Raw genomic sequence first — 230,686 nt, 5'->3', positions numbered from 1 at the left:
AATAGTTGCAGTAGCAGTAGCTGAAGTTCCCTGGAAATTCTCTATGTGCAGAATAGCACTTGCATCAGGTGTGGGCGTGTTGATTCCAACACTTCCACTTTGGGCAAATGTCGCGGTCGCAACAAGTGTGCCCAGAAAGGTAATAATTTTCATCTTTAGTATGTTTATGAAATAATTTTAATTAAATATTTGTATAATATGTATTAATTCAATTGAAAGGTACGCAAAAAAAATGATTATTTTATGGTTTACATATAGATTTATGTCGGTATGATTGACTATTTATCAATAAAAGGTGACTTTATTTGATTATTGTGTAACTATTTATCACTTATGTTTGAAAAAAAATAACAGTGTAAATGTTTATGATTACGGGATTTCCCGTTATGAACTTAAAGAAACTTAACTTTTTATGAAATTTTAACATGAAAAAACGAACCTATTATTTACCCTGTAGTGAATTAAAAAAATGAAAATTTAATATATTTTTAATGATGCGCGTTATATTATTAATCGTTTCAATGATGATTTATTGAAATTTTCCATAGCTTTTGGTTGCGAGATAAAGAAGTGTGCTGAAACCCAAAATAACATTGTTAAAATCCTTAAACGCGTTCCCGTTTCTAAAAACTTTTCACGAAATTTGAAGTAAAATTTTAAAATTATGTCACAATCGCTTACAAGCAGAACACCGAAACCTAAATACGACGTTGTACTGATAGGGGGCGGAATCATGAGCGCTACTTTAGCAACATTGCTTCATGAATTTGATCCGAATCTTGAAATCGCAATCTTCGAAAGACTCGGAAGGTTTGCCAAAGAAAGTACAGCAGCATGGAACAACGCCGGAACAGGACACTCCGCTTTTTGTGAGCTAAATTATACCCCTGAAAAGCCAGATGGATCTATTGATATCACCAAAGCAGAAAGCATTGCAGAACAGTTTGAAATTTCAAAACAATTCTGGTCTTATCTGATTACCAAAGGATATATTCGAGAGCCAAAAGAATTTATTAATTCCTGTGCACACATGAGTCTGGTATTCGGAGAAAAAGATGCTGAATATCTTAAAAAGCGTCACGATAAAATGGCAGAATCTGTTCTTTTCTCAGGAATGGAATTTTCTACAGATCATGAAAAACTGAAAGAGTGGATTCCTTTGGTGATGCGTAAAAGAAATCAGTCTGAAGTAATGGCAGCAACGAAAATGGATATGGGAACGGATGTCAACTTCGGGAGCCTGACAAGAAAAATGGGAAGACATCTTCTGGAAGATTCCAATGTTGAGGTTTTTTTATATCATGAAGTGAAAGATATCAGCCCTAGAGAAAACGGCACATGGGAAATGAAAGTAAAAGACAGAATCCACAGCCATAAGCAGGAAGTGGTGGCGGACTTTGTATTTATCGGGGCGGGTGGATATGCGCTTCCGTTACTGGACAGTTCAGATATTAAAGAAAGTGAAGGATATGGAGGTTTTCCGGTTTCCGGGCAATGGCTGGTGAGCCACAATCAGGAATTGGTAGAAAAACACCATGCTAAAGTTTATACCCAGGCTACGGTAGACGCTCCGCCCATGTCTGTTCCACACCTTGATCTTAGAATCATAGACGGGAAAAAAGCGCTTCTTTTTGGTCCTTTTGCAGGATTCTCCACCAAGTTCTTAAGAGAAGGAAGCTATCTTGACCTTCCGGAAAGTGTCAATACAAAAAACTTAAGATCGCTTTTCGGAGCATGGTGGCATAATATTCCGCTGACGAAATATCTTATCCAGCAGGTTGCTATGACGAAGTCTCAGAGAATGCAGCATTTGAGAGAATTTATCAAAGATGCTAAAGAAGAAGACTGGGAATTGAAAGTTGCAGGGCAAAGGGTGCAGATCATCAAAAAAGATGAAAAAGAAGGAGGTAAGCTGGAATTCGGTACTGAAGTGGTCGTAAACAAGACAGGAACAATTGCATCTCTGTTAGGAGCTTCGCCAGGGGCATCTACAGCGGTGTACGCCATGCTGAATGTACTCGAAAAATGTTTTCCGGAAAAACTACACGGAGAATGGAAAGAAAAATTACTTGAAATGGTTCCTTCCTATGGGCAAAAACTGGCTGACAACCCAGAGCTGACCAAGGAAGTAAGAAATTATACCAAAGAAAAATTAGAATTAGAATATTAACATCACCAATGAGCAGCAAGTAATAATCGCTATTACTTACTGCTCATTACTTATTACTCATAAAAGGTGGAAGAAGTAATTGTAAAACCAGTTATAGCAAAGGAAATCCTGGAATCTCTTCAGGCCAAAACAGAAGAGGAGAGGCAGGTTATTGTACACTGTTGTTTTCCGGCATCACCATTTTTAGGAAACCTGATCAGAATCTGGCATTCAACCTATCTTTTTGATAACCAGTCTGAGCACAGAAGTAAAATGATTCATGCGGAAAATATCTCAATTTCCCCCTACTGGACGCCGGTTCCCTTTATGAAAGACTTTTGGTTTACCCTTATATTTTCCGGGCTTCCAAAAGATTGTAAAAGTTTTGATCTGAAAGAGGTTATTCCTGAAGAAGGAGGCTTTTTTGTAGAATCAATCAAAAGGAACTCTTCTGATGTATATCGTGTGAAAATATCAGAATCATATTAAAATGAAAGCAAGGGAAGATAAACTGAAACAGATTGTTCAATGGGCTGAAAGTAACCCCGATATCCGTGCAGTTCTCCTGACCAGTTCTCTGGTAAACCCTTATGCTCCAGTGGATGATTTTAGCGATCTTGATGTAGAACTCGTTTTTGTTAACAGAACATCTTATGAATCAGGAAATGAATGGATCCGGCTTTTTGGTGATCCTATTTCCATGATTGAAGAAGATGAAAGTGTTTTTGATGGAAAACATGCGATGAAAATGGTGTTGTACAGAGATCATGTAAAGGTTGATTTTAAACTCTACCAGGTTCCGGATTTTATTGAAGAAATTAATGAAGAAGAACTTCCCGAAGATTGGGATGTAGGATATAAAGTATTAATAGATAAAGATAATCTGACCAGAAACCTCCAACCTCCAGCCTATCATTCTATTATGATTCAAAAGCCTGCTGAAAAAGAATTTCATCAGCTGTTGAATGACTTTTGGTGGGATACAACCTATGTGGCAAAATGCCTGAAACGGGGTGATATTTTTTACGCTAAATTCATGTCTGAAAATATTCTGCGTACAGACTACCTTGTTCCGTTGATCGAATGGTATATTGCCGGAAATAACGGCTGGGGTAAGATTACCACCAATAAACATGGGAGACTTTTCAAAAAATACCTGACTGCTGACCTTTGGTGTAAGGTAGAAAGCACATTCTCCGGAAGTGATATTGATGAAAACTGGAATGCCCTGTTTGCCTATGCAGATCTCGTCCATGAATTGGGGACTTCATTAGCACAAAAACTTCATTTTATCTATCCTGTAAAGCTGGAGCAGGATATCAGAACCTATCTGAAGGAAGTTCTTGCAATGCCTTAATTTCAGGCGAACTCATCCTTTCTGATCAGATTTTCAATACAGTATTCCGCAATGGCGGTAATGGTAACAAACGGGTTAACCCCAATGGTTCCGGGAATGAGTGATCCATCCAGAACATATAGATTTTCATGACCTTTTAGCTTTCCATATTCGTCCGTAGCCTCGCCAAGAACGCATCCTCCAAGCGGATGATAACAGATATCTGCCCCAAAACCATTGTTAAAAAGAAAATGACTTCTGGTTCCTCCATTAGCCTTATTCATTTTTCTGATAAAATACCGGGCATTTTCTCTCATCTTGACCGTATTACTCTCATCCCAATGTAAAGCCAGAGATTGGCTGTCTTTATGATAAGTAACTTCTCCTTTCTTATCAACCCTGTTGATCAGCAGATACAGCGCGGTAGCCACATCCATTCCCATGGGTAATGGAGCAATTTCAGTAAAAAACGGATGTTCGGGATCGTCCCAGTTGTCAATACCGCCAACAGGAATTGTAGATTGCTTAGCTCCGGTGCCCCCAGATAAAGGCTTAACCCAATTTCTTCCCGTCATAAAGTTTCCGTTGTTTCCCCAGTTTTTCCCAACATTTTCATGAACAGGAAAATTGCTCAAGGCACTGGATTTTAAAAGCAGCTGTAGGGTACCCATTGTTCCTGCGGAAAGAATTAATTTTTTACAGGTAAAAACCTTTTCAGCAACAAGACTTCCTGAAGTGTCAATCTGCTGTACATGTAACGTGTAGCTTTTGTCATCATTCAGTTCAATCGTCTGGACTTGATGAAGATCAAGAATTTCCAGATTTCCGGTTTCCACTGCTTTTTTGAGATAGGTTTTGTCTAAACTGTTTTTTCCGTGATTATTTCCATAAATCACTTCAGTATTAAGAGCAGAGCGTGGAACTTCATTCCGGAATTCTTTTTCCATGTAGGTAAAATCATACACGTTGGGAACTCTTATTGTTTTAAAACCAGCTTTGTGAGCTTCCTGTTCACCTACGCGCGTGAACTTATAATACGGACAGTCTTTCAGAAACAGTTCATCAATCACATTTACTTTAAGTTCTTCCCGTACCAGAGGAAAGTAATGGCTGTAAAACTTGTCCGCATCAAGATCAGGAAAAATTTCTTTGAAATAACTTTCTTTAGGGGTAACGGCCATCCCTCCATTCACCAGAGAACCTCCGCCAACTCCTCTTCCTAGCCAGATTTTAATATGATCAAAATCCAGCCGGTCCAGTGTTCCGGTAAAAGGAGTCAGAGAGAAAATATTCATAAAAGGAGCAATGCTTTTGTTCTTAAGCCATGCAGAACTTTTTCCGGGTTTCAGCAGGTTGGAAAACGGGATTTTTGCTTTTTCCCAGTTAAGACCCATCTCCAGCAGGACAACTTTTTTTCCGGCTTCACAAAGACGCAGCGCAGATACTGCACCTCCGTATCCACTGCCAATGATGATAATGGGAGCATCATGATATTGCTTTGTCTCATTTTTTCTTTCCGCAGCATACATGAATTCGGATTGAAGAAAATAAAAGCCTGAAATCGCCAATACACTGGTCTTGATGAAATTTTTTCTGTCCATGAGCTTTGTTTTTCAAAAAGTATGCTAAATTTTAAGGCCTATATTTTATTTATTACAGATTATATTTTTTTGTTACAATTTTAACTTTTGTTTTTCCGGAAATTCATAGTTTTACTTATAATTTGAAACTCATGAAAAACTATATCATAATATTTCTCCTGCTTCCGCTATGTTTTTTTTCTCAGAAAAAAATATCCAGGGAGGAAAAAGTGGTACAGAAATTTCAGAAAGAACTGAATGCTGAATATCTCAATCCAAAGGAAACACCATTAAGAGGAGATAATTTTACCAACTTTAAAGGACACCCTTTTTTCCCATTTGATGCAAAATACAGAGTTACCGCAAAATTTGTCAGATCAAAGGATACGCAGCCTTTTGAGCTGCCTACTTCCTCAGGAAAAACAAAAATGTATCAGGAATACGGAAAAGCAACCTTTACACTGGATGGGAAACCTTATACATTAACATTGTACCAAAGTCTTGATTTGATTAAACAGGAAAAATACAAAGACTATCTTTTTCTTCCCTTCCGTGATGCTACCAATGAAAAGGAAACCTATGGAGGAGGAAAATATATGGATCTTAAAATTCCGAAAGGAAATACTATTGTGCTTGATTTTAACCAGTCGTACCACCCATTCTGTGCTTATAACGCTTACGATTACAATTGCCCTGTTGTTCCGGAGGAAAATAAGCTTCCTGTGGAAATCCGTGCCGGGGTAATGTATGAAGATATCTATCACCACTAATAGTATGATACACTTAGAATTATTTAAAAAAGAAGATCTTTCCGGAGTAAGCTATGCTTTGGACGAAAACCAGATGAAGTTCACTGCAACGGCTCAGCAGGCTTTGAAAAATATCAGCGAACGTGATGATGAGAGTGCATTTCCGGTAACTATATTTGAAAATGATACACCGGCGGGGTTTTTTGTCCTTGACTTTGGAAAGGATAAATTCGAACTTACCGATAATGAAAATTCCGTTTTACTTCGTTCTCTATCTGTGAATCCTCAGCTGCAGGGTAAAGGAATTGGGAAATCCGCCATGCTTAAAGTGAGTGATTTTGTCAGGAACAACTTTAAAACCTGCGATGAGATTGTATTGGCAGTGAACCAAAAAAATGAATCTGCTTACCATATTTACCTTCAGGCAGGATATATGTATGATGGCAAAATCAGAATCGGAAGAAGTGGCCCTCAGTACCTGATGTACAAAAAACTTTAATAAACTTTAAGAGTTATAATTTTTTATCTGCTGATATCTTTCCATAAATTTGAGTAACATCAAATAAAAAATATGGAAATATCGCTTAAAAATCAGGTAGCAGTAGTCACAGGAGCTTCCAGCGGAATCGGTTCCGGAATTGCCAAATCATTAGCATCAGCAGGCGCAACAGTCATTGTTAATCATTCTTCAGAAAGATCAACGGAAGAAGCTAAAGCTGTCTTAAAAGAAATTACTGATGCCGGAGGAGCAGGAATGACCTATCAGTGTGATGTATCCAAGGAAGATCAGGTCATCAAAATGTTTCAGGATGTAGTTGCCGAGTATCAGACCGTAGATATCCTGATCAATAATGCAGGAATTCAGAAAGATGCAAAATTTACCGAAATGACTATTGATCAGTGGAATGCTGTTATAGGCGTGAATCTCACCGGCCAGTTTCTATGTGCCAGGGAAGCGGTTAAAGAATTTCTAAGACGCGGAATAGATCCTTCACGCTCTGTTGCCTGCGGTAAAATTATTCATATCAGTTCAGTACACGAAATTATCCCCTGGGCCGGGCATGCTAATTATGCTTCCAGTAAAGGAGCAATCAGAATGTTGATGCAGACTCTTGCGCAGGAATATGGAGCAAACAAAATCCGTGTGAATTCTATTTGTCCGGGAGCTATTCAGACTCCTATTAACCAGAATGCATGGAGTACACCAGAAGCACTCAATTCGCTTCTTACCCTTATTCCTTACAACAGAATCGGCCAGCCGCAGGATATCGGAAACTTAGCCGCATTTCTTGCCAGTGACCTTGCAGATTATATCACAGGAACCAGCATCTTCGTTGACGGCGGAATGACTACATTTGAAAGTTTCTCTACAGGTGGTTAGCATAATTCATAGTTTAAAACTTTTGAGATAATTCTCATAGTTTTACAAGCCACTCAATAGTACTCATTATTTATTGCTCATTACTTATAATTATCGTTTATGTCAGAAAAGCAGAGAATTTCAGATGTTTCATGGAAAAAGTGGGGACCTTATGTAAGTAACCGCGAATGGGGTCTTGTGCGTGAAGATTACAGTGAAAGCGGAGATGCCTGGAACTATACCAATCATGATAGCGCAGAAGCCAAAACATACCGTTGGGGTGAAGAAGGCATTTGCGGGATCTGTGATGATCTTCAGAAGCTGATATTTTCTGTAGGATTCTGGAATAAGAAAGATAAAATGGTTAAAGAGCGTTTCTTCGGACTGACCAACGGACAGGGTAACCATGGCGAAGATGTAAAAGAATATTTCTACTATCTGGATTCAACCCCTACGCATTCTTATATGAAAATGCTGTATAAATATCCTCAGAATGCTTTTCCCTACGAAGATCTTATCCAGACAAATGCTGCAAGGGGTAAGGATGAGGCGGAATATGAATTAATTGATACCGGAATTTTTGACAATAATGAATATTTTGACATCTTCATTGAATATGCCAAAGAAAGTCAGAATGATATTTTGGTAAGACTTACAGTTGTCAACAAATCTGAAAAAGAAGCACCGCTTTTAATATTGCCGACCCTCTGGTTCAGAAATACCTGGAACTGGGGATATGACGATTATAAACCACAGCTGCATGCTGAAGATGCAGACCATATCAATATCACTCATCAGGATATTGAAATTAAAAATGTGTACGCCAAGCAATCTTTAAAGACCTTGTTTTGTAACAATGAGACCAATAACGAAAGACTTTATAAGTCTTCCAATGAGTCCAAATACTGTAAAGACGGGATCAATAATTTTGTAACGACGGGAAATTCTCAGTCGGTGAATCCTCAGAATACAGGAACCAAAGCTTCTTTTTTTATTGACGAAGACTTTCAGGCGGGAGAATCGAAAACTTTTGAATTCAGATTGTCAGATAAAGATTTAAGAGAACCATTTAAAGATTTTGAAGCCCTTTTTGAACAAAGACACAAAGAAGCAGATGAGTTTTATGATGAAATTCAGCAAGGAATTTCCTCAGACGATGAAAAGCTGGTACAAAGACAGGCTTTTGCAGGAATGCTGTGGAATAAAATGTTCTATCATTACAATGTGGAAAAATGGCTGAAAGGAGATCCTTCCGAAGTGCCCCCGCCAAAATCCCGGGAAACAATCAGAAATTATGAATGGAAGCATCTTAATAATGAACATATTATTTCCATGCCGGATAAATGGGAATATCCGTGGTATGCAACCTGGGATCTGGCATTTCACACCATTAGTTTTTCCCTGATAGATCCGGATTTTGCAAAACATCAGTTAAAACTCTTTCTGTTTGAATGGTATATGCATCCCAACGGGCAGCTTCCCGCTTATGAATGGAATTTGAGTGACGTGAACCCTCCTGTACATGCCTGGGCTGTTTTCAGGGTGTTTAAAATTGATGAATATTTAAAAGATAAACCCGACCTTGAATTTTTGGAAAGTGCTTTCCAGAAACTGCTGATGAATTTTACCTGGTGGGTCAATAAGAAAGACCTTAACGGCAATAATATCTTTGAAGGCGGCTTTTTAGGGCTTGATAATATTGGTGTTTTTGACCGGAATTCTGTTTTACCGAATGGTGAGCAGCTGGAACAGTCAGATGGAACGAGCTGGATGGCCATGTTTGCCCTGAACATGATGAGAATTGCTCTGGAGCTGGCTCTTTACAATAAAGTATATGAAGAAATGGCGATGAAGTTTTTTGAACATTTCCTGTCGATTGCCCATTCACTGGATAATATGGGGGACGAAAATTTCAGCCTTTGGGATGAACAGGATGAATTTTTCTATGACGCCATAGCTTGCAATGACGGAACACACATGTATCTGAAATTAAGAACAATTGTAGGGCTGATCCCCATGTTTGCCGTTGAGGTGATTGATGATGAAATGATCGAAAATCTTCCCAATTTCAAGAAAAGAATGAAATGGGTGCTGGATAACAAACCTGAACTGGCTTCTCTGGTTTCAAGATGGGAAGTGAAAGGGCAGGATTCCAAACATCTTTTATCTCTTCTTCGGGGGCACCGCCTGAAAAGGCTCTTAAGCAGAATGCTGAATCCTGATGAGTTTTTGAGTGATTTTGGTGTAAGGGCTTTGTCAAAAGAGTATGAAAACAATCCCTATACGTTGACATTGAATGATACCAACTACAGTGTGAAATATACACCTGCGGAAAGCGACAGCGGGCTTTTCGGAGGAAACAGCAACTGGCGTGGTCCGGTGTGGTTTCCTATTAATTTCCTGATTATAGACAGCCTCCAGCGTTTTTTCTTCTATTACAGCCCCGATTTTTTGGTGGAATATCCTACAGGAAGCGGAAATTATTCAAACCTGGATCAGATTGCGGATGCTCTAAACAAAAGGCTTGCAAAAATTTTTCTGAAAGATGAAAATGGAAAAAGACCGGTTCACGGGCAGTATGAAAGATTTCAGAATGATCCGGATTTTAAAGATTATATTCTTTTCTATGAATATTTTCACGGAGATAACGGCCGTGGAGTAGGAGCTTCCCACCAGACAGGATGGACAGGGCTTATTGCTAAAATCCTTCAGCCTAGATTTCCCAAAAAAGAAATGGCAGAATCTGAAACTGAAATGCCTGAGAAAGCTTAGAAAACAAACGATAAATAAAAAAGGAAGTGCAGTTTATTCAAAAATCTGCTGGATAATTTCCAGGGATGGAGGAGTTTTGAAATCCGTAATATGATAATGGTAGTATACCAAAAGGCTGTCCAGAAAATCTTTTCTTAAGGAGGTATGAATTTTTATGTTATAAAAATCTTCCGCACCAAGAGCTTCTTTCCAAAGCATAGATATTTCTTCATTAAAAAGCTGATGGCTTATTCCGGATGAAAAAGTTCCGGTTTCGGGATCTAAAAAATTTCCTTCACCCAGCAATGGAGCAACACCCTGAATTTTTAAAATAGCCAGTAAAAACAAAAGGTGAGCCTGATAATTCTTTTTTGTAAGCTCACTGATGAAGTGACTGATACCGGAATAAATCGGAATATTTTTATTTTCATATCTGAGAATATGGCTCAGGAAATCTGAGACAAAGAAGATAACAGTATTAACCTTTATATCTGTATAAATGTCATTATTCTTTACCAGTTCAAATTTTGAAACAGTTGCAATACCATTACCCCGTAATGGATTTACCGAAAAATTAAGCTGGCTCAAAGGTTGCAGCAGGGCTTTCTTTTTATTCTTTTTAGCATAAATTCCTTTCAGAAAATAGCTTTGAAAACCCTCTTCTTCTGTAAAACAATGCAGCACAGCATCATTTTCTCCATATTTGATGAATGAAAGTAAAAAACCGTTTTGTGAATTCATTAATTGACTACTCCTATTTTCGCTGTAGCTTTGTCAGATCCATCCTCATTTGTCATCAGAACAAAATAAATACCTGATGCTACTCTTGTTCCTTTCTGATTATTGAGATCCCATTCGTAATAGCCTCCTCTTGCTACTGCAGAATGTACCACATTTCCTGCAGCATCTACAATTCTTATATTGGTTTTTTCTGCAAGCCCTTTAATGGTTACCTTTCCTTTGAAGTTAGAATAAACAACAGGGTTAGGATATACCACAACATCGCCAAAATTGGATGTTACATCTGCTACATCTCCCTGATAAGTTACGATACCATTATAGGTAACAAAATATACTTTACCTGTTTTCTTATCAATCTTTATATCTGTGACGCTGTTGGTAGGAAGAGGTGAGTTTTCTTTGGTAAAATGTTTGATCGTTTTCTGGCCGTCAGAAGAAAGGTAATAGACACCACCGCCATCTATGGATATCCATTTGTAGTCTCCGGCGTCTACAGCAATCTGAAGAATAGCAGATTCTCTGAAAAGTTCTTCACCCAGACCGTTTTGCTCTATGACTATTGGTTCTACTTTAGGATCTGAATTCTTTATTTCTGTTGCAGCATTAGGCATTATTCTTAAGCCTCCATCTGTTCCTATCCATGCATCTCCGGACTTATCAAATGCTACAGATAAAATTCCTCCTGAACCGTTGAATCCATTAGAGGTGCCAAGGATATAATCTGCGTCATCAGAAAGGTTAAGTGCACTTTTGTAATCATACACCCAGAAGTTATTGGATCTTGGCAGCGGAGTCCACAGCATGTTTTCATAGAAAACTGTTTTTTGTATACCGTCACTGGCAAGAATGAGTTTCTTAATGATAAAATCATCAGCGGCTTTATCGTAAATTCCAATGGAAGGGTTCCCGTCATTGAATCCAAAAGAAACAAAAAGATTGTTTTGATTATCAGTAGCAAAACCTACAGGACGTCTGTAAAATGGATTGGCACCAAGATTATAATATTTTACCAGCTCAAAATCTTTGCTTGATGCATTATATTTCATTCTGTAAACCCCATTTTCAAACATGGTATAATTGGTAAAGAGTACCTCATTACTGTTATATGGGCTTAAAATAGCATCCAGTACGTTAACGCTGTTTATCTTCTTGTTAACAAAAAACGAAGGGTAAATCCACTCTGTACCATTGAAATAATAAAAGCCAGGCTTTTTTAGATTATTAGCCGGAAAGTTATAATTATCCAGTCGGGCGCCGGTGGAAACCAGCATTTGATTATTATCAAATAAATTGATATTATATGCGTAATTAAAGTACGGACCTGAAGGTTTATAGGTAACATTCCCTTCATCTTTTATTCCTGATAAAACGGTTCCTCCCAGAATTTTTCCGCCTGCTGTCAGGGCCGTATTACACTCTTCACCAAGACTTACTGCATTTTGAGAGACTCCGTTTGTTCCGTAGGTATACACTCTGTTGTCTGTTACTATAACATTATTAGAGGTCATAACAACATCACGGATGTTTTCAAAAGTGGTTGGCAATTGTACAGGACTACCATTGTTGTATACATAGGCAGCGGTAGCACTGGAAAAGGCAAGCTCAGATTCGGAATCTATATGTTTAAATGCACCGGGAATTTCGGTTGTCCATGTGGAATAGACCGGGAAAGTGGTATTCATCTGATGGCTCTTTAAGCCTGTATCAGTAACAGAATATACTTTATTTCCAAATATCGTAGCTTCATTACTTGCCTGATATACACCACCGGTAATGAAGAATGCGGAATCTCCGAATTCTTTATTGTTCAGATTAAAAATAGAAAGCCCGTATCCAACAGAAACTACTGCCTGATCTCCTGTTATAGAAATGTGGTTGATCTTTTTATCTCCATTATAGCCCGCAGCAATGGGGATGTCAACAATGTATTTGATTTCTTTTGGGGTGACAACGTCCATAGATCCGTCCTGATAACCAATAAGCCCAATTTTAGTCTGCGGATTATAATCGAAAGCTGTAATTCCGATATTGTGCAGACCATTGGCTTTGGACAACTTCGTAATTTCTCCTGTGGCTATTGTATAATAGAATATGCCGTTTTCTGTGGCTGCAATAATTTTCCCGTTGTCTTCTTTCATAGCGAAAACATTGTTGTAGGAAAACATATCTGCCCATTTTTTTGATGAAATGACCTGAGCTTTTGTAAGCTGCAAAGAGGCTAAAATACCAAGAGAAATTAGAGAGAGTTTTTTCATATTATGCGGTTATGCTGCTGTCTATTGCCTGATTATTCCAGGAAATATGCTGTACGTTTTTGTTGATATCAAAATAAAAATCTATTCTTCCCAAAAGAAGTCCTGCCCATCCCACCTGATTGACAAGTACATTTTTGCCCTGCCTGTTGGTATAGGTTTGAGGTTCCGGTAAGAATGTATGAGTATGGCCACCTAAGATAATGTCAATATTTTCTGTATTGGCCGCTAAAATTTTATCGCTTATTTTATTCGGTTCATCTCTATAGTCGTAGCCGATGTGTGAAAGACAAATCACAAGATCACATTTCTGATCTTTTTTCAGGAAATCAGAATAATGCTGCGCTACGTCAACAGGATTGGAATAAACGGTTTCTCCATACTGCTTTTTGCCTACCAGGCCGTCCAGCTGAATTCCCACTCCGAAAATGCCTACTTTGATTCCATTCTTATTAAAGATCTGGTACGGAGAAGTTTTCCCGTCAAGAACCGTATTTTTAAAATCATAATTGGAGCAGATAAAAGGAAACTTCGCATTGGGAAGTACTTTTAAAAACCCGTCCAGCCCATTGTCGAAATCATGATTGCCCATTGTGGAGGCATCGTATTTCATCATGGACATTAATTTGAACTCCAGTTCTCCCCCAAAGAAATTAAAGTAAGGGGTACCCTGAAAAATATCTCCTGAATCAAGAAGAAGCACATTGCTTTCCTGGCTTCTGATTTGCTGAATTAAGCTGGCTCTTCGTGCAAAGCCTCCCTGATTAGGATTCTTGGTATAGCCTGCATCAAAGGGTTCTATTCTGCTGTGCTGATCATTGGTATGAAGAATAGTCAGTTTATTTGCGGATTTTAAGTTAAGAATTTTTAATTCTTCCGCCATCATCATATTGGGAGCTAAAGCCATTGCTAAAGATCCGCAGCCTATTGCTTTTAAAAAACTTTTTCTATCCATTATTTCTTCCCGATAAAATTTAAACGAACATCAGAATTTGCTGTTACCTCAGGTGTTTTATTAAAATAATCAATAAACAGATCTCTCATTTTAATCCCCGTTGGAATAGATTCCCCTTTTGCAAAGAATTTCATATTGTCACCGCCCAGTGCAAGATAGTCTGAAGTGGCAATATAATAATCTCTCGCGGGATCTACTTCCTTTCCGTTGATTAACGATTTTATAATCTGCCCGTTCTTTGTTTCAATGTATAAATGAGAAACAGGATTGTTGACCTGCGTTTTTGCATAATACTCAAAAAGCCCCTGAAGATCTGCCCCTTTCATTTTCACAATCACAACTTCATTCTCAAAAGGCATTACTTCAAATACATTTTTCAATGCAATATCTCCTTTTCCGATTGTCGTTCGGATTCCTCCGATATTGATCAGTGCAGCATCTGCGTTTTGCTGGCGGTGAATTCTAAGCCATTCATTACCTCCTTCAAATGTATAGTCGGCTAAAAGATTTCCCAGATTGCTGTTGTCGCCCTGCTTGGTAAGATCCACACGGGTGTGCGAGATCTTCTGGTTCATTTCTTTGTCCAGTTTTTGCTTATAAGGCTCAATAAACTTTACAAACTCCTCATCATTTTTTAGCTCATTATTAATAGAAATATTTTTCTGGGTCTTTACAGTCATAAGCTGCGGCGCAGAAGCCGTTTTGCATGCTGTAAGGGACGCCAGGGCAATTCCTAATAACAAGAATTTATTTTTCATAATCTTTTAGTATATGCAAATATAACTATATGTATAATAAAACATTATTATTTATTATAAATTCTTGGTGTAAATGATTAAATTTGGCAAAAATAATTCTAACAGATGAGCATTTTAAAAGGAGTAGGTGTTGCATTGGTAACGCCCTTTAATGAAGATTTATCCGTTGATTTCGACAGTTTAACAAAGCTTGTTGAATACAATATCGAAAACGGAACCAATTATTTAGTAGTATTGGGAACTACGGCAGAGGCCGCAACGCTTTCTGCAGAGGAGAAGAAACAGGTAATTGAGCATATCATTAAGGTGAATAATAAACGTCTTCCTTTGGTTTTAGGAATTGGCGGTAACGATACTCTTGACGTAAAGAAACAGATCGAAGAAGCAGATCTTTCAGCATTTGAAGCAGTACTTTCAGTATCTCCATATTATAACAAACCTAACCAGGAAGGCCTGTATCAGCATTATAAAGCGCTGGCATCCACCGGAAAGAATATTATTATTTATAATGTGCCTTCAAGAACAGGGCAGAATGTAGAAGCGGATACAACGCTTCGTTTGGCAAGTGAATTCCCAAATTTATTCCTGATTAAGGAAGCTTCACCTAATATTTTACAGTATTTTGATATTCTGAGAAAGAAACCTGAAGGTTTTTCCTTAGTTTCCGGAGATGACGAATATACATTACCGGTAACCCTCGCAGGTGGAGATGGCGTGATTTCCGTAATAGGACAGGCATATCCGAAAGAATTTTCAACCATGGTACAGCTGGCTTTTGAAGGAAAGGTAAAAGAAGCTTACGAAATTCACAATAAACTGGTAGACATTACCCGTCTTATTTTTGCTGAAGGAAACCCGTGCGGCATCAAAGTAATCCTTGCCGAGAAAGGGATTATTAAGAATTTCTTAAGACTGCCTTTAGTAAAAGCTTCAGAAGGTCTGCATGCTAAAATTAAAGCTGAAATGGCCAATATTTAAAAAATCATTAAAAGTTATAGGGGTACCTGTAACATTTTATTTGTATAATAAACTTACTGGGTGAAAAGTTAATGCTTTTCGCCTTTTTTATTTGCATAATAACCGGAAGCAAATATCCATCGGAGGTAAAAAGTAAAAAAATCAGAAGAATTTTTGTAAACTTTGCATTTAAAGTCAGATTAAAAAAGTAAAATAATGAAATTAGTAGAAGCGAAGGAAAAAGATATTCCTTTGATCCAGGAGCTGGCAAGGAGATCGTGGGAGAGTGCATATGTGGGAATTATTTCCCCCGAACAGATCAATTACATGTTGGGAGAGATGTATTCTGAAGAGGAGATTTCAAAGCATCTTGAAAACCCGAACTATCATTATTATTTAATTTTTGATGAGAATAATGATTCATTTGAGGGGTTTATTGGCTATGAGCACGGATACGAAGAAGAAACGACCAAGCTTCACAGAATTTATCTTGTACCGGAAAGTAAGGGTAAGGGGTTCGGAAAAGGGGCCCTCGATTTTCTGAAAAGAAAACTTTCGGAAAGCAATGACAGAAGAATTATTCTGAATGTAAACAAAGAGAACAACGCAAAAAAATTCTATGAATCTCAGGGTTTTAAGGTATATAACGAGATGGTTTTGGATATAGGAAATGGTTTCGTAATGGATGATTATCAGATGGAGTATATAATTCACTTTGATTTGACTTAAAATTCTGTAACATTTAATTATAATTCTATAACAAGTGATGTGTTTTTTTAATTCATCTTTGCTTCAGAACCAAATCACTTATAACAATACATTCATATGCTTGGTTTTGAGCTGAACAGCTTTTTATCAGTATATTTTTTTCATCCTTAGTGTTTAAATTCCTGTATTCAATAATACAGGAGTTTTTGCGTATTTATAGCAAATTTAAAAAAAGTATATCTATTTCACTTTTAAATGAAATAAATTATTATATTTACTAAATAAAATTGGCTTATAAACTACTAGGATGAAAATGTATGTTAAATTTGATTTCAATGCCCTTTGCAAAAAGGTATTGGACGAGAAGCTTAAAGAACACGGACTGAAATACAGGCTGTTGAATTTCGGTGAAGTGGAGTTCTATGAGCCTCTGACCCAGGAACAGCACCATCTTTTTAAGAAGAATCTGGAAGATTATGGTATCGAAATCATAGAAAGCCAGAAAACCGCACTGGTGCAGAAAATAAAAGACGCCATTGTGGAACTTGTCTTTTCAGATGAGATTATTCCCGTGAAAGCATCTATATACATTTCTGAAAAGCTTAATCACAGCTACGGATATCTTTCTAACCTTTTTTCGGAAGTTGCTTATACTTCTATTGAGAATTTTATTATTCTCCAAAAGATAGAACATGCAAAAGCACTGATCATAAGAAACAAACAAAGTCTTACAGAAATTGCCCACAAACTGAACTATTCCAGTGTGGCACATTTAAGCACTCAGTTTAAAAATACAACAGGCATTACTCCATCCCAGTTTCAGAAGATTATTGGAAAACGGAGAAGAGCACAAATAGCGGTAATCAATCCAAAAATGCAGTATGAATAAAGAATTTATGAACGTAATTGTAGCAGATAATGATGAGAACACCTTGATTTTTTTTAAAAATATTCTGAAAGAGTTGAAAATCTCTATAAAAGTTCAGTGCTTCAGCAATGGAAAAGATGTTATGGACTATTTGAGTAATGAAGATGCAGTAGTTCCTGAAATTGTTTTTATCAATTATAAGATTCCCGGAAAAGAAAGCATGGAATGCCTGGAAGAGATTGAATCCAATTCAAAATTTAATAATATGGTTACTGCCATCTTTTCCGATCCCATTCCGGAAAATGAAGTAGAGGATATTTTTGTAAAAGGTGCCCATATTTTTATGAAAAAACCGGAGTGTTTTGACAGGCTGAAGAAGGTACTTACGGAAGTTATTACCATCAACTGGCAGTATCATACCTCAGGTTTAAACAAAGATCATTTCATTCTTAAAGTATGATGAATAAAGGAATTGTTAATTTAACATTAATAAATCATAAATCATATTTATTGCATACTATTCACAAATAAGTGAAAATTTTATAACTAATTATTAAAATAATATAAAAAGGATCTGAATTAATATACAGACATTTGTAAAAGTAAACTCAGACACAAATTTCATTATATAGTAGAAGATACGGATGAATGAAAAGCAATTGTTTCTACAGAACAAAAAAAATTATATAAATCACGATGTTAGTTAAACAAAATGAATTATAATAATTTCCAATTTTAAAGCACAGAAGATCTTTAAACAAAACGGTACAATCATGAAAACTCAAAAGTAGTTGGAGATATTTTTATTCGTTTCATTCCCTCATCTCCACCGAAACACAGTTAGTTTTTATAATAAGCAAGTTGGAAAAATAATTCATTTTGTTTTTTATAATTTATTTTAATAGTTATGGTTTTAACTAAATTAGATATTGTATATACCTATTTTTCACACCACATCACAAAATATTAAGCCACAGCTATTAAAATAAATTTTTTTTGAACAGACCAAAAGTAATTTCTTCTAAATAACAGTTTTATAAGGGGGCCGCAGGAAATCTTTTTCTGCGGTTTTTTTATGATATCTTACTCCACTTATTTTTTCCTTTGTAATATCTGATATAATAGTTTTTAATGATCAGGTTATCTGGTCTGGAAAGCATAGGGTCGGCTTCCAGAATTTTTTCTACCGTATTTTTCGTAGTCTTGATGATAGCGGAATCATTAATCAGATCCAGTCTTTTAAAATCTACCACACCACTTTGCTGAGTTCCCAGGATATCTCCTGGACCGCGAAGCTGCATATCTACTTCAGAAATTTTAAAGCCATCATTGGTTTCTGTCATCGTCCTGATACGTGTTCTGCTTTCTTTTGATAATTTGTCAGAGGTCATCAGAATACAATAACTCTGTTCGGCACCTCTTCCTACACGTCCTCTAAGCTGGTGAAGCTGGGAAAGGCCGAATCTTTCGGAACTTTCAATCACCATTACTGAAGCGTTGGGGACATTTACTCCCACTTCAATTACGGTAGTGGCCACCATAATTTCTGCTTTTCCGGAAGCAAAATAGGCCATGGCAGCGTCTTTTTCGTCTGGTTTCATTTTCCCGTGAAGCATCGTTACGTTGTATTCTGAGAAAAAGTCCATAACATGTTCCAGTCCTTCCATCAGATTTTTATAATCCAAGGTTTCAGATTCCTCAATAAGAGGGTAAACAAAATAGATCTGTCTGCCTTTTTTAATTTCATCTTTACAGAAATTATACACATATAATCTGTCTTTTTCCCGTCTGTGAGCCGTAATGATCGGTTTTCTTCCTACAGGCATTTCATCAATTACTGAAACATCCAGATCAGAATAAAAACTCATTGCCAAAGTCCTCGGAATAGGAGTAGCCGTCATCACTAGGATATGAGGCGGGATTTTATTTTTTGCCCAAAGTTTAGCCCTTTGTGCTACTCCGAACCTGTGCTGCTCATCAATAATTGCTAATCCAAGATTTTTAAACTTTACCTTATCTTCTAAAACGGCGTGGGTACCTACCAAAATAGAAAGTGAACCGTCTTCCAGTTCTGCATGTATAATTCTTCTTTCTGCGGCTTTGGAAGAACCGGTCAGAAGACGAATATTGATTCCGGTTTCTGCTAGCAGTTCTTTAATTCCGTTATAATGCTGCTGGGCAAGAATTTCCGTAGGTGCCATCAGGCAGCTCTGAAAACCGTTGTCCATTGCGATAAGCATCGTAAGAAGGGCAACCATTGTTTTTCCTGAACCTACATCCCCCTGCAGCAGTCTGTTCATCTGTATCGGCCTCTTCATATCCATACGGATTTCCTTTAAAACTCTTTTCTGGGCATTGGTGAGGTCGAAAGGAAGGTGGTTTTCATAAAAATTATTGAAATGGTCGCCGATAATAGGAAAAGGATTACCGTATGACTGGGTTTTATGATGGAGCTTTTTTAATCCGTATCCTAACTGAAAGAAAAATGATTCTTCAAATTTCAATCTGTAATCCGCTTTATCAAAATGCGCCTGATCTTTTGGAAAATGGACATTCAGAAAAGCATGCTGTCTGGATATGAATGTAAAGGTTTTCATCAGATAGTCAGGAAAATTTTCTTCAATAAGATTAGGAATCTCCCTGCAGATATTTCTCAGTGCGTTCTGGAAAAATCTTTGATTGAGACCTCTTTTGGTCAGCTTCTCAGAACTGGGATAGATGGGCCTGAGGCGTGTATCCCCTTCCTTTTTTTCTTCCGCTTCTATTTCAGGATGGGGCATGGAGAACTGACGGTTGAACACATTGATCTTTCCAAAAATGTAAACCTCTTTATTAACAGGAAGCTGCTCTTTCAGCCATTTGGAATACTGAAACCAAACCAGATCCATACTGCCTGTTTCATCATTGAATTTTGCCGATAGCCTTTTGGTTTTGCCGGTCTGAATTTCCTGCACCTGAGTGATTCTTCCTTTCAGCTGTATTTCCTGACTGGTTTCTTCCTTCAGCTGTGAAACGGTATAAATTTTACTTTTGTCCAGATAGCGGATAGGATAGAAATTCAGCATGTCTTCTACGGTAGACAGACCCAACACGCTTTTGATGAGTTTGGCTCTTTCCGGACCTATTCCTTTTACATATTCTATGGAGGTTTCGAGATTCATTTTCAGGTTTCGGGATACGTTTTTCGAATTTTTATGATCCTTATTTCTGACAAAAGAAATAAAGTTTCGAATTTCGGTAAAATAAAAAAGACTTCCAAAAAAATCGGAAGTCTCTATCGTGAATTTTTAGAATTGAAACCGAAAATCCGGAGTCAAAATTGTAAATCAATCTTTGATTTTGGATTTGAACTTTTTCTGGTAATCCTCCCATTGCTCTCTGGTCTTTATCTTTTTGAATAAATCTTTCGAAATCAGTTCAAGATAAGGTTCCAGTTCCCTGGCAGAAAGCTCTCCCTGAAGAATTGTGATAGGATCGCCGTGCTCATCCAGAAATACGGTACTAGGTACTGCACCTACATTCATATATTGGGTAAATTCATGAAGTGAATTTTTTCCTTTTCTATGTTCCGTATTTTGGTTAGAAAATGTTCTTCCAAAGATCTCAATGCTGTTTTTCTCTTCTGCATTGAATTTTACAGGATAGTAATTCTCATTTAAAATCTGAGCAATAACCGCATGTCCGTACGTTTTTTTATCCATGATTTTGCATGGACCGCACCAATCTGCATAAAAATCAATGAGTATTTTTTTAGGACTTTCCTTTTGGGCCTTTAAGGCTTCATCAATGGTCATCCACTTTACTTGGGCAAAACTGAAATTCAATAAAAATAAGAGTAATATGCTTAAGATTTTCTTCATATTGTGATATTTATGTAAAAATAAGCATAATTACTTATTTCTATTTGACCTCCTGCATTAATTTTTTCACGTACGGAGATATCAAAATTAATACTACTCCGGCAATTACCGCGTATAACCCTAATTGTTTATATCCATCAGTATAAGTGATTAATTCATCGTAGTTGGTAGATCCTTTCTTGGCAGTAGCCAGACTGGCTCCGATAATCCCTGCCACATACTGTCCATAGGCGGAAGCAAGGAACCACATTCCCATCATCATTCCCTGAAGATTCTTCGTAGAAAGCTTGGTCATGATAGAAAGTCCGATAGGAGAGAGGCACAATTCCCCAAGAGTAATGATTAGCAATGCCAGTGTGAAGAAATTCAGTGAAGTGATACCCTGAAGATCGGCAAACAGACGGGTTGCAAATAGAACATAATATCCCAATCCCAAGAAAATAAAACCTAATCCGAATTTAATAATGGTATTGGGTTCAATTTTTCTTTTATTCAGCCAGATCCAAAGAAGTCCGATTAACGGTGCCAGGAAGATAATGAAAAAGGCTCCTCCTGAGTTATTCACACCATTTGGGTCTAATCCTAAAAGATCTTTATTGAGATTTTTAGCAGCAAAAATACTCAAAGAACCTCCGCTTTGCTCATAGATTCCCCAGAAGATGATAGAGAAGATAATGAAAACCAATGCTGCCCAAAGTTTTTTACGCTCAGAAGCGGTGACTTTAGACATTTCATAGAATAAATAAATCAGGGTCAGCGGCCCGATAGTCCACATGAAATAATCTGTATATTCTGTTTTGGCTACCATGGTCATAATGATAGGAACAAAAACCAATGAAAGTACATACACTCCGTATTCCTTCCATTTGGGTATTGGAGTGGTTTTTTCTTCTGCTAAAGGATGCCCTGGCTGCAGGCCAATAGACCCCAGTGTTCTTTGCGTAAACACAAAATTGACCAAACTTACCACCATTACTATTGCAGCAAGTCCAAAAGCAATATGCCACCTCATCTCTTCTGTAATGATCGTACTTAAGAACTCTCCTTTACCAATGGCGATACATAAATATCCTCCTAATAATGCTCCGAGATTAATTCCTGCATAGAAAAGTGAAAATCCTGCATCTGCCCTTGAATCATTAGGTCTATAAAGCTGACCTACCATAGATGAAATATTTGGCTTGAAGAAACCTGTACCTACTACTGTAAATGCTATTCCTAAGAAAAAGAATTTGTGAGGATCGGTCGCAAGGATTAAGCTTCCTACAATCATCAGGAGACCTCCCCAGAAAAGGGATTTCCGGAATCCTAAGATTTTATCTGCAAAGAGACCTCCCACAAAAGTAAAGGCATATACGAAGGCCTGGGTGGCACCATATTGAAGGTTGGCTTCTTTTTCATGGAAGTTAAGCTGTGAGATCATAAAGAAAACCAGCATTCCACGCATTCCGTAGAAACAGAAACGTTCCCACATTTCAGAGAAAAACAGACTCCAGATCTGTCTGGGATATTTTCCTTTGAAATTTTGTATTTCATCTAAAGTTAAGCTCATAATGATATATGATTAAGTTCTAATAAGGGTTTTTATTTTCCTGATCCAGTTCAAAACGGATTCTGTCCTGATCAATAATTTGTTTTAATTCTTCTTCTTTTGGGAGGTACAGCAGGTATTTGCTGGCAAATAAATTGTTTTTATCATTCAAAACAGAGTATTTTACAATTGTTTCATCTTTTTCTGAACATAATAAAATTCCGATGGTTGGGTTATCTCCTTCTCCGCGTTTCAGGTCATCATACATTCTTACATACATATCAATTTGTCCAATATCCTGATGGGAAAGTTCCCCTGTTTTCAGGTCGATGATCACAAAACATTTTAAAATGTAATTATAAAAGACAAGGTCAATATAAAAGTCTGAGGTGTCGGTTGAAATATGCTGCTGCCTGGCTACAAAGGCAAATCCCTTCCCGAATTCAAGTAAAAACTTTTGAATATGATCAATAATGGCTGTTTCAATTTCTTTTTCGGAAAACTGTTCATTAGCTTTTAACCCAAGAAACTCAAAAATATAAGGATCTTTTAAGACACTATAAATACTTTCTGTGGAAGATTTTTTATGCTGTAAAACCCGTTCGTAAGCAAGGGAATTGATTTGTCTTTTGAGATCTCTGTAGTTCCAGTTATTCTGAACAGATTCATTGATGTAATAATTCATTTTCTCGGCATTGTCAAGCCTAATCAATAGTCTGTAGTGAGTCCAGCTCAATTCGTGACGCAATGCGTCACATATTGGAAATGCATGATAAAAAGAGCGCATATTTCTTAAGTTACTTTCATCAAAACCTTTTCCAAATTCCAAAGTGAGTTTTTCAGAAAGCTTTTTCAGTGTATACTTTCCGTATTCTGCGCGTTCTTTTCCCTGTTGTTCATCTTCAACAATAAGTTTTCCAATCTGCCAGTATGTGAGCAGTAGAGTAGAATTCGCAATTCGAAAAACTTTTTCGCGCGATTGTCTAACAATTTCCTTTACGGATTGGAATAAAGAAGCTTCGGAAATTTCCATCGTACGAAAATAAAAAAAACCTCTGACTTGGCAGAGGTTTTATGATATTTTGTTGATACAATTAGTTTACACCGTGCATCATTTTCTTTAAGATAGGTGAAATTAAACCTAAAATCACAGAAGCAATACCACAAAGTACGACGAATACCATGAAGAATTCAAATAGATTGTGGATTTCAAATCCTACAAAAGTAGGGTTGTGTAATGGAAGCTGGGCTTTATCGAAAGCGGCAACCTGATCAGCGGTCAGCGTTACTTTTTTGTCCAAAACATCCTGAAGATTAACTCCCAGTTCCTGAGCTTTCTTGAATTTATCACCTGTTGCAGGGATAAGCGCTCCTAAAGAACCTGCCAATGCATAGCCGGCAGCATTAGAAATAAAGAAAACACCATAAAGCAATGAAGCAAATCTTTTTGGAGCCAGTTTACCCACCAATGATAAACCAATTGGAGAAAGACAAAGCTCACCGCAAGTCTGGATGAAATATAGTAACATTAACCATTTGATTGCCAATAGACCAGAGTTCCCCAGATCTTTTACATTGTGTGCAATGATGAAATAAGAAAGAGCAATCAACGCTAATCCCATAGCCTGTTTGAACGGAGATACTGGTTCTTTTCCTTTCGCTCTTAATTTATCCCAGATTAAACTGAAAGGAACTGCTAGAATAACAACGAAGATTCCGTTAAAGATCTGAACCATTGAAGGAGGCATGTTCCATCCTAAAATATTTCTGTCAGTCTGGTTATCCGCAATAAACGTTAATGAAGATCCCGCCTGCTCGAAAGCCGCCCAGAAGAAAATGATAAAGAATGATACAATATAAATTACCCAGATTCTCTGTCTTTCTACCTTATTTTCTGCAGAAGACATAATCAGGAAGGCAAGAGAAATACCAGCGGCATAAATGAAAGGATAAATAATTCCTTTGATCAATTGCCCCATCTCTACGGAATTGAATCCAAACTCACCTACAAGAAGGTATCTGAAAGCAAAGAATAAGATAACAAATATTCCTCCGGTGATTCCTAAAGCCTGACCAGAGAATTTAGCCGTTTGCGTTTCTCCTTCTTCGAAGTCAGCACTTGTATTATTTTTTGGTAACCCTCCGATCGGTCTTCCCTCCGGTGTTACTACATATTTATTTTTAAGGATAAAGAATGTTACCGTTCCGATTACCATAGCAATAGAAGCTGCCAGGAATCCCCATTTAAATGCAAAGATATCTCTTACTCCGGTTGCTGCATCTTTTACGTCTCCAACGTATGGACAGATAAACTGTCCTAAGAATGCCCCGATATTAATCCCCATATAGAAAATGGTGAACGCAGAATCCAGTTTGGATTTTTCCTGCTTCGGATAAAGGCTTCCTACCATAGAGGAAATATTCGGTTTGAAGAATCCGTTACCGAAAATAATAACGAATAATGCCAGCCACATGATAAGTTTGGCACTACCGATATCCGCTGAGAAAGTAGAGGCGCTGATGAATAATAAGAACTGCCCGATAGCCATTAAAGATCCACCGATAATGATGGCATACCTGTTCCCGATATATTTATCCGCAATAAATCCTCCCAAAAGAGGTGTTAAATAACATAAAGCTAGAAATCCGCCATAGATGATTGCTGCATCAGCTTCTTTTATTAATAAGGAATTTACCATGAAGAGCGTCAAAAGAGCTCTCATTCCATAAAAGTTGAAACGCTCCCACATTTCTGTTCCGAACAGAACCCATAATCCTTTAGGATGCCTGGAATTCTTATTCTCTACAAATTCATCCGGTTTCGGACTCAATGCTTCAATATTATCCATTTCTATTGTTAATTTTTGTTAAGACTGACAAATATAGTTTATTTTGGGTTTTTGGCAAGGTTTTAATTTTATTTTTAAATAAAAAAGCTGCGGAACTCTTCCGCAGCTTGCTAATCGTTATAATATCAAGGATTAATGTCCTTTTTCCTTCATGATTTTGTTCAGTCTCTTTAACATAGAAAGGCCCAAAAGTGTAGCAAATATTAACAAAGCGAAGTTCACAAGGAAATAATTCGTCTTGTTTTCATAGTTATACCAGGTGCTTGCCAGAATTCCTGAAAGCTTATTTCCCACGGAGTTCGCCAGAAAGAAACCTCCCATCATCAATGCCGTAATTCTTGCAGGAGAAAGTTTCGATACAAAAGAAAGTCCCATTGGAGACAGACAGAGTTCACCTATAGTAATTACACCGTAGCTGGCAACAAGCCATAACGGTGAAACTTTTACCGTTCCGTTATCTCCTGCCATAACCGCTAAAACCATCACCAGGCATGAAAGCCCGGAAATGAATAGTCCCAAAACAATTTTTGTAGGCGTTAAAGGTTCTTTCCCTTTTCTTCTTAATAATGCCCAGAATCCCACAATAACCGGAGTAAGAGCAATAACCCAAAACGGGTTGATGGATTGGAATAATTCGGTATTGTAGAGATATACTTTATTTTCAGGGTTTTTCTCAAGAGCAGCGCGCTGTTCAGACGAAATATTTTTAAAATAAACATCTTTTCCTGTTTCTTTTTTAGTCTCTCCGTTATCGTCCTTCTGAGATCTGAACTGATTGTCATAAACAGGAACCTCTTTATCCTCGTAACTTTTTCCTTCCACCATATAAATTCCTTCCAGTGGTTTTTCAAGAGAAGCAGGAACACTTCTGTCGGTATAATAGTTAGCCCATCTTGTTAAGGCCGTTCCGTTCTGCTTGAAGACTGCCCAGAAGAACATACTGATCAGGAAGACAGAAAGCAGAGCTCCAATAGAAGCTTTTTCGTCCGGCTTGGCCCTAAAGTAAAGTGAGGCATAAAAGTAAATTACCGGTACACATGCGAAAATAAAGGCATCTGTACTGTCGCTTCCAAAGATATTATCGGGAATAAACCAACCTATGGCTCCCGCAGCAATGGCCGGAACAAATACTTTCAGCATAATTTCAGAAAGCTTAGTGTCACCTTCCTGCACAGGTTTCATCTGTGCAGCATGAATATAGTGCTTTCTTCCGATCGTAAAAATAATCATCCCAATAATCATCCCAACTCCTGCAGTAATAAAAGCCTCACCCCAGCCGAACTTATTACGCATGAAAGCCGCAATAATGTTACAGATAAACGCTCCGATGTTGATTCCCATATAGAAAATGTTATATCCGGAATCTTTATTGGCTTTATAAGGCTCCTCAGAGTAAAGGTTTCCCAGTAAGGTTGAAATAGTAGGTTTGAAAAAACCATTTCCAATGATGATTAATGCCAGAGAGGTATAAAATAAAGGTAGGTCTTTAAAAACACCCATTCCTATATACCCTGCAGCCATTAAAAAGCCACCCAGATAAATAGATTTAATATATCCTAAAACTCTGTCTGCCAGAAATCCTCCAATGAAGGGAGTCAGATAAGTTAAGGCAATGTAGGTTCCGAAAATATCATCAGCAGTTTTGTCTGGCAGCCCAAGCCCTCCTTTCATACCGGCGGGCTCAATAACATACAAAACAAAGATTCCAAGAATCAGGTAGTACCCGAAACGCTCCCACATTTCTGTAAAAAAGAGATAGGGCAGCCCTTTAGGATGTTTAGTCTTCATATATTCAATTTTCAAATTTCCCAAAAATAGGTTTTTAATTTTAATTGATAAAATAAATAATACAAGCGTAAACGATTAATTAAATAAATAGAAAATTTAAATGTGCGTACAGGTTTTCTTTATTTAAAAGCTTGTACATACTTCACAAATTACACAAAAGTAAAGAAGCAAAAAATATACACACGTATTTCCTTACTGAGTGATATTTGTTTTCTATTTTCGGCAATGTCAATAGTGACAAATAACTATAAAAAAACATTTTTATGAAAAAACTTGATTTAAAAAAGATGAAAGGGATTTTATCCAGAAATGAGCAGAGAAAAATTAAAGGAGGGATGGCAGCGCCTGATGCAGGTGTAGGATGCGGATGTACCAATGCTGCATGTGCAAACACTCATAATGGAAATGGTGATTCTTATTGCAACGGTACTTTTTGTTGTGGATAACCCGTGTAAATCATTTAAAATGGCAACAGGAAACTGTTGCTATTTTTTTTAATCCCAAAAGCTATTTTAAAATGACACGCAAAAGTTTTACTGCTGTTACCAATTATCTGGATGATCATAAGATACATATTGATCAGGATGAGTTTGAGCTTCAATTGGAGGGCCATCCTGATTTTCCGAGCCTTCTGGCATTTTCAGATGCTTTGAACTTTTTCAATATTGAAAATTACAGCTTCAGAATTGATAATGATGAAAAAGATATTTTACCTGAGGATTTTTTGGCTTTAATAGAAGGAGAGCTGGCAGTGGTGAATAATAAAGAGCATACCATAACAGTCAATGGCTCCCCATCAGAAGATTTTTTTTCTAAATGGGAAAATATAATACTTATTATAGACAATTATGAAGAGCAGCCCCGGACAAAATCAAAACTTAAGAATGGTTCTGTTAATTGGGGAATTGCAGCGCTGTTATTTCTGTTTCTTTTCGCGTATGATTCTTCTCATCTGACTTTGAAATTGATCTTTGTGGCTACTGGTCTTATCGGATTTATCTTCGCTTACGAAGCCTATAAAAAAACTCATGGGAAAGGAACATTCATACCGGTTGGAGTTTGTAGAAGTGATTACCTCAATACGGATTGTGACCTGGTTTTTAATTCAAAGAAATGGAAGATTTTTAATAAGGTAGATTTATCTGAGATTTCACTCCTGTTTTTTACCAGTCAATTAGTTTGTTTTATTTTATTAAGTCTGATAAAAAATATTGAATTCTTTTTTGAAATCTATCGGTATGGATTATTTGCATTCATACCAATTGCCAGCTTATCATTATTCTATCAGATTTTTGTTGTTAAAAAGTATTGCCCTGTCTGTATGGTAATCATAGCCTCTGTATGTATTCAGTTGGTAGCGGCAAATCTTATATTCTTTACGGACAAAAAAATGGACGGTAACGCTGCAGCCTTATTTTTCATTGGCTGTTTCGGTTCACTGATGGCTTTGGTGAACTTCCGAACAAAAAATAGAATTGCACAGAAAAATGAAAATACCCTTAAAAGAAATTTAAAATTCAGAAGAAATTACCAGTTTTTCAAAAATAATTTGTCTTTACAGAAAAGGTTGATTAATGAAGATTTTTCAAGTGCTTTTGTGTTTGGAAATGAAAACGCAGACCAAACATTGACTTTTGTTACCAATCCCTTTTGTAAACATTGTAAAGAATTTTACCCTGTTTTTCTGAAGCTGGTTAAAAAGTATTCTGATGAGTTGAGAATCAATATTTTCTTTGATGTAGATCTTAGCAGAGATGATTTGGATAATAGAACGGTTCATATCAATCTCACCAATATTTATATCAATAGCGAAAATAAAATTGAATTTTTAGAAGCGTTGAACGGCTGGTATGAAGTTCAGGGATATAGTGAGAACAAAAACGGCTGGTATCAAAAATATTCCAAATACTTCGGAAGTTCAGAGCATGCGCTGGAATTATTAAGAGGACATGAAAAATGGGTCAGCAGCAACAGCGTGCATTTTACACCTAATATCTTTATGAATGACAGTGAATATCCAATTCAGTATGAGAGAGCTGACCTTGAATTTTTTATTCCTGAATTTCTATCTGAAAATTACAATTAATGATGAAGAACTTATTATTTATATTGCTGGGAACAGTTTTCTGTTATTCCCAAAGTAACAGATTTATCTATGAAGTCATTTCTAAAAAGGATTCTACCTCGGAAAACCTTACTGAAGAAAATTTTAATCTTGATACTACGCCAGATGATATCGCTTATTATAATAGATTATACTATATAAACGATTCCTTATATAATGCTAATGGTCAGTATGGATTTAAAGATTACAAGCTGACTTCGTTTATCATTAAAAAGAAAAATAATAATTCATATCAAAACTACGAATACATTGGTGACGTGAATTTTTATAAAATTACCGAAAAGGCCGGACAAAATTGGAAAATTTCAGACAGTACCAAAACATTTGGAAGTTACCCTGTTCAAAAAGCGGTAACAGAGTTTGGAGGAAGGAGCTGGGTGGCATGGTTTACCCAAGATATTCCGATTCCTTATGGCCCCTATAAATTTAATGGTTTACCCGGGCTGATTATGGAGCTTTACGATTCAAAAAAAGAGTATTATTTTAAACTGATAAGGAGTGAGAAAATTCCTGAGGATTATAAACGCGTTACATTACAGAATTCTATTTCCAGGGCAATTACAGTGGATTATACAAAACTGAATAAATTAAAATTAGAATTATATGACAACCCTTTCAAGTATATAATGAATGGCAGACTGACTCTGCCTGAAGGAAAAAAGCTGCTGCTGGATGACGGCACTGTTCTCTCCAAAGAACAGCTGAAACCCGCGGAAGCTAACGAAAGGAAAAAGTTAAAAGCCTTTAATAACCCTATAGAACTGGATAAAGCAGTACAATATCCTTAGCAGATAAAATAATCATCCCTTTTAATTTTGATTAAAAGGGATGATTTGATTATACACGAATGAACTGTATAATAATCTACGGATTAAAATCCATTTTGAGATCTCAGTACTTGATTTTCTTCATTTAACTCACTGATTTTTTGTTTAAGAAAGCCAATATAGTCCTGTAAATTTTCAATGATTGAACAATTGAGATTGAGCGTGTACTGATATTGGGAAGTATCTTTGAATGGAGAATTGTGAGTACTGATTACATGTTCTTCCTCTTCTTTAATGTCAGAGATCGGAACATTGAGCGCTTCAGCTATTTTCTTCCATTCTTCTTCATGTATCCTTACCTCACCCCGTTCTTTCCGGGAATAATTTGAAGGATCAGTAAATAAAATTTTCGCCATCTTCTCTTGAGAGATGCCTTTGAGTTTCCGTAGGTTTCTTAGTTTTTCTTGCTTCATTATTCTTAATGTCTATTACAAATATGCGAAACATGTACAACTTTTGCAAGAAATATACCGGAAAAACGCCTGATAAATTTATTTTATTGGTTGATTTAATTTATAGTTTTGAAAAGTCAATAATGACACAGAATATTTAATTAAAACATTATGAAAAGCAATTCTTTAAAAATTAAGAAAGCAAGTTTATCTAGAAATGAGTTGAGATCACTTAAAGGTGGAAAAATCGGAAACGGAGGAGGAACTTCTATCGGAATCGGTGGAGGAGGTGAAGTAGAGTGCGGATGCGTACAGGCAGGATGCCCTGGAGATGGTAGTGCAAGATGCGGAGGTTCTTGTTGTTAATCAACCCTTAAAAAATAATCAGCAATAGAATTTTCTATTGCTGATTACCTTTTATACTTATGTCAAAAAATACTAATATACTTACCAGCTATTTAAAACTTATTGACATCCATGTTGATAAGAATGAGTTTGAATATCAATTAAATGGTCATCCGGAATTTCCTAATATTCTGTCTTTTTCCGATACGCTTCATTTTTTTAATATTGATTGTTCAGTGTTCGAAATAGATCAAGAAGATGTTGAATTGCTGCCTAAAAATTTTATTTCCATCAATGATGAAGGATTTAAATTAGAAGACAAAAAGAATTATGATATCTCAGCATCTAATCTTGTCTTATTAGTTGATAAATCAGAAAGTTTTTACAACGAAAACAAAAGAAATAATCTCTTCTTATGGAGCACTGTTTTGCTGGGTGCACTCATGTTATCTGTTTTATTATTGGATTTTTCTTTCTTTTACACAGGGCTGGCATTTGTATCGCTTTCATTTTTAGGGATTTTTCTTTCTTATGAAGCTTATAAAAAAACTCATGGAAAAGGAACGATTATACCTTTAGGGGTATGTCAGAATAAAATGCTGAAAACAGATTGCGATTATGTATTTAATTATAAAAAATGGAAGTTCTTTGATATATCTGAGATATCTTTACTGTTCTTTTTCTCTCAAGTTATTAGTTTTATAGTGTTAGCTGTCTATAAAGATCTGAATTTTTATTACTTTATCTATAAGTACATATTCTATCTTTTTATCCCTATATCATTTGTTTCCTTGTATTACCAGGTCATTGTTATTAAAAAGCTGTGCCCGGTTTGTATTGGTATCATCCTTTGTGTGTATGCCCAGTTGGCTTTATTGTTCTTTTTACCCAATCCACAGATAAATATTAACCCATTTTCTATTGCTTTATACGGTCTCTTTGTTGGAGCTTCTGCTTTATTTTTACTTTATTTAAAGGAAAAAATTAACTGGAATAATAAACTGAAAGAAGAAATCGTAAAAAGCTCGAGGTTCAAAAGAAACTATACATTCTTCAGAAATAACCTTTCCATTCAAAAGAAAACGCTTAATGATGATTTTTTAAGTTCATTTAATTTTGGAAATTCTGATGCCAGCTTAGTGCTGACCCTGGTAACGAATCCTTCCTGTAAATACTGCAAAGAATTCTATCCAACCTTTATGAGAATAATAAACAATTACAGCCATAAAATTAATATTCGTCTGGTGTTGGATGCGGATCTTGATAACTTTTCTGAAGAACTACGCACTACATACATAAATATGGCCTGCATTTATGAAAATTCGGAAGATAAAAACACTTTTTTTGTAGCTTTGGAAGAGTGGTATACGATAAGAACGGATAAAAATGGCATCAGCAGATGGAATGATAAATATTCTCATTTGTTTATCAATCAGGATCGTGTTATTTCTATTTTAAATAACCAGAAAAAATGGAGAAACATTAATGATATTAATTTTACACCGGATATTTTTATCAACGGATATCAATACCCTATAGAATATGACAGAGCAGATTTGGAATATTTCCTATCTGAGATGATGGGCTAAATATTAAACTATGAAAAAGCTATTATTTTTATTATTGGGAACGTGTTTTTGCTTTTCCCAAAGTAACAGATTTATCTATGAAGTAACTTCTAAAAAGGATTCTACTTCTCAGAATCTGATAAAAGAAAATTTTAACCTTGATACTACACCTAATGATATAGCTTATTACAATAGACTTTATTATGTAAATGATTCTATATTTTTAACTAAAAATGAGTACGGGTACAAAGGTTATAAGCTGACTTCATTTCTGATAAAAAAAAATAATAGCAATGAATATCAGAACTATGAATATATAGGAGATGCAAATTTCTATAAGATTAATGAAAAGGCAGAGCTGCATTGGAAAATCTCAGACAGTACTAAAACATGGGGAGATTATAAGGTTCAAAAAGCCTTAACGGATTTTGGAGGAAGAAGCTGGGTAGCCTGGTTTACCAAAGATATCCCGATTCCTTACGGACCCGATAAATTTAATGGTCTGCCCGGGCTGATTATGGAGCTCTACGATACAAAAAAGGATTACTTCTTTAAAGTGATCAAAAGCGAGAAAATTCCTGAGAATTATAAACGGGTTTCATTAGAAAACTCGATTTCCAGAGCAATTCCTGTAGATCGCGCTAAATTAAATAAATTAAGACTGGAATTATATGACAGCCCCTTCAAATATATAATGAACGGAAGACTTACTATTCCCGAAGGAAAGAAATTGCAGCTTGATGACGGGACAATCCTTAGCAAAGAAGAATTGAAACCGGCGGAAGCCAACGAAAGAAAGAAAATAAAAGCCGTTAATAATCCGATAGAATTGGATAAAGCGGTAAAATATCCTGAATAAAAAAGTCCCTTTCAGAAGTTCTGAAAGGGACTTTTTTTTGATGTACAATTGGTATTATAAATTATTCAGGATAAAATCCGTCATTTTCTGGTAGAGCTGAGGTCTCGTCTGCCCGCCATAAATTCCGTGGTTTTTATCAGGATAAGCCATGAAATCAAACTGTTTTTTGTTTTGAATCAAAGCTTCGGAGAATTCCATAGAATTCTGGAAGTGAACATTGTCATCAGCAGTTCCGTGGATTAATAAGAATTTTCCTTTCAGCAGATTAGCGTATTCCGTTGGTGAATTTTTATCATATCCATCAGGGTTTTCCTGCGGTGTTCTCATAAATCTTTCTGTGTATACAGAATCATAATATCTCCAGTTGGTTACCGGTGCTACAGCAATTCCCGCTTTAAAAACATCTGCTCCTTTAGTCATTGCCAGACTGGTCATATAACCCCCAAAGCTCCATCCGAACATTCCGATTCTGCTCTTATCAATATAAGATTGGCTTCCGAACCACTTTGCTGCCGTAATTTGGTCTTCAATCTCGTATTTCCCCAGGTTCATATATGTCACTTTCTTATACTTGGCACCCTTATAGCCCGTTCCGCGCCCGTCTACACAAGCTACAATATATCCTTTTTGCACAAGGTGATTAAACCACATTGCATTTCCATTGTCCCATGAGTTGGCAACCTGCTGAGATCCCGGGCCTGAATACTGGAACATAAACAGAGGATATTTTTTATTCGGGTCAAAGTTTTTAGGTTTCATAATCCATGCATTCATCTGATCTCCTGCAGCATTAGGAATGGTAAGGAATTCTTTCTCTACAAAATTATCAGCTTTTAACTTCTGTAACTGATCATTATTGTTCTGAAGCTCTTTCACCGCTTTTCCGTTTCCGTCTTTCAGAACATAGGTATAAGGTCTTGCTGCAGTAGAAGACGTTTCAATAAAATAATTATAGTTTTTGCTGAAATTAGCAGAATTGTTTCCCTCTGCATTGGAAATCAGCTGAGATTTTCCGTTCTCAATATTGACTTTGGAGACCACTTTGTTGATGCTTCCTTTTTCCGTAGTCTGAACGTAAATTTCTTTAGATTTTGGATTAAAACCATAATAATCTGTTACTTCCCAATTGCCTTTTGTGATCTGTTTTTTAAGTTTGCCATCTTTGTCATACCAGTAAAGGTGGCGGTTTCCATCTCTTTCAGAAGCCCAGAGGAAAGAATCATCTTCAAGGAATTCTAATGTAGGGCTGTCGGTGTCAATCCACTTATCATCCGTTTCAGTGAATAATTTCTGAACGGCTCCTGTTTTGGTATTTACCTTTAAAATATCTGAAGCATTCTGAATTCTTTCAGAAGTAATTAAAACAATCTCATCCGGTTTTGCAGTCTGGAATACGTTCGGAATGTAGTAGTTTTTGAAAGAACCTAAGTTAAGCTGCATTGTCTTCCCGCTGTCAAGACGGTAAAGCTGTGCGGAAACCTCAGAGTTTTTCTCACCTGCTTTTGGATATTTATAACGCATTTCTGCAGGATACAGATTTTTTCCATAGATCGGAATATAGATTTCAGGGACCTGGCTTTCGTCAGATTTTACAAACACGATTGCATCAGAGTTTTTGGTCCACTCATATTGTCTTGCATGTCCGAATTCTTCTTCATACACCCAATCTGCCAAACCATTCAGGATCGCATTCTTTTTGCCGTCAGTGGTAATCTGTGTGATTTTTCCTGATGCAAGGTCCTGATAAAAGAGATTATTGTCAGAAATGAATGCCACTTTGGTTGCGTCCGGAGAAAATGTCGGTTCCTGTACTGGTTTTCCTTCATTCAGGCTGATTACCTTTCCCGATTTCAAATCTTTTACATCAAATTTCCCTAAGAAAGAATGTCTGTAAATAGGCTGGCTGGCTGTCTGTAAAAGGATTTTAGATTCGTCATCAGAAAAAATATAGCTTTCAAACTTTCCGTCCACAAGATTTCCTTCTTTCTGGGAAGTTTTGTAAGAATATTTTGCAATTCCCGAAGGTTCAATCACAAGATAATTTTCACCGTTTTTCATGGAAGAGATTCCTGCAATCCCTTTTCCACGGTAATATCCTGAGTATATTTTATCCAAAGTAATTTCCTGTGCCGACACATTTTGAAACACTGCAGCTACAGTAAGAGTTAAGAGTAGTTTTTTCATTTCTAACATTAATGGATTTCAAAGATAATAATTTTATTAAAATGTATTAAAAACCTTTTGAAATACGCTTTTTGGCAAAAAAATTGAATATCATATTATATAATCGAATCAAAATAATAATTATGGAAACGAATGCATACAACCAGAAACTTAACCGTTATGTATTAAACGATCAGATCGTTTATACAGGTTTTTCCAGTTTTAAAGATGCAGAAGAATGCGCCCAGAAAAAAGGGGGATCATTAGTAGAAGTGGTTTTCAGAGACGGAAATGATAATCCCGAAATTACGGATGAAGCAGGACTGATAGATAAAAAGCTTCATTATCATGTTGATGCAGGAGATGAGTATAAATTTATCCATTCCTCTGATCCGGGGTTTAGAAAATATGCGGATGAACTGCAGAAAATTAAAGCAAAACTGCAGCAGTCCCCGCCAGACGAAAGATATTTAGCCAATTTTGAAATTGAAAATGCGGAAGATCCGATCATTGTGCTCAAAAATGATCATTTTGAATCGGTAACATCGAGAGAGCGTTCAAAATATTTGAAACACGCCTGTGTATACGAACTGGGAGTATCCCTGCCAAAATCTTAAAAAAAAAATTATCATGAGCAAGACTAAATATTCAGAAAAAGCTCAGGACAAAGTAGGAAAAGTAATGCACGAATTTAAGGAAGGAAAATTGAAATCCTCTTCCGGAAAAAAAGTGACAAGCAGAAAACAAGCCGTAGCCATCGGTATTTCTGAAGCCAGAGAAAAAGGCCTTAAAGTGCCTTCCAGGAAAAAAAGCAAATAAACTCTAATCAAAATGCCGGGAAAAAATTTCCCGGCATTTTTTTATTGAACAGCAAAATGGAAAAATAAGCTAATGTTGTATTTTTCTCCTTTTATGCTTTGGGTTTATTTTTTTGCATTATAAAGCAGTCTGTAATATTCATCCGCCATCCTGTCGCTATTGAAGTGATCCTGAACGTCATTCATTGCATGCTGCTGGATTTTTCTCCATTGGTCAGGGCGGTCATAGTACGTTGGAAGAATTTCGTTTTCCAGAATTTCATACAGTGTATTCAAATCATAATTATCCTGTTCGTAGATGCTCATATTCTGATAATCTGCTTTGGGAACTACGAAAGAATTTTCACCATGTCTGGCAAATTCCGGAATCCAGCCGTCATCTGTAGATAAGTTTACTGAACCGTTCATAGCAGCTGTCATGCCGGAAGTTCCTGAAGCTTCTCTGGGAACTCTCGGATTATTAAGCCAAAGATCAGAACCCTGCTTCAGAGATTTACTGAGAGAAAGCTCATAGCCTGTAAGAACGGCTACATTTTTATGATATTTACTTTCTTCAACCAGAGTATTGAATGTAGAAATAGCAGAGTAGTCCATTGGGTAAGGTTTTCCTGCCCAGATGATCTGCACCGGATATTTTGGATTATTCAGAAGCTTATAGAACCTTTCTTTGTCGTGTAAAAGAAGATCTGCTCTCTTATATCCTGCGAATCTTCTTGCCCAAACGATTGTAAAAATATTGGGGTTAAATAAATTCCCTGTCTGATCTGCAACAATGCTGAATAATTTTTTCTTTAAATATTTTTTACGGAAGTCGAAAACGGTTGTTTCATTTTCGTCTTTTGCATTGTACAGTGGTTTATCAGCCCAATATTTAAACTCCTGTGCGTTGGTGATGGATGTAATTTCACAAATACCTGGATATTTACTCCACATCGCTCTGGAAACTACACCATGAAGCTGGGAAACTCCATTCGCAATTCTAGCCATTCTTAATGCACACAGGGAATGGTTGAAACGGTCGTCATCTGAACCCTCAATCTTTTTCACTTCCTCCATGCTGTAGCCGGAAAAATAAGACATATCATAGCATAGTTTGAAATTATGCTTTTCGTTTCCTGCTTCTTCAGGTGTATGGGTAGTGAAAACCAGTTTTTCTCTGACTTTGTTAAGATCGCCATTATACTTTTTTAAAAGATGAAAAGCTGCCGGAAGCCCGTGAGCTTCGTTAAGATGATAAACATCTCTTTCAACGTTCAGTTCGTCCAGTAATTTAGCACCTCCTTTTCCCAGCAAAATATATTGTGCCAGTTTTGTAGACTCATTGGCATCATAGAGCTTGTGGCAGATTGTTTTGGAAACATGGTCGTTTTCCGGAACATCCGTGGAAAGGAAAAACATAGGAGCTGTATTAAATGTTTCAGGATCCAGATACCATACTTTTACCCAAACCGGAGCACTGTGGATTTCGATTTGAAATTTTATTCCGGTATCTTCAAGAAAGCTGTACATTTTTTTTGTCCAAACCGGCTGTAATGTCTGATCATGATTTCTTGCCTGATCATAATATCCGAATTTCCATAAAATACCAATTCCGATAAGGTCCTGCTTAAGATTGTAGGCACTTCTCATATGGGATCCTGCCAGAAATCCAAGCCCTCCGGAATATATCTTTAGAACTTGCTCAATAGCAAATTCCATTGAAAAATAGGCGGTTTTCGTGGAATACTGTGGGTTGATATTGTAGGGTATTCTGAAATTCTTAAAATCCATAAATATGTATTTGTGTTTATAAAAAGGCAAAGGTATTAATTATGAAAGTAAACTTTACATTAATTAATAGATAAATTACTAGTAAAACCAGATATTGAATTGTTTTTTTGCTTATCTTTAAGTGGGTAAATTTTTGATTATCAAAAACTTTTAACGATGAAAGCCCATGGCTGCATGTGTTCTTTAATTAAATAAAAAAATCACACATGAAAAAGACGTTTTCTGAAGAAGATCTGATAAAGAATTTAAGCTTATACTACCTGAATCGGCATTTGAAAAAAAAGCCAATGGAAAAGTATCACCGTACGATAGACGAATCACCGCTTCATGACCGTGAAAAATACAGAAAGAAATCCGAGATTCTTCTGCTTAACTCTTTTATGCATCATTTTCCCGATGTGAAATTTGAAAACCTTACCTGCGAAAGCCCAGACTTTATCGCAAAACTTAACGACAAAAAAATCGGAATTGAACTGACTGAAGTGATTAACCATCTGGAAATGAAAAAAGTGGAAAGTACTTTGAATAAAATGTTCCGTCAGGCAGAAATATTATTAGAACAGGAAGACACTACGAAATATCGTGGTGTTTATTTTTTAGAATTCCACCCGGAAACAAAATTTGATAATCTGGAAAAACAACAGGAAAATATTATTAGTATTTATAAAAGCATTAAAAAAAATAAAGCAATAGGTTGCGTAAAAAGCATCAGGAAATCATTCCATCGCAGAAATGTTTTCATCACGCATGAATATAGCATGAACCTTTTTGATGAGCTTTGCTCAGAGAAAATTCTGGAGCTGATCGAAAAGAAAAATGAAAAATTTCCCTACTATGATACCTCTGTGGATGAATGCTGGCTGGTGATTGTTTCGGATATGAATTCTATTGCTTCCAGATACACCTTTATTCAGGATAAAGAACATTTAAAAGAAGTAAAAAGCCCCTTTCATAAGATATTTCATCTTGAAAACCTCTGCGGGAATATCACAAGCATCAAATAAAATTCCTGTTTGGTTATTATGCTGATTAATTGGGTTTACTATGAATAATTTTAATTTTTTTAGTGTTTTAATTTAAAATAGTTTAAAATTATCTCGATTTTATTGTTTGTAATTAAAATATGGGTATATTTGGTGTACGTTGGATATCAATATGATGTATAACGAATAACCACAAAAACATATAATCTATGAGAAAACTTTTACTATTTGTACTTCTCTGTATCTCTCATGCTTATTATTCTCAGGCAGATTGTGCCACAGCTCTTTCAGTTTGTGGTAACTCTAATATCACTTACAGTCCTACAGGATATGGCAATATCAAAGAATTGGTCAACTCAGGAAGTTGTATAGATTTCACGGGAGAACACAACTCCATTTGGTATAAAATCACAATCGCCACCGGAGGTACACTTACCTTTGATCTTGTTCCCAATAACCCGGATGCGGATTATGACTGGGCTATTTTTGGTCCTAATGTAACCTGCGGAAGTCTGGGATCTCCAATACGCTGTAATGCGGCAACGGTAATCGGGCCTGGCCCGGCAACCGGACTCAATATGACAAGTACACTTCTAAGTGCTGCAGGAGGTTCTCTGACGCCTTATTGCAAATATTTGGATGTTTTGCCGGGACAAACCTATTACCTGTTTATAGACAACTGGGTAAGCAGTACCAGCTCTACAACAGCTCCGTTTTCTTTAACCTGGGGCGGAACTGCCACACTGGCTTCCCCGTTTACAGATCCCGGTATCCAGACTCAGCCATTTATTCCTCCTGGAATTCCGGCTGCCAATCCCGCAGATCCAAGAGAAGTTGTTATATGTTCTCCTACCGTATTGTTTGATTTTTCTACCCTGTCTGCAGGAATTATTAACGGAAATCAAAACTTTGGTGTAAGTTATCATCTGACTCAGAACGATGCTCTAACAGGGAATAATCCGATTACAGCACCTATTACAGTCAATACTACTACAGTTTACTATTACAGTATCAATTATACCGATCCTGCTAATGCAGCCAATCCGCTTAATAAATGTAAGCAGGTAGGAACATTTAAATTTAAAAACGGTGCCATTACAGCTACAAATGTAACATTAACTGCCTGTAACAATAACAATGCAGGAACTGCTTTGTTTGATTTAACAACCGCAGACGTTATTTCCAACCCGAATGTCACTAAAAAATATTATCACACAATGGCCGATCTCAACGCCGGCATCAATGAGATTACAACACCCATGGCATTTGTATCTGCGGAAGGTGTTATTTATGTGAAAATAATCTCTGAGTTTGGCTGTATTGCCATTGCACAGATTACCCTGAAGTTTAATCCGGTAGTGGTAGTGAATGAAGTCACGTTGAGATCATGTTTCATAGAAGCTAATCCATCCACAGCCTCTTTCAATCTTGTCAATGCCTCAGTAACAGGTCAGACGAATCCTACTAAAAAATATTATCCTTCATTGTCAGACGCGGTTAATCAGACCAATGAAATCCTGAATGCAGCTAACTATATTGCTCCTAATGGATTTGTGTATGTAAGAGTTTCCAATGCGCAGGGATGTTACGCGGTAGCCAGAATTACTTTGGTAGTGATTCCGCCTGTATATTCTGATACGCTTAAAGATGTCACCATTTGCGCAGAAGATCAGACAACGCTGGATGCAGGAGCCGGGTTTAAAAGCTATGAATGGAGTACAGGAGCTACTACAAGAACCATTAAAGCAGGAATTGGAGTATATTGGGTAAAATTGAAAACAGGAGAATGTATAACAACACAAACCGTGAAAGTACTTCCTTCTGATCAGCCCGTAGTTTCCGGTATTGATATTTCTAATAATACCATTACCATATCCGTAATAGGAGGAAATCCGGCTTATAAATATTCCATTGATAATATTATCTGGCAGGATTCCAATGTCTTCAATAATCTTTCAAGAGGAGATCACAAAGTATATGTAAAAGATGCTTACGACTGTGATCCGATAGAAATAGGAATTGTAGTGCCCAATTTAGTTAATGTGATTACCCCTAATGCCGATGGAATAAATGATATGATTGATTATTCTGCATTAGCCAACAAACAAAACCTGATCATGAATGTTTTTGACCGGTATGGAAACAAAATCTTCCAGGCAGACCGATCAAACGGTTATAAATGGGATGGTACCCAGGGCGGAAGAAGTGTACCTACCGGAACATACTGGTATTCTATTACATGGAATGAAAATGACAAGAAGAATACTCCAATCAAATTTACGGGTTGGGTATTGGTGAAAAACAGAGAATAATAATCAATACAATACATAGATAAAACCACTTCATCGGAAGTGGTTTTATGTTTCTAAAGGTGTTACATTAGATGGCAAAATAGCAAGCATGAAAGATCTTTTTGTAAAACGCTTTGAATATTATAAATCGCTTGGTGATAAGACATTTGACCAGCTTACGGATGATCAGATGTTCTGGCAGTACAATGAAGAAAGTAATTCTATCGCCATCATTGTAAAACATATTGCAGGAAATATGCTGTCGAGATGGACTAATTTTCTGACAGAAGACGGAGAAAAATCCTGGCGTAACCGAGACGGAGAGTTTGTTAATACCTTTACCACCAAAGAACAGGTTCTGGATTTTTGGGAGCAGGGCTGGAAATGCTTTTTTGAAGCCCTTGAAAAAATAAATGATGATAACCTCTACTCGATAACGTATATCAGAGGAGAAGCTCATCCGGTGATTGATGCTGTGCTCAGACAATTGGCTCATTATCCCTATCATATCGGTCAGATTGTTTATATCGCCAAAATGATAAAAAATGAAGACTGGAATACATTATCCATCGCCAGAAACCGTTCTCAGGAGTTTAATGCTGAAATGAAAACAAAATTTTCAGCTCAGGAACCGGAGGCCAATTCATCTCCCGTCTGCTTGCAAAACAGCCCGGAAGTTAGAGACGAATATAAACAATAGATTGAATCAATCTTGGTTTATTATTAAAATTACTATCTTTGCACCCATAAAATTCAGGAGTAACAAATGTCTACTTTTCACAGAACTGCCGCGTTTCATACACTTGGCTGCAAACTCAACTTTGCAGAAACATCTACTATTGCCCGTCAATTGACAGATGCAGGTTATGATAAGGTAGGTTTTGATGATAAAGCGAATGTGTATGTTATCAATACCTGTTCTGTAACAGAAAATGCTGACCGTGAATGTAAGCTTCACGTAAAAAGAGCAATGAAAGCTAATCCGGAAGGACTGGTGGTAATTGTAGGATGTTATGCTCAGTTAAAGCCTGAAGAAATTTCACAGATTGAAGGGGTAGATCTTGTTTTAGGAGCCAAAGAAAAATTCAATATTCTCAGCTACCTTGACGATTTGGAGAAATCCGAAAGCGAGGGAGTTGTTCATTCATGTGAAATTGAAGAAACCGATTTCTTTATCGGAAGCTACTCTATCGGAGACAGAACCAGAGCTTTCCTTAAAGTGCAGGATGGCTGTGATTATAAATGTACATACTGTACTATTCCTTTAGCAAGAGGAATTTCCCGTTCCGATACTATTGAAAATGTTCTAAGAAATGCCGCGGAAATTGCTGCTAAGGACATCAAAGAAATTGTTCTTACAGGGGTGAATATCGGTGATTACGGTAAAGGTGAATTCGGAAATAAAAGACATGAGCATACATTCCTGGATCTTATTTCAGAATTGGATAAAGTGGAAGGAATTGAAAGAATCCGCATATCTTCTATTGAACCCAATCTTTTAAAAGACGAAAGTATAGAGCTGGTTTCAAAAAGTAAAAGCTTTGTTCCGCATTTTCATATTCCACTACAGTCCGGAAGTGATGAACTGTTGAAAAAGATGAAACGCCGCTACCTGACAAAACTGTACAATAACAGAGTCAATAAGATCCGCGAGGTAATGCCTGATGCGGCTATTGGGGTAGACGTTATTGTAGGATTCCCTGGAGAAACAGAGGAGCTGTTTATGGAAACCTATAATTTCCTTAATGAACTTCCTATTACTTACCTTCACGTATTTACGTATTCTGAAAGAGAAAATACAGAGGCTGCTGCAATGGACGGTATTGTTCCGATACCTGAAAGGAAAAAACGTAATAAAATGCTGAGAATTCTTTCTGAAAAGAAGAAAATGGCATTCTATCAGACACAGCTTGGAAAAACGCTTCCAGTTCTTTGGGAGCATGAAAACAAAGACGGAAAAATGTTTGGCTTCACAGAAAATTATGTGAGAGTCCAGAAAGATTTTGATCCTGCATCCGTTAATCAAATTGAATTTCTGAATTTAGAAAAAATCCTGTCAGATGGCACGGTTTCTGTGCAGTCTTCCTACCAAAGTTTTTTAGCAAAAGCATAGGCTCTTTGCAAAAATTCTACTAAATTTATTTTTAAACTTTTAAATACTACATTCATGAGAGATAAGTTTTTATCTTGGGGAATTGTATTAGTAGCTGCTACATGGATTATAGCACTGCTGATCAGAGCGCATTACTGGATACCAACGCTGTTATCCGCCATCTATGCATTGGGTGTTTACAATGCTTACCAGTCGAAACATGCTATATTGAGGAATTTTCCGGTATTGGGATACTTCAGGTATTTTTTCGAAAGTATTTCACCCGAAATGCAGCAATACTTTATTGAAAGGGAAACAGACGGGAAGCCATTTCCGAGAAACCAGCGTTCTGCAGTATACAGACGTGCAAAAAATTTAAGTGATACCGTAGCTTTTGGAACACAGCTGGAAGTGAATCACAGAAAATATGAAGGGATCAAGCATTCTATTTATGCCAAATCACCATCAGAAGAGCTTCCGAGAGTTTGGGTAGGAGGAGAGCAGTGTACACAGCCTTACCATGCATCATTATTCAATATCTCTGCAATGAGTTTTGGAGCCCTGAGTGACAGAGCGCAGATTTCATTAAACAGAGGGGCTAAAAAAGGAAATTTTTACCATAATACTGGAGAAGGAGGAATTTCACCCCACCACATGGAAGGCGGAGACCTTTGCTGGCAGATCGGAACCGGATATTTCGGATGTCGTGATGAAGAAGGAAAATTCAATCCTGAATTATTCACGAAATATTCCAACCTTCCCAATGTGAAAATGATCGAAATCAAATTATCACAGGGAGCAAAACCGGGACATGGAGGAGTGCTTCCGGGCGTAAAAAATACTCCGGAAATTGCAGCGATTCGTCACGTAACTCCGGGTATGACTGTTATTTCACCTCCATCACATACTTCATTCTCTGATGCAGCAGGATTGCTGAGATTCGTACAGCAGCTGAGAGAGCTTTCAGGAGGAAAGCCGGTTGGATTTAAGCTGTGTATAGGAGATACCAAAGAATTTGAAGATATCTGCGTTCAGATGAACGTACTGAAAATTTATCCTGACTTTATTACTATCGACGGAGCAGAAGGTGGAACAGGAGCTGCGCCGCCTGAATTCTCGGATGGAGTAGGGATGCCATTGGAGCCTGCTTTGATCTTTGTAAACAGAACCCTTAACAATTACAACGTAAGAAATAAATTAAGAGTCATTGCCAGCGGGAAAGTTCTTACCAGTCTGGATATTCTGAGAGCCATCGCAATGGGGGCAGATATGTGCAACAATGCCAGAGGATTTATGTTCTCTTTAGGATGTATCCAGGCATTGAGATGTAACTCAAACAATTGTCCTACAGGGGTTGCCACACAGGATAAAATGCTTATCAAAGGACTGGATGTGACTGATAAGGCAGAGAGAGTATATCATTTTCACAAAAACACACTTCATACCTGCAATGAGCTTATTGCTGCGGCAGGAAGAAGTTCTTATGAAGAGGTAGATGCCACGATGTTTATGAGAGGAGATGAGTTTGACCATCTTGCTGACCTTTATTTTCCGGATATCTTAGGGAATGTAAAACAGAAGGCAAAATTTTAATAAGAATCTGATATCAATATCAATAAACCCCGCAATAATTATTGCGGGGTTTATAAATTATTTCGGGTTAAATTTTCAATATTTCTAAGGTCTTGTAGCTCTGTTGTACACCTGGAAGTTGAAAACAAAAGTCTTGTTTCTCAATGAAATCACCTGGCTGTAACCTGGGTAATTGTAAGGGAAATAAGGATCTCTTGCAAAAGCAGCTCTTGAAGGAACAATAATAACTCCCTGTAAGTTATAGGGTTCTGAGCTGGAATAATTGTTGAATGCCTTGAATTTCTGCAATGCTTCACTGAATCCTTCAATCATATAGTAGCTCTGTTTTTTTGCAGCGTCGGTAGTGGCATTGGTAATCAATGGATCATTGGGTGCAGTATAGTAGAACTTTGGATCAACTGCCGGAATTCCAGTCCCATTGATGGTATTCATGAAATCGGTAGCGGCAGTAAATGAAGATTTTCCATCCGAATTGATTGCCAGATAAGTAGTGGCTTTCATCATGACTTTAATAATATCAGTGCTGCCAATAACCTGTTCGTCAGCTGGTGAAGGCTGTGCTCCGGTTCTCATGATATAAATGGTTCCTGATGGAAGTGTTACAGGATTCAACTCAGATAATTTCTTTTCGTTATCATCGGAAGTATCCGTAGAACTGAATGCTTTTATATTACCCTGTGCATCGAGATAGTTCTCATCCATAAATTTCTTAATGGCCTGATCGTCATAGGTGTTTTGTGTCGTAATGTCTTCCGGCTCTACATAGGTTGACACTTCATCATCTTTCTTACAAGCAGTAAAACACAAAGATCCTGCAAGGATATATAAAAATATTTTTTTCATTTCAAAAAACTTTAATTACTTTACAAATAATATAACGGCAAAAGTATAAAAAATTATGAGAATAGATAAATTTTTATGGAGCATTCGTTTTTATAAGACGAGAAGTATTGCAGCAGAGGAGATTAAAAAGAATAGAGTTTCTATAGGAGCGTCTGCCGTAAAGTCATCTAAAGAGGTAAAAGAAGGAGATACTATTAAAATCCGTAAGAATCAGATTGATTATAAAATAAAGGTAATTCAGATTCCCAAAAGCAGGATAGGAGCCAAATTGGTTTCGCTGCATATAAAAGATGTTACAGACAAGGAACAGTATGAAATCCTGAAGCTTCGTAAAATGTCACAGGACTATTACAGAAACAAAGGAGAAGGAAGGCCTACCAAAAAAGACAGACGCGAAATGGATGATTATGTAGGAAATGATATTGATTCTGATTTTACAGACTGGGATGATTTCTTTGGAGAAACAGGCGGAGAAGAAGAAAACGAAGATTAAAACAACAGTGAAAAGCTCTAGAGATAGAGCTTTTCTATTATTTCGTTCACAATGTCTTCCGGCTCTCTGGAATCTGTACCTACCGTGAACTGTGCTTTACTGTAAAACTGATTTCTTTCAAATAAATGTTTTGCGATGAATTCCGGAAGGTCTTCATCAGAAATATTGGCAATCAATGGTCTTTTTTCTTTCTGTTTCGAAAGCCTTTCAACCAAAGTCCCTACAGAGCTTCTTAAAAAAACGCTTTTAGAATTATGATTGATGATCTCCATATTATTATAATACACAGGAGTTCCTCCGCCAAGGCTTACCACTACATTCTCATGAGAAGCCAATATCTCTTCCAGAGCCTCCCTTTCCAGCTTTCTAAAGTAAATTTCACCCTTTTTTTCAAATATTTCCGGGATGGTTAATTTATTTCTTCTGGAAATCTCTTTATCGAGGTCAATGAGTTTAAAATTGATTTTTTCGCTTAATATTTTGGAAATGTGAGATTTGCCACTTCCCATGTATCCGATCAATGAAATTACCATGAAATTTTTTTTAACAAATTTGCGAAAAAGTTTTGAGATAAAGAAAAAAGTCATATCTTTGCACCACTTAAAACAAGGGACATTACTTAAATGAAAACTTGTTCCATAAGTGGCCGACTCGGTAGCTCAGCTGGTAGAGCAATACACTTTTAATGTATGGGTCCTGGGTTCGAATCCCAGCCGGGTCACTAGCAATTAAAGTTACTTATTTTGTGATTTTATTGCCTGCGTGGTGAAATTGGTAGACACGCCATCTTGAGGGGGTGGTTTCCTAAGGATGTGCTGGTTCGAGTCCAGTCGCAGGCACTGCAAAGAAAATTTTATAATTAAGAGTGAAATTTATTTCATTTTAATTGTGGCCGACTCGGTAGCTCAGCTGGTAGAGCAATACACTTTTAATGTATGGGTCCTGGGTTCGAATCCCAGCCGGGTCACAAGTTTACTGAAAAGTAAATTTTTTTCATATTAATATTTTGTGATTTGGTGTTTCAAAGGCTTCCTTCAGGAGGCCTTTGATTTTTGTATGAAGTCTGAAATACCAGCGGTGAGTATAACAAAAAAGAAAAAACTCTGACGAAAGCCGTCAGAGTTTCTTATTATATAAGTATATTATATATATGTATTAATCCAGATGCAAATTGTCAATTAATCTTACTCCGTCTACCACTACTACAATAAACGCTCTGAAATTTCTGTCTTTATAGAAAAAATCAGTTTCCTGAAGTGTTTTTTCATCGGCAATAAGGAAATATTCAAGTTTCATTCCGTGCTGGTCATCAAAAATATCTTCTACTCTCTGTTTTATTTCCGGTATGGTAACGGTTCGGAACCAGTCATTCACTTTCTTTAATGTTTCGTAAATGAGTTTTGAAGCTTCTCTTCTGTCTTCATGAAGTCTCTGGTTTCTTGAGCTTAATGCTAATCCGTTTTCTGCTCTGTAAATAGGAACTCCTGTGATTTTAACGGGAAGGTGCTTTTTCTCTACCATTTTTTTAATAATAGCAAGCTGCTGGAAATCTTTTTCTCCAAAATAGGCATTATCAGGCTGTACCTGTCTGAATAGCTCTTCTACCACGGTTCCCACTCCATCGAAATGCCCCGGTCTTGATTTTCCTTCCATCTCATTTTCCAATCCATCAAAATCATAATGCTGGCTTTCCGTTTTTTCAGGGTAAATATCTGCTACTTCCGGGATGTATACAGCATCCACAAGCCCTGAATTCTGAAGAATAAGGAGATCCCTGTTAATATCTCTTGGATATTTTTCAAGATCTTCAGGATTGTTGAACTGGGTTGGATTCACAAAAATTGACGAAATAACAAGATCATTTTCCTTTCTTGCTTCTTCATACAGAGAAAGATGACCCTTGTGCAGGGCACCCATAGTAGGAGCAAAGCCGATTCTCTTCCCCATTTCTTTCTGTCTTTCAATGAAATCCTGCAGGACTTTCCTGTTCTTTATAATTTCCATAGTTTATTTTAATACTATTTCAAAAATAGTAAAAATATTGCATAATAATATGTGCTTTTACTAATTAGGGATAGGGAATTTTCGTAAAAAAATGTTAATTAAAATAATGTTGGATGTTTTTTTGTAATTTTGCACATTAAAGCATTTTTACAAAAATTAGATAGAAAGTTTATGCCGAATCAAAAAATACTGTACATTACTACAGAGATGTATCCATATCAGGAAGACACAAATATGGCTGCAGTGGTAAACAAAATGGCACTTAAGATGCACCAAGAAGGCAATGATGTAAGAGTTTTTATGCCAAGATTTGGACAAATAAGTGAGAGAAAGTTCCAGCTTCATGAGGTAATCCGCCTGTCAGGTATGAATATCATTATCAATGATCTGGATCAGCCTCTGATCATTAAAGTAGCGTCTCTTCCGGGGGAAAGACTTCAGGTTTACTTTATTGACAACGAAGAATACTTCAAAAGAAAACAATATTATTTCGACGATGAAGGAAATCCTTTCGAAGACAATGACGAAAGAGCCATTTTCTTTGCAAGAGGGGTTATTGAAACAATCAAGAAGCTGAACTGGGTGCCGGATGTTATTCATTTGAACGGATGGATGTCTTCTTTTGTTCCGATTTATCTTAAAACTTACTACGAATCAGACACTTATTTCAAAGACGCAAAAATTGTACTTTCTCTTTATAACGAGAAAGATGCTGATCTGGACAAAAAGATCGACGAAAAACTACAGTTTGATAATATTTCAGGACTAAAAGCGTTAGATAATCCAACAATTAAAAGTTTTGTTATCGAAAGTATGAACTATGTAAATGCCGTTGTGAAAGGCGACGAGTTTCTGGATGAAGACCTGGATAAGGCTTTCAACGAAACAGCTACCGAAAAATCGGAATATCTTGACATAGATTCTATTAATCAACTTTATTAAAAACACATTTTTAATGACTCATACTCTTAAAAGGACATTCGCCATGCTTTTACTGGCGATTTTCGGAAGTACAATCCTTTATAACTGTGAACCAGATCCGGATTCTCTTGGTGAGCAGTTGTTTAATAATGATGCTGCACAAGGTAATGAAATTTCATATGACGTTATTGCGTACAACTATAATAATAATGACTCTATCCGAAGTGATGCTGCCAGATTGATCAGTGGATTGAATGAGAGCGGTGGAGCCTTAACGGTAGGTGTTCTTGGAGCATTTACAGAAAGCCAGTTCGGAATGCAGAGAGCTTCTTACCTTACCCAGTTAAGAATGCCTGTGGATAATTTCGATTTTAACGGGGCCAACCCAAAAGTAGACTCCGTAGTTCTTGTCGTAAGACCGCCAGCAAATACAACTTCCAATACCTATTATTTTGAAGGAGATTCATTAAAGACAAATACCTACACAAAAACGGATTTCCCGGTAGACGGAGTCGCAACAGAAGTTTCTATTGAGAAAAAAACATATCCCGTTCGTAAATACGGTAAAATAGGAGGTGGCTCAAAGTCAATGAAGATCAATGTGCATGAGATTACTACATTCCTGGATTCTAATGACGACAGTTTCAAACGTTCCAATAAGACTGTAAGTACTGGTGAACTCCTGGGTTCAGGAGTATTTGACGGTAACGTAAGCTCCATCTCTATTACCAAAAAATCTGATAATTCTGTGGTGTTCACAGGAAATCTTGGATACAGACTGAAATTAAGCAATACAGACTTTTTCCAGACACACATCCTTGACAAAAAAGGAAAACCTGAACTTCAGGATGCTTCCAACTTTATCAGATATTTTAAAGGAATCAGAATTTCTGTGGACGAAACGGATAAATATCTTTATCAGTTCTCTCCTAATGATCTGCAGCTGATCATGTATTATAAATATGATAAAGTAGATAACGGAACCACTACAAGACCACAAACAAACCTTGTTTTCAACGTTGGAGGTCTTAATGCCCATATCGGACAGTATGAATACAACAGAGGGGGAACTCCTTCTGCAAGCGCATTAGCATCAATTAATACTACTGATGGAGACGCCAAACTTTACGTTCAGGGAATGGGAGGGCCTTCTGCAATTGTAAAAATTCCGGATGCTACCATTGCAGCTCTTAGAGATATTTATAATAAAGATAAAGCAGGTATTCTAAGTGCCAAGATCAGAGTATATGTGGACCCTGCCAGCTGGAAGAATACCAACTCTACAGAAGACCGCAGGTTTACAATAAACCCAATAACAGGAACTCCTGTTGATTTCTCAAAATTAGCTTTCACATCAGATCTGTCAGCCGGACTTGGTTTATATAATTACAATACAGATAAAATGTACTATGATTTTATAGTGACAAAAACGGTTAAAGATCTTGTTGAAGGAAAAACAGAAACAGTTAGCGGCGTAGTACAGCCGGTGACGAATAAGCCACTATGGATCAATGCAGGAACATTCGCTGCCAATGCTACAGGAAACCTTTTAGGTGTTCGTAATACGACAAGAGCATTTGACATGAATAGAGTTATTCTTACAGGTTCATCAGATAAAACAAATGCGAACAGAGTCCAGCTTAAAGTGACTTACGCTACAAAAAAATAACATACAACAAAAAACACGAGACAAAATAATATGTGCGGAATAGTAGGATATACAGGTTTTCAAGACGCTTACGAAATTGTAATTAATGGTCTTAGAAGATTAGAATATAGAGGATATGACAGTGCCGGAATTGTTTTAGAAGGTTCAGACAATAAGCTTGAAGTAGAAAAAACAAAAGGTAAGGTTGAGGATTTGGTGAATATTTCAAAAGATTTAAAAGGAACATCCAAAATCGGAATGGGCCACACCCGTTGGGCTACCCACGGAGTTCCAAGTGACAGAAATTCACACCCGCATTTGTCAAATAATGGAAAAATAGCAATTGTTCATAATGGTATTATCGAAAACTATGATACCATCAAAACAATGCTTACCGAAAAAGGATTTACTTTCAAATCTGAAACAGATACTGAAGTACTGGTGAACCTTATCCAGTATTTTATGGATCTTAAATCTGAAACTGATTTCCCTACTGCAGTAAGATATGCACTGAACGAAGTGTACGGAGCCTATGCTATCACCGTACTTCATGAAGATTATCCGGGAGTATTGGTAGTAGGAAGATTAGGTTCTCCTTTGGCAATCGGAATCGGAGAAAAAGAATACTTCATTGCATCAGATGCATCTCCATTCGTAGAATTTACGAAAGAAGCCATTTATCTTGAAGAAGGGCACATGGCTACCATTTCTCTTGAAGGAGGAGTGGATATCAGAACCATTAATGACAACTCTAAAATTGAGCCGGAAATTCAGGAGCTTAAATTAAGCCTTGAGCAGATCGAAAAAGGCGGATACGAGCATTTCATGCTTAAAGAAATCTTTGAACAGCCAAAATCTGTACACGATACCATGAGAGGTAGACTCCTTGTAGATGAAGGTGTAATCAAAATGGCCGGAATCTGGGATCATGTGGAGCGATTCAAAAATGCCAACAGAATTATCATTATTGCCTGCGGTACTTCATGGCACGCGGGGCTTATCGGAGAATACCTGATCGAAGAATATGCAAGAATCCCTGTTGAAGTGGAATATGCATCAGAATTCAGATACAGAAACCCAATTATTACAGATAAAGATGTAGTGATCGCCATTTCCCAGTCCGGAGAAACAGCAGATACCATGGCAGCTTTAAAACTGGCAAAAGAAAAAGGAGCATTTATATATGGTATATGTAATGTGGTAGATTCTTCAATAGCAAGAATTACAGATGCAGGTTCATATACGCATGCAGGTCCTGAAATTGGGGTTGCTTCTACAAAAGCATTTACAGCACAGCTTACAATTCTTACTTTAATTGCATTTAAATTAGGAAAACACAACGGAAACTTAGGAAACGCTGAATTTATGAGCTTAATTTCTGAGCTTGATGCTATTCCTAAGAAAATTGAAGAAGTGCTGAATACAACCCACGAGCTGACGCAGAATATTGCAAAAGATTTTGTGAAAGCGACCAACTTCCTATATTTAGGTAGAGGATACAACTATCCGGCTGCCTTAGAAGGAGCATTAAAACTAAAAGAAATTTCTTACATCCATGCAGAAGGATACCCGGCTGCAGAAATGAAGCATGGTCCTATTGCCCTGATTGATGAAAATATGCCAATTGTAATTATAGCACCCAAAAAAGGCCACTATGATAAAATTGTAAGTAACGTTCAGGAAATTAAAGCGAGAAAAGGAAAAATTATCGCTGTAGTCAATAAAGGAGACCGTCAGGTGAGTGAAATGGCAGATTATGTTATTGAAATCCCTGAAACTTCAGAATGTTTCTCGCCAATCGTTGCTTCCGTGCCTCTGCAGCTGCTTGCTTATTATATAGCAGTATACAGAGGAGCCAACGTAGATCAGCCGAGAAACCTTGCAAAATCTGTAACCGTGGAATAAAAAGTTGTTGTAAATAAAATAAATTTAGATTTCTTCCGTTATTTCAAAAAAAATCTTAAAAGTTTCTTAAAAAAATTATATATTTACGGCTTAATTATAAAAATTAACATGAAAAGGATATTTCTTTTATTATTGTCTGCGTCGGTAGCATCGGTATCTTGTTCAGGTGGTGGCAGCTCTTCTGTAGGGAAGCCAGGAACAAAAGGAGAATTGATACCAAGAGAAAAAACTAAATCATTTGTTGCGGAAAGACCATACGGAATGGTCGCAATTCCTGCAGGTTCATTTGTTGCTGGTTTAGCAGACCAGGATCCAACAAATACTCCTGAAAAAGCATCATTGAAAACAGTTACTGTTTCTTCTTTCTTCATGGATGAAGCAGAAACTACCAACTCAGAGTACAGAGTATTTATCAACTATGTAAGAGACTCTATCGCGAGAACTTTACTTGCTGAAGCTGCCGGAGAAGGTGGTGATGAAGGCGGACGTAAAGGTGCAGCAATAGGAGATTATGCATATCTTGCTAAAAAAGAAGAAAATTTAACACCTTATCAAGAATATATGGAAGGCCAGGGCGGCCGTGAAGATGGAAGCTATGATGCAAGCAAAAGATTAGATTGGAAAATTCCTTTACACTGGAGTACTTCAAAATACCCGGATGTAGAATACGCAGAGGTTTTAGAATCTATGTATCTGCCATCTTCTTCAAGAATTGGAAACGAAAGAATTTTAGATGTTAGTAAGCTGAAATATACATACCGTTGGGGAGATATGGACGCTGCTGTTGCAGATAACGAAAGAGGAGCGAACTACCTGAGAAGCGAAAGTATTGCGATCTATCCCGATACAACAGTGTGGGTAAAAGATTTCCACTTTGCTTACAATGAACCATTGTTTGAACAGTATTTCTGGCACAAAGCTTACAAAGACTATCCGGTAGTGGGAGTTACCTGGGATCAGGCAAGAGCTTACTGTAACTTCAGATCTAAATTGAAAACAGATTACAACGAAAGTTTAAAAAGAAAAAAACAAAGACCATTAGTGTTCCGTCTTCCAACTGAGACAGAATGGGAATATGCTGCAAGAGGCGGAATGCAAAATGCTACTTACCCTTGGGGAGGTCCATATTTAATGGATGACAGAGGTTGCTACCTGGCAAACTTCAAACCTAAGAGAGGTAACTATATGGAAGACGAGAAAAAAGGTACTTATACATATACAGCTCCAGTTAAGAAATTTAAGAAAAATGGATTTGGGTTATTTGATATGGCTGGAAACGTTTCTGAATGGACATCATCTTCTTACAACAATTCTTCATACGGATTCTCTTCTACATTAAATCCTTCTACTAAAGATAAAAAGGATACGAAGAAATCAGTAAGAGGTGGATCTTGGAAAGATATAGGATATGCCCTGATGACAGGTGCTAGAGATTGGGAAAGAAAAGATTCCGCAAGAAGCTATATCGGATTCAGAACTGTACAGGATATTCCTGAAGCAGCTGTTAAGCCAAGAAGAGTTAACAGAAATTAATCAGACAATTTTTCAATAACAATTTTATTTAACATTAAAAAAACTAACTCAATATGTTTAAGACTAAAGATGCTTGGATGAATTTCTTTTATTCATTCGGTGCTGCAATTGTAATTCTTGGAGCTTGGCTTAAAATTACTCACATTACCTTGGGACCTATTAACGGTAACATCGCTCTTACCGTGGGGCTTATTACTGAGGCAATTATCTTTATCATTTTTGCATTTGACCCTCCAAAATCAGAAGAGTCGTATGCTTGGGAAAATGTTTATCCTGAGTTATTAGATAAACATGCTAACCCAAATCCTTTACACTCTAATGTTTCTTCCAGAAATAACAACGCTGCAGCTCAGTTTGCTGAATTAGAAAACTCTCTTTCTAGCAAGCTGGACAAAATGCTTGAGGATGCCAGATTAGATGTTCAGCTATTTGAAAGACTAAGAACAGGTATTGACAAATTTTCAAACTCTGTTGATCAGATCAATCAAACAGTTGACGTATCTGCTTCTACTCACAAATATAATGACCAACTCAACAAAGCTGCTCAGCATATGGAAAGCATGAATGCACTTTATGCAATGCAACTTGAAAGCGGTAAAAAGCAATCAGAATTTGCTAATAAATATGTAGCAGATATGCAGAAATCTGCAGAGCAATCTGAGAAATTCAACCAAGAGCTACAAGGTTTAACATCTAATCTTAATAATTTAAATAGAGTTTATGGTGGTATGTTAACTGCTATGAAGTCTTAATTCCTAACCATTTCTAAATTTAACTACTTAATCAAAAAACAAAGAAAAGAGAATGGCACAAGGAAAACAGACCCCTCGTCAGAAGATGATCAACCTGATGTATTTGGTGTTCATCGCGATGATGGCCCTAAATATTGATGCAGAAATCATCAGATCATACTATGACTCTACCAGAGCATTGAATGAAACCAGAACTTTAACAGAAAGAAAGAACGAAAAGATCTTTGAAAGAACATTAGAAGCGAAAGCTCAGCAGGTTCCGGATACCTACGCACAACCTTGGGCTCAATACAAAGTATTGAAATCTAAGATTGATGTATTGGTGAAATCTTCTCAGGATATCAAAGATCTGTTAAAAAAGCAGTCTGAGTTTCATGATAAAGATCCTAAAACCGGAAAAGATATTGATGTAAGTGAAAACTTTGCTGCATTGAACAACAACGAGGCAACTACTGAGTATTTCTTTAAAGAAGGTGACGAAAACTCCCCATCAAAGAATGCATTAGATCTGAAAGCTAAAATTGATGATGTAAGAAACTATATCAATGCTACTTTTGGAAATAATGCCCAGCTTAGAGACTTAGTGGAAAGAGCTAACAAATCTCTTATTGCAGAATATCCTAAAGGAAAATCTCCAAATGAAAAGACCTGGTTCCAGAATAAATTCTATCATCAGCCGTTAATCGCTGCAATATCCAATTTGGAAATTATCCAAAATGATGCCAGAAACGTACAGTCTGATGCATTGGCTCTGTTACTTCAGGAAAAAGTAGATGCAAATATTAAATTCTCAAGCTACGAGCCTATCGTTTCAGGTCCGGTAGATATCCAGGCAGGAAAGCAGGCTGAAGTAAAAGTAATGTTGGGAACTTATTCTAACAGCAACAAGATCAGTATCTCTGGTGTAGGCAGAGTAGAAAACGGTAAAGGTATTACACAGATTTCAGGCTCTGGAATTGGTGAACATAAATTAGGAGGTACCATTACATTGACAGATGCTTCAGGTAAGCCGCAAAGTTTCCCTTGGACGCATACCTATAATGTAATTGCAGGACCAAGAGAAGTAAAACTTGAAAAAGGATTATTGCTTTCAGCTGATAAAATGAATGTAATGTACAGAGGACTTGAGAACCCTGTTTCAGGATCAATCTTAGGTGCAGACAATTCTAAACTTTCATTATCTGCTCCGGGTGCAGCGGTAAGAAGCACTGGACCAGGAAAATGGATTGTAAAACCTACTTCGGGTAATACCGTTAAGTTGACATTATCGGGAACAGATCCTTACGGAAAATCAGTATCTCAGGTGTTTGAATACAGAATTAAAAATGTACCGCCGCCACAAGGTCAGATCAGAGGAAGCAGTATCGTGTCTATGCCGGCTACTTCTATTCCTAATCAGTCTGTTCAGGCAGCAATTCCTGACTTTGACTTCCCGGTTTCATTTACTGTAACACAGTTTATGGTTAGAGTACCTGGTAGAGCAGCACTATTGGTTCACGGTAACTCATTAAGTGATGCTGCCGGATTAGTGAAGAACCTTAGATCAGGAGATGTAGTTTCTGTCTTTGATATCAAAGTAACAGCGCAAGGTTTAGATGGTCAGGTTATTAAAAACATTACTCCTATAATCATTAACATTCCATAGGACTAAAATTGTAATTTATTATGAAAAAATATATTAGCACCCTTTTAGTATTAGTTTCGGGATTTGCTTTTTCCCAAACTATCCTGAATGCATCCTCTCCGGAAGAGTTCAGACAGATGAGAGCGGAAAACAAACAGAAAGTTGGTGATACTATTGTAGATAAAACAGTAAAACCTCTTGAATATGGTTTTGTAGAAGACAAAGATATTTTTAAAAGTATGTTTGTGTGGGAAATCATTGATATGAATGATAAGATCAACCAGCCTTTCTACTATGATAATCCGGATGGTCTTCTTTCTACTCCTACAAGATCTCTATACCAATTATTATTGGATGCTGCTTTGAGTGGTAAGATCGAGCAGGTATATGACGATGAAAACTTTACAGTAAAACTTTCTCCTGAAGGCATTCAGAAAAGATTGGAAAAAGTGATCATCAATGATGCTGCTATTGATATCCTGAACTCTGGAAGACAGCTTACGGAAGCAGAAAAGAAACAATATACTGACGTATTTAAGACAACTACGGATAAAGTAAAAGTTCTTAAAATCATGGGTATGTGGTTTATTGATAAGAGAGACGGACAAATGAAATACAGACCTCTTGGTATTGCTGCTATGGGACCAGATCCTGCTGTACAGGGAGTGATCGGACCGGATGGTAAGCCTATCGCAAGCAATGATGAGCTTATTGATCTGTTCTGGATCTATTATCCAAGTGCTCGTGATGTTCTGGCAAACAATTATGTCTTTAACAGAAAAAATTCGTCTGCTGATCTGTCTTTTGATGATGTTATCAATGCAAGAAGATTCTCTTCTATCATTTATAAATCTTCAGCGGGGTTAGGAGATGGTACTATTAAAGACTATATTCCTAAAAATGCTGATGAACAGCTGGAAGAAAGCGACAGAATCAAAGCACAGATTCTTGACATGGAAAATGATATGTGGAATTACTAGATTTCACTTGATATTTATAGAAAACCTGAGTATTTTTACTCAGGTTTTTTTATTATGAAAAATGTAGAGTATATTATTGTAGGAGACGGATACGCAGGGCTTTTTATGGCTCATCAGCTGATTAGGAATAATAAGTCCTTTGTTATCTTTTCTGAAGGCAGAAAAAGTGCTTCTCAGGTTTCGGCGGGAATCATCAATCCCGTTGTTCTAAAGAAGTTTACCACGTTCTGGAAAGCACAGGAGCAGATAAATTTTCTTAAAGACAGTCTGAAAGAAATAGAATCTTATACCGGAGAAAACTATCTGATCAGTGCTCCTATTCACAGAATCTTTCACGATGAAAATGAACAGAAATTATGGTTGAAAAAATCAGATAACGAAGAATTGTCAGCTTTTCTCGATAAAAATTTTGATCGTTTAAATGGGGTAAAAAACGACTTTCAGACAGGAAAGGTGAATCAGTCTGCCAGATTGAATGTTAATGGATTTTTCGCTGGTTTATTTAATTATTTTGAAAAAAATGATCACTTGGTGAAAGAAAAGTTTGATTATACCCAACTCAACCCTTCCGAGGGGATCTATAAGGATTTTACTTTTAAAAATATTATTTTTTGCGAAGGAATGGGAGTGAAGGATAATCCGTACTTTTCAGAGATCGCAGTTAATCCCAATAAAGGGCATCATATCAAAGTAAAACTTTCACAGCCACTCCAGGAAAATATAACCATTAAGAAAAAACATTTCTTGTTCCCCACCGGAAACGGGCTTTATTTTTATGGAGGAACTTACGACAGAGAGCAGCTTCACCACCACATTGACGAATCTGCTGTTGAGCAACTGGTGAGAGGACTTTCAGAATTCTATCCTTATGATTTTGAAGTGGAAGAAGTACATTTCGGCTTCCGCCCTACAGTAAAAGACAGGAGACCTATTATAGGAAGACACGAGACATTGAAAAATTTATATGTCTTCAACGGGTTAGGGGCCCGCGGCATTCTGAATGGATGTTATTTCACGAGAGACCTGTACCAATGGATAGAAGAAGGTATCCCTTTGCATGAAGAAGTGTCAATAAATAGATTTCATTAACATATCTTAGTATAAATATTAAAAATGTATAATCTATGGATGAAAATATATTAGGTATAATCGCCGGAATTCTTACGTCTGTTTCCATGATTCCACAACTGGTAAAGGTAATCAGAGAAAAGAACGTAGAAGATATCTCTTTGCTAATGCTTTTAGTTCTCATTTCAGGGCTGTCACTTTGGGTATGGTACGGCTTTAAAAAAGATGAGCTGCCTATTATTTTATCCAATGCTTTTGCTGTGCTGGTGAATATAAGTCTTCTGATCTGTTACATCATGTACAATAAAAAAGAATAGCGGAATAACATAATAAAGACGCCCCATAGATGAGGCGTCTTTATCTTTTTATTTAAGTGAAATAATATTATTGAAGAACAAATTTTGCTAAAGGAGCCATTCTTGCTTTATTTAAAGTAAGAGTATTTCCGTTTACAGAGTAATTGTCTGCTGCAAGAATTGCTTTTGTAAACTGGTTTTCAATATCCAGATCTTCGCAGGCCATCATGGTAGACATTCCCTGGTTGAATTTTATTCTCATCAATTCAGGTTTGATCTCGAATGTTCCTCCCAAACCGTTGCACCCTGCATGTCCCTGGTATCTCATATCATTCATGTCAAGTTTGAAATAAGGATTGTTCTTAGGATTTTTAAGATCAATAGGCTTTCCGTTAAGCTCAGTAAGCTTCCATGTTTTTCCGGTAATATCTGCAGTTGTTTTCTGTGCATTCTGTGTGTTGCAGGAAACTACTAAAAATGTTGCGATAACAAGCGCCGATAAATAATAATACCAACTTTTCATAATACTTATTTTTTTAAGGATGAATGATAGTCTCTATGCTAATACGATGCCATTTTTGCAGGACCGGACTCCTTTTTAGACTGTTTAAGATGGAACAGAACCATGTCAACATTCTTTTTCAGGAAGGTTATATTTCCTTTAATATCAGAATATTGATACTCTTCATTAGAGGCAGTATATTCCGGTAAAGCATCGCTTTTTTTAAGGTCAAAAGTTTTACCGTTTAAATGTATTGTTGCGGTATTTTTGGTATTGTTGATTGTAACTTCTATTTTTTCTCCATAACTGTCAACATACACATTTTTGGAAATGTCATCTGCATTTTCAGGAGCAGCAGCGGTAAAGGTTTCCGCTTCTTTTCCCGGATGCTTACACGCTGTTAGGGAAATAAGGGTCAGTCCGAAAAGAACTGGTACTAATAATTTTTTCATAGTGAAATGTGATTTTAAAGTGTTTCATGAATTATGATGTTAATGCCTTATAAATTTACAAATATTTTTGATAAATATGTGTTAATTTTTCATAAACTAACAGTAAATGTAAATTTTTATGAATTTAACTCACTGTTTTTTGAAACATTTTTCACGAAACAGGACTTAATACTTAATCTAAAAAATTCGGGAAAGTGTTTGTGAGTAAGGATTCTTTGCGGGAATAAAATTTGAGAATGGGATTGTAATTTTTTTTCATTTGTTGTGTTAATTTTTGACAAAAGTAATTCAAAAAAGAGAGAGAAACAATAAGCCAATATTAATAATCATGAATTATGATAAAAGTTAGAGTAGTGATTTTATATCAGTTCTTAAAGAACCTGAGAAAAATGCCAATGCATCTGCCTTTTAAAATGTCAAAAAAAGAAACAACGCTGGCATTAGATTTTTTTCTACTCAAGAAATGTGGCTTGATTTTTGGAAATTAAAAACAGCACAGATGGATTCAAGAATCATTCCCGTTATGCTTGGATAAAGGAAAAATTTACGATTTATCAATTTTTTCTCTTTAGGTATTTTAAAGGATAGTTAAATTTTGTTAATCCATGATGATAATATCATAATCTGGGTGTACATTTGCAACTTCAAAATGAGAAACTTCTTAGTATACTTTTTAACCGGTCTTTTTCTGCTCTTTGTAGTAGAAAGCAGAATCGATGTAAAGACGCTTCGAAATGACTATACCGGTCATCCTTCTCATCATATGCCTAAAAGAGCCAACCGTTTGAATCAGACTTTTGAAAAACTTTCTGTTCAGCAAATGGCTGATAATATTGACAGCTCTACGTTAGAACTTACAGAAAATGACTTCCAGCTGTCTGACGTATGGCAGGCTGTTATTGTTTTTGCAGGCGTTTTCTCGCTGGTTTATATTTTCGGATTAAAAAGTTATAAAAGATCAAAACCGGATATTCACGGCTTTATTTTTGGCCTGTCAACCAAACGATTTATTCTTATCCGCTCCATTAGAATCTAAAATTGATCCTTTCTTATCTATTTTCTGCCTGATTCCGGGTTGGAAAATCTTACGCTGTGTATGCCGGTAATCATCACAACGTTCCTCTCTTATTACCGTTTTATTTCTACAAAACATTAACGATTTATATAAACTCTAGAATTATGATAAAAAGAGTTGCTTCGGGAATTGCGCTGAGTGCCCTGCTGTTGGCGGTTGGCTGCAATAAGAAAAAAGAAGAAAAAGAAGAAGTCGCCGTATATCCGGTGACGTCCCCTGTGGTAATGGATACCGTAATCAACAAAGAATACGTAGCCCAGATTCAATCTGTAAAAAACATTGAAGTAAGAGCTCAGGAAAAAGGTTTCCTGGAAAAAATCTTTGTAGATGAAGGACAGTACGTACACGCTGGACAAACATTGTTCCGAATTATGCCTAAACTCTATCAGGCAGAATTACTAAAAGCAAAAGCAGAGGTAGAACAGGCTTCTATCGAGCTTAAAAATGCAAGCACACTGGCAGGAAATAATATTGTTTCCAAAAATGAAAGAGCAATGGCAAAAGCCAAGCTTGATGCTGCCAATGCTGAAATGAAACTGGCTCAGATCCACCTTTCATTTACGGATATTAAAGCCCCGTTTTCCGGTATTATCAACAGAATTCCTCTGAAACTGGGAAGTCTTATAGACGAAGGTGATCTTTTAACATCATTATCGGATAATACCAATATTTATACATATTTCAATGTTTCTGAACCAGAATATCTGAGCTATCAGACTCGCGCTGCAGATAGAGGAAGTAATCAGGTATCCCTGATCACGGCAAACGGAGAGATGTATACGCAAAAAGGCGAGATCCAGACTATTGAAGGAGAATTTGATAACGAAACCGGAAATATCGCTTTCCGAGCAAAATTCCCTAATCCCGATAAGCTCCTTAGAAATGGAGAAACCGGAAAAATACAGATGACAATGCCTGTTCATAACGGTTTGATTATTCCACAGAAATCTACCTATGAAATTCAGGATCAGAAATATGTATTTGTTATTGACAAAAACGGAGTGGCAAAATCCAGGAATATTAAAATTGCTTATGAACTTCCGGACCTTTATATCGTAGCTTCCGGATTGTCAAAAGGAGATCAGATTCTTCTGGAAGGCGTTCAGAAGGTGAAAGATGATCAAAAGGTGAAAACAAAATTCCAGGATCCTAAGAAAGTTCTTCAGTCATTGAAATTAAAAGCAGAGTAATGGTCTCTAAAATGAAGCAGTATGTTTAAAAAATTCATTCGCAGACCAGTTCTGTCCATTGTAATCTCATTGATTATTGTATTTATGGGAGTATTGTCATTGGTAAAACTACCGGTGACGCAGTTCCCATCCATTTCTCCCCCTAAAGTAAATATTACCGCAGAATATCCCGGAGCTAACAACGAATTGTTGATTAAATCCGTTGTAATTCCTTTGGAAAGAGGATTAAATGGGGTTCCGGGTATGAAATATATGACCTCAGATGCAGGGAATGACGGGGAAGCGTCGATTCAGCTGGTATTTGATCTGGGAACAGATCCCAATGTAGCGGCAGTAAACGTACAAAACCGTGTGTCATCCGTAGTGAATAAACTTCCGCCTCTTGTAGTGCGAGAAGGGGTAAAAATCACACGTGAGGAGCCTAATATGCTGATGTACATTAACCTGTACAGTGATGATCCAAAAGCCGACCAGAAGTTCCTTTTCAACTATGCAGATATCAACGTAATGTCTGAATTGAGAAGGGTAAGTGGTGTAGGTTTTGCCGATATCCTGGGAACCCGTGAATATGCAATGCGTATCTGGCTTAAACCGGATCGGTTAACCGCTTATAATATTTCAGCTGATGAAGTAATGGAATCCCTGAATGAGCAAAGTTTGGAAGCATCACCCGGTAAAACGGGAGAAAGCTCCGGAAAACGCTCTCAGTCATTTGAATATATATTAAAATATTCCGGACGTTTTAACAACGAAAAAGATTACGGCAATATCATTCTGAAAGCAAAACCGGATGGAGAATCGGTGAGGTTAAAAGATGTGGCTGATATCGAGTTCGGAAGTTCAATGTATGATATTTATTCTACCTTGAACGGGAAGCCTTCCGCAGCAATTACCGTAAAACAATCTTATGGATCCAATGCAAGTGACGTTATCAAAAATGTAAAAGCATTGATGAAGGATCTTGAAAAGAACAACTTCCCTAAAGGAATGCACTACGACATCAGTTATGACGTTTCCAGATTCCTGGATGCATCCATGGAAAAGGTAATCCACACATTATTTGAAGCTTTCATTTTGGTGGCTATTGTGGTATTCCTATTCCTTGGAGACTGGCGTTCAACATTAATTCCGGCTCTGGCTGTTCCGGTTTCATTGGTAGGAACATTTGCCGTGATGTCCGCCTTTGGAATTACCCTGAATATGATTTCCCTCTTTGCCCTAGTAATGGCGATCGGGGTTGTAGTAGATGACGCAATTGTTGCCATTGAAGCTGTTCACGCCAAGATGGAAGAAAAACATCTATCCCCGTTAAAGGCTACAGAAGAAGCAATGCATGAAATCAGTGGTGCAATTATCGCAATTACATTGGTAATGGCATCCGTATTCATCCCGATTGCATTTATGTCTGGTCCGGTAGGGGTATTTTACCGTCAGTTCTCTATTACAATGGCTTCATCCATTATCTTATCGGGGGTTGTTGCACTTACGCTCACACCAGCTTTATGTGCTTTGATCTTAAGAAATAACCACGGAAAAGCTAAAAAGAAAACACCGGTTACTGTTTTCCTTGATAAATTCAATAACCTGTTCACAAAAGGAGCAGGCAGATATGAGAAAATGCTGAATAAAACAGTGACGAAAAAAACAATAACGTTACCGTTACTTTTAGCATTTTGTGCCTGTACCTTCTTCCTTAGCAACTCTTTACCCTCCGGGTTTATCCCCGCGGAAGACCAGGGAATGATCTATGCCATTATCCAGACCCCTCCGGGATCAACATTGGAAAGAACCAATCAGATTGCCAAAGAACTTTTAAGAGAATCTGAAGACATAGATGGCGTGCAGTCTGTTTCATCCCTTGCCGGATATGAGATTTTGACTGAAGGTACCGGATCCAACTCAGGAACCTGTCTGATTAACCTTAAAAGCTGGGAAGAACGTAAAGAATCTGCCACAGAGATTATAGAAAAACTGGAAGAAAAAGCTAAAAATATACCTGGAGCCAATATTGAATTCTTCCAGCCGCCATCCGTTCCGGGATACGGAGCAGCAGGTGGTTTTGAACTACGTCTGCTGGATAAAGCAGGAAGTGGAGATTATCATAAAATGGAACAGGTAAGTAATGACTTTGTGAAGGAGCTTAAGAAGCGTCCGGAGCTTGGATCGGCATTTACTTTCTATTCCGCAAGTTTCCCGCAATATATGCTTAAGATCGACAATGATCTTGCAGAGCAAAAAGGAGTAACAATTGAAAAAGCGATGGATAACTTATCTACACTTATCGGATCAAACTATGAGACGAGTTTTATCCGTTTTGACAGACCTTATAAGGTGATTGTTCAGGCAGGCCCCCAATACCGAGCTTTACCTACTGACCTGTTGAAACTGTATGTGAAAAATGATAAAGACCAGATGGTTCCGTACTCAGATTTCATGAGACTGGAAAAAGTATATGGATTATCAGAAATTACAAGACATAATATGTATAACTCTGCAGAGGTGAGCGGAAGTCCGGCACCTGGGTATAGTAGCGGGCAGGCCATTAAGGCGATTCAGGAAGTTGCGGATAAAACGCTTCCGAGAGGATTTGGTATCGACTGGGCTGGTATCTCTAAAGATGAAGTAAGCCGTGGAAATGAAGCTGTATTTATCTTCCTGGTGTGTTTAGGATTTGTTTACTTGATCCTTTCTGCACAGTATGAAAGCTTTATTCTTCCGTTGCCGGTAATTCTGTCACTGCCGACAGGTATTTTCGGAGCCTTTTTATGTTTAAAACTTTTAGGGCTGGAAAACAATATCTACGCGCAGGTGGCCATGGTTATGCTTATCGGGCTTTTAGGTAAAAATGCCGTGTTAATTGTAGAATTTGCGGTGCAGAAGAAAGCCGAAGAAGGAATTCCGGTAGCAAAAGCGGCTATTGAAGGAGCAGCTATTCGTTTCCGTCCGATTTTGATGACATCCTTTGCATTCGTAGCGGGATTGATTCCGCTGGTGATTGCAACAGGGCCGGGAGCTATTGGTAACAGAACCATTGGTACAGCCGCCGCGGGAGGGATGTTGATCGGAACCGTTTTCGGGTTGATGATTATCCCAGGATTGTATTATATCTTCGGAACCATTGCTGAAAAGTCAAGACTGGCCAGATATGAAGAAGAAAATCCTTTAACAGAACAAACTGAACCTTATGAACATGATGGAAAATTCGAAGACTAAAAATATAATTACCACCATTGCCTTATCGCTTGTACTTGCAAGCTGTAAGGCACCCATGGCGACTGTCATAAAAGACGAGGTAAAAGAAAATATCCCTCAGAACTTTAATCAGGAAGAGCCGCAGGATGCCAATAACAATAGCGGGACAACCCCGTGGAGACAGTTTTTTACGGATCCAAACCTCGTAAGCCTGATTGAAACAGCTTTAAAAAATAATCAGGAACTGCTGATCACTCTTCAGGAGATTCAAATTGCAAAAAGCGGAGTTTTAGCTAAAAAAGGAAGATTGACTCCAACAGTTTCCGCAGGAATAGGTGCCGGGCTGAAAAAATCCGGGCGTTACACCAGTGAAGGAGCCGGAGATGCTACCACAGAGATTGAGCCCGGAAAAGAAATGCCGGATCCGCTTGGAAATTTCGAAGCAGGATTAAATGCCAGCTGGGAAATTGATATCTGGAAGAAACTGAGAACCGAAAAAGAATCTGCGGTAGCTCATTATCTTTCTACGGTAGAAGGAAAAAACTTCGTTTTGTCTAATCTTATTGAAGAAGTGGCAGACAATTACTATGAATTGTTGGCTCTTGATAATCAATTGGATATTATACAGCAGTATATCAAGCTTCAGCAGAGAGCATTGGAAATTTCCAAAATTCAGAAAGAGGCGGCAGCGGCAACGGAACTTGCGGTAAAGAAATTTGAAGCAGAACTGGCTAAATCTAAAGCGGCAGAATATACGATCCGCCAGCAGATTACGGAGAAGGAAAACGAAATCAATGCGCTGTTGGGAAGATATCCACAGCCAATTGTGCGGGCGAAGGAAAACTTTATGTCTACCATTCCTCCTACAGTATATACCGGAATTCCATCTCAATTACTGGCCAACCGTCCTGATATTAAGCAGGCAGAATTAGAGTTAAAAGCTTCAAAGCTTGATGTGGAAGCAGCAAGAAAAGAATTCTATCCTTCTTTGGAAATTTCTGCAACATTAGGTCTGGAGGCTTTCAAACCTTCTTATCTTGTTAAAATGCCGGAATCAATTGCTTACAATCTTGCAGGAGAGCTGGCAGGGCCGCTGATCAATAAAAGCGCGATAAAAGCTAATTTCCAGACAGCAGATGCAAAACAGGTTCAGGCGTTATATGAATATGATAAAACCATATTGAATGCCTATCTGGATGTTGCCAATCTCATGTCGAAAGTTAAAAATATAGATCAGTACTATCAATTGAAATCACAGGAAACCAAAGCCCTGGATCAGTCAATTGATATTGCCAATCAGTTGTTCCGTAATTCAAGAGCGGATTATCTTGAGGTTCTTTTAAACCAGAGAGATGCGCTGGATGCTAAAATGGAACTTATCGAAGCAAAACAGAAGCAGCTCAGCACAGTAGTCGACATCTATAAAAGTTTAGGTGGAGGCTGGAAATAGAAATATCATAATTCTATCAATAAACAGTTAATGTTTTGGGGTCGGTTCTTTTAGGATCGGCCCTTTTTACTTTTTAATACGACATGTTTTGTCGCTGTGTGTAGATATTTTTACATCACAAAAGGACAAACATTAGTGCTTCATAAAGAGAATTTAATCATTAATAGTATGATTTAAAGCATACCACAGTAATATGATTATCGTGTCTTAAAAAGTGTTAAATTCGCGAAGTTTTTTAATAAGCTAATTATAACTCAGAAAACAACATTAAAATGAGAAAACTTTATCTCGGTGCCTGTACTTTAGGTACTGCTTTGGGGCTATCTGCCCAGGAAGTAGTATGGCAGAAAGACATCAAATCCTCTACCCAGGATTTTCTAAGCCAGGTTACCACGACAATTGACCAGCAATATTTAATCACAGGAAGCTCTATTCAGAGCAATAAGCTGCAGGCAGAAAGCAGTAAGCAGAATAACGGTTATGATTTTCATTTGATTAAACTCAATCAGCAGGGAGAAGAAGTGTGGGAAAGATACTTTTCAGGACAAAATCATGATTATTTATCAGCAACAGTTACTACGCAGGATGGCGGATTTCTTTTGGCAGGAACTTCTTATTCCGGAAAAGGACTGGATAAAAAAGAAGAATCCAAAGGAGGATCCGATATCTGGTTGATCAGAATCAATGAATTTGGGGATGAATTGTGGCAGAAAACCTTAGGAAGTTCTTCCGATGAAGAAGCAAGAGCTGTGATTCAGACGACAGATTTAGGGTTCTTTGTTGCCGGCAATGTTACAGCCCTTCGACAAGCTCAGGATTTAAAAGGTTACGGTTCCAAAGATGTTTTAATCACAAAACTGGATAAAGACGGAAAAGAACTTTCACAGCTTATTTTAGGAGGAAAAGGATTAGACGAAGTGGAAAAAATGATTCCAACTCGTGATGGCGGAGCATTACTGGGTATTTATTCCAGAAGTTCCGAGGTTCGTGTTTCGGGATCTGCCAGCGCTCAGGCAGGCAACCAAAGATCTGCCTCTTCAACAGCCATTAGCCAGACACCAAAAGCCAGCAGCAATTATGGCGAAGGCGACTACTGGATCGTGAAACTTGACAAAACCGGAAAAGTAGAATGGGAAAAGAATTTTGGAGGAAAAGGAGATGATCATATCAGAACCCTGGCTTTAACTTCAAATGGCTTTATCATAGGAGGAGAATCAAGATCAGAAAGATCGGGAAATAAAACGGTCGGCATTGAAGAAGGAACCGATCTATGGCTGATTGCTTTAAATGAAAGAGGTGATGAGCAGTGGCAGAAATCCTACAACTTCAAAAACCGTGATATTCTGATGGGAATGAGTGTGGTAAGCGGGAGGCTGGAAGATGGAAGCGAGAAGTCTAAAGGTATTTTGCTGGGAGGTTATACTCAGGCTGAAGGAAGAATCCAAACCGACGACGAAACCTTTTGGATGTTATATCTCGACCAAAACGGAAATGAGCAGTGGAGAAAGCATGTAAAAGGAGAATCCAGAAAAAGGGAGGAAAGACTGTCTGATATTAAATTAAACAGAGACGGATCAATTGTTCTGGCCGGAACCAGCGCAGAAGAACTGGGCAAAGAAAACTGGAAGATTGTAAAGCTGGGTGACAGACAGGTTGATCAGCTGATTGAAAAATATGATATCAAAATCTATCCAAACCCTGTTTCAGACTATGCTTATGTAGAAATCGGCTTTGACTTTAAAGACGCAGATATTCTTTTATATGACATGAGTGGCAGACAGCTTCAGAATTTAAAAACTAAGAATAAAGTAACCAAGATCAATACTCAGGCTTTGGTTCAGGGCGCTTATCTGGTGACGATAAAAACGGATACTAATAAAACAGCGAATGCTAAATTGATTAAAAAATAAATACACTTATGAAGAGAATATTTTTACTCGTGATATATATGCTAACTTATCATGTGTATAACAGTCAGGTACAGAGCCACAATGTGGGGGTTACCCAGCCAGTGCCCTCTGTGTCATCATTAACAACTTACAAAAATATTCCGGTTTCTTTACAGACAGGAGTTCCTAATATATCATATCCTTTAATTAGCTTACCTACAAATAGTAAATTTGTTAACATCAATCTGGGACTAAGCTATCATACAGGAAATATTTCCAAAGACAGTTGGACAAGTGAGGTAGGAAAAGGATGGTCAATTTTGGGGTCTGGAGCCATTTCCAGAGAAATTCTTTATGATTTTGACGAGGTATTTGATGATGCGAGCTTCCATCATTATATAAAAAATGAATTTGATGATATTTATAATTTTAATATCCCGGGAGAATCCGGAAAATTCAGAATTGTAAGAAATGTTACCACAAATACATTTGGGATAGTACCATTAAGTCCCTATACTGCTAAAATAGAATATACCAGAACAAGCAATACCGCTACATTAATTTTGGATTCTTTTACCATAACAAGCGATGAAGGTATTAAATATAAATTTCAGGACTATAATATTTCAATGATGAATGTCTGGAGTTGGGATCATCCAAATCTCGGAGGGTTTTATTATGATAAAACATATAGAAGCGCATTTTATTTAACATCTATATCGGACGAAAATGATCAGGAACTGGTAAAATATACCTATCTGAAAGATATAAAAAATTTATCCGGAACTCAAACTATAGAATCGCAAATCAATAAATTAACCCGTATAGAAGTAAAAGACCGTGGAATTGTAGAAATTAATTATACCAAAAATGAATTAGTCAATAAAAAGAATGATATCTTCAGCATAGATAATATTATTCTAAAAAATGCCAAGAATGCGTTTGTTAAAAAATATAAATTTAATTATTCATATAATTCTGATCGTACTTTAAATTCTTTTACCCAGGTAGATAATTATGAAAATGATATTGAAAAAACGAGTTTTGATTATCAAGGGTATAGCTTGCCTTCCAGTAGCGGGGAAGTACACTTTAATAGACTAAGAGTAAAACTGCCAACAGGAGGAGCTACAGAATATAATTTTGAATCAGTACCTTATGCATTTAAGGATTCAATTGGTACAGTTATGCCTCCGCAAGTTGATATTGCCAACGTGTCCTTTAATCAGTTTAATACCAATACAAAAAAATATTTCTTTACCATTCCTCAGGATAAAGAACTAAATATAGAAATCTATGCCAGTCAGATTTCAGGCTACCCTTGGTCATTGACCTTTTATAGAAAAATTGGAGATGTTTATAAGCCAACTCCTTATACAATAGGGCCAGCAGTTGATGCAGATCCAAACTATCCAACAATACAGAATATGACATTTACTACTGGTGAATATTATGTTACATTGTCTTCTGCTGTACCCAATGCTACTTTTAGTGGTTCCGTGAATTTTAGGGCATTTTACTATGATGGAACTCCTTCTGAGGGTAACATCAAGGTTCCTACAGATTCCTTTTTGAGAATTAAAAATATCAAATCTTTTGATTTGGATTATGCCAGTGTAAATAATTATTCGGTTCCGTCATCAATAGAAGAATATGAGTATAATAAATTTGATGATCCTACTGTTTCAAGCGGTTATTTTGTAGACGGAGGCAGTATATTAGGAAAGTCAGAAAGTGGTATAGTACCAGCCAATCCTGTGACAATTTATAAAAACGTAAAAGTTTCCAATGGAAATAATACAGGATATACCAAATATTATTTTAAAACGGTAGATACTTATTCAACACAACCTACTGAAGTGCCTAACCGACCATTATGGCCTAATTATAACATTATGAGGGAGGGACTTTTGGATAAAAAAGAAGTTTACAATGCTGCCAATCAAAAACAAACAGAAGATAATTTTGAATATACTCTTGAGGATTTTTTCGGTCCCAGATACCTGGTAGCACCTATATATTTAGGGGCAAACTTCTTTTTGAAAACAGTTTGGATAAAAAATCATAAAGTAATCTCGAAAATTTATCATAATTCAGCTACTACTGAAACTACTACTGAGACAACAAAGAGTGCTATCAACTATAAAACAAATCTGGAAAAAGCAACTTCTTTTGACGGAACTATTCAGGAAACAACCTATCAGTATGCCTTTGATAAGGGTAATCAGAAGCTTATTAATGCCAATATCATAGGTATTCCCTTAGAAACTCAATCTATTGTTAAGAAAAATATCTCTGATACGGGGAAATTAATTTCAAGAGCGGAAACAAAATATGATAATCCTGCCAATACATTTCCCAGCTCAGCGGTATCGTATGATACACAAAATAATATTTCTGACGAAGTTATCTTCAACAGATATGACAGCAAGGGAAATTTAGAGCAATATACCACCAAAGATGGTATTCCCGTTACTGTAGTTTGGGGATATGGCAAAACCCAGCCTATCGCAAAAATAGAGGGGGCAACTTATGATCAGATATCACCTTATCTGTCAGATATTGTTTCTAAATCTGATGCCGATATTGACGCAGGATCAGAACAGGCTTTTCAAAATGCTCTGGATCTTTTCAGAAATAATATCAGTCTCGGAAATTATCAGATCACCACGTATGTGTATGATACTCTGATTGGAATGAAGAGCATGACTCCGCCTTCCGGAATCCGGGAATATTACAAATATGATAATGCCAACAGACTGGATCAGGTGGTTGACGATAACGGAAAAGTCTTGAAGAAATACAAATACAACTACAAACATTAATTCATGAGTAATAAGCAACAAGATGTGCTAATTATTTTACACTTCGCCTATGCTTATATTTTAATTATTTATCAATTATGAAAAAAATATTTTTATTTAATATAACATTGTTTGTAGCAGGATTATCTTATGCACAAACAAGTACAGAAAATTATATACAGACAACAAACTGCCTTGATGCAGATTGTATAAAAAAAGCAGAAACCGTACAATATTTTGATTATCTGGGAAGACCAAAACAGAGTGTCAGCGTAAAATCTTCTCCCACAGAAAAAGATGTTGTAGTTCATGTGGAATATGATGCATTGGGAAGACAGACCAAAGAATATCTTCCTGTTCCTCAATCCGGAACTCAGAATGGAGAATTTTATACTTCCCCCCTCGGAAATGCTTCTGCTGTGTATGGGGCAGAAAAAATATATACTGAGAAAATTCTGGAAAACTCTCCTTTACAAAGGGTTTTACAGCAAAAACAGGTTGGAAATGCATGGACAGACAAGCCCATAACTTTTGCATATGATACTAACACTGTAGCTGATCACGTCAAAAAATATGCTCCTATTACAAGCTGGAATGCTACAGAAAAATTGTACTCTCAGGAGCTTCCGGCTCCTTCGGAGTATCAGGCAGGGCAGCTGGTGAAAAATACTGTTACCGATGAAGACGGAATTACAACCATTGAATTTAAAGATGGTTCAGGACAAACCGTTTTGATAAGAAAAGTAGTGAACTCTTCCCAAAATGTAGACACTTATTATGTGTATGATGATTATAAACAATTAGTTTTTGTAATTCCGCCACTGGCTGCTGCTTCGGCATCTGTCTCGGGTACAGTGCTCGATAATCTTTGTTATCAGTACAAATACGACAGCAGAAACAGACTCGTAGAAAAGAAGCTTCCCGGCAAAGCATGGGAATATATGGTGTATGATGGTGTTGATAAGCTCATCCTTTCTCAGGATGCCAATCAGAGAGCTTCATTCAGTTGGACTATCTATAAATATGATATCTTTGGAAGACCTATTTATACAGGCATTGTAATGTCTAATAATACAAGAATCGGGATGCAGAACCAAATCATTGGGGGAGCTATCCTTGAAGGCCGGGATAATACCCCTCTGACTGCAAACGGAATGCCTTATTATTATACCAACATGCACTGGGGACTAGATACTCTTCTTTCAGTTACTTATTATGACTCCTATCCTCAGCAGTATGGCTTTAATCCGCCTTTTCCTTCAAACATTTTAGGAGAACCAGTATTGACTGAAAACCCTACCGCTGACGGTAAAAGTACAAAAGGGCTTCCTGTTCTTAGTCTTGTAAAAAATATCGAGGATGACAGCTGGACAAAGACCTATACTTATTATGACAGGAAAGGGAGGGTGATTGGTACGCATTCTATCAATCATCTGGGAGGATATACCAGAGTAGAATCTAAACTGGATTTTGCAGGACTACCACTACAAATCATAACCAAACATAAAAGGCTAGCTTCCGATGTAGAAAGAGTTATCAATGAAAATTTTGGTTATGATCATCAGAACAGAGTATTGGTTCATAACCATCAGATTGATAGTAGTCCCACAGAAGTTTTAGCCAAGAATGAGTATAACGAACTTTCAGAGTTAAAAAATAAAAAAGTTGGCGGACCCAACCCTAGAACTCCTCTTGAAAGTATTGATTACACCTATAATATCAGAGGATGGCTCACTAAGATCAACGATCCTGCCAATCTAAACGGAAAGCTCTTTGGATATGAAATAAAATATACAAATCCTGTGAGAGGAAACTATCCCGGCAGATTTAACGGGAATATTGCTGAAGTAGATTGGAAAGCCGCCACAGATGGGCAGCTGAGAAGATATAATTATTCATATGACCCTCTCAACAGATTAGTGCATGCCATATATCTGAAGCCGGATGCTTCCGTAGTACAGACTAGTGCCTATAACGAATGGGTTGATTATGATATTAATGGAAATATCACCCGTCTGGACAGGTATGGAAATTCTGATGGCAACGGTCCTATGCAAATAGACAGACTATACTATACTTATTCTGGAAACAGGCTAAGCAAGGTTGAAGATGCCTCTCAAAATTCATCGGGTTATCCATATGTTGCAAGTCCTAATACCATCAATTATGATGATAATGGGAATATGACCAGCCAGATGGATAAAGGAATTTCTTCCATCCAATATAATTATTTAAATTTACCAAAGAAAATTACACAAAACTCCAAAGTAACCGATTATGTTTACAGAGCAGACGGAGTAAAGGTGAAAAAGGTATTGGATACAAAAACTACAGATTATCTGGATGGTTTTCAGTATGATAATTCGGTATTAAAATTCTTTCCGACGGCAGAAGGATATTTTAATGTTGAGACCGGAAAGTATGTATATAATTATACAGACCACCTTGGAAATGTCAGGTTAAGTTATGCTAAGAATGGTGCTGGAACAGAGATCATTGAAGAGAATAATTATTATCCGTTTGGATTGAAACATGAAGGGTATAATACTTTGTTAGGAAATCCAGCTTATAATTACAAATATAACGGTAAGGAACTCCAGGAGAATGGTATGTATGATTATGGAGCAAGGATGTATATGCCTGATCTGGGAAGATGGGGTGTAATGGATGCCATGTCTGAGAAATACAGAAGACACAGCCCTTATAATTATGCTGTAAACAATCCTGTGATGGTCATTGATCCAGATGGGAATGATGTTGTAAGTGTAAACGGAGGAATGATGGCTACAGGTGGTGATGCGGGATTTGCTTATAGTGCATTTGTAGCAACAAGGTCTACAAGTACCAATTTCTTTACAGGATCTAGTTTTGAAGGTTTAATGGACGATTATAGGCTTAATAGAAATGGTAAGTTTGAACTTATAAAGAAAACTAAAGATGGATTTGATAGATTGTTCAATTGGAATAATACTGAATTTATAAAACTGAATACCGAGTTTATGAAGAATTTGCGTCAAGATACAGAATACGATAGTTATTTAAAACAATATAAACCTGTAGAAACAACAATAACATTTGAAAACTCTTCAGTTTCTGTAAAACAAATAAAGAATTATTTCTATTTTCTGGCAGCAAACACAGAAAAGGAATGGGGATTTAATCATTTAACTAAAAATGGATGGTTTTCAGATAGTTCTGTAACAATAATTAATAGTAACCACCAAGATGGTAGTGTTGGTATGAGCGCAGTCTTTAAATATTTAAATTCTGGTTATAATTTATTAGGATCTGGACATTCGCATCCTTTTTTAATCTATGACCACCCAGAAAATAGACATTTATTAAAATCAAGGTATGATGAAATGGCATATCCTTCCGGATTCCAAAAAGATGGAAGTGTAGATTTTGGCTACAAGACTGGTGACAGGAGTAGCTACGAAAATTTATTAAATAAATATGGAGGGCAAATAAAAGCTAATCCATGGATATATATAGGTAACCCAGATAACCGACCACATGTTATATACTATGATACGACATCTTTTAGAAGGAAGTAAAGCATCATTGCTTCTTCTTATCTTATTTTCTTGTAAAGAAAATAGAAAAGAAAACATTAAAGAGTACTCTTATCCCAGAATTTTAATCAAAGAAGATCTAAAAAGAGAAATATACTCCTATAAACAAGGATTGATTAGGTTGCAAGCATCGAAAAGTAATAATCTAAGTATTTATTTTAATAAGAAAAATGATACGACTTTTATAGAAATAGGGGATTATAAACCGAACCTTGAAATACTAAATATAAAGGGAGTTGAAATCATGAAAAAGGATACAGTATATTTATTTAGCACAAATGATTCAATAAGTATAGAACCGTTTTGTGAAAATCAGTTTAATGACAAAATTAATATTATAGATAATTTGGAACCATCTCTTAATCATTTTGATCCTCATTTTAGATGCCTTTATGTTGATAATGGAAATTTAAAAGTACTTTTTTATGGTAGATGTAAATAAAGTGAGTGGTATGATAAAGTGAACTACCATTAGCCAACTGCGCAAAGTCTCCCGACTTTGAGCTTATTAAATAAACTTACCCTCTGGTTTTCAAGGTAGAATAAATAGCACCTCTTGCATATTTGCAAGGGGTGTTCATATAGATCATTATCATATAAACTTGTACGATATGTATTGTTTACTTTTTTATATATCGTATATTCATTATTTAGAATATAAGAAAAGCTTCATAGTAAACAATATTAAAAATGTATGTAAACTTAATGATACAATTGTACGTGAATAATGAAGAAAATTAATATCTCAGCTGCACAACAAGCATTTATTAATTATAGAGATAGTATGCCACCTGATGATCATTTTAATCAATTTGGGCAGTTTCTATATACAGACAATAAAAAAACAAATAATATTATTATTGATTTTCAAAATCCAATTACAAGAAAATTAAATACAGCTCCGTGGCTATCAGTGGAATTAAAAGATTATATATTTAATAAAAATAATGCGTTTGTTTTAGCAAATATCGCTAATCATTATGCTGAAGAAGCTGGTATAGATTTAAATAGGCTTAAAGGTAATAGCATGTCTGTCGCAATTGCAAATTTTCATTTTGATGGTGGTGGGAAGATAGTTGGAACATTTTCTAGATTCAATGGAGGCGAATATAACCCAGATGCTTTAATGCAGGCAAACAAAGGGGATAAAACAGTCTCTTTGATGGTGGGGAATGGAAAAGCTCATCCATATTATAATGATAAAAACAATATGATTTCTGCATTAAGTCATGAGGGAGGAAAAATAAGTCACTTAACATTAAATCCTGATAATATTAATATATCTAAATTAGATTTGGCCAAAGAGCATATCAAAATTTATGAACATCAAATGTCTTCTCCTCTTTTTATGAAGACTACACCTGAATTTCAACAATTAATGAAAAAAAATTATTCTAATGATAAATGGTATTATAACACATACAGACCGAAATAGATTTAAAATCTGTGTATTCCTATTAATTATTTTATTTATTTCATGTAAGAAATCTACATTAAAGAATGAGAATTTTGTTTGTTCTTTCCAGAATTTGATATGTGATTATAAAAAAGATAGTATAAGAATAAAAAATGTAGAGACTTTTTTACTTTTTGGGAATCCTACAAGCGATACACTTAAAATATCTATAAAAGATATTCAAAAGAACTATCGACATATTTATGAAAAAGATACATTTCAGATAAATTTTGAAGCATTAACACCCATTTCTATTCCACCACATGACTCTCTCGGATTACCTTGTATGTCAATAATTGAAAAGGACTTTGATAAAAGAAATAAAATTTTTGAAAAAGGATTCTCAGTTATTAATATTAAATCGAAGAAAGAAACTTTTAATGCACCAAGTTACAGATTAAAACAAATGAATGAGTTTCAATTATATCAAAAATGGGGGAAGATAAATAATAATATGAGTTTATAAAATAAGAAATCCCCCAGATGGGAATGATGGCTACAGGTGGCGATGCAGGATTAGCCTATAGTGCATATGTGGCAACAATGTCTACTAGTTCTGAAACTTCAGGGAGAAATTTCTTTACAGGATCTAGTTTTGAAAGTTTAATGGACGATTATAGGCTTAATAGAAATGGTAAACTTGAACTTATAAATGGAACTAAAGATGGGTTTGATAGATTGTTCAATTGGAATAGCACTGAGTTTATAAAACTGAATAAAGAGTTTATGAAGAATTTGCGTCAAGATACAGAATATGATAGTTATTTAAAACAATATAAACCTGTAGAAACAACAATAATATTTGAAAATTCTTCAGTTTCTGTAAAACAAATAAAGAACTATTTCTATTTTCTGGCAGCAAACACAGAAAAGGAATGGGGATTTAATTATTTAACTAAAAATGGTTGGTTTTCAGATAGTTCTGTAACAATAATTAATAGTAACCATCAAGACGATAAAGTAAGTTTAAATCCAATATTCAGATATTTGGATTCAGGTTATAATCTAATGGGATCCGGCCACTCACATCAAATGCTAATATATGATCATCCTGAAAATAAACATTTACTTAAGGGACGATATGAAGTAATTAATTATCCTTCTGGATTTAATTCTGATGGGAGTGTACGATATAAACCTGATCAAGGAGACCGAACATCTCATGAAGCATTATTACAAAATTATGGCAATCAGATTAAAGCTAATCCTTGGATCTATATAGGTAATAAAGATAATAGACCACATTTTATATATTATGATACGACATCTTTTAGAAGGAAGTAAAGCATTGTTGCTTTTTCTTATCTTATTTTCTTGCACAGAGAAGAAAATGGAAAAAATTACAGAATATTTCTATCCGGATATTGTAATTAATGAACAGTTAAAAAAAGAAATTTTTTCATACAAAGAAGATTTGAAAAGAATGCAAGCCACACAATCAAATAATATATGTCTTTTTTTTACAAAAAAAAAGGATAGTATCTTTATTGAAATAGGAGATTATAAACCCAATCTTAAAATGATAAATGTTAAAGGTATTGAAGTAATAAAAAATGATACGGTCTATCTATTCAGTGATAAAGATTTTGTAGAATTAGGCAACTTTTATAAAAATAAAAGTAATAAAAAAATAAAAATTCTTAGAAATTCAAAACCAAACTTTGATCGTCATGATCCTCATTTCAGATGTCTTTATTTTGATGGAAAAACTATTAGAATTAATTCTTACAATAATCAATGTATCTAGTTCTCCCTGCTGGCGCGAGCGTCTCGCTCGTGTCCACAAAAAAATAAAACGAAAAAACCACTGCTCCAGCAGTGGTTTTTATCTTTTATCTCTTACTTATCAAGCAACCTCTCCAGCCTGCTCATCATTTCATCCTTTTCTTTCAGCATGCGTTCATACAACGCAATTTTTTCCTCGTGGAGTTTTATTACCTGCTCAATTGGATTGAAGATGGGATTATCATTTCTCTGATATCCAATACCATGTTCTCCAAACGTATTAGCAATTATATTCACAGCCTGTTCCTCATCAAAATTTTGAAAAGCTTCTACGGGAATTTTCAGTACTTCGGATATTTTTTCCAGCAGTGGGTTTTCGATGGTTTCTTTCTGTTCAAGTAAAGAAATTTTCTTTTGGTTCCAGTCTTCGCCCAGATCCAGCGCCAATGCCTCCTGCTTAATGCCCAGCATTTCTCTAAAACGTTTTACATTTCTTCCCTGATGTATTTTGTGGTCCATTCTTAATCAATTTGTGAAGATTCAAAGATAATACATTCTGTAAAGTAAAGGTTAAAAAATGTCCGGTAAAATATTCTCATTTATTGATATACCAACTTAGCCTGATACCATTATCCAGTTCACCAGACACCTCCGGCTCTTTAGTCAGCGGTTTTTATTCCGTTCTATAAGGCCCTGTAACTCCTGATTACAGTGGCGCCAGGCTCATACGGACTCGTTATAGCCTCCTTACCCAAGAGGTAGAGGGGGTTAGATAAGACAGGAGTTATCCTATTTTCACTAAATAGATGTAAGCAATGAAAACAGATTCTATCCTAATATTTTAAATTTCCTAACTTTGTAGTTCTCAACAATATCAAAAAACTATGTCAATCACCAGCGAAGATCAGATGCTCGGAATGCAAAAAGTAAGTGAAGCCGTTGCTTTTACCCTTAAAAAAATGATAGATTATGCTGAACCCGGCATGACCACAAAAGATCTCGACGAATACGGAGCCAAAATACTGGAAAGCTTTGGGGCAAAATCTGCTCCGTACTTAACATACGGATTTCCCGGCTGGACGTGCATTAGTGTGGATAATGAATTCTGCCACGGTATTCCCACTGATCAGAGGGTTTTGAAAGAAGGAGATCTCATTAATATTGATGTTTCCGCGGAACTGAATGGATATTGGGCTGATAACGGAGGTTCTTTTGTCATTGGAAAAGATATTCACGGACATCAGAAACTGGTGGAGGCATCTAAAGATATTTTGAGAAAAGCAATCGACAATATCAAAGGTGGGGTAAAAATAGCCGACATAGGCCATTTGATGGAAACAGAAGCAAAGAAAAGAGGGCTTAAAGTCATTAAAAATCTTGCCGGCCATGGAGTGGGAAGAAGCTTACACGAGCAGCCTGATGAATTGCTGAACTACAGAAACCGCTATGATTCCAGACGCTTTAAGAAAAACTCTGTTGTGGCTATCGAAACCTTTATCTCCACAGATTCCAATATTGCTGTTGAATTAAAAGATGGCTGGACGATGGTAGGAAATAAAGGCGGCTATATGGCTCAGCACGAACATACCCTTGTCGTTACCGACGGAAAACCAATCATTTTAACCGAAATGAACGAAATCCTGAATTAATTTTTCACTCAACAATTCCGTGTAAAGCAGATACAAATAATCAGGAGATAGGATCCTGGTTATAACTTCGCTGTTGTCAATTCTTTGATTGTCTTAAGCTGTCGTTAAAATTAAAAATCCATGCCTCTTGCATTAAACACAAAATAATTTGTACTGTTTCACTCACAAAACTTCATCCGGCCAGCGGGCCCATTCCCTATCTGGTTGCTTTTGTCTAAGATATTAGGATTACAAATGTTACATTGATCATTCGCCGAAAAACGTTCATAGCAGCAAAATATTTTTGCTCTGTTTTACAATTTGTAATCGTTACCTCATAAGATTAAACGGTTGAAAATGCAGGTTTTAACTTGTTAAACCGTAAATACTTTGCTATATTTATAGAATAAAATCAATTCACAAAACCTATCTGATATGAAAAAATTTCTTTTAATTCTTTTGGGAATCATGGTTATTCTGGCTGCTGTAGTATTGATCAAAACGTACACCTATCCGTTTAAGAAAAATAATCTGGGAGCAGGCGAAGGGTGGAAGCCGGTAAGAAATGATTCTGCAGTGATGAGATTTTCAGGAGGAATAAAAGTTCCTACCGTTTCTACAGGCAGTTTGGGTGAATTTGATTATGCACCGTTTGATCAGTTCAAAACCTATTTAAAAACCTCTTATCCATTAGTATATCAAAACACCGAAAATGTTGAAGTCAATCAATACGGACTGGTGTTCAGACTCAAAGGCAGCAATCCCGCTTTGGAGCCTATTCTGTTCCTTTCTCATATGGATGTGGTGCCGCCGGGAGATGCTGACATCAAAAATAATGAAGAAAATGTATTCCGTCCGGATGATAAACCGCTGGAGCCCGTTTCAAAAGTAGCGGAAGATTGGGAATATGGCCCTTTTTCAGGAGCCGTTGCCAATGGAAGAATTTACGGCAGAGGAGCAATTGATATGAAAGGAATGCTTTTTTCCTTAATGGAATCCATGAATTCAATGATTAAAAATAAGCAGGTTCCACAACGGGATATGTATCTGGCTTTCGGTTTTGATGAAGAAGTAGGCGGACAAAAAGGAGCGATGCAGATTGCCGATTATTTTAAGAAAAAAGGACTGAAGTTTGATGCCGTTTATGATGAAGGAGGATTAATTATGCGAAAAGGAAACGTAGCAGGAATAGATACCGATGTAGCCGTAGTAGGATGCGCAGAAAAAGGATTTCTTTCCGCAAAAATAAAAGTAAAAGGCCTGGGAGGGCACTCATCAATGCCTCCCATGGAAAGCGCTATTGGAAAGGCTGCCGTTATTATGCAGCGTCTGGAAGATCATCAGATGAAGCCGGTGATTACGCCTTTAATCAAAGAATTTTTTAATAATATTGGGGGAGAAATGCCTTTCGCAACAAGAATGGCACTCGCTAATCAATGGCTTTTAAAACCGGTATTAATTTCACAGCTTACTAAAAATAATACGACCAATGCCTTGGTAAGAACCACCACTGCACTTACCATGATGAAAGGAAGTGATGGGACTAACGTGCTTTCCCCCGAAGTCGAATTTGTTGTTAATTTCAGGCTTCTTCCCGGAAATACGGTAAAAGATGTAAAAGCGCATATTGCTAAAGCCACTGAAGGATTTGATGTTGAGGTAGAAGAAATTGATAATACCAGAGAAGCGTCTGCCATTTCATCAAGCAGCACAAAAGCTTTTAAAATGATAGAAGCCGGAGTAAAAGAAATTCATCCCGGAGCTATCGTCACACCTTACCTGACTATGGCAGGAACGGATGCCGGTAAATATGAGATCGTAAGCAAAAATGTCTACAGATTCATGCCGATTAAAATCAACAGTGCTGAGCAGCAAAGTATTCACAGTACGAATGAATACCTTAGCATTGAAAATTACCTGAAGATGATTCATTATTTTGAATACATCATGCTGAATTATGACAAATAAATGGCAATGGTGAATACTTCAAGCCGCTTCGCTGTGAATTCTTCCGAGTTAGGGTTGCGTGTTTTCGATTCAGAATAAGATCTTGTATTGTTTTAAAGAACGATCGCAAAGTCGTTTCGTTCAGCAGTTGACGGATGCTATTCTAGCTAAACGAAATGCCTTCGCAAACCAAAAACTGATCCTTCACGGAATAATTATCTAAAATCTTTTTTACAAAAAATATATTGCGTCAAGTTTTGTCGCATTACGGATATAGCTTTGTCATATCAAAATTACAGAGCTATGGAATTACCATTTTACTTAAACTTTAACGACTTTGAAAGTAATTATTACGATAACCTTGAAAAATGGTTTGAAGAATATCATAATACCAGCGAAACAGATTATCTGAAAGCTCTTGCTGATCTTTACAGCCCATATGTTTATTATAACTTTACAGACGATAGGCTGAAGCCGGATGCCTCCATTGAGGTGAAAGACTGCTTTTTTCCTTATCACGACAAAATTGGGATTTCTTTCTGTATAGATTGTGAAAACGGAAAATCCCCGTCCAATGGAATGAATCAGGTTTTTGAATTCAAAAATATTTCGATGATGGAATATGCCCAGCATATTCTGGATAAGATCAATAAATACTGCTCCAAAAATGCTCATGCTCTGGATGGAAGAAAAAATATCCAGGATTATATTAATAACTATAGCATTGTAACCTCCATGGAAGGAGTAGGGTACTGCATCAGCTACAACCGCCATCAGAAAGCAATTCCTTTTTTAAAGGCGTATCTCCCTTACTATGGGCAGACCGTTAATATGGCTGTGTACAGAGATTTTCTTTTTTCTGTAGTTCAGATTGCGGAGTTCATAGATCAGAAACTGAAAACGGTTCATGCTTTCAGACAGACTATTTATGCACGCTCAAGAGCAGAAGCAAAGTTCAATGTACAATTGAGCCGACAATTTTTAACGTTGTGCAACTAAAATTTTACACCAAACATTCATACTTAATTATATTGCGGAAAACTTATGTTTTTCAAACAGAAGAATCCGTCTCACAACTGAGACGGATTCTTTTTAATTAAAATATGTTAATTCTCTTTTTTAACCATATATTTTTCCATTGCAGGATCTGTAATGGGAAGAATAAAATCACTTAAAACTGTATTTGATAATTTCATCAACAATATACCTCGCATTGTAGAATGGGAAACTGAAAAAATAATACTACCTAAATGAGCGCTTGCTTTTATCTGTTTATCCACAACCCTTACAATTCTAGAAAAATCTTCATATTCATAAATAAATATTGCCGAAAACATCGCCTTTGCTTCTTTTTCATTTTCAGAATTAGTGTTTAACTCAATATCATATTCGAGTCTTATTAGCTTATCTGCAATATTAAATGCAACAGCAACTCCAATCTTTGAATCGTATTCTGTAATGGATTCTTTAGAAAAAGTTTCTGGTTGAATAATAGATTCATTTGTTATAAAGAATTCTATCAAATGTAATTTATGAGGATCAAACTTATGCGAATTTGATTTTTCTTGACTCATCCCAATTTTTTCTATTAGTATTTTTCTCAGCTTTAATTTTCTTTTCAATAACGAAAGAAACAATCGTTTGTTCCCATTCCTCTTTGAAATTGCTTGTAAAGCATTTTAAAGGAATTTCAATAATTGACTCTCCTAATTCAGCCTCTATTTTTGCAATAGATCTTAGGGTAAGATTGTGATTTCCACTTAACCATTTACTAAGCTCAGAAGGGCTCTTACCCATGCTTGTAGCAAGATCTTTCTGCGAAATATTCTTTTCTTTAAGAATTTGATTTATTCTTAAAACTATATCAGAATATTTATCAATAAATATTTCTGTGTCCTTTGAAGTTTGGTCGATTATTTCTTTTAAGAACTTATTTCTCATTAGAATAGTATTTCTGTTATTTTGGTATTTTCGTAATAATCTAGAATCTCTCGTTTCTTCTCACATAATTTAATATCATTATCTGCAAAAGCTTTTAAAATTCTATCTGCATAGATATTTGCATCATGGAATGACATACTTGTTGCTCCATCTTGAGCCGCTTGGCTAGTTTTTTCAGCACCATTAAATAATATTACACAGGATTGTGAAATTCTAAGGCAATATAGTCTTAATGGAAAGTTATCTAATATACTAATTTCTTCTATTTCTATATTAGGATTTGGAGGTAAAGCATGCGCTTTTCTTTCGTCCCTAAAAAAAGAATCTATTGCTCCTCTTTTCTCCCCTATAGTTTTAGTCAAAAAACTTGCCAATTCAGAAGCATAACTTTTCAATTCAGGCATATTAAAAAACTTTACAAAGAATTTCTCGGTCTCGGATATTTCCTCACCATCAATCACAACAGTATAAAATACGCACTTTGAACCTTCATCGTCAAATATTTCTAAGGCAAAATTACTCATTATTTTTAATCTGGCAACAAAAATTAACTTAAAAGTGAATTGTAGTTATTTTGTTATATAAAATTTAAATATTTAATTTTATTTAAAGATGATAACATTATTGATTTTGTAATATGTGCAAATCTAAAATTTATTTTCGAAATAAAATTACGGTTTTCCGTATAGTGCATATTACAACGTCACCGTATATTTATATAATTTGTAAACTAAGCGTACATGAAGTCTTTTGTAAGGCTCTCTTTGGGGATTCTTTAAAAATAAAAAGGTATAACATATTTGTAGTGCTTTTTAATACGTCAAGTTTTGTCGCATTACGGGTATAGCTTTGTCATATCAAAATTACAGAGCTATGGAATTACCATTTTACTTAAACTTTAACGACTTTGAAAGTAATTATTACGATAACCTTGAAAAATGGTTTGAAGAATATCATAATACCAGCGAAACAGATTATCTGAAAGCTCTTGCTGATCTTTACAGCCCATATGTTTATTACAACTTTACAGACGATAGGCTGAAGCCGGATGCCTCCATTGAGGTGAAAGACTGCTTTTTTCCTTATCACGACAAAATCGGGATTTCTTTCTGTATAGACTGTGAAAACGGAACATCACCATCCAATGGAATGAATCAGGTTTTTGAATTCAAAAATATTTCGATGATGGAATATGCCCAGCATATTCTGGATAAGATCAATAAATACTGCTCCAAAAATGCTCATGCTCTGGATGGAAGAAAAAATATCCAGGATTATATTAATAACTATAGCATTGTAACCTCCATGGAAGGAGTAGGGTACTGCATCAGCTACAACCGCCATCAGAAAGCAATTCCTTTTTTAAAGGCGTATCTCCCTTACTATGGGCAGACCGTTAATATGGCTGTGTACAGAGATTTTCTTTTTTCTGTAGTTCAGATTGCGGAGTTCATAGATCAGAAACTGAAAACGGTTCATGCTTTCAGACAGACTATTTATGCACGTTCCAGAGCAGAAGCAAAGTTCAATGTACAGTTGAGCCGGCAGTTTCTGACCCTGTGCAACTAAAATTTTACACCAAACATTCATACTTAATTATATTGCGGAAAACTTATGTTTTTCAAACAGAAATCCCGGTCAGTGATGACCGGGATTTTGTATTATAGTAACAAACAAATATTGTCTGTCATTTTTTGTAAGGAATATTCCAGATCAGATCCGCTGCCAGATAATGAACACCGCCGTGATGAATACTTCTGCTGTCTCTGATGAGATCATCCATATATCCTATATCCACGGTAAAAGGAGAATTCGGAATGGAGAACATATAGTAAGCCGCAATACGCATTTCTCTGTACCCGAATGATCCCCATTCAGAATCCGGCTCATTGAGATGACTTATAGAAAACAAAGCTTCTGCGCTCAATGCCAGCTTCTGATTGTTTTTAGGAGATAAATTATACGTGAGTTGGCTCTTAATTCGGGTTCTCAACTGAAAATCTTCTTCCGCTTTATGAAAATCTGCATCGAAAAACTTTCTGAATTCCTGCCGTATTGTATTTTTCAGTTTCCAGTTTTTTCCAAGTTCAAAAGTATAGGCATATCTACCGTAAATCCTGAATTCCTGTTCTGTATTTTCCTTATCGTAAGGAGCTGTATTTTCATACTTTGGCTGCCGGCGATAGCTTAATGCATAGCTATACTGCTGATGCGGGGCAAAGGAATGGTATACTTCATGATTCAATACAATGATCGCCTGTTTTGAAAACAAATTATGATTATCCGGGCTGCTTTTTCTACCTATTGCAATGTAACTCAACGCTTGTTTCTTACCTAAAGAATCCAATTGTCGCTTCACTCCGAAAGCCCCCCAAAATGCATTATTTGCATCACCTAATCCAGGCGGACTGATCTGTGCCTGCATGGTGGCTCCCATACATCCCAATAAAAATAATACTGCAAAAAATTTCTTCATGCTCAATAGTGTGGATAACTGTTTTAATGTTAAATGACTGCGAAACCATGAAATGAATATGAATATTGTTGAGACGCAGATAGAATACTTATTGATGGCAAAATTATAGGCTTTGTTCATAAATTGTTTATTCAAAATCTTTTAATACTGTTTAAAAACAAGACAAAATAAAAACCTGATTTAGGATAGATTTAGGAATAAAGCCTTTTGGATTGAAGGGCAATTGTTAATAAAATGTGGATAACTTATTAATAACTTGTGGAAAAGCGGATACGTATTTTTAAGTTAATTATAAAACAGATTGATTTTCTGGCGTATAGGTGCAATAATTAATTGCCACAATATATAAAATACTGTGGCAATCAAATTGTATGGACTGTTATTTACATTTAGTTCTGTCTTACTCCGCACATAGCATCCCATGTGGTCCAGAAATGAGCATTGATGGCGCCTACTGGAGGATTGGTGCTGTCTGCAACGATGCCTACCATAGAAGCACAATTGGAGTTGCAGCCTATTTCATTATGACTTCCCTGCTGTGGCGGAATCTGGCGCCATGTACCGGTAGATCCGCTTAGTAATTCTACTTTAATTTCAAAAATCCCTGAAAGATTAGGAGTCTGAATTTGCTTGGTAGGATTCTCACTTGAGATAAAGTCACTCCAGTTTCCCTGTGAGAAAGTTACACGCCATGTAGAAATCATTTTTGTGGTATCATTTTGTGGGGAAAGATACACCCAGAACTGTGCTCCGTTTCCAAGTACTAACTGACCTGAAGAATTTGCATTTACACTTGTTGATGTCATATCGATTTGGATTTTAGATGGTTAATTTGTACCTCAAAGTAACGAAGAACAGAAATAATAGGGTAGAGTATAAATAACCAATTGTAGGATTTAGTAGAAATACCTAAGAAAAGATGAAGGGTAAAACTGAAGGCTGATAGGTATTAATTGTTTTTGTTAGAAATATGATTATTAATTTAATACGTCGAGTTTTGTCGCTTTCACGGTAGATCTTTGTGTCAAGAAAAATCACAAACAAAAAATGAAATACAAATGGACCTTCAGAATTATTTAAACGAAATAGAGGTATATTTTAGTTGATGGTTTTAAAACCGGTGTCTTTACTGGGAAAAAGATTTCAGATTACATGAATAATTCTAAAAAGGACTATAAAAATGCCAGAAGATGCATTAACGGCACCGATAGAATGGATCTGATCGCAAATTACGCGAAAGAGTTTGAAAGGATTCTTTTACTGGCAAAATAAGCTGAAGTATTACAAGATCATTTTTTTAAATTCCCTCAGATAGACCTGAGGGAATTTTATTTATACAACTTTAGTCCTTGAAACGAACTGTTATAACACCGTTTAAATCATGATCCATCAGGCATTGGAAGTATGCCATATCAGGGGCACTAAGACCATCTAAGGCTATAGTTCCTGCTGTAGATGAAACCCCTCCTGATTGAATCCATAATTTACCCTCCATTTCAACAACTTCTATACTGTGAACGTCTCCCTTACAAGCATATATCATATACCCATCACCCAAGTAATTATCATTATCAATTACAACTTCATGAACGCTTTTAGATGTATTACGGTTGTTGTCGTTTAATTTCTTTACTACAAGTGTATTATTGGAACTTGAAAGTAAAGTATTGGTTTCTTTAATTAAATAGCTATCCATATACTTTACCTCATTTCCAAAAGTAATTTTTAATACGGATTTACCATTAACAATTGCAGTTTCAACTTTACGCTCAGCCTTTTTTAATTTTGCAGAAGTTTCTTGTGTATTTTCAGTAGTATCTTGCTCACAAGAATGAAAAATTGATAGAATAGCTATTGAGCAGGCAATAGCCTTAAAGGGAATTTTAATTTTCATGTTATTAGTTATTTTAATTATTGCAAACTTAATAATTACAGCTATTTAGAACAATTAAAAATAAATGATAATAATCATAGCTGACTTGTAAATGATAATAAATAAAAATTCCCCACTGTTAGGTGGGGATCGTTGTTTGGTCAAACTTTTGCGTAATTCATTACGTCAGTAGGTTGTTAACAATGATGAGCAAAATTGGTTCATCATTTAGATTTTACTCGTCATTTAAAATTTAAATGTTAATTAAATCTTGAAGTTTCATATGGTATGTTTTTGGAAATTGTGGCTCATTATCGAGTGTAAAATTAGTTAAATATATTTAATACGCAATATTTACATATTAAATATATACATTATCTATATCTAACTGTTATTTTGATCTTTAGATTTTGCAAAAATAACTTCAATATCTATGCCAGCTAACGCTTCATCCTTTTTTGCCTCACTATAAAGACCTTTGTCTAATTTAAATGCTTTCGTTAGATTGTCTTCAGCCTTGCTTTTTAATGTTTTGATGTAGTCCGTTTTTATTGCGTCTTTGAATTCTAAATATTCTCTATTATAATTACATGCCAAGTTATAATACGCAGGCGCAAAACTAGGGTCAACATTAATTAGATCACGTAATTTTTTATTAGAATTATCAAAGTCTTTTAATAGCTTACTTTTTATATAACACGCATTAAGTAGACTTATTTTTTCATTATTATCTTTAATATATGCGTTTTCATAAGCTTTGGCAGCTAATTCATACTCTTCCATGGCGTATAGAAATTTGGCAAGTCTTTTAGTCATTAATGGTTCCATTTTGTCAACTCCATTTTTTGCTACATACTTTAAGATCTCTTGTTTTTCTTGTGGCTTCATTTTAGAGAAATCTGAGTTTAAATGACTGTTCACACTATCAGCGTTATCTATATAAACTTCATTAGGATTCATTGCTTCAGATGTAAGTATTGCTTCAATATTTTTATCATTAACAACGAGCTCTTCAAAAATTGTTGTTACAGACAATATAAAAAACACTATAAAACCTAGAATGAAATACGTTCCTATTATAGCCGCAATAATAACTGTATGACTGTCATCGTTACTTAGGGAGTTTGATAAGTGATAAATAATATACTTCAGGTAATGAAATATATCTTTGAATTCTATCAATGTAATTCCGACAATTATTTTAGTTAGCCAGCTTGTAATTTCCTTAAGAGATGAATTTCGCTGATATTTTTCTAAAAATTGGTTGTTATTATGTGATGGAAATCCAAATAAAAATCCAAGAAAACTACCTGCAAAGAATGATAAAAACTGCAATAATATAAGAGACGACAAAGTCCGACTATACTCAGCTCCATTAGTAGTATTAAGGCTGTAAATAATTATTAATACACTGGTGACAATAAGTATTAAGCATGTATAATTAAGGTACTTATTGTTGCATATTTTTATATATCCGTTCATGTTTTTACTCATGCCCATGGTATTTTTTTTAGTTTTCACGAAAATAGTTTTTTGTAACGACAAATCACGTCGTATTATTAATTATTTGCGAAACTAAATAAAATGAATGTTATCTCATTACGGTTTTCCGTAGTATTATAACTACATAAAATCCGTATTTTCACTGTGTTTTTAAATTTAAATTAATTAGTAACTTTTTGCAGATAAATACATTAACCATGAAAAATTTAAAAAAGATTTCCAGAAAAAGGCTGATCACTATTAACGGAGGAATTGAAGCTTGTACTCAAAACTGTCTGCCTGGATCAAGAAAATGTTGTACACGAGGGAAAGCATATTATTGCGCACCCGTAACAGAAGCATGCTTGTAGCATCATACAGCGGATGCTGTAAATTCTCTCAATCTAATGCTGCCTCTCAATTATGGGAGGCTTTTTTGTGATTAATAGGGTTGGTATTGGTTGGTCTAAGTTTATGAAATGATATTGTATAAGAATCCGTGATCCGGAATTGGTTTAGTGTAAAAATTGTTTAAAAAAGTATCGGATTATCCATATTTTACACCCAATAAAACTAATAAAATTAATCAGAAAAATAAAACACAAGAGTGCATTAAAAACAAAAAATCCTGTGCAAATCTAGCACAGGATTTTTGTTTGCAGAGAGGAAGGGATTCGAACCCTCGATACAGTTACCCGTATACTACCTTTCCAGGGTAGCTCCTTCAACCACTCGGACACCTCTCTTTTTGAGATTGCAAAAATAGTGTATTTTCTTTAATATGCAAATTATTCTTACAATTAATCCGTAATTTCTCCACAAAGGCTTCTGGTGAAATTATCTGCAAAGCTTCCGGAGTAGCTTGGATTATCAATAAGGTGCATGGCTTTCGTAATCGCAGTTTCCGCAGTCATGTCTCTTCCACTGATCGCGCCGATTCTTGAGAAAATATTACTGTTTTCATACTTTCCGAACGAGATGCCTCCTGATATACACTGACTTACCACTACAATTTCGGTTCCGTTATTTCTGATTTCCTGAAGCGTTTCCTGCGTTTTTTCACTGCTGAAAATGGTTCCCGAACCAAAAACCTGAAGAATAAGAACCTTCATTTTAGGAATTTCTTTGAAGTGGCTCAAATGCATACCCGGGAAAATTCTCCAGAATAAAATATCTTCAGAAATATGCTCATCCACATGAAAATCCACCTCCGGATCACAACGGAACAAATTATCTTTAATAATATTCAAATGAACTCCTGATTGTCCTAAAATAGGGTAGTTTGGGCTTGAATAAGCATCAAAATACTCCGCAGAATATTTCAGCGTTCTGTTTCCTCTTAATAATTTGTACTCAAAATAAATGGCAACTTCCTGGATGACTGCTTCGTCATTTTCATAAAGACTGGCATAATAAAGACTCGTCAGAAGATTTTCCTTCGCATCTGTTCTCAGGTCACCAATCGGAAGTTGAGAACCCGTCATAATCACCGGTTTTCTTAATCCTTTTAGCATGAAACTTAATGCAGATGCCGTATAAGACATCGTATCCGTTCCGTGAAGAATCAGGAATCCATCATAATCATCATAATTTTTTTGAATATAATTGGCGATTACTTTCCATTCTTCAGGCCCCATATCCGAGGAATCTAATGGTTTGGCAAAAGGATGAACGAAAACCTCACATTCCATGAGCCTCATTTCAGGCATTTTCTCAAATATATTACCAAAATCAAAGGCGCGGAGACTTCCGGTTTCGTAATCTTTTTCCATTCCGATGGTTCCACCGGTATAGATGAGCAGGACTTTTCGCTTCATGTACTGTTTTTAATTAAGAATTAGAGCCCGATGAGGGTTGATAGGCCAAAATTACGTTAATTTGCAAAGATTTGAAAATGAATGAAACGCTTATCATGAAATTTTATCAAAATAAATGGAAATTACTGACGTTTCATGGGGCTATTGAAAAAATAACTGAATGCGGATGAAAGACTTAGCGCAAACTTATGAATATTTAAAACAGTTTTTAACTGAAGAAAGAATCACGAAAATTGAACACTTTTCTCAGGAAAGCTCAGATTTTGTGCTTCCTGTTGTAGAAGATGTCTACCAGTTTAGAAATGCAGCTGCCATTGTACGTTCTGTAGAAGCCTGCGGTTTTCATAAAGTAGTGGCTTTGCAGGAAGAATATAGCTTCGAACCCAACCTTCGCGTTACAAAAGGTGCAGATACATGGGTGGAAGTGGAGAAGCTTCCGAGAAATATGGAGTCTTTTCAGAATATTAAAGACAGAGGATACAAGATCGTGGCCGTTTCTCTGGAAAATAATGCTCAAATGCTGCCTGAATATGAAATTACAGAGCCTATTGCTTTGGTTTTCGGAACCGAAATGGAGGGAGTATCCCGGGAAATTTTAGATTTTGCGGATGAAACACTGGCTATTCCCATGTATGGCTTTACGAGAAGCTTCAACGTTTCTGTAGCGGCTTCTATCTGTATGTATGAATTGAAGCAGAAGCTTATAAAATCTGATATTGATTACAAACTGAATGAAGAAAAGCTTTTAAGAATGAAAATCCTTTGGGCAGTAAATTCTATGAGAAGCGGGCAGCAGATCTTCGAAAAATACATGAGAGAAAATAATATTGACTGGAAATAGTAAGTCAGAAAAAAAGAGAAGGATTACAAGCCTTCTCTTTGTATTTTTATATCATATTGTAATAATTCCATGCGGCTACAAAAACGCCGGCGGTTTCAGTTCTGAGCCTTTGGTTTCCGAGTGAAACGGCTCTCACTTTATTTTCTGCCAGAAATGCAATTTCTTTTTCGGAAAAATCACCTTCAGGACCTATTAAAAAAGTAATCTGTTCTAATGAAGGAATGTTTTTAAGTCCAATTCTCTCTAAATTCTCATGACAGTGGGCTACAAAAGTATTTTCCGGATTAACGCCTTTCAGAAAATCTGTTAGTTTTACCGAATCATTGATGACCGGAAAATGAAATCTCAGACTTTGCTTTGATGCTGCAACAGCCTGTTTTCGTATTTTATCAATATTAATGTTTTTACGCTCTGTCTTTTCGGTGATAATAATACTGATTTCAGAAATGCCCATTTCCACTGCCTTTTCCACAAAGAATTCAATTCTGTCAATATTTTTAGTGGGAGCAATGGCAATATGAAGTTTCGGATTGAATTCGGGAAGATTTTCTTTGATTTCAGAAACTTCTATACCCGCTTTTTTCCCTTCTATAATAAGCTTTCCGGAAGCCAGTTTTCCTTTTCCGTCCGTCACATGAATATCTTCACCATCTTTCATCCGAAGAACTTTTACGATATGTTGCTGCTCTTCATCATTGATCGTGACTTTTTGCTCTGCTATTTCTCCGTAAAATAATTTCATATATCCTGGCTTATAAAGGCAACTCCTGTTTTGATGGTGGTATAAATGTCCGTATCACACTCCCTGTAAGAACAAGTGTATATTTCTTCTATCCAGGTATTGTTAATAAAAATCAGATTTAAATATTCCTGTTTTCTCAAATTATTTTTGATGGATAAATAATCTCCTTCTTTTGGAGTATAGGGAAAACTAAAAAGGTGCTCAGAATTGATTAATTTCAAAACTTCATCTTTTATATCCTGGATATATCCGGTCTCAGAACTTTCTCCAGTAAACTCTGAAAAAGTTTCTGATCCCTCATGTCTTCCCGTGACCGTTTCTAATACCCAATAATATTTTGAATTCTTTTTAGACTGTGTTCCCAGTACTTTTTCTTCTAAGAGTATTTTCATAAATCATATTTTGCCGTTGCGGAAGTTCTTAAATCCGTAAATTCTCCCCGTTCAAATTTCAGCTTTGCTACCATGGCAATCATGGCTGCATTGTCTGTTGTATATTCGAACTTAGGAATATAGATATCCCAGCCCAGCCTTTCTCTGTTGTCTTCCATCGCTTTTCTGAGCGCAGAATTGGCAGATACGCCGCCCGCGATAGCCACCTGATTTACATTCAGGTCCTTAGCTGCTTTTTCAAGCTTGTTCATCAGAATTTCAATAATGGATTTCTGTACAGAAGCACAAAGATCATTAAGGTTTTCTTTGATGAAATCAGGATTTTTTCTTACTTCTTTCTGAATGAAATACAACACGGAAGTTTTGATCCCGCTGAAAGAATAATCATAGTTTTCCAGTTTCGGCTTATTGAATGTAAAAGCATTCGGATTTCCTTCCTTCGCTAATCTGTCGATGATAGGTCCCGCAGGATAATCAAGATCAAAAATCTTTCCTATTTTATCAAAAGCTTCTCCGGCTGCATCATCAGTAGTTTTCCCGATAATTTCCATATCAAAATAGTCTTTTACCAGTACAATCATGGTATGTCCGCCGCTTACGGTAAGGCATAAGAAAGGAAAGGTAGGCGGCACAGGATTTGCATCTTCGATGAAATGCGCCAGAATGTGAGCTTGAAGGTGATTTACTTCAATCAAAGGTACATTCAGGCTCATAGCCAAAGACTTAGCAAATGATGTTCCTACAAGAAGAGATCCTAAAAGTCCCGGTCCGCGAGTAAATCCTATAGCAGAGATAGCATTTTGTTGTATATTTGCTTTAGAAAAAGATTTTTCAACAACGGGGATAATATTTTGCTGATGGGCTCGTGAAGCCAGTTCAGGGACAACGCCGCCATATTCTTTGTGGATGGCCTGGTTCGCGGCAATGTTTGAAAGAATAGAATTTCCCTTGATGATAGCTGCTGAGGTGTCGTCACAGGACGATTCAATACCTAAAATTATAGAGTCGCTCATAATAATGGCAAAGTTAGAGAATAATAACGAGAATGAGAATAAAAAATCAGTAGCTGAAAACCTTGGGGATCAGGTACAGAAAACTGTTGAAAATGTAGAGGGAAAGGTACGGGAAACAGTAAAAGAGGCATCGGAGCTGGCTTCGGATGCCCTACACCATCCTGTGGAAACAGCCGGAGAGTTTGGGAAACAGGCTGTGAAGGATGTTACCAGCTATACCTGGTGGGCAAAACTTCTCCTGATTCTCTTTTGGCTGGGGATTGTTCTTGTAGGAGGGATTCTTATTGCCATCAACCTTCCTGTAACCAAACAGTGGGCCGCAGATCAGGCATTAAAACTTGTTAATAACGATTTTAAATCAGATTTTTCCACGGAAAGTGTAGACGTAAACTATTTTGGTGATGTAACCATAAAAGGATTGAAGGTTAAAGATTACAAAGGCTTTAATTTTATCACAGCCCGGGAATTCCGTGCAGATTCAGACTGGATATCTCTGGCCGTAAATGCTATTTCGGGTAGCAGCAATTCTTTAAGCTTTAATGCTCTTACACTTGTTAATGCCGATATAAAAGTAATTACCTACAAAGGAGACAGCATCTCAAATTTTGTAAGATTTGTAGAGCTCTTTGACAACGGTAAAAAAAGAGACCCTAGCAAACCTCCTTTTCAGCTGAATTCCAGAATTCAGATTATTGATTCTAAAGTTTCCATCGTTAATAATAATTCTCCCGGAGAACAGGGAAAATGGTTAACAGCAACAAAATTCAACTTAAAAGCACCTAATGTAAAAGTCAATGGTCCGAATGTTTCGGCATTGATTAACAATATGTCATTTGTAACTTCAAGGTGGGGGAAATCTCATTTTGTGGATACCTTTTCAACAGAACTGTCTCTCACGAAGCAGTTTTTGTCATTAAAAGACCTTACCCTCAATACAGATCATACTTTGCTTCAGGGAGATATCAAATTTAATCTTCATGACGGTTCGTGGGCAGATTTTGCAGATAAAGTGCGCTGGGACATGAATATCCAGCAGGGAAGCCAGCTAAGCGGCTATGACATCAGCTATTTTGTAACAAACTGGGATAATATCAAGCCTTTTAACCTTGCAGGAACAATGACGGGGCCTCTGAACAAATTCCATCTGGAAAATTTCCTGATCAGAAATCCTGACGTGAATATTGCCACCAAAACTATGAAGGTCGACAATTTATTGAAAGGACATTTTTCTATTGAATCAAAAGACCTTTCCACAGATTTTACCTACAAAGATCTAAAAGCGATGATGCCTTCCTTTATCTCCAAAAAGATGAAGAATTTTGCTGACGACTTTGGAAAGCTGAAATATAACGGAACAGCAAAAGTAAATCCCGATCAGATATACGTAGACAATGGAAACCTGATTACAGGAATAGGACAGGCTAAAATCTCCAAACTTACACTCACCGGCTATAGCACTGCAATGCCGAAATATTCCGGTTATCTTGACGTGAAAGACCTGAATACCTCGGTCATTACAAAAAACAAAACAGTAGGCCTGATTTCCGGTAAATTCGATCTCAACGGGCAGAGCTTTGATGTGAATACCATGCGGCTGACCACAAAATCTCAGATTGCAAGTGTTGAAATAATGGATAAAACGATCAATAATCTGTACCTTGACGGATTATTGGATCATAAAAAATATAACGGTCTGATTACTGTAAATGATGAGCAGGCAAAAGCTACTATTAAAGGGTTAATAGATTTCAGTACATCCAGAGTGTCGATGGATATCAATGCAGATGTGAGTTACCTGAATATGAACTATTTTACCAATAAGCCCGGAAGTCAGGTGGTAAGTGGTCAGGTTGAAGGGAAAATGGCCATGTCCTCCATCAATGATCTTACGTTGGATGTAAATGCCAATAACCTGAATTTTGCTACGGCAACTCAAAAATATACCATTCCGAGTGCCAAGCTAAAAACATTTATAGAAGCAGGAGGGCGCGTGATTGATGTAGATGCTCCGGGTGCGGCTACCGGTAAAATATCAGGAAGATACAGTCTGGCAGATCTTGCCGGAATGGTAGAAAACGGAGTAGGAAGAATTCTGGTAGGGCCGCCACCTAGAAAATTATACCGCGGACAGAATTTTGCCCTGAAGTTTGATGTTCAGCAGGGACTGGTTAATTATTTCCTGCCTGATCTGAGACTACCTCAGGGAGCTGTGGTAGAAGGAGAATACAACGGAGATTCCAATAACCTGATCCTGAATCTGGATGCCGCGTCTCTGAAATATATAATGACAAAAGAGGAAGAGATTACAGAAGCTGATAAAGCGCTGGCGTCTTCCAATCCTGATTATAAAATTAATGACCGCAGGCATAACAGCAGAGACAGTGCAATGGTGGATAGCGTTAAAGTAAGAATAAACACAGCCGATCTTAACCAGCAATTGTATGCAAGGATCAACAGGGTTCTCTATAATAAAAACGTTATTAAGGATTTTGAGCTTAAAGGAAATAATGAGAATGGAAATACACTCCATTTGGCCACTACATTTAAGCATGGAAGTCCTGATGATGAATTGAATGAAAAGCTAAAAGAATATGCAATCAACGTAGATCAGACTACCGATGCAGCCGGCGATTTTGTATTTAAGTTTGAACCTACGGAAGTAAAATTCAATGAAGTAACATGGGCTATAGATACCAGCCCGGAATTGAATCATTCCATCACGTACAGGAAGGGAACAGGAGACTTTGATATCAGAAACCTGAGAGTGTATTCCGATAAAAGTGCATTGTTTATTAAAGAGGCGCAGTTTAAGTCAGCAAAAGATTTTTATGTAGACGCGGATATCAATGATTTTGCAATTGAAAAGCTGCTTGAAATGCAGTCCGGAGGAAATACCATGGATATAAAAGGTCTGGCCAACGGAAGTGTCAAGATCAAAATGGATAAAAGTACGCTGCAGCCACTGGTAGATCTTAATATTGATGCCATTAAAATGAATGGAAATGATATGGGAGATATCTCCATTTCTGCTACCAATGGTTTCTCGCTGAATGTGTATGATATTGATGTTAAAGTGCATTCTGCCGGAGTTTTGGGGAATAATACCCTTAATCTGACAGGGACGGTTAATAATAATACTTCTTCTCCAATCATTGATCTTACAGCAGAAATGCGTGATTTTGATCTGGCGTTTACACAGCAGTTTGTACAGACTATTTTCGGAAACCTTCGCGGAAAAGCTACGGGAGATCTTAAAATCAACGGAAAGCTTAATAATCTGGATTATAACGGTGATATTGCCCTGAAAGATTTTGGACTGAAACTTTTATTCACCGGAGTAGATTATTCATTTGACGATACGGTAATTCAGCTGACCAAAGGCCTTGCTATCCTCAATAATATTGAAGTGCACGATGGAAGAACCAATTCCAAAGGAAATATTTCCGGGGCTATCCAGTTTGAAACCCTTTCTTCAATGGGGGTATCGCTCGTAATGAGAGCAGACAATCTTCTGATGCTGAATACGACTCAGAAAGATTTTGACCTTTTCTGGGGCAGAGTGTATGGACAGGGCGACCTCTATGTGGATGGACCGGTTTCAGGATTAAGCATCACTACTCCCAATATGAAGGCACTTAACGGAAGTACCTTTACTTTCAACTCAAGTTCCACTTCCAATGTTGAAGAATTTAAGATGCTGAGGTTCCTGAAAGAAGGAAAAGACGGTTTGATTACGCTTGAAGAAAAGAAGAAGACAGGAGCTAATATGAACATCGACTTTAATCTCGCTGTAGATAAAGGTACTACTGTAAACGTTCTCGTGGGAGATGATGTAGGAAATATTACCGTAAAAGGGTCTGCAGATCCGTTGAGGTTTCACATGAGCAGACAGGGAAATATTGCCATGAGCGGTACCTATAAAGTAGATAACGGAACATTTGTTTCTAAGGCAATTCTGAATAAAACCTTCCAGATTGAAAAGAACAGCAGCATCAGATGGGATGGAGATGCAATGAAACCTGCTCTGGACATCAATGCCAATTACGTAAGGATGGTGGCCAATGTTGGAGAATATCTGAGCATGGGAAAATTACAGCCAATCAGTGTTTTACTGCAGGCTCATATTACTCAATCTTTGGTAGATCCTCAGATAGACCTGAATGTAACCGCTATGGATGTTTCCAGTCAGGTCAGAGAAACGCTGGCTGCTAAAATGAGCCAGGAAGGAGAGAAAGTACTCCAGTTCGGTTCTGTACTTTTGCTGAGCACATTTAATGTATCCAATAGTGGTGGAGTAGAAGTAAATGTAGGGAACGTTGCAGAATCGCAGGGATATAATATACTTCTTAAGCAGTTGGGATCTGTTCTCAATACCATGAGTAATGAGTTTCAGATTGACCTTAATTATGTAAAAGGAGATCAGAACTCCACAGTGGGGGATAGAGCCAATGCAGGTGTAAGTGTCGCGATTTCTCCAAGGGTTAATATTAAAACCGGATTGGGAATTCCTCTGTCAAAAACAGATAATACGCAGAATAACTACCTTTCCGGAGAAGGATCTGTAGAATATGACCTTTCTAAAAAGAATGACGGAAGTTTAATCATACGCGGATATTCTAAACCTACCAATATCGGGATGGGTATGGTGAGTACAAACGGTTCTGCTAATCAGGCTTATGGAGGAGGGGTAGTGTGGAGTAAAAGCTTCAATTCTTTGTTTAAAAAGAAGAAAAAAGATAAAAAAGCTTCAGACGCAAAAGGTGAAATAAAAACAGATTCTATAAAATCGAATGGTAAATAATTAGAATATTTTAATGATTTTTATCATCTGTGTTAATTATTGTTAATATTTGATATATATTTTTTAGTTAAATTATTTTTCGTAAATTTGCAAAAAATACATAGATTTTTTAAAGAAATTGTAATTTAACTAATATGAACTATCAACTGGACGAAATAGACAAGAAGATTCTTGATTTCTTAGTAGAAAACACAAGAATGCCTTTTACAGAAATTGCAAAGCAGATGGATGTTTCTGCTGGAACAATTCACGTAAGAGTGAAAAAGATGGAAGATGCAGGTATTATTTTGGGATCATCTCTTAATATCGATTATGGTAAGCTTGATTATCACTTCACTGCTTTCATAGGTATCCTATTGACAAAATCTAACCGTACTCAGGAAGTATTGAAAGAATTGTCAACGCTTCCTAACGTAATCGAAGCTAGTGTTATTTCCGGAAAATATAATATTTTCTGTAAAGTAAGAGCTAAGAATACTGATGATGCTAAAAGAATTATTTACCAGATAGACGACATTCAGGACGTAATGAGAACTGAAAGTATGATTTCTATGGAGGAATTCTTAAGTGACAAAAACAGACTGATCAACGCTATCTCTGTATAAGTCAAATTTTAAACGAATAATTATAAAAGAACTTATGAAATCTCTCATAAGTTCTTTATTTTTGCACGTATGGAAGAATACAGCTATTTTGACGAAGATCCGAAAAAAGGATGGGGTTTTGTACTGGCCTTTGCAGCCTTAATGTTATTTACCATAATGGGGCTGGGAATAGACGTGGATGAATATCTGCAGCATGAATATCTTCAGATTCCGAGATGGTATTTTTACGTTATTTTTTCAATTGACATCCTGATGATGATTGGATTGGTGCTGATGTTCTTCTACAGAAAAGCAGGGATCTTCATGTTTCCCGCTTTACTGGTGCTGCACTTCTTTATGCACAACTATTACCTGTCTACCTTTTTGTATACGGATGTAACCAATCTTTTCCTGTTTACAGGATTCGGAATGCTTGCCATTATCCCGAAATGGAAGTTCTTTAAGTAAACATAATCAGCTATTAGACAATAACAAACCGCTTTTAAATTTTATTTAAAAGCGGTTTTCGAATAATAAAAAGAGTAAAAAACACTATTTGGATTCCAGCGAATTGAATTTTTTTTTCTTTAAAGGATTTTTTGACCAATCCTTCCATTCTTCTATATAAGGATTATAGCCGAACTTCAAAGGTTTTGAGCGGGTTTTATCAATATTTCCAAAGTTTTCCTTCATTAAGGGGCAATTTTTAATATTACCATTTTTGTCAATACCTATCTTTTTATACAGGCAGGAATTGTGGTTGATGGCTTCCAATACTTTAGTGATGTTCGTATTGAAGTATTTCAGTTCCACTTTTCCGCAGGCAGATAGTTTCAGCTCATTTTAAAAAAACTCTAATGAAAATCTAAATTCATTTTTAGCATTGAAAGGAGATGGGAACAATTATAGAAAATGAGACTGTAAATTCTGACTGTATTCTGCTGAATAACCTGTATAAAAGACAGATCCACTTCCGTATGAAAAGGAGAAAATATTTGTATACCGGATAAGACAGAGGTTTTAAAAATTTCATCAATCTCTATAAAATCCTTTTACGGTAAGTGGAAATAACCAAATGTTTGATTCCTAAGTTTTCTACTGAAGTTGTATCGTGTTGAGGATACTTATTTCTTTCAGCTCTATAAAAAGATTTTTAATGGTACTGGGCTCATGATATTCGTAAGAAAGAGCTCTTAAAGAATCAGATTGTCGAAATTTATCAGACCGAAATGTAGATTCGTTACCTTTAATATCTAAATAAAAAAGAATTTTTTCAGTTTTTAAACTATCGGAATTAGGTTTATAATTTAATTCGTAGATAAAGCTATTGTTCTGTGCCTTTAAAAATGTGCAGGCAATTATTAGGAAAAGTACATATAACTTACAATTCAAAGCTTTCATAGTTTATTTTTTAAGTTTTAAAAAAGGAGAGAATTTTCTCTCCAGTTTTTAATTTATATCATTGCTGGCTTGAGCAGGACCTGCAAATAGCCATCCTGTGGATTTATAAGATCCATCATCATTATAATAATCAGTATCTGTACGTCCTTCGGAATTTAATACGTTACATTTTATTGAATAGGAGCTGCCACTACCTCCGGATATTGACTTTAAATCATTTTGCTTTTTATTTTCCAAAGAAGAGAAATCTCTCTTCATTCCATTTAATTTTTTCCATGTTGATCATTTTTGTTGTTTTATGTAATTCATTTGTGTCATAAATGCCCTGGCCTGGGCGGGATAATTCAACCTGTTTGTACTGCACTGTACACTTGCCGTTCAAACATGAAGAATGTTTTTCATCAACGTTGATGGGATAAAACTATGACTATTTAGGTCATCTTGAAGGGATCAGATGTGTAAATAATTTGCTATTTAGCTGTGTACAAAAACAAATGGTAATCCCGAAAGAGGTACGGTTGGGGTGAAATATTCGAAATTTAAAAAAGTATAAATTAAATCCTGTTATTTAAAGAAAACTACCCGTTATAATGAGATGTTGTACGACAATATATTCTATTGTACAAAAAAATGAAATTGAAATTTATAACCAATTATTTATATTATTAAATAATGATATAATTGATATTTCCGATAATTTTGTATGAAGTACGGTTTATTTTTTATCAAAAAATGTTTAAATTCTTACGGTTTCCCGTAAATAAAAATCAATTTCATATACGTTTTGTTCCTGATAAATATAATAGATGAAAAAAATGAAGCTTTTCAACACAGTACTCAAATCGAATTACGAATTCTGAAACCGCAACATTAAGTTTACTTTCTATTCAGAAAATATACGCTGGAAAAATATTTCCAGAGCCGTATTTTCGTCCAGACCGAATTTCTTTTTCAGACGGTATTTGGTCATTCTCACACTTTTAGGTTCTACATTGAGAAGATTGGCAATCTGCTTGGTATCCATACCGAGATACATATAGGCACAATATTTTAAATCCAGGGCAGTAAGCTTCTGCCTGGCTCTTTCATTAATATTCTTAAAGAAATCCGGATGCAGTTCCTGAATAGTGAATCTGATCTTTTCAAAATCATTATCCACACGGTTTTCTCCCTTTACAACCTGATGAATATTGATATCCGTATCAGAAAGCTGGGTCTGAAGCTGCTGAAGTACTTTATTCTTATGCTGAATATGAAGATGGCTGGCCAGAACCTCACTTTGAAGTTTTTGCTGCTGAAGTGTAAGAAGTTCCTGCTCAGCCTTTAATCTGGCCTTTTCTTCTTCCTGAAGTTTAATCTGCATTTCTGCTTCGTGTTTTTCTGTATCAAGCTTGTTTTCTCTCTCAATAGAATAGCGCAGCTTAAAATGGTAGGAAAGGAACATGAAAAATGCACCGATTAGTCCGATAATTCCTAAACCGATGTATAAAAGCTTTTCTTTTTTCAGGCTTGCTGTTTTTTCAGTAAGTGCTTTAAGCTCAGATTCTTTTTTCTGTGACTGATACTGGGCTTCCAGTCTTTTGGCGGTTTCAGCCTGCCCTTCATCAAAGAGGATATGGCTGTATTCTGCCACCTTTGATTCATATTCAAATGCTTTCTGATATTTTTTTTGTTGCGCATAAAGCTCGGCAAGATTTTTCACCACATTGATCATCACATGGTAATATACCGGCTTTTGAGTAAGAAGGATCTGTTCTGCCTTCAGAAGATATTGTTCCGCTAAAGCATCATTATGATCCCGTGAAGCAAGATTGCTCAGAACCCCAAGCGCACCAGCCTGCATACCCTGATTAAGAGTTGTGTATTGGGTAAGATTCAGGATCTCGTTGGCATTAGTTTGAATTTCGGAACGAATTTCCGGAGTCATTTCAGGATAGCTCAGGTAATAATTGGTGAGATTCAGTAATGCCATAGCATGAACATGCGCCGAAACATGTCCTGGAAACTGATGGTATAAAGCGATTGCCTTCTTACACATTTCTATTACCGGTTTCAGATCCTTCAGGTCTTCTGTTTTTTCGTATCGGAAAGAATAACATATTGCAAGGGCAGAATACGCAGAGCTCAGCAGATTTTTATTACCTGATTTTTCAGCCAGTTCAATGGCTTTTTTAGCATATTTGGTAGCATTTTCGGCATCGTTCCATTCCGTATAAATTCCGTAAAGAAGATAATTAAGCTTGGCGTTCAGCATTATTTCAGAAGGTTGTTTTTCAACAAGCGGAAGTGTCTTCTGAACGAGTTTAATCGTGCTTTCCGGGTTTCCTAAAGCATTGCTGTAATAAATATTCAGATAGCTGGCGTATAATAAAGCTATTTTATCATTGCTTTTTTGAACGATCGTATTGGCAGCATCGATGATAGGAGGTACTTGATCGTATTCGGACTGATTCAGCTTAATGATTCCTTTTTGAGCAAGAGCTTTTACTTCTTCAGCGGCATTTTTCTCCTTCCTGGCAAGTTCCAGCTGCTGCTGAACATATTTTTCAGCTGTAGGATACTGATCACTTACCCTGTAATATTCTGTAAGCTCATTGTAAATTCTGAATTTTTCTGCGGTTGAAATATCATCTCCGCTCAATTGGTTTTTAAGTCCATCAATTAATGTATTCTGGGCAGGAGATAAGGTGCAGATAAAAAGTATACAGTAAATAAGTAAGTACTTTAATTTCATAAGGTGAAAGTACAAAAATTGTAGACACCCGTCAATTGCCAATATAAAAAAATGAAAACTGGATCCAGGTGTAAGTTGTTGTTAATTAACTTGTTGTTTCTTTTTGTAGACGTTTTGTAGTCATTGGTATTTTGAGTTGAAGGTGTTTTGTAGTTGCTGAAGTAAACGTTGCAATATTTTTCTGATGCAACTTTGAACCAGAGAAAATCAAAGAATATTCATTTAAAATTTTTACAGTTATGGACAACAAAACATTATCTATTGTTTCTTACATTACCCTTTTAGGATGGTTGATTTCCTTCGTTATCGGGAAAGAAAAATCAAACAGTCTTTTAAAATATCACCTGAAGCAGTCTTTAGGATTGATTATTTTTTCGATTGTGCTCTCTATCATTCTCAACGTTCTGATGCTGGTTACTAAAATCGGAATGCTTGGGATAGTTGGGTTTATTCCTTTGATACTGATGATAATCGGAATCATCAACGCGGCTAATGATGTGGAAAAACCTTTACCAATAATCGGAAAAATGTTTGAAGACAAATTCTCTTTTATCGGATAGTATCTGAAATTTCCGAATATGAATGATTTTAAACATTTAAAAAAAGAAGGTTCAGGATATCAGGTGAAGCAGTATATGGCATTTCAGCATATTATAGTGGTAGCCTGGGTTTGTATTTCTGTATTTCTGATCATCAATACCAGTTATCTGAAAACAGGGATTGTTTTGCTCATCTTTTCATTGTTACTTACCATTGTTTCTTTTATTCCTCCAAAAGTTATAACAATTTTGTAGAATGATTTATTAATAATTAAACTTAAAGCTATGAAAAAAACAATTGGAATTATTTTGATATTGATAGGTTTCTTCCTGGTAGTGATCATTAAAATAGGACCATCCAGAGAAACTTCCTGGTTATTTAAATACGGAGAACTGCCTCCTATACTTCTTGGAGCAGCTGTTTTACTTCCCGGATTGATCTTATATAATAAAAACAGGTAGCCATAATCACGAAATTGAACAGCCTATATAAAAATACAAGGTGCTGATTTGACAGGATAAAGGTATTTTTACCGCCCATTTTAAAAAAGAAAAGAAGTATGGATTTTGAAATTTTGAAACAGCAGATTGAAAACGCTGCTAAGAAAGCTTTTTTAGAAGTGTATGAAAAACATGGAGCAGAAGAGATCTACAGTTTTGCTCTGTACAGTGATGAAGGTGCAATGACGGTATGCCCTGCAGCCAATACCATGAAAGCGATGGAAAATGCAGATGAAGATGACGCTCTTTATTATAAATATGAACCGGCAGAATGGACCTACGAAATGGAAGGCGCCGATGAAGATTTTAATGAAATCTGTGCTCAATTGAGAACAGAACTTTATAAACATGATGACGATGATCAATGGTTTGAAGGTTTTCAGGCAAAGTTGTATTCCACCTGTATTGAAGTTTTGGAGAAACTTAAAAATGAAAACTTTTTTACGAATATCACAGGAAAGGAGATATTCCTGATTTTTACGGTTTCAGATGATGAGTTTGAGAAAAAAGACCTGCAGGATCTTATCATCAGACTTAATGATAATGAATATAAAGGTGAATATCTGGACTGGATGGCTAACTGGGACAATTAAAAGAATGGGGAACTAAAAAAACACTTTAAATATATATATGAAGCCAGATAAAATAATTGTCTCAGAAGCCTCTTATAAAAGTAATGATCCATACGATATTATAAACTCCAATATTTCTGTTGTGAATCTTTTACATGAGGAAGGAATGGAACAGCAAAATATGTTTGAAGATTCAGTCATCAGCTATTACATGGATTACTATGTCAGCCAATATAAAAACGGAAATTTTTCCCAGTTTGTATGGAATTCAGGGTGGTCGGCAGAGTTAAACAGCATTATCATAGAAGGATTAAAAAAAATCAATGCACAGAAACATCTTGAATTGTTTTTAGAGCAGTCTTCAAAAGTGGAAAACCTGAAAGAAGATGAGCTTAAACACTTTTTGGAAAACGAATATTTCGGGCCCAACAATACAAGAGATACTCTGAATAACGACTCATTTTATCTGCTGGAAGAAAATCCGACAGAGCTTCACGCTCAATGGCTTAAGAATCATCCTGACCTTTTGGTTTTGCCAATCGACGAAATGTTTTCAAAACTTGAACAATGGATGGGAAAGAAAATTGAGAGATAAAATGAACCACTAAACAAATCACTTACATTATGAATAACTACCAATTTTACAAACAGGAAGGAAACCAGTACATTTTTAGAAATCAGCCGGTATTTGTAACCGTGCTCTGCATTATTTTTCTGGTCGTTGCAGGACTGCTCTTTAATAGCGTCAGAGCTTTAAGCTATGTCCTTATCGCTGTTGTAGCACTTATTGTTCTCAACTTCTTTAATAAGAAACTGATCATTGATATGGACCGGAAAACGATCACCGGAAAACACTCTGTTTTTGTTCCGGCAAGAACATATCCTCTTGAAAACTTCAGAAATTTCCATGTTTTAGCCACAAAATATCTGGGCTTTATCACGACCAATGTAATGCTGTCTATGTATTTTGAAGTAGATGGAAAGGAAAAGCAGCTGACGGTAGGACAGGCGCTTACCCAAAAAGGAATACAGAAAATGGTCAATGAAACAGAGGATATTATGAACATCAATACTCCCGGAAATGAACATCAGAGACCGCTATAAGTTTGAGGAAAACGGAAGTGAAATAAGCTTTATGCCGAATTACAGTTTCCTGCGGACTTTAGTGTGGTGGCTGGCATTGGGAGTTTTAGCGCTGCCTGCCATCATCTATTATTTCAGAGATAAAATGTCCGGAGACCAGTTTAAAATAGCAATAGGATTGTGGACCGTCTATATGATCTATTTTCTGTTTGATCTGTTTTTCATGATTCCCGTGAAATTTATTTTTGATAAATCCGAGAAGTGCATATACAGAAAGCTTTATTTCTCCAGAAAACTGATGCATTTTGATGAGATGACTTATTTTGTGAATGATGAAAGAGGAGGACATTATTATTCAATCGGGAAAAAGAGAAATCAGTTTGTGAAAAACTACAGGATCAGCAATTATTTTTCAGGCTCAAAAGCTTCTGAAAGAAAAGAAGATGAGTACATTAAAGAAATTTTATGCCCTGTTCTCATTGCTGTAGGAATTCCACTGAAGCAGGACGAAAACTAAGAATAAGAAGGGTAAAAACTAATACCATGATGAACTGAGGTATAACCATTCCCCTCTTTTGGAAGGGGGGCAAAAATCTAAAGAATTTTTAACGGGGTGGTTGATGCATCACAAAAAACAGGTCTTCACAGATCTGTCAAAAAAAACTCGGCGGTTTCGAAGAAACCGCCGAGTTTTATCTGTGTAATAAGCTTATATTAAGCTAAAATTCTCTTTACAGCTTCTTTTACTGCAGCAGAATCAATTTTGTATTTCTTCATAAGTTCGGCAGGCGTTGCAGACTCTCCGAAAGTATCATGCACTGCCACAAACTCCTGTTTTGTAGGCCTTCTTCTTGCAAGCATACCTGCAACAGATTCTCCTAAACCGCCAAGATAGTTGTGCTCTTCAGCCGTTACAATCTTACCCGTTTTTTCAACAGATTTTAAAATGATCTCTTCATCAAGGGGCTTGATCGTGTGAATGTTGATTACCTCACAAGAAATACCTTCTTTCTCAAGTTCATCTGCAGCTACAAGAGACTCCCATACCAGGTGTCCGGTTGCCACAATTGTTACATCAGTACCTTCCTGAAGCATAATTCCTTTTCCGATTTCGAAAGGCATATCTTCCGGAATGAATACAGGTACTACAGGTCTTCCGAATCTTAAATATACAGGGCCTTCGAAATCTGCAATGGCTAATGTAGCAGCTTTTGTCTGGTTGTAGTCACAAGTATTGATCACCGTCATTCCCGGAAGCATTTTCATCATACCGATGTCTTCAAGAACCTGGTGGGTAGCCCCGTCTTCTCCTAAAGTAAGACCTGCGTGAGATGCACAGATTTTTACATTTTTGTTAGAATAAGCGATAGACTGACGAATCTGATCATATACTCTTGAAGTAGAGAAGTTGGCAAAAGTTCCTGTAAAAGGAATTTTTCCTGTAATGCTGAGACCGGCAGCAATTCCCATCATGTTGGCTTCTGCAATACCGATCTGGAAGAATCTTTCAGGAGCTTTCTCAATGAATTTCTCCATTTTCAAAGAACCGATAAGGTCTGCGCAAAGTGCAACAACATTGGGGTTTTTGTCAGCCAGCTCAGCTAATCCTGCTCCGAATCCTGAACGAGTGTCCTTTTTTTCTGTATATGTATATTTCATTTTTATTGTATTAATCGAGATATTAAGATATTAGTAATCAGCTGGAGCTTCCAGGTACAATTGCTTGAATGCTGTGTCTAACTGCTCATCATTAGGAGCTTTACCATGCCAAGCGTGAGATCCCATCATATAATCCACACCATAACCCATTTCTGTATGAAGAAGGATGGCTACAGGTTTTCCTTTTCCGGTTTCTGTTTTTGCTTTCTCAAGAATAGCAATTACAGCTTCAAGATCATTACCGTTCTTTTCTTCCAGAACAATCCACCCGAAAGCTTCTAATTTTGCATGAAGATTTCCTAAGCTTAATACATCATCTGTATCTCCGTCAATCTGACGTCCGTTGTAATCAATAGTAGAAATGATATTATCTACCTTTTTAGCGGAAGCATACATCAATGCCTCCCAGATCTGACCTTCCTGAAGCTCACCATCTCCGTGAAGAGAGTAAACAAGAGACTGATCACCATCTAATTTTTTACCCTGAGCCACTCCAAGCGCTACAGAAAGCCCCTGTCCAAGAGAACCTGAAGCAATTCTGATCCCCGGAAGACCTTCGTGAGTCGTTGGGTGTCCCTGTAATCTTGAATCTAATTTTCTGAAAGTACTCAGCTCTTCTACAGGGAAGAAGCCAAATCTTGCTAAAGTAGAGTAGAATACCGGAGAAATATGTCCGTTTGATAGATAAAAATGATCCTCATTTTTGCCTTCCATGGTGAAAGGAAGTTTATAGTTCATTACCTTTCCGTAAAGGGCTGTGAAGAACTCTGTACAACCTAAGCTGCCACCAGGGTGCCCTGAATTTACAGCGTGAACCATTCTTAAAATGTCTCTTCTGATCTGCGTAGTAAGAGTTTTTAACTCTTCAATACTTTTACTCATTATATCTGATTTATTTGTATGCGAATTTACAATTTTTTACCGGCTTATGGAAATGCTAAAATCCAGATCTCAAAACCCGGATTTGGCTGAATTGAATGTTTTTTCCGCTCTTAACAGCCTTCATTAAGATAAACGGAGATTTCAGTCACAATATTATTAACAAATTTAAAACTTAACAGCGTGCCGGCCTGGCTGTCTTCAAGATTAAAATAACCTGAATCTTTAATGGGTTTGCCATTGGAATCCCAGTCCGGGCGTACACTGAAGTTAGCATAATTCCTGTAAGCATTGATCAGGTCATCTCTTGTACTTCCCACACCAATTCCGCTTTTAGTCTTAAATTTTTTACTTGATGTTGTCATATACGTAATGGAAGGAACACTCGGGTTGGCTTCATTGATATAATTGTCAAAAAGATCTATCTGAATGGTTTCTCCATTGTATTTTATATTATTTTTCTTCTCTCCATTAGCGTTTAGGAGTTTCGTTCCTGCTATTTTTTCTGCTTCAGCCTTCGGCATAAAAACTTTAAAAGGTCCTATTCTTAAAGTTGACACTTCGAAATTTTCCTGAGCGCTGATGCATCCAAAAGTTAATACGAATGCAAGAATTGAGATAAGTTTTTTCATGGTTTTTACAATTTCTGTTAATAATTCTGATGAATTTTTATAGGGAAAAATAAAGTATTCGTACCAAAGATAATTAAAATACAAAAGTCTATAAAACCAGTCATTTAAATAAACAGAAAAAATAAAAAAATTAGGTGTCTGGCAAAAGCTGTGTGGTAGCTTGATTGTTGTATTTTTAGTAAGCAGACATGGATTTTTTAAAATTTCATATATCATAATTGAATTAATTTAACTATTTTTATAATTCTATTGTATTTGAATTATTAATCTTTAACTAATTATTTTTTATTTTTTGGCTATATTAATTAAATTAATAAAAATCACATACCATTATATATGAAAATTAAACAATTATTTTATTTGGGGATATTTGTACTATCCATTTCCTACGGGAAAGCCCAGGACTTTTTTACGGTAATCAGTGAAAGGTCTATCAAAGCAGATCCTAAAAACAGAACCGTACAGCCGGAAAAGTCAATGACCTACACACTGGATGTAGCTGGAATGAAAAGCTATTTTAATTCCGTTCCTGAACTGAAAGACAGTGACCGTAAAGATCACGCTCCGGTTATTGTTCTTCCTATGCCGGACGGTACGAAAGCAAAGTTCAGAATCTGGAAATCCTCCGTGATGGCTCCAGGGCTGGCCAGCCAGTTTCCGCAGATCCTTACTTTTACAGGACAGGGAATTGATGATAAATACGCAACTGTAAAACTTGATTTTACAGAACTGGGCTTTCATGCTCAGATCAAATCTGTAGTGGCTGGTGATACGTATATCGATCCTTATGCAAAACAGGACATCAATAATTATATCATTTACAGGAAAAGTGATTTAATTGATAAAAATCCAAGATCATGCTTAATGAAAGATGAAGATGATACTGTCCTGGGAAAAAAAAACGTTCAGAAAACCACAGCTCCAAGCGTAGGAACTCAAATTAGAGTTTTCAGACTGGCAGTTGCCTGTACAGGAGAATATGCCGTAGCTGCAACAGGTACAGCTACACCTACCGTTGCACAGACCCTTTCAGCCATTGTAACTTCTGTAAACAGAGTAAATGGAGTATATGAACAGGAAGTAGCTTCAAGACTGATATTAGTGGATAACGAAGCCAATGTGGTGTTTACCAATGCGGCTACTGATCCGTTCAACGGAAATAATAATGCCAATACATTAATCAGCGAAAGCCAGACACAGATCGATTTGTTGATTGGAAATGCCAATTATGACATCGGGCATACCTTCAGTACCGGTGGCGGCGGATTAGCCGGATTAGGTGTTATCTGTAACAATAGCAATAAAGGAAGAGGAATTACAGGTTCTCCCAACCCAGTGGGAGATCCTTACGATATTGATTATGTAGCGCATGAAGTAGGGCATCAGTTTGGAGGGCCACATACTTTTAATGCAACCACCGTAAACTGCGGTGGGGGTAACCGCAGTGCTGCCAACGCCGTAGAGCCGGGAAGCGGAATTACCATCATGGCTTACGCTGGAATTTGCGGTACTACCAACAATTTAGCCAATAATAGTATTGCTATTTTCCATACCAAATCGTATCAGTCTATTACAACAAAAGTTCAGTCTACCACATGTCAGGTGACAATTCCTTCTAACAATTTTGCGCCTACTGTAAATGCAGGAGGTGATTATACCATACCCAAGAGTACACCATTCAGATTGGAAGGATCTGCTTCAGATATAGACAATAATCCACTTACATACTGCTGGGAGCAGAATGATGTAGGCCCGGCAGGTGACTGGAATGTACCTACAGGAAATGCTGCTATATTCAGATCATTTATGCCGGTAACAGTTCCTTACAGGTATTTCCCGAAAATTACAGATGTGATCAATAACACCGTATCCAAAGGGGAAATTTTACCATCTTATGCCAGAACAATGGAATTCAGACTGACTGTAAGAGATAATAACGCGGGCTGCGCAGGAGTAGCAAACGATGATGCTATTATTACTGTTGACGGAAATTCAGGTCCGTTTACAGTAACAGCACCTGCTACAGCGGTAAACTGGGCAGGGAATTCTACCCAAACCATTACATGGAATGTTGCCAATACAACAGCATTTCCGGTGAATGCTGCTACGGTTAATATTTACCTTTCAACAGATGGAGGTCTTACATATCCAACGCTGATCCTGGCTTCCACTCCTAATGATGGTTCCGAGACAGTTACGATTCCAAACGTTACTACTACACAGGCCAGAATTATGGTGGCAGCAGAAACGAATGTATTCTATAACATCAACCCAATTAACTTTACCATTACCCAAACTTTGGGCGTGAATGAAGCTTCGGTAAACAAAGATGTATTTGTAGTATATCCTAATCCAAGTAAAGGACTTCTGAATATTAAATTTACCGGCTCAAATGAAGTATACGATATCACAGTGTACGATGTAAGCGGGAAATTAGTATTCACTCAGGCTGGCAATAAACTGAATCATGATAAAACAGGTACTTTTGACCTTTCTCAACTGGTTAAAGGTGATTATCTGATCAAGGTTAAATCTAAAAACTTAGAGAAAACAATTAAGTGGATTAAAGAATAATTTACTTTCGGTCCCAATAAAAAAGGCTGTCTTCAGTAGAGGACAGCCTTTTTTTTATAGTTTGTATTAAGCATTAAACTACTCGTAAATGCTGTTTATTTTTTACCAGCCACAAACCAATGAAGGTAAGCAAGCCGTTCAGGACAATCAGTTCTACACCAATTCTGTAATCTGTATACGTGGTAACAGCCAGATTAATTACATAGGTGAAGACAGGCGCTAAAAGAGTCACCGCAAGAATGGAATACTTTCTTGATATCTGAAACTTAGTGAAAATTCCAAAAGCAAACAGTCCTAATAGCGGTCCATAAGTATATCCTGCAATTTCCATGATCAGATAAACGATAGATTTGTCATTCAGTGCTTTAAAAACCATGATCAGAATGAAGAAAACCACCGTGAAAGTCAAATGTACTTTCATGCGAAGTCTTTTTTTCTCTTTTTCAGTTTTGGATTTATCTTCGTTAAGGTTTAGCAGATCTACGCAATATGAGCTTGTTACAGCCGTTAAGGCACCATCAGCAGATGGAAATAACGCAGAGATCAGTCCGATGATGAAAATTACGGAAATAGCCATCGGGAAATATCCCTGAAGTGATAATGCAGGGAAAAGATCGTCACCCATTACATTTTTTATATTGCCCGCTGCATCTTTGAACCCGAAGATGTTCGTTACCGTTTCAGATTTTAAAGTTCCGTATTCTGCGCCGTGCTGTATTGCGAACAGATATAATAATCCTCCAAGGAATAAAAATGCCAGGTTTACGATAAGAAGTGTTCCCGCAAAAGTCAGCATATTCTTTTTTGAATTCTTAAGGTTATCCACAGAGATGTTTTTCTGCATCATCTCCTGATCCAGTCCCGTCATGGCAATCGTAATAAAAATCCCGCCCAGAATGGTTTTCAGGAAAAAGGTTTTGGAGTTGGGATCAAAATTGATAAAGTGGGTATAATTTTTCTGTTCCAGAATGGTATAGGCTTCCCCGAATGATAAATTCAGGTTAGATAAAATATAAACAATGCAGGCTACAAGACTGATGATCATAAAAGAAGTCTGTAAAGTATCGGTGATCACAATGGTTTTTACACCGCCTTCAAAAGTATACAGAAGTACCATCAGTAAAAGGACTAAAGAGGTTACCCAGAAAGGAACTCCTAGGCCTTCAAGCAAGAATATCTGCAAAACATTAACCACAAGATATAATCTTGCCGTAGCACCAATTGCCCTTGAAATAATAAAAAAGATAGAGCCTATCTTATGTGCTTCTACATTGAATCTTTTTCCCAGATACGTATAAATAGAGGTAAGATTCATTTTGTAGTATAATGGTAATAGTATGGCTGCTACGATGAAATACCCGATGAAGAACCCAATCACCATCATATAATACTCGAAGCCTCCGTATATATATTCAGAGCCGGTCATTTTTCCTACTGTGCCCGGAACGGAAATAAAAGTAACTCCACTTAAGCTGGTACCAATCATCCCGAATGCAACGAGCCACCATTTACTCTTTTTGTTACCGATAAAAAAAGACTGATTATCGGAATTCCGGCTGGTAAAATAAGAAATAACCAAAAGGCCGATAAAATAGACGAAAACAAATAGCAAAAGGATCGTTCCTGGATTCATGCTTGATTTTTAAATTTTAGCAAATATATAAAAAAGATCAGTCGTGAATCATGAATTTAGAATGCTGTTCATTTCAAAACAGAATGTAATTATTAATTTGCTTAAAATCAGGTTTTTATTATAAAAACAAAAACCTTTCGGAGATCACTCTGAAAGGTTTGTATGGTAAGGGGAGATTACAGTGTTTAATTCACTAAAACATCCTGAAGTTCCTCACTTTTCTGGAAACTTGCCTTGGCAAAAGGGCAGAGGGGAATAATCTTCTTGTCATTTTTTCTGGCAAAATCTACTGCAGCCAGAAGCATTTCCTTGCCTACCCCTTTTCCGTTGTAAGCTTCTTCCACCTCCGTGTGGTCTATAATAAATCTTTCTTCTCCGGCCCAGGTATAGGTCATCATTCCTGCGCGTTTTCCCTCTATGAAAGCTTCAAAACTTCCGTGTTTTTCGTCGTTGTTTTGTTTTACTTCGATCATGTTATGAGAATTTAGTTAATATTTCAATGTCGTTGGTTAATATTTTATGAACAGGGCACGCATCTGCAATAGTGTGCAGCCTTTTTAGCTGCTCATCATCCAAAATACCTTCGAAGCTGATGTCTCTTTTGAAAACAGCTCTTTTCGTTAACGGGAAATTTTCAAGTTCCACTTCTACATTGATGTTTTCCACATCCCATTCTTTTCTTTCAATATACATTCTCAAGGTAGCTGCTGTACAGCTTGCCAGTGACGTGGCCAGAATCTCCATGGGATTAAGACCTTTGTTCTGTCCGCCTTTATCAACCGGTTCATCTGTGATGATCTTATTCTCACCGGCAGTTACTTCTGTATAATATTTTGTTTTCCCTAAACTTGCTTTTACGGTTACCGCCATTATTTTGCTGTATTGAATTTATAACTTAATGCACCTGACGGGCATAGGTCAATTTGATTTTTAAGTTCTTCAGGACTTGCATTTTCTGCTTTTATCCAGGGTCTTTCCTTAGGATTATAGACTTGGGGAAGTGTTTTTACACATAGGGCAGAATGAATACATTTCTTAGGCTGCCAGATGACAGTGATGTCTCCGTTAGGATATTCATGTGTTTCCATATCAATTTTCTTTTAATGTTTTTTCGATTCTTCTGTCCGGAATCAGCCATATAAGAGCCACTAGATAATAAAAACCTATGGCAATATAAGGATAAAAAAATGAAGTAGCGATTCCCAGGACATAAAATACAATAGAGATATATTCCTTGTATTTCGAATGGATGGCTTCTTTCAGCTTTGAATCTTCTCCTTCGCACCGGATAATGACATGCTCCAGAATGGTATAAGCGATCGCTGACATAATAAGTCCGATTCCATACACCGCAACAGGATTTTTTGCAAAATTCGTTGTCCCGATCCATTCCGTAGCGACAGGCATCAGGGAAAGCCAGAACAGAAGGTGAAGATTGGCCCAAAGAATGCTTCCGTTCACTTTCTTTACCGTCTGAAACAGATGATGGTGATTGTTCCAGTAGATTCCTACATAAATAAAGCTGAAAATATAAGCCAGGAACTTAGGAAGGAGAGGTTTGAGACTCGTCCAGCTATTTCCCTCCGGTACTTTAAGTTCAAGTACCATAATGGTGATGATAATAGCAAGGACACCATCGCTGAACGCCTCCAGTCTTCCTTTAGTCATTCGTTTTAACCTGATTTTTAAAATTCTGGATCTTACTTTTCAGATCATTCAGCATATCGGGATTGATCACGCCGCTTTCCAAATCAAAATTCTCATAAAACTTTGGAAGCGAAAAAGTTTCTTTGATATCTGCTGCAAACTGAGGAAAAAATGTTTTTGCCGTATTCATCACATTTCCGCCGCCATATCCGCCGGGCGAGGTGCTCATCAGAAACATGGGCTTGTTCTGAAATACTTTTACATTGATCCTTGAAGACCAGTCAAAAACATTTTTAAAAGCTGAACTGTAAGAACGGTTGTGCTCCGCAAGAGAGCAGATGATGACATCACACTCCTCAATCGCTTTTAAAAACTGATGGGCTTCATCCGGAAATCCTTTCTTTTCAAGATCTACAGAAAAAACAGGCATGGTGAAATCGTTGAGGTCAATCAGATTAATTTCATGATCCTGAAAGTCTTTCAGAACAAATTTTACCAGTTCTCTGTTAATGGAAGTGGAAGATGTACTTCCTGCAAATGCTAATATTTTCATGTTACTCTGAGCTGAATTATTTTCTGTTTAAAATAGCCTTAGGAAGCGGAACATATTCTTTTTCATCTCCCGGAACCAAAGGAAAAGCTTCGTGATTCTGGTCATTCCAATTTACTTTTGCCTGATCAATTAATGCTTTATCAGAGTTGACGAAATTCCAAAAGATAAAGCGTTCCTCATCGAATGGCTCGCCACCGAAAAGATAAACCGTTCCGTTTTCACTCATATCAAATTCACAAAGTTTGGTATCTTTAGCAATCATCAGCTGTTTTGAACCATAAGAATTTCCTTCTGTGGTAACAGTTCCATCCAGAACATACATGGCCGCTTCTCCATAAAGATCCTTTCCGATGCTTATTTTCCTGGCTTCTTTTGTCTTGATTTCAATGAAGAATAATCTGCTGTGTACCGGAACTGCAGACGTTCTTCCGAATGCTTCTCCGGCAATTAATTTATACTGAATACCCTCTTCTTCCCAAACCGGAATTTCATCTGCTTCAATATGATGAAAAGTAGGTTCAGACTGCTCAAGATGCTTCGGAAGACCTACCCAGATCTGAAATCCGTGAAGTCTTTTATCACTGTGTCTTAAATATTCCGGTGTTCTTTCTGAATGCACAACCCCTTTTCCTGCGGTCATCCAGTTCACAGCGCCAGGTTTTATTTCGATAGCACTTCCTATACTGTCTCTGTGGAAAATAGAACCTTCAAGCAGATACGTTAATGTAGATAAACCAATATGCGGATGGGGCGGAACATCAAGATTCTGATAATCCTTTAGTTCTGAAGGTCCCATATGATCAATAAAAACAAAAGGGCCAACCGCTCTTTTTTCACGGAAAGGAAGAAGTCTTCCCACGAGGAAATTTCCGATATCTGCTGCTTTTTCTTCGATAATAAGTCCGATATTTGACATGATGATGTAATACTTTTATAATGTTATTTAAATAAACTGATGAATTCTGATGAAGGTTTAAAGTTTGTCATACCCTTCAAACTTTTCATCTACGATGCGTTTCCACTCAGGATGTTTTTTGATAAAAGCAAAAACATACGGGCAGAATGGAAGAAGCTTTTTACCGCTTTCCTCAATATAATTCAGGGTTTTCTCTACTACAGCTGCCGCTGCGCCTGTTCCTGCCAGTTCAGGATCTGCTTCAGTGTGTATCAAAGCAATCTCATGCGTTGTCTCACGGTAATCAATAAATGCACAATATCCGTTGAGCTCTATTTCAAATCTTTTTTCGGCTTTTATGAGTGGTATATTTTCAAATTCTGGTTTCATAATATAGGGTACTAGGGGGTATGGCATCCCATAAAAATGAGATATTGCTTAGTTAAGATCATTAAACCTTAGAGGTTTTCACAACCTCTAAGGTTTACCATTATATAAAGTTAATAAAAAAGGAATAATCAAAGATTAAGATAAATTTAATTCTTTTAATCTTCCAGGTATCCGAATTTTCCGGTATTGAAATCTTCAAAAGCCTGCATAATTTCTTCTCTTGAATTCATTACGAAAGGTCCGTGGGGATAAATAGGCTCATTAATGGGTTCTCCGCTGATGATTAAAACAACTGCATCTTCTCTGGCTTCGATGGTGAATGTTTCTCCTTCATTTTTAAACAGAGCAAAATGATCAGCTTTAACGGTGTCTTCTCCGTTGATGATTACGTTTCCTTCAATCACCAGTGCTGCCGTATTGAAATGAGAAGGGAAATTAAATGATGCTTTTCCTCCTGCTTTCAGTTTTGCATTCATCATATGAACCGGTGTAAAAGTGGTGGCAGGTCCTTTATGACCATTATATTCCCCGGCAATTACCTCTACAAAACCGTTTTGGCCAAGATCAACTCTTTCCATTTTTGAGTTTTCAATGGCCTGGTATTTCGGGCAGCTCATTTTATCTTTTGCAGGAAGGTTCACCCAAAGCTGAACCATCTGAAAAATTCCTCCTTCTTTTGCCCATTCTGTTTCATGATATTCCTTATGAAGAACTCCTTTGGCAGCAGTCATCCATTGTACATCACCTTCTCCGATAACACCGCCGCCTCCTGCGCTGTCATGATGTTCTACTTTTCCGCTATAGGCGATGGTTACGGTTTCAAAACCTCTGTGCGGATGTACTCCAACACCTCTTGGGGTATCTGATCCATTGAAATGAAATTTTGAATTATAATCCAGCATAATAAACGGATCCATTCTTTTCATATCCAATCCAGGAATTCCCGGAATGAAATTGTGTACCCTGAATCCGTCGCCCACAAAGTGTGCAGGTTTTGGAGATACTACGATTTCTATTTTTTTAGTTGCCATCACATTGTTGATTTATGTAAACAAAATTACCATTGTTCTATGCGAAAAGCATTGATCTGTGTTAAGTTCGTCAATGGGGCAGTGAGCGGCAGAAAACGGGTGGAATGCAGCGATTTAATCTTCCTTCGATTTCATATTCTTTCCATCAGAAATATGCAGTCTTCTGAAGACCAATCCGGATAAAATTGTTAAAATTCCGACAGTCAGGAAAGTGTATCGGAATGCATTGTGGATTTCGCCCTGTATCAGATCTGTATTTTCAAAAAGCTTTAAAACAATCAGTCCGAATGCAATACCGAAACCGATAGCCAGCTGCTGATTGACGGAAATTAAAGAGTTTCCGCTGCTGGTCTGGAAATTTCGAAGATCGGCAATGGAAATCGTATTCATTGAAGTGAATTGTATAGAGTTGAAAAAGCCCAGCACTGCAATAATAGGAACAAACCAGTAGAGAGAAGTGTGTATGTCAGGTATGGCGAGCAGACAAATCAGTGTTCCGATGATAAAGGTGTTTAACATCAGGGTTTTGCGGTAGCCATATTTATCCAGAATTTTAATGACATATGATTTACCGAAGATCGCGGTGATAGCCATAGGGGCAATGATCCAGCCGGAAGTTACGGCAGACTGTCTGTACGCAATCTGAATCATCAGAGGCAGCAGCAACGGAACCGAACTGATACCTAGCCGGGTAGCAAGGTTTCCTACAATACCTACCCTGAAAGTTCTTACCTGGAACAGGTTTAACGGGAAGATAGGATTTCCTCCTCTTTTTGCATGTTTGTAATAATAATACAGGAAAAGGAACCCCATTATGAATATAAGCAGAACCGGTGTGATATTCTGCATATCTCCAAAAAGCTCCAGTGAAACGGAAAGAAGGAGAGAAGCTGCCGCAAAAATTAAAAATCCTTTAAAGTCAAAATCAACGTCATCAGATTTATAATCAGGCATAAACTTTAATCCCAGAAGAATTCCTAAGAAACCAATCGGAATGTTGATCAGGAAGATCCAGTGCCATGATAGATAATCTACCATATATCCACCTACTAATGGCCCTAGTACGGGTCCTATAAGGGCAGGTATAATGGCGAAGTTCATAGCTTTCAACAGTTCATTTTTATCAAATGTTTTAATGAGTGCCAGTTTTCCGACCGGGGTCATCAGGCTTCCTCCAACGCCCTGGATAACTCTTGAAATAACCAGATGGGTAAGGTTTTGAGACAAAGAACAAAACAGTGATCCTAAGCTGAACAATACCAATGAAAAAATGAATACTTTTTTGGTTCCAAAACGGTCTGCCAAAAATCCGCTGGCCGGCATAAAAACAGCCAGTGTAAGGACATAACTGATGATGGCGTTCTGCATATTGAGCGGAGATTCATTCAGATCTTTTGCAATGGCTGGGAGCGAGGTATTCAGAATGGTTGAGTCCAGCATTTGCATAAAAATAGCAGTAGCCAGAATGAGGGGGAGAATTTTTTTTATGGACGTCTGTTGCGTGTTTAATTCTGTCATTTTGTATAGGCTGGTTCTTAAAAAAATGACCAGGCTTATTTTGATTTGAATAACTGCTTACTTTAAGCAGTTTAATCCTTAGATAAAGAAATCCATATAAAATTAAAAAAGTCCTGTGAAATTTCACAGGACTTTTTGATTTATTTTCTAGGTTTTTCTACTCCTTTCCATTCGTCACCGGCTTTTCTGTACTGGCTTAAAGTGAACGTTTTGAAATCTTTAGTTTTGTATTCGATGTTATCGGTATTCTGCTCAAACGGCATGATGTAATAATATTCGATATCAGTTTTGTCAGATTTGTTACCCTTTTTTACAGAAGGTACATATTTTGAAAACTTGTAGTTAGGAAGATATTGTCTCAGTCTTGTGTAGAAAGCTTTGTCATCTTTTTCGCTTGGGATGATATCCACAATATTCAGATCATCTTTTTTCTTGTCTACCCACAGATAGTAGGTCTTTTCTTCTCCTATATTTCTGTTGAATGAGTTGAACGCAAACAGTTCTTTCGGAACCAGCTCTTTGATTTTTTCCGGATCCACCTTTGTGTAAAACTGGCCTTTAGAAGGATCTACATAGGTTTCAAGATTATACATCAAAACAGAATTGTTTTCAAAATTCTTATTCTTAAAATATTGATTTAATGATAATTCTGCAGTTGCTCTCAGTTCCTTTCCTCTCGCATCCAGTTTTTTTGTCGGATTCTGAGGATTCACATATTTTACAAACTCATATAAAACGACAGGTTTTATATCTTTAAGGTGAGGATACGTTTTCAGCTGCTCTGCTTTTACAAGCCAGTAGAATTGTTGATAGTAGTCATCTTTATCTGCATCTTTCACACTCTTATAAGCCAAAGCAAGCTTTTTTGAATTCAGATACTTGCCGTATTTTCCCTGTCCAAAAGCAAAACTAATGGATAATAAAGCAAATAAAACAGTAAGGTTTCTTCTCATTTTTTTATAATTGATATTTTCGTTTTCCAAATATAATTATTTATTAGATATTATTTTGGATTGTGAGTTAAATTATGCTATATTATTATCGTTAATTCAAGAAAAAATCCTGTATTGCTACAGGATTGATAAATTATAACTGAGGGAGTTAAATGTTTTAATGAAAAAAATATACATGTCAATAACGAATTTTGCTTTACAAGTGAATGGTCAATAGTGAATTTTTGCATCGCAAGTGAATATTAAACTCATAATCTCGAGAACCCGAATTACGCAACAAATTCACGAGCACAGTGGATTGACGATTGACTATTCATCAGTTTTCCTCTCTAATATGAAGTTTCATGCACCTTAACAGCTCTTCCGCTTGGATCATTCATTTTTTTGAAGGCTTCATCCCATTCTAAAGCAATAGGAGTGGAGCAGGCTACGGAAGGAACTGATGGAACGGTTGCCGCAGCGGTTTCGCTTGGGAAGTGTTCTTCAAAAATAGTTCTGTAGCGGTATTCCTCTTTATTCTGAGGGGTGTTGAGCGGGAATCTGAATTTTGCATTGGCCATCATTTCATCCGTCACTTCTTTTTCTGCAACTTCTTTCAATGTGTCTATCCATGAATATCCTACACCATCTGAGAACTGTTCTTTCTGCCTCCATACAATAGAATCCGGAAGAAGATCTTCAAAAGCTTTTCTCAGTACCCATTTTTCAATTTTTCCTTCAGCGGTGCTGATCATTTTATCCTGAGGGTTGATGGTCATGGCAATATCCATAAACTCTTTGTCAAGGAAAGGAACTCTTCCTTCAATGCCCCAGCTCATCAGCGCCTTGTTGGCTCTCAAACAGTCATACAGGTGAAGTTTGCCCAGTTTTCTAACTGTTTCCTCATGAAATTCTTTCGCATTAGGAGCTTTGTGAAAGTACAGGTAGCCGCCGAACAATTCATCAGAACCTTCTCCTGAAAGAACCATTTTAATCCCCATAGATTTGATAACCCTTGCTAAAAGATACATCGGAGCGGACGCTCTGATTGTTGTCACATCATACGTTTCAAGGTGGTAAATAACATCTCGTACTGCATCCAGTCCTTCCTGTACGGTAAAGTTTACCTCATGGTGAACAGATCCGATATGCTCTGCAGCTTTTTGTGCGGCTGCCAGATCCGGAGAGCCCACCAATCCTACCGCGAAACTGTGAAGTCTTGGGTACCATGCTTCCTGCGTATCACCACTTTCAACTCTCTGACGGGCAAATTTTGCCGTAATGGCTGAAATAACAGATGAATCCAATCCTCCGGAAAGAAGAACGCCATAAGGAACGTCACTCATCAGTTGTCTGTGAACGGCATCTTCCAGTCCTTTTCTTAGTTTTAAAATATCGGTTACATTTTCTTTTACATGATCAAAGCTGTCCCAGTCTCTTGTATACCACTGCTGAAGTTCAGCTCCGTCGGAACTGTACATCAGATGTCCCGGTAAGAAAGTTTCTATTTTTTTACAGATGCCTTCAAGCGCTTTTAATTCAGAAGCCACATAGTAGTTTCCGTTTTTATCCCAACCCTGGTAAAGCGGGCAGATTCCCATGTGGTCACGGGCAATAAGATAGATGTCGTTTTCTGTATCGTATAGTGCGAATGCGAAAATTCCGTTTAGTTTTTCTACGAAATCTTTTCCGTATTTTCTGTAAAGCGCAAGAATAACCTCGCAGTCAGATTGAGTCTGAAACTCATAATCAGGAAATTCTTCCTTAAGTTCTCTATGGTTATAGATTTCACCGTTTACGGCTAATACTACTTTTCCGTCTTTTGTAAATAAAGGCTGTTTTCCGGAGGTAGGATCTACAATTGCTAATCTTTCATGAGAGAAAATTACTTTCTCGTCCTGAAAAACTCCACTCCAATCCGGTCCTCTGTGACGGATTTTTTTTGACATTTCCAATACCTGAGGTCTTAATACTTCAGTTTTTTGTCTGGCGTCAAATAAACATACAATTCCACACATGATTTTTTATTATTTATGGAACAAATGTAGAAGTGATGTTGATAAATAGCAATAAAAAATATTTAAATGCGAAAAATTTTAATCAATTTATGTTTTTAAGTTAAAAATTTTAACTATTTATTTAAATTGACAATCGTTTGATTAATTTTTTTCGTTGAGGTGAAAAATAGAAGAACTTCTATACGAAATAAAAATGACATATTTATTAATCTATGGTAATTAATTATATAAATTTTACTCCTTACTTTGTGGCTCGAAATAATTTTTTTTCATCATTTGTGTTTTTACCTTCTTGCAATTCTCATGCAAGAAGGTTTTGTTTTTATTGTACCCCAATAAGCGTTCCCGAAACATTCCACGAGCTGAAGCTTGTTCCTTCTGTAGGCCCTTGTGGAATTTTTACCTGAATAGTATGCTTTCCTGCTTTCAGATCTCCAAGAGGAATGAAATTAGGATTGGTAACCGTGCCGGGGCACCAGTTTGATCTGCTGAGGTCTGACGATGAAAGCCCGTCCTGAAAATTTCCGGAAGCCGGATTGTATAAACGGTAGGAGCCGCAATCTGTTCTCCAGGGGATAAATGAAAATACAGGGTGTCCGTCAAGGGCAATAGAATTAGCTTTTGGAACAAATTCATCTCCGTTTTCCCAGCCTCCATGTCCTGTTGTGGTGTATCTAAGCTGAGCACCCTTCACCTCTTTGTTTAAGGTGAAACTAACAAGCAGTCCTGTATCCTGGCTGAACATCGTAGAGTAATCCTGTCCTGCCATTTCCATAATGTTAAGCGTGTTGAATAAAGGAATGGCTGTATTGTTTTTATGAACGGTCTGATCGCTTTTGTGAATCGTAATATCAAGGCTTACTGTATGTCCGCCTTTGTCATAGTTGCCAATAAAGGTTCCTATCCAAAGTTCTTTTCCTGATAAGGCGGGCTTCAACTCTGTAATGTCCTGTCTGTAAGGACTGATGGTCTGCCAGTTTTTTCCTTTAAGCTGAATATGATTAAACTTCTGAATACCAAAAGCGGTAAAGAATCTCATCATTTCCGCAGCAGGGCTGTAATGATCGGTAGCAGTTACTCCGTAATATTGTTTTCCGTTTCCATTTTCATAGACAGGAAGTGTTTTTGCTCCTTTTTCTAACCCGTCAAAAAAGGACTTTTCTTTATCCTGTGGAATAAAAAATACAGTTCCGGTTCTGTCATAGGCATCACCACTCGACTGTTGTTTCAGTTCTACAAAAATATTTTCTCCTTCCGTAATCGTGGGGAATTTTATTTTTCTAAGAATAATAGTTCCGTTGGCATATCTTTTAATCTGATCGTCAGATTTTGAGGCATCAGAGAAGTTGATGGTTTCATTCTCAAAAACATTCAGTGTGATAAATCTGCTTTTCCAGAGTAAATCTTTATATCCAAGCTGATCTGTAGGCTGTATATTTCCTTTTAACATCTTTTCAATTCCGGTATTCTTGATTTTTTTGATGGAACTGGCTGTAACTAAAGAATTTTTATTTCTTTCCACTTCCAGAACCAGTCCCAGATTCTGTCCCAGAACAGAAGGTCCGCCTTTTAATTGAAGATCATTTGTATACCAGATTTCGATGGTATTTGAATTGACTTTCGTGACAGCTTTTTTACAATTGTAGCCTAGTATTTTTTTGGTTTCATTCGTTAATTCAAAATTCTGTTTTCCCACAGACTCAGCATCTGACGCTGAAATTATTGATTCCGGTTTTAAGAAAGCATAAGAAACAATAGTGTTGGAGGGCTTTTCTACTTTAGTAATCTCATACGGATAACTGTTTTTTTGTTCCTTGATTGTGCTGTTGAGAATGAAATTTTCTTTCTCGCTGACCCAGACAATAGTAGAGGGCTGATCTGTTATTGTTTTTCCGTTATAAGAGCTGGTATACTGGATCTCGTATGTCTGTGCAGAGAACAGACAGTATGCGAAAACAGCCAGAAAATTGAAAACAATTCTTGTGTTCATAAATAAATGAGTTTGCTGCAAAGTTATTCTAAACTTTCCACAGCATCAATACGGTTTTAATCTATACAGTTAGTAGGCCGTAGAATCCAAATGTTACAAAAATTGTTACATTTTTTCCCGAAAGGTTTTAAAAACAAAAAACTACTCCAAAAGATAGAGTAGTTTTTGTAGTATGTTAATAAGGGTTAACTTAAGAAATCCTTTCGATCAAAGCCATATAGAATCCGTCATAGCCTTCGCTTGGCATTACCTTTTCGTCTTTAATCATCTTGAATCCAGGATTGTTTTTGATGAACTCATCTACCTGAAGATTGTTTTCGGATGGTAGGATAGAACACGTAGCATATACCATTTTTCCTCCTTTTTTAAGCATTTTAGAATACTCCTGAAGAATTTGCTGCTGTTCTTTTTTAATTCTGTCAATAAAGTCCTGATCAATCTTCCACTTACTGTCCGGGTTTCTTTTCAGAACACCAAGACCTGAACAGGGGGCATCAATCAGAAGTCTGTCAGCTTTTTCATGAAGACGCTTGATTACCTTGTTGTCAGAAATCATACGGGTTTCAATATTGTGCGCTCCGGCTCTTTTGGCACGGCGCTTTAATTCTGCAAGCTTCCATTCAAAGATATCTAATGCTACGATCTGGCCTTTGTTTTTCATTAATGCCGCCAAGTGAAGCGTTTTTCCTCCTGCTCCTGCACATGCATCCACAACTCTCTGTCCTTCTTTTACGTCAAGGAAATACCCGATTTTCTGAGAAGAAGCATCCTGTACTTCAAATAACCCTTCTTTGAAAGCTGTAGTAAGAAAAACATTTTTCTTTTCTTCCAGCTGAACAGCATCAGGATAATTTTTAATAGGATAGGAAACAACCCCCTCATCAGAAAGATCAGAAATAAGTTCTTTAGTGGTGGTTCTTAAAGAGTTCGCCCTTAAAACTGTAGGAGCCTGCTCATTTAAAGCTGCCATTTCTTTTTCCCATTTGGGTCCTAATTCTTTTTCAAGAGTTTCAGCAAGCCAATCAGGAATAGAGTATTCTATTGCTTTTGTAGGAACCGTATTCTTTTTAAGTTTAGTAAGAATGTCGGCAATTTTGATTCCGTCAAATTCTTCAAACTTTTTATAGTTGGTTTTACTCCAAAGTAAATACGCAATGATCAGTTTATAGATATTGTTGGGCTTTACACCTTCACCCATATAGTATTCAAGGCGTTTTTTCCAACGGATAATATTGTAAAAGATTTCAGAAACAACGGCTCTGTCCTGGCTTCCCCATTTTCTGTTTGCTTTCAAAAGTCTTTCAATTACTTTATCAGCATATTTGTTTTTCTCAAAAAATGTTTCCTGTAGGGCATCGTGAATTCCGATTGCCAAGTTTCTGTGAATAAGTTCCATAAGTTTGCTTCGCTGTTTGAATCTGCAAAAATACGACTTTTAATTGAGAGTTGAAGATTGAGTTGGAGAGTTTGGTAATTGGAGGAGCTTAAAGTCAGGCAGTAATGGGATCTTATATTATTGATGCAAGGTCAATCTGTTTATTGATTTTTAAATGGCAGAAATAAATTTTTAATGTTAAATTAGTAAAGATTTTCCGAATATTTATATTTTTTAGGTGTTGATAACATCCCTTCACTTTAAAACAAATAAACCTAAGTTTTTGCTTAATGAAAAATATTTGTTAGCAAAAGATATACTGTTTATGATGATACTTTATTTTCTTTGTGACATGTTTATTTACTTTAAATTAATTCACAACATTGTGTAAAAGTAATATGTGCTTATTGTCTATTATACTGAGCTTTATCTCTTGACTTCAACCTCCAAAAAGCTCTACCTTTGTAAAAAATAAAAATATGAGTGATACAGTACTTTGTCCAAAATGCAGCTCCGAGTTTACCTACCCGAGTGATAATTTGATGGTGTGCTCCCAGTGTTTCTACGAATGGGATCCGGCAGAGGCAGCTTCTGAAGCAGCAAATGAAGGCAAAATTTTGGATTCCAACGGAAATGAGCTTCAGGATGGGGATTCAGTAGTAGTGGTAAAAGATCTTCCGGTAAAAGGAGCGCCCAAACCCGTAAAAGCAGGAACTAAAGTGAAGAATATCCGTTTAAGACCGGGAAGTGATCACAATATCGACTGTAAAATTGATGGTTTCGGGGCAATGGCACTTAAGTCCGAGTTTGTAAAGAAAGCGTAAGAAGACATTGTTTTCTCAGGTACAGAAATAAGAAAAGGAAAAGATTGGACAGTGTAATCTTTCATAAGACTTAATTGCAAGATTGCTAATGTCCGTCTGGAAGGCAGAAAGAGAAATAACCAAAAATTTCCTTATGCTTTGTGAAATACAAATGTAAGAAAAAGTTTGATAACCAATTCTTATGTTTGTATTTTTTTTATAGATAAGTGTAAGAAAATGTAGAAGTTATATAAAATGTTATTGGAGATTAAAATCCAGATTACAATGAAGATTTCCCCTTAAATAAATGAGATGTTGATAGTCCCTGAAAGCTTTTCATCAGTGTAGACAACAAGTTTTTTTCCCTTTGCAATTAACTTATTCCAGTAATAGTTGCCTGCAAACCTGCTTTCCAATACTTCTGCTTCGAGACCGGTTTCCGTAATTCTGATTTCTTTGGGATAATAGGCGAACTTCGGAAGATGGAAATCTTCTGCTTCGCTTTCACTGAAAATATTGACTTCCCCGAATAATTTCGCCACATAAGAGTTATAAGGATTTCTGTAGGTTTCCTCCGGACTGTCATTCTGAATGAGTCTTCCATTCTGCAAAATAATAATCTGATCCAGCCATGGCATAATATCCTGAAGTTCATGTGTGGAAATAATTAAAGAAACTCCATGCTGCTTTACATATCTGAAAAGCCTTTCCCTAAGCTCAATTTTTCTCGGAAAATCCAGATTACTGAAAGGCTCGTCTAAAATAAGCAGCTTGGGGAGTACAGATAATGCTCTTGCAATTGCCACTCTCTGCTGCTGCCCGCCACTCAGATATTTGGGAAGTACATGGGCGAATTCCTGAAGTCCTACTACCTCAAGAAGTTCCGCTACGGTTTCCTTTTTTTGTTTTAAATTGATATTAGAAATAAACTTTCCCACGTTTTCGGCCACCGTAGCGTACGGCATGAGGTCAAAATTCTGTGCTACGAATTTCATTTCAGGCTCTCCGGGAACAAGATTTCCTTTCGGTCCCAAAAGCTTTGTTCCGTTAAAAATAATTTCTCCGCTTTCCCAATCCAAAAGACCATAAATGAGGTTGAGAAGAGTAGATTTTCCACATCCGCTTTCACCGGCCAGCGCTATGATCCTGTTTTCGTCAAACCTTAGATTAAGGTTCTGAAACAGGGCGTTTTCTTTGTTGTGAGAGAAAAATAAATTGTTTATTTCTAATAGCATATTACAAATGTAAGGTTTTTATGAAAACATAATTTTTTTTATTATATTAGCGGAACTAATAAAAATAAATCAAAAATGAGAAAAAAACTGTTTTCGTTAGCGATCCCTGCATTATTTATTGCTGCTGTAATGGTTTCTTGTAAAAAAGACAAACCGCTTACCAGCGAAAGTAATGAGGTGACCACTACTAAGGAAGGTAGCCAGTTTACTTTGGATACGCTAAACAGTAAGGTTGAATGGAAAGGATATAAAGTATTTAAATCTGAAAATACGAGCCATTTTGGAACCATCAGGTTTGAAAGTGGAGATGTTACGGTGAAAGACGGAAAACTGGAAAGCGGAAAGTTCGTTGCTGATATGAACTCTTTAACTTCTGTGGACTTGAAAGACAGCCCGGAAGATTTAGGAAAATTAAATGGGCACCTGAAGAGCGGTGATTTTTTTGAAGTTGAAAAATTCCCGACAGCTTCTTATGAGATTACAAAAGTTACTCCGGCTACAGAAGGTGATTACAATACTCTTTTGGATGGTAATTTAACGATCAAAGGAATTACAAAACCTGTTCAGTTTAAAGCTAATGTTTCTGTGAAAGACGGAGAAGTAAGCGTAGCTACTGAACCGAAAGATATCAAGAGAGAAGAGTTTGGTGTGAAGTTCCAGGCTCCTGCTGAAAACGGTGTGATAAAAGATGAGGTGACTCTTCAGATCAGCGTTAAAGCTTTAGAAAAGAAATAATTTTTTTATTTAAGTGAAATAAGTGATTGAAGTCTGCCTCCCGAAAAAGAGGCAGATTTTTTTTGGACAGACTTATTATTCAACTTAAAATCGTATTTTTGCAAAACATTTGAAAGGGTAAAGTAATGATAGAAAAGATAGAAGAACTACTGGTCGAAGTAAACGGGTTCAATGCTACCTCTAAGGAAGATATCGAAAACTTCCGAATCAAGTACAACGGTAAAAAAGGGGTTCTGAATGATTTTTTTGAAAAATTTAAAGAAGTTCCTAACGAGCAAAAGAAAGAATTCGGACAGAAGATCAACACTTTGAAACAGGCAGTTGCTGTAAAACTGGAGGATTTGAAAAATGCTTCGGAATCTTCTGTTGTAATAGAAAAAGAAGATCTTACAAGACCTGCTTTTCCACTGGAACTGGGTTCAAGACATCCAATTAATCTGGTGAAAAACAGAATTATTGAAATTTTCAAATCTATTGGCTTTGCAGTAGCAGACGGCCCTGAGATTGAAGATGACTGGCATAACTTTACAGCACTTAACCTTCCGGAATATCACCCGGCAAGAGATATGCAGGATACATTCTTCATAGAGCAGAATCCTGATATTCTTTTAAGAACACATACTTCTTCTGTACAGACCCGTTATATGGAAGAAAACCAGCCGCCGATCAGAATTTTATCTCCGGGAAGAGTGTTCAGAAATGAAGCAATTTCCTCACGTTCTCACTGCATCTTTCATCAGATTGAAGGATTGTATATTGATGAGAATGTAAGTTTTGCAGATTTGAAGCAAACCATTCAGTTCTTTACCACTGAGCTTTTCGGAAAATCTAAAATCAGAATGAGACCATCATTCTTCCCGTTCACAGAGCCAAGTGCTGAAATTGATGTATATTGGGGACTAAACTCTGAAACGGATTACAGAATTACGAAAGGAACAGGATGGCTGGAGATCATGGGATGCGGAATGGTAGACCCTGCCGTACTGAAAAATGTGAATATCGATTCTGAGAAATATTCAGGATATGCATTCGGAATGGGAATTGAAAGAATCACGATGCTTCTTTACCAGATGAGTGACATCAGAATGTTCTTTGAAAATGATATCAGAACACTGGAACAGTTCAAAACACTATAAAAAAATCAAACCTCCGGAGCTCCGGAGGTTTTTGTTTTTAATTACTGACCTAAGAAACAAAACGTAATTAAAAACTGATCTTATTGAAAAATTTACACGTGTCTGTTTCTTATGCCTATACTTTATCAATCGTCGTTGAATTGAAGTATTGACATGCTGCAGCGCTTTGTCTGCCTTTATAAATAAGACAATTAACATTAGCATTGTATTACATTGAAAATAAAAGCCTGTAAAAAATTACAGGCAATATATCTTTATCTTTAAAAACTTATGATGGTTATTTGCTGAACTTTAAAGGATATTTCACATTTTTATAATCATCAATGCTCGCTTTCAGTGAGCCTACTGCTAGTTCTGCCTTTAACAGCATAGGTATATGATTCGCATCATTGGAAACCCACATCGTTACGCCTTCTTTTTCCTTGAATACCCTACCGCTTTTTACAGAAGGAATAATCTTCAGACAGTTAATCGTTCCGAATTTTGTCTTTAAATTTTCTGTTCCCGTTACTTTCAGCTGGAAAGGAAACATTTCATCATCAATCCATACATTCATATTAATAATAGTTCCTACTTTCAGTTCTTCCGGGCTCTTGCTTCTTAAATAATAAAAACACGAAAGCATATCCTGAACTCCTTTTACAGATTTCAAAACCTTCGAACCGTTGGCCGGAGTCTTTTTATCCGTTAATATTAAAGTATTGTTATCATGATTGAAAACAGTTTCAAAATGCTGGCGATAGCTTCCCTCACGCACATTTCTTACGTAAAAACTTGGTAATCCGGTTTGGGTATTAATGAAGCTTTCATATAAATCTTCTACCTTGAAGAATGCCTTTACGGCACCCGTAGTCTGTCCTGTGCCTTTTACATACAGGTGGGGAACCCCTTTATAATTGGTCTGTTTTGTAGTAAGGTTGGCTGTTCCTGCATTCAGGAAGCCATAATGGATCCTTAATGTGATGGATTCACCGTCCGCGATGTTATCTATCTGGGCAGAACCTAAAAAGGATATCAATACTGCAAAAAGGACTAAAAATTTCTTCATAACAAGACATTTACAAAAACACTGCCAAATTTAAAATCTTCATTAAGAGATATTTGACAAATCTCAGGTTTTTATTTAGAATCAATTAAATATGCTTCGCATTAAAATTAGTAAATTTGCAGTTAAATGTATAATTAAATTATCTTAAAGATTATGATAACCACTGATATATTGATCATAGGTGCGGGACCTACAGGACTTTTTGCAGTTTTTGAAGCGGGTTTATTAAAAATGAAGTGCCATATTATTGATGCGCTTCCACAACCGGGGGGGCAGTTAGCGGAACTTTATCCTAAAAAACCTATTTTCGATATCCCAGGTTATCCTTCAGTGAACGCTGGAGAATTGGTGGATAATTTGATGGAACAGATCAAACAGTTTCAGCCAGGATTTACTTTGGGAGAAACAGCAGTTTCTTATACAAAGGTTGACGATGAGTGGTTTGAAGTAATTACAAACAAAGGAACCGTTCACAGATGTAAAGCAATTGCCATTGCAGGTGGATTAGGAACATTTGAACCAAGAAAACCTACTTTCGACAATCTTGCTGATTATGAAGAAAAAGGTCTGGAGTATTTTGTTAAAGAGCCTGAGCATTTCCGAAACAAGAGAGTAGTGATCGCCGGAGGTGGAGATTCTGCTTTGGACTGGAGTGTTTTCCTTTCCAATGTGGCCAGCGAAGTGACTTTGATCCACAGAAGAAATGAGTTCAGAGGAGCTTTGGATTCTGTAGAGAAAGTTCAGGATCTGAAAAATCAGGGAAAAATTAAATTAATTACGCCTGCGGAAGTTACCGGTATAAAAGGTGACGGAAAAGTAGAAGCTATCACTGTAGAAGTGGAAGGGCAGGAAGCTTACGATATTGAAACAGATTACTTTATTCCTTTATTCGGATTGACTCCAAAATTGGGTGAAATCGGAAACTGGGGATTAAATATCGAGAAAAATGCTATTGTTGTAAACAATGCTCTTGATTATCAGACAAACATTGATGGTATTTATGCGATCGGGGATATCAACACCTATCCTGGAAAGCTGAAGTTGATCCTTTGTGGATTCCACGAAGCGACTTTAATGTGTCAGAGTGTTTATAACAGATTAAACCCGGGTAAAAAATTCGTATTAAAATATACAACCGTGAGTGGTGTAGACGGATTTGACGGAAGCCGTAAAGAAGCAGAGAAGGCAGTTGTGAAAAAAATTGACTAATTTTGCAGAATTATGTCAGACGTTAATATTAAAATCACCGACAGAGAAGGGGTAACCCACGATGTCGTAGCGCCTACGGATATGTCCATGAACCTTATGGAAATTATCCGTTCCTATGAATTGGCAGAAGAAGGTACTATCGGGGTATGCGGAGGAATGGCGATGTGTGCTTCATGCCAGGTATATGTAATTAATGATCCCGGTTTGGAACCGATGGGAGATGAAGAAGATGCCATGCTTGCTGAAGCTTTCCACGTGAAAGACAACAGCAGACTGGGATGCCAGCTGCATATTGCCGATGCCATGGAAGGGCTTGAAGTGGAAATTGCTCCTTATCCTTAGAAAATATTTTTTAATCTTAATAAAAGAAACCCGTCCGGAAAATCCGGACGGGTTTCTTCTTTATACTTCATCTTTACTGATTACTTTCCAAACCGTAGGAGCCTCATAATTTCTCATTTGGTCCAACAAATCATCTATATTTTTATTGATCAGCACCATATCCTTATTGATCTGCTTTAAAAATCCTTTGTCCACCATGGTTTGAATCAGTTGGATCAGATCATCATAAAATCCGTCAGTATTCAGAATGCCGATCGGCTTTTTGTGAAGGCCAAGCTGTGCCCAGGTAATCATTTCGAAAAATTCTTCCAATGTACCGTAGCCGCCGGGAAGAACGATAACTCCGTCACAGAGGTCGTTCATTTTGGTTTTTCTTTCGTGCATGGTTTCCACGATGATAAGCTCAGTCAGGTTTTTGTGAGCAATTTCTTTGGTTTGTAAAAATTGGGGCAGTACTCCTGTTACCGTTCCATTTTCACTTAAGGCGCCATTGGCTACCGTTCCCATTAAGCCCGTTTCCGAACCGCCATAAACAAGCTGTATATTTTGTTTTGCCAGGGTTTGTCCAAGCAGAAATGCCTGCTCTTCATATATTTTATCTGTGCCGAAACTTGAGCCGCAGAATACGGTTATACTTTTCATTGTAAGGTTTATTTTTTTATGGTTTAGATGCTTCGACCAGCTCAGCATGATATCTCTAATACTAACTGTTTTTTTAGAAATCAATTTTAGCAGCGTCATGCTGAGCCTGTCGAAGCATTTTTATTTTAATTAATACAGATATTTCAATTCAAACTAAAAATATCCAAAATCTCAAGACTTTGGATATTTAATATAGAAATTTTAATGTTCTATTTCTGAGGAATATTCGCTAAAATATCTTTCAGGAAGCTCCAGAATTTCTGTGCTGAAGGGATATTCGCTCTTTCATCCGGCGAATGGGCTCCTCTGATGGTTGGCCCAAAGCTTACCATTTCCATTTCCGGATAGTTGGCACCGATGATTCCGCACTCAAGACCAGCATGGCAAGCTACTACATGAGGTTTCTCACCGAATTTCTCAGTATAAAGTTTCTCCATCAGCTGTACAATTTCTGAACCTGGTTTTGGTTTCCAGCCCGGATAAGATCCGCTGAATTCAACATTCATTCCAGCCAGTTCTGCAACCGATTTTAATTGTTCTGCAACAGAATATTTAGAAGAATCTACAGAAGATCTTGTAAGATTTAAAATCTTCAGTTCTCCGCCTTTCAGTTCTACTCTTGCTACGTTGTTGGATGCTTCTACAAGATCAGCTACATCCGGGCTCATTCTGTAAACTCCGTTGTGAAGAGCTTTTAACGTAAGAATTACTTTCTTGGAATCTTCTTCAGAAATAGCTTTTTCGGAAGATGTAGAGTTCTCGATATTGATCTGAAGGCCAGGTTCTACCGCTGCAAATTCTTCCAGGATATCTTTTTTAAGAGCTGTTGCACTGTCTATAAATTCCTGAGCATTTCTCACAGAAACAAGAGCAGCACCTTCTCTTGGGATTGCATTTCTTAAACCTCCGCTGTCGATAGAGATCAGTTCGATATTCTGGGTTTGCAGTCCGATGTAAAGAAGTCTTCCCAAAATAACATTGGCGTTTCCGAAACCTTTATGGATATCCATTCCGGAGTGTCCGCCCTGAAGTCCTTTTACTTCCAGTCTCACAATTTGGCCTTTTGAAGCTTCTGCAGTATAAGTTTGAGTAATTGTTACATCTACACCTCCTGCACAGCCGATATCAATTTCGTCATCTTCTTCAGTGTCAAGATTCAGTAGAATCTGACCTGTAAGCTGTCCTGGTTTTAATCCTAAAGCACCAGTCATTCCGGTTTCCTCATCAATTGTGAAAAGGGCTTCCAGTGCAGGGTGCGGAATATCTGAACTCTCAAGGACAGACATGATGGTCGCTACTCCTAAGCCGTTATCAGCGCCTAAAGTAGTTCCTTTAGCTTTTACCCAGTCACCATCAATTTCCATTTTAATTCCTTCGGTTTCAAAATCGAAATTCACATCGTTGTTTTTCTGGCAAACCATATCAAGGTGCGATTGAAGCACAATAGATTTACGGTTTTCCATTCCTGCAGTGGCAGGTTTTTTAATAATAACGTTTCCTACTTCATCTACCGTAGTTTCCAGTCCTAAATTTTCACCAAATTCTTTGATAAATGCGATTACTTTTTCTTCCTTCTTAGAAGGCCTCGGAACAGCATTTAATTTGGAGAAATTTTTCCATATAATCTGCGGTTCTATATTAGATAATTCCATTGAATTTTATTTTTCTCAAATTTACGAAATAAAAAATGCTTCCGTGAGATACAGAAGCATTTTTGTATGGTTGGGCTTTTATTAACATCCGCATTCTCCATAGATAGGAGTAGTGAATGTGGTGCCATCCGGTTTCTCAATAGTCAGAGTTCCTTCAAACAGTAAAGCCTCTTCTCCTTTTATTTTTTTACCCTTTACAGAAATTTTATAATCGTCATTTTCTATTTCTTTGGTAAGCTGTTCATCTACTTCCATATCACTTGACGAGATAAGGTTAAGAGCCAGTCTCTTGCCATCCAGCATCATATAAGCTGTTTTTCCGGCATCATCTGCATAGATGTATCTTTCATTTTCGAAATCAGCTTTGCTTGCTGCAAAATAGCATGAGCATTCTTTGATTTCCTTAGGAAAAGGAATGGTTCCTACCAGGATATTTCCTGATGATGGAGCTGCTGCCGCTGTATCTTTTGTTATATGCAAAGAATCAGGAACATTGGAGCCTGAAACCGTTTCTTTTTCCTTTTTGCAGGCTACCAGCAGAAATGCGGAAAATACAATAATTAAATATTTCATGTTTTGTGGTTGTTATTTGTTTATCCTCTTGCTCTTTCAAGAAGTGTCATCATTAATAAAGAAAGGATTACCAGACTTTCTTCCTCATCATCTATATCAATGAGTCTGTCCAGCTGAAATCTTCTTCCGAAGAATGAAGGCATCTTTTTAAGTTTAAAATAAGCCTTTCCGTCAATACCCGTTACCGTATAAGAAGGATTAAGGAAATACCCTGTAAACATACCGATAATCGGAATTTCCCCTACAAAGCTGTCCCAGAATCTTACCCATGCACTGTCTTCCTGAACTTTAAACTTTGGCTGATCCTGTGCATCCAGAATATCATAGCTTGCTTTCCAGATAGAACGCATTCCTTTTCTGGCTAATCTTCCGAAGTTTTTATTGTCGATAAGATCATTTAAAGAATAAGAAGCGTTGAAATCAATCCATTTATTAGCTCTGATTCTGAAAAGCTCTTTAGACTTGCTTTCATCATTAAAAACGATAACGTCTTCCTTCAACTTAAACATTTTCTGACGAACATACGCTACATAATTTCCATTTCTGTCTGTAATGTTAAAGTCACTTGCTAAAGTAGTGATTTTGAATTTGAAATCCAGAGGATAATTGAGATTGTTAAGTACCATGTTAGTTAATTTTTTTCATATTTAATTAGAGCCGCAAATATAAAGGTTTTTTTAGAGTTCTCAGGTAGGAGGGAAATGTAAAATATCATTATGGGACATTAGTCTCATGGTCAATTGTCAATTTTTGCTGCGCAAAGTCAATAATCACTTTATACAAATTCACAAACGAAGTGAATTGACCCTTCACAATTCACTATTAATTATCAACTTTAATGCTTATTTTTGTAGCCATGGATTACCCAAGTAAAGTGTTGGCAAAGGCAGTAGATGAAATTTCAGGACTGCCCGGAATTGGAAGAAAAACAGCTTTGAGGTTAGCATTACATTTGTTGAAGCAGCCCAATTCCAGAGCTGTAAGTCTTGGAAATTCGCTGATTAATCTTGTCAATGAAATAAAATACTGTAAAGAATGTCATAATTTTTCAGATTTTGACATCTGTGAAATATGCAGCAATGAAAAAAGAAGTGACGAACTGATCTGTATTGTGGAAGATGTAAGAGACGTGATCGCTATTGAAAATACAGGGAAGTACACCGGTAAATATCTGATTCTTGGCGGGAAAATATCTCCTATGGAAGGAGTAGGTCCGGGGCAGCTGAATATTCCAAGCATTGAAAAAAAGCTGAATGACGGTAAAGTGAAGGAGTTTATTTTTGCACTCAGTGCTACTATGGAAGGAGATACTACAGCATATTATATTTACAAGAAATTCAAAAACTTCAATGTAAATTTTTCAAGTATTGCAAGAGGAATTTCTGTTGGAGATGAGCTGGAATATGCTGATGAAATTTCTTTAGGAAGATCCATCACCAATAGGCTGCCGTATAACGAAAAGGATTAGTATGAAGCTGTCTGTTATTATTGTCAACTATAATGTTACCCAATTACTCCGAAGCTGTCTCCTGTCTCTTCAGAAATATATACAGGAAACAGCATATGAAGTAATAGTGATTGATAATGCTTCTACAGACACTTCCTGGCAAGATCTTATCCGTGAGTTTCCCAGCATACACTTTATATCTTCTGAAAGTAATGGCGGTTTTTCAAAAGCTAATAATCAGGCGGTCAAAGCGGCAAAAGGAGAATATATCCTGCTTTTAAATCCCGATACCGAATTGGAGGGGTTTTATATGAAAGAGCTTCTGGATTTTGCTGATGCGCAGCCTTCTTTCGGATGTCTGGGAGTGAGAATGCATGATGCAGAAGGTATTTTTCTTCCTGAAAGTAAGCGTTCTGTTCCGGATATGTTTAATTCTTTTGAAAAGCTGTTTACGAATTTTAAAAAAAATAAGTCGAAATCTTATTACAGAAATGATATAGAAGAAAATGCTGTTGCAGAAGTAGATGTCATTACGGGAGCATTTTTATTGGCTAAAAAGCAAGTTTATGAAAAAATAGGCGGGCTGGATGAATCGTATTTTATGTATGGAGAAGATATTGACCTCTGCTATACTTTTTTAAGAAACGGTTATAAAAACTATTATTATGGTAAAGTTTCAATTCTTCATCATAAAGGAGAAAGTACCGTTAAGGATGAAGTATATCTCAACAGATTTTATGGAGCTATGCAGATTTTTATTGATAAATATTACAAAGAAGCGAAGCCTGTACAATATTCATTCTTAAAAGCAGGGCTTAAGCTCCGTCTTCATATTGAAAAGATTAAGCTCAAATAAAAAAGCAACTCAAATTTTGAGTTGCTTTTGTTTTATATAAGATAATATTCTTCTTATTTAGCCGGTGCTACGGGAGTTTGTGCCGGAGCTGTTGTAGAAGAAGCAGGAGCAGACTGTTTTGCCGGAGCTTCTTTTTTCGCTGGCTGCTGTTGTGCAGGAACTACCTGAGAAGGCTTACCTGTAATAACAACGCTTAAAAGGATAAGAACGATGATAGTTCCGCCTAGAGTCCATGTTGCTTTTTCCATGAAATCATTGGTTCTCTGTACTCCGAACTGCGCAGATGATGCACCTCCGAATGTACTGGAAAGGCCTCCTCCTTTAGGATTTTGTGCCATAACGATAATTACCAATAAAACACTGGCAACCATAATAAGAACCATCAATAGTGTAAATATAGTATCCATTAATTCTGATATCTTTTTGAATGGGCAAATTTAATCTTTTTTTACTGAATGACAAAAAAAGAAGTCGCCAAATGTTGATAAAAATAAAAACGGCAACAATTGTTGCCGTTTTTTCTATAAAAATAGGATGTTTTTATTTAAAATCTGCATCAGTAGCCTTATTGATCTCGTAAGACTTTACGGTCATCGTCATATCCATTCCCATTTGGCTTACAGTGATGGTATAAGGCATTTTTACTCCGTTTACATCTTTGTAATTAGAGAATGTTGTTGGGATGGTCATTTCCTGACCTTTAGCTTTTACTTTTTTGGTTTCTCCGGTTTTTAATCCTGTTGCAACACTGTAGTAATACGTAGTGTCTCCACCTTTAATGGCGTAAGAATCTTCACCCCCAATTTTTTCAATTCCGCCTAATTTATAATCAGCAGATTTTGCAAAACCAAGTTCTTCGAAAATCTCAGGGTTCTTTTGTTTCTCAGCAATTTCTTCTGGCGTGATATCCACTTTCTGTCCCATTTGCATAGAATAACCTGTTTTTCCATCAAATACCTGCTTCTGAACTACCTGTCCCATGGCTGTTACCGTAGTAAGCTCCTTTCCGCCTTGTGCTTTCACGATTTTGAAATCAATGTTTTGTCCCTGCATAGACATTGAGGCATTTGTTGTATAAGAAGTAATTTTTGCCAGATTAGCTTTCCCTCCTATAGCATTGATATATTTGTCAACTACAGAGGCAACCGTTACATTGGCATCTACTTTTTGTACCGTTGGCTTTGCAACAGGATTGGCATCTTTATCGTAGTATTTTACAGGGTAGCCCAGTTTTTCCAGTCCTTCAGAAATATCAGATGCTTTACCGGCAATGAAAATTCTGCTCTGGTTGGGTAAAATAGTTGCTTTTACTGCGTTGGAAACATCTGCGGCTGTAACTTTATCAATAGACTTTAAGTAATTGGTATAGAAATCAGCAGGTAAATCCTGAACTTTTTGATTTAAAGCAAATCTTGCAATAGTAGCGGGCTGCTCCAGAGACATGATGAAAGATCCTTTCAGTTTAGCTTTGGCATTTTCCAGTTCTTCAGGTTTTACCGTGGAAATCGCATTAAGCTCATTCATGAATTCTTTAACGGCTTTGTCTGTAACTTCATTTCTTACGCTCGCACTTGCAGAGAATTGTGGAGAATACTTACTGGCAACCATACTTGAATAAGCGCCATAAGTGAATCCGTTTTTCTCACGAAGATTCATGAAAAGTCTTGCTTCACCACCACCACCGAGAATGTAGTTGGCGATTGTTGCAGGAAAATAAGCAGCATCCTTCATTTTCAAGGTGTTCAGGTTGTTTAAAGAAACAACAGACTGTACGGCAGAAGGAACATCTACTACATTGATCTCTGTTTTAGCAACATTGGAAGCCGGTTCTAACGGGGTAACCGGAGTATTTGCTTTTTTCCAGCCACTGAAAGCTTTCTCGATCAAAGGTTTTACCTGATCAAATTTTACGTCTCCCACGATGACTAAATAAGCATTATCAGGAGCATAGTATTTTTTGTATATATTTTGTACGTCAGCAAGCTGGATTTTGTTGATAGATTCCACCGTTTCAAATTCACCTCTTGAGGTATTTTTTCCGTACATCAAGGCATTGGAAACTCTAGAAGCAATAGAAGATGCATTTTTTTCTTCAGATTTTAATCCTTCTATTGCTCTTTCTTTAGAATTTTGAATTTCTTCCGCAGAGAATTTTGGGTTGATGATTGCGTCAGCCATTAAGTTTAACACTTCAGGGAAATATTTAGAAAGTGAATTGGCAGAAGCTCCTCCTGAAGAGAAATTAAGATTGGCACCAAGATAGTCTACTTTTTTATTGAAGTCATCTTTGCTGATGTTAGTCGTTCCGTTTTCGAACTGTTCAGCCATAATTTCGCTTACACCGGTTACAGCGCCTTCATTGTATGGAGGTCTGTCCATAGAAAGACTTGCGTTCACTCTTGGCAGTTTATTGTTCTCAACTACCATTACGGTAAGACCGTTGCTCAGCTGGAACGTTTTGGGTTTCGCAATGTTGATCGCAGGAGTAGGCCCCGGCTTCGGCATTGCATTAAGGTCTATTTTTTGTGCTGAAACCATTCCTGTAAAGAAAAAAGCTGCAGCTATATATGTTAATTGCTTTTTCATTTGTAAAAATTTAATTTTTAATAATCATAGATAACATGAGGTGTGAAAAGATTACTTCTTCTCAGGTACGTAGTTAATGATTACTCTTTGGTTGGAATTAAGATACTTTTTAGCCGCATTTTGAAGATCCTGTCTGGTGATAGATCTGTAAATGTCGATTTCTTTGTTAATCAGGTTCGTATCACCCATCAGTACGTGGTTGGTTGCCAGTGAAGCAGCGATGCCCTGAATGCTGGAATTGGCATTCACAAACTGGTTTTCGTACTGATTTTGAAGTTTTTGATAATCTTCCTCAGAAATTAAACTTGTCTGGAGCTTTTTGATTTCGGCATCAATGTCCGCCTGTAAAGCCTGCTTTGTAGTCTGTCCCATCGGAATGGCAAAGAATGCGAAAATACTGTAATCCTCAAGCCCCTGATTGAACGCAGCTACCTGAAGCGCTTTTTTATCCTGATCTACCAATTTTTTATATAAAACCGAAGATTTACCACTGCTTAAATAAGAAGAAAGCATATCTAAGACATACGCATCTTTTTCTTTGTTAGCAGGCGTTCTGTAGGCAAATACATAAGCCGGAAGCTGAATATTCGGGTCTGTAGCCGTCACTTCTTTTTCCTGAGTGATAGGCGTTTCTTTCGGAAAGTCTTTCGGATAAAGGGTTCCTTTTGGAATTCCTCCGTAATAGGTTTCAATCCATTTCTTGGTCTGCTCAGGTTTGATGTCTCCGGCAACAACTAAAGTTGCGTTATTGGGAACATAATATTTTTTATAAAATGCCTGGAACTCTTCCAGTTTTGCTGAATTCAGATCTTCCATGGAACCAATTGTCGGCCAGTTGTAGGGATGATTGGTAAATAAATTTTTCTGAATGGTTGTGAAAAGGTTTCCATAAGGCTGGTTATCCATTCTTAATCTTTTCTCTTCTTTTACAACCTCTCTCTGGGTATCCACACCAATTTGGTTAATCACAGCATGGCGCATTCTTTCAGCCTCCATCCAAAGTCCAAGCTGTTCGTTGTTAGAAGGGAATGTCTCATAATAATACGTTCTGTCGTTGGTGGTGTTGGCGTTGTTCTGCCCTCCGTTTGAAGAAACGATCTTGAACCAGTCTCCTCTTTTGATGTTAGGAGTTCCCTCGAATAGAAGGTGTTCAAAGAAGTGAGCAAAACCAGTTCTGCCTTTTACTTCATCTTTTGCACCCACATGGTACATTACACCCGTTGTGACAACCGGTGCCGAATTATCCTGATGAAGAATTACGTGAAGACCATTGGGAAGGTCATACTCTTCGAATTTGATTTGCTGTGCATTCAGCATTAGCCCGAAGAAAGCTACGGCAGCAGCAGAAAGAAGTCGCTTTTTCATAAAATTTAGAAATTGTTTATCAATTAGTACGAAAAGTGAATTAAATGTTACAAAATATATTGAAATATATGATTGCATTGAGAAAATTTTCGGAAATTAAAAACTAAAATGAATGGTGAATGGTGAATGGTGAATTCGCTTCGCTTGTGAATCTTTTAGGTTTTGTATTAATTTTTTTGGGAATACATAAGTTTTCTTTACAGTTAGGTTTAGCAATAGCCATTCACTTGCGAAGCAAAATTGACTGTTGACAGTAATATTGATTGCCAAATTTTCTAACTTCTCTATGAAAGTTTGAATTCTGCTCCGAATACCTTAATTTTGTTTTCCCAAAATTTTTTTGCTGTATGGACTATTTGAAAGGACTCAACGAATCACAATATGAAGCCGTTACCTCTTTACAAGGACCTTTGATGGTACTTGCAGGAGCAGGTTCGGGGAAAACACGTGTACTTACGATGCGTATTGCCCATTTAATACACAATGGAATAGACCCTTTCAATATCCTGGCGCTTACCTTTACCAATAAAGCGGCACGCGAAATGAAAGACCGTATCGCCAAAGTGGTGGGAGACAGCAATGCCAGAAGCCTCTGGATGGGTACATTTCACTCGGTTTTTGCAAGAATTTTAAGAATTGAGGCTCATTATCTTGGATATCCTTCCAATTTTACCATTTATGATCAGCAGGATGCTTTGAACGTAATCAAAAAAGTTCTGAAGGATATGAATATTGATGCTGATCTTTATAAACCTAAAAAAGTTCAGGCAAGAATTTCAACCTATAAGAACAACCTGATTACCGTAAAAGCTTATTTCAATAATCCGGAACTGATGGAAGCGGATGAAAAGGCGAATATGAAATTTATCGGGCAGATTTACCAGAAATATGTGGATCAGTGTTTCAGAAACGGATCTATGGATTTTGATGACCTGTTGTTGAAAACCAATGAACTATTAACCCGTTTCCCGGAAGTGCTGGCTAAATATCAGGACAGGTTCCGATACATCATGGTAGATGAGTACCAGGATACGAACCATTCTCAGTATCTTATCGTAAAAGCTCTGGCTTCGAAATTTGAGAACATCTGTGTAGTAGGAGATGATGCACAGTCTATTTATTCCTTCCGTGGAGCGAATATCTATAATATCTTAAACTTTAAAAAAGATTATGCTGATGCAAAAACGGTATCATTGGAGCAAAATTACCGTTCCACACAAAATATTGTAAATGCGGCTAATGTAGTGATTGCTAAAAACCTTCAACAGTTTAAGAAAAATGTGTTCAGTGATAATGAAGAAGGAGATAAGATTAAAATTTACCGTTCTCTTTCCGATGCCGATGAAGCTAATTTCGTTGCAGGAAATATCTGGGAACTTCGTAACCGTGACCAGAGAAAATACAGCGATTTTGCTATTTTATACAGAACAAATTCTCAGACCCGTGCATTTGAAGACGCGCTGAGACGTAAAAATATTCCGTACAAAGTGTATGGAGGACTTTCTTTCTATCAGAGAAAAGAAGTGAAAGACCTTATTGGTTACCTTCGTCTCCTGATCAATGAAAATGATTCTGAAGCGTTGATGAGGATTATCAATTATCCTGCAAGAGGAATCGGAGAAACCACACAAAATAAACTGATTGTTTTTGCAGACGCTCATAATATTGCAGTATCTAAAGTATTGGAAAATCTTCCGATGTACGCACCGCAGTTAGGGTTAAATAACGGAGTGTTGAATAAGCTGAACGACTTCTGGTCTATGATCAAGGCATTTCAGGTACTGCTGAAAACAGAAACGGCTTACAGTGTTGCAATGGAAGTGGCAAAACGAAGCGGTTTAATCAAATTTCTAAAAGATGATCAGACCCCGGAAGGGATTTCCAGAGTAGAAAACGTACAGGAATTGATGAACTCTATGCAGGGCTTCATTGAAGAGCAGATGCAGCTTGAGGACGGGGATCCGAGTCTTTCCAACTTCCTTGAAAATATTGCACTTTCTGCAGATACTCAGGATAAAGAACTGGAAGATGATATGGTTTCTCTGATGACAATTCACTTATCAAAAGGATTGGAATTCCCGGTGGTACACTTAGTAGGACTGGAAGAAAACCTTTTCCCCAGCTTTATGAGCTCAGCAACCCGAGAAGATCTGGAAGAAGAGAGGAGGCTATTTTATGTTGCGTTAACAAGAGCTGAAAAGCAGGTATTTTTCTCTTATGCTGTTTCCCGTTTCCAATGGGGGAAAATTACAGACGCGGAACCTTCAAGGTTCTTAAGTGAAATTGATGATGAATATATTGAATTTCTGAATCCTGCCCTTGAAAAAAGATTCATTAATAATTCAGGCGTGAAGTCTAACATTTTCGATGAACATCCATCAGAAATGAAATCTTTCAAAAAGGTTGAAAAGAAGACTATTGACAGAGGGGAAGCTTCGAAACCAGCCCAGGAAGTCAGAAAGCTGAAACCTGTAAGTACTGCTAAAATTATCAATCCGAGCGGAGCTTCGTCTCAGGATATTGAAGTTGGAGATAAAGTGAGACATGACCGTTTCGGAATAGGAGAGGTTTCTTTCCTGGATGGAACAGACCCTCAGAATATCAAAGCGAAGGTCATTTTCATTCATGAAGGAGAGAAAAACCTGATTCTGAAATATGCTAAGCTGACTAAGATTTAATTTCGAAAATAAAATATAAGAAAAGCGGATCCCATTTTGGATCCGTTTTTTTATGTTTAAATGCGAAGTTCGAAATGTCGATGTTCTTTATGGATGTTTCCTTAATTTATCATAACTTTAAACGAGGGATAGAAAGAAACGATAACAATTTTTTACAAAAACAAAGTCTATTATTTTTGTGGACTAATAAATAAATTTTACATTTGCACCTTGTAAAAACATAAATGTTAATCAAATTCTAACCTATGAATAATAAGAAAACTATTCTTTCGGCTTCTGTTCTTTTTTTCCTCGGTGTATTTACCTACGGTCAGGAAAAAGACAGCATAAAAACAAATAAAGACTCTATAAAGACCAATAATGTAGAAGAAGTTGTCGTACTGGGTTCCAGAGCCGGAGCCAGATCCAAAGTAGACAGTCCGGTTCCTGTAGATGTATTCAACGTAAAGGAATCTTCAATTATTCTTCCGCAGACCAATATCGGGCAGATTCTTAATGCTGTTGCCCCTTCGTTTACTTCTACAATTCAGACGAATTCTGATGGGACAGATCATTTGGACCCTGCCCAGCTGAGAGGTTTAGGGCCAGACCAGGTTTTGGTTTTGGTGAACGGGAAAAGAAGACATACTTCAGCACTGGTAAACGTAAACGGAACACCCGGAAGAGGTACGGTAGGAACCGATTTGAATGCCATTCCTTCTTTTGCCTTAAACAGAATAGAAGTGTTAAGAGACGGAGCTTCTGCACAGTACGGATCTGATGCCATTGCCGGAGTAATCAACCTTGAATTAAAAAAAGATACCGGAAAACTAACAGGGCAGATAAGCTATGGAGGAAACCTTACGCCAACCGCAAATGATCATACCGGAGATTTTGACGGCCAGAATATTCAGCTGGATTTAAACTATGGGAATAAAATCGGAACCAAAGGAGGTTTCTTTAATATCACGTGGTCTTCACAATTCAGAAACCCAACATACAGAGCGGGAACGGAAAGCGGTCCTATTTACAATGCCTATAATGCAATTGAACAGCGTGCATTGAATAACGGTGTAAACCTTTCTTCTCTATTTACGAATATTGGAAATACCCCCAATTCACAGCAGATTGTAAATTACATCCATCAGTATGCGCAGGATGTAAGCTATTTCTCTCAGGGACTGCAAACAGCTATCCAGGGAGCCAACACTATTTCAGCACTGCAAAATGTTTTGAAATCGTCCAATTTTACCAGAGATCAGCTTAATTATTTTACCGATCAGGAACTGGCTTACAGAGGACAAAACAGAAAAGATTTCAATATGCAGGTAGGGCAGTCGAAGCTTAACAATCATCAGCTTTTTGTGAATGCTGAGATTCCTGTAAGTGATAACTGGAAAGTGTATACTTTTGGCGGTTACAGCATAAGACACGGAACTTCAGGAGGATTTTACAGAAGACCAAGCGAAAGCAGAACCTTTACAGGATTATATCCTAACGGTTATCTTCCGCAGATTGGAACAGATATTCAGGATATCTCATTAGCTGCCGGTATCAAAGGAAACTGGGATGGCTGGAATATTGATTTCAGTAATACATACGGGCAGAATTCATTTACCTATAATATTCAGAATACCGGAAATACATCCCTTCGTTTTGCTTCACCAAGAGAATTTGATGCAGGAGGATTACGGTTTTCTCAGAATACCATCAATTTAGATTTCTCTAAAAAATATGATGTATGGGAGGGAATCAACGTAGCGTTTGGAGCAGAGCATCGTTATGAGAATTTTAAAATTACTCAGGGTGAAGAAGCTTCTTATGCAACTTATGATGCTGCCGGAAATGTATGGAACGGAAATTCTGTGAGACCTACAGATTTCTTTGGTGCAGCACTTCCCGGCGGATCTCAGGTGTTCAACGGATTTAAACCGGGAAATGCTGTAGATAAAAACAGACAGTCGGTAGCAGCCTACGCCGATGTTGAATTTAATTTTACCAACTGGTTACTGGTAGATGCTGCAGCGAGATATGAAAATTATTCCGACTTCGGGTCTACATTCAATTATAAATTGGCATCAAGAATCAAAGTAGCTCCGGATTTCAATGTGAGATTTGCCGGTTCTACAGGATTCCGAGCGCCATCTATTCACCAGATTTATTATAATGTAACGTCTACATTATTCACCAATAATCAACTTCTGGAAGTAGGAACCTTCAGTAACGATTCTCAGCTGGCTGGATTGCTGGATATGCCAAAACTGAAGCAGGAAACCTCCAAGTCTGCCAGTGTAGGATTTACCTACAGAATTCCTTCTGCCAGCCTTACCTTTACGGCAGACGGATATTTCACAAGAATTGACAACCGCATTATCCTTACAGACCAATTCCTGAGAGCAAGTGTTCCGCAGAAAGCACAGGAAGCTTATGATCAGTTGGGAATCAATGCTGCGCAGTTCTTTACCAATGCCATTGATACGGAAACAAAAGGGCTGGATGTTGTTATTTCCCATAACGCCAGGTTCTCAGGATTTAAACTGGATAACAATTTTGCGATTAACCTTAATAAAACTAAACAGGTTGGTGATATTCACTCAGCGGGACTTCTACAGTCGCCACAGCTTGAAAAGATCTATTTCTCTGAAAAATCAAGAGTCTATCTGGAAGAAGCCGTTCCTAGAGTGAAAGCCAGTCTTTCCCATACGCTTTCATGGAAGGGTGCAAGTTTCTATCTGAGAAATACCTATTTTGGTAAAGTAACGGGAGCGGATATTATTGATGTGAACGGAGACGGTATCATTGATTTTAATGAACACCAGCAAATCGGTGATAAAATTATTACGGATATATCTGCCGCTTATCAGTTTACCAAAAATGTGGGACTGACTTTAGGAGTAAACAACTTGTTTGATATTTACCCAACAAAGAACCTGCCTGCTTCTACCAATAACGATCAGTTTATTTATTCCCGTTCCACTTCACAGTTCGGGCAGAATGGCAGGTATGTTTTTGCAAGACTTAATTTCAACTTCTAAATAAAAACAGGACATAATCCTCATAAAAAAACAGTTCAGAATTTCTGAACTGTTTTTACTATATATAATCGGAATTTTATCTTTCTACCAGTTCTTTCACAGGTTCACCATAATGGTCAATTTCGGTCCTGTTAATCTGAAGAAGCTGATACCATTTTCTGAAAGCGCCTATGAATACAATGAGCATAAGAATCATTGCGGTTGCTGCTAAAACTGCCAGCAAGTACTGTCCTTTCGGAATATAAATAGCCGTTACCTGAATATAACCCGCCCAGAAAGTAATTCCGGCCATGAAAACACCAGGAATAGCCGAGCATAAAGCATATTTCCCTCTGTTCATTCTTATCAGCATTGTGGTGCAGACAATAAGCCCGCAGGCAGCAAGCAGCTGATTGCTGATTCCAAACAGCGGCCAGATGCTGTTTACATTTCCGGTATACACCAGATATCCCCATGCAAAAGTGAAAAGAATACTACTGATGATAATTCCCGGGATCCAGTTTTTATCATTAAATTTAGGCACCACGGACCCCAGCATTTCCTGTAAAAAGAAGCGTCCGACTCTTGTTCCTGCATCAATGGCTGTAAGAATAAATACGGCCTCAAACATAATCGCGAAATTATACCAATAAGCTGTCAGCTGATCCATGTAAGGAATTTTATTAAAGATGTGAGCCATTCCTACCGCCAGCGATACAGCTCCTCCAGTTCTGCCATACAGATCAATACCTATTTTCTGCGAATAATAATCAATATCGACACCATGGAGGGAAGGATGTGCGGCCAGAAAAGAATCATAAGCCTCTTTGGGGGTATTGATGGCAAAGTAATCACCCGGCATCAGCGTAGATGCCGCAATAAGTGCCATCAGGGCCACAAAACCTTCTACAAGCATCGCTCCATAACCTACAAAAAGAATTTCTCTTTCCTTATTCAGCATTTTCGGAGTAGTTCCTGTAGCAATCACTGCATGGAATCCCGAAATAGCGCCACAGGCAATCACAATGAAAATAAAAGGAAGTACAGGCCCGCCAATGATCGGTCCACCGCCGTTAACAAAAGCTGTAATAGCCGGCATCTGAATCGTAGGATGAATAACAATGACTCCTATTGCCAGCATAATAATAGTTCCGATCTTTAAATAGGTTGACAAATAATCCCTAGGAACCAAAAGAAGCCATACCGGTAATACCGAGGCAATAAAACCATACAAAGGAATGGCGATAGAAATTGTTTTGATATCCCACGAAAATAAACCATTCATAGTAGGATTCTGCATCAGCGTATGTCCTCCGATAATCCCAGCAATCAAAAGAATGCCTCCTAAAATACTGGCAAAAAGAACACTGTTCTTTTTATAACGCATAATCAGTCCCATAATGATGGCAATCGGCATTGTGATCACAACGGTAAAAAGAGACCATGAAGCTTCGTGCATTGCATTGATACAGGCTAAAGATAAACCCGCCAATGTAAGAATCAGGATGAAAAGGATGGCAAATCCAGCCACGGTTCCTGTGGTCTTTCCGATTTCTTTTGAAGCAATTGTTGCAAGACTCTGACCTTTATGCCTCACTGAGGCAAAAAGCACAATCATATCATGAACTCCACCGCCCAGAACACATCCGATCAGGATCCATAAAGCGCCGGGAAGATACCCGAACTGTGCCGCCAAAACAGGCCCTACCAAAGGCCCGGCAGCAGCAATTGCCGCAAAATGGTGTCCGAAAAGTACATTTTTATTCGTAGCAACATAATCTTTACCATCTGCAAATTCCACAGCCGGTGTCATATTCTGGTCATTAAGCCGCAGAACTTTATTCGCGATGAAAATACCATAAAAACGGTATGCTATCGCAAAAATAAGAACAGATACAAAGATAAGGGTAAGCGCATTGATATTGTTTAAAGATTCCATATTGCATATTTTTATTGATAAAAAATGAAAGTATTGGTGTTTTTATTGTTAATAATTTAAACAATAGCCAAGGTAATTAATTCTCAATGAAAAATATCAATAAGTATATCAATCTAGCAAATTTGTGAATTTATATAAGTTTATTTTATTGATTTATAATGTTTTATAATAAATATGAATGCGTGTATGTATATTATTTTTTTTGTGAAATAACAAAATCCACCATTTGATCTGTAAGTTGATCAAGATAAGCTTTATCAGTAGTCCCAAATCCATGTACTCCGCCGTCTACAATGATCAGCGAGTTCTGTATTCCCGCCCTGTTTAATTTTCTGTGAAGCTTTTTAGACTGTTTTAATGGGACAATTTTATCATTATTGCCCTGAACAATCAAAGTAGGAACTGCTGCCGAAACAAAATTAACCGGAGACATCGTTTTAAGATAATCAATGGCTCTGTCCTGATCTTTTCTGATATTATATCCGGAAATTCCTCTGACCAGATTTTCCTGTAAACCGACAATTTTTTTGGACATTAACCCAATAAGTCCTACCGGAATCGTTCCTAATTTTGTGTGAAAAAGCGTGTTGAGGTCTGCCGGTCCATAATGATCAATCACATAATTTACTTGGGAAGAATAAGAGGAAAGTTCCGGATTTCCAAAGTAGGTATTATCCGGAGTGTAAGCAGCCATCATAGATAGATGAGCACCGGCTGAAGCTCCGAACAAACCAATATTGTTTGTATCAAAATGATACTGTGCAGCATTTTTTCTCACCCATCTTACGGCATCTTTCGTATCTTCCAAAGGCAATGGAAAGTGGGTGCTGTCATTCAGAAGTGTATAATTGATACTGACAACGGCATATTGCTTAGCCATCAGCTTGGCAATGGTTGTTTCTACATAATTATCAGCGTGAATGACTTTATCACCACCGATCCATCCGCCGCCGTGAACATAGATCAGTACAGGGAACAGCTGGCCGGAAGTCCCGTTTTTAGGAGTAAAAACATCCAGCTTTACAGCATTTCCTTTTTTGTTGGTTGTATATGCAATGTCCTCAGACAGATGCGCTATCTCAGGAAGTAGTGTACTCTTTACAGGTGGAGTCTTTGTCTGTACCTGAGAAAAGCCCTGTGAAAAAAATGAATTAGAAAAACTTAGAATTAAAACAAAAAACAGGTTTGTGAAAAACCTGTAATCTGATATGTTGTTTGTCGATAAATTCATAATAAATTTTTTAAGGAAACGTTATTTTACTAACTCCTCAAAAAGCTTACCAAAAGTAGCATTCAGGTCTTTGGATTTTCCCGGATGAGGGCGTGAAGTCTGCACAACAGAGCTTCTTACAGCCGTCAGCCAGCGGAAGCGCTCAGGAATATCCAGAAAAGCAATCGGACCGCCGTGTTTGTCACCATTCGCAATCTTCTGAAAGCTTTCCAGATTGTGAATCACATCATCATAATCCAATTTGCTGTGCATCAGTTTGAACTTGTCCGGACACAAATAAAACTCCACTCTGATGAATTTTTCTTTCTTAGAAAACATCACCAGCCCGATATTGAAAAATTCTTCTCTTTCAACTTTCGGTACCAGGCGTATTACCGCGTATTCATATATTTTATCCTCTTGCATTTTTCGCTTCGTTTACAAAGATTTGAGAATTTTCTAATCTGGTTTTCATAAACTGAAAATAGATCTCACGGATTTCTTCCGGCGTCTGGTCAGCATCATTCCACTGTAACCAGTCCTCAGGAATTGAGTTAACAATTTCTCTGAAAAGAGCATCATTCAAAACTTCATGGGCAAATTGATCTGCTTCGTCAAGCATTTTTGCCTTAGGAAGAAGCACGTGGTCTTTCACATATTTGAAAGGAGTCTTGGCCGCAGCATCAAAATTCTGCCAGGAGTGGTGGAAATAGAATGAAGCCCCATTATCTATGATCCAAAGTTCTTTATGCCACATCAGCATATTGGTATTTTTAAAGGTACGGTCTATATTGGTAATGAATGCATCCAGCCATACAATTTTTGAGGCTAAAAGCGGATCCACACGTACTCCGGGATCATAGGTGATAGAACCGGAAAGATAGTGCAGTCCAAGATTCAGGCCTTCCGAATGTTTCAGGAGGTCCTGTATTTCTTCATCCGCTTCCGTTCTTCCGAAATCAGCATCAAGGTTGATAAACACAAGTTCAGGAATCTTCAGTCCTAAAGCTTCTGTAATCTTTCCGCCCAGTAGTTCGGAGATCAGCATTTTTACTCCATGGCCTGCACCACGGAATTTTAATACGTACTTGAAATCATCATCAGCTTCTGCCAGAGCCGGAAGAGATCCTCCTTCTCTCAAAGGCAGAATGTAACGCATCACGGTTACAGTTCTTAAATTCTGCATGAAGCAAAAATAAGGCTATTTTTATAAACTTAGGCTTCACTAAAGAGAAAGAAATAAGAAATCAGGAACCAAAAACGGAGATTTTTTCATAAATTTCCGTTTCAAACAAGACTCTAATACAAAGAATATCTGCATATGAATTTAATTAATCAAAAGAATATCCGTTTAGAGAATAAAGAAACAAAAACCTTTCTTGCTGACGCTTTTTACAAAGACAATGGGCAAAAGCTTCCGTTAGTGATATTTGTGCACGGATATAAAGGCTACAAGGATTGGGGAGCCTGGAATCTGATGGCAGAAAAGTTTGCCGAGGCAGGATTTTTCTTTGTGAAGTTTAATTTTTCTCATAATGGGACAACAGTGGAGGATCCTCATAATTTTGGAGATCTTGAAGCTTTTGGCCATAACAATTATTCTAAAGAGCTTTCTGACCTTGGTGTGGTGATTGATCATTTTAGTAGAGATCCGCATGTGGATAATGAAAAAATCGTTCTGATAGGGCACAGCAGAGGAGGAGGAATTTCTATTATCAAAACCTGCGAGGACGAAAGAATTAATGGTTTGATTACATTGGCAAGTGTAGATACCTTAGACCGTTTTCCCAAGGGAGAGGCATTGAGCGACTGGAAAAATAATGGAGTGTATTATGCGCTGAACGGCCGTACAAAACAGCAAATGCCGCATTATTATCAGTTTTATGAAGATTATGAGAACAATATTCATCGTTTTGATGTAGAACGGGCGACTGAAATGGCTAAAGCTTATATGCTGATTATTCATGGAACAGAAGACGAAGCTGTAGAAGTAAAGCAGGCGGAGCATCTTCATCTTCTCCACCCGAATTCTGAACTGTTTCTGATTGAAAAAGCCAACCATACTTTCGGAGCGAAAGAACCCTGGACAGATACTGTGCTGCCACAAGATTTAGATAGCGTAACTGAAAAATGTATTGATTTTATAAAAGAAAAATTGAAATAAAATTTGTAAAACTGCGTTATTATAAATTAACCACCATAACAGTATAATTATGAAAAAAATTATTGCAGGCGCATTTGCGCTTTCATTATGTGTTGTATCCTGTAAAAAAGAAGTCAAAACAGAATCTTCTGTCAGTACAGACACTCTGGCTACAGCAGCACCTACGGATTCTGTAGTTACAAAAAACGATTCTGTAGCATCACCACCGTCTTCTGCTCCGGCTGCGGATAATATTATTACCAAAAATGCAGGTAAATACCCCAACGATATTAAGTTTTTTGAAGATAAAAACATCACAGAAAGGTTGAAAAAGCTGACGGGAGCTCAATATGATGAAATGGTAAAGAATTTTAATGTGGAAAGTCCAATTGCTTCTGAAAACGGAATTTATAAGATTACCGGCTGCAAACAGCATGACTGCCCGGGGTATGCTACCAGTATCTTTTACGATGCTAAAAATGATAATCTGAATGTTTCCATTGATAAAAATGGTAAGGCAACAGAATTTGCCGAAAAAGGAAAGATCGTTATTTCTGAATCATTAAAGGCGAAGTAACAAAGGGTAACGGAAGCGGGAATATATTGCCGGCATTCCATATCTGTTGAAATCAAAATAGAACTGTTTTCCAAAAAGTTATTTAATTGGGAAACAGTTATTTTAAACAACCGCCAGCTTCCAGCATCCGCCCTCTGACTTCCATCTTATAATAAAAAAATCGGCCTGAAATTTCAGGCCGATTTTTTATTATACCGTAAGCAAAGCCCACGCTTCTTCAATTTTATTTTCCAGAAGGAGTTTCTGGGCATCCAGATGAATGCTTTCATCACCATGGAAGTTACCGGCAGGTAAGACTTCCGTATTGGCAAGCATTCCAAGGTCATTTCCTGTAAATACTTTGCTGTACTTTATGGCATCAGGAAGCAGATCAAAGCCAATTCCTTTTGTTACCAAAGGTTTTGGTACTTCAAAGAGGCTGTTTTCATTGCTTCTGGAATACCAGTTGCTGCCTAAGCGGGCTACCATATCCAGCTTTTTCTGATCGAGGTTTCCGGATTCATTCAGATATTCTTCTCTGATATGAATTTTCTGAACTTCACAGATTATCAGATTTCCTGCGCCTCCCTGATCTCCCAATGATTTTACCTCTAATACTTTACATTCAAAGTTGACAGGGCATTCATCAATCAGTTTAGGCTGTACCAGATCTGCGTCCTTCATGGTAAGGCCGGATTTGATAAATTCATTAATTCCCGTTTCATATTCTGTAGAAGCTAAAGAAACCTGCTGTACAATAGGAAAATTCACTGTTCCGATGACCACTTGCGGTACTTCAAGAATATTTTCCAGGGTATGTTTCGTTGTATTGTCCCGAACTCTTCTTGACGGTGAAAATATTAAAATAGGAGGCACCGTACTGAACATATTAAAAAAACTGAATGGAGATAAGTTGCTGTTACCGTCTTTATCTACCGTGGAAGCCAAAGCAATGGGCCGTGGCGAAACGGCCGTCTGCATAATGGTCTGAAGCTGTACGGAGGTTATCTCGGAGGGGATTACTGTTTTCATGTTTTTACTTGTAACACTTAATTCGACTTAAGTATTTAAAATGATATTAAAAGATGCTTTGCGAACTTCGTTCGTAAACCTATAGCTGGAGCTTAGCATGACACTTCTAATACAACTGTCTCGCAGCATATTTTAGCGATGTCATCCACCAAACCTTGTAGATTTTCAAAATCAGTAAGATCTGATAGTAGCCTGGTGCAGAGTTTACATGCAGATAAAATTAAACTGTCGGTATAATTTTCCCTGAAACTTCACCGAAACCTACTCTTACCCCGTCTTTTTCAGCCCACGCTTTCATCGTTACCGTATCATTATCTTCAATGAATTTTCTTTCTTCTCCATTGCTTAATGATAAAGGATTTTGTCCTCTCCATGTCAATTCAAGCATAGATCCGAAAGATTTGGGATCATTTCCGGAAATGGTACCGCTGGCATACAGATCACCAACTTCCACGTTACATCCGTTTACAGTGTGGTGAGCCAGCTGCTGGGTCATATTCCAGTACATGTGCTTGTAGTTGCTTTGGCAGATCAGGTTCTGATCTCCATTTTCAGGCTGAATATATACTTCAAGGTTGATATCATAATTTTTATCACCTTCAAATTTTAAATACTCTAAAACCTCAGGATCCTGATGAGGAGAAGCTGTTCTGAATGGTTCCAGGGCTTCAAGCGTAACTACCCACGGAGAAATTGATGATCCGAAGTTTTTTGCCAGAAATGGCCCTAGCGGAACATATTCCCAGGATTGGATATCTCTTGCAGACCAGTCGTTGAAAACTACCATTCCGAAGATGGCATCTTCAGCATCTTTGGTAGAGATGCTTTCTCCCATCTCTGTATTTTTGTTGATGATGAAAGCCATTTCCAGTTCGAAATCCAGCTGCTTACATGGCCCGAAGACAGGTTTATCTGCATCTGCAGGTTTCATCTGGCCCTTCGGACGGTTAATTTCTGTTCCGGAAACTACAATAGAGGAAGCTCTTCCGTGGTAACCTACAGGTAGATGTTTCCAGTTGGGCAATAAGGCATTTTCCGGATCCCGGAACATTTTTCCTACATTGGTAGCGTGTTCGATGCTGCTGTAGAAATCTGTGTAGTTCGGAATGTGAACGGGCATCATCATTTTTACTTTATCCAGGTCATAGAAGGCTTCTTCGATGGTTTTCTGGTCTTTTGACAAAATAGATCCTTCCTGTAATAAGGTTTGGATTCTTGTACGAACCACGTTGGTAACAGGTTTACCCAATTCGATAAATTCGTTGATGGTATACGCTTCAAAAACATTGTCGTCTAATCCTTCAATATCTTCAAAATAGCCCAGATCGTACAAGGTGGCAAGATCAATTACCTGATCTCCGATTCTTGTACAGCATCCGATATATTCTTTGTTAAAAACTGCGACTCCGAAAGGAATATTATGTATAGAAAAATCCGAATTTGAGGAATAGTCTACAAATGATTTCATAAGTTTAAATTTAAGTTAGATAACATATCATCCGGAGAATTTCCCCGAAAATTTACTTTGCCTTTTTTGAGAAAGAAGTTTCGTCGATCCATCTGTCTTTGGTATTGACATCAATAAGATACAGAATATTATCCTGCTGGGTCAACAATAAAGTTTTGGTAACAGGCATGGGGATTTTTTTATTTTCAAGCATGTCTGCCCGCAAAGAAATAATATTTTTTTTCCTGATGATATCGCCGCTGAAAACATTAGAACTGCTTTCCCCTGTGGCTTTATCATCAAAAACTTCTACATAAGTGGCATTATTTCCTTTGATAATAATAAAGTCTCTTTCCGTATGATCGGCTTCATCTTTGATGAAAACGAATTTCTTGTTGTCAATATTAACATTTTCAAGATGCTGATTGATGCCTTTTCTCTGTTCAAGTCTGTTAAGGATTTCATTAAGAGAGCCAAACTGAGCTTTGAGCCCCAGTGTTCCCAATAGGAAAATCCCGATTAAAAATTTTCTCATAAACTGTGTTTTATAAAAAAGTTTTGCCAGAATACGATATCCTGACAAAACTTGTATTTTTTAATGTAAAATTAAAGATTACCTCTTCTTTCCTGTTCTCTTTCTAATGCTTCGAATAAAGCTTTGAAGTTTCCGGCGCCAAAACTCTGTGCACCGTGTCTTTCAATAATTTCGAAGAATAGAGTAGGACGGTCTTCTACAGGCTTCGTAAAGATCTGCAGTAAGTATCCTTCTTCATCATGATCAATAAGTATACCTAACTCCTGAAGTTTTTTAAGATCTTCATCAATATGGCCCACTCTTTCAGGAACCATGTCATAATAAGCTTCCGGCGGAGCAGAAAGGAATTCTACACCACGTTTCTTCAATTCTGTTACAGTATGAATAATGTCTTTGGTTGCTACCGCAATGTGCTGCACACCTTCTCCCTCATAAAAATCAAGGTATTCTTCTACCTGCGATTTCTTCTTACCTTCTGCAGGTTCGTTGATCGGGAATTTTGCGTATCCGTTTCCGTTTGACATTACTTTAGACATCAGTGCAGAATATTCTGTGTTGATCTGCTTGTCATCAAAAGAAAGGATGTTAACAAACCCCATTACTTTTTCATACCATTCAACGGTTGGGATCATTCTGTTCCAGTCAACATTTCCTACGCAGTGGTCCACGTATAATAAACCTGCTTCTTCAGGCTTATAATCACTTTCCCACTTTTCGTACCCAGGCATAAAAGCTCCGTTATAATTCTTTCTTTCAATAAACATGTGAACGGTTTCACCATAGGTGTAGATTCCGGACATTCTTACCTCACCCTGCTCGTCGGTTAACGTTACCGGCTCTAGATAAGGTTTTCCGCCTCTTTTAGTTGTTTCTTCGAAAGCTGCATAAGCGTCATCTACCCAAAGTGCCAAAATTTTTACTCCGTCACCATGTTTTTTTACGTGCTCGCTGATAGGAGAGTCAGATTTTAATCCGGTAGTAAGTACCAATCTGATTTTTCCCTGTTGAAGCACATAAGATGCGCGGTCTCTTACTCCTGTTTCAGGACCGGCATAAGCTACAGACTGAAAACCGAAAGCGGTTTTGTAATAATGGGCAGCCTGTTTTGCATTTCCTACATAAAACTCAATATAATCTGTACCGTTAATCGGTAAGAAATTTTCTGCTTGAGCTATTTTCTCGGCAAATGTAAGTGTTGACATATTTTCTCTTTTACTTTTATTTTATTGGTATGCAAATTACAAAATTCTTAGATATGGCGAAAATAATACCGCGTATTCATTGAATATATTTAACATAAAGTTAAAGAAGAGTTTACTTAAGTATATTTAAGTTTCTTAAGTCTCAAATGCGCTACTTACATTTGTGATACAAAAGACAAGTGAAAAAAATATTTCGAATCATGAAAGCCGTAGAGATTCTCTACGGCTTTCTTAATTTTTCAGACAGTTTCAATTCTTTTATTCAACATTCCTGCGTCAGGATTGTAATTATCCCAAATCTTCCAGGTGTCATTTATTTTGCGGATAAAATAGATCTGGGTGCTTAGCTGGTTTACAAAATGTTCTTCTCCGGTTTCTCCTACTTTAAACAGAAGGTTCCAGAATTCCTGAGATTCTAATATTTTCTTATCTGGCTCATCAGTCACCACATGAATGTCAAAAACTTCGTAGTTAGATCTGTTGTTTTTGGTAACCAGGTGAAAATCTCTTTCACACAACTCCTTACTGAATTGTGATGCTCTTTCCAGGAAAGGAGAATCATCAAATACCAGATCTTTTAAAAGACCGGTATTGTGAGTGGGGAACAGCTTATAAAATTCAAAAGCTGATGCGCAGTAATCATATACCATTTTCTTAAGGTACGCATGATCATCTGTTTCATCTTCGTCCTGTTTTTTGTACCTGATGGTAAGAATGTAATCATTAAGGTCTCTGTATCCCAGGAAAATACAGATTTTGTCAAGCGTCTTTAAAAATCTGAGATCACTGTGGGTTTTATCCTGATAATCGTTTTCAAAAAAACGCTGAAGGGTAACATGGGAAATGGTATTTCCGATTTCAAATTTTTTGCCTCCTTTCAGCTCTTCAGCTTCAGAGAGTTCGTCTTTGATAATTTCGGAAAGAATAATATAATGGCTTCTCTTCCATTCATTCACATTCCCCAAAACAGAATTCCTTACCTTCGAATGCTTTACAACCTCGTCCCGTATCGAATTATATATAGTTTTCAATTTCCTTGTTTTTGAATGAGTTTTATCAAATATACTGCCAAAATATTAATATTTTCGTATGTTTTTTTGCTGTTGATTTCAAAGTTTGTTTTAAATTTTCAGATAAAAAACGGTTTTGAAATCTTTACAGTTTGATTATCAGTGTTTAAACCTTTCAAAAGCTGCTCTTTCCAGCATTTCTCTGTCTTCGGGATGGGCAATGCTTATCAATTCCTGGGCTCTCTGACGGAGGTTTTTACCATAAAGATAGGCTGTTCCATACTCTGTAACTACATAATGAATATGGCCTCTTGTAGTAACTACACCTGCGCCCTGTTTAAGGAAAGGAACAATTCTGGAAATTCCTTTTTTCGTTCTTGCGGTAATGGCTATGATAGGTTTTCCGTCATCACTTAAGGCAGCACCACGCATAAAGTCCATTTGTCCTCCGATTCCACTGTACTGCATAGTTCCGATGGAATCTGCACATACCTGTCCTGTAAGATCTATTTCAATAGCAGAATTGATGGCTACCATTTTTTTGTTTCTCATGATGTTGATGGGGAAATTGACTTCACTTACGTCTCTGAAAGCAAATACGGTATTGTCATCTACATAATCATAGAGTTTGCGGGTTCCGAAACAGAAACTGGTAATGGTTTTGTTATCATTATAGCCTTTATATTTGTTGTTGATCACATCATCCTGAATCAGGTCAATAACACCGTCACTCAACATCTCTGTATGAATTCCCAGATCTTTATGATTGGTAAGGCACTTCAAAACCGCATCGGGAATGGTTCCGATTCCCATTTGCAGCGTTGATCTGTCGTCAATAAGTTCTGCTACATTTTTTCCGACCAGCATTTCTTCTGGTCCTACTTTGGACCCATAGTCTACAGTGGGAAGTTCTTCTTCATGCCAAACCAGCTTATGGATTCTGCTGATGTGTATCATGCCGTCTCCGTGGGTTCTTGGCATTCTGGGATTCACAATAGCAACAATGATTTTTGCGGTATCTACAGCCGCTCTTGCAATGTCTACAGAAGTTCCAAGGGTACAGAAACCGTGTCTGTCTGGTGGAGAAACTGTTACCAGTGCAACATCTAAGGGAAGAATATTTTTTCTGAATAAAATGGGAATTTCACTTAAGAAAACGGGAACAAAATCTCCGCGGTCAGAATTCACAGCATCACGTACAGGAGTAGAAACAAACAAAGAGTTGATAAAAAAACTGTCTTTGTATTCAGGTTTTGCAATTTCTACATTTCCTTGTTGGGTAATGGAAACCATTTCTACATTTTGAAGGCGGTTAGCCTGTCTGGCGAGTTCATCAATCAGATAATTGGGAGTACATGCACTGCCATGGAAAAATACACGGTTTCCGCTTTTTATGGTATATATTGCTTCTTCTGCGCTGATGTAATTATTCATATTTTGTCTTTTTAAACAGGGTGGTGGTAGTAGTTTTTTTTATTAAAAAATACTACTATTCTTTCAAAGATAATCTTTATAATTTTATATTCATATAAATATTTTAGGGATATTATACAGATTTTTGTCATGTAAATAAGACAATAGGGATTACAAAGAAAAAGGATTGAATGTCAACACATTCAATCCTTTGTTTTGTTTATTATTTGGACTTAAATTTCTAATTTGCATTTACTACAGCTATTTTGGGTTTCATAGTCCCTGTTTCCGCAAATCTAAGATGCCAGCTGAATGCTTCATGCAGCAAATGTGGGGTATGGCCTCCTTTTTCACATGCTCTGTCGAAGTAAGATTGCAGCTCTTCTTTATAATCCGGGTGAACACAGTTATCAATGATTTTCTGGGCTCTTTCTCGTGGTGCTAATCCTCTTAAGTCGGCCAATCCGACATCCGTTACCAGAATATCAACATCGTGTTCTGTATGATCCGTATGAGAAACCATTGGAAGGACATGCGAGATATTATTGCCTTTTGATGCTGCCTGCGTTACAAAAATACTCAAATAAGCGTTTCTTGCAAAGTCTCCCGATCCTCCGATTCCGTTCATGATTTTGGTTCCTCCGATATGCGTGGAGTTGACGTTTCCATAAATATCGGACTCAATAGCTGTATTGATGGCAATAACTCCCAATCTTCGGATCAGCCCGGGTGTATTGGAAATATTCTGAGGTCGTAAAACAAATTTGTCTTTGTATTTCGAAAGGTTTCCTAAAACTCTTTCATAGCATTCCTGAGAAACGGTAATGGATGATGCAGAAGCAAAGCTTAGCTTACCGGAATCGATCAGATCAAATGTACTGTCCTGAAGTACTTCTGAAAACATCGTCAGGTCATAAAAATTACTGTCCTTAAATCCTGTCAGTACAGCGTTGGCCACTTTACCGATTCCTGCCTGAAGCGGTAGTAATCTGTCGGTAAGACGCCCCAAAAGAACTTCATTTTCAAAGAAGGCAAGAAGGTGTTTGGCAATAGCGGTAGTTTTTTCGTCCGGTTCTGCAATATCTGCCGGGCTGTCTTTACGGTGGGTAAAAACAATAGCCTCAATTTTTTCAGGATCTACCGGAATGCTTTTCCTCCCGATTTTGTTCCATGGAGCAACAATAGGAATGACGTTTCTGTAAGGATAATCTTCGGCCTGGTAAATATCATGGATTCCGTAGACTTCTTCAGGAACTTCTGTATTGATTTCAATAATCACTTTTTTAGCCAAAGCTGCAAAGGTTACTGAATTTCCTACGGATGTTGTAGGAACAATGCTTCCGTCCCTTTCAATATAAGCTGCTTCAATAATGGCTACGTCAATGCTCTGTAGATTTTTAGTGTGCAGAAGTTCGGCACTTTCGCTTAAATGCTGATCGATAAAGAGAATTTCACCATTGTTGATTTTGTTTCTTAAGATCGGATCCACCTGAAACGGCATCCTTTTCTTCAGTACATTGGCTTCTGCAAGCTTTCCGTCTGTTCCGTGCCCCAGTGAAGCTCCGGTCATTAAAGTGACTTTCAGGTCTTCTGTTTTCCCCCTTTCAGCGAGAGCCGGCAAAATGGCTTTGCTGTCACCCGCTTTGGTAAAGCCGCTGGACCCGATGGTCATACCGTCTTTAATGATTTTTACTGCGTTTTCTGCTGTAGTAACTTTTTCGCGTAGACTTTCTAATCTGATTCTTTCTAACATGTAATATTGATTTTGTTTTAAACCACCATTACTTAGGATGCGTCATGAAAAATAATGATGGTTAATATGGTAACCATACTTCACAAATTTACGAAAAAAGACGCTTTAAATAAAGGATTTAAAGCGTCTTTTGTATGTATTCAGCAATACTTTTCTTTTGTTTGTGCTGTTTTATTCCAGCCAAGAAGTTTTATAAGAAGGATCTTCTACTTTTAGAGCTTCTTCGGTAATTTTTAAAGGACGGAACGGATCTACCATTACCGCATATTCTTCCGTGAATTTTTTACCGATACTTCTTTCCATAGCCCCTGGGTGAGGTCCGTGTACAATTCCTCCCGGGTGAAGTGTGAAGTCCATTAAGTCAATATGATTCCGGCTCATAAAATCACCTTCCGTATAGAATAATACCTCATCAGAATCAATATTGGAGTGATTGTAAGGTGCAGGGATGGCCTGTGGATGATAATCATACATTCTTGCACAGAATGAACATACTACAAAATTATGCCCTTCAAAATTCTGGTGAACCGGTGGCGGCTGGTGAATTCTTCCGGTAATAGGTTCGAAGTTTTTGATATTGAATTTATAAGGATAAAAATATCCGTCCCAGCCTACCACATCAAATGGGTGTGTTGCGTAGATGAAATCGGTAATCTGATTTTCTTTTTTTACTTTGATCAGGAATTCTCCTTTCTCATCAATAGGTTCTTTAAAGACAGGAGCAATCATATCTCTTTCGCAGAATGGGGAATGTTCCAAAAGCTGTCCGAACTCGTTTCTGTATCTTTTCGGAGTATAAATAGGAGAGTGGCTTTCCAATACGAAAAACACAGTGTCATCAGATTTCAGCACTACCTGATAGATGGTTCCTCTCGGTATGATAAGATAATCTCCGGTTACGAATTCCAGATCTCCCACAAATGTTTTTAAAATGCCGGTTCCGTTATGAACGTATAAAAGCTCATCGCATTCTGCATTTTTGTAGAAGTAATCCATTGATTTTCTTGGCTTAGCCAATCCCATTTTCAGGTCGTTGTTCATCAAAAGGATCTTTCTGCTGTCCATGAAATCATCTTCAGGAGTCACATTCATTCCTTTAAACATTCTGGGAGTAATATTTTTTTCCACAGCAATTTTTGGGGTAACATCTTTTGGCTCACCAATAGATTTAATCTGTGTAGGGCGGTGGATATGGTATAGCAAAGAAGAAATACCATGGAAGCCTTCCGTACCGAACAGCTGCTCATAGTAAAATTTATCTTCAGGAGACTTAAAGATCGTGTGTCTTTTTGGTGGGATATTTCCCGATTGATGATATCTCATTTTACTTTCATATGTAGTTTCTCAAATTTAATCATTTTTCATGAATTGACTCAATCTATATTTTGCTGTCTGAAGTTTTGTAATTAAAAAATAATTGTTAGATTTGTCTAACAATTTTAATTTCATGAAGCGAATATTATTTTCTATTATTTTTTTATCAGCCTATTGCTTTGGGCAGGAGACAGATAGTTTGAGTTTACGGCAGACTGGGATCCTGGATTCAGCAAAAATTATGAAGAGGGAATTCAGGACGAGTAACATCGAAGATGTAGTGGTGACCGGTACGATAAAACCGATGAGCAGATCCAAAAGTCCTGTAGCCGTTGAAATTTACAGTCAGAAATTTTTCCAGAAAAATCCTACTCCCAGCATTTTTGAGGCAATTGCTATGGTAAATGGAGTAAAACCACAGCTGAACTGTTCCGTATGTAATACAGGAGATATTCACATTAACGGCCTGGAAGGACCATACACCATGATTCTGATTGACGGAATGCCGATTGTAAGTTCACTTTCCACGGTATATGGACTAAGCGGAATTCCGAATAACCTGGTTGATAGAATTGAAGTAGTAAAAGGCCCTGCATCTTCTATTTACGGTTCTGAAGCCATGGGAGGTGTAATTAATATTATTACCAAAAATGCACTGACGGCTCCTAAATTGAGTGTCGATATGATGACCAGTACGTGGAGTGAGAACAATCTTGACCTTTCTACCAAGTTCAATATAGGAAAGAATGCAGCTTCATTATTAAGTTTAAATTATTTCAGTTTTCAGGAAAGGATTGATCAGAATAAAGACAATTTTACGGACGCCACTTTACAGAGCAGGATTTCAGTTTTTAACAAATGGAATTTTAAAAGAAAAGAAAACAGGCAGGCAAGCTTTGCGATGAGGTATCTGTATGAAGACCGTTTTGGGGGAGAAATGCAGTGGAATAAATCTTACCGCGGAAGTGATGAGGTGTATGGAGAAAGTATTTATACCAACAGGGCAGAGGTTTTTGGTTTGTACGAATGGCCGTTGAAAGAACATATTGTAACTCAGTTTTCTTATAATTATCATGACCAGAATTCTTTTTACGGATCCAATCCTTTCAATGCGACACAAAAGGTAGCCTTTGTACAGACGTATTGGGACAGAAGCTTCGGGAAACATGATCTCACGGCCGGACTTACCTTCAAAAGAACTTTTTATGATGACAATACTCCTGGGACACTCGATGCAGACGGTATCACCAATGCACCGATGAAGTCTCCGATCTGGGGAGCGTTTATCCAGGATCAGTGGGAAATCAATGATACCAATACCTTGTTGATCGGGTACCGGTATGACTATGATAAAGTTCATCATTCTGTCCATTCGCCAAGGTTTGCATGGAAATTCAATCCTAATCCGTATCACACTTTACGTTTCAATTTTGGAACAGGTTTCAGAGTGGTTAATTTATTTACGGAAGATCACGCAGCACTTACAGGTTCCAGAGAAGTTGTGGTAAAATCAGATTTGAAGCCGGAAAGATCAATCAACGGAAACCTCAATTATATCTGGAAAATCCCTGTAGGCAGCAGAATGGTGAATCTTGATGCATCTGCTTTCTATACGTATTTCAGCAATAAAATTGTAGGAGATTTTGATTCTGATCCTAATAAAATTATTTATGACAATCTTCACGGATACGGAATTTCAAGAGGAGCTTCCCTGAATGTGGATTTTAGTTTTCAGTTTCCTTTGAGTGTTAATCTGGGAGTGACGTATCTGGATGTATACCAGAAATTTGATAACGAAAATCAAAAAACACAACAGCTGCATGCTCCAAAATGGAGTGGTACTTATAACCTTACGTATAAGTTTGCGAATAATCTGACCGTCGATTTTACAGGACAGTTCTACGGCCCAATGAGGCTTCCTGTTCTTGTGAATGATTACCGCCCCGAATATTCACCATTGTATTCTCTGGCCAATATTCAGGTGTCGAAGAGTTTCAAATCCGGATTTGAAGTGTATTGCGGGATGAAAAATTTATTCAATTTCAGGCCGAAGGATCCCTTGATGAGACCGTTTGATCCATTTGACAAATATGTTGATGATCCTGTCAACAATCCTAATCATTATACTTTTGATACGGCATACGGCTATGCACCTATGCAGGGGATCAGAGGTTTTCTGGGGGTAAAATATACTTTGAAATGAAAAAATTAGCTTTATTTTTAATGTTAGTGCCTTGTTTTTATCTGTCTCAGATGAAGACAGGCACTTTTTCTGATCTTGAGATTTGGCAGAAAGAAAATCCGAAACCGGTTGTAATCCATCTGTATACCGAATGGTGTGTGGTCTGTAAAATTGAGTCTTTCCGTATGGGCAAAGATCAAGAGCTTGTTGATATGATGAATGAACATTTTTATTTTGTCAATTTCGAGGCAGAAAAAACGAAAGAAAAAATTCATTTCCAGCATCGGGAGTTTGAATATCTGCAGAATGGAAACTCCGGGATTCATGAGCTGGCGCTGGCATTATCTAAAAATAAAAATCAGCCGGTTTATCCTGTATGGATATTTCTGGATCAGCATCAGAACCTGGTGTATTATCAGGAAGGGCAGATGACGCCTGAAAAAATGAAGCAGAAACTGTTGGAGATTTCTGCTTTGTAAATTGTGAGATTTTTGTTGGGAAAACGCAAAGACGCAAAGTTTTTTCTTTTATTATGCTGTAAGACGCAAGGATTTTATCTGCGATAAAATTTAATAATGCTAATAATTAATTAATAACCTTGCTGAAAAAATCTTAGATTTCCTTGCGCCTTTGCGTTTTCCAATCTTACAGTTTTTGTTTTTAACTCTCCAGATTCTTCACTTTATAGATCATTAAAATTTGTGATACCTATTCCCATCTTTAAATGATTCAATCTTTCAATGATTTAACGCTGTCCATCCGCATCGATTAACACGGCCAGCTGAATGCAAGGTTCATCAGAACGGTTGCTCCATGCGTGGTTTGTCCCTCTCTGAATGACGATATCACCCGGTTTCAGAAGTGTTTCCCCTTCTTCCATGATGAGATAGAGTTCACCGGAAAGGATAACGATATAATCCAGTGTCGGCGTTTTATGCATCATGGGGTGGGGTTCATTTTTTTTCCATTCTATTCCTAAATCCTGATCAGGAGGAATTACTACATATCTGAAATAGGTGCCATTTTTAGGCGTTTGTGGAAATCCGGTATTGGGAATTCTGGTTTCACAATGCAGGCTGGCCGGCGTGGTCTGAGTATTCCACACATCTGAAATGATGAGTCCCGGAAAATGTTCTACAGCGTTTTCTACCTGTAAATCTTCTATAATAACAGATTTTCCGTCTTTTTCTCCTGTTACAATTCGTCTTGGTATTTTGTTCATAGATTAATGTTTCATGATCAGTTTATGTCCCTGGGTCAGATTATTTTTTAAAATAGAATGTGCTTTCAGAACGGTATCTAAAGAAAGAGCTCCAACAATTTTGTACTGAGGTGGAAGAATTGTTTCATTTTCGATGAGTTTCTTTATTTCCAGTAAACTGTTTTTGTAATACTCATATTTTTTAACCATTCCGTAGGTGTAATTGGAGATATTCATAATGAGAGTTCCTTTGTTGAACAGTATTTCATGAGCTTCTTTTGTTACCAAGGCAGTGACATCCACATAAGTTCCGTTAATTTTCAAAACTTCTGCAGTCACTTCCGACATGTAGTTTCCAACCAGATCAATTCCATATTCGAAAGGCTGGTCATTATTGGCTTTTAAGATATTTTGGATAAGATTCTCTTCTTTATAGTTGATGATCTGATGTTCTTTTAAACCCAGCTTAAGAAGGATCTGTCTGTTTTCTTCACTTCCAACAGTTGTGATGATCTGCCGGATATTGTGGGCTAATAAAAGCTTAATCAGAAATGAGCCTACACCTCCTGTTGCTCCTGTCACGAGAACTTTATCTTCCGGATTTAGTTGAAGACGGTTGAAGATCTGTAAAGAAGTAAGACCAGCAGAAGGAATGGCCGCCGCCTGCTCAAAAGAAATATTCTTGGGTTTGAAGGAAACAATCGCTTCTGGAACGGCAATGTACTCTGCATAAGTACCATTGCTTCCCATAGATCCGCTTCCGGAATATACTTCATCTCCGATATTGAATGCTGTAACTCCGGAGCCTTTATCTATTACAATTCCGGATAATTCTCTTCCTAATATCGGGGAACTGATCAGTTTCCGTTCCAATTCATTTTCCAGCATCTGATAGTCGATAGGATTGAACCCGCTTGCTTTGATCTGGATTAAAACTTCATTGTTTTTGGGTTGGGGTTGTTCTGCCAATCCGTCTTCCAGAGTTCCGTTTTTATTTAAAATAACTGCTTTCATTATAATTAATTTGATACACAAATGTAAAAAGTGAATAGTTTATATTTGCTACTAGTTAACCAATGGTAACTAGTTACCTTCATGAAACTATTATGGCAAAAATCATTGAAAACGGCATCGAAAGAGAAGCCAGCTGTACAGAAGAACTATTTGCAATGCGGGATAGCCTGGATGTATTGGGCGGAAAATGGAAACTGATGATTTTACGGTATCTGACGAACAGACCGGATCAGATGATTCATTTTAAAAAACTGGAACGCAGTATTGAGGGAATTTCTGCTAAAATGCTGAGCAAAGAACTAAAAGAACTGGAAACCAATCTCCTGATCACGAGAACCATTCAGGATACAAAACCCATTACGGTAACCTATGCAGTAACGGAATACGGGAAATCTGTATTTCCTGTAACGGAAACATTAGTGAACTGGGGAATCATCCATCGGGAAAAAATTAAAGAATCAATGGGGTAGTTAGAGGTATTGGAAAACGCAAAGACGCAAGAATTTTTCTTTAAATATGCTTTAAGGCGCAAGGATTTATCTTTGATAAAATTTAATTCTGTTGAATTTTGGATGAAAAAAACTTGCTGAAAATCTTCCATTGAGCGAAGCCGAAATGTTCCTGCGCCTTTGCGATTACTAATACATATTGCTTCATAGACAAGAGATCAAATAATTTATGTTGATAAAAAATCCTCAGACCCGTTTAGAGTTGAGGATTTTAAATACTACCAAATTGTTTATTAATTTTTGTCTAACCAAGACTGTACCAGTTCAGCGTGATCTTCCACCCATTCTTTGGCAGCGGTTTCTTTGTCTTTACTCTGTTCCATCTTCATCAAGAGATCAGACATGTTTTCATCATCAAAATGAAGTTTTGAAAAGAATTTGGCCAGCTCCGGATGATCTTTTGCAAAGCTTTTTCTGGAATAGGTTTTAATCTGTTCTGCTTCACCGTATATTTTTTTGGGATCATCAAGAAACTTGAGCTTCATCTTACCAAACATCCAGTGAGGCTGCCATCCGGTTACCACAATCCATTCTTTACGCTGTATGGCGTTCTGCAGTTCGGTGATCATGGCAATGGTAGAGGAGTTGATCTGCTGAAAATCCAGTTTATAATCTACAATCGCTTTGTCTGTTCCGGTGGTTAATCCGGCTCCTTTTTCAATTCCTATAATTCTGTTTCTGAACTGATTTTTGTGCTGATTGAGTTCTTCAATGGAATTAATGGTAACATATTCCGGTACCACCAATCCGATACGTCCGTTATCATAATTGGTTCCGAGATGAGTCAGTCCCGGAAATTTAGCCAGCTTTTTAGCGTGGGTATAAGGAAGCCAGACTCCCATGAACAGATCTGTATCTTCATTATTCATTGAAGCCATAATCATATCCGTAGATGCTTTTTGAATAATAACATGATAACCTTGCTTATCCAGAATAGCTTTAGTAACGTGTGTCATTGCAACATCTTCCGCCCAGCCATCTACCATTCCTATGGTAATATATTTAGAGTTTTTTATATTTTCACACGAGCTTAATACCGTTAATATCAGCATTAAAACGGGAAAAAAAAGATATTTTAATCGTTTCATCTTATTGCTTTTTCTTTACAAATCCCTGGGTAATACGGTCGAGGATAATGGCCAATATCACTACAGATAAACCACTTTCAAATCCTAATCCGATATCCAGATTATTAATTCCTTCCAATACTTTCTCTCCCAGACCACCTGCTGCAATCATTCCGGCAATTACAACCATGGATAAGGATAATAATATGGTTTGATTGATTCCCGTTAAAATCGTTTTCATGGCTAAAGGAAGTTCCACCTTGAAGAGAATCTGACGGTTGGTGGCTCCAAAAGCCCTTGCGGCTTCTACAATATCTTTCGGAACGGCTTCAATTCCCAATGTTGTTAATCGGACAGCAGGAGGCATCGCGAAGATAATTGTTGCAAAAGCTCCGGGTACTTTACCGATACTGAAAAACAATACAGCCGGAATAAGGTAGACAAATGCGGGCATCGTCTGCATCAGGTCCAGTAAAGGACGAATAATTTTGTCTGCTATCTTGCTTTTAGCCGCTAAAATCCCCAAAGGAATAGAAAGAATAAGTGCCGTAATGGTGGAAACAAAAATAAGTGCAAGCGTTTCCATGGTTTCTTTCCATAGTCCCATTAAAAATATTAAACTTAATCCGGCTGCGGTTACCACAGCAATGCCTTTTCCGGCTTTCCATAACGCCAGCAGGGTAAAAAAGAGAATGATTACATAAAAAGGTGTGTTTGTTAAAATCCATTCAATCCCCATAATGGAGGCGTTTCCCAGATGTTTTATGACATCAAATACAGGCTTTCCGTTTTCTGTGAGCCAATTGATTGCAGTTTCTACATATTGGCCTATATCTATAGTTTTATTCATCTTATTGGTTGTTTGCAATTTCTTTTAATTCTATAATCTCTTCTTCGTTAAATTTTGTAGCTTCTATGATGAGTGATAATTGGGTTACCAGACCTAAAAATTTATTGTCTTCATCTACTACCGCAATGGCAGATTTATTTCCGGAAATTAACGGAAGCATTTCTTCTACTGTCACCTCCGGATACACTGACGGCACATTACTGTTGATGATTGACTCTACTGTAGGTTCTTTCTTTCGGGCAATCCGCACAACATCGTTAAGCGTCACAAAGCCTAAGAATTTATTCTGAAAATCTACAACAGGCAGGTTTTCCAGGCCGGTAGTCCTCATTTTTCTTAAAGCTCCTTCAGGACCGTCCTTTTTGAAACGGACTACCGTTGCTTTATCGAACATAAGAGATCTGGCGGTGATAATGGTTTTACGGTCTACTTTTTCCACGAAAGCTTTTACATAGTCGCTGGCAGGATTGGTTAAAATATCTTCAGCCGTTCCTATTTGCTCTATCACTCCATCTTTCATGATGACGATACGGTCTCCAATTTTAATGGCTTCATCCAGATCGTGGGTAATGAAGACTATGGTTTTTTGCAGTGTGTTCTGCAGTTCAAGCATCTGATCCTGCATTTCAGATTTGATCAAAGGATCCAGTGCGGAGAAGGCTTCATCCATCAGTAAAACTTCAGGGTCGTTCGCCAATGCTCTTGCCAGTCCTACTCTCTGCTGCATTCCCCCTGAGAGCTGGGAAGGGTATTGGTTTTCGAAACCGGTTAATCCTACAATGTCCAGCGCTTTCTGGGCTTTTTTGTCACGGGATGCTTTATCTTCCCCTCGTATTTCCAGCCCGAAACCAGCATTGTCCAGAATGGTATGGTGAGGCAGTAATCCAAATTTCTGAAATACCATACTCATTTCCGTTCTTCTTACTTCCAGGAGTTCTTTGTTATTTTTACCCGTGATATCATCATCATTGATATATACTTTTCCGGAAGTGGGCTCATTCAATCGGTTAAGGCAGCGGAGCAGGGTAGATTTTCCACTTCCTGAAAGCCCCATGATGACAAAGAATTCTCCTTCATAGATTTCAAAACTGGCTTTGTTGATACCAATGGTACAGCCTGTTTTTTCAAGAATTTCCTTTTTGGAAAAACCTCTGTCCAGAAGTTCCTGTGCCTTTTCTTTGTTTTTACCAAAGATAATGGTCAGATCTTCCACTTTAAGTTTTACTTTTCTAGTGTTTTCATTTTTTTCCATATTCAGAATTTTTCAAATTAATAAATGATATAAAAAACTGTACACCAATTCATTATATACGTTTAGCTTTAGTTGTTCTGCTGATGACGATAGGATAAAATAATTTGCTGAGCTTTTAGCAATAAAAGCTTTAAACAAAAAAATAATCACATAAAGACCTGCCGGACTTATGTTTATCTTAAATATTTCAATAGATTATACTCTAGAAAAAGAGTGTATTATGTAAAAAGATGCTTATCCTTTACATAGATTCTACAATTAAATTACGGATGAGGTAATTACAGATATGTGTACTGAACAACTTGAATGGCTACATTTAATCAAAATGCTTGCCAGCATCAAAAAAACTGGGTATCAATTTTTTATGACGGTGCAAATTTACGAATTTTATATTAAATGGATTTTTGCGAACGTAAAGTGCTGGTTTTCAGTTTTGTTTTTTTGGGGTATGTTTCATGAAGATTTTTCTCTTATTATAAAACTTAAGAGAATATGAAAGTTGAAATTATGGGAGCAATGTATTTATAATTTAGCTCAGAAGGCTACTATTTTAATAAAACAGCAATAATGGCAAGGATAGCGGGCAAAGCCTGCACGAAAAATATTTTTTTGGTCGCAGAAATTGCTCCATAAATTCCCGCTACGGTTACGCACCCCAAAAAGAACAGCGCCACGTTCGTCTGCCATTGCGGATCTTTAATTAAAAAAGACCAGATGAGTCCGGCAGCTAAAAAACCATTGTAAAGTCCCTGATTGGCGGCCAATCCTTTAGTTGGTTTAAACATTTCTGCAGGAAGAGCCGCTTTAAAAACCTCTTTTCCCTTGGTTTCCCATGCAAACATTTCCATCCAAAGTATATAGAGATGTTCCAGGGCAACAACAGCGGTCAGAATTTTGGCAATGATTTCCATGATTGAATATTTTTCTCATTGTAAAACTAAAAAAATAAAGTTAAGTTTGAGCATTAATTTGCAAGATGGACTCATTCAGAACACATTTAAATAAATTTATTACCATCACTGACGAGGAATTTAGGTCTATTGTCTCTTTTTTTAATGTTCTTGAGGTGAAAAAGAAACAGAATCTGATGCTGGAAGGAGAGATCTGCCGGACCATGTATTTTGTGGTGAAAGGTTGTCTGAGAAAATTTTTTATCAATGAAAAAGGAGTGGAACAGACAACGGAATTTGCCATTGAAAACTGGTGGATTACGGATACATTTGCTTATGAAAGGCAGTTACAGACCAATTTTTCGATACAGGCAGTAGAAAACTCTTGCATTTTAATGATTGATCAGGAGCGTCAGGAAGAATTATTACGAAAGCATCCTGTAATGGAAAGATATTTCCGCATGATTTATCAGCGGGCATATGCTGCTGCGGAACGTAGAATCCGTTATTTATATGAAATGTCCAGAGAAGAGCTTTATACGCATTTCAGTACATTATATCCATGGTTTATCCAGAGAATTCCACAGTATGTGATTGCCTCCTTTCTGAACCTTACCCCTGAATACCTGAGTGAAATAAGAGCAAAATTACGATCTTAAACCAGTTTAAGTTTTTTACAGATCAGAAGCCGGAAATTTGTCATGTGATTAAAAGCTAATGTAATGACAGATTATAAAAATCAATTTCCGCAACTCTTTTTAAGGCTGGCTCTTGCCGTTACCATGCTTTCTGCGGTGGCAGACCGGTTCGGGTGGTGGAGCAAAGAAAACTCTTCATGGGGAGACATGAAGCATTTTATAGAATACACAAGACAGCTTACCTTTTTTCTTCCGGAAGCTTTGAGTACGATCTCAGCCTATGCGGCAACTTTTTTAGAAATCCTTTTTCCTTTGATGCTGATTTTGGGATTTAAAACAAAAATTGCAGCCTATGGCACCAGTGCACTGCTGTTGATTTTTGCTCTATCCATGACCGTTGCATCAGGACCCAAAGCTCCACTGAACTATTCTGTATGGGTGGGAGGTGCAGCTGCTCTTTTACTGGCTGTACAGCAGCATTATTCTTTAAGCATAGATCAATTAACCCAAAAATAATACCTATTATGAGCGCAAGATTAAATATTGCAACAGTAGATTCCGCAGCATATAAAGCAATGCTTGGACTGGAAGGATATTTACAAACTATTTCTTTAACACCTATTCAGAAAGAGCTGATTAAAATCAGGGCTTCACAAATCAATAAATGTGCTTTCTGCCTTGATATGCATACCAAAGATGCTGTCAAATACGGAGAAAATCCCCAAAGAATTTTTATCCTGAACGGGTGGACAGAAGCTAAAGAATTTTTCACTGAAGAAGAGCAGGTACTACTGGCCATGACAGAAGAAATTACCCTGATCAGCGATAAGGGGCTGACAGAAGAAACGTATCAGAAAGCAAGATCATTCTTTGATGAAAACCAGATTGCCCAGATCATCATGGCGATCATTACCATCAATGCCTGGAACAGAATTGCAGTAAGTACGCATCTTCCGATTGCAAAATAGTGAAGTCAGGAAGATCGTTGATGGAGGATGGAAGTTGATGAAGACTGCATCATCTACGGATGTTTAATTTATTTTAAGAAACGGCCTTTCAAATTTTTGAAAGGCCGTTTTGATGTAAGATGCAAAGTGACAGTGCAGCACAGTTTGGGTATTAATTCTAAAAATAAATTCAAAGGTTAATTTTATTTTTTTAACCGAACTACATTGTCTCTTCGTTTGTCTGATTATATTTTAAAAGTTAAATTAGTAAATCGCGACAGGATTCACATTTACCTGAGTAGAACCTACATATAAAGGCTGTCCCAGCACGAATAGAAATTCCCAGATTTTCTGCTTTACCAATGGACGGCTGTCTATCAGCTCCAGATTATAGATCCCTTTTTTAGCCAGCATAAACTGGTTGATGGGGAATTCTTCTTTACTTTTTGGGTTAGGATAAACTTCAGATGCCCAGGTATCACCGCCAAAGGCCACTATTCCCTGATCGGCAAGCCATTTTGCCGCATCCATTCCGATTCCGGGTTCTGTTTCAAGAAATTGTTGGTTGTTTTTACCAATTAATTCAAGCCATCCAGTGTTGAAAAGTACAATGTCACCTTTTCTTAACGTAAGTCCTTGTTTCTTCAAAACAGATTTGATGTCTTCTACCGTAAATTCTGTTCCGCCGGGCACGATTGATTTTCCATAATGAGCAGTCATATCAAGCACTACACCGCGGGTAACGAATGGAGGGATTTTTTCAACGCCCAGTTTTTTTACCCCTTCTACGGTTACAAAGTCTGCTGCTTTATTCCCATTATAGTAAGTATTGTCAATACCGATGTGTCCTATACCGTTCAGCTGTGTTCCCACACCTGTCCATCCGTTTACTAACTCGTCATTGAAGGTGAATTTATTAGGGCCTATGCTTTTTCCGCCCTGTTCTCCGGGCTGAATATTGTATAAATGAAAACTTCTGTGTCTGAATGCAGGCAGATTTTTATCAATAGGAACGGCAAGTGCTAGCGTTTTACCTTGTTTCACCAGTCCTACTGCCTGTTTTACAACTTCAGAAGTCAATAGATTGGCTGCTCCGATTTCGTCTTGCGCTCCATAAGCAGAAGGATACCATGATTGATCTTCCGGATTTACAAGAGTCTGAGCCGTTAAACTAACGCTGTTTATAGTCAATAGAGTGGCTAACCCGAGCATTTTGATCAGATTATTTTTCATTTTAAAAAGATTTGGGGATTAGGGAAGGGAAGCGAGAAACAGGAAGAGGGACGTTATTGAGGACTTATTGTATTTCCAGCCTCCTCTTCCAGCTTCCAGCATTTACATTAAATTTCGCTCAAAGCTGAATTGATGAAGTTCAATTCTTCCTGTGAAAGGTCAATAGCCATTGCTTTTGCATTTTCAACAGCTTGCTGGGCATTTCTTGCTCCTGCCAATACTACTGTAATTGCCGGCTGCAGCGTTGTCCATCTTAATACAAGCTGAGAAAGGTTTGCTCCTTTCTCCTGAGCAACAGGTTCAATTTTTTCTAAGAAAGTTTTCACTTTATTCAGATCAAATTGTGAAAAATATCCGTTTCTGTGGTCGTTATCTTTTAATTGGGTTTCTTTGAAATATTTACCGGTTAAAAGACCTCTTTCCATAGGGCTGTACACAATAATTCCCGTGTTGTTTTCCAAAGAGTAGGGTACAAGATCGTTTTCAATAGCACGGTTCAGCATGCTGTAAGCAACCTGATTGCTGGCAAGGTCTAAAGTCTTGCTGGCTTCTTCCATCTGAGATACACTGTAGTTGCTTACCCCTGCAGTGCGGATTTTTCCCTGCTGGATCAGTAATTCCATGGCTTCCATTGTTTCAGAGATAGGGGTTGTGCTGTCCGGCCAGTGAAGCTGAAGAAGATCTATATAATCTGTACCTAATCTTTTTAGGCTTTCTTCCACTTCTTTGATGATGTTTTCTTTTGAAGCGAATTTATAAACCGGAATCTTTCTTCCCTCGTCTTCCGCATCAAAGAAGAATTCTCCTTTGCCCTGATTGCTTCCGTCCCATACCAATCCGAATTTTGTTAAAAGCTGGATCTTTGAACGGTCTTTTCCTTTAATGGCTTCACCGATCATTTCTTCACTCAGTCCGAAACCATAAAATGGCGCTGTGTCGATAGATGTTACGCCATGATCCAGTGAGGCGTGAATAGAATTGACAGAATCCTGTTTTTCATTACCTCCCCACATGTTTCCGCCAATGGCAAAAGCTCCGTGGGTGATTGTTGATAATTCCAAATCAGTGTTTCCTAATTTTCTATATTCCATTTTGTTTGTTTTAAAAATTGTTGTTGTATTAAACCACCCCGTCAAAAATTCTTTGAATTTTCGCCACCCCTCCGGAGGAGGGGAATTCTCGCCGTTTCAATGATGGCACTTTTAAGAATTTGAGCGTATGAAAGCGGTTGTGGCTTTGTGGTTAAAAAATACCTGTTATTTTTTTAATTCTTTTACAATAGCTTCTCCAACGCTTTTTGCAGACTGTGGATTCTGTCCTGTGATCACTCTCTGATCGGTTACCACATGATTCTGCCAAAGTCCGGATTTTTCAAATTTTGCTCCTCTTTCTTTCAGCTTATCTTCCAGTAAGAAAGGCACTACATTGGTTAATTTTACTTCAGATTCCTCTTCATTGGTAAAAGCATTGATCTTCTTACCGTCTACAAGATATTTCCCGTTATCCAGTTTGATATTCACCAAACCTGCAGGACCATGGCATACTGCGGCTACAATTCCTCCGTTTTCATAAATTTGGGACGCTATATCTGCCAGCTCCTTATTGTCGGCAAAATCCCACATTGCCCCGTGTCCTCCGGCATAAAATATTGTTGAATATTCTTTCGGGTTAACCTGAGATGGAGTCATGGAATGATCAATCTTGTTTTTGTATTCTTTATTTTCCCAAAATTCCTTATTGACAGGATCTTTCAGATCGAAGCCATCCACCGGAGGAGTTCCGCCTTTGGGACTCACAAAATCAATCTCATATCCTGCTTTGTGAAGAACTTCCCATGGATGAGAAACTTCACCCAGATAATATCCTGTATCTTCGCCTGTACTGCCTTTTTTATCATGGCTGGTTACGACAAATAAAATTTTCTTTTTCATATTTTTTGATTTTTTGGTTTGTGCCTGAACAAATCCTATGGTAAAGACTGCCAGCATTAAAAACGCTAATTTTTTCATGATTAAATGATTTGAGTAATGTAAATCTGTGGTTTTTCCTGAAGTTTTTCGTCTGCTAATGCTCCGAAAGCCTGGATATAGGGCTGCTGGTTATGCTGCGCTAATCCTTCTTCGCTTTTCCAGATCTCATAGAAAACAAATTCATTTTTGTTTTCAATTCCCTGATGCAGGCTGTAGAGTTCACAGGCCTCTTCTTTTCTTGTTTCTTTTACCATATGCTGAAGAACCTCCAGTACTTCTGCCTGATGTTCTTCTTTGGATTTTATAATCGCTGTAAGATGAATTTTCATATTTAAATAAAATTTTCAATTGAATTATAGATAGGTTTCCAATTCAGTTCTGCCCTGGCTTTATCTGAACTGCATCTGCTGTTGGATGCAAAGCCAAAATAACCTCCTGCCGGCCCGAATTTATTGACGGCATCCTGAATGGCTAATGATTTTGCAGGCTTTAAGTTATACTTTTTGCTGATGTTTTCTGCAATATTTTTTAAAGAAGATGAACCGTTTTCTGCAAAATAGATAGAGCCTGCTTTTGCTTTTTCCAGTGCAAGTACGTACAGATCTGCCAGGTCTTCAATATGCAGGTTAGACCATATATTTTCACCTTCGCCGAAATAGACACCATGTCCTTTTTCCTTGGAGAAATTAATGAGAGCCGGGATCTGGATACTGTCTTTTTTTATTCCCAACCCTTCTCCGTAAACCATTGTAGGAACAATAACAATACTTCTTATACCTTTATTTACAGACTGTTGGACATAATTGTTGATAAGCACTCTTGATGCCATTTCCAGTCTTGGCTGCAAAGGGAAATCTTCTCTGAAGATAATATCACTTTTTCTCCCATTCTCCTTTCCCCCAAAAATAGCAGAACCTGAAGTGAATATAAACGTTTTGTGACTTCCTTCCAGTGCTCTGATAAAGCTGTCTGCTGTGTAAGCATCATCCGCCGAATCAGCATTATGGATAACCGCATCTACACCGGAAACTGTTGTTCTGATAAGATCTTCATCATGAATATTTCCCACAATGGTTTTGATTCCCAATGATTCCAGTTCCTTAATATGGGTTTCATTACGAACCAAGCCTGTCACTTCATAATCCTTATCAAGAAGTTTTTTTGCGATAGTACCGCCAATATAGCCGGTAATACCTGTGATCAGTACTTTTTTCATGATACCAGTGCTGGTTTGAGCTCTTTCTCGAATACATTTCTTACGTGCTCTCTGTACAGTTTCATGTCACGCTCTACATTGGCATTTTTCTCTACATCATGAAAGTGAAAGCTCTCCATTTTTTCTAATGAAACAAATGCATTCATTCTATGGAATCCAAATAACGGACCTTCATCTACACTTCTTTCATTAAAAAATTCCCCGGGAATTGTGAAGGCCGTTGCAGGAGCATTCCAGCTGGTCGTCAGCATATATTTTCTTCCTCCGAGCATTCCTCCCGTTCCGTAGTTGATCTCAGGATTGTCAGCTTTTCTTCCATCACTCATATAAATTCCTTTTGCATGGCCTGCTGTAAAAACTTCATCAATATATTTTTTGAATCCGTTGGGTAGCTGAAACCACCAGATAGGCGTGTGGTAAATGATGTAATCTGCCCATACAAATTTTTCCACTTCCTCATTTTTGTCGTAACTTTCGCTGACGTTGGTAACTTTCACTTCTACGTTATTAAACTCTTTAAGAGCTGCGATTGTATTTTCTGCGATTGTCTGATTATATTTTCCTCCGGAATGTCCGAAATTCTGTCCTCCGTTGATGATTAGTACTTTTTTCATTTTTTTATGATTGCTTAAATTTTACTCTGCAAAGTTAGAACAGATGTTTGTATAATAAAAATAATATAAATTATAGAGAAGTATTATTTAAATTATAGTTTGGGAGATTTAAGTTTATATATGTGAATGGTCAATGGTCAATCCGCTTCGCTTGTGAATTTTTTATGTTTTGGAGTACGTAGTGCGAGGTAGGAGATCTGAGGTTTGTTGATCTTGACTGGTGAAGAATCAATCCGCTTCGCTTGTGAATTTTTTATGTTTTGGAGTACGTGGTGCGAGGTAGGAGATCTGAGGTTTGTTGATCGTGACTGGTGAAGAATCAATCCGCTTCGCTTGTAAATTTTTTATGTTTTGAAGTACGTGGTGCGAGGTACGAGATCTGAGGTTTGTTGATCTTGACTGGTGAAGAATCAATCTGCTTCGCTTGTGAATTTTTTACGCGTTTTGGGATACTCGGTTCGGGATCGAGTGCAGCCAATTTGTTTATATATACAGGTCTTTCTAATCAGTAATTAATCATTTACTATTGACTTTGCGAAGCAAAAATTGACGATTGACAATTTCCCATTTTATGGTAAAATATCATATCATCTCTGAATCGTAATTATTTTCTGCCATGTAAATTTGTTTAACAAATTGAAGGACAATGATACAGATAGCTGTTTTTAGTGATGTGCACGCAAATCTTCCCGCATTGGAAGCGGTGCTGAATGATATCGAGCAGAGGGGAATCAGGCAGAAGTTCTGCCTGGGGGATCTTGTAGATTTTGCGCCCTGGGGAAATGAAGTGATAGAGAGGATAAGAAGTCTGAACATCCCCTGTTTAATGGGAAATCATGATGAAAGAATAGCTTTTGATATCCCTGTAATTCCTTTGTCTAAGCATTCTGAAGAAGAAACAGCTGCCAGGTTCACTGCGATAGAACATTCAAAAAAACATATTTCGGAACAGAATAAAAACTTTCTCGCTGAGCTTCCTTTTCATTTAAAATTAAATTACAAAACAGGTAAGAAACACTGGAATATTCAGTTAGTTCATTCCAGTCTTGATAGTAATGATACTTATTTATACGAATCAGAAAATGATGAGGTTTTTACCTCTATGCTGAGTAGAGCAGAAGCGGATCTGATTGTGATGGGACATACTCATTTATCCTTCAGAAAGCAGTTTGAAAATAACACATGGGCTGTAAATTGTGGTTCTGTAGGGCGCTCCAAAGAAGAAAACAGACTGGCCTCTTATATGGTATTGACTTTAGACGAAGAAAAAATTATCCCTGAAATTGTTCAGATATCCTATCCGGTGGATGAAACTGTCCGGTACATAAAGGAAAGCGGGATTCCGGACTATTATGCTTCGTTTTTAAAGAATGAAATTGTATCAATATTATAATTATTTTGTAATTTTGTATTATAATATTAATAATTAAGTTATGGTTAATCTAGAATGGTACCGTACTTTTAAAGCGATCTATAAAACCGGGACATTGACTGGTGCTGCTGATGCTTTATTCATTTCACAACCAGGAGTGAGCCTTCACCTAAGCTCATTGGAAGCTTACGTAGGCTATAAGCTGTTCGACAGAACCGGAAGAAAAATGATTCCTACTGAAAGGGGGAAGGTGTTGTTTAATGCTATAGCAGAACCTCTTACCAAGCTGGAAGATGTAGAAAAGAACTTTCAGAAGTCTACAGAGAAACATACCCCCACAATCAGTGTTGGGATGTGTTTTGAGACCTTTCAGACGACTTTGGAGCAGTATGTTTCTTCCTTACCCTTTAATCTGATTATCAGTTTTGGAGAATATCCGGAAATGCTGGATCAGCTGGATAAAGGAATTCTTGACCTTATTATCACGCCGAAAAAAGGATCTTCTCCCAACATCGAACATGAGGCATTTTCTTCCGAACAGATCATTCTGGTAGGAGGGAAGGATGTGGATAAAACAGCTTTCAGTAAAGTGCTGAAAACAAAAGATGCGGAGCAGATTGAAGAATGGCTGAAGAACGAAAAATGGTACGGAACCACCGGAGATATGGAGCATCTCTTCCAGTACTGGATATTGAATTTTGGGCATAAGCCCAATTTCCGGCCTAATTATATCGTTCCCAACATGAATTCAATCATCCGTTGCCTGAAAGGAGGAACAGGGTTAGCAGTTGTTCCTGATTTTCTATGCAGAAATGACATTGAAAGCGGTGATGTCCAGCTGATCTGGGAAGGGAAAAAGAAATTTGAAAATACACTGTATTTCGGATGCCGTAAGAAAACCAATTATCAAACCGAAATAGAGCATATTAAAGAATTATTCCGTAAGGTGATGGGTTAACAGTACCATATCTTTCATCTGTACACCATTTTCATACATAGGTTCCGGATAATTATCAGTAAAAAAATCTTTCAGGATTCCGCTTTTGATGAATCCGTTTTTCTCATAAAATCTGATCTGTTGGAAGCCTGTGTCCGAGGTTCCAACAGTCAGTGTTTTGTAATGATTTTCTTTTGCAATTTCCTTTGCTTTATTCATAAGAATACTTCCGATTCCTTTGCTTCGGTAGCTTTCAATCACAGCAACGTTTTTAATTTCCAGTTCGGTAGTACTTTTCTTGTACAATGCCATTACAGCAATGTTTTCTGTAGCGTTGTGCAAAAGATAAATGTCAGAATTGAAAATATATTGATTAATCGCTTCTCTGGTCTCATCCGCCAACAGCAGTAAATGATAAGGAATCTCAGAATCAGAAGGTAATAGACTGAAAGTGAAATCTTCCATTTACAGACTCATATGAATAAGTGGATAATCTTTTCCTGAACCGTCTTTCTCTGATCTTCCGGTCTTTTTGAAGCCCATTTTTTCATAAAATCCAATAGCCTGAGGGTTTTGTTCATTCACATCCACTTTCGTTAGTCCGGTTTTGTCTTTCATGAATTGATACAGCGTTTTTCCGTATCCTTTTCCACGCAGTTCATTATGAATGAAAAGCATTTCAAGGTTGCCTTCTGCTACAGATGCAAAGCCTTTAGGTTCACTGTCTTCAGTAATTAAATAAACTTCAAGGTTAGGAAGATAGTCTCTTGGAATGGCTTCTTTGAAATAATTGAAATCCTCTTCCGCAAGAAAATCGTGTGTTGCTTTTACCGCTGATTCCCATATTTCCATAATTCTCGGATAATCCTCTGCTGTAGCCAATCTGATATTTTGTGACATGATTTTTTAATTTTGAACAAAAATAGAGAAAATTTGAGGAAATAAGATGGAGGAGATGGAAGATGGGTGGTGGAAATTTAGAAGTTAGAAGTTAGAAGTTAGAAGTTAGAGATGGCATGATAGGTTTTATCAGCCACAATCATTCCCCTTCCATGAAGGGGGGGCAAAGCAAAAAGACGGGGCCGTTTAAAAAAATAGGCAATTGAAAAGTCAATTTATTTTTAAAAAAAACGCAAAGGCACAAGAAATCCCCATAAAACTATTATACATAAGGCGCAAAGACTTTATCTCCGATAAAATTTCCTGGAAGTATCTTACTTACTCCAATTAATCATTTAGCTGTGGAAAAGCTTACTATTTTTATTGCTTTCGACCTATTTTACAATCTAATAAAATAACCTTCCTTAGAAGAAAAACAGTAAAATTGGTAGGCAGGATTTTCAATTTTTTGTTGCAAATTTGTTTATCACTTTATATTAATCATTAAAATAAAGACTTATGCAAAAGAAAACCTATACAGGGCAGCCTGTGGTAACCTTAAATAAAGGAGTGGATATTCCGGCTTTAGGATTCGGAGTATGGCAGATGGAAGACCTGAAAGAATGTGAGAATGCAGTAATTAAAGCGATTCAGACTGGATATAGAATGATTGATACTGCTGCCATTTATCAGAATGAAACAGCTGTAGGTGCTGGAGTAAAAAATAGCGGAGTCAATAGAGATGAGTTGTTTATCACCTCAAAAGTATGGGTTCAGGATCATGGATACGAAAAAACGAAAAGTGCTTTTCAGAGAACATTAGACAGATTGCAGATGGATTATCTTGATATGTATCTTGTACACTGGCCGTACGGGGATTTTCTCGGTACCTGGAAAGCTTTGGAAGAATTGTATCAGGAAGGAAAGATTAAAGCTATTGGGGTGTGTAATTTTACAGTTGAGAAACTGGAAGAACTAAAAGCGAACTCAACCGTTTTACCTGTGATTAATCAGATTGAACTGCATCCTGTCTTCCAGCAGAAAGAGCTGCAGGCGTATGACAGAGAAAATAATATTATAACGCAACCTTGGAGCCCGCTGGGAAATGGGAATGCGAGCCTTTTAAGCAACCCTGATCTGAAAGCTATTGCGGATAAATACGGAAAAACTGTAGCACAGGTTATTTTGAGATGGCATCTGCAGGAAGGTTTTGTTGTCATTCCAAAATCTGTTACACCGTCAAGAATTGAGGAAAACTTTAATGTATTTGATTTTGAACTGACAGAAGATGAAATGAATGTTGTTCGTTCTTTAGATACCGGGAAAAGATTATTCTTTGATCCTAAAGATCCTGAATGGGAACAAAAGATGCTAAATTCCGTAGCTGATATTTAAGAATAGAATTTACATAACTCATATTCCCACAGCTCTCAAAACGTCACAGACTGAATTGAGAGCTGTGGGAATTATATTTTAGCCGTTGTGAGGAATGTCATCTGATGTTGAAACTGATGTGTTCTTAATTTTTGTACCTTTTAATAAAATAATTCTTATGTTTTGGCCAGATACAATCAGTAAAAAACTAGGCGTAAAATATCCTGTTATCCAGGCTCCCATGTTTGGAGTGAGTACCGTACAGATGGCTGCTGCAGCTACCAGGGCTGATTGTCTAGGTTCTTTGGCGCTGGCCGATCTCTCTGCAGATCAGTCTTCGGAACTGATCAGAGAAATGAAGAAAATTACGGATAAGCCTTTTGCCGCCAATATTTTTGTACATCATATCCCTGAGATTACAGATGCTTTAAAGGAAAAGTATGCGAAGACGAAGCGGTTTATTGAACAGCTTGCAAAAGAAAATAAAATTGAGGTGCAGCTTCCTGAGCTGGAAGAAATCAGGGTGAGCAGCTATCATGATCAGGTGGATGCTATTATTGAGGAAAACTGTAGAATTTTAAGTTTTACATTTGGAAATCTGGATGATCAGAGTATTCAGAAATTAAAAGAGAACGGAGTTACTCTTATCGGAACCTGTACTTCGGTGAATGAAGCGCTGCTGCTTGAAAAATCAGGTATTGATATCGTCTGCGTTCAGGGAATAGAAGCTGGAGGTCACAGGGGAAGTTTTGAAGCAGAGAATATTCCTCAGATCGGAGGTTTATCTTTGCTTTCACAGGTCTATGATCATGTCAGTATTCCGCTCATTTATGCAGGGGGAATTTATGGAGCAAAAACGTTACAGGCTGTTAAGGCAGCAGGAGCACAGGGCTTTCAGGTAGGTAATCTCTTATTGGCTTCCAGGGAAAGTGCATTGCAGCCTTTTGAAAAGGACAGGCTGGAAAAGGTAAAAGAAGAAGAGATTATTTTAACGAAAAGTTTCTCCGGAAGATATGCCCGAGGTATCAAAAATCAATTTACAGAAACAATTGATAATTCAGAATATATTTTACCGTATCCCTACCAGAACAAACTGACCAATGCGTTGCGTAAAGCTGCAAAATCTCTGCAAAATCCGGAATTTACAGGAATTTGGATCGGACAGTCTATTCACCCGTACAGTGAACGCTCTACCGAAAATATTTTGAAAAAACTAATTGAAGAATGTGAAAGACCGACGAATATGCTTTCAATGTGACCATAATTTTATATTTTCGTGGCTAAGCTTTATATAATACATTGAAATTTGATTCTTGCAGGAAATTTTCAGTACATTATTGAGTGAATTATAAAACTAAAACCAACGAAATTATACATGAAATTTTCAGAAGGAATTCAAAGATCACTTCCGTTCGGCTACCTGTTCCTTGTTGTGATGGGAATATTGAAAGAAAGCGTTTTCTACTACCAGATCGGCATTAATATTCTGAAATATTCAACCATTATGGATATTCTGATAAGCCCGATTGCTACGTTAACTTCTCATCCGGTTATACTCATTGCTCTCATTATTATCGTGGTGTCTTCATTTGCCTTTCCCTCTTTTTTGTCCAGGCAGGCTAACAAAAATAAAAAGTGGGCTTTAAAAATGGCCTCTCTTAAAGATCATGAAAACATGACTAAGGAAGCTATTGAGAATCATTTTACCAATATGTTTGTAAGATTTCTTGCCATGATGTTACTGTCGTTCTTCTTGGGAATAGGATGGGGTGAAGGGATGGGACTTACCAGGAAAATCAGAGAAAACAGGCTTAAGTATGATTATACAATAAACTATGGTGATGATAACGCTGACCAGGTTCATCTGATAGGATCAAACAGCATGTATTACATTTATCTTGCGAAAGGGAGCAAAATAATAAAAATTGTACCGTTAGGCTCTATAAAGAGTATTGAGCTGACTCACAACAAGAAAATTGAACCATCAGAATAATACCAATAAAAAAGCTTCAGAATAATCTGAAGCTTTACATTTTTTTATTCATTGTATTCAATGATGAGCTGATTCATCGCGGAACCGGTAAAGGTGGTGGTTGATCCACTTAAGTCATTCCATCTTCTTTCTGCATTTCCGGCAGTATTATAAATATGGGTAGATCCTTCAGTTCCTCCGGAATTATTAGGTTCTCCGGTAGCAAACCAGTTTTCTGTAGTGGCAGGGTTCGTAGACCAGTTCATTCTGAATTCTTCTCCTGTAATCCACTGAAGCCTGTCCGGATTGCCGGGTCTCTGAATTTTATTAAAGCCAATCCATATATTATTGGCCAAATTATATCCGGTTCCCGAAGCTACAATATTAGTTGCAACCCATACCCTTTCCGCATCATTGGGCATAGTGACCAGATATCCTCCCATCTGCTTTCCAAAGCTGTAAGCATTGAACCAGTTGATTCCCTGCGTAAGCTGATAAGCACAATAGGTATGATTATTTCCTGCCCATTTTTTACACCCAAGTTCGGTGGCAGTGCCGCCTCCCGGTACAGCGCCAGGTGGCTGAGGTCTTGTGGCCACAGGCTTCGGATCATATCCTAAGATAGAATTGTTAAACCCGGATGCTGATCCGCTGCTAAGGTCAGTTCTTGCAATTTTTCTTACATTCCCATTGGTATCAGTAGAGAGAATATCGTCAGCGGCAGTTCCCTGAGGTAAAGAACGTGTTCGCAATTCTCCGTTGATGTCTAGTGTCTTTGTCGGAGTATTTGTGTTGATGCCAACCTGAGCATATGCGAAGCAGGGTAAAATAATGAATATTGAAATTAGACTTTTCATACGTTTTCTTATTACTCATTAAACTCAATGATAAGCTGGTTCATGGAAATACTTGAGTTGGCTGTGAGGCCGCCATTTAAATCATTCCATCTTCTTTCCGCATTTGCACTGGCAGCAAAAATATGGGTAGCTCCTTCCACTCCTCCTGAATTGTTCGGCTCTCCGGGATTAAACCAGTTTTCTGTAGTGGCAGGATTGGTAGACCAGTTGATTCTGAATTCTTCTCCCGTAATCCACTGCAGCTGATCTGGATTTCCGGGTCTTTGGATTTTATTAAAACCGATCCATATGTTATTGGATAAGTTATAACCCGTTCCTGATGCTACAATATTGGTATTAACCCATGTTCTTTCTGCATCATTCGGCATAGTGACCAGATAGCCGCCCATTTGTTTACCGAAACTGAATGCATTGAACCAGTTAATAGCTTGTGAAAGCTGATAGGCACAGTATGTGTGATTATTCCCAGCCCACTTTTTGCATCCGAGTTCGGTAGCTGTACCTCCGCCAGGTACTGAGCCCGGGGGTTGTGGTCTGGTGGCAACCGGCTTCGGATCATATCCCAGTATTGAATTGTTAAACCCCGATGAAGATCCGCCACTCAGATCACCTCTGGAAACCTTTCTGATGTTTCCGTTGGCATCGGTAGAAAGAATTTCATCGGCAGTGAGACCTGTTGGTAAAGTCCGGATTCTTAGTTCTCCGTTGATGTCAAGTGTTTTTGTGGGTGTATTTGTATTAATCCCAACCTGCGCACTTGAAACAAAAGGTACAACCATAAATAGGATAACTTTTTTCATTTTTATGCTTTTTTATTCGTCCCAAATATATAAAAATATTTTACGATAGTAAATCACAATGTAATGATTATCAGGTAAATAAACATTTGTTTTAAAATGAATTTGATCTGTGAATTGCTTTATCTGTAAATATTTTTTATTAATAAATATTTTATAATGAATTAAATAAAACATATTTACTTTATTCTGATAAAGTTTTTTATTTAAAGAAATAAAAAACTTCTTTCGTCTGAAAGAAGTTTTTATGATGTTGAGAACGCTTCTGACCGGTCCATTTACAGCGGGAAGCTATCAACAGTATTATTTTGTTAAATCAAGACCTCCAAAATTTCCGGAGCTCATCATTAAATAAACGCCATTTGTTTTATCCAGCGTATTCCAGTAGGCATGCAGGTCTTCAGCATTGGTAAAAACCCTTAGTTTTTCATTTTTAAATTTTTCTTTAATGAATTCAGGAGAAATAGGTTCCATTCTCTTGATCTTCAGAGCGTCTTCAGAGTAGAAAACGATAGCTTCTTCCAGACCATCCATGGCGTGGTCATATTGCTCAAGAAAGGCCGGATTCAGGCTGGAATAGGTATGAAGTTCCAGAAATCCGTACTTTTTATCATTCTTAAACTGTTCTGCAAAAGCCTTTACAGCTGCCTTTACTTTACTTGGCGCATGGGCAAAATCTTTATACAGAGTTCCTTTATCTTCTCTTTCTACTTTTTCAAGACGTTTAGATGCTCCTTTAAAGCTCATGATAGCCTCATAGAAGTCTTCATCCATAATACCAAGCTGCTGGCAGATATGTCTTGCCCCCTCCATATTCAACAGGTTGTGCGCCCCAAAAACGGAAAGCGGAACATCTCCCATTTCAGTTTTTAAATAGACTTTACCATTGTTGATTTCATATTCGGGTGTTTTATATGGAATCTTTCTGAAGTAATTTTCAGCATTTTCCACCACTTTCACTACTTCAGCATCTTCTTCGTTGTATACCAGAACGCCACCTGGAGTAATGCTTGCCACAAATTTTCTGAACTGGTCAATATAATCATCAAATGTTTTGAAAACATTGATATGATCCCAGGCAATACCACTCATTAAAGCAATATTGGGCTGATACAACAGAAATTTGGAACGGAGATCAATAGGGGAGGAAAGATATTCATCACCTTCCAGCACCATAAAATCATTATCCTGAGTAAGTTTTACCATACAGTCGAAACCTTCAAGCTGGGCACCTACCATGAAATCCACATCTTTCTGATGGAAATTCAGTACATGCAGAATCATTGAAGTAATGGTTGTTTTACCATGTGATCCGGCAATTACCACTCTGGTTTTGTTCTTTGACTGTTCGTAGAGAAATTCAGGATAAGAATATATTTTCAGCCCCAGTTCTTTTGCTCTTGCCAGTTCAGGATTATCCTGATGTGCATGCATCCCAAGAATAACAGCATCAATATCCGGAGTGATTTTTTCCGGGAACCAGCCCATTTCCTGAGGCATAATTCCTTTCTTCTCCAGTCGGGATTTTGAAGGCTCAAAAATAGCATCGTCAGAGCCTGTTACCTGATATCCTTTATCTTTTAATGCAATGGCGAGATTATGCATGGCGCTTCCGCCAATGGCAATGAAGTGGGTTTTCAATTCTGTTTACTGTTTTTTAACATTAGTATTTATGATCTGCTGGAAAGCTTCAAGAATGTTGTTCCAATTGGTCCTGTAATTCGGAATAATCATACTGGCATCCGTTTTACTGCCTTCATTAGGACCTTTCTTGACGTTGATGGAAGTTGAAATATTATCGTACAATTTCTTGTGGTCTTCCTGTATTCTTCTGAAATTGTTCTGAGAAAGAACCTGATCCAGCTTTTTCAGATCCTCATCAGAAATTTTAAAATCCTGTTTGTATTTTTTACCCTGCCCTTCAAAAGAGTAGTGTACATTGTTGCCTTTTATAAGCATGTTTTCGTATATGGGTGCAAAGCCTCCGCTTTTCGAATAGCTGATGTCAAAATCCGAATACACCTTTTGGCTGTTGCATGAAACTAATACTGTGAGTGCGAATAAGATTCCAAGTATTTTTTTCATAATTTTCTATTTACTTTACTGATTTAAGTCCTTTTGTTCTAATTTTTTAGCTTTAAGTTCTTCATCATAACTGTGTAATAGGTTGAAATCTTCTGTCTGCTCAATGGCAGTCATAATTTTCAATAAAATTTCCGGTGCTTTTTCGTTATCATAATCAATATCCAAAGGAGCCTTGAATTCCATCGTAGGTTTTACACCGGTTACCTTTACGCGGAGTCCTTTTTTATCGAAAGCTCTTCTGAATCCGTTGATTTTGATTGGAATTACAATAGGACGCTGATTCTTTACCAGTTTGGCTGTTCCTCTTCGTCCCTGGGCAAAAGCTGATGTAGTTCCTTGAGGGAAAGTTGCCACCCAGCCATTGTCCAATGCTTTCATTATATTATCTACCTCACTCATGTCTACCATTCGGTTGACATTCTTTCCTTCTGCTCTCCACGTTCTTTTTACTGTTACAGCTCCTGCAATTTTAAAAATCTTAGGAAGAATTCCTTTATTCATGGTTTCTTCTGCGGCTACATAGTAAAAATCAATCTTCGGGTTCAGCAGATAGATCGGGTTTTTTATCGTGTTTAAATATCCGTTGTTTACAGCACAGAAGGCATGGTACATTGCTGCCACATCAGCAAAATAGGTCTGATGGTTGGATACAAAAAGTACGTTAGAGTCCGGAAGATCCACAAGATGTTCCGTACCGGTTATTTTTAACTTATTAAAGCCATTGAATCTTCTGTAAGAAACAATTCCTAAAATAAAAATAATAAACCTTTTCAAAAAATAAGGTGTTCCGAATGCATCGGTGAAAATATTTTTCTTCGCCATCTCTCAATTAAACACGGTAGTGCAAAGTTACATTTTTTTCAGCAACTGGCTGAATTCACTTAATATCATCGCTGTAGCTCCCCAGATAATGTATCCGTTGAAATTGATCACGGGAACTTCATGTCCGCCTGCGCTGGGTAAAGCCATAAGTTCTGGGGTGTCTGACAGGTTCAGAAAGGAGGTAATGGGGAATTCTATTGTCTCTACAGCTTCTGTCTGCTGAAGAACAAACGTAGGATCCTTTTTAGTATAAGAAATATAGGGATAAACGTAAAAATTGCTGGGTGGTATATAAATAGGAGACATTTGTCTGATGATCCTAACATAATGTTTGTCTATTCCTATTTCTTCAGAGGTTTCCCGAACTGCGGTTTCGGCAAAATCTTTGTCCATTTCCTCACGTTTTCCTCCCGGAAGGGATATCTGCCCGCTGTGCCTGTCGTGCTCATTAATGGTTCTTTGAATCAACGGAAAATACCACTCATTGTCTTTTAAATATAAAACAATATTAACAGCGGCAAATTTGGGATTCTTTGCCAATACTTCATCATAGGTAAAAACAGGTCGGTAAGGAGGTGAGAAAACCCCGTGCGCATGTTCGCCGGGAAGTTCTACACTTTTTATTTTTCGTAATAAATCTTTTCCAAAATTTTCCATACTCCAAATTTAACAATATATCTTGAAGAAATAAATGCCTTAACATTAATTAACCTATGTGCAAATCAGGATTGAAGGAGGGTTGCCAATGAATTGCAGTTCGAAAACAGATCGTTATCGCCGTCAAAGAAAAAAAGTAAAATATTAACCTTAAAAACGGTCATCTTTAATTTCAGTCATCAGTTTTGCTTTCCTGATTTATAAAAATAGCCCATGTGGTAAAGCGTTTAAAACCCGGCATTGTGATGTCTTGAAATGGTGCTTAAAGTGAAATAATGAGTGAGAGTACTATTTGTAAACTATTTAATATTCACTGTTTCCGGAGTTACTTTCAGATAATAATTCACCACCGTATTTTCCCGTCACTGAAAACAATGACCTCTTTACAACGGCAATTGGTGACCCCTACAACTATAAACAGTGACTTTTGAAATTTACACTTTGATGGTGGTTTTTCACTTTGATGTAGAAGCTACCTTTGCCTTACTATTAACCAATTAATTTTTACTAAGATGAAAAATTTACTTACAGGTGTACTTACACTATTCGCTATGAGTTTCGGATTTGCACAATTCAATATTGATGTAACTACCCAAACAGGAAACTTAAACGTTGCTACTGTAGACCAGACCGGTCTTGTGAACATCAATTCTCTTACTCAAACAGGGAATCGTAATACTGCAGATATTGATCAGGTAGGAATCTTAAACGTCAATAATGCGCAGAGTATTGGAAACAGAAACTCTATAGATGTGGATCAGGTGGGTATCGGAAACTCAAATGAAGTAATGCAGATGGGTAACAGAAACTCTGCTTCAACATGGCAGCTAGGAGTGCTTAACGCTACAGAGCAAACTCAGCTTGGAAGAAGAAATGATGCTTCTTCAGTACAGATCGGATTAGGAAACTCAGTCGTTCAGTATCAGGACGGAAGAAGAAATGATGCTTCAGCTATTCAGGTAGGAAGTGGTAATGAAGCCTATCAAATTCAGCTTGGAAGAAGAAATGACGCTACCGGAGTTCAGGTAGGTGCCAATAATATTCTTGTTCAGTATCAGGAGGGTAATGATAACAGCGCTACTCATGCACAGGCAGGAAACGGTAATATAGCAGCTTCTGTTCAGGTAGGTGATGATAACACCTCTGCAGGAGTACAGGCAGGCAATGCCAACCAGCTTTATCAGTTCCAGGTAGGAGATTCCAACACAGCCATTGACCTTCAAATGGGTAACGGTAACTTTACCTGGGTAACTCAGAGTGGTGATTCTCATATCCATTTAGGAACTCAGATGGGTAACGGAAACTCCATGATTGTGAATCAATCCAATTAGGCCCTATAACATATACTGTAAATCTTAGAAAATGGTAAAGGAGAAACTACAGTGTTTCTCCTTTTTTACCCTTCACTTTTCAGCAGTTTACACAGTGTATAATACAAAAAAGATTATGTCTACTTTACAATGGAGTGCATTTGCTCTTTTCGCAGTCATGCGGGTGCAGGCACAGGAAATAGACTGGAATAAGATCAACAGCAATACAATCTTACATCTTATCGCCAGGCAGCAGACAGATCAGAGTTCTTACGGTTCCAATATCATTCAGATGGGTGATTATAACAATGCTGAGCTTTCTCTTAACGCCCGGACCAGTATCGTGGTAAAACAGCTGGGAGATTTCAATACCCTCTATTTTATCAATTCATTTACCGATAAAGAAACGAGAGCTGCCGTTACTGCACAGGGAAATAATAACATGATAGATGTTACAGGAAGCAACAGCATTTCAGACGGAATTCAGATCAATGTAAAAGGGGATAATAAAACGGTTTTCATGCGAAATTATTAAAACACAAATGATGAAACTTTTATATTCCCTTAGCCTGAGCATTTTTTTTACCTTCCTGTCTGTAAGGGGTTATGGACAGGAAGATAAAAAAGTAAACGCAAGAATAGAAAACAGTTTCCTTGAAAATCAGGTTATATTAAAGGCAATTGTAATGAACAATACCACAGTATATAAAGAGCTGAGCTACCTTTTGGTCTCTATTAAAAAAGGAAACGGAGGAAATCTTTCAAACAACCAGCAGAGTGGTAAATTTTCAGTAAACCCCAATGAAGTCAAAATGTTATCAGAAATCAGTGTAAACCTGGAGCCAAAAGACGCGTTGAAAGCTTTCCTTTATATCAGAGACGAAGAAACACAAAAACTGGTCGCCAAAGACAGTCTGGAGCTGAACAGTGATCTTTTTAAAAAGAAAACGGCTAAAATAGAAGAAGACACAGCCTACGAGCTGAGAGGGCTTACCATTGATGAAACCAAAACCAAAGTGGGAAAAGATTTTTATGATCTGTTCTACATGCAGTACAGCCAGCTTCCGGATAAAAGCAGCAGCGCTGTTACCATTACCGAGCTTCCTCTTCGGGGAACAAGCGGCCAGATCAATATCCAGATTGAAGATAAGATTATCTACAGTTTTATGACTAATCCCGCAGAAGACTATTTGAAAGAACAGCTGGTTTACAGCTTAAAATATATCAAGGAATTTAACGCTAAGAAAAATCTTATCAAAAATGAATTTATCTATTAAAAATGTCCGCCATGAAAACTTTTATGTTGATTTTGACCTTTATCGCGGGTATTTTCTACGGAAAATCTCAGCAGCTCGTCTATAAACCGGTGAATCCGGCTTTCGGAGGAGATACGTTTAATTATCAGTGGCTTTTAAGCTCTGCTAATGCACAGAATCAGTTTGATGAAAAAAATGATTACAGCAATTTGCTTGATCGTGTAAACTCTCTTGACAGCTTTACCCAGAGTCTGAACAGACAAATCCTCAGTGAACTTTCAAGAAAACTGTTTGATGAACAGTTTGGTGATGGAAATATAAAGCCCGGAAATTATCTATTCGGTTCCCTTTATTTACAGATCACCAATACGAATCAGGGACTTTTAATCAATATTTTGGATACCAGCAATGGCGATCAGTCCGAGATCGTAATTCCAAAATAAGGAAATAACTAAAAATAAACTTACCATGACAACCTACACTTACACCAGAATCTTTTTCTGTAGTTTCCTGCTATGTGTTCTGCAGGCCTGTAGTTCAATATTTGGGTTACCTTCGGATCCCGAAAAACCAACGATAGGAGAGGTTACTTCTTCTACCGCAGAGTTGAAAAATCTTCCGCTTCCCAAAGAGAAGATTGTAATAGGAGTCTACAAATTCAGAGACCAGACCGGCCAGTACAAACCTTCCGAAAACGGAAACAACTGGAGTACGGCAGTTCCCCAAGGTACCACTACCATTCTCATCAAAGCATTAGAAGACAGCCATTGGTTTATTCCTATTGAAAGAGAAAATATTGCCAACCTTCTTAATGAAAGACAAATCATCCGTTCCACACGTCAGGAGTATATAAAGGATGCAGACAAAAACAGCCAGGCGCTTCCCCCTCTTTTATACGCCGGAATTCTTCTTGAAGGCGGTGTCATTTCTTATGACAGCAATATTCTTACAGGAGGCCTGGGGGCAAGATATTTCGGTATCGGAGCGTCTACACAGTACCGCCAGGACAGAATTACCATTTATCTTCGTGCAGTTTCTACGCTTAACGGAGAGATTCTTAAAACGGTTTATACTTCCAAAACTATTCTTTCCACCAGTGTAAATGGAAGTTTTTTCAGATATATTGATACAGAAAGACTTCTGGAAGCTGAAGTAGGACTCACTCAGAATGAACCCGTACAGCTTGCCGTAACCGAAGCGATAGAAAAGGCGGTAAAATCCCTTATCGTAGAAGGAATACGAGATAAAATTTGGGGAAAAGCAGTAGATCCTAATGGGCCCTACCAAACTTTAATCAACGAATATAATCAGGAACAGGAACAAAACACCGGAAGAGCCGTAGGAGGAAGATATCCGGATCAATACAGACAGAAATTCTCCGTATTTGCCCATATTGAAGCACAGAAAGTGAGAGACGATTATGTAGGTCCCAAAATGAATGTTGGAGGAAAGGTGGGATTCAAATATTTTCTTACTCCCTACCTGAATGTGGAAGTGAACGGTACTTATTTTACGCTTGAAAATTCCAATATTGTAAAAAGAAACTACTACGGCCCTGAAGTAAATCTGGAATACCTTCTTTTCCCGAAATACAGATTCAGCCCCTATCTGTACGGTGGGGCAGGAGCCATGTATTCAAAATATAAGCCTCAATATAAAGCACAATTCGGCGGAGGGCTGGAATATATGATCAGCCGCAATGTCTCACTTAGAGCGTCCGCACAATACGATATGGGATTCAAAGACGACTGGGAGGGTCTTGTGAACGGAAAAAGAAAAGATCAGGCTTTACGCTTCGGATTAGGAATCAACCTGTACTTCGGAAACAAATAAAAACACGAATTATGAAAACTTTAATTAAAATACTCAGCATATTCATCTTTGCTTTTTGTCTGTTTTCATGCAATGAAGACCTTGTAGAACAGGCTCAAACAGGAATGTTAAAAGGAAAAGTCGTAAAAAGAGGCAGTAATGTGCCGATTCCCAATGTGAAAATTTTCACCAATCCTACCACGCAGACGGTGTTCAGCGGTACAGACGGTTCATTTGAAATTGCAGCCATGCCGGTAGGAAATTATTCCGTGAAAGCAGAGCTTTCAGGATATATTACAAGCTTTCAATCAGTCAATATACAAAACGAAAATCAGGTGGTAACGGTAGTTTTTGAGATGGATGATGACACGTCTCTGAACTCTCCTCCCGCTACACCGCAGTTGTTAAGTCCGATAGATAACGCAGTGAATCAGCCCCTGAGCGTTGAATTAACCTGGAGTGCAACAGATCCGGATACTGCGGATGTCTTAAAATACAGTTTGACAATTAAAAATAATCTTGACACTAATGTGATTCAGGTTAATGATTTGACGGCTAATCATTATACGCTGTCAAATCTGAAGTTTGGTGTAAGTTACTTCTGGCAGGTGTCTGTTTCGGACGGCATTCACCAGCCAGTTTTAAGCTCTATCAGCAAATTTACCACCAATACGGTGCCTGCCAACAGGTATCATTACACCCAAAAACAGAACGGAAACTTTGTGATCATTTCCAGTGACAGCCAGGGAAACAGCTTCCAGTTTACCAGTTCTTCCTACAACAGCTGGAGGCCCCGTAAAAATAATAATGCCGGCCTCATCGCATTCCTTCGTACAGAAGGAGGAAGTACGCATATTTATACCGCCAATCCTGATGGTTCCAATCCTTTTAAAGTAACAACGGTTCCTGTAGCGGGCTTTAATAACTATGAAATGGATTTTTCCTGGAGTACCAACGGTAAGGAGATTTTGTATGCCAATTTCAATAAACTCTACAGAATTAACAAAGACGGCAGCGGCCTGACCCTCGTGTATACTACTCCGGACGGAAGCATGATCTCAGAATGCGACTGGAGCTACGACGGAAGCAAAATAGCATTGAAAACCAATGATTATAATGGTTATAATACCAGAATTTACGTCATAGATACCACAGGGAATATTCTGAAAACCGTATTATCAGGTACTGCCGGCGCCAGTGGCGGTTTGAATTTCTCGGTAGACGGACAGCTTCTTCTCTTTACCCGTGATATGTCAGGATATATGGATGGAAGCGGAAATTACCGTCAGCTGGATTCCCATATCTTTATCTATAATCTGACTACCGATGTCGTAAGTGACATCTCAGCAGAAAGCGAAAAAGTGCTGGGGACCAACGATCTTGATCCAAGATTTTCACCCAACAACGCGCAGGTTATTTTTATGAATACTTCCAATGACAATATTTCGCAAAGAAATGTGATGGTGATTGATCTGAGCAGTACGCTGACGGATCTTACCCGTACTTCACTTTTCAGTAACGGAGAAATGCCGGATTATGAATAAGATTCAAAGTTCAAAATTTAAATGTTGTTTATCATTTTCGTTGACATTTAATGTAATAATGGGCTTTACCTGAGAAATGATTATTACTGTTATAAAGTCCAGGTTTTAAGGTTAAAGTTCCAGTAGTGAGCATGAGATTGGAAATCCGGGTTGTTTGCAAAATGAAATAATAAGGTCTAAGCAATATAAATTTTTAGCAGACCGGTTTTCAATCTCTTCACCTCACTTCCATCCTTAGAATAAAGTTTATGAATAAGTAGTCTGTCTGATTGTGGATCTAAGATCCAGTTCAGGCACAAAAAAATTCCAGACTGTGAAGCCTGGAATTTTTTCTGAGTTTTGCATGGAAGAATTTCAGTCGATGATATGATTCTCTATCGCATATTTTACAATTCCGACTGAGTTTTTAGCATTAAGTTTTAAAAGAATTCTTTTTCGATGTGTTTCTACCGTATTGATGCTTATAAAAAGCTTTTCAGAAATGTCTTTACTGCTGTTGCCGTCACATATAAGTTTAAGGATTTCCATTTCCCGGCGGGTAAGCGGTTCTCTGATATGGGGGTTGGGTTTTTCCTGTTCACTGCTGATAAAGCTGATCATTTTTTCCTTGGCATGATCGCAGATGTAGATCTCGTTGAGAAGCAGAATATTAATGGATTTGATGAATTCATCATACGTACAGTTTTTGTCCAGATAACCTTTGATGCCTTTGTTGAAGAGTTTCCGGATGTCAATCACATCATAAGAGCTTCCTATAATGATGATTTTCATATTTTGATGTTCAGAGATAATATTTTCCGTCATTTTGCACAGTTCCGTCAGCATGAGCATATTAGAGCTCATGATAAGCATTTCCGAAGGCTGATGTTTTAAAAGTTTGCTGAGGGATTCTGGGGAATTACAAATGTCTATGGTACTGAAAATATTACTCTGTGAAAGTAGTCTTGATAATCCCTCTGTATACAGCATGGGTTCATCAAAAATGGTCAATCTTGGTTTCATCATGGTCTGTTTTATTTATATAAAAATAGAAAAAAAACTTTACATTTTGAATAAAATTGATAAATATTTTCAAATTATTGTGTTTTTATTGATGGTAAAACATTATTTTTATTGATTTTTTATTAAATAATTCTCTTTTTGTGGAGTTTTATTAGAGTTATCACTGTTAAAATCTATTATCCATCACGATTTTTAGCTGTTATTTTGAAATGTGGTATTACTTAACTAACGTGGTAGGGATATGCTTTACCGGAAAATTTACCGAGTTGGCAATGAAACAAAATTCGTTGGCTTTATGATGAAGCTGTTCCGCTTTTTCCTTCATAGATTCTTCTGCTACAGTTACTACAGGGTGTAAAGTAACTTCTGTAAAATGTCCGCTTCCGTTGGTGGTTTCTGCCATTATACCCGTTGCTTCATCCCTGTAATCCGTTACAATAATGCCGGCCTCGGAGCAAAAATGCAAATACCATAGCATATGGCAAGATGAAAGTGAAGATAAGAGCATATCTTCCGGATTGTGCTTCGTTTTATCCCCACGAAACGCCGGATCAGATGAACCTTCAATAATAGCCTTATTTTCTGCTGAAATAGTATGGCTTCTTTCGTAATCTCTATAGCTGCTGGTTCCGGTTCCCTGGTTTCCTGTCCATTGAATGGTGATTTTGTAGTGGTGGTTTTTCATATTTTAAAGATAAGTAATAAATGATGACTGATGAATGATGAGTGATATTGTTGTTACATATCTGGATTCAATAATTCAGTGGGGTGGGCTTTAGCCCGCCTTTAAAAACATAAAATTCACCGGCTTTAGCACAAACTTAAATTATAAATCATATTCTATAGGAATACATGCAAAATAAAAAAACCTCCAGTGCAACTGAAGGTTTTGAATTTTTTAATTAGAGAATTCTATCAATTCTTCTTTTTTAGCATTGTAGATTTTGTATTCTAAGTATTTAAAAGAATCTCTTGGAACAATGGTTACCCACTTTTTGTATTTGATAAACCATTTCATCTGGATACTTTTAATGCCTTTTGTAAGGTAGGCTTCCACAAATGGGTGTACATGCAGGTAGATTTTTCCTTTTTCTTTCTGCAGGATGTTTCTTAGGGTTTCACCCATTCTTTCCACAATAACAATAGGAGCTACAATTTCTCCGTCTTTGTTCGGGTTTTCTTCTTTGGTATCGATCTGCTTTTCCGGACGGTTTCTTTGTCTGGTGATCTGGATCAGACCAAATTTACTTGGAGGAAGTATTTTGTGGCGGGCTTTGTCGCGCTTCATTTCCTCTTTAAGATGCTCATAAAGATCTCTTCTGTGATCAGAATTCGGCATGTCTATGAAATCAATAACAATAATGCCCCCCATATCGCGGAGGCGAAGCTGTCTTGCGATTTCTGTAGCAGCCATTTTGTTCACTTTCAGTGCATGCTCTTTATTGACAGCGGCTCCTGTGGTAATATTGTTACCGGAGTTGACGTCAACTACGTGAAGAGCTTCTGTGTGTTCAATAACAAGATAGGCTCCTTTGGAACTCGGAATGTTTACGTGCTTTCCGAAGCTCTGTTTAAGCTGTTTTTCAACATTGTAATATTCCAGAAGCGGAATATGGGAATCATAAAACTGGACAATATTTTTCTTTTCAGGGGCAATTACTTCCACGTAATTTTTCATTTCGTTCACCATCTGTTCATCATCGCAGATGATATTCACGAAATCCTGATTAAAATTGTCTCTTAAAATAGCTGAAGCTTTGTCTTCTTCGCTTAAAACTTTAGACGGAACTTTATTTCTCTGGATGTTTTTAAAAGTGCTTTCCCATTTCTGAACCAGCTGGTTCATATCATTGTGAAGGTCTGCTACCTTTTTTCCTTCGGCTACCGTTCTGATAATTACTCCGAAACCTTCAGGCTTAATGCTGTCAATTAAGGTTCTCAGTCTTTCTTTTTCCTCAGTACTCCTGATTTTTTTGGAAATAGAAACTTTATTGTCGAAAGGAATTAAAACCAGGAAACGTCCTGTGAGTGAAATCTGGGTAGATATTCTCGGTCCTTTTGTAGAAATTGGTTCTTTGGTTATTTGTAACAGAACCAGGTCATCTTTGGCGATTACTTTATCTACTGTTCCGTTTTTGTCTATTTCGGGCTGTATCTCGAAATTCTTTAAGCTCGAAGTGCTTTGTTTTTTAGAAATAGTGTCTTTTAAAAACTTTCTGTATGTAAGATACTGAGGCCCCAGATCCTGATAATGCAGAAATGCATCCTTGTCATATCCAATGTTTACGAATGCTGCATTCAGATTGGGTGCCAGTTTTTTTACTTTTCCAATAAACAGATCTCCAACTATAAAATCGCTTTTGTCCTCTTGCTCATGAAGTTCACATAGTCTTCCGTCTTCCAGCAGTGCAATCTTTGTAAGATCATCTTCATGCGAAACTATTAGTTCTTTCTTCATTTTTAATTAGATAAAATTGTTAAGATTATATAGGAAGTGGATGTTTTTCTAAATTAATTCATCTATTAAATATAAGGATTTTGAATGAAAACCATTATATGTTTATTAAAATAATATGGGAAACCCTCCGCTTTCCGAGGAATCTTATAGTTGCAAACAAAAATATAGTCAGTGAACTTTAAAAAATTAAATCCACCAACTATATTATTATATTGTAAATCTCGAGAAAAAGAGATTATTTTTTCTTATGTCTGTTTGCTCTTCTTCTTTTCTTTCTTTTGTGAGTCGCAACCTTGTGTCTTTTTCTTTTCTTTCCGCTTGGCATAATTTTAATTTTTTAGTAACTAGTTAATATTCAGTTAATGTTCTTATTTTACTGCAACTTTAGTTTTTACTTTCTCAACAAAAGATTTTGAAGGTTTGAAAGCAGGAATGTTATGAGCAGGAATCTCAATTGCAGTGTTTTTAGAAATATTTCTTCCTGTTTTAGCAGCTCTTGTTTTAATGATAAAAGATCCAAAACCTCTTAGATAAACGTTATCCCCATTATACATAGAAGTTCTGATCTCCTGCATAAAAGCTTCTACAACTTTCTGTGTTTCATTCTTTTCTGTTCCCAACTTATTTGAGATGGTGTTTACCAATTCTGCCTTTGTCATTTCCTTATTTTAATTTTAAATTTTAGGTGTGCAAATTTAGTTAAAAAAATTGAATACTAGCAAATTAGTGGCAAAATATTTTATTCAAATCGTTAAGCTTTTAATGTGTACACTATATTAAGGAGGGCCCGCAATAATGTAACAATAAAATAATATAACCGGATAAAGGTACGAAAAATTAATGAACAAAATTTAATAAATACCAGTAGAAACAGGCTCTGAGGGCTTTTATTACCCTTGTTGCAAAAGGTGCTCTACCATAATCTTCCCTTATCGGCGATCCGGAAATGAAAAGGAAAATCCACAATCAGAATAATTTTTACAGGCTTGAATTGTAATAGCCGTTTTCTACACAGAAACGGATCAGATGAAGCTTGGTTTTTAGTCCCAGCTTTTCTGTAAGACGATTAATATAAGTATCGATCGTTCTGGTGCTTAGGTTTAATTTTTCTGCAATTTCTTTGTTGCTGAATCCCTCGTAGCAGAATCTCATGAGCTGTATTTCGGACGGAGAAAGCTCTTCCTGCCCCTTTTTCTGCCTGTCCATATATTCCTGTACTGCAAGAGGCTGCTGTTCCCATTCTTTCGAATAGGCCTGATAATCAAAATCGTCAGAAGCAATACTGCCTTTGATGATATCTTTAATAATGGTGCTTTTTTTCTGACAGTAATAGATATTAGGAATTTTGGAGAGGATTTCCGCCATGTCTTCCTGGTAGGTGCCGGAATAGGTGATGATAGGCGTTTCCGTATTGTTCTTTCTGATGTACTTGATGGCTTCAATACCGCTCAATACCGGCATAAACAGTTCAATGATGAACACGTCTTCCTGCCTTCTGTAGATTCTGTTGACAAGCTCATGCCCATTGTTACAGTCATTCAGAAGCATATAAAATGGATTTTCCATCAGTGTTTTGATCATTATTTTCTTAAAATAAAAATCACTGTCTGCAATAGAAAAACGTACGGTATTAGATAATATTTTACTCATTCTTAATATCGATTTGGCGAATGATATTTAAAATTTAGAGGTCTAATTTATGAAAAACTTATCAAAGAGGAAATTAATATTAATTTAATCAGGGTTTTCACGAAACCGGTCTGGGGAAATTACGTATTGTACATAAAATTTTTTTTTTATATTTTCACAGGCCAAACAAATCGCAAATTATGTCTTCTAACAGGGAAAAAAAATTAAACAAATCTGACGTCAGAGTAGGCATTTGGAAGTTTATTCTGTCTTTTGTTGTTTTATCGGTTGTTTCTTTTTCGTGCTTATTTCTCTTTTTTAAGAGTTATGATATACAGAGAGAAGGAATCAGCCGTGAAGCTGAAGCCTATAAAGAACTGATGCTTCGGAGTGACGTACTGAGAGACCACATTGATGATATTTACAACAAAATGAACCAGCTTAGCATTAATAAGGTGGAGAATGATGTGTTCCTCAGAACCAGCATTATGGATAACGTACGAGATGCTAAAAATATTATGGGAAAAGACAGTGCCCAGAGTTTTAAGCACTATGCTGTACTGATGAAGCAGATTGTACCGATGATGACCTTGAAGGCCAAAATCATCGAAGTTGAATACCAGAAAAAAACCGTACTAAGGGATCTGGATGAATGTATGGGCAAAATAAAAGTGACCAACAACGAATTGAGAAAAGATCCTACAAGAAATTTCACAGGAAGTAAAAGAAGAAGATAAAAAAGAGAAGAAATGCAAGGACAAATCACACTATCGAAGAAAGAAAGGCATTATCAGTTTTTTTATTTAATACTGATGCTTGTAACGGCTATGTTATTTTTGGGAGTGATCTTTTTGAAAGGATTTGAATCTCCCTTTTCCGATGAAGATGTAAGAGGAATCCAGAATCTGGAGCAGAAAGCTGAATTTGAACAGCACCAAAAAGTGGTTCTTCCTATCATGGACAGCACTTATGCCATGATTACCAAGCTGACCAATGATGGTCCGCAGCCATTTGTAGAAAACAATATTCAGTTGGGAGTAAATGATCTTAACAATTATTTCAACGGCACTGATGTGGTTGATATACGAAAAGATGCTTACCCCCAAATTGCCAAATTCTATAAAATGTACTTTGATGACAAAAAAGTGATCTCAACAACCTCAGAAGATATTAAGATTTTCCAGAAGCAGGTAGATGAATGCAGAATCGGATTTAAAGATAAGCAGAACAAGCTTTATCAGCGCGAGCAGGATCTGAAAGCAAGAATGCAGTAAGCAAAGAAATACTAGGAACTTTATATAAAACACATCACAATTACTAACTATGAATTATTTTCAAAAGAACAAAAAGAACATTATTATCGGTGTAGTGGCAACGCTGCTTATTGCGGCACTGGTTGCTCTATGGCTGCAGAAAAAAGTAATCCATTCTGCGGATGATATTGTTGGGGTGGTTTATCCGTCTTCACTGGCGGTGGGAGACACGCTTTTATTCGAAGATAAAACCCAATTTGCAAAAACCAAAAGATGGAATTTCGGAGACGGTACTACTTCAGACAAAAACAGCGGGATTCACTTCTATAATAAACCGGGTTACTACCAGGTAAGCTTGATTGTAGATAACAAGTACACAAAATCTTTCCCTGTAATGGTAAGCGCAAGAAGCGTTCAGAAGGCCAAAGATACAGCAAAAAGCACCACGACTATCGAAGCAGTCTCACAGGCAATGCAAAATGAAAATGTATCTTTCCGTGCCGTTTCCGAGGCCAAGCAGTTTGCATGGAAGTTCGGAGAATCCGGAAATACAGATTCTAAAGACAAATTCACATTCTATTCTTATAAAAAACCCGGAGACTATATCGTAACGCTGTACACTGAAGAAAGTCAGGATCCGATCTACCACCGTATTAAAATTCTTCCCGCTTACGATGCTTTGGCAGAAGAGGAAGTATCTGTAGAAGATGCTTATGCAAGAGTAGACAGTGACTTCAAGTATCACCTGCAGCAGATCGCCAATGGCAACAGCTTCAATATGCATTACAATTATCTGTTGAAAACCTATCTGTGTAACAATGAAAATACAGTAGTAAAGGTGAATGACAGTAAAGTGAATAACTTCTACATGTACTGTGCCGGTCTTCAGTTTGACAAAAATACGGTGATCCAGACGGTGAAAGTAAATCTGGATGACAGACAGGAGTGCGTAACGAAAGTAGAAATCAATCAAAGCAAATAATATCATCCGGTTATACGGATGCGCCAATCATTAAAGATAAAATAGGATGAAAAATAAATTTCCTCTAGCAGCATATTATATAGGTTTAACAGTATTATTGACGAGTTGCCAGGTAAAGCTGCCGTCAAAGAAAACCCCGGAGCCGTCACAGTACGGACAGGTGGATGCTTCCCCTGTCGTTAACGGTTATCCTAAAAAGTCAGTGCCATGGATCGTTATTTCAGACAGATCCAGAAACACAGCTTATCTGGACAAAGATGATGAAAAATCTTACAAGGAAGTGAAGTTCCTTGAACCCTTAATGGTTTTAAAACACAGAGACGGAATGGTAAAAGTGGCAGAATATGTTCCTGACGCTTTAATGAAAAAAGTTTCGTCCAAATCCATCAAAACATACGGATGGATTCCGGAATCTGATCTTCTTCTCTGGAATAATGCCCTGAAAAGCGAAAAAACAGGATATCCGGTAAGGGTGGCTGTAGTGCCTAATAACAGCGAAGTGATCAGAAGTGCGGAAAGATACTATAAAAACGACTCTATAATGGTGTTTAATTCGCCAAGTCTTATAGAAGCCGCCAATGTAAAAATTCCGAACGGCCAGATTGTCTATGTCTACAAGCAGGCAGAAAATAACAAAAGATTTTTAGTAGGTAAAAAACCTTCTATTGATATAGACAGCATTGGGAAAGGACTTTACGGATGGGTAAGTTCTAACGTGATTTCCAGCTGGGGAGAACGTTCCGCAATCAAACTGAAAAATACTACAGGAATTACTGATACCACTTTAGGAATTCATGAAGGTCATCCGGGAGGCTCAGCATCTGATGCAGAAAATAAAACAGCTATTCTTCTCACCGAAGTTAATAAAAGAACACCGCTGGAAAATATTTTCCCTGTAAACCTTCCATTGGAAGAAGCTCCTACTCTGGATACCAAAACAAAGTATTTTACCAACATTTTGGATTACAGCAAAAACTTTGTATCAAATGTTTTAGGTGAGCCTATTTATTTTGACCGTTACAGAGAGATTACAGAAAGAGATAAGAATATCAATATTGTTTTCGCTTTAGACGTAAGTGCAGCCAATGCACCTTATGCGCCTATCGTAAAATCTTTGTTACAGGATCTTCAGCTTAGATTTGAAAAGCCATCTTATTTCAACAATGTTAAATATGGAGTGGTGTTATACAAAAACAATCCTTGCGGAAATAACGTTTCAGTATCTAATTTAAGTTCAGACTACAGTAAGATCAGCACATTCATTGATCAGAAAACGAATGAGATGAACTGTGCCAGCAACAGCGGCTACCAGCCGGTAGGAGAGGCGCTTACTGCTGCAGGAAACCTTCTTTCAAACGTTTCGGATGAAACCAATATTGTGGTAACAGTAGGAACTTCTGCTAACCAGAGCGGGAATATGTACAGTGTAATCAGCTCACTCACGCAGGCTCAGGCAAGACTGATCATGTTCCAGACCAGTGCAAGATCATCCGATAACTACAACGATTTCGTATTAATGGCAGAGAATATTGTTACCAATACGGCCAAAAATATTGCAGAACTTAAAAAACAAAAAATCATCAACCAAAATGATGTTCTTACCAAGAATAACTTCAGTCTGGTAGAAGGTGATGAAGGATTTTTCTCATTGGCTTATCCTAAGCAGAGCATGTCTCAGGGATTTGTTATTTTCCCTAAGAAAGGGGATATAACCACGCCGGGATTCCTTAAAAAATCTGTGGACAGCCTTATTGCTCAGGTTACTTTAGACAATCAGACAGTAGATAAATCACTGAATGAATATTTCCACTCTTCTGTAGGAGCAGGAAGAACAGATGTCGATTTAAAATATAAATATCTGTACCCAGGCCTTACCAACCCTGTTTCTGCAGGAATTGCCGCACAGCTTATCAACTACGGAAGTCCGTTCCTGGTGAAAGGATATATTCCTAAAGATCTGAAAGATTTTACGCCGGCTATAGAAAAAGGAATTCTTATTTCTGAATCAGAATACGACAATCTGAAAGCATTCTACACCGAAGTATACAGAAATACTCAGGCAGACCGTGCAGACTTCAATCAGGCAAGAGCGATAAAAGAATATGTGAAGCTTCTGAAAAAGTACAACCCCACTATAAAATTCTTAGATAAAGGAGCACTGTATGAACTGCCAATGTCTTACGCTATCGGAATGAGTACAGGATTTGATCTTTCTGATGAGGAATTAATGGCTAAATATAAACTGAAAGGCTGGAAAAAATCCAAAATCGTTCCTAATGAGACGGTGAAGAATTATTTCTATCATTATAAAAATTTAGCAGACAGATTGCTTGCCAACAGAAACAATCCTGCTGTAAAGATTCAGCAGAACGGGCAGACTTTCTACTGGCTGAACGAATACTTTACACCATCAAGAATTCCAACAGAACAGCCGGAATATACCAAGCATTAAGTAAACCATTTTTTAATAGATAAAGCAGAAGTAACTCCTTCTGCTTTTTTTTATTCCAAAGTCGCGGACCAGCTTATTATTTCTCCCTGTAGTGCAAAAATAATTTTTATCTAAAAACCGGGATTTAATTGAAAATGCCGTATTGATGGATGTTACAGAATACAGCGTAAATCTATGATCGTAGAATTACGACAAGAAGTCGTAGAACTACTACAATTTCTCAGATTTATATTCAAAAGTTTTTTTTAGCGGAAAAGAGCCTCTATATTTGCTATACAATCACCGAATCACAAAATAGTACTAACGATTAAATTTACTAATCATGGCAGAAAGAAATTCAAGAGGAATCTTAAAATTCAACAATGGCGAAGGACAAAAGCTGTTAAAAATGAATTACAGCGTATCAAGATCTACAGACGTTTCAGGACGTGTAGCATCAGATCCTTCTAACGCACTTATCAAGGTTACAGTAGAAGCTACTGAAAAATCTGATATCCTGGAAAGCTTGCTAAATGGTAAATATAAGCCGACTGTGGGAGAAATTATATTCAACAAGTCTCACGAGGAAGGCACGCTGATTACTTTGAAATGGGAGAACGGATATGTAATTCAACATCAGGTAGACTTCGATGCCATAGACAGCAACAGTATGCTGATCAGCTTCGTAGTTAGTGCAGAAACCATTGACTATGGTACCTCTCAGTACCTTGGATTATGGCCTTCCAGCTAAAATTTTGTACACATTATCAACATTCATAAGAAAAGACTGTCCCTATTATAAGGCGGTCTTTTTTTGCCTCAATCAAAAACTGACCCATGAAAATTGTATTATATAACGTATTTATATAATGGTTGTTATATAAAATATTGTTATCTTTCAGTACCAAACACAAAGCATATGAAAACAGAATCAAAGACAAAAGGATCTTCCTTCCGTCCGTCACAGAATGCAGACGGAATATCCGAGAATCATCACGCAGGGATTAACCGGCTTGTAAAATTGTCACTGGTTGTAGAAGGAAAAATTATTAAACACTATAAACACTTCACCCTTAAACAAAAAGCGAGCCATCATCACGAATTCAGTCTTACCCTTGCTCACGATGCATTGGGAGACAGGCAGACTCATACCCTCGAAGAAGCTAATCAATTTTTAGGAAAACGCTTAACAGCCATTATTTCTTATAAGGATCTTGAGAAAAGTCCTGAAAGAAATTTTGTTGGAATCATTACCAAAGTAGGATTCAGCCAGGAAAAAATGAGCCTTGGCAATATTGTTCTTTCCGGATACAGCCCGACTATATTACTGGACGGGGCTCCGCATATTCAGAGTTTTGGAGGCGGACAGCCTGTTAATATGGGAATCATTGCTGAAGAAGTAATCAGACAGGGAATTGATAAAGGCAGGTTCGACATCAGAATAGATACCAATGATTATTCACAAATCATCTACAGCAGCCAATATAATGAAACCCACTACAATTATCTCGCAAGAATGGCAGAAGCTTATGGGGAACAATTTTATTATGATGGTGAAGTGCTGCACTTCGGCAAGCTTCCGCCACAGAATAAGCCTATAAAACTGCTTTACGGAAGCAACGCAGATCATATCAGGGTAGAATTGAAAGCGGTGCACACAAAGCCTCAATACTATGGCTATAACAGCAGTAAAAACGAAAAACTGACTTCTGGAGAAACCCCGGTACATCATGTAAGTGATATTGCCCGAACAGCGTACAGCCATAACGATAAAATATATAAAACCCCGGCTCTCCAGATTGCACCTATTAAAGCTACCACTCATCTGGATGTAGAACATTCCCAAAGAAGTACATCAGGAAGTGAAGCGGTCAGTGTATTTTCAGTTTCCGGATCTACAACTGTTCCTTTTTTGCATCCGGGCTGTATTGCAGATATTCATATGAGAAAGCCGGACAGCAATGAAACATCCTATTTTACTAAAGTAATGGTGACAGAGGTGATTCATGAAATGGATACGATAGGACATTATACCGGAACTTTTGAATCCATTGCCGCAGACACGGGATTTCTTCCCAAACCGGAATTTTCCGTACCATCTGCACAGCCACAGATCGCAACTGTCATTTCAAATACGGATCCCGAAGGACAGGGAAGAGTTCAGGTAAGATTCGGCTGGCAGATGAATGATACCACTCATTTTGTCCGGGTAATGAGCCCAGACGCGGGAGGAACAGACCAAATTACTCAAAACCGCGGCTATGTAGCTATTCCTGAAGTCGGAGATCAGGTGATGGTCAATTTTGTACACAGTCATCCCGACAGACCCTTCGTAATGGGAGGCATGTTCCATGGTGGAATAGGTCTTGGCGGCGGCGTAGATAACCGTGTGAAATCTATCCAAACAAGAAGTGGCCACAGAATTGTTTTCACAGAAGATGAAAGCATCATTATCACGGATAAGAGCGGAAATGAAATTCATCTCGATACCACAGGAAGTAATATTAACATCACTGCACCGGAAACCATGACCCTGAACTGCAAAAATATGAATATTAATGTTGGACAGAATATGACAACAACAGTGGGAGATAACCAAAATACAACAGTAGGTAATAATATTACAGTTTCTGCCGGTAATGATATTATTGAGACGGCAACAGGTAACCGTATGGAGATGTCCGATAACCGCACGGAAATGGTGGATAATGATTATACAAGACAGTCTTCCACGTCTGATATTTTTGCAAAAAAAATGACTGCTATGAGTTCAGAGGATGATATTCTCATACAAAGTGCTAAGACTGTACATATGAATAGTGGTGAAAAAGGTACCAATCATTAAAAGTAATGTCTATGGCCATCATAAGAAAAGCTGCGAATATTAAAATTATTACCCATAACAGGGATTCTGTTTTAGCCGGGAACATACACATGAGCTCCCGTAAAAAGATGATATTCGATGCTATAGAAGATAACTTGGAGTTCAACAGTGTAAAAAAAATAAAAGCAGATGGCAGGTGTTAGTTACAATACTTGGTTTAAAGTCGCGAGAGAAATATTTCCTACATCTGTAAATTTTGAATGTACCAAAATCGCAGAGTATAATATTAGCTTGAATGAAACAAGAGAAATGAGATGTAAAGTAGGTGGAAAAAACGATGATAAGAGGCGTGATCTTAAATTCGAACTTAATAATTCAAATATATCATTATCTACTTCTGAATGGAGTGTCGAAAATGAATGGGTGATAAGGACAAACGTGACAGGCAAAAAGCTTGGTGAAACTCTTATTACCGTAAAAGTGGAAGGAAAGAAATTAAATACAATTAAAATAAAATGTATTGATCATAAAGACGTATTTTCTGAAAAAGATGTAGAAAGATTAGTTGAGGAAAATAAAATTTCTATTTCCCGGCATACAGCATGCATAATTGCTGCTGACAAACAATTAGGGAAGTTATTATTAAACAATAAACACTTTATAACTGAAACTTCAAACAATAAAGCGAATGTTTATAATGCTTATACAAGAATAGATCAAATTAAAGATTATGGTTTTGTTAAGAATTTTCAAATTTTTGAACAAAGTACTTTTAAGGGAGGAGGTAATTATCAGCCAAAGGAATATAGTTCAGGAAAACAAAATGTAATCTCAAATTATTTAAAAAATGCAATGGGCAGTAAATTGGGTTATCATGTATTTTATTTTACCATTTTAAATGGCTATCATGTATTGCTGCTTGTTGTAAATGCGTCAAATCCATGTGATATGAAATTTAAAATATATGATCAATTAAGAGATAGAGGAGATTATCAGAATTTTTCCTTGATAGATGACAAGCTGTTGGAAATGAATGTCAATAATTGGTCAGGAGCAGCAAGTTTAACGCGAGATAAAACAGCATCAACAAAATTTGGGATATGGAAAATACAAAAAAAATAGGATACAGTATTTTGTTTTTATTAATGATGCTTTCATGTGACGGACAAGGACAGATCAGCTATTATGATACACAATTAAACAAAATCAGTAACAGTACTCATATTAAAAAACTGAAATTAAATCTATATCAGTATAATGGTAAAGTGAATATCTCATCAGATTATACTGTACAATATGCGGGAAATAATGACAAGATAATGACAGAAACGAAAGGATTAATTTTACAGGATTCTATCTTTTCCTTAAAAACAAATTCTTTATACAGTACTGATTCTACTATAAAGATCGCAAGTTATCAGGAAGTGGAAAAAAATATTTTATATAAGGATGTAAATAATATTTATTATAACGCTACTTCCAGAAATAGTAATTCTCCCTATATAATATTAGATTTAGTATCTTCAGAAGTCAAAGTATTAAGCGGCTATTATATCAGAGATAAAAATACTGTTTATAGTTATGGAGGGATAAACTGCCAGAAATTGGAAGATGTCCAGATAAGCTCCTTCACAACCGGAAAATATATAAATTCTATTACTGGGAAAACTATGTATTTAGGGTTCGACGGCAAAAGTATCTTCCAAAATGAAGTCAAATTGACTGTTGATGACGTAAAAAATTTGCCCATTGACGAAAAAATAAAAGACTCGCTCCAGAAAGAATATTTTTCTGGCAAGTAATTATAGGCATACAATTGTAAAAAGCTGATAAAAATTTCTATATTGAAAAACTAAATAACCTTAAAAACATCAATGAACAAAATCACAGACCACCTGAAATACTTTTCCAAGCTGTCAGCAGCATTTATATTCAGCATACTGAAAATGTACGCGATAGGAGCTTTCTCTACTATCGTGACCTTAGTGCTTGGAATTTATATTCTGTCTGAACGTTTAGGACCTTCATTAGGCCATACCGGAGCGCTTGCATTCATAATAACAACAATTAAAGCAAAACCTGTTTCAGCAGGGCTCCTGTATTTGCTGACCATCATCGCTCCGTTTTTTACAGTGTTTTTTGCGACAAAATATGCGATGTCCGTAGTGATTAATAAACTGCTTCAGGATCATTCCAAAACAATTGTGGTGCCTTTTATTGATAAAGTAATATCAGTATTTAAAGCAAAGCAGCCCGCCGTAATCCGGACAAGTGCAGATTTTGCAATCGCTAAAGTAAGGCTGCTCAGTGAATTCAGAAACAGCTCAGATAACAAGATCCTCAAAAGGATTTTAGGTTATGCCTTAAACAAAATAAAATTTGATGAACTGAATCTAGGAGACGAAAATGCAGATTTTTCTGAAATTATAAAAAAAACACTGATGGAAAAATTATACGAGCTGTCGGAACCTTCAGCCATGTTATTCTATCTGTACGTTGGGCTGCAATGGCTTACCTTAATTTTATTGTATTTTTTGAATATATAAAATAAGGGCGTATTCGAATAGCAATTTGTCATCAAATGAAAGCATAAAATTGAAGCTTAAGAATAAAAAAATACCGCTGTTACTTCTCTATTTGAAGAATTAACTATCTTTATCTCATTTAGAATAAAATAAGTAATTTTAGCTACACAAAATAAGAAATTCTTATTCCCATACAATATGGGAGGAAAAACAGATCAGTACCATCAAATCTGAAACACAATAACAGAACGCAAGTATATTAATATAAGAAAATTATAAATGGGAGTACTAGTAACCAACGAAACCGTAAAGCAGCTATTTCATATTGCTCAGTCGATAGCGAAGGAAAATTATAATGGAACCTACGGAGGCCCGCACATTCTGCAGGCTTTAATGCATAAAGATATCGGCCTCAGTGAATTTCTGAAAAGTATAGATAAAGATCCGGGCTATTTCTATGAATGGGCAGACGTCCGTATTGAAGAATATCCCAAAACCAACCACCTTCCTGATGAGGTAGGGCAGGACGAAGCTATAGATACCCTGATCGAAGAAGCGGACGATATCCGTTTAAAATTGGGATTGGATGAAATTACTCCTATCTGCATTCTTACAGCTATTGTTAAACCACAGGTTGTGTTCTCCCTTCAGCAGCTGAAATCACTTCCCCTGAGAGAACATGAAATTTTTAATCTGTACAGAAAAGATACACCCTTTACCGTTTCCGAGGATCGTGATTTTTCCTCATTATTTTCAAATAACGGATCAGATTATTCTGACAATTCATTCCCTTCTATTAAAAGCTATTGTGTAGACAGAACAGCACAGGCCAGAAAGGGCGAAATTGAAAATATAATCGGAAGGGATAAAGAGCTGAGAATGCTGGTGGAAATTCTTTGCCGGAGAAGCAAACCGAATGTCATCATCATCGGAGAGCCTGGAGTTGGAAAAACAGCGCTGGTAGAAGGATTTGCTACAGAAATTATCAAAGGAAATGTTCCTGAAATGCTTAAAAACGGTACCCTCCTGGAACTGGATACCGGAGCACTGCTAGCCGGAACTTCTTATAAGGGCGAAATTGAAGACCGTCTCAAAAAAGTGATCAATGAATGTAAGAAAATTGAAAAAGCTATTCTTTTCATTGATGAAATCCATACCCTTTTAGATCCTAAAGGAAGCATTGGAAACGTTGCCAACCTGCTGAAACCTGAGCTTGCCAGAGGTGAAATTACTGTAATTGGAGCCACAACTCAGGAAGAATACAGGAAAATTATAGAGCCTGAACAGGCTTTCAACCGTCGTTTTGAAGTTTTAACCGTTCATGAACCGGATGAAAAGACGTGCGTGAAAATGATTGACGTACTTCTTGAAGGCTACAAAAAACACCATGGCATCGAAGTAGAAAAAACTGCCCTTCCGGAATGTGTACGACTGGCCAAAAGATATGCAAAAGGTAAAAAATTACCGGATGCCGCTATCGACCTGTTAGACAGAACAATGGCTGCCATCAAAATGCTGGATGAACTTTCTGAAAAAGAACTGGATAGCTGGAAAGAAAGCTATGATGCTATTCTACAGGAAGAATACGCAGACAGCAAAGATAAAGCTGATGAACTGATCTGGACCTACAACCTGCTCAGAGACAAAATAAGCCCAATTTTATGGGGTTCACTGAGCGAGCAGCCTGCCATTGACAACTCTATGCCGGTAGATCAGATTCAGAAAATTATTGAAGATACCTATGCAGAGCTTTTACAGCACGCCGCAAAGAAAAGAGAAAAAGTAGACCGGCTTGAACTGGCAGCTGTAATGGCCGCCAAAACCAATATCCCGATCGGAAAGATTCAGGCGCAGGAAAAAGAAAAACTCCTGAATATGGAATCTCTTCTGCTCAACAGAGTAGTAGGGCAGGATCATGCACTGAAAATCCTTTCCGATGCTATTGTTGAAAACCGAAGCGGATTGAATAAACCAGGACAGCCAATCGGGTCTTTCTTCCTTCTGGGACCTACCGGAACCGGAAAAACAGAGCTCGCTAAATCTATGGCAGAATTACTTTTCAATGATGAAAAGGCAATGGTACGCTTTGATATGTCAGAATTTAAGGAAGAACATTCCGCAGCATTGCTCTATGGAGCGCCTCCCGGATATGTGGGATATGAAGAAGGAGGAATGCTTGTTAATAAAATAAGGCAGCAGCCTTACACTGTAGTCTTATTTGACGAAATAGAAAAAGCCCATCACTCTGTCTTTGATGTATTCCTTCAGATTATGGATGAAGGAAAAGTGCATGATAAACTGGGGAAAGAAGGAGACTTCAGCAATGCATTAATCCTGTTTACCTCGAATATCGGAAGTGAAGAAATTGTAAAGCAGTTTGAGGAAGGAAAAATTCCGGAATCATCTTCACTGATGCAGATTATGTCAAATTCCGGAAGATTCAGACCTGAGTTCTTAGCGAGAATTACAGAGATTATTCCTTTCGCACCAATCACAGAATCTATCGCGGAAAGAATCTTTACAATTCAGCTGAAATCGCTTCATACTTCATTAACGAGGTTAGGGATTACTCTGAAAATCAGTGATGATGCCGTAAGAAACCTTGCATTAGGCGGGTTCAGCAGTAAGTACGGTGCAAGACAGATCTCAGGCGTAATTCGTGCACAGCTTGCCAGACCTATCTCCAAAATGATCGTGAAAGAAGAAGTAAAATCCGGCCAGACTATTTATGTAGACTGGAATAAAGAAGAAGATAAAATAAGCTGGAAAGTAGATTAATGATGAAGCAAAAAGGCAGATTTGTAAAGGGGTCTTTTTGCTCACAAATACAATAAAAATGAAAACAATTGTCAGAAATATCGTTACAGGTTTTCTATTATTTGGATCCGTTATTTTGATCAACGGACAGTTTCTTGCTGCTTCCGATACCTCAGAAAGCAGTGTAAAAAAATACAAAGGAATCATTAATGCCAATAAAGATCTGGTAGAGTTCATAGAACAGCTGCTTCTTCAGAAAGGGCTTCCTAAACATTTGAGAAACCTGGCTCTGATAGAATCTCATTTTGACAGAAATATAACGTCAGGAGCAGGCGCAGTGGGAATCTGGCAGTTTATGACATCACATGCCAACCAATACGGGCTTACAGAACAGGGAAGAACAGATATTTATAAGAGTACAAAGACCGCAGCAATTTCTTTAAGCAACCTCTATAAAAAATACAATAATTGGGTGACTGTTGTAGCTGCCTATAACTGCGGTGAAGGAAACATTGCAAAAGCAATGGAAGCTGCAGGATCTTCTCAGTATCACGAGTTTTATAAATATCTTCCGGGAGAAACAATCAATCATGTTAAGAAATATCTGAACGCATGTTACGCTACAGGTGAGTTGCAGAGCGTATTAAACAACTATAATTCTTCAAGAATCAATAAAGTGTTCTTTGAGGACGGAAACCGGAAAACAGCCGAGGCTGCACTTTCTGAAACAGAGATCAATGCAGGTTTCAACCTGAAAGTGGTGGCAGACGAGCTCAATATAGACGTAGAGAAATTACTTGCCTGGAACCCCGGGATCATGGATGAATTACAGAAAAAAGGAGAAAGCCCATTCTATCTCCCCGTTGATCTGATGCCTGATTTTCTTCTTAGAAAAAATAAAATATTGGTTCGCTCTATAAAAGAAGGAGCAAATACCCAACAACAGTAAATGTATATCAGATTAAAATAAAAAGCAGCCAGTTTTTCGACTGGTTGTTTTTTTATGAATAAGATCGCTCTTAAAATCATGCTGATTTTATACTAAAGAAAGCTTACTATTTCTCATTAAAGTGTAAAAACAGGGTTTTTAGTATTCTTTTTCAGAAAGTTAAAACCCTTTACTGGTCATGTGTTAAATGAGGTTGTTAAATCCATTGTCGTAGAATTACGACAAGAAATCGTAGAACTACTACAATTTTTCAGATTTCTATTCAAAAGCTTTTTTTAGCAGTTAAGAGCTTCTATCTTTGCTAAACAATCACTGAATCACAAAATATTAACGATCAAAATTTACAATCATGGCAGAAAGAAATTCAAGAGGAATCTTAAAATTCAACAATGGTGAAGGACAGAAGCTGTTAAAAATGAATTACAGCGTATCAAGATCTACAGACGTTTCAGGACGTGTAGCATCAGATCCTTCTAACGCATTGATCAAAGTAACAGTAGAAGCTACTGAAAAGTCAGACATCCTTGAAAGCTTGTTAAACGGTAAATACAAGCCAACAGTAGGAGAAATCACTTTCAACAAGTCTCACGAGGAAGGTACGCTGATTACTTTGAAATGGGAGAACGGATATGTAATTCAGCACGAAGTAGACTTCGATGCAATAGACAGCAACAGTATGCTGATCAGCTTCGTGGTAAGTGCAGAAACCATCGACTACGGTAATTCTCAGTTCACAGGTCTATGGCCTTCAGCAGGTAAATAAGCCTATTCATCATCTTAGTAAAAATAAAATTGGTACAGAACAGTACACCCATCCGGGTATACTGTTCTGTTTTTTATATCATCTCAACCTGCACCATGAAGCTGATGAAAACTGCAGGCTTTTTACTTCCTTTTATTATACCTTTTAAGATATTATTTCTCTTTTCAGTGTAATAAAAAGAGGAATTTTATGAATTCATAAAAGAGTTTAAGATGTTTGTTTATAATGTGTTATATCTTTGTTTTAAATCTTTTATCGTAGAATTACGACATGAAATCGTAGAACTACTACACTTTTTCAGATTTCCATTCAAATGCTTTTTTTTGAAAATTAACAGAATTATCTTTGTTATATAATTATTGAATTACAATTTATTACTAACGATTAAAATTTACCATCATGGCAGAAAGAAACTCAAGAGGAATCTTAAAATTCAACAACGGTGAAGGACAGAAGCTGTTAAAAATGAACTACAGCGTATCAAGATCTACAGACGTTTCAGGACGTGTAGCATCAGATCCTTCTAACGCATTAATCAAGGTTACAGTAGAAGCTACTGAAAAGTCAGACATCCTTGAAAGCTTGTTAAACGGTAAATACAAGCCAACAGTAGGAGAAATCACTTTCAACAAGTCTCACGAGGAAGGTACGCTGATTACTTTGAAATGGGAGAACGGATACGTGATCCAGCACGAAGTAGACTTCGATGCAATAGACAGCAACAGTATGCTGATCAGCTTCGTGGTAAGTGCAGAAACCATCGACTACGGTAATTCTCAGTTCGCAGGTCTATGGCCTTCAGTAGGTAAATAATTCCATAAGCTTACATAAAAAAAGGAACAGCGTACCCTGGGTATGCTGTTTTTTTTCAAAAAATTAGTACTTAGAACACCAAAGAAAAAAGGTTTCCTTCTTCTGTACACCGGATCTTAGAGCGTACTTCCACATCCCGAAATCTCGCCTTTATATAACTCGTATCACATCTCCACCTTCCAAATCCCCGAACTGGCACCCCGCATTCCGCTAGCCAAAACCCTTCCCCAAACTGCCAACTTTTACTCCTATTTTCATATATTTGTTCATTATTCAAAATATGGACGCAACAACAGATAAAAGGCTGTTTCTCATCGATGCCTATGCGATGATTTTCAGAGGATATTACGCATTAATCAGGAATCCCAGACTTACCAGCAAAGGACAGGATACTTCTGCCATTTTCGGTTTTACCAATTCTTTGATTGAGCTGATAAGAAGAGAAAAACCTACCCACCTGGCAGTAGTTTTTGATGTAGGACAGGCCAGTGTAAGAACTGATGATTTTTCAGAATATAAAGCCAACAGAAGTGAAACTCCCGAGGCCATTAAAATTGCGATTCCATACATACACAGAATTCTTGAAGCCATGCATATTCCACGTCTGGGAGTAGAAGGATATGAAGCCGATGATGTAATAGGAACCATCGCGTGTAAAGCCGAAAAGGAAGGCTATACCACCTTCATGGTAACACCGGATAAGGATTTTGCACAGCTGGTTACAGATAAAATTAAAATTTATAAACCAGGCTTAAAAGGTGGTGATGTAGAAATTCTGGGAGTAGATGAAGTAAAAGCAAAATACGAGATCGAAGATCCAAAACAGGTCATTGATTTTCTTGCGATGATGGGCGATGCCGTAGATAATATTCCAGGATTGGAAGGCGTAGGAGAAAAAACGGCTATGAAATTCCTTAAAGAATTCGGAAGCATTGAAAACCTGCTGGCGAATACAGATCAGCTGAAAGGAAAACTGAAAGAAAAAGTAGAAGCTTCTGCAGAACGTGGTATTTTGTCCAAAAAACTGGCGACCATTATCTGCGATGCTCCTGTAGAATTCCATCAGGAACAATATGATCTTGAAACTCCTGATTTTGAAAAAGTAAAAGAAGTCTTTGACGAAATAGAATTCAGAAGACTATACGAAAACCTTTACAGAGCTTTTGCTCCTGCAGCCACAGAAACCGTAGTTGTAAGTGAAGTAGAAGTAAAGCAGACTCCTGGCGGAACTGAAGTAAAAGGACAGGTCATGCAGCTTGATCTTTTTGCTAACTTTGAAGAACTGGATCAGGCTACTTCTACCAAATCTACTATTGAACAAAATGATCATCTTTATCAGTTTATAGATAATCCGAAAGCTCAGAAAAAACTTGTGGATAATCTGTTACAGCAAAAAGTGGTTTGTTTTGATACGGAAACCACCTCGTTAAACGAGCTGGAAGCAGAGCTGGTAGGAATGAGTTTTTCCTATAAAAAAGGACTTGCCTATTATATTCCTCTCTCAGAAAACAGGGAAGAAGTGTTGCAGACATTAGAAATTTTCAGGCCATTCTTTGAAAAAGAGGATCTGCTGAAAGTTGCTCACAATCTTAAATTTGATTATAAAGTCTTAAAACAGTACGATATCACCGTTAAAGGTGCTATGTTTGATACCATGATTGCCCACTACCTCCTTAATCCGGATGGAAGACACGGGATGGATTACCTTTCAGAAGTATATCTGAATTACAAACCGGTATCTATTGAAACCATTATCGGTAAGAAAGGTAAGAAACAGGGGAGCTTCAGAGATGCAGATCTGAGAACACAGACCGATTACGCTGCTGAAGATGCAGATATAACTTTCCAGCTGTATGAGCTTTTTGCACCCCAGCTGAAAAAGGAAAATCTGGAAGAGCTTTTCTACAATATAGAGATGCCTCTGATGGAAGTACTGGCTAAAATGGAGCTTTCGGGAATTTCTCTTGATGAAAAGTGGCTGGCTCAGGAAAGTGTTGATCTTGAAAATGATCTTAGGCAGTTAGAAGCTAAGATTTTTGAGCTGTCAGAAGAAGAATTTAATATGAATTCACCAAAACAGCTGGGAGAAATTCTGTTCGAAAAAATGCAGCTGGATCCCAAAGCCAAGAAAACCAAGACCGGACAATATGCAACCTCGGAAGATGTTCTTCAAAAGCTTAGTTCAAAACACGAGATTATCAAACATATTCTTGAATACAGAACTTATCAGAAGTTAAAATCAACCTATGTGGATGCTTTGCCTTCACAGATTGAGAAAAAAGATAACAGGGTACATACTAATTTTTCACAGACCACAGCCGCTACAGGCCGTTTGGCAAGTGTAAATCCGAACCTTCAGAATATTCCGATCCGGACGGTAAGAGGACAGCAGATTCGTGGAGCCTTTGTTTCCGGAGAAGGAAAGAAGATTATTTCAGCCGATTACTCACAGATTGAGCTTCGTTTGATTGCTGAAATTTCGGGAGAAGATAATATGATCAAAGCTTTCCAGGATGGAGAAGATATCCACGCTTCCACAGCCGCAAAACTCTTTAAAATTCCTTTGGATGAAGTTTCCAAAACCCAGAGAAGCCAGGCTAAAACCGTAAACTTCGGGATTATCTATGGACAGGGAGCTTTTGCTTTGGCAGAACAAACCGGATTGTCCCGTACAGAAGCAAAACAGATGATTGAAGCCTATTTCGAGACCTATCCGAAACTGAAAGAATACATGGCAGAACAGGTGAACAAAGCACGCCAGTTAGGGTATGTAGAAACTATTTTAGGAAGAAAACGTCATTTAAAAGATATCAATTCCAATAATTTTGTAGTGAGAGGTCATGCGGAAAGAAATGCTGTGAATGCTCCTGTCCAGGGAAGTGCCGCAGATGTTGTAAAACTAGCCATGATCAAAATAGACAGAGAGCTGGAAGAGCAGAATCTTACAACAAAAATGCTGCTTCAGGTACATGACGAATTAATATTCGAATCTCCGGTAGATGAGATTGATGCCGCTTCAAAACTGATCAAAACTGAAATGGAAAGTGCCTTAAAGACACAGGTTCCGTTATTGGTAGAGATTGGAGTAGGGAATAACTGGCTGGAAGCGCATTAATAAATAGGAATTATCCTTAACCATATAAAAAGCTTCCGCCCTTTGGGGCGGAAGCTTTTGTATTTCTGTTTAATAATCTCAGATATCATACTCTATTTCCCCCACATAATGCAGTGAAAAATCATCATTTTCTACGGAAACAGGGTTGGGAATCACAAACCTTGTTGCAAAAATGATAGCATTGACGGGAGTGTCCAGGCTTAGTTCATTCAGTTTGTTTTCCAGAATCGGAATCCATTGGTCAGCATAAGAATATTCTGCAAACTTGTCATAAAGGCTGAGGTTCTCATCCTCGAAGCCATATTCGATAAAATCATCATCAAACCATTTGATATTCTGAGATTCTGCAAACTTGGAAACATACTGGTCATCAGTTTCTTCCTCTATATAATAATTTTCGTCCTCTTCTACGAAACTGTAAAAATCTTCTTCATTCTTGAAATATCCTAACCAGAAATGTGAAATTTCTTTATCCATAATACTGTTTTTTATTCTAATCTTTTTGATTGTTTACTTATATCTATGACCTTTCCAAGACGGGAAAGTCTCGTTTTTTCCTGTTTAGCACTCATAATCCAGTGAATGACCACCTTTTTATAGGATGGCGCCTGGCTTTCAAAAAAATCCCAGGCAGCCGGATCGTTCATAAACTGCTTTTGATAAGCCTGATCAAGAAAAATAGCCTCTTTTTCATGGGAATAAATTCCCGATTTATCTTCTTTTCTGAGCTCAAATGCTTTTTGACCCGCTGAGGTCATCAATCCTGCTCTGGTCAGCTCTTCAACCTTTTTTATATTGATATTGCTCCAGATACTGGAGGGTTTTCTTGGAGTAAAGCGTATAGAATAACTTTCATGATCTATTGATCTTCTTACCCCGTCTATCCAGCCAAAGCACAAAGCCTGATCTACAGATTCAGACCAGCTCATAGAAGGCTTTCCACTACCGGTTTTGTAGAACCCTGCTAAAAGTTCTTTCTCATTTTCATGATGCTTCTGCAGCCATTCTCTGAACGCTTCTTTTGTCGAAAAAAATGTAGGTTTCATAACGCCTGTACTTGCCTTTTCCATTTAATGTGTAATATTACGAAAGTTTTTCAGTCCCATAAAATCTTCTTACCCTAAACAAAGTTCAATGTACGCTTACAGCTCAATTTTTTGTTGTAATTTTATTCTGTTCTTAAATTAAAAAAAATGGATTTTCTTCAGGACCATTACGCTGTTAAAAATGAACTGCTGCTTATTCTTATTTCCGTCCTATTGGGACTGTTCATTGGTGCTGAAAGAGAATACCGTAATAAATCTGCCGGGTTGAGAACCTTTATTCTGGTGTGTTTCGGAGCCTGTTTGTTTACCATACTTTCCATTAAAATTGGAGTAGAGAATCCTGACCGTTTAGCAGCCAATATCATTACAGGAATAGGATTTCTGGGAGCTGGAGTTATTTTTAAAGGAGATAACAAAATTGAAGGCATTACCACGGCAACAACGATCTGGGCTACAGCTTCCATAGGGATGGCAGTAGGCTCAGGATATATTTATATTGCCCTGTTGGGAACCGCCCTGGTATTAATCATTTTAAGTGCTTTAACCTATCTGCAGAATTTTATTGATAACTATAATAAAGTAAGAGAATACAGAATAGCAGTCAGCAGCTCAGGAGATATTCAATATTGTGAGAATATCTTTAAAGAAAATCATTTGGCTTACCAGATGATCAGACAGCAGTATTCACAGGAAGGTTTTACGGTTATATGGAGGATTACGGGGAAAAACAGCCATCATGAAGGATTAACCCGGCGCCTAGTGGATGACCCTAAGATTAAGGCTTACCAGTTTTAGTGATGTATTAAAAAAAATAAAGGCCGGAGCCTTTACGTTTTATTTTTTCCTGAATATATATAGATCCTTATTAGGACCATCAATCTCTTTTCCTTCCGTATCCAGCTGGATCAGCATATTTTCACCCACTTTATATTTGTAGTTGGCGGATTTTCCTTTTAAAGTAATGATACTTCCTGTTGGATCCCATGCAAAAGTTCCTTTATCCTGATTTTTTGAATTTCTGTCCAGATATTCTTCTGTGATACTGAATGTTTTGTCATCATTCAATGTCAGGGAAGTCTTGATTCCCGGGCAGTCAGCACATGGAACGGTAGCTTCGTATGTACCTGCCCAATCCAACGCATTTTCTGAGGTGTCACCAGCGGCTGTAGGAGTTGCTTTGGTGATACTGTCTGCAGAAGGTTGTACAATCGCCGCAGAATCTGTCACTGCAGCAGATGTTTCGGTAGTTTCTTTCTTAGTACACGAAGCAAGAAAGAGAGAGGATGCCAATCCCAACATGAGTATTTTACTTTTCATCATAATAATTGATTTAAGGATGTTTTTTTTAATGATAATGTGCCTTCCAGGAAACAAAAATTAAGCCAGAGGAGAGAGGATGAGTAAGTTAATAGTGAGTAATGAATGGTTAATTCGCTTCGCCTGTCAATTTTTAATGAATTTACAATAAACCTGGAAGTGCCATATGATCATAAAAATTCACCATTCACTTGCGAAGCAAAATTCACTATTGACTATTCACCTCTTGCGAAGCAAAATTGATCATTCACGATCAACCTCCTCAAAAACGACCTCATAACAACTTTTCCGCCCGTTTTATGAAGCCTATTCCTATTTTTCTTTGTAAATTGGGGCAAAATTTTGATTATGACAAAAAAGATACTTTTATCTGTATTTCTTTTGCCTGCTGCAATGGCATTTGCACAACAATATGGCGGAATGTGGATCCCTACAGAGCTGAATGAAAAGGAAATGAAGGATTTGGGAATGAAGATTTCTGCAAAAGATATTTTCAACCCTCAGAAACCAAGCATTAAAGATGCGGTAGTACAGTTTAATGGCGGATGTACTGCAGAAATTATTTCGCCTAAAGGACTGCTTTTAACGAATCATCACTGTGGTTTCAGCCAGATTCAGGCGCATTCTACCGTTCAGAATGATCTTCTTTCTAACGGCTTCTGGGCGAAAAATACAGCAGGAGAACTCGTTAATCCTGGATTAAAAGTTGATTTTATTGTAGATATCAAAGAAGTTACCGATCCTATTTTAGAAGGTACGGATAACCTTACGGAACCTGAACTGACTAAAAAGATCAATAATAATATTGAGGTATACAAAAACGCTCAGAAAATTGAATCTTACCAGTCGATCATGGTAAAGCCTATGTATTATGGAAACAAATACTACGCATATACCATCGAAACCTATAAAGATATCCGTCTTGTAGGAGCTCCTCCTCAAAGCATCGGAAAATTTGGAAGCGATACAGACAACTGGGTTTGGCCAAGACATACCGGAGATTTCTCTATGTTCAGAATCTATGCAGACAAGAACAACAGACCTGCAGAATATTCAAAAGACAATGTACCTTACGTTCCAAAGCATTATTTACCGGTTTCTATAAAAGATAAAAATGAAAACGACTTTACTTTTGTATTCGGATTTCCGGGCAGAACTACAGAATATCTTCCAGCTGTAGCGGTAGAGAAGATTATGAAGGATATTGATCCTGCAAGAATTGCAGTACGTGATGTGGCTTTGAAAACCTTAGACGAAAAAATGCGTGTTGACAATGAAACTCGTATTAAATATGCTTCCAAATATGCTTCGGTAGCCAATTACTGGAAAAAGTGGATCGGAGAAGTGGAAGGATTGAAAAAATCCAATGCGGTAGAAAAGAAAGTAATGTATGAAGGTTCTTTGGTTGCTAAAAACCCGGAGATCAAAACTACTTTGGATCAGCTGAATAAACTGTACAATGATCAGGCGCCTTATGCATTAAACAATGCTTACTACACAGAAGTAGTGAAAAATGCAGAAACATTGAAGCTTGCCGGAGATTACTATGATTTCATAGCTTCTGTGGAAGCAGGAAGAATGGATGAAAAGGAACTTTCCAAGTTAAAGACAAAATTAACCTCTTTCTATAAAGATTACAGCGCAGAACTTGATGCTAAAGTAACAGCCAAGCTATTGGCCTTGTATGCTAATAAAACCGCTCCACAGTTTTTACCGGCAGGATTCAGCAAATATAAAGAAGAGAACGCCAATATTCCTGTCATCGAAGAGATGTCAAAAAACTCTGTTATCACAGGTAGAACAGCGGTAAACGGTGGGACATTAACTGCAGATATTGATAAAGCTTTTTCTAATCAGGATAAATTAATCAAGACTTTAAAGAAAGATCCAATTTATCAGCTGTATGTGTCTATGAGAGACACGTATATGAAAACTGCAGATCCACAGTATACTTCAATGCAGGCAAAAATTGATGCTTTGCAGAAGAAATTCATGGCACAGCAGATGCAGACGGATAAAGACAGAAAATTCTTTCCGGATGCGAACTCAACGCTTCGTGTAACCTATGGTAAAGTGAAAGGTTCTACTCCTAGAGATGCTGTATCTTACGGATATCAGACGCACCTGGCGGGAGTAATGGAGAAATATATTCCGGGAGATTACGAATTTGATGTTCCAAAAAAGCTTATTGATCTTTACAATAAAAAAGATTTCGGAATCTATAAAGATAAAACAGGTGATGTTCCTGTAGGATTCACGGCTACCAACCACACTACAGGAGGAAATTCTGGAAGTCCGGCACTTGATGCCAACGGAAACCTCGTGGGATTAAACTTCGACAGACAGTGGGAGGGAACCATGAGCGATATCAACTATGACCCGCGTTTCAGCAGAAATATCATGGTAGATACAAAGTATATCCTTTTCATTATCGAGAAGTTTGCAGATTCCAAGTGGCTTGTTGATGAAATGAAAATTGTAAAATAATTTTTAAAAGTTATACCTTTAAGAATCTATTTGAACTGAGTTTTGAATAGATTCTTTTTTATTTTAAATAAGATGAAGGAAAGGATCATCAATCTTTTGGCTGCTTTTGAATCTGAAAATATCGGAAAATCTTTTCCGCTGGATTACTGTCTGCCTCTTTATCACAGCGTTTCCGACGAAGAACTTTCTCATATAAAACACGTGATCCGATATAAAACTATAAAACAGTTTGAGGACGATCTGGATTATTTATCAAAGAATTTTCAGTTTGTAGACTGGCAGGAGTTTAAAGCATTTACATCCGGGAATTTTAAACCTAAGAAAAAGATTGCTCTGCTTACTTTTGATGATGGTTTCAGAGAATTTTATGAGGTTGTGGCTCCTGTTTTGGAACGAAAAGGAATTTATGCCTGTAATTTTGTAAATCCGGCTTTTATAGACAATAAAGATATGATGTTCAGATGCAAAGCGAGTCTTCTTGCGGATGCGGTTGAGAAAAATAAAACCATAGATCCGGAAGTTTATCGGATGTTTTCTCTTGACAATCATGTGGAGAAAGGCATTTTACAGAAGAAAATTTTATCAGTCAATTATCAGGGAAGAGCGGTTTTGGATGAACTTGCCGAAAAGATTGAAGTAGATTTTAAAGCGTATTCCAAAGAACATCAACCTTATTTAAGTTCAGAAGAAGTAAAAGAGCTCACCCGAAAAGGTTTCGGGATTTCTTCGCACAGCTGGGATCATCCAAAATACGGAGACTTATCTTTGAAAGAACAAATGGAAACTACAGACAAGACTTTTGCTTATTTAAAGAAAAATGGTTTTCTGTACGAAAGTTTTGCCTTTCCGTTTACCGATTTTGAAGTGAAGAAAGATTTTTTTGATGAACTTTTTAAAAATGAAGAAATCTATTGCAGTTTTGGATGTGCAGGAATAAAGCTGGACAGTGTGAAAAGAAATTTCCAAAGAATACCAATGGAAATGGGGGAGAGCGGAGCACAGATCATGAAAAAGGAAATCGCCTATTTCAGACTGAAAAAACTCGTCAATAAAAATATGATTATAAGAGAATGATAACGCTGAAAACATTCAACAGAAAAGAACTGGAAGATTTTATATCCTCCGGAACTTTCCAGCAGTATGATTTTCTCCCGATTACCAAGCACCGGGCTTTATCCCACATAAAGAACCCTAAGGCAGAAGATGAAGATACACTTCTTATTCTTGCTTTTTTTGAAGAAAAACTGATCGGATACGTAGGATGTTTCCCAGACCGTTTCGTTATTGACGGTAAAGAAATCCGTTACGCATGGCTAAGCACTTTGTACGTCAATCCCGAGTATCGAAAGAAAAGACCGGCAAAAGCATTACTGAAAAAAGTTTTTGAAGAATACGAAGGCAGAATTGCCATTACCGAATTTACCAAAGAAGCAGAAGCTTTATATAATATTATGGGCGTTTTTGAATATGTCTTTCCTAAAGAAGGGAAGAGATATTACTTTAAAACTGATGCAGCTAAAATGATTCCTGAAAAAAAGCCTGTAACAAAACCTTTGAAACCTCTTTTTCAGACATTGGATGCCACTGCCAATTTATTCATCTCAATCAAGAATCTACCTATAAAGAAACCTGATTTCAAATATGAAATTCTTGATCGTGTAGATAAAGAAAGTGCTGATTTTATCAATAGGTTTTCAGGAGTACGGGATGGAGACGAAATCAATACTTTTATAGATCATCCCTGGGTTTTGGAAGGGAAAAAAGAGGAAAGATACCTCTTTTCAAGCTTTGCCGGTACCTTTAAATATTTCTGGGTTAGAATTTTCGATCAGCATAATAAGATTAAATCTTGCCTGCTCTTGCAGCTTCGTGACGGGTATCTTAAAATTCCTTATCTCTTTTCGAATACTGATTTAGATGAGGTTGTCCAGTTTCTTAATTATTTCATTGTGAATAATAAGATAAAAGGTTTTACAAGCTATCAAAATAAATTGAACAAGGCCATACAACAATCTAAAGCATTTTCTCATATCTATGAAAGAGATTTCAACAGAGAATATCTTTTTCATAAAGATTTATTGGAACTGCTTCCGAATGATTTTAATCCCGATTACCAGGACGGTGACGGAGATTGCATGATGACTTAAAGTATGGATACATTAAAAGCACTGATCAATAATTATTGGTCATTCATCAAAAACAAACCGCCTGGTAGAAATATCAGGCGGTTCGTTTTTTTTAATGTCCAAAGATATCTTTCAGGCTTACTTCTGTAAATGTGCCCATTTTATTAACAGCATCCATATCAAGGTTTTCTTTTTTGCCGATAATGGCTGTATTGAAATGTACAGATTTAATTCTCGTTTTATAAAATTCTTTCAAATCTTCAAATTTTAAATTCCGGATCTGCTCATAAATATCCTTCCTGAAGTCGTGGTAAATATTGAGCTTTTTCAGATTCAATGTATTGAAAAATACATTTTCACGGCTTACTCTTGTAGAGGCAATCTGTTTAAGAGCAGCGTTTCTGGCATTTTCAAACTGAATAGGTACTTCCGGAAGCTCTTCCATAAGCTCATTCAGGGTGTCAACGGCAATCATCAGTTTATCGGGTTGGGTTCCTATATAGGTAGTAATATAATCAGGATGTTTTATTTCAGAATTGGCAGCATAAGAAACATAGGCCGAGTAAGCAAGGCTTTTACTCTCACGCATTTCCTGAAAAACAATTGAAGATAACCCTCTTCCAAAATACTCATTAAACACATTTACTTTACCGAAATACTGAGGATCTACCTCACTTCCTTTTCCTATTTTGCTCATTTCCATCTGAACCATATCATAACTAATGAAATAGACATTTCCGCCTGTATCTGGCTCAGGATAATGTTTGGCTTCAGGAATCGAAACGCTTTCTGCCTCAACATACTTACCAATGTATCTGTTGAAATGCTCAAAATTTTTACCATAAAAGAAGATCTGATAAGGAGATTTAAACAGATTTTTTATTCTGTTGGTAAATACTTCAGCTGTACTGCTTTCAAGCTCTTCTTTAGAAATGACATCAGTAAAACGGGAAAAGGCACCCAGCTTGGTATAGTTGGTAAGAGCGGTCATAATACGGTTTTTATCCTTTTTTATGGCCTGGCGGTTCTCTATTACACTTTTTACAAACTGATGGTAGATATCCTGATCTGGTTTTACATCCTCCATCCAGTGCTGAAGAAGAGCAATTCCTTTTTCTATATTTTCTTCCAATCCACTTAGAGTGATAGTAAGCTGGTTATGCACGGTTTTGAAATCATTAGTGACCCCGATTTTGAAGAATTCCTTTTTTAAATCTTCAGGAGAAAACTGATCTGTCCCTAAATACTGCAAAAGTTGGGTTGAAATGGCGAGATCTCGGTCATGATCACTCCCGAAAGGAAAAATAAAATGTGCCTGAGCAATATCGTTGAACTTATTTTTAACAAAGCTCAGTTTCTTTCCTTTTACGTCAGCAGTAGTGATTTCTTTCTGATAATCTATAAAGACAGGTTGTATATCCTCGGTTTTATCGGCTAAAATTTCCGTTAAAAATTCAGACTGACTGTCACGGTTGATTTTAACAGGAGTAATCCCTGGATTTTCCACTCTGACCAATCTTTCATTGACGCCTTTTTCCTTATCAACGATCACATAGTTTTCTTTGAAGAAATCATTGGCAAAATTCACTACATCTTCCTTGGTAAAAGCGGCATATTCATCCATTTCATTAAGTTCCTGTTCCCACGTTCTTCCTTTGATATAAGTATCATAAAGATTCGTGGCCAGCCCTTCTGTTGTTTCAAGGGATTTCATTCTCTGGAGTTTGAAATCATTAATGATCGCTGGCAGCATCCAGTCCGGAAAATCTCCTTTCTTGATCAGCTCAATCTCTTCCAGCACGATATTCTTTGCTTCTTCCAATGTTTGAGTTTCTTTCGGTACAGCTACAATGGAGAAATACCCATACTGCTTCAATCCTACAGAAAAAGCCTGTGCCCAAAGCATTTTCTGAGTCTGATTGATGTGAAGGTCCAGTAATCCGGCTTCACCCCTGTTGCTCAGGATATTGGCTGTGATATCTGCCAGCATTGCCTCGCGGGTTCCATAGCTGTCTGTCCTCCATGCAAGCTGAGTGCGTGGAGTAGTGGGGCTTTGCACGGTTCTTTTTATAATTTGCGTTATAGGTTTTTCAATAACAGGCATCTTTTTAGGAAGTTCCTTATAAGGTAAGCTGCCGAAATAGCTATCAATTAACTGAATGGTTTTTTCAAAATCAAGATCGCCCACCAGTACCAGAGCATAATTGTTAGGAACATAGTATTCATCAAAGTATTTGTGAATCGCTTTCATAGAAGGATTCTTCAGATGCTCAGGCTTTCCTAATGTTGTTTGCTGGCCATTGGGGTGAGTTGGAAAGAGCGCATCCATCAATTCATAATTCACAAGTCTTGAATCATTATCCTGTGCCCGGTTGAACTCCTCGTATACAGATTCCAGCTCAGTATGGAAAAGGCGGAGGACAATTTCAGAGAACCTTTCTTTTTCAATTTTCAGCCATTTCTCAAGTTCATTATTCGGAATATTGTTTTTGTATACTGTTTCATCAAACCAGGTATGAGCGTTCGTTCCACTGGCACCCAGAGAAGAAATAGCTTTGTCGTATTCATTGGCAATGGCATATTGGCTTGCTTCCTGAGAAACTTCATCTATCTTTTTGTAGATTTCTTTTTTCTTTTCAGAATCCTGTTCCGCTTTGTGTTTTTCATACAGTTCCGAGATCTGATCAAGCAATACCTTTTCTTTTTCCCAGTTTTGAGTACCTATCTTAGAGGTGCCCTTAAACATCATGTGTTCCAGATAGTGAGCTAATCCTGTATTGTCAGACGGGTCATTATTGCTTCCTGTCCTTACCGGAATAAAGGTTTGTATTCTGGGTGAAATAAAATTTTGAGCAAGAAAAACCTTTAATCCGTTTTTCAGTGTATAGATACGGACGTTATTTTCGTCGTGGGTTACCGTAATATATTCGTAGTTATTTTTATCAGTATGAACCGTTTCCTTATATTTTCTTTCTGTCATATAAAACTCATTATCATTCCTTAGAATCCGAAATGTACTGCAAATGTATGAAATCAAAAAAAGATCATGTCCGCTTTTCTTACAATTACATCTATTTCAATAGTTGAAAACGTGAATCATAAAAAGTAGGCTACCTTTATTGTGGCTCTAGTCAAAACTCACATAGAAAGATATCTACTGTATAATATAAGGATACCTTTCATTACTTATTACTTATTACTCATAAAAAGCGTCAAACTTCCGCTGTGTTCAATATTCCAAACAAATGTTTAAAATTTTTCTTCCTTTGAATCAGGTTCTTAGGGCTGAATATGAACAAAAGGTAACATTTATGTTAAATAAACTTGTTTTGCGTGTTAATAAGTTGTTATCTTTGCCCCACTGAAAACGAGAGTTGATCAGTAAGCGCAGGAGAGCTTTTAGATAAGCATAAACATGATGATACTTCATAAGAGAGGACTAAAAAAACTTTTAAATTTTTTGAGAAAAGAGTTGTGGTTTTAAAAATAGTTATTATCTTTGCAGTCCCAATTAGAGGGAGCGCAGGAGTATAGGATTGAAGGTTTAGGAGAGGGTTAAGGTTACTTAAAAAACTTTAAAATTTCTTTCAGAAACATTTGGTCATTTCAA

211 protein-coding genes, 4 tRNA genes and 1 pseudogene (1 of these 216 cut by a window edge) are annotated in these 230,686 nt (G+C 37.2%); 113 read left to right on the top strand and 103 right to left on the bottom strand.

Going from position 1 to position 230,686, the window contains the following annotated elements:
• On the bottom strand, nucleotides 1–153 hold the beginning of the coding sequence (locus tag BLW74_RS17745; RefSeq protein WP_089694564.1) for a hypothetical protein. Its footprint begins 951 nt before the window's first position; only the first 153 of its 1,104 coding nucleotides appear in the window; its start codon is at nucleotides 151–153; its stop codon lies off the left edge, out of view.
• Nucleotides 154–664: 511 nt separating this feature from the next.
• Here BLW74_RS17745 and mqo point away from each other — a divergent pair.
• From mqo to BLW74_RS17730, 3 genes are all read left to right on the top strand, one after another.
• Complete coding sequence (gene mqo / locus BLW74_RS17740) at nucleotides 665–2,170, top strand: malate dehydrogenase (quinone) (protein WP_089694562.1); 1,506 nt, start codon at nucleotides 665–667, stop codon at nucleotides 2,168–2,170.
• A gap of 66 nt (nucleotides 2,171–2,236) precedes the next feature.
• Entirely contained in the window at nucleotides 2,237–2,638 is a 402-nt protein-coding gene (locus tag BLW74_RS17735; RefSeq protein WP_034693615.1) for a hypothetical protein, read from the top strand.
• 1 nt (nucleotide 2,639) lies between these two features.
• Complete coding sequence (locus BLW74_RS17730) at nucleotides 2,640–3,506, top strand: AadS family aminoglycoside 6-adenylyltransferase (protein WP_089694560.1); 867 nt, start codon at nucleotides 2,640–2,642, stop codon at nucleotides 3,504–3,506.
• Between the two features lie 2 nt (nucleotides 3,507–3,508).
• Here BLW74_RS17730 and BLW74_RS17725 read toward each other — a convergent pair whose 3' ends face one another.
• Complete coding sequence (locus tag BLW74_RS17725) at nucleotides 3,509–5,086, bottom strand: GMC family oxidoreductase N-terminal domain-containing protein (RefSeq protein ID WP_089694558.1); 1,578 nt, start codon at nucleotides 5,084–5,086, stop codon at nucleotides 3,509–3,511.
• A 131-nt stretch (nucleotides 5,087–5,217) separates the two neighbouring features.
• On the opposite strand from BLW74_RS17725, the gene BLW74_RS17720 reads away from it, so the two are divergent.
• The 4 genes from BLW74_RS17720 to BLW74_RS17705 all read left to right on the top strand — a co-directional run bounded on the left by BLW74_RS17720 (nucleotide 5,218) and on the right by BLW74_RS17705 (nucleotide 9,946).
• A complete protein-coding gene (locus tag BLW74_RS17720) occupies nucleotides 5,218–5,835 on the top strand; it encodes a DUF1684 domain-containing protein (protein ID WP_089694556.1) in 618 nt (205 codons plus the stop codon).
• 4 nt (nucleotides 5,836–5,839) lie between these two features.
• A complete protein-coding gene (locus BLW74_RS17715; RefSeq protein WP_228424953.1) occupies nucleotides 5,840–6,313 on the top strand; it encodes a GNAT family N-acetyltransferase in 474 nt (157 codons plus the stop codon).
• Between the two features lie 72 nt (nucleotides 6,314–6,385).
• The gene (locus BLW74_RS17710) at nucleotides 6,386–7,195 is read left to right on the top strand and encodes a glucose 1-dehydrogenase (protein ID WP_089694552.1); all 810 of its coding nucleotides are present in this window, start codon (nucleotides 6,386–6,388) and stop codon (nucleotides 7,193–7,195) included.
• Nucleotides 7,196–7,294: 99 nt separating this feature from the next.
• Nucleotides 7,295–9,946 (top strand): MGH1-like glycoside hydrolase domain-containing protein, encoded by a 2,652-nt coding sequence (locus BLW74_RS17705; protein ID WP_089694550.1) that lies wholly within the window; start codon nucleotides 7,295–7,297, stop codon nucleotides 9,944–9,946.
• 33 nt (nucleotides 9,947–9,979) lie between these two features.
• Here BLW74_RS17705 and recO read toward each other — a convergent pair whose 3' ends face one another.
• From recO to BLW74_RS17685, 4 genes are read right to left on the bottom strand one after another with little or no spacing between them, the layout of a single operon-like run.
• Nucleotides 9,980–10,666, bottom strand: a complete 687-nt coding sequence (gene recO, locus BLW74_RS17700; protein WP_089694548.1) for a DNA repair protein RecO — start codon at nucleotides 10,664–10,666, stop codon at nucleotides 9,980–9,982.
• A complete protein-coding gene (gene porZ, locus BLW74_RS17695) occupies nucleotides 10,666–12,921 on the bottom strand; it encodes a type IX secretion system anionic LPS delivery protein PorZ (protein WP_089694546.1) in 2,256 nt (751 codons plus the stop codon). Before porZ ends, recO begins: the two co-directional genes overlap by 1 nt.
• A gap of 1 nt (nucleotide 12,922) precedes the next feature.
• The gene (locus tag BLW74_RS17690) at nucleotides 12,923–13,873 is read right to left on the bottom strand and encodes a bifunctional metallophosphatase/5'-nucleotidase (protein WP_089694544.1); all 951 of its coding nucleotides are present in this window, start codon (nucleotides 13,871–13,873) and stop codon (nucleotides 12,923–12,925) included.
• The gene (locus BLW74_RS17685) at nucleotides 13,873–14,631 is read right to left on the bottom strand and encodes a 5'-nucleotidase C-terminal domain-containing protein (RefSeq protein WP_089694542.1); all 759 of its coding nucleotides are present in this window, start codon (nucleotides 14,629–14,631) and stop codon (nucleotides 13,873–13,875) included. The genes BLW74_RS17690 and BLW74_RS17685 overlap by 1 nt, the downstream gene beginning before the upstream one ends.
• A 105-nt stretch (nucleotides 14,632–14,736) precedes the next feature.
• Here BLW74_RS17685 and dapA point away from each other — a divergent pair, with 105 nt between their 5' ends.
• The 4 genes from dapA to BLW74_RS17665 all read left to right on the top strand — a co-directional run bounded on the left by dapA (nucleotide 14,737) and on the right by BLW74_RS17665 (nucleotide 17,624).
• Nucleotides 14,737–15,609: a 4-hydroxy-tetrahydrodipicolinate synthase gene (dapA, locus tag BLW74_RS17680; protein WP_089694541.1), complete on the top strand. Its 873-nt coding sequence runs from the start codon at nucleotides 14,737–14,739 to the stop codon at nucleotides 15,607–15,609.
• 195 nt (nucleotides 15,610–15,804) lie between these two features.
• Entirely contained in the window at nucleotides 15,805–16,317 is a 513-nt protein-coding gene (locus tag BLW74_RS17675) for a GNAT family N-acetyltransferase (RefSeq protein WP_089694539.1), read from the top strand.
• 286 nt (nucleotides 16,318–16,603) lie between these two features.
• The gene (locus BLW74_RS17670) at nucleotides 16,604–17,185 is read left to right on the top strand and encodes a helix-turn-helix domain-containing protein (RefSeq protein ID WP_089694538.1); all 582 of its coding nucleotides are present in this window, start codon (nucleotides 16,604–16,606) and stop codon (nucleotides 17,183–17,185) included.
• Complete coding sequence (locus tag BLW74_RS17665) at nucleotides 17,178–17,624, top strand: response regulator (RefSeq protein ID WP_089694535.1); 447 nt, start codon at nucleotides 17,178–17,180, stop codon at nucleotides 17,622–17,624. The genes BLW74_RS17670 and BLW74_RS17665 overlap by 8 nt, the downstream gene beginning before the upstream one ends.
• Before the next feature lie 613 nt (nucleotides 17,625–18,237).
• Here BLW74_RS17665 and recG read toward each other — a convergent pair.
• The 6 genes from recG to BLW74_RS17635 all read right to left on the bottom strand — a co-directional run bounded on the left by recG (nucleotide 18,238) and on the right by BLW74_RS17635 (nucleotide 27,192).
• Nucleotides 18,238–20,385 (bottom strand): ATP-dependent DNA helicase RecG, encoded by a 2,148-nt coding sequence (gene recG / locus BLW74_RS17660; protein WP_228424960.1) that lies wholly within the window; start codon nucleotides 20,383–20,385, stop codon nucleotides 18,238–18,240.
• Between the two features lie 105 nt (nucleotides 20,386–20,490).
• Nucleotides 20,491–21,024: a thioredoxin family protein gene (locus BLW74_RS17655; protein ID WP_089694531.1), complete on the bottom strand. Its 534-nt coding sequence runs from the start codon at nucleotides 21,022–21,024 to the stop codon at nucleotides 20,491–20,493.
• Between the two features lie 40 nt (nucleotides 21,025–21,064).
• Nucleotides 21,065–22,576, bottom strand: coding sequence for a peptide MFS transporter (locus BLW74_RS17650; protein WP_089694529.1), 1,512 nt, complete (start codon nucleotides 22,574–22,576; stop codon nucleotides 21,065–21,067).
• 19 nt (nucleotides 22,577–22,595) lie between these two features.
• Nucleotides 22,596–23,588: a PDDEXK nuclease domain-containing protein gene (locus BLW74_RS17645; protein WP_089694527.1), complete on the bottom strand. Its 993-nt coding sequence runs from the start codon at nucleotides 23,586–23,588 to the stop codon at nucleotides 22,596–22,598.
• A gap of 61 nt (nucleotides 23,589–23,649) precedes the next feature.
• Entirely contained in the window at nucleotides 23,650–25,404 is a 1,755-nt protein-coding gene (locus BLW74_RS17640; RefSeq protein ID WP_089694526.1) for a peptide MFS transporter, read from the bottom strand.
• 132 nt (nucleotides 25,405–25,536) lie between these two features.
• Entirely contained in the window at nucleotides 25,537–27,192 is a 1,656-nt protein-coding gene (locus BLW74_RS17635; RefSeq protein ID WP_089694524.1) for a peptide MFS transporter, read from the bottom strand.
• A 263-nt stretch (nucleotides 27,193–27,455) separates the two neighbouring features.
• Here BLW74_RS17635 and BLW74_RS17630 point away from each other — a divergent pair, with 263 nt between their 5' ends.
• The 3 genes from BLW74_RS17630 to BLW74_RS17620 all read left to right on the top strand — a co-directional run bounded on the left by BLW74_RS17630 (nucleotide 27,456) and on the right by BLW74_RS17620 (nucleotide 30,105).
• Nucleotides 27,456–27,638 (top strand): hypothetical protein, encoded by a 183-nt coding sequence (locus BLW74_RS17630; RefSeq protein WP_089694522.1) that lies wholly within the window; start codon nucleotides 27,456–27,458, stop codon nucleotides 27,636–27,638.
• 71 nt (nucleotides 27,639–27,709) lie between these two features.
• Nucleotides 27,710–29,278 carry a vitamin K epoxide reductase family protein gene (locus BLW74_RS17625; protein WP_139265763.1) on the top strand — a complete coding sequence of 523 codons (1,569 nt, stop codon included), beginning with the start codon at nucleotides 27,710–27,712 and terminating at the stop codon, nucleotides 29,276–29,278.
• Complete coding sequence (locus BLW74_RS17620) at nucleotides 29,278–30,105, top strand: GLPGLI family protein (protein ID WP_089694518.1); 828 nt, start codon at nucleotides 29,278–29,280, stop codon at nucleotides 30,103–30,105. Before BLW74_RS17625 ends, BLW74_RS17620 begins: the two co-directional genes overlap by 1 nt.
• A gap of 83 nt (nucleotides 30,106–30,188) precedes the next feature.
• Here BLW74_RS17620 and BLW74_RS17615 read toward each other — a convergent pair whose 3' ends face one another.
• Nucleotides 30,189–30,557, bottom strand: coding sequence for a helix-turn-helix domain-containing protein (locus BLW74_RS17615; protein WP_089694516.1), 369 nt, complete (start codon nucleotides 30,555–30,557; stop codon nucleotides 30,189–30,191).
• A 150-nt stretch (nucleotides 30,558–30,707) separates the two neighbouring features.
• On the opposite strand from BLW74_RS17615, the gene BLW74_RS17610 reads away from it, so the two are divergent.
• From BLW74_RS17610 to BLW74_RS17600, 3 genes are read left to right on the top strand one after another with little or no spacing between them, the layout of a single operon-like run.
• Nucleotides 30,708–30,902 (top strand): hypothetical protein, encoded by a 195-nt coding sequence (locus BLW74_RS17610; protein WP_089694514.1) that lies wholly within the window; start codon nucleotides 30,708–30,710, stop codon nucleotides 30,900–30,902.
• Between the two features lie 59 nt (nucleotides 30,903–30,961).
• Nucleotides 30,962–32,470 (top strand): thioredoxin domain-containing protein, encoded by a 1,509-nt coding sequence (locus BLW74_RS17605; RefSeq protein WP_089694513.1) that lies wholly within the window; start codon nucleotides 30,962–30,964, stop codon nucleotides 32,468–32,470.
• 10 nt (nucleotides 32,471–32,480) lie between these two features.
• Nucleotides 32,481–33,308: a GLPGLI family protein gene (locus tag BLW74_RS17600; protein ID WP_089694511.1), complete on the top strand. Its 828-nt coding sequence runs from the start codon at nucleotides 32,481–32,483 to the stop codon at nucleotides 33,306–33,308.
• 54 nt (nucleotides 33,309–33,362) lie between these two features.
• Here BLW74_RS17600 and BLW74_RS17595 read toward each other — a convergent pair whose 3' ends face one another.
• Complete coding sequence (locus BLW74_RS17595) at nucleotides 33,363–35,492, bottom strand: S9 family peptidase (RefSeq protein WP_089694738.1); 2,130 nt, start codon at nucleotides 35,490–35,492, stop codon at nucleotides 33,363–33,365.
• A gap of 122 nt (nucleotides 35,493–35,614) precedes the next feature.
• Between BLW74_RS17595 and BLW74_RS17590 the strand changes: the two genes are divergently transcribed.
• Together BLW74_RS17590 and BLW74_RS17585 are read left to right on the top strand one after the other, a co-directional pair.
• Nucleotides 35,615–36,088: a hypothetical protein gene (locus BLW74_RS17590; RefSeq protein ID WP_089694509.1), complete on the top strand. Its 474-nt coding sequence runs from the start codon at nucleotides 35,615–35,617 to the stop codon at nucleotides 36,086–36,088.
• Nucleotides 36,089–36,101: 13 nt separating this feature from the next.
• Nucleotides 36,102–36,290 carry a DUF6496 domain-containing protein gene (locus BLW74_RS17585; protein ID WP_089694507.1) on the top strand — a complete coding sequence of 63 codons (189 nt, stop codon included), beginning with the start codon at nucleotides 36,102–36,104 and terminating at the stop codon, nucleotides 36,288–36,290.
• 104 nt (nucleotides 36,291–36,394) lie between these two features.
• Here the strand turns inward: BLW74_RS17585 and glgP are convergent, their stop codons facing one another.
• Nucleotides 36,395–38,059: an alpha-glucan family phosphorylase gene (glgP, locus tag BLW74_RS17580; RefSeq protein ID WP_089694505.1), complete on the bottom strand. Its 1,665-nt coding sequence runs from the start codon at nucleotides 38,057–38,059 to the stop codon at nucleotides 36,395–36,397.
• A gap of 206 nt (nucleotides 38,060–38,265) precedes the next feature.
• Here glgP and BLW74_RS17575 point away from each other — a divergent pair, with 206 nt between their 5' ends.
• From BLW74_RS17575 to BLW74_RS17555, 5 genes are all read left to right on the top strand, one after another.
• Nucleotides 38,266–39,063 carry a hypothetical protein gene (locus tag BLW74_RS17575; protein ID WP_089694504.1) on the top strand — a complete coding sequence of 266 codons (798 nt, stop codon included), beginning with the start codon at nucleotides 38,266–38,268 and terminating at the stop codon, nucleotides 39,061–39,063.
• A gap of 188 nt (nucleotides 39,064–39,251) precedes the next feature.
• Nucleotides 39,252–41,354, top strand: a complete 2,103-nt coding sequence (locus tag BLW74_RS17570) for a T9SS type B sorting domain-containing protein (RefSeq protein WP_089694502.1) — start codon at nucleotides 39,252–39,254, stop codon at nucleotides 41,352–41,354.
• A gap of 88 nt (nucleotides 41,355–41,442) precedes the next feature.
• Entirely contained in the window at nucleotides 41,443–42,033 is a 591-nt protein-coding gene (locus tag BLW74_RS17565; RefSeq protein WP_089694500.1) for a DUF1572 family protein, read from the top strand.
• A gap of 66 nt (nucleotides 42,034–42,099) precedes the next feature.
• Nucleotides 42,100–43,446 (top strand): tRNA (N(6)-L-threonylcarbamoyladenosine(37)-C(2))-methylthiotransferase MtaB, encoded by a 1,347-nt coding sequence (mtaB, locus tag BLW74_RS17560; RefSeq protein ID WP_089694498.1) that lies wholly within the window; start codon nucleotides 42,100–42,102, stop codon nucleotides 43,444–43,446.
• Between the two features lie 54 nt (nucleotides 43,447–43,500).
• Entirely contained in the window at nucleotides 43,501–45,018 is a 1,518-nt protein-coding gene (locus tag BLW74_RS17555) for an FMN-binding glutamate synthase family protein (protein ID WP_089694496.1), read from the top strand.
• 84 nt (nucleotides 45,019–45,102) lie between these two features.
• Here BLW74_RS17555 and BLW74_RS17550 read toward each other — a convergent pair whose 3' ends face one another.
• Entirely contained in the window at nucleotides 45,103–45,861 is a 759-nt protein-coding gene (locus BLW74_RS17550; RefSeq protein WP_089694494.1) for a hypothetical protein, read from the bottom strand.
• 55 nt (nucleotides 45,862–45,916) lie between these two features.
• Here BLW74_RS17550 and BLW74_RS17545 point away from each other — a divergent pair, with 55 nt between their 5' ends.
• Complete coding sequence (locus BLW74_RS17545; protein WP_089694492.1) at nucleotides 45,917–46,354, top strand: RNA-binding S4 domain-containing protein; 438 nt, start codon at nucleotides 45,917–45,919, stop codon at nucleotides 46,352–46,354.
• A 17-nt stretch (nucleotides 46,355–46,371) separates the two neighbouring features.
• On the opposite strand, the gene BLW74_RS17540 is transcribed toward BLW74_RS17545, so the two are convergent.
• Nucleotides 46,372–46,887 (bottom strand): shikimate kinase, encoded by a 516-nt coding sequence (locus BLW74_RS17540; protein WP_089694736.1) that lies wholly within the window; start codon nucleotides 46,885–46,887, stop codon nucleotides 46,372–46,374.
• Nucleotides 46,888–47,002: 115 nt separating this feature from the next.
• On the opposite strand from BLW74_RS17540, the gene BLW74_RS17535 reads away from it, so the two are divergent.
• The 3 genes from BLW74_RS17535 (at nucleotide 47,003) to BLW74_RS17525 (ending at nucleotide 47,321) form a co-directional block, all read left to right on the top strand.
• Nucleotides 47,003–47,075, top strand: a tRNA-Lys gene (locus BLW74_RS17535).
• Nucleotides 47,076–47,110: 35 nt separating this feature from the next.
• Nucleotides 47,111–47,193 (top strand) — tRNA-Leu (locus BLW74_RS17530).
• Between the two features lie 55 nt (nucleotides 47,194–47,248).
• Nucleotides 47,249–47,321 (top strand) — tRNA-Lys (locus BLW74_RS17525).
• Between the two features lie 188 nt (nucleotides 47,322–47,509).
• On the opposite strand, the gene panC is transcribed toward BLW74_RS17525, so the two are convergent.
• Entirely contained in the window at nucleotides 47,510–48,358 is an 849-nt protein-coding gene (gene panC, locus BLW74_RS17520) for a pantoate--beta-alanine ligase (RefSeq protein WP_089694490.1), read from the bottom strand.
• A 171-nt stretch (nucleotides 48,359–48,529) separates the two neighbouring features.
• Between panC and BLW74_RS17515 the strand changes: the two genes are divergently transcribed.
• The 9 genes from BLW74_RS17515 (at nucleotide 48,530) to BLW74_RS17475 (ending at nucleotide 59,106) form a co-directional block, all read left to right on the top strand.
• Nucleotides 48,530–49,300 carry a glycogen/starch synthase gene (locus tag BLW74_RS17515; RefSeq protein WP_089694488.1) on the top strand — a complete coding sequence of 257 codons (771 nt, stop codon included), beginning with the start codon at nucleotides 48,530–48,532 and terminating at the stop codon, nucleotides 49,298–49,300.
• A gap of 13 nt (nucleotides 49,301–49,313) precedes the next feature.
• The gene (locus BLW74_RS17510; RefSeq protein ID WP_089694486.1) at nucleotides 49,314–50,948 is read left to right on the top strand and encodes a DUF4270 family protein; all 1,635 of its coding nucleotides are present in this window, start codon (nucleotides 49,314–49,316) and stop codon (nucleotides 50,946–50,948) included.
• Nucleotides 50,949–50,978: 30 nt separating this feature from the next.
• The gene (gene glmS / locus BLW74_RS17505; protein WP_089694484.1) at nucleotides 50,979–52,832 is read left to right on the top strand and encodes a glutamine--fructose-6-phosphate transaminase (isomerizing); all 1,854 of its coding nucleotides are present in this window, start codon (nucleotides 50,979–50,981) and stop codon (nucleotides 52,830–52,832) included.
• A 108-nt stretch (nucleotides 52,833–52,940) separates the two neighbouring features.
• Complete coding sequence (gene porK / locus BLW74_RS17500; protein WP_089694482.1) at nucleotides 52,941–54,365, top strand: T9SS ring complex lipoprotein PorK/GldK; 1,425 nt, start codon at nucleotides 52,941–52,943, stop codon at nucleotides 54,363–54,365.
• Nucleotides 54,366–54,418: 53 nt separating this feature from the next.
• The gene (gene porL / locus BLW74_RS17495; RefSeq protein WP_089694480.1) at nucleotides 54,419–55,117 is read left to right on the top strand and encodes a type IX secretion system motor protein PorL/GldL; all 699 of its coding nucleotides are present in this window, start codon (nucleotides 54,419–54,421) and stop codon (nucleotides 55,115–55,117) included.
• Nucleotides 55,118–55,169: 52 nt separating this feature from the next.
• Nucleotides 55,170–56,762 (top strand): type IX secretion system motor protein PorM/GldM, encoded by a 1,593-nt coding sequence (porM, locus tag BLW74_RS17490; RefSeq protein WP_089694477.1) that lies wholly within the window; start codon nucleotides 55,170–55,172, stop codon nucleotides 56,760–56,762.
• A gap of 20 nt (nucleotides 56,763–56,782) precedes the next feature.
• On the top strand, nucleotides 56,783–57,721 hold the full coding sequence (gene porN / locus BLW74_RS17485) for a type IX secretion system ring subunit PorN/GldN (RefSeq protein ID WP_089694475.1): 939 nt from the start codon (nucleotides 56,783–56,785) through the stop codon (nucleotides 57,719–57,721).
• A gap of 54 nt (nucleotides 57,722–57,775) precedes the next feature.
• Nucleotides 57,776–58,810: an NAD(P)/FAD-dependent oxidoreductase gene (locus BLW74_RS17480; RefSeq protein WP_089694473.1), complete on the top strand. Its 1,035-nt coding sequence runs from the start codon at nucleotides 57,776–57,778 to the stop codon at nucleotides 58,808–58,810.
• A 35-nt stretch (nucleotides 58,811–58,845) separates the two neighbouring features.
• Complete coding sequence (locus BLW74_RS17475) at nucleotides 58,846–59,106, top strand: SemiSWEET transporter (RefSeq protein WP_089694471.1); 261 nt, start codon at nucleotides 58,846–58,848, stop codon at nucleotides 59,104–59,106.
• A 67-nt stretch (nucleotides 59,107–59,173) separates the two neighbouring features.
• On the opposite strand, the gene BLW74_RS17470 is transcribed toward BLW74_RS17475, so the two are convergent.
• Complete coding sequence (locus BLW74_RS17470; protein ID WP_089694469.1) at nucleotides 59,174–59,608, bottom strand: META domain-containing protein; 435 nt, start codon at nucleotides 59,606–59,608, stop codon at nucleotides 59,174–59,176.
• Nucleotides 59,609–59,646: 38 nt separating this feature from the next.
• A complete protein-coding gene (locus BLW74_RS17465) occupies nucleotides 59,647–60,039 on the bottom strand; it encodes a multicopper oxidase domain-containing protein (protein WP_089694467.1) in 393 nt (130 codons plus the stop codon).
• A 649-nt stretch (nucleotides 60,040–60,688) separates the two neighbouring features.
• Between BLW74_RS17465 and BLW74_RS17460 the strand changes: the two genes are divergently transcribed.
• The 12 genes from BLW74_RS17460 to BLW74_RS17405 all read left to right on the top strand — a co-directional run bounded on the left by BLW74_RS17460 (nucleotide 60,689) and on the right by BLW74_RS17405 (nucleotide 78,417).
• A complete protein-coding gene (locus BLW74_RS17460; protein WP_089694464.1) occupies nucleotides 60,689–61,075 on the top strand; it encodes a hypothetical protein in 387 nt (128 codons plus the stop codon).
• Nucleotides 61,076–61,221: 146 nt separating this feature from the next.
• Complete coding sequence (locus tag BLW74_RS17455; RefSeq protein ID WP_089694734.1) at nucleotides 61,222–62,304, top strand: efflux RND transporter periplasmic adaptor subunit; 1,083 nt, start codon at nucleotides 61,222–61,224, stop codon at nucleotides 62,302–62,304.
• Between the two features lie 21 nt (nucleotides 62,305–62,325).
• Nucleotides 62,326–65,517, top strand: coding sequence for an efflux RND transporter permease subunit (locus BLW74_RS17450; RefSeq protein WP_089694463.1), 3,192 nt, complete (start codon nucleotides 62,326–62,328; stop codon nucleotides 65,515–65,517).
• Nucleotides 65,489–66,946 carry a TolC family protein gene (locus tag BLW74_RS17445; protein ID WP_089694461.1) on the top strand — a complete coding sequence of 486 codons (1,458 nt, stop codon included), beginning with the start codon at nucleotides 65,489–65,491 and terminating at the stop codon, nucleotides 66,944–66,946. The genes BLW74_RS17450 and BLW74_RS17445 overlap by 29 nt, the downstream gene beginning before the upstream one ends.
• 272 nt (nucleotides 66,947–67,218) lie before the next feature.
• The gene (locus BLW74_RS17440; protein WP_089694459.1) at nucleotides 67,219–68,856 is read left to right on the top strand and encodes a T9SS type A sorting domain-containing protein; all 1,638 of its coding nucleotides are present in this window, start codon (nucleotides 67,219–67,221) and stop codon (nucleotides 68,854–68,856) included.
• An 8-nt stretch (nucleotides 68,857–68,864) separates the two neighbouring features.
• Nucleotides 68,865–71,660 carry a hypothetical protein gene (locus BLW74_RS17435; protein ID WP_139265762.1) on the top strand — a complete coding sequence of 932 codons (2,796 nt, stop codon included), beginning with the start codon at nucleotides 68,865–68,867 and terminating at the stop codon, nucleotides 71,658–71,660.
• Nucleotides 71,661–71,737: 77 nt separating this feature from the next.
• Entirely contained in the window at nucleotides 71,738–75,196 is a 3,459-nt protein-coding gene (locus BLW74_RS17430) for a DUF6443 domain-containing protein (protein WP_089694455.1), read from the top strand.
• The gene (locus BLW74_RS17425) at nucleotides 75,168–75,656 is read left to right on the top strand and encodes a hypothetical protein (protein ID WP_089694453.1); all 489 of its coding nucleotides are present in this window, start codon (nucleotides 75,168–75,170) and stop codon (nucleotides 75,654–75,656) included. The genes BLW74_RS17430 and BLW74_RS17425 overlap by 29 nt, the downstream gene beginning before the upstream one ends.
• A gap of 285 nt (nucleotides 75,657–75,941) precedes the next feature.
• On the top strand, nucleotides 75,942–76,649 hold the full coding sequence (locus tag BLW74_RS17420) for a hypothetical protein (RefSeq protein ID WP_089694451.1): 708 nt from the start codon (nucleotides 75,942–75,944) through the stop codon (nucleotides 76,647–76,649).
• Nucleotides 76,612–77,136, top strand: coding sequence for a hypothetical protein (locus BLW74_RS17415; protein ID WP_089694449.1), 525 nt, complete (start codon nucleotides 76,612–76,614; stop codon nucleotides 77,134–77,136). Before BLW74_RS17420 ends, BLW74_RS17415 begins: the two co-directional genes overlap by 38 nt.
• 23 nt (nucleotides 77,137–77,159) lie before the next feature.
• A complete protein-coding gene (locus BLW74_RS17410; protein WP_167358460.1) occupies nucleotides 77,160–77,954 on the top strand; it encodes a JAB-like toxin 1 domain-containing protein in 795 nt (264 codons plus the stop codon).
• A 46-nt stretch (nucleotides 77,955–78,000) separates the two neighbouring features.
• A complete protein-coding gene (locus tag BLW74_RS17405) occupies nucleotides 78,001–78,417 on the top strand; it encodes a hypothetical protein (protein ID WP_089694445.1) in 417 nt (138 codons plus the stop codon).
• Between the two features lie 92 nt (nucleotides 78,418–78,509).
• On the opposite strand, the gene BLW74_RS17400 is transcribed toward BLW74_RS17405, so the two are convergent.
• Entirely contained in the window at nucleotides 78,510–78,914 is a 405-nt protein-coding gene (locus BLW74_RS17400) for a helix-turn-helix domain-containing protein (protein WP_089694443.1), read from the bottom strand.
• A 365-nt stretch (nucleotides 78,915–79,279) separates the two neighbouring features.
• Between BLW74_RS17400 and map the strand changes: the two genes are divergently transcribed.
• From map to BLW74_RS17385, 3 genes are all read left to right on the top strand, one after another.
• Nucleotides 79,280–80,044 carry a type I methionyl aminopeptidase gene (gene map, locus BLW74_RS17395; RefSeq protein ID WP_089694441.1) on the top strand — a complete coding sequence of 255 codons (765 nt, stop codon included), beginning with the start codon at nucleotides 79,280–79,282 and terminating at the stop codon, nucleotides 80,042–80,044.
• 414 nt (nucleotides 80,045–80,458) lie between these two features.
• Nucleotides 80,459–81,991, top strand: a complete 1,533-nt coding sequence (locus tag BLW74_RS17390; RefSeq protein WP_089694439.1) for a M20/M25/M40 family metallo-hydrolase — start codon at nucleotides 80,459–80,461, stop codon at nucleotides 81,989–81,991.
• 282 nt (nucleotides 81,992–82,273) lie between these two features.
• Entirely contained in the window at nucleotides 82,274–82,969 is a 696-nt protein-coding gene (locus BLW74_RS17385; protein ID WP_089694437.1) for a hypothetical protein, read from the top strand.
• Nucleotides 82,970–83,076: 107 nt separating this feature from the next.
• On the opposite strand, the gene BLW74_RS17380 is transcribed toward BLW74_RS17385, so the two are convergent.
• From BLW74_RS17380 to BLW74_RS17370, 3 genes are read right to left on the bottom strand one after another with little or no spacing between them, the layout of a single operon-like run.
• The gene (locus BLW74_RS17380; RefSeq protein WP_089694436.1) at nucleotides 83,077–83,544 is read right to left on the bottom strand and encodes a hypothetical protein; all 468 of its coding nucleotides are present in this window, start codon (nucleotides 83,542–83,544) and stop codon (nucleotides 83,077–83,079) included.
• Nucleotides 83,516–83,911: a helix-turn-helix domain-containing protein gene (locus BLW74_RS17375; protein WP_089694434.1), complete on the bottom strand. Its 396-nt coding sequence runs from the start codon at nucleotides 83,909–83,911 to the stop codon at nucleotides 83,516–83,518. The genes BLW74_RS17380 and BLW74_RS17375 overlap by 29 nt, the downstream gene beginning before the upstream one ends.
• Nucleotides 83,911–84,435, bottom strand: a complete 525-nt coding sequence (locus BLW74_RS17370) for a hypothetical protein (RefSeq protein WP_089694432.1) — start codon at nucleotides 84,433–84,435, stop codon at nucleotides 83,911–83,913. The genes BLW74_RS17375 and BLW74_RS17370 overlap by 1 nt, the downstream gene beginning before the upstream one ends.
• Before the next feature lie 349 nt (nucleotides 84,436–84,784).
• Between BLW74_RS17370 and BLW74_RS17365 the strand changes: the two genes are divergently transcribed.
• Complete coding sequence (locus BLW74_RS17365) at nucleotides 84,785–85,480, top strand: hypothetical protein (RefSeq protein WP_089694431.1); 696 nt, start codon at nucleotides 84,785–84,787, stop codon at nucleotides 85,478–85,480.
• 118 nt (nucleotides 85,481–85,598) lie between these two features.
• Here the strand turns inward: BLW74_RS17365 and BLW74_RS17360 are convergent, their stop codons facing one another.
• The 4 genes from BLW74_RS17360 to BLW74_RS17345 form a co-directional block, all read right to left on the bottom strand.
• A complete protein-coding gene (locus BLW74_RS17360; protein ID WP_167358459.1) occupies nucleotides 85,599–86,387 on the bottom strand; it encodes a DUF2490 domain-containing protein in 789 nt (262 codons plus the stop codon).
• Nucleotides 86,388–86,776: 389 nt separating this feature from the next.
• Nucleotides 86,777–87,193, bottom strand: a complete 417-nt coding sequence (locus BLW74_RS17355; RefSeq protein ID WP_089694427.1) for a hypothetical protein — start codon at nucleotides 87,191–87,193, stop codon at nucleotides 86,777–86,779.
• 536 nt (nucleotides 87,194–87,729) lie between these two features.
• The gene (locus BLW74_RS17350; protein WP_089694425.1) at nucleotides 87,730–88,281 is read right to left on the bottom strand and encodes a hypothetical protein; all 552 of its coding nucleotides are present in this window, start codon (nucleotides 88,279–88,281) and stop codon (nucleotides 87,730–87,732) included.
• Nucleotides 88,282–88,644: 363 nt separating this feature from the next.
• Nucleotides 88,645–89,781 (bottom strand): tetratricopeptide repeat protein, encoded by a 1,137-nt coding sequence (locus BLW74_RS17345; protein ID WP_139265761.1) that lies wholly within the window; start codon nucleotides 89,779–89,781, stop codon nucleotides 88,645–88,647.
• 179 nt (nucleotides 89,782–89,960) lie between these two features.
• Between BLW74_RS17345 and BLW74_RS22900 the strand changes: the two genes are divergently transcribed.
• Entirely contained in the window at nucleotides 89,961–90,113 is a 153-nt protein-coding gene (locus tag BLW74_RS22900; protein ID WP_446661300.1) for a bacteriocin-like protein, read from the top strand.
• 288 nt (nucleotides 90,114–90,401) lie between these two features.
• On the opposite strand, the gene BLW74_RS17340 is transcribed toward BLW74_RS22900, so the two are convergent.
• Both BLW74_RS17340 and BLW74_RS17335 read right to left on the bottom strand, forming a co-directional pair.
• Nucleotides 90,402–90,488 (bottom strand) — tRNA-Ser (locus tag BLW74_RS17340).
• A gap of 54 nt (nucleotides 90,489–90,542) precedes the next feature.
• Complete coding sequence (locus BLW74_RS17335) at nucleotides 90,543–91,559, bottom strand: asparaginase (RefSeq protein WP_089694420.1); 1,017 nt, start codon at nucleotides 91,557–91,559, stop codon at nucleotides 90,543–90,545.
• A 166-nt stretch (nucleotides 91,560–91,725) separates the two neighbouring features.
• Between BLW74_RS17335 and BLW74_RS17330 the strand changes: the two genes are divergently transcribed.
• Complete coding sequence (locus BLW74_RS17330; RefSeq protein WP_228424950.1) at nucleotides 91,726–92,400, top strand: TrmH family RNA methyltransferase; 675 nt, start codon at nucleotides 91,726–91,728, stop codon at nucleotides 92,398–92,400.
• Between the two features lie 46 nt (nucleotides 92,401–92,446).
• Here BLW74_RS17330 and BLW74_RS17325 read toward each other — a convergent pair whose 3' ends face one another.
• The 3 genes from BLW74_RS17325 to tsaD are packed head-to-tail and all read right to left on the bottom strand — an operon-like array spanning nucleotide 92,447 to nucleotide 94,547.
• Nucleotides 92,447–93,142, bottom strand: coding sequence for an RsmE family RNA methyltransferase (locus BLW74_RS17325; protein WP_089694416.1), 696 nt, complete (start codon nucleotides 93,140–93,142; stop codon nucleotides 92,447–92,449).
• On the bottom strand, nucleotides 93,139–93,534 hold the full coding sequence (locus BLW74_RS17320; protein WP_089694414.1) for a hypothetical protein: 396 nt from the start codon (nucleotides 93,532–93,534) through the stop codon (nucleotides 93,139–93,141). The genes BLW74_RS17325 and BLW74_RS17320 overlap by 4 nt, the downstream gene beginning before the upstream one ends.
• Nucleotides 93,531–94,547: a tRNA (adenosine(37)-N6)-threonylcarbamoyltransferase complex transferase subunit TsaD gene (gene tsaD / locus BLW74_RS17315; RefSeq protein ID WP_089694412.1), complete on the bottom strand. Its 1,017-nt coding sequence runs from the start codon at nucleotides 94,545–94,547 to the stop codon at nucleotides 93,531–93,533. The genes BLW74_RS17320 and tsaD overlap by 4 nt, the downstream gene beginning before the upstream one ends.
• A 4-nt stretch (nucleotides 94,548–94,551) precedes the next feature.
• On the opposite strand from tsaD, the gene BLW74_RS17310 reads away from it, so the two are divergent.
• The 3 genes from BLW74_RS17310 (at nucleotide 94,552) to BLW74_RS17300 (ending at nucleotide 100,400) form a co-directional block, all read left to right on the top strand.
• Nucleotides 94,552–99,348 carry a translocation/assembly module TamB domain-containing protein gene (locus BLW74_RS17310; protein ID WP_089694409.1) on the top strand — a complete coding sequence of 1,599 codons (4,797 nt, stop codon included), beginning with the start codon at nucleotides 94,552–94,554 and terminating at the stop codon, nucleotides 99,346–99,348.
• A 134-nt stretch (nucleotides 99,349–99,482) separates the two neighbouring features.
• Entirely contained in the window at nucleotides 99,483–99,953 is a 471-nt protein-coding gene (locus tag BLW74_RS17305; protein ID WP_034696982.1) for an Lrp/AsnC family transcriptional regulator, read from the top strand.
• Nucleotides 99,954–100,022: 69 nt separating this feature from the next.
• Nucleotides 100,023–100,400, top strand: coding sequence for a hypothetical protein (locus tag BLW74_RS17300; protein WP_089694407.1), 378 nt, complete (start codon nucleotides 100,023–100,025; stop codon nucleotides 100,398–100,400).
• Between the two features lie 84 nt (nucleotides 100,401–100,484).
• Here the strand turns inward: BLW74_RS17300 and BLW74_RS17295 are convergent, their stop codons facing one another.
• From BLW74_RS17295 to BLW74_RS17280, 3 genes and pseudogenes are all read right to left on the bottom strand, one after another.
• Nucleotides 100,485–100,745, bottom strand: a complete 261-nt coding sequence (locus BLW74_RS17295; protein WP_089694405.1) for a hypothetical protein — start codon at nucleotides 100,743–100,745, stop codon at nucleotides 100,485–100,487.
• Between the two features lie 636 nt (nucleotides 100,746–101,381).
• Nucleotides 101,382–101,594, bottom strand: a pseudogene (locus BLW74_RS17285) (hypothetical protein); the annotation flags it as partial.
• Between the two features lie 622 nt (nucleotides 101,595–102,216).
• Nucleotides 102,217–104,067, bottom strand: a complete 1,851-nt coding sequence (locus tag BLW74_RS17280) for a helix-turn-helix transcriptional regulator (protein ID WP_089694399.1) — start codon at nucleotides 104,065–104,067, stop codon at nucleotides 102,217–102,219.
• A gap of 239 nt (nucleotides 104,068–104,306) precedes the next feature.
• Between BLW74_RS17280 and BLW74_RS17275 the strand changes: the two genes are divergently transcribed.
• The 7 genes from BLW74_RS17275 (at nucleotide 104,307) to BLW74_RS17250 (ending at nucleotide 107,279) form a co-directional block, all read left to right on the top strand.
• Complete coding sequence (locus BLW74_RS17275; RefSeq protein ID WP_089694397.1) at nucleotides 104,307–104,627, top strand: magnetosome magnetite crystal formation protein family; 321 nt, start codon at nucleotides 104,307–104,309, stop codon at nucleotides 104,625–104,627.
• An 18-nt stretch (nucleotides 104,628–104,645) separates the two neighbouring features.
• Nucleotides 104,646–104,861 (top strand): hypothetical protein, encoded by a 216-nt coding sequence (locus BLW74_RS17270; RefSeq protein ID WP_089694395.1) that lies wholly within the window; start codon nucleotides 104,646–104,648, stop codon nucleotides 104,859–104,861.
• A gap of 30 nt (nucleotides 104,862–104,891) precedes the next feature.
• Nucleotides 104,892–105,068 carry a hypothetical protein gene (locus BLW74_RS22520; RefSeq protein WP_167358458.1) on the top strand — a complete coding sequence of 59 codons (177 nt, stop codon included), beginning with the start codon at nucleotides 104,892–104,894 and terminating at the stop codon, nucleotides 105,066–105,068.
• 98 nt (nucleotides 105,069–105,166) lie between these two features.
• Nucleotides 105,167–105,700: a DUF4303 domain-containing protein gene (locus tag BLW74_RS17265; RefSeq protein ID WP_089694393.1), complete on the top strand. Its 534-nt coding sequence runs from the start codon at nucleotides 105,167–105,169 to the stop codon at nucleotides 105,698–105,700.
• Nucleotides 105,701–105,737: 37 nt separating this feature from the next.
• On the top strand, nucleotides 105,738–106,274 hold the full coding sequence (locus tag BLW74_RS17260; RefSeq protein ID WP_089694391.1) for a DMP19 family protein: 537 nt from the start codon (nucleotides 105,738–105,740) through the stop codon (nucleotides 106,272–106,274).
• A 29-nt stretch (nucleotides 106,275–106,303) separates the two neighbouring features.
• Nucleotides 106,304–106,783: a hypothetical protein gene (locus tag BLW74_RS17255; RefSeq protein ID WP_089694388.1), complete on the top strand. Its 480-nt coding sequence runs from the start codon at nucleotides 106,304–106,306 to the stop codon at nucleotides 106,781–106,783.
• Entirely contained in the window at nucleotides 106,761–107,279 is a 519-nt protein-coding gene (locus BLW74_RS17250) for a hypothetical protein (protein WP_228424948.1), read from the top strand. Before BLW74_RS17255 ends, BLW74_RS17250 begins: the two co-directional genes overlap by 23 nt.
• 197 nt (nucleotides 107,280–107,476) lie before the next feature.
• On the opposite strand, the gene BLW74_RS17245 is transcribed toward BLW74_RS17250, so the two are convergent.
• The 3 genes from BLW74_RS17245 to BLW74_RS17235 all read right to left on the bottom strand — a co-directional run bounded on the left by BLW74_RS17245 (nucleotide 107,477) and on the right by BLW74_RS17235 (nucleotide 109,932).
• A complete protein-coding gene (locus tag BLW74_RS17245; protein ID WP_089694386.1) occupies nucleotides 107,477–108,421 on the bottom strand; it encodes a transketolase family protein in 945 nt (314 codons plus the stop codon).
• Between the two features lie 30 nt (nucleotides 108,422–108,451).
• Nucleotides 108,452–109,336 carry a transketolase gene (locus BLW74_RS17240; protein WP_227413328.1) on the bottom strand — a complete coding sequence of 295 codons (885 nt, stop codon included), beginning with the start codon at nucleotides 109,334–109,336 and terminating at the stop codon, nucleotides 108,452–108,454.
• A 77-nt stretch (nucleotides 109,337–109,413) separates the two neighbouring features.
• Nucleotides 109,414–109,932 carry a hypothetical protein gene (locus BLW74_RS17235; RefSeq protein ID WP_089694730.1) on the bottom strand — a complete coding sequence of 173 codons (519 nt, stop codon included), beginning with the start codon at nucleotides 109,930–109,932 and terminating at the stop codon, nucleotides 109,414–109,416.
• Nucleotides 109,933–110,268: 336 nt separating this feature from the next.
• Between BLW74_RS17235 and BLW74_RS17230 the strand changes: the two genes are divergently transcribed.
• A complete protein-coding gene (locus BLW74_RS17230) occupies nucleotides 110,269–112,506 on the top strand; it encodes a reprolysin-like metallopeptidase (RefSeq protein ID WP_089694382.1) in 2,238 nt (745 codons plus the stop codon).
• Nucleotides 112,507–112,579: 73 nt separating this feature from the next.
• On the opposite strand, the gene BLW74_RS17225 is transcribed toward BLW74_RS17230, so the two are convergent.
• From BLW74_RS17225 to BLW74_RS17160, 14 genes are all read right to left on the bottom strand, one after another.
• Nucleotides 112,580–114,139 carry a sodium:solute symporter gene (locus tag BLW74_RS17225; protein ID WP_089694380.1) on the bottom strand — a complete coding sequence of 520 codons (1,560 nt, stop codon included), beginning with the start codon at nucleotides 114,137–114,139 and terminating at the stop codon, nucleotides 112,580–112,582.
• Nucleotides 114,140–114,324: 185 nt separating this feature from the next.
• Nucleotides 114,325–114,612 (bottom strand): GNAT family N-acetyltransferase, encoded by a 288-nt coding sequence (locus BLW74_RS17220; RefSeq protein WP_185116369.1) that lies wholly within the window; start codon nucleotides 114,610–114,612, stop codon nucleotides 114,325–114,327.
• 1 nt (nucleotide 114,613) lies between these two features.
• Nucleotides 114,614–115,009 carry an OsmC family protein gene (locus tag BLW74_RS17215; RefSeq protein ID WP_089694378.1) on the bottom strand — a complete coding sequence of 132 codons (396 nt, stop codon included), beginning with the start codon at nucleotides 115,007–115,009 and terminating at the stop codon, nucleotides 114,614–114,616.
• The gene (locus BLW74_RS17210) at nucleotides 115,009–115,227 is read right to left on the bottom strand and encodes a (4Fe-4S)-binding protein (protein WP_089694376.1); all 219 of its coding nucleotides are present in this window, start codon (nucleotides 115,225–115,227) and stop codon (nucleotides 115,009–115,011) included. The genes BLW74_RS17215 and BLW74_RS17210 overlap by 1 nt, the downstream gene beginning before the upstream one ends.
• A 1-nt stretch (nucleotide 115,228) precedes the next feature.
• On the bottom strand, nucleotides 115,229–115,807 hold the full coding sequence (locus BLW74_RS17205; protein WP_089694374.1) for a TMEM175 family protein: 579 nt from the start codon (nucleotides 115,805–115,807) through the stop codon (nucleotides 115,229–115,231).
• Nucleotides 115,800–116,339 (bottom strand): NADPH-dependent FMN reductase, encoded by a 540-nt coding sequence (locus BLW74_RS17200; protein ID WP_089694373.1) that lies wholly within the window; start codon nucleotides 116,337–116,339, stop codon nucleotides 115,800–115,802. Before BLW74_RS17200 ends, BLW74_RS17205 begins: the two co-directional genes overlap by 8 nt.
• A gap of 16 nt (nucleotides 116,340–116,355) precedes the next feature.
• Nucleotides 116,356–117,255 (bottom strand): pirin family protein, encoded by a 900-nt coding sequence (locus BLW74_RS17195; protein ID WP_089694371.1) that lies wholly within the window; start codon nucleotides 117,253–117,255, stop codon nucleotides 116,356–116,358.
• Nucleotides 117,256–117,312: 57 nt separating this feature from the next.
• A complete protein-coding gene (locus BLW74_RS17190) occupies nucleotides 117,313–117,624 on the bottom strand; it encodes a GNAT family N-acetyltransferase (protein ID WP_089694369.1) in 312 nt (103 codons plus the stop codon).
• A gap of 155 nt (nucleotides 117,625–117,779) precedes the next feature.
• Nucleotides 117,780–118,655: a pirin family protein gene (locus tag BLW74_RS17185; protein ID WP_089694367.1), complete on the bottom strand. Its 876-nt coding sequence runs from the start codon at nucleotides 118,653–118,655 to the stop codon at nucleotides 117,780–117,782.
• Nucleotides 118,656–118,769: 114 nt separating this feature from the next.
• Nucleotides 118,770–120,173, bottom strand: coding sequence for an MFS transporter (locus BLW74_RS17180; RefSeq protein WP_089694365.1), 1,404 nt, complete (start codon nucleotides 120,171–120,173; stop codon nucleotides 118,770–118,772).
• A gap of 140 nt (nucleotides 120,174–120,313) precedes the next feature.
• On the bottom strand, nucleotides 120,314–121,156 hold the full coding sequence (locus tag BLW74_RS17175; RefSeq protein ID WP_228424946.1) for a hypothetical protein: 843 nt from the start codon (nucleotides 121,154–121,156) through the stop codon (nucleotides 120,314–120,316).
• Between the two features lie 299 nt (nucleotides 121,157–121,455).
• Entirely contained in the window at nucleotides 121,456–123,123 is a 1,668-nt protein-coding gene (gene asnB, locus BLW74_RS17170; RefSeq protein ID WP_089694362.1) for an asparagine synthase B, read from the bottom strand.
• Nucleotides 123,124–123,445: 322 nt separating this feature from the next.
• Entirely contained in the window at nucleotides 123,446–125,113 is a 1,668-nt protein-coding gene (locus tag BLW74_RS17165; RefSeq protein ID WP_089694361.1) for a GLPGLI family protein, read from the bottom strand.
• A 190-nt stretch (nucleotides 125,114–125,303) separates the two neighbouring features.
• Nucleotides 125,304–126,509 carry an RsmB/NOP family class I SAM-dependent RNA methyltransferase gene (locus BLW74_RS17160; RefSeq protein ID WP_089694358.1) on the bottom strand — a complete coding sequence of 402 codons (1,206 nt, stop codon included), beginning with the start codon at nucleotides 126,507–126,509 and terminating at the stop codon, nucleotides 125,304–125,306.
• A 458-nt stretch (nucleotides 126,510–126,967) separates the two neighbouring features.
• On the opposite strand from BLW74_RS17160, the gene BLW74_RS17155 reads away from it, so the two are divergent.
• Nucleotides 126,968–127,312, top strand: a complete 345-nt coding sequence (locus BLW74_RS17155; protein WP_089694356.1) for a zinc ribbon domain-containing protein YjdM — start codon at nucleotides 126,968–126,970, stop codon at nucleotides 127,310–127,312.
• Nucleotides 127,313–127,590: 278 nt separating this feature from the next.
• Here BLW74_RS17155 and BLW74_RS17150 read toward each other — a convergent pair whose 3' ends face one another.
• The gene (locus BLW74_RS17150; RefSeq protein WP_089694354.1) at nucleotides 127,591–128,526 is read right to left on the bottom strand and encodes an ABC transporter ATP-binding protein; all 936 of its coding nucleotides are present in this window, start codon (nucleotides 128,524–128,526) and stop codon (nucleotides 127,591–127,593) included.
• Nucleotides 128,527–128,601: 75 nt separating this feature from the next.
• Here BLW74_RS17150 and BLW74_RS17145 point away from each other — a divergent pair, with 75 nt between their 5' ends.
• On the top strand, nucleotides 128,602–129,261 hold the full coding sequence (locus BLW74_RS17145; RefSeq protein ID WP_034697022.1) for a YceI family protein: 660 nt from the start codon (nucleotides 128,602–128,604) through the stop codon (nucleotides 129,259–129,261).
• A 125-nt stretch (nucleotides 129,262–129,386) separates the two neighbouring features.
• Nucleotides 129,387–130,397, top strand: a complete 1,011-nt coding sequence (gene pheS, locus BLW74_RS17140) for a phenylalanine--tRNA ligase subunit alpha (protein ID WP_089694352.1) — start codon at nucleotides 129,387–129,389, stop codon at nucleotides 130,395–130,397.
• Between the two features lie 277 nt (nucleotides 130,398–130,674).
• On the opposite strand, the gene BLW74_RS17135 is transcribed toward pheS, so the two are convergent.
• Complete coding sequence (locus BLW74_RS17135; RefSeq protein ID WP_089694350.1) at nucleotides 130,675–131,445, bottom strand: DUF3108 domain-containing protein; 771 nt, start codon at nucleotides 131,443–131,445, stop codon at nucleotides 130,675–130,677.
• A gap of 153 nt (nucleotides 131,446–131,598) precedes the next feature.
• Between BLW74_RS17135 and BLW74_RS17130 the strand changes: the two genes are divergently transcribed.
• Entirely contained in the window at nucleotides 131,599–132,654 is a 1,056-nt protein-coding gene (locus BLW74_RS17130; RefSeq protein WP_089694348.1) for an NAD(P)/FAD-dependent oxidoreductase, read from the top strand.
• A 12-nt stretch (nucleotides 132,655–132,666) separates the two neighbouring features.
• Complete coding sequence (locus tag BLW74_RS17125) at nucleotides 132,667–132,996, top strand: 2Fe-2S iron-sulfur cluster-binding family protein (RefSeq protein ID WP_034697026.1); 330 nt, start codon at nucleotides 132,667–132,669, stop codon at nucleotides 132,994–132,996.
• A gap of 60 nt (nucleotides 132,997–133,056) precedes the next feature.
• Here the strand turns inward: BLW74_RS17125 and BLW74_RS17120 are convergent, their stop codons facing one another.
• The 4 genes from BLW74_RS17120 to BLW74_RS17105 all read right to left on the bottom strand — a co-directional run bounded on the left by BLW74_RS17120 (nucleotide 133,057) and on the right by BLW74_RS17105 (nucleotide 136,489).
• Complete coding sequence (locus tag BLW74_RS17120) at nucleotides 133,057–133,638, bottom strand: LOG family protein (RefSeq protein WP_089694726.1); 582 nt, start codon at nucleotides 133,636–133,638, stop codon at nucleotides 133,057–133,059.
• Nucleotides 133,639–133,847: 209 nt separating this feature from the next.
• Complete coding sequence (locus BLW74_RS17115; protein WP_089694347.1) at nucleotides 133,848–135,290, bottom strand: aminoacyl-histidine dipeptidase; 1,443 nt, start codon at nucleotides 135,288–135,290, stop codon at nucleotides 133,848–133,850.
• A gap of 81 nt (nucleotides 135,291–135,371) precedes the next feature.
• The gene (locus BLW74_RS17110; RefSeq protein WP_089694345.1) at nucleotides 135,372–135,863 is read right to left on the bottom strand and encodes a hypothetical protein; all 492 of its coding nucleotides are present in this window, start codon (nucleotides 135,861–135,863) and stop codon (nucleotides 135,372–135,374) included.
• 20 nt (nucleotides 135,864–135,883) lie between these two features.
• Complete coding sequence (locus BLW74_RS17105; protein WP_089694342.1) at nucleotides 135,884–136,489, bottom strand: LURP-one-related family protein; 606 nt, start codon at nucleotides 136,487–136,489, stop codon at nucleotides 135,884–135,886.
• A gap of 230 nt (nucleotides 136,490–136,719) precedes the next feature.
• On the opposite strand from BLW74_RS17105, the gene recR reads away from it, so the two are divergent.
• Both recR and BLW74_RS17095 read left to right on the top strand, forming a co-directional pair.
• Nucleotides 136,720–137,331 carry a recombination mediator RecR gene (gene recR / locus BLW74_RS17100; protein ID WP_089694340.1) on the top strand — a complete coding sequence of 204 codons (612 nt, stop codon included), beginning with the start codon at nucleotides 136,720–136,722 and terminating at the stop codon, nucleotides 137,329–137,331.
• Complete coding sequence (locus BLW74_RS17095; RefSeq protein ID WP_089694338.1) at nucleotides 137,327–138,166, top strand: glycosyltransferase family 2 protein; 840 nt, start codon at nucleotides 137,327–137,329, stop codon at nucleotides 138,164–138,166. Before recR ends, BLW74_RS17095 begins: the two co-directional genes overlap by 5 nt.
• A gap of 53 nt (nucleotides 138,167–138,219) precedes the next feature.
• Here the strand turns inward: BLW74_RS17095 and secG are convergent, their stop codons facing one another.
• The 3 genes from secG to BLW74_RS17080 form a co-directional block, all read right to left on the bottom strand.
• On the bottom strand, nucleotides 138,220–138,573 hold the full coding sequence (gene secG, locus BLW74_RS17090; protein WP_089694336.1) for a preprotein translocase subunit SecG: 354 nt from the start codon (nucleotides 138,571–138,573) through the stop codon (nucleotides 138,220–138,222).
• 133 nt (nucleotides 138,574–138,706) lie between these two features.
• Nucleotides 138,707–140,752 (bottom strand): M16 family metallopeptidase, encoded by a 2,046-nt coding sequence (locus tag BLW74_RS17085; protein ID WP_089694334.1) that lies wholly within the window; start codon nucleotides 140,750–140,752, stop codon nucleotides 138,707–138,709.
• A gap of 51 nt (nucleotides 140,753–140,803) precedes the next feature.
• The gene (locus BLW74_RS17080) at nucleotides 140,804–142,117 is read right to left on the bottom strand and encodes a M16 family metallopeptidase (RefSeq protein WP_089694332.1); all 1,314 of its coding nucleotides are present in this window, start codon (nucleotides 142,115–142,117) and stop codon (nucleotides 140,804–140,806) included.
• Between the two features lie 347 nt (nucleotides 142,118–142,464).
• Between BLW74_RS17080 and BLW74_RS17075 the strand changes: the two genes are divergently transcribed.
• Both BLW74_RS17075 and BLW74_RS17070 read left to right on the top strand, forming a co-directional pair.
• Nucleotides 142,465–144,795: an ATP-dependent helicase gene (locus BLW74_RS17075; RefSeq protein WP_089694330.1), complete on the top strand. Its 2,331-nt coding sequence runs from the start codon at nucleotides 142,465–142,467 to the stop codon at nucleotides 144,793–144,795.
• A 245-nt stretch (nucleotides 144,796–145,040) separates the two neighbouring features.
• Nucleotides 145,041–147,809, top strand: a complete 2,769-nt coding sequence (locus BLW74_RS17070) for a TonB-dependent receptor plug domain-containing protein (protein ID WP_089694329.1) — start codon at nucleotides 145,041–145,043, stop codon at nucleotides 147,807–147,809.
• A 76-nt stretch (nucleotides 147,810–147,885) separates the two neighbouring features.
• On the opposite strand, the gene BLW74_RS17065 is transcribed toward BLW74_RS17070, so the two are convergent.
• From BLW74_RS17065 to BLW74_RS17050, 4 genes are all read right to left on the bottom strand, one after another.
• Nucleotides 147,886–149,727: a carbon starvation CstA family protein gene (locus BLW74_RS17065; RefSeq protein WP_185116368.1), complete on the bottom strand. Its 1,842-nt coding sequence runs from the start codon at nucleotides 149,725–149,727 to the stop codon at nucleotides 147,886–147,888.
• A gap of 193 nt (nucleotides 149,728–149,920) precedes the next feature.
• On the bottom strand, nucleotides 149,921–150,958 hold the full coding sequence (locus BLW74_RS17060) for an alpha/beta hydrolase (protein WP_089694327.1): 1,038 nt from the start codon (nucleotides 150,956–150,958) through the stop codon (nucleotides 149,921–149,923).
• 21 nt (nucleotides 150,959–150,979) lie between these two features.
• Nucleotides 150,980–151,363 (bottom strand): DUF3037 domain-containing protein, encoded by a 384-nt coding sequence (locus BLW74_RS17055; RefSeq protein ID WP_089694325.1) that lies wholly within the window; start codon nucleotides 151,361–151,363, stop codon nucleotides 150,980–150,982.
• Nucleotides 151,350–152,123 (bottom strand): HipA family kinase, encoded by a 774-nt coding sequence (locus tag BLW74_RS17050; RefSeq protein WP_089694323.1) that lies wholly within the window; start codon nucleotides 152,121–152,123, stop codon nucleotides 151,350–151,352. The genes BLW74_RS17055 and BLW74_RS17050 overlap by 14 nt, the downstream gene beginning before the upstream one ends.
• Before the next feature lie 135 nt (nucleotides 152,124–152,258).
• Between BLW74_RS17050 and BLW74_RS17045 the strand changes: the two genes are divergently transcribed.
• Together BLW74_RS17045 and BLW74_RS17040 are read left to right on the top strand one after the other, a co-directional pair.
• The gene (locus BLW74_RS17045) at nucleotides 152,259–153,101 is read left to right on the top strand and encodes an alpha/beta hydrolase family protein (protein WP_089694321.1); all 843 of its coding nucleotides are present in this window, start codon (nucleotides 152,259–152,261) and stop codon (nucleotides 153,099–153,101) included.
• A gap of 49 nt (nucleotides 153,102–153,150) precedes the next feature.
• Nucleotides 153,151–153,657, top strand: coding sequence for a hypothetical protein (locus BLW74_RS17040; RefSeq protein WP_089694319.1), 507 nt, complete (start codon nucleotides 153,151–153,153; stop codon nucleotides 153,655–153,657).
• A gap of 189 nt (nucleotides 153,658–153,846) precedes the next feature.
• Here the strand turns inward: BLW74_RS17040 and BLW74_RS17035 are convergent, their stop codons facing one another.
• The 8 genes from BLW74_RS17035 to BLW74_RS17000 form a co-directional block, all read right to left on the bottom strand.
• Nucleotides 153,847–154,668, bottom strand: a complete 822-nt coding sequence (locus BLW74_RS17035; RefSeq protein ID WP_089694317.1) for a flavin reductase family protein — start codon at nucleotides 154,666–154,668, stop codon at nucleotides 153,847–153,849.
• A gap of 220 nt (nucleotides 154,669–154,888) precedes the next feature.
• A complete protein-coding gene (fahA, locus tag BLW74_RS17030) occupies nucleotides 154,889–156,136 on the bottom strand; it encodes a fumarylacetoacetase (protein WP_089694314.1) in 1,248 nt (415 codons plus the stop codon).
• A gap of 52 nt (nucleotides 156,137–156,188) precedes the next feature.
• Nucleotides 156,189–156,650: a hypothetical protein gene (locus BLW74_RS17025; RefSeq protein WP_089694312.1), complete on the bottom strand. Its 462-nt coding sequence runs from the start codon at nucleotides 156,648–156,650 to the stop codon at nucleotides 156,189–156,191.
• A 71-nt stretch (nucleotides 156,651–156,721) separates the two neighbouring features.
• Nucleotides 156,722–157,852: a 4-hydroxyphenylpyruvate dioxygenase gene (hppD, locus tag BLW74_RS17020; protein WP_089694310.1), complete on the bottom strand. Its 1,131-nt coding sequence runs from the start codon at nucleotides 157,850–157,852 to the stop codon at nucleotides 156,722–156,724.
• 239 nt (nucleotides 157,853–158,091) lie between these two features.
• Nucleotides 158,092–158,883: a hypothetical protein gene (locus tag BLW74_RS17015; protein ID WP_089694308.1), complete on the bottom strand. Its 792-nt coding sequence runs from the start codon at nucleotides 158,881–158,883 to the stop codon at nucleotides 158,092–158,094.
• Nucleotides 158,884–159,021: 138 nt separating this feature from the next.
• Nucleotides 159,022–160,296 (bottom strand): acetyl-CoA hydrolase/transferase family protein, encoded by a 1,275-nt coding sequence (locus tag BLW74_RS17010; protein WP_089694306.1) that lies wholly within the window; start codon nucleotides 160,294–160,296, stop codon nucleotides 159,022–159,024.
• Nucleotides 160,297–160,516: 220 nt separating this feature from the next.
• Nucleotides 160,517–162,028 carry a succinate CoA transferase gene (locus BLW74_RS17005; RefSeq protein WP_089694304.1) on the bottom strand — a complete coding sequence of 504 codons (1,512 nt, stop codon included), beginning with the start codon at nucleotides 162,026–162,028 and terminating at the stop codon, nucleotides 160,517–160,519.
• 171 nt (nucleotides 162,029–162,199) lie between these two features.
• Complete coding sequence (locus BLW74_RS17000; RefSeq protein ID WP_089694302.1) at nucleotides 162,200–163,351, bottom strand: homogentisate 1,2-dioxygenase; 1,152 nt, start codon at nucleotides 163,349–163,351, stop codon at nucleotides 162,200–162,202.
• Between the two features lie 124 nt (nucleotides 163,352–163,475).
• Here BLW74_RS17000 and BLW74_RS16995 point away from each other — a divergent pair, with 124 nt between their 5' ends.
• Both BLW74_RS16995 and BLW74_RS16990 read left to right on the top strand, forming a co-directional pair.
• On the top strand, nucleotides 163,476–165,545 hold the full coding sequence (locus BLW74_RS16995; RefSeq protein ID WP_185116367.1) for a TonB-dependent receptor plug domain-containing protein: 2,070 nt from the start codon (nucleotides 163,476–163,478) through the stop codon (nucleotides 165,543–165,545).
• Nucleotides 165,542–166,003, top strand: a complete 462-nt coding sequence (locus BLW74_RS16990) for a thioredoxin fold domain-containing protein (protein ID WP_089694299.1) — start codon at nucleotides 165,542–165,544, stop codon at nucleotides 166,001–166,003. Before BLW74_RS16995 ends, BLW74_RS16990 begins: the two co-directional genes overlap by 4 nt.
• A 266-nt stretch (nucleotides 166,004–166,269) precedes the next feature.
• Here BLW74_RS16990 and BLW74_RS16985 read toward each other — a convergent pair whose 3' ends face one another.
• Nucleotides 166,270–166,746 (bottom strand): cupin domain-containing protein, encoded by a 477-nt coding sequence (locus tag BLW74_RS16985; protein WP_089694297.1) that lies wholly within the window; start codon nucleotides 166,744–166,746, stop codon nucleotides 166,270–166,272.
• A 3-nt stretch (nucleotides 166,747–166,749) separates the two neighbouring features.
• Nucleotides 166,750–167,739 carry an NADP-dependent oxidoreductase gene (locus tag BLW74_RS16980; protein ID WP_089694295.1) on the bottom strand — a complete coding sequence of 330 codons (990 nt, stop codon included), beginning with the start codon at nucleotides 167,737–167,739 and terminating at the stop codon, nucleotides 166,750–166,752.
• A 92-nt stretch (nucleotides 167,740–167,831) separates the two neighbouring features.
• Here BLW74_RS16980 and BLW74_RS16975 point away from each other — a divergent pair, with 92 nt between their 5' ends.
• Nucleotides 167,832–168,209 carry a winged helix-turn-helix transcriptional regulator gene (locus tag BLW74_RS16975; RefSeq protein ID WP_034697438.1) on the top strand — a complete coding sequence of 126 codons (378 nt, stop codon included), beginning with the start codon at nucleotides 167,832–167,834 and terminating at the stop codon, nucleotides 168,207–168,209.
• Between the two features lie 272 nt (nucleotides 168,210–168,481).
• Here BLW74_RS16975 and BLW74_RS16970 read toward each other — a convergent pair whose 3' ends face one another.
• The 4 genes from BLW74_RS16970 to BLW74_RS16950 form a co-directional block, all read right to left on the bottom strand.
• The gene (locus BLW74_RS16970) at nucleotides 168,482–169,336 is read right to left on the bottom strand and encodes a glycine betaine ABC transporter substrate-binding protein (RefSeq protein ID WP_089694294.1); all 855 of its coding nucleotides are present in this window, start codon (nucleotides 169,334–169,336) and stop codon (nucleotides 168,482–168,484) included.
• 1 nt (nucleotide 169,337) lies between these two features.
• On the bottom strand, nucleotides 169,338–170,165 hold the full coding sequence (locus BLW74_RS16965; RefSeq protein WP_089694292.1) for an ABC transporter permease: 828 nt from the start codon (nucleotides 170,163–170,165) through the stop codon (nucleotides 169,338–169,340).
• A gap of 1 nt (nucleotide 170,166) precedes the next feature.
• Nucleotides 170,167–171,417, bottom strand: coding sequence for a quaternary amine ABC transporter ATP-binding protein (locus tag BLW74_RS16960; RefSeq protein WP_089694290.1), 1,251 nt, complete (start codon nucleotides 171,415–171,417; stop codon nucleotides 170,167–170,169).
• A 545-nt stretch (nucleotides 171,418–171,962) separates the two neighbouring features.
• The gene (locus BLW74_RS16950; RefSeq protein ID WP_089694286.1) at nucleotides 171,963–172,328 is read right to left on the bottom strand and encodes a DUF1304 domain-containing protein; all 366 of its coding nucleotides are present in this window, start codon (nucleotides 172,326–172,328) and stop codon (nucleotides 171,963–171,965) included.
• 65 nt (nucleotides 172,329–172,393) lie between these two features.
• Here BLW74_RS16950 and BLW74_RS16945 point away from each other — a divergent pair, with 65 nt between their 5' ends.
• The 3 genes from BLW74_RS16945 to BLW74_RS16935 all read left to right on the top strand — a co-directional run bounded on the left by BLW74_RS16945 (nucleotide 172,394) and on the right by BLW74_RS16935 (nucleotide 173,913).
• A complete protein-coding gene (locus tag BLW74_RS16945) occupies nucleotides 172,394–172,966 on the top strand; it encodes a Crp/Fnr family transcriptional regulator (protein ID WP_089694284.1) in 573 nt (190 codons plus the stop codon).
• Between the two features lie 63 nt (nucleotides 172,967–173,029).
• The gene (locus BLW74_RS16940; RefSeq protein ID WP_167358457.1) at nucleotides 173,030–173,461 is read left to right on the top strand and encodes a DoxX family protein; all 432 of its coding nucleotides are present in this window, start codon (nucleotides 173,030–173,032) and stop codon (nucleotides 173,459–173,461) included.
• An 8-nt stretch (nucleotides 173,462–173,469) separates the two neighbouring features.
• Nucleotides 173,470–173,913 (top strand): carboxymuconolactone decarboxylase family protein, encoded by a 444-nt coding sequence (locus BLW74_RS16935; RefSeq protein ID WP_089694283.1) that lies wholly within the window; start codon nucleotides 173,470–173,472, stop codon nucleotides 173,911–173,913.
• Nucleotides 173,914–174,156: 243 nt separating this feature from the next.
• On the opposite strand, the gene BLW74_RS16930 is transcribed toward BLW74_RS16935, so the two are convergent.
• The 6 genes from BLW74_RS16930 to BLW74_RS16905 form a co-directional block, all read right to left on the bottom strand.
• Nucleotides 174,157–175,125 (bottom strand): cyclase family protein, encoded by a 969-nt coding sequence (locus tag BLW74_RS16930; protein WP_089694281.1) that lies wholly within the window; start codon nucleotides 175,123–175,125, stop codon nucleotides 174,157–174,159.
• A gap of 107 nt (nucleotides 175,126–175,232) precedes the next feature.
• The gene (locus tag BLW74_RS16925) at nucleotides 175,233–176,216 is read right to left on the bottom strand and encodes an aldo/keto reductase (protein WP_089694279.1); all 984 of its coding nucleotides are present in this window, start codon (nucleotides 176,214–176,216) and stop codon (nucleotides 175,233–175,235) included.
• A gap of 165 nt (nucleotides 176,217–176,381) precedes the next feature.
• Complete coding sequence (locus BLW74_RS16920) at nucleotides 176,382–177,134, bottom strand: type 1 glutamine amidotransferase domain-containing protein (RefSeq protein WP_228424942.1); 753 nt, start codon at nucleotides 177,132–177,134, stop codon at nucleotides 176,382–176,384.
• Nucleotides 177,135–177,136: 2 nt separating this feature from the next.
• Nucleotides 177,137–177,424 (bottom strand): putative quinol monooxygenase, encoded by a 288-nt coding sequence (locus BLW74_RS16915; RefSeq protein ID WP_089694277.1) that lies wholly within the window; start codon nucleotides 177,422–177,424, stop codon nucleotides 177,137–177,139.
• A 2-nt stretch (nucleotides 177,425–177,426) separates the two neighbouring features.
• Nucleotides 177,427–178,311, bottom strand: coding sequence for an NAD-dependent epimerase/dehydratase family protein (locus tag BLW74_RS16910; protein WP_089694275.1), 885 nt, complete (start codon nucleotides 178,309–178,311; stop codon nucleotides 177,427–177,429).
• Nucleotides 178,308–178,925, bottom strand: a complete 618-nt coding sequence (locus BLW74_RS16905; protein WP_089694274.1) for an NAD(P)H-dependent oxidoreductase — start codon at nucleotides 178,923–178,925, stop codon at nucleotides 178,308–178,310. Before BLW74_RS16905 ends, BLW74_RS16910 begins: the two co-directional genes overlap by 4 nt.
• A 646-nt stretch (nucleotides 178,926–179,571) precedes the next feature.
• Here BLW74_RS16905 and BLW74_RS16900 point away from each other — a divergent pair.
• Together BLW74_RS16900 and BLW74_RS16895 are read left to right on the top strand one after the other, a co-directional pair.
• Nucleotides 179,572–180,318 (top strand): metallophosphoesterase family protein, encoded by a 747-nt coding sequence (locus BLW74_RS16900; RefSeq protein ID WP_089694272.1) that lies wholly within the window; start codon nucleotides 179,572–179,574, stop codon nucleotides 180,316–180,318.
• 40 nt (nucleotides 180,319–180,358) lie between these two features.
• Nucleotides 180,359–181,255, top strand: coding sequence for a LysR family transcriptional regulator (locus tag BLW74_RS16895; protein ID WP_089694270.1), 897 nt, complete (start codon nucleotides 180,359–180,361; stop codon nucleotides 181,253–181,255).
• Here the strand turns inward: BLW74_RS16895 and BLW74_RS16890 are convergent.
• Together BLW74_RS16890 and BLW74_RS16885 are read right to left on the bottom strand one after the other, a co-directional pair.
• Complete coding sequence (locus BLW74_RS16890) at nucleotides 181,232–181,699, bottom strand: GNAT family N-acetyltransferase (RefSeq protein WP_089694268.1); 468 nt, start codon at nucleotides 181,697–181,699, stop codon at nucleotides 181,232–181,234. The two genes, BLW74_RS16895 and BLW74_RS16890, sit on opposite strands and share 24 nt — an antisense overlap.
• Nucleotides 181,700–182,134: a GNAT family N-acetyltransferase gene (locus BLW74_RS16885; protein WP_089694266.1), complete on the bottom strand. Its 435-nt coding sequence runs from the start codon at nucleotides 182,132–182,134 to the stop codon at nucleotides 181,700–181,702.
• Between the two features lie 498 nt (nucleotides 182,135–182,632).
• Here BLW74_RS16885 and BLW74_RS16880 point away from each other — a divergent pair, with 498 nt between their 5' ends.
• From BLW74_RS16880 to BLW74_RS16870, 3 genes are all read left to right on the top strand, one after another.
• The gene (locus tag BLW74_RS16880) at nucleotides 182,633–183,508 is read left to right on the top strand and encodes an aldo/keto reductase (protein WP_089694264.1); all 876 of its coding nucleotides are present in this window, start codon (nucleotides 182,633–182,635) and stop codon (nucleotides 183,506–183,508) included.
• A gap of 157 nt (nucleotides 183,509–183,665) precedes the next feature.
• Nucleotides 183,666–184,745, top strand: a complete 1,080-nt coding sequence (locus BLW74_RS16875; protein ID WP_089694717.1) for an NAD(P)H-dependent flavin oxidoreductase — start codon at nucleotides 183,666–183,668, stop codon at nucleotides 184,743–184,745.
• A gap of 117 nt (nucleotides 184,746–184,862) precedes the next feature.
• Nucleotides 184,863–185,480 (top strand): hypothetical protein, encoded by a 618-nt coding sequence (locus BLW74_RS16870; protein WP_089694262.1) that lies wholly within the window; start codon nucleotides 184,863–184,865, stop codon nucleotides 185,478–185,480.
• 44 nt (nucleotides 185,481–185,524) lie between these two features.
• On the opposite strand, the gene BLW74_RS16865 is transcribed toward BLW74_RS16870, so the two are convergent.
• From BLW74_RS16865 to BLW74_RS16840, 6 genes are all read right to left on the bottom strand, one after another.
• Nucleotides 185,525–186,316: a C-type lectin domain-containing protein gene (locus BLW74_RS16865; RefSeq protein ID WP_089694260.1), complete on the bottom strand. Its 792-nt coding sequence runs from the start codon at nucleotides 186,314–186,316 to the stop codon at nucleotides 185,525–185,527.
• 11 nt (nucleotides 186,317–186,327) lie between these two features.
• The gene (locus tag BLW74_RS16860) at nucleotides 186,328–187,116 is read right to left on the bottom strand and encodes a C-type lectin domain-containing protein (RefSeq protein WP_089694258.1); all 789 of its coding nucleotides are present in this window, start codon (nucleotides 187,114–187,116) and stop codon (nucleotides 186,328–186,330) included.
• Between the two features lie 300 nt (nucleotides 187,117–187,416).
• Nucleotides 187,417–188,754, bottom strand: a complete 1,338-nt coding sequence (locus BLW74_RS16855) for a UDP-N-acetylmuramate--L-alanine ligase (RefSeq protein ID WP_089694256.1) — start codon at nucleotides 188,752–188,754, stop codon at nucleotides 187,417–187,419.
• Nucleotides 188,755–188,760: 6 nt separating this feature from the next.
• On the bottom strand, nucleotides 188,761–189,198 hold the full coding sequence (locus tag BLW74_RS16850; protein WP_089694254.1) for a hypothetical protein: 438 nt from the start codon (nucleotides 189,196–189,198) through the stop codon (nucleotides 188,761–188,763).
• Between the two features lie 15 nt (nucleotides 189,199–189,213).
• Nucleotides 189,214–190,020: a lysophospholipid acyltransferase family protein gene (locus BLW74_RS16845; protein ID WP_089694252.1), complete on the bottom strand. Its 807-nt coding sequence runs from the start codon at nucleotides 190,018–190,020 to the stop codon at nucleotides 189,214–189,216.
• 27 nt (nucleotides 190,021–190,047) lie between these two features.
• Nucleotides 190,048–190,677 carry an NUDIX hydrolase gene (locus BLW74_RS16840; protein ID WP_089694250.1) on the bottom strand — a complete coding sequence of 210 codons (630 nt, stop codon included), beginning with the start codon at nucleotides 190,675–190,677 and terminating at the stop codon, nucleotides 190,048–190,050.
• A 512-nt stretch (nucleotides 190,678–191,189) separates the two neighbouring features.
• On the opposite strand from BLW74_RS16840, the gene BLW74_RS16835 reads away from it, so the two are divergent.
• The 6 genes from BLW74_RS16835 (at nucleotide 191,190) to BLW74_RS16810 (ending at nucleotide 196,599) form a co-directional block, all read left to right on the top strand.
• Nucleotides 191,190–192,008: a hypothetical protein gene (locus BLW74_RS16835; protein ID WP_089694248.1), complete on the top strand. Its 819-nt coding sequence runs from the start codon at nucleotides 191,190–191,192 to the stop codon at nucleotides 192,006–192,008.
• Nucleotides 192,009–192,123: 115 nt separating this feature from the next.
• On the top strand, nucleotides 192,124–192,522 hold the full coding sequence (locus BLW74_RS16830) for a hypothetical protein (protein ID WP_089694246.1): 399 nt from the start codon (nucleotides 192,124–192,126) through the stop codon (nucleotides 192,520–192,522).
• A 7-nt stretch (nucleotides 192,523–192,529) separates the two neighbouring features.
• Nucleotides 192,530–193,264: a curli production assembly/transport protein CsgE gene (locus BLW74_RS16825; RefSeq protein ID WP_227413321.1), complete on the top strand. Its 735-nt coding sequence runs from the start codon at nucleotides 192,530–192,532 to the stop codon at nucleotides 193,262–193,264.
• 11 nt (nucleotides 193,265–193,275) lie between these two features.
• Nucleotides 193,276–193,686, top strand: a complete 411-nt coding sequence (locus tag BLW74_RS16820; protein ID WP_089694712.1) for a curli production assembly/transport component CsgF — start codon at nucleotides 193,276–193,278, stop codon at nucleotides 193,684–193,686.
• A gap of 25 nt (nucleotides 193,687–193,711) precedes the next feature.
• Nucleotides 193,712–195,076 carry a CsgG/HfaB family protein gene (locus BLW74_RS16815; protein WP_089694244.1) on the top strand — a complete coding sequence of 455 codons (1,365 nt, stop codon included), beginning with the start codon at nucleotides 193,712–193,714 and terminating at the stop codon, nucleotides 195,074–195,076.
• A gap of 11 nt (nucleotides 195,077–195,087) precedes the next feature.
• On the top strand, nucleotides 195,088–196,599 hold the full coding sequence (locus tag BLW74_RS16810) for a carboxypeptidase-like regulatory domain-containing protein (protein ID WP_089694242.1): 1,512 nt from the start codon (nucleotides 195,088–195,090) through the stop codon (nucleotides 196,597–196,599).
• 354 nt (nucleotides 196,600–196,953) lie between these two features.
• On the opposite strand, the gene BLW74_RS16805 is transcribed toward BLW74_RS16810, so the two are convergent.
• The 5 genes from BLW74_RS16805 to BLW74_RS16785 form a co-directional block, all read right to left on the bottom strand.
• A complete protein-coding gene (locus tag BLW74_RS16805) occupies nucleotides 196,954–197,604 on the bottom strand; it encodes a response regulator transcription factor (protein ID WP_227413322.1) in 651 nt (216 codons plus the stop codon).
• 214 nt (nucleotides 197,605–197,818) lie between these two features.
• Entirely contained in the window at nucleotides 197,819–198,286 is a 468-nt protein-coding gene (locus BLW74_RS16800; protein WP_089694240.1) for an OsmC family protein, read from the bottom strand.
• A gap of 213 nt (nucleotides 198,287–198,499) precedes the next feature.
• On the bottom strand, nucleotides 198,500–200,059 hold the full coding sequence (locus BLW74_RS16795) for an Rne/Rng family ribonuclease (protein WP_089694237.1): 1,560 nt from the start codon (nucleotides 200,057–200,059) through the stop codon (nucleotides 198,500–198,502).
• A 368-nt stretch (nucleotides 200,060–200,427) separates the two neighbouring features.
• Nucleotides 200,428–200,718 carry an HU family DNA-binding protein gene (locus tag BLW74_RS16790; RefSeq protein ID WP_002984212.1) on the bottom strand — a complete coding sequence of 97 codons (291 nt, stop codon included), beginning with the start codon at nucleotides 200,716–200,718 and terminating at the stop codon, nucleotides 200,428–200,430.
• Between the two features lie 319 nt (nucleotides 200,719–201,037).
• Nucleotides 201,038–201,709: a response regulator transcription factor gene (locus BLW74_RS16785; protein WP_047429454.1), complete on the bottom strand. Its 672-nt coding sequence runs from the start codon at nucleotides 201,707–201,709 to the stop codon at nucleotides 201,038–201,040.
• Nucleotides 201,710–201,888: 179 nt separating this feature from the next.
• Here BLW74_RS16785 and tssO point away from each other — a divergent pair, with 179 nt between their 5' ends.
• The 15 genes from tssO to polA all read left to right on the top strand — a co-directional run bounded on the left by tssO (nucleotide 201,889) and on the right by polA (nucleotide 220,100).
• The gene (tssO, locus tag BLW74_RS16780; protein ID WP_089694235.1) at nucleotides 201,889–202,425 is read left to right on the top strand and encodes a type VI secretion system TssO; all 537 of its coding nucleotides are present in this window, start codon (nucleotides 201,889–201,891) and stop codon (nucleotides 202,423–202,425) included.
• A gap of 12 nt (nucleotides 202,426–202,437) precedes the next feature.
• Entirely contained in the window at nucleotides 202,438–202,962 is a 525-nt protein-coding gene (locus BLW74_RS16775) for a type VI secretion system transmembrane protein TssO (protein ID WP_089694233.1), read from the top strand.
• Nucleotides 202,963–203,011: 49 nt separating this feature from the next.
• A complete protein-coding gene (locus tag BLW74_RS16770) occupies nucleotides 203,012–203,923 on the top strand; it encodes a PKD domain-containing protein (protein WP_089694230.1) in 912 nt (303 codons plus the stop codon).
• Between the two features lie 46 nt (nucleotides 203,924–203,969).
• On the top strand, nucleotides 203,970–206,375 hold the full coding sequence (tssR, locus tag BLW74_RS16765) for a type VI secretion system protein TssR domain-containing protein (RefSeq protein WP_089694228.1): 2,406 nt from the start codon (nucleotides 203,970–203,972) through the stop codon (nucleotides 206,373–206,375).
• Nucleotides 206,376–206,697: 322 nt separating this feature from the next.
• Nucleotides 206,698–207,105: a type VI secretion system tube protein TssD gene (gene tssD / locus BLW74_RS16760; protein WP_089694226.1), complete on the top strand. Its 408-nt coding sequence runs from the start codon at nucleotides 206,698–206,700 to the stop codon at nucleotides 207,103–207,105.
• A gap of 168 nt (nucleotides 207,106–207,273) precedes the next feature.
• Complete coding sequence (locus BLW74_RS16755) at nucleotides 207,274–209,199, top strand: type VI secretion system Vgr family protein (protein ID WP_089694223.1); 1,926 nt, start codon at nucleotides 207,274–207,276, stop codon at nucleotides 209,197–209,199.
• A gap of 11 nt (nucleotides 209,200–209,210) precedes the next feature.
• A complete protein-coding gene (locus BLW74_RS22515; protein WP_167358456.1) occupies nucleotides 209,211–209,381 on the top strand; it encodes a hypothetical protein in 171 nt (56 codons plus the stop codon).
• Entirely contained in the window at nucleotides 209,368–210,300 is a 933-nt protein-coding gene (locus BLW74_RS16750; RefSeq protein WP_089694221.1) for a hypothetical protein, read from the top strand. Before BLW74_RS22515 ends, BLW74_RS16750 begins: the two co-directional genes overlap by 14 nt.
• A complete protein-coding gene (locus tag BLW74_RS16745; protein ID WP_089694219.1) occupies nucleotides 210,279–210,980 on the top strand; it encodes a DKNYY domain-containing protein in 702 nt (233 codons plus the stop codon). Before BLW74_RS16750 ends, BLW74_RS16745 begins: the two co-directional genes overlap by 22 nt.
• A gap of 72 nt (nucleotides 210,981–211,052) precedes the next feature.
• Entirely contained in the window at nucleotides 211,053–211,724 is a 672-nt protein-coding gene (locus BLW74_RS16740) for a hypothetical protein (RefSeq protein WP_089694216.1), read from the top strand.
• 258 nt (nucleotides 211,725–211,982) lie between these two features.
• Nucleotides 211,983–214,481, top strand: a complete 2,499-nt coding sequence (locus BLW74_RS16735) for an ATP-dependent Clp protease ATP-binding subunit (RefSeq protein ID WP_089694214.1) — start codon at nucleotides 211,983–211,985, stop codon at nucleotides 214,479–214,481.
• Nucleotides 214,482–214,539: 58 nt separating this feature from the next.
• Entirely contained in the window at nucleotides 214,540–215,409 is an 870-nt protein-coding gene (locus tag BLW74_RS16730; protein ID WP_089694212.1) for a lytic transglycosylase domain-containing protein, read from the top strand.
• A gap of 349 nt (nucleotides 215,410–215,758) precedes the next feature.
• A complete protein-coding gene (gene tssD / locus BLW74_RS16725; protein ID WP_089694211.1) occupies nucleotides 215,759–216,172 on the top strand; it encodes a type VI secretion system tube protein TssD in 414 nt (137 codons plus the stop codon).
• Between the two features lie 399 nt (nucleotides 216,173–216,571).
• Complete coding sequence (gene tssD / locus BLW74_RS16720) at nucleotides 216,572–216,985, top strand: type VI secretion system tube protein TssD (protein ID WP_089694209.1); 414 nt, start codon at nucleotides 216,572–216,574, stop codon at nucleotides 216,983–216,985.
• Nucleotides 216,986–217,265: 280 nt separating this feature from the next.
• Nucleotides 217,266–220,100 (top strand): DNA polymerase I, encoded by a 2,835-nt coding sequence (gene polA, locus BLW74_RS16715; RefSeq protein ID WP_089694207.1) that lies wholly within the window; start codon nucleotides 217,266–217,268, stop codon nucleotides 220,098–220,100.
• Nucleotides 220,101–220,178: 78 nt separating this feature from the next.
• Here polA and BLW74_RS16710 read toward each other — a convergent pair whose 3' ends face one another.
• Nucleotides 220,179–220,577 (bottom strand): immunity 22 family protein, encoded by a 399-nt coding sequence (locus BLW74_RS16710; protein ID WP_089694205.1) that lies wholly within the window; start codon nucleotides 220,575–220,577, stop codon nucleotides 220,179–220,181.
• A gap of 11 nt (nucleotides 220,578–220,588) precedes the next feature.
• On the bottom strand, nucleotides 220,589–221,146 hold the full coding sequence (locus BLW74_RS16705) for a YdeI/OmpD-associated family protein (protein ID WP_089694708.1): 558 nt from the start codon (nucleotides 221,144–221,146) through the stop codon (nucleotides 220,589–220,591).
• 147 nt (nucleotides 221,147–221,293) lie between these two features.
• Between BLW74_RS16705 and BLW74_RS16700 the strand changes: the two genes are divergently transcribed.
• On the top strand, nucleotides 221,294–221,941 hold the full coding sequence (locus tag BLW74_RS16700) for an MgtC/SapB family protein (RefSeq protein ID WP_089694203.1): 648 nt from the start codon (nucleotides 221,294–221,296) through the stop codon (nucleotides 221,939–221,941).
• A gap of 39 nt (nucleotides 221,942–221,980) precedes the next feature.
• Here the strand turns inward: BLW74_RS16700 and BLW74_RS16695 are convergent, their stop codons facing one another.
• Nucleotides 221,981–222,466 carry a copper resistance protein NlpE gene (locus tag BLW74_RS16695; protein WP_228424940.1) on the bottom strand — a complete coding sequence of 162 codons (486 nt, stop codon included), beginning with the start codon at nucleotides 222,464–222,466 and terminating at the stop codon, nucleotides 221,981–221,983.
• A 345-nt stretch (nucleotides 222,467–222,811) separates the two neighbouring features.
• Between BLW74_RS16695 and BLW74_RS16690 the strand changes: the two genes are divergently transcribed.
• The 3 genes from BLW74_RS16690 (at nucleotide 222,812) to BLW74_RS16680 (ending at nucleotide 227,097) form a co-directional block, all read left to right on the top strand.
• Nucleotides 222,812–224,950 (top strand): S46 family peptidase, encoded by a 2,139-nt coding sequence (locus tag BLW74_RS16690; protein ID WP_089694201.1) that lies wholly within the window; start codon nucleotides 222,812–222,814, stop codon nucleotides 224,948–224,950.
• A 72-nt stretch (nucleotides 224,951–225,022) separates the two neighbouring features.
• Nucleotides 225,023–226,024: a polysaccharide deacetylase family protein gene (locus BLW74_RS16685; protein ID WP_089694199.1), complete on the top strand. Its 1,002-nt coding sequence runs from the start codon at nucleotides 225,023–225,025 to the stop codon at nucleotides 226,022–226,024.
• Nucleotides 226,021–227,097, top strand: a complete 1,077-nt coding sequence (locus BLW74_RS16680) for a GNAT family N-acetyltransferase (protein WP_089694197.1) — start codon at nucleotides 226,021–226,023, stop codon at nucleotides 227,095–227,097. Before BLW74_RS16685 ends, BLW74_RS16680 begins: the two co-directional genes overlap by 4 nt.
• A 91-nt stretch (nucleotides 227,098–227,188) precedes the next feature.
• Here the strand turns inward: BLW74_RS16680 and BLW74_RS16675 are convergent, their stop codons facing one another.
• Nucleotides 227,189–230,056 carry a M16 family metallopeptidase gene (locus BLW74_RS16675; protein ID WP_089694195.1) on the bottom strand — a complete coding sequence of 956 codons (2,868 nt, stop codon included), beginning with the start codon at nucleotides 230,054–230,056 and terminating at the stop codon, nucleotides 227,189–227,191.
• Between the last annotated feature and the right edge of the window lie 630 nt (nucleotides 230,057–230,686).

This window comes from Chryseobacterium culicis (genome assembly GCF_900108365.1).
In the GTDB taxonomy this organism is placed as follows: Bacteria; Bacteroidota; Bacteroidia; order Flavobacteriales; family Weeksellaceae; genus Chryseobacterium; species Chryseobacterium culicis.
This window is presented reverse-complemented; position numbering and strand designations above follow the sequence as displayed.

Excerpts from the sequence above, each read along its gene's own strand:
- BLW74_RS16870 (WP_089694262.1), top strand. The coding sequence starts at position 184,863 with ATGAAATTTTCAGAAGGAATTCAAAGATCACTTCCGTTCGGCTACCTG.
- secG (WP_089694336.1), bottom strand. The coding sequence starts at position 138,573 with ATGGATACTATATTTACACTATTGATGGTTCTTATTATGGTTGCCAGT.
- BLW74_RS17215 (WP_089694378.1), bottom strand. The coding sequence starts at position 115,009 with ATGGCGGTAACCGTAAAAGCAAGTTTAGGGAAAACAAAATATTATACA.
- BLW74_RS17605 (WP_089694513.1), top strand. The coding sequence starts at position 30,962 with ATGTCAAAAAATACTAATATACTTACCAGCTATTTAAAACTTATTGAC.
- BLW74_RS17435 (WP_139265762.1), top strand. The coding sequence starts at position 68,865 with ATGAAGAGAATATTTTTACTCGTGATATATATGCTAACTTATCATGTG.
- BLW74_RS16910 (WP_089694275.1), bottom strand. The coding sequence starts at position 178,311 with ATGAAAAAAGTACTGATCACAGGTATTACCGGCTATATTGGCGGTACT.
- BLW74_RS17425 (WP_089694453.1), top strand. The coding sequence starts at position 75,168 with ATGATACGACATCTTTTAGAAGGAAGTAAAGCATCATTGCTTCTTCTT.
- BLW74_RS16830 (WP_089694246.1), top strand. The coding sequence starts at position 192,124 with ATGTCTACTTTACAATGGAGTGCATTTGCTCTTTTCGCAGTCATGCGG.
- BLW74_RS17595 (WP_089694738.1), bottom strand. The coding sequence starts at position 35,492 with ATGAAAAAACTACTCTTAACTCTTACTGTAGCTGCAGTGTTTCAAAAT.
- BLW74_RS16810 (WP_089694242.1), top strand. The coding sequence starts at position 195,088 with ATGAAAACTTTAATTAAAATACTCAGCATATTCATCTTTGCTTTTTGT.
- BLW74_RS16850 (WP_089694254.1), bottom strand. The coding sequence starts at position 189,198 with ATGAAAAAAATACTTGGAATCTTATTCGCACTCACAGTATTAGTTTCA.
- BLW74_RS17300 (WP_089694407.1), top strand. The coding sequence starts at position 100,023 with ATGGAAGAATACAGCTATTTTGACGAAGATCCGAAAAAAGGATGGGGT.
- BLW74_RS16890 (WP_089694268.1), bottom strand. The coding sequence starts at position 181,699 with ATGGAAGATTTCACTTTCAGTCTATTACCTTCTGATTCTGAGATTCCT.
- BLW74_RS17390 (WP_089694439.1), top strand. The coding sequence starts at position 80,459 with ATGAAAAAATTTCTTTTAATTCTTTTGGGAATCATGGTTATTCTGGCT.
- BLW74_RS17005 (WP_089694304.1), bottom strand. The coding sequence starts at position 162,028 with ATGTTAGAAAGAATCAGATTAGAAAGTCTACGCGAAAAAGTTACTACA.
- BLW74_RS17310 (WP_089694409.1), top strand. The coding sequence starts at position 94,552 with ATGGCAAAGTTAGAGAATAATAACGAGAATGAGAATAAAAAATCAGTA.
- BLW74_RS17350 (WP_089694425.1), bottom strand. The coding sequence starts at position 88,281 with ATGAAAATTAAAATTCCCTTTAAGGCTATTGCCTGCTCAATAGCTATT.
- BLW74_RS17150 (WP_089694354.1), bottom strand. The coding sequence starts at position 128,526 with ATGCTATTAGAAATAAACAATTTATTTTTCTCTCACAACAAAGAAAAC.
- BLW74_RS17620 (WP_089694518.1), top strand. The coding sequence starts at position 29,278 with ATGATGAAGAACTTATTATTTATATTGCTGGGAACAGTTTTCTGTTAT.
- BLW74_RS16905 (WP_089694274.1), bottom strand. The coding sequence starts at position 178,925 with ATGAAAAAAGTACTAATCATCAACGGAGGACAGAATTTCGGACATTCC.
- BLW74_RS16915 (WP_089694277.1), bottom strand. The coding sequence starts at position 177,424 with ATGAAAATTCATCTTACAGCGATTATAAAATCCAAAGAAGAACATCAG.
- BLW74_RS17405 (WP_089694445.1), top strand. The coding sequence starts at position 78,001 with ATGGAAAAAATTACAGAATATTTCTATCCGGATATTGTAATTAATGAA.
- BLW74_RS17430 (WP_089694455.1), top strand. The coding sequence starts at position 71,738 with ATGAAAAAAATATTTTTATTTAATATAACATTGTTTGTAGCAGGATTA.
- BLW74_RS17565 (WP_089694500.1), top strand. The coding sequence starts at position 41,443 with ATGAAAGATCTTTTTGTAAAACGCTTTGAATATTATAAATCGCTTGGT.
- porZ (WP_089694546.1), bottom strand. The coding sequence starts at position 12,921 with ATGAAAAAACTCTCTCTAATTTCTCTTGGTATTTTAGCCTCTTTGCAG.
- pheS (WP_089694352.1), top strand. The coding sequence starts at position 129,387 with ATGATAGAAAAGATAGAAGAACTACTGGTCGAAGTAAACGGGTTCAAT.
- BLW74_RS16790 (WP_002984212.1), bottom strand. The coding sequence starts at position 200,718 with ATGACAAAGGCAGAATTGGTAAACACCATCTCAAATAAGTTGGGAACA.
- BLW74_RS22520 (WP_167358458.1), top strand. The coding sequence starts at position 104,892 with ATGAAAAAAACAATTGGAATTATTTTGATATTGATAGGTTTCTTCCTG.
- BLW74_RS17440 (WP_089694459.1), top strand. The coding sequence starts at position 67,219 with ATGAGAAAACTTTATCTCGGTGCCTGTACTTTAGGTACTGCTTTGGGG.
- porN (WP_089694475.1), top strand. The coding sequence starts at position 56,783 with ATGAAAAAATATATTAGCACCCTTTTAGTATTAGTTTCGGGATTTGCT.
- BLW74_RS16960 (WP_089694290.1), bottom strand. The coding sequence starts at position 171,417 with ATGGAAAAAAATGAAAACACTAGAAAAGTAAAACTTAAAGTGGAAGAT.
- BLW74_RS16880 (WP_089694264.1), top strand. The coding sequence starts at position 182,633 with ATGCAAAAGAAAACCTATACAGGGCAGCCTGTGGTAACCTTAAATAAA.
- BLW74_RS17515 (WP_089694488.1), top strand. The coding sequence starts at position 48,530 with ATGCCGAATCAAAAAATACTGTACATTACTACAGAGATGTATCCATAT.
- polA (WP_089694207.1), top strand. The coding sequence starts at position 217,266 with ATGGACGCAACAACAGATAAAAGGCTGTTTCTCATCGATGCCTATGCG.
- glmS (WP_089694484.1), top strand. The coding sequence starts at position 50,979 with ATGTGCGGAATAGTAGGATATACAGGTTTTCAAGACGCTTACGAAATT.
- BLW74_RS17355 (WP_089694427.1), bottom strand. The coding sequence starts at position 87,193 with ATGACATCAACAAGTGTAAATGCAAATTCTTCAGGTCAGTTAGTACTT.
- BLW74_RS16990 (WP_089694299.1), top strand. The coding sequence starts at position 165,542 with ATGAAAAAATTAGCTTTATTTTTAATGTTAGTGCCTTGTTTTTATCTG.
- BLW74_RS17420 (WP_089694451.1), top strand. The coding sequence starts at position 75,942 with ATGAAGAAAATTAATATCTCAGCTGCACAACAAGCATTTATTAATTAT.
- BLW74_RS17000 (WP_089694302.1), bottom strand. The coding sequence starts at position 163,351 with ATGAGATATCATCAATCGGGAAATATCCCACCAAAAAGACACACGATC.
- BLW74_RS16785 (WP_047429454.1), bottom strand. The coding sequence starts at position 201,709 with ATGAGTAAAATATTATCTAATACCGTACGTTTTTCTATTGCAGACAGT.
- BLW74_RS16680 (WP_089694197.1), top strand. The coding sequence starts at position 226,021 with ATGATAACGCTGAAAACATTCAACAGAAAAGAACTGGAAGATTTTATA.
- BLW74_RS17200 (WP_089694373.1), bottom strand. The coding sequence starts at position 116,339 with ATGAAAATATTAGCATTTGCAGGAAGTACATCTTCCACTTCCATTAAC.
- glgP (WP_089694505.1), bottom strand. The coding sequence starts at position 38,059 with ATGGATTTTAAGAATTTCAGAATACCCTACAATATCAACCCACAGTAT.
- BLW74_RS16840 (WP_089694250.1), bottom strand. The coding sequence starts at position 190,677 with ATGGAAAATTTTGGAAAAGATTTATTACGAAAAATAAAAAGTGTAGAA.
- BLW74_RS17585 (WP_089694507.1), top strand. The coding sequence starts at position 36,102 with ATGAGCAAGACTAAATATTCAGAAAAAGCTCAGGACAAAGTAGGAAAA.
- BLW74_RS16690 (WP_089694201.1), top strand. The coding sequence starts at position 222,812 with ATGACAAAAAAGATACTTTTATCTGTATTTCTTTTGCCTGCTGCAATG.
- tssO (WP_089694235.1), top strand. The coding sequence starts at position 201,889 with ATGTCTTCTAACAGGGAAAAAAAATTAAACAAATCTGACGTCAGAGTA.
- BLW74_RS17180 (WP_089694365.1), bottom strand. The coding sequence starts at position 120,173 with ATGACAGAATTAAACACGCAACAGACGTCCATAAAAAAAATTCTCCCC.
- BLW74_RS17160 (WP_089694358.1), bottom strand. The coding sequence starts at position 126,509 with ATGGAACTTATTCACAGAAACTTGGCAATCGGAATTCACGATGCCCTA.
- BLW74_RS17230 (WP_089694382.1), top strand. The coding sequence starts at position 110,269 with ATGAAAATTAAACAATTATTTTATTTGGGGATATTTGTACTATCCATT.
- BLW74_RS17690 (WP_089694544.1), bottom strand. The coding sequence starts at position 13,873 with ATGGATAGAAAAAGTTTTTTAAAAGCAATAGGCTGCGGATCTTTAGCA.
- BLW74_RS16945 (WP_089694284.1), top strand. The coding sequence starts at position 172,394 with ATGGACTCATTCAGAACACATTTAAATAAATTTATTACCATCACTGAC.
- BLW74_RS17105 (WP_089694342.1), bottom strand. The coding sequence starts at position 136,489 with ATGGTACTTAACAATCTCAATTATCCTCTGGATTTCAAATTCAAAATC.
- BLW74_RS17360 (WP_167358459.1), bottom strand. The coding sequence starts at position 86,387 with ATGAAGAAATTTTTTGCAGTATTATTTTTATTGGGATGTATGGGAGCC.
- BLW74_RS16885 (WP_089694266.1), bottom strand. The coding sequence starts at position 182,134 with ATGTCACAAAATATCAGATTGGCTACAGCAGAGGATTATCCGAGAATT.
- BLW74_RS16775 (WP_089694233.1), top strand. The coding sequence starts at position 202,438 with ATGCAAGGACAAATCACACTATCGAAGAAAGAAAGGCATTATCAGTTT.
- BLW74_RS16735 (WP_089694214.1), top strand. The coding sequence starts at position 211,983 with ATGGGAGTACTAGTAACCAACGAAACCGTAAAGCAGCTATTTCATATT.
- BLW74_RS16900 (WP_089694272.1), top strand. The coding sequence starts at position 179,572 with ATGATACAGATAGCTGTTTTTAGTGATGTGCACGCAAATCTTCCCGCA.
- BLW74_RS16805 (WP_227413322.1), bottom strand. The coding sequence starts at position 197,604 with ATGATGAAACCAAGATTGACCATTTTTGATGAACCCATGCTGTATACA.
- BLW74_RS17305 (WP_034696982.1), top strand. The coding sequence starts at position 99,483 with ATGAACTATCAACTGGACGAAATAGACAAGAAGATTCTTGATTTCTTA.
- BLW74_RS16935 (WP_089694283.1), top strand. The coding sequence starts at position 173,470 with ATGAGCGCAAGATTAAATATTGCAACAGTAGATTCCGCAGCATATAAA.
- BLW74_RS17185 (WP_089694367.1), bottom strand. The coding sequence starts at position 118,655 with ATGGCAACTAAAAAAATAGAAATCGTAGTATCTCCAAAACCTGCACAC.
- BLW74_RS17410 (WP_167358460.1), top strand. The coding sequence starts at position 77,160 with ATGATGGCTACAGGTGGCGATGCAGGATTAGCCTATAGTGCATATGTG.
- BLW74_RS17130 (WP_089694348.1), top strand. The coding sequence starts at position 131,599 with ATGATAACCACTGATATATTGATCATAGGTGCGGGACCTACAGGACTT.
- BLW74_RS17145 (WP_034697022.1), top strand. The coding sequence starts at position 128,602 with ATGAGAAAAAAACTGTTTTCGTTAGCGATCCCTGCATTATTTATTGCT.
- BLW74_RS17475 (WP_089694471.1), top strand. The coding sequence starts at position 58,846 with ATGGATGAAAATATATTAGGTATAATCGCCGGAATTCTTACGTCTGTT.
- BLW74_RS17715 (WP_228424953.1), top strand. The coding sequence starts at position 5,840 with ATGATACACTTAGAATTATTTAAAAAAGAAGATCTTTCCGGAGTAAGC.
- BLW74_RS16740 (WP_089694216.1), top strand. The coding sequence starts at position 211,053 with ATGAACAAAATCACAGACCACCTGAAATACTTTTCCAAGCTGTCAGCA.
- BLW74_RS17625 (WP_139265763.1), top strand. The coding sequence starts at position 27,710 with ATGACACGCAAAAGTTTTACTGCTGTTACCAATTATCTGGATGATCAT.
- tssR (WP_089694228.1), top strand. The coding sequence starts at position 203,970 with ATGAAAAATAAATTTCCTCTAGCAGCATATTATATAGGTTTAACAGTA.
- BLW74_RS17270 (WP_089694395.1), top strand. The coding sequence starts at position 104,646 with ATGAATGATTTTAAACATTTAAAAAAAGAAGGTTCAGGATATCAGGTG.
- BLW74_RS17600 (WP_089694511.1), top strand. The coding sequence starts at position 32,481 with ATGAAAAAGCTATTATTTTTATTATTGGGAACGTGTTTTTGCTTTTCC.
- BLW74_RS16895 (WP_089694270.1), top strand. The coding sequence starts at position 180,359 with ATGGTTAATCTAGAATGGTACCGTACTTTTAAAGCGATCTATAAAACC.
- BLW74_RS17555 (WP_089694496.1), top strand. The coding sequence starts at position 43,501 with ATGAGAGATAAGTTTTTATCTTGGGGAATTGTATTAGTAGCTGCTACA.
- BLW74_RS17575 (WP_089694504.1), top strand. The coding sequence starts at position 38,266 with ATGAAAAAGACGTTTTCTGAAGAAGATCTGATAAAGAATTTAAGCTTA.
- BLW74_RS17050 (WP_089694323.1), bottom strand. The coding sequence starts at position 152,123 with ATGCAGAATTTAAGAACTGTAACCGTGATGCGTTACATTCTGCCTTTG.
- BLW74_RS17645 (WP_089694527.1), bottom strand. The coding sequence starts at position 23,588 with ATGGAAATTTCCGAAGCTTCTTTATTCCAATCCGTAAAGGAAATTGTT.
- BLW74_RS16875 (WP_089694717.1), top strand. The coding sequence starts at position 183,666 with ATGTTTTGGCCAGATACAATCAGTAAAAAACTAGGCGTAAAATATCCT.
- BLW74_RS17545 (WP_089694492.1), top strand. The coding sequence starts at position 45,917 with ATGAGAATAGATAAATTTTTATGGAGCATTCGTTTTTATAAGACGAGA.
- BLW74_RS17025 (WP_089694312.1), bottom strand. The coding sequence starts at position 156,650 with ATGAGAAAATTTTTAATCGGGATTTTCCTATTGGGAACACTGGGGCTC.
- porK (WP_089694482.1), top strand. The coding sequence starts at position 52,941 with ATGAAAAGGATATTTCTTTTATTATTGTCTGCGTCGGTAGCATCGGTA.
- tssD (WP_089694226.1), top strand. The coding sequence starts at position 206,698 with ATGGCAGAAAGAAATTCAAGAGGAATCTTAAAATTCAACAATGGCGAA.
- BLW74_RS17445 (WP_089694461.1), top strand. The coding sequence starts at position 65,489 with ATGAACATGATGGAAAATTCGAAGACTAAAAATATAATTACCACCATT.
- BLW74_RS17035 (WP_089694317.1), bottom strand. The coding sequence starts at position 154,668 with ATGAAAACAGTAATCCCCTCCGAGATAACCTCCGTACAGCTTCAGACC.
- BLW74_RS16710 (WP_089694205.1), bottom strand. The coding sequence starts at position 220,577 with ATGGATAAAGAAATTTCACATTTCTGGTTAGGATATTTCAAGAATGAA.
- recO (WP_089694548.1), bottom strand. The coding sequence starts at position 10,666 with ATGAATTCACAAAACGGTTTTTTACTTTCATTCATCAAATATGGAGAA.
- BLW74_RS17165 (WP_089694361.1), bottom strand. The coding sequence starts at position 125,113 with ATGAACACAAGAATTGTTTTCAATTTTCTGGCTGTTTTCGCATACTGT.
- BLW74_RS17075 (WP_089694330.1), top strand. The coding sequence starts at position 142,465 with ATGGACTATTTGAAAGGACTCAACGAATCACAATATGAAGCCGTTACC.
- BLW74_RS16925 (WP_089694279.1), bottom strand. The coding sequence starts at position 176,216 with ATGGAATATAGAAAATTAGGAAACACTGATTTGGAATTATCAACAATC.
- BLW74_RS17135 (WP_089694350.1), bottom strand. The coding sequence starts at position 131,445 with ATGAAGAAATTTTTAGTCCTTTTTGCAGTATTGATATCCTTTTTAGGT.
- BLW74_RS16985 (WP_089694297.1), bottom strand. The coding sequence starts at position 166,746 with ATGAACAAAATACCAAGACGAATTGTAACAGGAGAAAAAGACGGAAAA.
- BLW74_RS17275 (WP_089694397.1), top strand. The coding sequence starts at position 104,307 with ATGGACAACAAAACATTATCTATTGTTTCTTACATTACCCTTTTAGGA.
- BLW74_RS17415 (WP_089694449.1), top strand. The coding sequence starts at position 76,612 with ATGATAAATGGTATTATAACACATACAGACCGAAATAGATTTAAAATC.
- BLW74_RS17125 (WP_034697026.1), top strand. The coding sequence starts at position 132,667 with ATGTCAGACGTTAATATTAAAATCACCGACAGAGAAGGGGTAACCCAC.
- mtaB (WP_089694498.1), top strand. The coding sequence starts at position 42,100 with ATGTCTACTTTTCACAGAACTGCCGCGTTTCATACACTTGGCTGCAAA.
- BLW74_RS16950 (WP_089694286.1), bottom strand. The coding sequence starts at position 172,328 with ATGGAAATCATTGCCAAAATTCTGACCGCTGTTGTTGCCCTGGAACAT.
- BLW74_RS17465 (WP_089694467.1), bottom strand. The coding sequence starts at position 60,039 with ATGAAAAAATTATTAGTACCAGTTCTTTTCGGACTGACCCTTATTTCC.
- BLW74_RS16835 (WP_089694248.1), top strand. The coding sequence starts at position 191,190 with ATGAAAAATTTACTTACAGGTGTACTTACACTATTCGCTATGAGTTTC.
- BLW74_RS17460 (WP_089694464.1), top strand. The coding sequence starts at position 60,689 with ATGAGAAACTTCTTAGTATACTTTTTAACCGGTCTTTTTCTGCTCTTT.
- BLW74_RS16865 (WP_089694260.1), bottom strand. The coding sequence starts at position 186,316 with ATGAAAAGTCTAATTTCAATATTCATTATTTTACCCTGCTTCGCATAT.
- BLW74_RS17610 (WP_089694514.1), top strand. The coding sequence starts at position 30,708 with ATGAAAAGCAATTCTTTAAAAATTAAGAAAGCAAGTTTATCTAGAAAT.
- BLW74_RS22515 (WP_167358456.1), top strand. The coding sequence starts at position 209,211 with ATGGCCATCATAAGAAAAGCTGCGAATATTAAAATTATTACCCATAAC.
- BLW74_RS17635 (WP_089694524.1), bottom strand. The coding sequence starts at position 27,192 with ATGAAGACTAAACATCCTAAAGGGCTGCCCTATCTCTTTTTTACAGAA.
- BLW74_RS17385 (WP_089694437.1), top strand. The coding sequence starts at position 82,274 with ATGGAATTACCATTTTACTTAAACTTTAACGACTTTGAAAGTAATTAT.
- fahA (WP_089694314.1), bottom strand. The coding sequence starts at position 156,136 with ATGAAATCATTTGTAGACTATTCCTCAAATTCGGATTTTTCTATACAT.
- BLW74_RS17110 (WP_089694345.1), bottom strand. The coding sequence starts at position 135,863 with ATGAAATATTTAATTATTGTATTTTCCGCATTTCTGCTGGTAGCCTGC.
- BLW74_RS17675 (WP_089694539.1), top strand. The coding sequence starts at position 15,805 with ATGAAATTAGTAGAAGCGAAGGAAAAAGATATTCCTTTGATCCAGGAG.
- BLW74_RS17205 (WP_089694374.1), bottom strand. The coding sequence starts at position 115,807 with ATGACTAAAGGAAGACTGGAGGCGTTCAGCGATGGTGTCCTTGCTATT.
- BLW74_RS17055 (WP_089694325.1), bottom strand. The coding sequence starts at position 151,363 with ATGCAAGAGGATAAAATATATGAATACGCGGTAATACGCCTGGTACCG.
- BLW74_RS17060 (WP_089694327.1), bottom strand. The coding sequence starts at position 150,958 with ATGAATTTATCGACAAACAACATATCAGATTACAGGTTTTTCACAAAC.
- BLW74_RS17260 (WP_089694391.1), top strand. The coding sequence starts at position 105,738 with ATGAAGCCAGATAAAATAATTGTCTCAGAAGCCTCTTATAAAAGTAAT.
- BLW74_RS17480 (WP_089694473.1), top strand. The coding sequence starts at position 57,776 with ATGAAAAATGTAGAGTATATTATTGTAGGAGACGGATACGCAGGGCTT.
- tssD (WP_089694211.1), top strand. The coding sequence starts at position 215,759 with ATGGCAGAAAGAAATTCAAGAGGAATCTTAAAATTCAACAATGGTGAA.
- BLW74_RS17265 (WP_089694393.1), top strand. The coding sequence starts at position 105,167 with ATGGATTTTGAAATTTTGAAACAGCAGATTGAAAACGCTGCTAAGAAA.
- BLW74_RS17510 (WP_089694486.1), top strand. The coding sequence starts at position 49,314 with ATGACTCATACTCTTAAAAGGACATTCGCCATGCTTTTACTGGCGATT.
- BLW74_RS17365 (WP_089694431.1), top strand. The coding sequence starts at position 84,785 with ATGGAATTACCATTTTACTTAAACTTTAACGACTTTGAAAGTAATTAT.
- BLW74_RS17450 (WP_089694463.1), top strand. The coding sequence starts at position 62,326 with ATGTTTAAAAAATTCATTCGCAGACCAGTTCTGTCCATTGTAATCTCA.
- BLW74_RS16675 (WP_089694195.1), bottom strand. The coding sequence starts at position 230,056 with ATGACAGAAAGAAAATATAAGGAAACGGTTCATACTGATAAAAATAAC.
- mqo (WP_089694562.1), top strand. The coding sequence starts at position 665 with ATGTCACAATCGCTTACAAGCAGAACACCGAAACCTAAATACGACGTT.
- BLW74_RS17250 (WP_228424948.1), top strand. The coding sequence starts at position 106,761 with ATGAACATCAGAGACCGCTATAAGTTTGAGGAAAACGGAAGTGAAATA.
- recR (WP_089694340.1), top strand. The coding sequence starts at position 136,720 with ATGGATTACCCAAGTAAAGTGTTGGCAAAGGCAGTAGATGAAATTTCA.
- porM (WP_089694477.1), top strand. The coding sequence starts at position 55,170 with ATGGCACAAGGAAAACAGACCCCTCGTCAGAAGATGATCAACCTGATG.
- BLW74_RS17045 (WP_089694321.1), top strand. The coding sequence starts at position 152,259 with ATGAATTTAATTAATCAAAAGAATATCCGTTTAGAGAATAAAGAAACA.
- BLW74_RS17630 (WP_089694522.1), top strand. The coding sequence starts at position 27,456 with ATGAAAAAACTTGATTTAAAAAAGATGAAAGGGATTTTATCCAGAAAT.
- BLW74_RS17550 (WP_089694494.1), bottom strand. The coding sequence starts at position 45,861 with ATGAAAAAAATATTTTTATATATCCTTGCAGGATCTTTGTGTTTTACT.
- BLW74_RS17280 (WP_089694399.1), bottom strand. The coding sequence starts at position 104,067 with ATGAAATTAAAGTACTTACTTATTTACTGTATACTTTTTATCTGCACC.
- asnB (WP_089694362.1), bottom strand. The coding sequence starts at position 123,123 with ATGTGTGGAATTGTATGTTTATTTGACGCCAGACAAAAAACTGAAGTA.
- BLW74_RS17085 (WP_089694334.1), bottom strand. The coding sequence starts at position 140,752 with ATGAAAAAGCAATTAACATATATAGCTGCAGCTTTTTTCTTTACAGGA.
- BLW74_RS16980 (WP_089694295.1), bottom strand. The coding sequence starts at position 167,739 with ATGAAAGCAGTTATTTTAAATAAAAACGGAACTCTGGAAGACGGATTG.
- porL (WP_089694480.1), top strand. The coding sequence starts at position 54,419 with ATGTTTAAGACTAAAGATGCTTGGATGAATTTCTTTTATTCATTCGGT.
- BLW74_RS17010 (WP_089694306.1), bottom strand. The coding sequence starts at position 160,296 with ATGAATAATTACATCAGCGCAGAAGAAGCAATATATACCATAAAAAGC.
- BLW74_RS17470 (WP_089694469.1), bottom strand. The coding sequence starts at position 59,608 with ATGAAAAGTTGGTATTATTATTTATCGGCGCTTGTTATCGCAACATTT.
- BLW74_RS17650 (WP_089694529.1), bottom strand. The coding sequence starts at position 22,576 with ATGAGCTTAACTTTAGATGAAATACAAAATTTCAAAGGAAAATATCCC.
- BLW74_RS17065 (WP_185116368.1), bottom strand. The coding sequence starts at position 149,727 with ATGGAATCTTTAAACAATATCAATGCGCTTACCCTTATCTTTGTATCT.
- BLW74_RS16750 (WP_089694221.1), top strand. The coding sequence starts at position 209,368 with ATGGCAGGTGTTAGTTACAATACTTGGTTTAAAGTCGCGAGAGAAATA.
- BLW74_RS17400 (WP_089694443.1), bottom strand. The coding sequence starts at position 78,914 with ATGGACCACAAAATACATCAGGGAAGAAATGTAAAACGTTTTAGAGAA.
- BLW74_RS16975 (WP_034697438.1), top strand. The coding sequence starts at position 167,832 with ATGGCAAAAATCATTGAAAACGGCATCGAAAGAGAAGCCAGCTGTACA.
- BLW74_RS17615 (WP_089694516.1), bottom strand. The coding sequence starts at position 30,557 with ATGAAGCAAGAAAAACTAAGAAACCTACGGAAACTCAAAGGCATCTCT.
- BLW74_RS17375 (WP_089694434.1), bottom strand. The coding sequence starts at position 83,911 with ATGAGAAATAAGTTCTTAAAAGAAATAATCGACCAAACTTCAAAGGAC.
- BLW74_RS16930 (WP_089694281.1), bottom strand. The coding sequence starts at position 175,125 with ATGAAAAATAATCTGATCAAAATGCTCGGGTTAGCCACTCTATTGACT.
- BLW74_RS16800 (WP_089694240.1), bottom strand. The coding sequence starts at position 198,286 with ATGAAAAACCACCACTACAAAATCACCATTCAATGGACAGGAAACCAG.
- BLW74_RS22900 (WP_446661300.1), top strand. The coding sequence starts at position 89,961 with ATGAAAAATTTAAAAAAGATTTCCAGAAAAAGGCTGATCACTATTAAC.
- BLW74_RS17590 (WP_089694509.1), top strand. The coding sequence starts at position 35,615 with ATGGAAACGAATGCATACAACCAGAAACTTAACCGTTATGTATTAAAC.
- BLW74_RS17040 (WP_089694319.1), top strand. The coding sequence starts at position 153,151 with ATGAAAAAAATTATTGCAGGCGCATTTGCGCTTTCATTATGTGTTGTA.
- dapA (WP_089694541.1), top strand. The coding sequence starts at position 14,737 with ATGAGCATTTTAAAAGGAGTAGGTGTTGCATTGGTAACGCCCTTTAAT.
- BLW74_RS16705 (WP_089694708.1), bottom strand. The coding sequence starts at position 221,146 with ATGAAACCTACATTTTTTTCGACAAAAGAAGCGTTCAGAGAATGGCTG.
- BLW74_RS17335 (WP_089694420.1), bottom strand. The coding sequence starts at position 91,559 with ATGAAGCGAAAAGTCCTGCTCATCTATACCGGTGGAACCATCGGAATG.
- BLW74_RS17190 (WP_089694369.1), bottom strand. The coding sequence starts at position 117,624 with ATGAAACCAGAATTTGAAAATATACCACTCATAAAAGCCGAAAAAAGA.
- BLW74_RS16820 (WP_089694712.1), top strand. The coding sequence starts at position 193,276 with ATGAAAACTTTTATGTTGATTTTGACCTTTATCGCGGGTATTTTCTAC.
- BLW74_RS17655 (WP_089694531.1), bottom strand. The coding sequence starts at position 21,024 with ATGAAGAAAATCTTAAGCATATTACTCTTATTTTTATTGAATTTCAGT.
- BLW74_RS17670 (WP_089694538.1), top strand. The coding sequence starts at position 16,604 with ATGAAAATGTATGTTAAATTTGATTTCAATGCCCTTTGCAAAAAGGTA.
- BLW74_RS17665 (WP_089694535.1), top strand. The coding sequence starts at position 17,178 with ATGAATAAAGAATTTATGAACGTAATTGTAGCAGATAATGATGAGAAC.
- BLW74_RS17540 (WP_089694736.1), bottom strand. The coding sequence starts at position 46,887 with ATGGTAATTTCATTGATCGGATACATGGGAAGTGGCAAATCTCACATT.
- hppD (WP_089694310.1), bottom strand. The coding sequence starts at position 157,852 with ATGTCAACACTTACATTTGCCGAGAAAATAGCTCAAGCAGAAAATTTC.
- BLW74_RS17710 (WP_089694552.1), top strand. The coding sequence starts at position 6,386 with ATGGAAATATCGCTTAAAAATCAGGTAGCAGTAGTCACAGGAGCTTCC.
- BLW74_RS17115 (WP_089694347.1), bottom strand. The coding sequence starts at position 135,290 with ATGGAATTATCTAATATAGAACCGCAGATTATATGGAAAAATTTCTCC.
- BLW74_RS16770 (WP_089694230.1), top strand. The coding sequence starts at position 203,012 with ATGAATTATTTTCAAAAGAACAAAAAGAACATTATTATCGGTGTAGTG.
- tssD (WP_089694209.1), top strand. The coding sequence starts at position 216,572 with ATGGCAGAAAGAAACTCAAGAGGAATCTTAAAATTCAACAACGGTGAA.
- BLW74_RS17120 (WP_089694726.1), bottom strand. The coding sequence starts at position 133,638 with ATGAAAAGTATAACCGTATTCTGCGGCTCAAGTTTCGGCACAGATAAA.
- map (WP_089694441.1), top strand. The coding sequence starts at position 79,280 with ATGTCAATCACCAGCGAAGATCAGATGCTCGGAATGCAAAAAGTAAGT.
- BLW74_RS17210 (WP_089694376.1), bottom strand. The coding sequence starts at position 115,227 with ATGGAAACACATGAATATCCTAACGGAGACATCACTGTCATCTGGCAG.
- BLW74_RS17685 (WP_089694542.1), bottom strand. The coding sequence starts at position 14,631 with ATGAAAAATAAATTCTTGTTATTAGGAATTGCCCTGGCGTCCCTTACA.
- BLW74_RS17235 (WP_089694730.1), bottom strand. The coding sequence starts at position 109,932 with ATGAAAAAACTTATCTCAATTCTTGCATTCGTATTAACTTTTGGATGC.
- BLW74_RS17725 (WP_089694558.1), bottom strand. The coding sequence starts at position 5,086 with ATGGACAGAAAAAATTTCATCAAGACCAGTGTATTGGCGATTTCAGGC.
- BLW74_RS16755 (WP_089694223.1), top strand. The coding sequence starts at position 207,274 with ATGAAAACAGAATCAAAGACAAAAGGATCTTCCTTCCGTCCGTCACAG.
- BLW74_RS16745 (WP_089694219.1), top strand. The coding sequence starts at position 210,279 with ATGGAAAATACAAAAAAAATAGGATACAGTATTTTGTTTTTATTAATG.
- BLW74_RS17720 (WP_089694556.1), top strand. The coding sequence starts at position 5,218 with ATGAAAAACTATATCATAATATTTCTCCTGCTTCCGCTATGTTTTTTT.
- BLW74_RS16920 (WP_228424942.1), bottom strand. The coding sequence starts at position 177,134 with ATGAAAAAATTAGCGTTTTTAATGCTGGCAGTCTTTACCATAGGATTT.
- BLW74_RS17220 (WP_185116369.1), bottom strand. The coding sequence starts at position 114,612 with ATGATCGAAGTAAAACAAAACAACGACGAAAAACACGGAAGTTTTGAA.
- BLW74_RS17380 (WP_089694436.1), bottom strand. The coding sequence starts at position 83,544 with ATGAGTCAAGAAAAATCAAATTCGCATAAGTTTGATCCTCATAAATTA.
- BLW74_RS16815 (WP_089694244.1), top strand. The coding sequence starts at position 193,712 with ATGACAACCTACACTTACACCAGAATCTTTTTCTGTAGTTTCCTGCTA.
- BLW74_RS17370 (WP_089694432.1), bottom strand. The coding sequence starts at position 84,435 with ATGAGTAATTTTGCCTTAGAAATATTTGACGATGAAGGTTCAAAGTGC.
- BLW74_RS17730 (WP_089694560.1), top strand. The coding sequence starts at position 2,640 with ATGAAAGCAAGGGAAGATAAACTGAAACAGATTGTTCAATGGGCTGAA.
- BLW74_RS16795 (WP_089694237.1), bottom strand. The coding sequence starts at position 200,059 with ATGAAGAAAGAACTAATAGTTTCGCATGAAGATGATCTTACAAAGATT.
- BLW74_RS16970 (WP_089694294.1), bottom strand. The coding sequence starts at position 169,336 with ATGAAACGATTAAAATATCTTTTTTTTCCCGTTTTAATGCTGATATTA.
- BLW74_RS17255 (WP_089694388.1), top strand. The coding sequence starts at position 106,304 with ATGAATAACTACCAATTTTACAAACAGGAAGGAAACCAGTACATTTTT.
- BLW74_RS17225 (WP_089694380.1), bottom strand. The coding sequence starts at position 114,139 with ATGAATCCAGGAACGATCCTTTTGCTATTTGTTTTCGTCTATTTTATC.
- BLW74_RS17080 (WP_089694332.1), bottom strand. The coding sequence starts at position 142,117 with ATGAAAAAGCGACTTCTTTCTGCTGCTGCCGTAGCTTTCTTCGGGCTA.
- BLW74_RS17330 (WP_228424950.1), top strand. The coding sequence starts at position 91,726 with ATGAAAGACTTAGCGCAAACTTATGAATATTTAAAACAGTTTTTAACT.
- BLW74_RS16700 (WP_089694203.1), top strand. The coding sequence starts at position 221,294 with ATGGATTTTCTTCAGGACCATTACGCTGTTAAAAATGAACTGCTGCTT.
- BLW74_RS17325 (WP_089694416.1), bottom strand. The coding sequence starts at position 93,142 with ATGAAATTATTTTACGGAGAAATAGCAGAGCAAAAAGTCACGATCAAT.
- tsaD (WP_089694412.1), bottom strand. The coding sequence starts at position 94,547 with ATGAGCGACTCTATAATTTTAGGTATTGAATCGTCCTGTGACGACACC.
- BLW74_RS17155 (WP_089694356.1), top strand. The coding sequence starts at position 126,968 with ATGAGTGATACAGTACTTTGTCCAAAATGCAGCTCCGAGTTTACCTAC.
- BLW74_RS16965 (WP_089694292.1), bottom strand. The coding sequence starts at position 170,165 with ATGAATAAAACTATAGATATAGGCCAATATGTAGAAACTGCAATCAAT.
- BLW74_RS16995 (WP_185116367.1), top strand. The coding sequence starts at position 163,476 with ATGAAGCGAATATTATTTTCTATTATTTTTTTATCAGCCTATTGCTTT.
- BLW74_RS16685 (WP_089694199.1), top strand. The coding sequence starts at position 225,023 with ATGAAGGAAAGGATCATCAATCTTTTGGCTGCTTTTGAATCTGAAAAT.
- BLW74_RS16825 (WP_227413321.1), top strand. The coding sequence starts at position 192,530 with ATGATGAAACTTTTATATTCCCTTAGCCTGAGCATTTTTTTTACCTTC.
- BLW74_RS17570 (WP_089694502.1), top strand. The coding sequence starts at position 39,252 with ATGAGAAAACTTTTACTATTTGTACTTCTCTGTATCTCTCATGCTTAT.
- BLW74_RS17705 (WP_089694550.1), top strand. The coding sequence starts at position 7,295 with ATGTCAGAAAAGCAGAGAATTTCAGATGTTTCATGGAAAAAGTGGGGA.
- BLW74_RS16695 (WP_228424940.1), bottom strand. The coding sequence starts at position 222,466 with ATGATGAAAAGTAAAATACTCATGTTGGGATTGGCATCCTCTCTCTTT.
- BLW74_RS17320 (WP_089694414.1), bottom strand. The coding sequence starts at position 93,534 with ATGAAAATACTCTTAGAAGAAAAAGTACTGGGAACACAGTCTAAAAAG.
- panC (WP_089694490.1), bottom strand. The coding sequence starts at position 48,358 with ATGGAAATTATAAAGAACAGGAAAGTCCTGCAGGATTTCATTGAAAGA.
- BLW74_RS17195 (WP_089694371.1), bottom strand. The coding sequence starts at position 117,255 with ATGTCAAATATCGGACTTATTATCGAAGAAAAAGCAGCAGATATCGGA.
- BLW74_RS16860 (WP_089694258.1), bottom strand. The coding sequence starts at position 187,116 with ATGAAAAAAGTTATCCTATTTATGGTTGTACCTTTTGTTTCAAGTGCG.
- BLW74_RS17640 (WP_089694526.1), bottom strand. The coding sequence starts at position 25,404 with ATGGATAATATTGAAGCATTGAGTCCGAAACCGGATGAATTTGTAGAG.
- BLW74_RS17245 (WP_089694386.1), bottom strand. The coding sequence starts at position 108,421 with ATGAAATATACATATACAGAAAAAAAGGACACTCGTTCAGGATTCGGA.
- BLW74_RS16845 (WP_089694252.1), bottom strand. The coding sequence starts at position 190,020 with ATGGCGAAGAAAAATATTTTCACCGATGCATTCGGAACACCTTATTTT.
- BLW74_RS17070 (WP_089694329.1), top strand. The coding sequence starts at position 145,041 with ATGAATAATAAGAAAACTATTCTTTCGGCTTCTGTTCTTTTTTTCCTC.
- BLW74_RS16940 (WP_167358457.1), top strand. The coding sequence starts at position 173,030 with ATGACAGATTATAAAAATCAATTTCCGCAACTCTTTTTAAGGCTGGCT.
- BLW74_RS16730 (WP_089694212.1), top strand. The coding sequence starts at position 214,540 with ATGAAAACAATTGTCAGAAATATCGTTACAGGTTTTCTATTATTTGGA.